The sequence below is a fragment of the Micromonospora sp. NPDC002296 genome (genome assembly GCF_040296145.1).
Taxonomy (GTDB): Bacteria; Actinomycetota; Actinomycetes; order Mycobacteriales; family Micromonosporaceae; genus Micromonospora.
The window spans coordinates 1-171,373 of record NZ_JBEOWQ010000010.1; the positions used below are offsets into that span (position 1 = coordinate 1).

General features: G+C 73.3%; 171 protein-coding genes, 1 tRNA gene, 9 pseudogenes and 1 riboswitch. Of the genes and pseudogenes, 74 read left to right on the forward strand and 107 right to left on the reverse strand.

What is annotated here, in order from left to right:
* Nucleotides 1-150: 150 nt before the first annotated feature.
* Together ABT023_RS10880 and ABT023_RS10885 are read right to left on the reverse strand one after the other, a co-directional pair.
* Nucleotides 151-1,149, reverse strand: a complete 999-nt coding sequence (locus ABT023_RS10880) for an ABC transporter substrate-binding protein (RefSeq protein WP_350884020.1) — start codon at nt 1,147-1,149, stop codon at nt 151-153.
* Between the two features lie 183 nt (nt 1,150-1,332).
* Complete coding sequence (locus ABT023_RS10885) at nt 1,333-1,809, reverse strand: hypothetical protein (RefSeq protein ID WP_350884022.1); 477 nt, start codon at nt 1,807-1,809, stop codon at nt 1,333-1,335.
* A gap of 110 nt (nt 1,810-1,919) precedes the next feature.
* Between ABT023_RS10885 and ABT023_RS10890 the strand changes: the two genes are divergently transcribed.
* A complete protein-coding gene (locus ABT023_RS10890) occupies nt 1,920-3,089 on the forward strand; it encodes a serine hydrolase domain-containing protein (RefSeq protein ID WP_350884024.1) in 1,170 nt (389 codons plus the stop codon).
* Nucleotides 3,090-3,146: 57 nt separating this feature from the next.
* On the opposite strand, the gene ABT023_RS10895 is transcribed toward ABT023_RS10890, so the two are convergent.
* The 4 genes from ABT023_RS10895 to ABT023_RS10910 form a co-directional block, all read right to left on the reverse strand.
* Nucleotides 3,147-3,794 carry a pentapeptide repeat-containing protein gene (locus ABT023_RS10895; RefSeq protein WP_350884026.1) on the reverse strand — a complete coding sequence of 216 codons (648 nt, stop codon included), beginning with the start codon at nt 3,792-3,794 and terminating at the stop codon, nt 3,147-3,149.
* A 57-nt stretch (nt 3,795-3,851) separates the two neighbouring features.
* Nucleotides 3,852-4,727 carry a riboflavin kinase gene (locus ABT023_RS10900; protein ID WP_350884028.1) on the reverse strand — a complete coding sequence of 292 codons (876 nt, stop codon included), beginning with the start codon at nt 4,725-4,727 and terminating at the stop codon, nt 3,852-3,854.
* 161 nt (nt 4,728-4,888) lie between these two features.
* Nucleotides 4,889-5,224: a YnfA family protein gene (locus ABT023_RS10905; protein ID WP_350884030.1), complete on the reverse strand. Its 336-nt coding sequence runs from the start codon at nt 5,222-5,224 to the stop codon at nt 4,889-4,891.
* 82 nt (nt 5,225-5,306) lie between these two features.
* Entirely contained in the window at nt 5,307-5,507 is a 201-nt protein-coding gene (locus ABT023_RS10910; protein WP_350884032.1) for a glycosyltransferase, read from the reverse strand.
* Nucleotides 5,508-5,794: 287 nt separating this feature from the next.
* Between ABT023_RS10910 and ABT023_RS10915 the strand changes: the two genes are divergently transcribed.
* The gene (locus ABT023_RS10915; protein ID WP_350884034.1) at nt 5,795-6,694 is read left to right on the forward strand and encodes an SDR family oxidoreductase; all 900 of its coding nucleotides are present in this window, start codon (nt 5,795-5,797) and stop codon (nt 6,692-6,694) included.
* Between the two features lie 58 nt (nt 6,695-6,752).
* Entirely contained in the window at nt 6,753-7,202 is a 450-nt protein-coding gene (locus tag ABT023_RS10920; RefSeq protein ID WP_350884036.1) for an ATP-binding protein, read from the forward strand.
* 35 nt (nt 7,203-7,237) lie between these two features.
* Here the strand turns inward: ABT023_RS10920 and ABT023_RS10925 are convergent, their stop codons facing one another.
* On the reverse strand, nt 7,238-7,576 hold the full coding sequence (locus tag ABT023_RS10925) for an STAS domain-containing protein (RefSeq protein WP_350884038.1): 339 nt from the start codon (nt 7,574-7,576) through the stop codon (nt 7,238-7,240).
* Nucleotides 7,577-7,862: 286 nt separating this feature from the next.
* Between ABT023_RS10925 and ABT023_RS10930 the strand changes: the two genes are divergently transcribed.
* Entirely contained in the window at nt 7,863-9,110 is a 1,248-nt protein-coding gene (locus ABT023_RS10930; RefSeq protein WP_350884040.1) for a DUF2786 domain-containing protein, read from the forward strand.
* 154 nt (nt 9,111-9,264) lie between these two features.
* Here the strand turns inward: ABT023_RS10930 and ABT023_RS10935 are convergent, their stop codons facing one another.
* The 4 genes from ABT023_RS10935 to ABT023_RS10950 form a co-directional block, all read right to left on the reverse strand.
* On the reverse strand, nt 9,265-9,438 hold the full coding sequence (locus ABT023_RS10935; protein ID WP_350884043.1) for a CsbD family protein: 174 nt from the start codon (nt 9,436-9,438) through the stop codon (nt 9,265-9,267).
* Between the two features lie 124 nt (nt 9,439-9,562).
* Complete coding sequence (locus ABT023_RS10940) at nt 9,563-11,818, reverse strand: heavy metal translocating P-type ATPase (RefSeq protein WP_350884045.1); 2,256 nt, start codon at nt 11,816-11,818, stop codon at nt 9,563-9,565.
* 13 nt (nt 11,819-11,831) lie between these two features.
* Nucleotides 11,832-12,860 carry a DUF8832 domain-containing protein gene (locus ABT023_RS10945; protein ID WP_350884047.1) on the reverse strand — a complete coding sequence of 343 codons (1,029 nt, stop codon included), beginning with the start codon at nt 12,858-12,860 and terminating at the stop codon, nt 11,832-11,834.
* Between the two features lie 28 nt (nt 12,861-12,888).
* Nucleotides 12,889-13,098 carry a heavy-metal-associated domain-containing protein gene (locus tag ABT023_RS10950; RefSeq protein ID WP_350884048.1) on the reverse strand — a complete coding sequence of 70 codons (210 nt, stop codon included), beginning with the start codon at nt 13,096-13,098 and terminating at the stop codon, nt 12,889-12,891.
* A 149-nt stretch (nt 13,099-13,247) separates the two neighbouring features.
* On the opposite strand from ABT023_RS10950, the gene ABT023_RS10955 reads away from it, so the two are divergent.
* Entirely contained in the window at nt 13,248-13,550 is a 303-nt protein-coding gene (locus tag ABT023_RS10955) for a metal-sensitive transcriptional regulator (RefSeq protein WP_350884050.1), read from the forward strand.
* A 136-nt stretch (nt 13,551-13,686) separates the two neighbouring features.
* Here ABT023_RS10955 and ABT023_RS10960 read toward each other — a convergent pair whose 3' ends face one another.
* Together ABT023_RS10960 and ABT023_RS10965 are read right to left on the reverse strand one after the other, a co-directional pair.
* Nucleotides 13,687-14,319 carry a DUF305 domain-containing protein gene (locus ABT023_RS10960; RefSeq protein WP_350884052.1) on the reverse strand — a complete coding sequence of 211 codons (633 nt, stop codon included), beginning with the start codon at nt 14,317-14,319 and terminating at the stop codon, nt 13,687-13,689.
* A gap of 91 nt (nt 14,320-14,410) precedes the next feature.
* A complete protein-coding gene (locus tag ABT023_RS10965) occupies nt 14,411-15,076 on the reverse strand; it encodes a hypothetical protein (protein ID WP_350884053.1) in 666 nt (221 codons plus the stop codon).
* A gap of 378 nt (nt 15,077-15,454) precedes the next feature.
* On the opposite strand from ABT023_RS10965, the pseudogene ABT023_RS10970 reads away from it, so the two are divergent.
* Both ABT023_RS10970 and ABT023_RS10975 read left to right on the forward strand, forming a co-directional pair.
* Nucleotides 15,455-15,670 (forward strand): annotated as a pseudogene (locus ABT023_RS10970) (YibE/F family protein); the annotation flags it as partial.
* Nucleotides 15,671-16,038: 368 nt separating this feature from the next.
* Nucleotides 16,039-16,170: riboswitch (cyclic di-AMP (ydaO/yuaA leader) on the forward strand.
* Between the two features lie 3 nt (nt 16,171-16,173).
* Complete coding sequence (locus ABT023_RS10975; RefSeq protein ID WP_350884055.1) at nt 16,174-17,196, forward strand: coiled-coil domain-containing protein; 1,023 nt, start codon at nt 16,174-16,176, stop codon at nt 17,194-17,196.
* Between the two features lie 188 nt (nt 17,197-17,384).
* On the opposite strand, the pseudogene ABT023_RS10980 reads toward ABT023_RS10975, so the two are convergent.
* A pseudogene (locus ABT023_RS10980) lies at nt 17,385-18,083 on the reverse strand (carbonic anhydrase); the annotation flags it as partial.
* A gap of 246 nt (nt 18,084-18,329) precedes the next feature.
* On the opposite strand from ABT023_RS10980, the gene ABT023_RS10985 reads away from it, so the two are divergent.
* Nucleotides 18,330-18,668 (forward strand): helix-turn-helix transcriptional regulator, encoded by a 339-nt coding sequence (locus tag ABT023_RS10985; protein WP_502890638.1) that lies wholly within the window; start codon nt 18,330-18,332, stop codon nt 18,666-18,668.
* 52 nt (nt 18,669-18,720) lie between these two features.
* Nucleotides 18,721-19,959 (forward strand): type VII secretion-associated serine protease mycosin, encoded by a 1,239-nt coding sequence (gene mycP / locus ABT023_RS10990; protein WP_350884059.1) that lies wholly within the window; start codon nt 18,721-18,723, stop codon nt 19,957-19,959.
* A 64-nt stretch (nt 19,960-20,023) separates the two neighbouring features.
* On the opposite strand, the gene ABT023_RS10995 is transcribed toward mycP, so the two are convergent.
* The 10 genes from ABT023_RS10995 to eccCa all read right to left on the reverse strand — a co-directional run bounded on the left by ABT023_RS10995 (nt 20,024) and on the right by eccCa (nt 30,074).
* Complete coding sequence (locus ABT023_RS10995) at nt 20,024-21,352, reverse strand: WXG100 family type VII secretion target (protein WP_350884061.1); 1,329 nt, start codon at nt 21,350-21,352, stop codon at nt 20,024-20,026.
* A gap of 17 nt (nt 21,353-21,369) precedes the next feature.
* The gene (locus tag ABT023_RS11000; RefSeq protein ID WP_350884063.1) at nt 21,370-21,912 is read right to left on the reverse strand and encodes a hypothetical protein; all 543 of its coding nucleotides are present in this window, start codon (nt 21,910-21,912) and stop codon (nt 21,370-21,372) included.
* A 37-nt stretch (nt 21,913-21,949) separates the two neighbouring features.
* Nucleotides 21,950-23,350, reverse strand: coding sequence for a S8 family serine peptidase (locus tag ABT023_RS11005; protein WP_350884065.1), 1,401 nt, complete (start codon nt 23,348-23,350; stop codon nt 21,950-21,952).
* A gap of 84 nt (nt 23,351-23,434) precedes the next feature.
* Nucleotides 23,435-23,713, reverse strand: coding sequence for a WXG100 family type VII secretion target (locus tag ABT023_RS11010; protein ID WP_350884067.1), 279 nt, complete (start codon nt 23,711-23,713; stop codon nt 23,435-23,437).
* A 28-nt stretch (nt 23,714-23,741) separates the two neighbouring features.
* A complete protein-coding gene (locus ABT023_RS11015; protein WP_350884069.1) occupies nt 23,742-24,050 on the reverse strand; it encodes a WXG100 family type VII secretion target in 309 nt (102 codons plus the stop codon).
* Nucleotides 24,051-24,277: 227 nt separating this feature from the next.
* Nucleotides 24,278-24,547 (reverse strand): hypothetical protein, encoded by a 270-nt coding sequence (locus ABT023_RS11020; protein WP_350884071.1) that lies wholly within the window; start codon nt 24,545-24,547, stop codon nt 24,278-24,280.
* 15 nt (nt 24,548-24,562) lie between these two features.
* Entirely contained in the window at nt 24,563-25,288 is a 726-nt protein-coding gene (locus tag ABT023_RS11025; protein WP_350884073.1) for a hypothetical protein, read from the reverse strand.
* Nucleotides 25,289-25,319: 31 nt separating this feature from the next.
* Nucleotides 25,320-25,613, reverse strand: coding sequence for a hypothetical protein (locus ABT023_RS11030; RefSeq protein ID WP_350884075.1), 294 nt, complete (start codon nt 25,611-25,613; stop codon nt 25,320-25,322).
* Nucleotides 25,614-25,629: 16 nt separating this feature from the next.
* Complete coding sequence (locus ABT023_RS11035; protein WP_350884077.1) at nt 25,630-26,049, reverse strand: YbaB/EbfC family nucleoid-associated protein; 420 nt, start codon at nt 26,047-26,049, stop codon at nt 25,630-25,632.
* A gap of 65 nt (nt 26,050-26,114) precedes the next feature.
* Nucleotides 26,115-30,074 carry a type VII secretion protein EccCa gene (eccCa, locus tag ABT023_RS11040; RefSeq protein WP_350884079.1) on the reverse strand — a complete coding sequence of 1,320 codons (3,960 nt, stop codon included), beginning with the start codon at nt 30,072-30,074 and terminating at the stop codon, nt 26,115-26,117.
* Nucleotides 30,075-30,276: 202 nt separating this feature from the next.
* Between eccCa and eccD the strand changes: the two genes are divergently transcribed.
* Entirely contained in the window at nt 30,277-31,674 is a 1,398-nt protein-coding gene (eccD, locus tag ABT023_RS11045) for a type VII secretion integral membrane protein EccD (RefSeq protein ID WP_350884081.1), read from the forward strand.
* Nucleotides 31,675-31,776: 102 nt separating this feature from the next.
* Here the strand turns inward: eccD and ABT023_RS11050 are convergent, their stop codons facing one another.
* On the reverse strand, nt 31,777-32,973 hold the full coding sequence (locus tag ABT023_RS11050; protein WP_350884083.1) for a type VII secretion protein EccE: 1,197 nt from the start codon (nt 32,971-32,973) through the stop codon (nt 31,777-31,779).
* Nucleotides 32,974-33,122: 149 nt separating this feature from the next.
* Here ABT023_RS11050 and eccB point away from each other — a divergent pair, with 149 nt between their 5' ends.
* The 11 genes from eccB (at nt 33,123) to ABT023_RS11105 (ending at nt 43,714) form a co-directional block, all read left to right on the forward strand.
* Complete coding sequence (gene eccB / locus ABT023_RS11055; protein ID WP_350884085.1) at nt 33,123-34,691, forward strand: type VII secretion protein EccB; 1,569 nt, start codon at nt 33,123-33,125, stop codon at nt 34,689-34,691.
* 117 nt (nt 34,692-34,808) lie between these two features.
* A complete protein-coding gene (locus tag ABT023_RS11060; RefSeq protein WP_350884087.1) occupies nt 34,809-35,177 on the forward strand; it encodes a hypothetical protein in 369 nt (122 codons plus the stop codon).
* Entirely contained in the window at nt 35,170-36,396 is a 1,227-nt protein-coding gene (locus ABT023_RS11065; RefSeq protein ID WP_350884089.1) for a WXG100 family type VII secretion target, read from the forward strand. The genes ABT023_RS11060 and ABT023_RS11065 overlap by 8 nt, the downstream gene beginning before the upstream one ends.
* 105 nt (nt 36,397-36,501) lie before the next feature.
* The gene (locus tag ABT023_RS11070) at nt 36,502-37,026 is read left to right on the forward strand and encodes a PadR family transcriptional regulator (RefSeq protein WP_350884091.1); all 525 of its coding nucleotides are present in this window, start codon (nt 36,502-36,504) and stop codon (nt 37,024-37,026) included.
* On the forward strand, nt 37,023-37,751 hold the full coding sequence (locus tag ABT023_RS11075; RefSeq protein ID WP_502890639.1) for an ABC transporter ATP-binding protein: 729 nt from the start codon (nt 37,023-37,025) through the stop codon (nt 37,749-37,751). Before ABT023_RS11070 ends, ABT023_RS11075 begins: the two co-directional genes overlap by 4 nt.
* Nucleotides 37,748-40,108 (forward strand): FtsX-like permease family protein, encoded by a 2,361-nt coding sequence (locus tag ABT023_RS11080; RefSeq protein ID WP_350884093.1) that lies wholly within the window; start codon nt 37,748-37,750, stop codon nt 40,106-40,108. Before ABT023_RS11075 ends, ABT023_RS11080 begins: the two co-directional genes overlap by 4 nt.
* A gap of 224 nt (nt 40,109-40,332) precedes the next feature.
* Nucleotides 40,333-40,746: a hypothetical protein gene (locus ABT023_RS11085; RefSeq protein WP_350884096.1), complete on the forward strand. Its 414-nt coding sequence runs from the start codon at nt 40,333-40,335 to the stop codon at nt 40,744-40,746.
* 256 nt (nt 40,747-41,002) lie between these two features.
* Complete coding sequence (locus ABT023_RS11090; protein ID WP_350884098.1) at nt 41,003-41,878, forward strand: hypothetical protein; 876 nt, start codon at nt 41,003-41,005, stop codon at nt 41,876-41,878.
* 117 nt (nt 41,879-41,995) lie between these two features.
* Nucleotides 41,996-42,328, forward strand: coding sequence for a YkvA family protein (locus ABT023_RS11095; RefSeq protein WP_350884100.1), 333 nt, complete (start codon nt 41,996-41,998; stop codon nt 42,326-42,328).
* Nucleotides 42,329-42,410: 82 nt separating this feature from the next.
* Nucleotides 42,411-42,818, forward strand: a complete 408-nt coding sequence (locus ABT023_RS11100; protein WP_350884102.1) for a pyridoxamine 5'-phosphate oxidase family protein — start codon at nt 42,411-42,413, stop codon at nt 42,816-42,818.
* A 230-nt stretch (nt 42,819-43,048) separates the two neighbouring features.
* The gene (locus ABT023_RS11105; protein WP_350884104.1) at nt 43,049-43,714 is read left to right on the forward strand and encodes a C39 family peptidase; all 666 of its coding nucleotides are present in this window, start codon (nt 43,049-43,051) and stop codon (nt 43,712-43,714) included.
* Nucleotides 43,715-43,871: 157 nt separating this feature from the next.
* On the opposite strand, the gene ABT023_RS11110 is transcribed toward ABT023_RS11105, so the two are convergent.
* The 3 genes from ABT023_RS11110 to ABT023_RS11120 form a co-directional block, all read right to left on the reverse strand.
* Nucleotides 43,872-44,117, reverse strand: coding sequence for a ferredoxin (locus ABT023_RS11110; RefSeq protein ID WP_350884105.1), 246 nt, complete (start codon nt 44,115-44,117; stop codon nt 43,872-43,874).
* Between the two features lie 16 nt (nt 44,118-44,133).
* Nucleotides 44,134-45,336: a cytochrome P450 gene (locus ABT023_RS11115; protein WP_350884107.1), complete on the reverse strand. Its 1,203-nt coding sequence runs from the start codon at nt 45,334-45,336 to the stop codon at nt 44,134-44,136.
* Nucleotides 45,337-45,527: 191 nt separating this feature from the next.
* Complete coding sequence (locus tag ABT023_RS11120) at nt 45,528-45,713, reverse strand: antitoxin (RefSeq protein ID WP_350884109.1); 186 nt, start codon at nt 45,711-45,713, stop codon at nt 45,528-45,530.
* Nucleotides 45,714-45,902: 189 nt separating this feature from the next.
* Between ABT023_RS11120 and ABT023_RS11125 the strand changes: the two genes are divergently transcribed.
* Nucleotides 45,903-47,084, forward strand: a complete 1,182-nt coding sequence (locus ABT023_RS11125) for an AI-2E family transporter (RefSeq protein WP_350884111.1) — start codon at nt 45,903-45,905, stop codon at nt 47,082-47,084.
* A 1-nt stretch (nt 47,085) separates the two neighbouring features.
* Here the strand turns inward: ABT023_RS11125 and ABT023_RS11130 are convergent, their stop codons facing one another.
* A complete protein-coding gene (locus ABT023_RS11130) occupies nt 47,086-47,769 on the reverse strand; it encodes a dienelactone hydrolase family protein (RefSeq protein ID WP_350884113.1) in 684 nt (227 codons plus the stop codon).
* Nucleotides 47,770-47,893: 124 nt separating this feature from the next.
* Between ABT023_RS11130 and ABT023_RS11135 the strand changes: the two genes are divergently transcribed.
* The 3 genes from ABT023_RS11135 (at nt 47,894) to ABT023_RS11145 (ending at nt 48,884) form a co-directional block, all read left to right on the forward strand.
* On the forward strand, nt 47,894-48,286 hold the full coding sequence (locus ABT023_RS11135; RefSeq protein ID WP_161689195.1) for a MerR family transcriptional regulator: 393 nt from the start codon (nt 47,894-47,896) through the stop codon (nt 48,284-48,286).
* Nucleotides 48,256-48,603: a thioredoxin gene (trxA, locus tag ABT023_RS11140; RefSeq protein WP_350884116.1), complete on the forward strand. Its 348-nt coding sequence runs from the start codon at nt 48,256-48,258 to the stop codon at nt 48,601-48,603. The genes ABT023_RS11135 and trxA overlap by 31 nt, the downstream gene beginning before the upstream one ends.
* Before the next feature lie 98 nt (nt 48,604-48,701).
* Complete coding sequence (locus tag ABT023_RS11145) at nt 48,702-48,884, forward strand: hypothetical protein (protein WP_350884118.1); 183 nt, start codon at nt 48,702-48,704, stop codon at nt 48,882-48,884.
* Nucleotides 48,885-48,941: 57 nt separating this feature from the next.
* Here the strand turns inward: ABT023_RS11145 and ABT023_RS11150 are convergent, their stop codons facing one another.
* The 3 genes from ABT023_RS11150 to ABT023_RS11160 form a co-directional block, all read right to left on the reverse strand.
* The gene (locus ABT023_RS11150; protein WP_350884120.1) at nt 48,942-51,314 is read right to left on the reverse strand and encodes a glycoside hydrolase family 65 protein; all 2,373 of its coding nucleotides are present in this window, start codon (nt 51,312-51,314) and stop codon (nt 48,942-48,944) included.
* Complete coding sequence (locus ABT023_RS11155) at nt 51,311-52,063, reverse strand: beta-phosphoglucomutase family hydrolase (protein WP_350884122.1); 753 nt, start codon at nt 52,061-52,063, stop codon at nt 51,311-51,313. The genes ABT023_RS11150 and ABT023_RS11155 overlap by 4 nt, the downstream gene beginning before the upstream one ends.
* A 78-nt stretch (nt 52,064-52,141) precedes the next feature.
* Nucleotides 52,142-52,609 (reverse strand): DUF4442 domain-containing protein, encoded by a 468-nt coding sequence (locus ABT023_RS11160; protein ID WP_350884124.1) that lies wholly within the window; start codon nt 52,607-52,609, stop codon nt 52,142-52,144.
* 83 nt (nt 52,610-52,692) lie between these two features.
* On the opposite strand from ABT023_RS11160, the gene ABT023_RS11165 reads away from it, so the two are divergent.
* Both ABT023_RS11165 and ABT023_RS11170 read left to right on the forward strand, forming a co-directional pair.
* Nucleotides 52,693-52,815, forward strand: a complete 123-nt coding sequence (locus ABT023_RS11165) for a hypothetical protein (RefSeq protein ID WP_350884358.1) — start codon at nt 52,693-52,695, stop codon at nt 52,813-52,815.
* Between the two features lie 72 nt (nt 52,816-52,887).
* Nucleotides 52,888-55,005 (forward strand): protein kinase domain-containing protein, encoded by a 2,118-nt coding sequence (locus tag ABT023_RS11170; RefSeq protein WP_502890640.1) that lies wholly within the window; start codon nt 52,888-52,890, stop codon nt 55,003-55,005.
* A gap of 473 nt (nt 55,006-55,478) precedes the next feature.
* Here the strand turns inward: ABT023_RS11170 and ABT023_RS11180 are convergent, their stop codons facing one another.
* From ABT023_RS11180 to ABT023_RS11210, 7 genes are all read right to left on the reverse strand, one after another.
* Nucleotides 55,479-56,504: a hypothetical protein gene (locus ABT023_RS11180; RefSeq protein WP_350884125.1), complete on the reverse strand. Its 1,026-nt coding sequence runs from the start codon at nt 56,502-56,504 to the stop codon at nt 55,479-55,481.
* 90 nt (nt 56,505-56,594) lie between these two features.
* Nucleotides 56,595-57,902, reverse strand: coding sequence for an ABC transporter ATP-binding protein (locus tag ABT023_RS11185; RefSeq protein ID WP_350884127.1), 1,308 nt, complete (start codon nt 57,900-57,902; stop codon nt 56,595-56,597).
* Between the two features lie 118 nt (nt 57,903-58,020).
* The gene (locus tag ABT023_RS11190; RefSeq protein WP_350884129.1) at nt 58,021-60,210 is read right to left on the reverse strand and encodes a bifunctional glycosyltransferase/CDP-glycerol:glycerophosphate glycerophosphotransferase; all 2,190 of its coding nucleotides are present in this window, start codon (nt 60,208-60,210) and stop codon (nt 58,021-58,023) included.
* Nucleotides 60,211-60,226: 16 nt separating this feature from the next.
* On the reverse strand, nt 60,227-62,236 hold the full coding sequence (locus ABT023_RS11195) for a DUF5941 domain-containing protein (protein WP_502890641.1): 2,010 nt from the start codon (nt 62,234-62,236) through the stop codon (nt 60,227-60,229).
* On the reverse strand, nt 62,233-62,979 hold the full coding sequence (locus ABT023_RS11200) for an ABC transporter ATP-binding protein (protein WP_350884131.1): 747 nt from the start codon (nt 62,977-62,979) through the stop codon (nt 62,233-62,235). The genes ABT023_RS11195 and ABT023_RS11200 overlap by 4 nt, the downstream gene beginning before the upstream one ends.
* Nucleotides 62,980-63,013: 34 nt before the next feature.
* Nucleotides 63,014-63,841 carry an ABC transporter permease gene (locus ABT023_RS11205; protein ID WP_350884133.1) on the reverse strand — a complete coding sequence of 276 codons (828 nt, stop codon included), beginning with the start codon at nt 63,839-63,841 and terminating at the stop codon, nt 63,014-63,016.
* A 17-nt stretch (nt 63,842-63,858) separates the two neighbouring features.
* Nucleotides 63,859-65,229 (reverse strand): L-serine ammonia-lyase, encoded by a 1,371-nt coding sequence (locus tag ABT023_RS11210; protein WP_350884135.1) that lies wholly within the window; start codon nt 65,227-65,229, stop codon nt 63,859-63,861.
* A 426-nt stretch (nt 65,230-65,655) separates the two neighbouring features.
* Here ABT023_RS11210 and ABT023_RS11215 point away from each other — a divergent pair, with 426 nt between their 5' ends.
* Nucleotides 65,656-65,862, forward strand: coding sequence for a PspC domain-containing protein (locus ABT023_RS11215; protein WP_350884137.1), 207 nt, complete (start codon nt 65,656-65,658; stop codon nt 65,860-65,862).
* A 74-nt stretch (nt 65,863-65,936) separates the two neighbouring features.
* Here ABT023_RS11215 and ABT023_RS11220 read toward each other — a convergent pair whose 3' ends face one another.
* The 6 genes from ABT023_RS11220 to pdxH form a co-directional block, all read right to left on the reverse strand.
* Complete coding sequence (locus tag ABT023_RS11220; RefSeq protein ID WP_350884139.1) at nt 65,937-66,635, reverse strand: DUF4230 domain-containing protein; 699 nt, start codon at nt 66,633-66,635, stop codon at nt 65,937-65,939.
* Between the two features lie 158 nt (nt 66,636-66,793).
* Nucleotides 66,794-67,099 (reverse strand): type II toxin-antitoxin system VapB family antitoxin, encoded by a 306-nt coding sequence (locus tag ABT023_RS11225; RefSeq protein WP_350884141.1) that lies wholly within the window; start codon nt 67,097-67,099, stop codon nt 66,794-66,796.
* A gap of 204 nt (nt 67,100-67,303) precedes the next feature.
* Nucleotides 67,304-67,906, reverse strand: a complete 603-nt coding sequence (locus ABT023_RS11230) for a nitroreductase family protein (protein ID WP_350884143.1) — start codon at nt 67,904-67,906, stop codon at nt 67,304-67,306.
* 22 nt (nt 67,907-67,928) lie between these two features.
* Nucleotides 67,929-68,858 carry an aldose 1-epimerase family protein gene (locus tag ABT023_RS11235; RefSeq protein ID WP_350884145.1) on the reverse strand — a complete coding sequence of 310 codons (930 nt, stop codon included), beginning with the start codon at nt 68,856-68,858 and terminating at the stop codon, nt 67,929-67,931.
* An 18-nt stretch (nt 68,859-68,876) separates the two neighbouring features.
* Nucleotides 68,877-70,172, reverse strand: a complete 1,296-nt coding sequence (locus tag ABT023_RS11240) for an MFS transporter (RefSeq protein ID WP_350884147.1) — start codon at nt 70,170-70,172, stop codon at nt 68,877-68,879.
* A complete protein-coding gene (gene pdxH / locus ABT023_RS11245) occupies nt 70,169-70,855 on the reverse strand; it encodes a pyridoxamine 5'-phosphate oxidase (RefSeq protein ID WP_350884327.1) in 687 nt (228 codons plus the stop codon). The genes ABT023_RS11240 and pdxH overlap by 4 nt, the downstream gene beginning before the upstream one ends.
* 246 nt (nt 70,856-71,101) lie before the next feature.
* On the opposite strand from pdxH, the gene ABT023_RS11250 reads away from it, so the two are divergent.
* The 4 genes from ABT023_RS11250 to ABT023_RS11265 all read left to right on the forward strand — a co-directional run bounded on the left by ABT023_RS11250 (nt 71,102) and on the right by ABT023_RS11265 (nt 76,001).
* Complete coding sequence (locus ABT023_RS11250) at nt 71,102-72,208, forward strand: citrate synthase 2 (RefSeq protein ID WP_350884149.1); 1,107 nt, start codon at nt 71,102-71,104, stop codon at nt 72,206-72,208.
* Between the two features lie 322 nt (nt 72,209-72,530).
* Complete coding sequence (gene serC / locus ABT023_RS11255; RefSeq protein WP_350884151.1) at nt 72,531-73,658, forward strand: phosphoserine transaminase; 1,128 nt, start codon at nt 72,531-72,533, stop codon at nt 73,656-73,658.
* A gap of 185 nt (nt 73,659-73,843) precedes the next feature.
* Entirely contained in the window at nt 73,844-74,932 is a 1,089-nt protein-coding gene (gene sepH, locus ABT023_RS11260) for a septation protein SepH (protein WP_350884153.1), read from the forward strand.
* A gap of 82 nt (nt 74,933-75,014) precedes the next feature.
* On the forward strand, nt 75,015-76,001 hold the full coding sequence (locus ABT023_RS11265; protein WP_350884155.1) for an aldo/keto reductase: 987 nt from the start codon (nt 75,015-75,017) through the stop codon (nt 75,999-76,001).
* Nucleotides 76,002-76,073: 72 nt separating this feature from the next.
* On the opposite strand, the gene thpR is transcribed toward ABT023_RS11265, so the two are convergent.
* From thpR to ABT023_RS11290, 5 genes are all read right to left on the reverse strand, one after another.
* A complete protein-coding gene (thpR, locus tag ABT023_RS11270) occupies nt 76,074-76,652 on the reverse strand; it encodes an RNA 2',3'-cyclic phosphodiesterase (RefSeq protein ID WP_350884157.1) in 579 nt (192 codons plus the stop codon).
* 13 nt (nt 76,653-76,665) lie between these two features.
* Nucleotides 76,666-77,175 carry a hypothetical protein gene (locus ABT023_RS11275; protein WP_350884159.1) on the reverse strand — a complete coding sequence of 170 codons (510 nt, stop codon included), beginning with the start codon at nt 77,173-77,175 and terminating at the stop codon, nt 76,666-76,668.
* A gap of 127 nt (nt 77,176-77,302) precedes the next feature.
* A complete protein-coding gene (locus tag ABT023_RS11280) occupies nt 77,303-78,583 on the reverse strand; it encodes an MFS transporter (protein ID WP_350884160.1) in 1,281 nt (426 codons plus the stop codon).
* A gap of 64 nt (nt 78,584-78,647) precedes the next feature.
* On the reverse strand, nt 78,648-79,097 hold the full coding sequence (locus tag ABT023_RS11285) for a MarR family winged helix-turn-helix transcriptional regulator (RefSeq protein ID WP_350884162.1): 450 nt from the start codon (nt 79,095-79,097) through the stop codon (nt 78,648-78,650).
* A 127-nt stretch (nt 79,098-79,224) separates the two neighbouring features.
* Nucleotides 79,225-80,703 (reverse strand): NCS2 family permease, encoded by a 1,479-nt coding sequence (locus ABT023_RS11290; RefSeq protein ID WP_350884164.1) that lies wholly within the window; start codon nt 80,701-80,703, stop codon nt 79,225-79,227.
* An 89-nt stretch (nt 80,704-80,792) separates the two neighbouring features.
* Between ABT023_RS11290 and ABT023_RS11295 the strand changes: the two genes are divergently transcribed.
* The gene (locus ABT023_RS11295; protein ID WP_350884166.1) at nt 80,793-81,071 is read left to right on the forward strand and encodes a DUF2530 domain-containing protein; all 279 of its coding nucleotides are present in this window, start codon (nt 80,793-80,795) and stop codon (nt 81,069-81,071) included.
* Nucleotides 81,072-81,081: 10 nt separating this feature from the next.
* Here the strand turns inward: ABT023_RS11295 and ABT023_RS11300 are convergent, their stop codons facing one another.
* Nucleotides 81,082-81,897, reverse strand: a complete 816-nt coding sequence (locus ABT023_RS11300) for a DUF3027 domain-containing protein (protein ID WP_350884168.1) — start codon at nt 81,895-81,897, stop codon at nt 81,082-81,084.
* A gap of 106 nt (nt 81,898-82,003) precedes the next feature.
* Between ABT023_RS11300 and ABT023_RS11305 the strand changes: the two genes are divergently transcribed.
* Nucleotides 82,004-83,761, forward strand: coding sequence for an MFS transporter (locus tag ABT023_RS11305; RefSeq protein ID WP_502890642.1), 1,758 nt, complete (start codon nt 82,004-82,006; stop codon nt 83,759-83,761).
* Nucleotides 83,758-84,507 (forward strand): futalosine hydrolase, encoded by a 750-nt coding sequence (locus ABT023_RS11310; protein WP_502890643.1) that lies wholly within the window; start codon nt 83,758-83,760, stop codon nt 84,505-84,507. The genes ABT023_RS11305 and ABT023_RS11310 overlap by 4 nt, the downstream gene beginning before the upstream one ends.
* Before the next feature lie 49 nt (nt 84,508-84,556).
* Here ABT023_RS11310 and ABT023_RS11315 read toward each other — a convergent pair whose 3' ends face one another.
* The gene (locus ABT023_RS11315; protein WP_350884170.1) at nt 84,557-85,462 is read right to left on the reverse strand and encodes a GNAT family N-acetyltransferase; all 906 of its coding nucleotides are present in this window, start codon (nt 85,460-85,462) and stop codon (nt 84,557-84,559) included.
* 544 nt (nt 85,463-86,006) lie between these two features.
* Between ABT023_RS11315 and ABT023_RS11320 the strand changes: the two genes are divergently transcribed.
* Nucleotides 86,007-86,891: a 1,4-dihydroxy-6-naphtoate synthase gene (locus ABT023_RS11320; protein WP_350884172.1), complete on the forward strand. Its 885-nt coding sequence runs from the start codon at nt 86,007-86,009 to the stop codon at nt 86,889-86,891.
* Here ABT023_RS11320 and ABT023_RS11325 read toward each other — a convergent pair.
* A complete protein-coding gene (locus ABT023_RS11325) occupies nt 86,852-87,238 on the reverse strand; it encodes a cold-shock protein (RefSeq protein WP_350884174.1) in 387 nt (128 codons plus the stop codon). The two genes, ABT023_RS11320 and ABT023_RS11325, sit on opposite strands and share 40 nt — an antisense overlap.
* 28 nt (nt 87,239-87,266) lie before the next feature.
* A complete protein-coding gene (locus ABT023_RS11330; RefSeq protein ID WP_350884176.1) occupies nt 87,267-87,890 on the reverse strand; it encodes an HAD family hydrolase in 624 nt (207 codons plus the stop codon).
* A gap of 84 nt (nt 87,891-87,974) precedes the next feature.
* Here ABT023_RS11330 and ABT023_RS11335 point away from each other — a divergent pair, with 84 nt between their 5' ends.
* Entirely contained in the window at nt 87,975-90,434 is a 2,460-nt protein-coding gene (locus ABT023_RS11335; RefSeq protein WP_350884178.1) for a helicase-associated domain-containing protein, read from the forward strand.
* A 37-nt stretch (nt 90,435-90,471) separates the two neighbouring features.
* Here ABT023_RS11335 and ABT023_RS11340 read toward each other — a convergent pair whose 3' ends face one another.
* Together ABT023_RS11340 and ABT023_RS11345 are read right to left on the reverse strand one after the other, a co-directional pair.
* Complete coding sequence (locus ABT023_RS11340) at nt 90,472-90,711, reverse strand: hypothetical protein (RefSeq protein ID WP_350884180.1); 240 nt, start codon at nt 90,709-90,711, stop codon at nt 90,472-90,474.
* A gap of 85 nt (nt 90,712-90,796) precedes the next feature.
* Nucleotides 90,797-91,696 (reverse strand): L,D-transpeptidase family protein, encoded by a 900-nt coding sequence (locus ABT023_RS11345; RefSeq protein ID WP_350884182.1) that lies wholly within the window; start codon nt 91,694-91,696, stop codon nt 90,797-90,799.
* 173 nt (nt 91,697-91,869) lie between these two features.
* Between ABT023_RS11345 and ABT023_RS11350 the strand changes: the two genes are divergently transcribed.
* On the forward strand, nt 91,870-93,549 hold the full coding sequence (locus ABT023_RS11350; RefSeq protein ID WP_350884184.1) for a DNA repair helicase XPB: 1,680 nt from the start codon (nt 91,870-91,872) through the stop codon (nt 93,547-93,549).
* A gap of 10 nt (nt 93,550-93,559) precedes the next feature.
* On the opposite strand, the gene ABT023_RS11355 is transcribed toward ABT023_RS11350, so the two are convergent.
* The 5 genes from ABT023_RS11355 to ABT023_RS11375 all read right to left on the reverse strand — a co-directional run bounded on the left by ABT023_RS11355 (nt 93,560) and on the right by ABT023_RS11375 (nt 96,452).
* Nucleotides 93,560-93,904 (reverse strand): type II toxin-antitoxin system HicB family antitoxin, encoded by a 345-nt coding sequence (locus ABT023_RS11355; RefSeq protein ID WP_161689146.1) that lies wholly within the window; start codon nt 93,902-93,904, stop codon nt 93,560-93,562.
* Nucleotides 93,904-94,140, reverse strand: a complete 237-nt coding sequence (locus ABT023_RS11360) for a toxin HicA (RefSeq protein ID WP_235966394.1) — start codon at nt 94,138-94,140, stop codon at nt 93,904-93,906. The genes ABT023_RS11355 and ABT023_RS11360 overlap by 1 nt, the downstream gene beginning before the upstream one ends.
* A gap of 242 nt (nt 94,141-94,382) precedes the next feature.
* Nucleotides 94,383-95,264 carry a GNAT family N-acetyltransferase gene (locus tag ABT023_RS11365; protein ID WP_350884186.1) on the reverse strand — a complete coding sequence of 294 codons (882 nt, stop codon included), beginning with the start codon at nt 95,262-95,264 and terminating at the stop codon, nt 94,383-94,385.
* 87 nt (nt 95,265-95,351) lie between these two features.
* Nucleotides 95,352-96,122, reverse strand: coding sequence for a TIGR03089 family protein (locus ABT023_RS11370; protein ID WP_350884188.1), 771 nt, complete (start codon nt 96,120-96,122; stop codon nt 95,352-95,354).
* A gap of 120 nt (nt 96,123-96,242) precedes the next feature.
* Complete coding sequence (locus tag ABT023_RS11375) at nt 96,243-96,452, reverse strand: GntR family transcriptional regulator (protein WP_350884331.1); 210 nt, start codon at nt 96,450-96,452, stop codon at nt 96,243-96,245.
* A gap of 373 nt (nt 96,453-96,825) precedes the next feature.
* Between ABT023_RS11375 and ABT023_RS11380 the strand changes: the two genes are divergently transcribed.
* Nucleotides 96,826-97,089, forward strand: coding sequence for a DivIVA domain-containing protein (locus ABT023_RS11380; protein ID WP_350884190.1), 264 nt, complete (start codon nt 96,826-96,828; stop codon nt 97,087-97,089).
* Nucleotides 97,086-97,385, forward strand: coding sequence for a hypothetical protein (locus ABT023_RS11385; protein ID WP_350884192.1), 300 nt, complete (start codon nt 97,086-97,088; stop codon nt 97,383-97,385). The genes ABT023_RS11380 and ABT023_RS11385 overlap by 4 nt, the downstream gene beginning before the upstream one ends.
* 123 nt (nt 97,386-97,508) lie before the next feature.
* On the opposite strand, the gene ligD (ABT023_RS11390) is transcribed toward ABT023_RS11385, so the two are convergent.
* Together ligD (ABT023_RS11390) and ligD (ABT023_RS11395) are read right to left on the reverse strand one after the other, a co-directional pair.
* The gene (gene ligD / locus ABT023_RS11390; RefSeq protein WP_350884194.1) at nt 97,509-98,423 is read right to left on the reverse strand and encodes a non-homologous end-joining DNA ligase; all 915 of its coding nucleotides are present in this window, start codon (nt 98,421-98,423) and stop codon (nt 97,509-97,511) included.
* Nucleotides 98,413-99,354: a non-homologous end-joining DNA ligase gene (gene ligD, locus ABT023_RS11395; RefSeq protein WP_350884196.1), complete on the reverse strand. Its 942-nt coding sequence runs from the start codon at nt 99,352-99,354 to the stop codon at nt 98,413-98,415. The genes ligD (ABT023_RS11390) and ligD (ABT023_RS11395) overlap by 11 nt, the downstream gene beginning before the upstream one ends.
* A gap of 86 nt (nt 99,355-99,440) precedes the next feature.
* Here ligD (ABT023_RS11395) and ku point away from each other — a divergent pair, with 86 nt between their 5' ends.
* A complete protein-coding gene (ku, locus tag ABT023_RS11400; RefSeq protein ID WP_350884198.1) occupies nt 99,441-100,433 on the forward strand; it encodes a non-homologous end joining protein Ku in 993 nt (330 codons plus the stop codon).
* A 48-nt stretch (nt 100,434-100,481) separates the two neighbouring features.
* Here ku and ABT023_RS11405 read toward each other — a convergent pair whose 3' ends face one another.
* The gene (locus ABT023_RS11405; protein WP_161689135.1) at nt 100,482-100,874 is read right to left on the reverse strand and encodes a PPOX class F420-dependent oxidoreductase; all 393 of its coding nucleotides are present in this window, start codon (nt 100,872-100,874) and stop codon (nt 100,482-100,484) included.
* Between the two features lie 221 nt (nt 100,875-101,095).
* Between ABT023_RS11405 and ABT023_RS11410 the strand changes: the two genes are divergently transcribed.
* From ABT023_RS11410 to ABT023_RS11420, 3 genes are all read left to right on the forward strand, one after another.
* Nucleotides 101,096-101,764, forward strand: coding sequence for an FKBP-type peptidyl-prolyl cis-trans isomerase (locus ABT023_RS11410; RefSeq protein WP_350884200.1), 669 nt, complete (start codon nt 101,096-101,098; stop codon nt 101,762-101,764).
* 161 nt (nt 101,765-101,925) lie between these two features.
* Nucleotides 101,926-102,750, forward strand: a complete 825-nt coding sequence (locus tag ABT023_RS11415) for an SCO6745 family protein (protein WP_350884333.1) — start codon at nt 101,926-101,928, stop codon at nt 102,748-102,750.
* Nucleotides 102,751-102,787: 37 nt separating this feature from the next.
* Entirely contained in the window at nt 102,788-103,441 is a 654-nt protein-coding gene (locus ABT023_RS11420; protein ID WP_350884202.1) for an HAD family hydrolase, read from the forward strand.
* Nucleotides 103,442-103,471: 30 nt separating this feature from the next.
* On the opposite strand, the gene ABT023_RS11425 is transcribed toward ABT023_RS11420, so the two are convergent.
* Entirely contained in the window at nt 103,472-104,224 is a 753-nt protein-coding gene (locus tag ABT023_RS11425; protein WP_350884204.1) for a DUF981 family protein, read from the reverse strand.
* Between the two features lie 344 nt (nt 104,225-104,568).
* Here ABT023_RS11425 and ABT023_RS11430 point away from each other — a divergent pair, with 344 nt between their 5' ends.
* Nucleotides 104,569-105,576: an NADPH:quinone reductase gene (locus ABT023_RS11430; protein ID WP_350884206.1), complete on the forward strand. Its 1,008-nt coding sequence runs from the start codon at nt 104,569-104,571 to the stop codon at nt 105,574-105,576.
* Between the two features lie 209 nt (nt 105,577-105,785).
* Here the strand turns inward: ABT023_RS11430 and ABT023_RS11435 are convergent, their stop codons facing one another.
* Complete coding sequence (locus ABT023_RS11435; RefSeq protein ID WP_350884208.1) at nt 105,786-107,435, reverse strand: fatty acid--CoA ligase; 1,650 nt, start codon at nt 107,433-107,435, stop codon at nt 105,786-105,788.
* Nucleotides 107,436-107,490: 55 nt separating this feature from the next.
* On the opposite strand from ABT023_RS11435, the gene ABT023_RS11440 reads away from it, so the two are divergent.
* Entirely contained in the window at nt 107,491-107,982 is a 492-nt protein-coding gene (locus ABT023_RS11440) for an NUDIX domain-containing protein (RefSeq protein WP_350884210.1), read from the forward strand.
* 68 nt (nt 107,983-108,050) lie between these two features.
* Here ABT023_RS11440 and ABT023_RS11445 read toward each other — a convergent pair whose 3' ends face one another.
* Nucleotides 108,051-109,727: an MDR family MFS transporter gene (locus ABT023_RS11445; RefSeq protein ID WP_350884212.1), complete on the reverse strand. Its 1,677-nt coding sequence runs from the start codon at nt 109,725-109,727 to the stop codon at nt 108,051-108,053.
* A 143-nt stretch (nt 109,728-109,870) separates the two neighbouring features.
* Nucleotides 109,871-110,422, reverse strand: a complete 552-nt coding sequence (locus ABT023_RS11450) for a type 1 glutamine amidotransferase domain-containing protein (protein WP_350884214.1) — start codon at nt 110,420-110,422, stop codon at nt 109,871-109,873.
* A 141-nt stretch (nt 110,423-110,563) separates the two neighbouring features.
* On the opposite strand from ABT023_RS11450, the gene rfaE2 reads away from it, so the two are divergent.
* Together rfaE2 and ABT023_RS11460 are read left to right on the forward strand one after the other, a co-directional pair.
* A complete protein-coding gene (gene rfaE2, locus ABT023_RS11455; RefSeq protein ID WP_350884216.1) occupies nt 110,564-112,432 on the forward strand; it encodes a D-glycero-beta-D-manno-heptose 1-phosphate adenylyltransferase in 1,869 nt (622 codons plus the stop codon).
* Entirely contained in the window at nt 112,429-113,307 is an 879-nt protein-coding gene (locus ABT023_RS11460) for a glycosyltransferase family 2 protein (protein ID WP_350884218.1), read from the forward strand. The genes rfaE2 and ABT023_RS11460 overlap by 4 nt, the downstream gene beginning before the upstream one ends.
* 23 nt (nt 113,308-113,330) lie before the next feature.
* Here the strand turns inward: ABT023_RS11460 and ABT023_RS11465 are convergent, their stop codons facing one another.
* From ABT023_RS11465 to ABT023_RS11475, 3 genes are read right to left on the reverse strand one after another with little or no spacing between them, the layout of a single operon-like run.
* Nucleotides 113,331-114,434, reverse strand: coding sequence for a glycosyltransferase family 9 protein (locus ABT023_RS11465; protein ID WP_350884220.1), 1,104 nt, complete (start codon nt 114,432-114,434; stop codon nt 113,331-113,333).
* A gap of 6 nt (nt 114,435-114,440) precedes the next feature.
* A complete protein-coding gene (locus ABT023_RS11470) occupies nt 114,441-115,016 on the reverse strand; it encodes an Hsp20/alpha crystallin family protein (protein ID WP_350884222.1) in 576 nt (191 codons plus the stop codon).
* Nucleotides 115,013-115,519: a DUF2231 domain-containing protein gene (locus tag ABT023_RS11475; RefSeq protein ID WP_350884224.1), complete on the reverse strand. Its 507-nt coding sequence runs from the start codon at nt 115,517-115,519 to the stop codon at nt 115,013-115,015. The genes ABT023_RS11470 and ABT023_RS11475 overlap by 4 nt, the downstream gene beginning before the upstream one ends.
* A gap of 164 nt (nt 115,520-115,683) precedes the next feature.
* Here ABT023_RS11475 and ABT023_RS11480 point away from each other — a divergent pair, with 164 nt between their 5' ends.
* The 4 genes from ABT023_RS11480 to ABT023_RS11495 all read left to right on the forward strand — a co-directional run bounded on the left by ABT023_RS11480 (nt 115,684) and on the right by ABT023_RS11495 (nt 118,843).
* A complete protein-coding gene (locus ABT023_RS11480; RefSeq protein WP_350884226.1) occupies nt 115,684-116,301 on the forward strand; it encodes a pyridoxamine 5'-phosphate oxidase family protein in 618 nt (205 codons plus the stop codon).
* 76 nt (nt 116,302-116,377) lie between these two features.
* Nucleotides 116,378-116,998 (forward strand): helix-turn-helix domain-containing protein, encoded by a 621-nt coding sequence (locus ABT023_RS11485; RefSeq protein ID WP_350884228.1) that lies wholly within the window; start codon nt 116,378-116,380, stop codon nt 116,996-116,998.
* The gene (locus ABT023_RS11490; RefSeq protein ID WP_502890644.1) at nt 116,995-118,302 is read left to right on the forward strand and encodes an MFS transporter; all 1,308 of its coding nucleotides are present in this window, start codon (nt 116,995-116,997) and stop codon (nt 118,300-118,302) included. Before ABT023_RS11485 ends, ABT023_RS11490 begins: the two co-directional genes overlap by 4 nt.
* 55 nt (nt 118,303-118,357) lie before the next feature.
* Nucleotides 118,358-118,843 carry a GNAT family N-acetyltransferase gene (locus ABT023_RS11495; RefSeq protein WP_350884230.1) on the forward strand — a complete coding sequence of 162 codons (486 nt, stop codon included), beginning with the start codon at nt 118,358-118,360 and terminating at the stop codon, nt 118,841-118,843.
* 1 nt (nt 118,844) lies between these two features.
* Here ABT023_RS11495 and ABT023_RS11500 read toward each other — a convergent pair whose 3' ends face one another.
* Entirely contained in the window at nt 118,845-119,381 is a 537-nt protein-coding gene (locus ABT023_RS11500) for a DUF4240 domain-containing protein (RefSeq protein WP_350884337.1), read from the reverse strand.
* Between the two features lie 179 nt (nt 119,382-119,560).
* Here ABT023_RS11500 and ABT023_RS11505 point away from each other — a divergent pair.
* Nucleotides 119,561-120,010: pseudogene (locus ABT023_RS11505) on the forward strand (SRPBCC family protein); the annotation flags it as partial.
* Nucleotides 120,011-120,359: 349 nt separating this feature from the next.
* Here ABT023_RS11505 and ABT023_RS11510 read toward each other — a convergent pair.
* The 4 genes from ABT023_RS11510 to ABT023_RS11525 form a co-directional block, all read right to left on the reverse strand.
* Nucleotides 120,360-120,608 (reverse strand): hypothetical protein, encoded by a 249-nt coding sequence (locus ABT023_RS11510; RefSeq protein ID WP_350884232.1) that lies wholly within the window; start codon nt 120,606-120,608, stop codon nt 120,360-120,362.
* A gap of 30 nt (nt 120,609-120,638) precedes the next feature.
* Nucleotides 120,639-120,941, reverse strand: coding sequence for a hypothetical protein (locus ABT023_RS11515; RefSeq protein WP_350884234.1), 303 nt, complete (start codon nt 120,939-120,941; stop codon nt 120,639-120,641).
* A 62-nt stretch (nt 120,942-121,003) separates the two neighbouring features.
* On the reverse strand, nt 121,004-121,534 hold the full coding sequence (locus ABT023_RS11520; RefSeq protein WP_350884236.1) for a hypothetical protein: 531 nt from the start codon (nt 121,532-121,534) through the stop codon (nt 121,004-121,006).
* Nucleotides 121,535-121,905: 371 nt separating this feature from the next.
* The gene (locus ABT023_RS11525; RefSeq protein ID WP_350884238.1) at nt 121,906-122,193 is read right to left on the reverse strand and encodes a hypothetical protein; all 288 of its coding nucleotides are present in this window, start codon (nt 122,191-122,193) and stop codon (nt 121,906-121,908) included.
* A gap of 496 nt (nt 122,194-122,689) precedes the next feature.
* On the opposite strand from ABT023_RS11525, the gene ABT023_RS11530 reads away from it, so the two are divergent.
* The gene (locus tag ABT023_RS11530) at nt 122,690-122,893 is read left to right on the forward strand and encodes a hypothetical protein (protein ID WP_350884240.1); all 204 of its coding nucleotides are present in this window, start codon (nt 122,690-122,692) and stop codon (nt 122,891-122,893) included.
* 108 nt (nt 122,894-123,001) lie between these two features.
* Nucleotides 123,002-123,223 (forward strand): tyrosine-type recombinase/integrase, encoded by a 222-nt coding sequence (locus ABT023_RS11535; RefSeq protein WP_350884242.1) that lies wholly within the window; start codon nt 123,002-123,004, stop codon nt 123,221-123,223.
* Between the two features lie 144 nt (nt 123,224-123,367).
* Here the strand turns inward: ABT023_RS11535 and ABT023_RS11540 are convergent.
* Nucleotides 123,368-123,444, reverse strand: a tRNA-Thr gene (locus ABT023_RS11540).
* A 138-nt stretch (nt 123,445-123,582) separates the two neighbouring features.
* Here ABT023_RS11540 and ABT023_RS11545 point away from each other — a divergent pair.
* A complete protein-coding gene (locus ABT023_RS11545) occupies nt 123,583-125,337 on the forward strand; it encodes a metallophosphoesterase family protein (RefSeq protein ID WP_350884244.1) in 1,755 nt (584 codons plus the stop codon).
* Between the two features lie 298 nt (nt 125,338-125,635).
* Here ABT023_RS11545 and ABT023_RS11550 read toward each other — a convergent pair whose 3' ends face one another.
* The 6 genes from ABT023_RS11550 to tmk all read right to left on the reverse strand — a co-directional run bounded on the left by ABT023_RS11550 (nt 125,636) and on the right by tmk (nt 131,620).
* Nucleotides 125,636-126,487, reverse strand: coding sequence for a PSP1 domain-containing protein (locus tag ABT023_RS11550; RefSeq protein ID WP_350884246.1), 852 nt, complete (start codon nt 126,485-126,487; stop codon nt 125,636-125,638).
* 135 nt (nt 126,488-126,622) lie between these two features.
* Nucleotides 126,623-127,291: a hypothetical protein gene (locus tag ABT023_RS11555; protein ID WP_350884248.1), complete on the reverse strand. Its 669-nt coding sequence runs from the start codon at nt 127,289-127,291 to the stop codon at nt 126,623-126,625.
* Nucleotides 127,291-127,596: a type VII secretion target gene (locus ABT023_RS11560; protein WP_350884250.1), complete on the reverse strand. Its 306-nt coding sequence runs from the start codon at nt 127,594-127,596 to the stop codon at nt 127,291-127,293. The genes ABT023_RS11555 and ABT023_RS11560 overlap by 1 nt, the downstream gene beginning before the upstream one ends.
* Nucleotide 127,597: 1 nt before the next feature.
* A complete protein-coding gene (locus ABT023_RS11565; protein ID WP_350884252.1) occupies nt 127,598-127,927 on the reverse strand; it encodes a YbaB/EbfC family nucleoid-associated protein in 330 nt (109 codons plus the stop codon).
* Between the two features lie 124 nt (nt 127,928-128,051).
* Nucleotides 128,052-129,338, reverse strand: a complete 1,287-nt coding sequence (locus tag ABT023_RS11570) for a DNA polymerase III subunit delta' (protein WP_350884254.1) — start codon at nt 129,336-129,338, stop codon at nt 128,052-128,054.
* Entirely contained in the window at nt 129,338-131,620 is a 2,283-nt protein-coding gene (gene tmk / locus ABT023_RS11575) for a dTMP kinase (protein ID WP_502890651.1), read from the reverse strand. Before tmk ends, ABT023_RS11570 begins: the two co-directional genes overlap by 1 nt.
* 146 nt (nt 131,621-131,766) lie before the next feature.
* On the opposite strand from tmk, the gene ABT023_RS11580 reads away from it, so the two are divergent.
* Nucleotides 131,767-132,975: an amino acid deaminase/aldolase gene (locus tag ABT023_RS11580; RefSeq protein WP_350884256.1), complete on the forward strand. Its 1,209-nt coding sequence runs from the start codon at nt 131,767-131,769 to the stop codon at nt 132,973-132,975.
* A gap of 43 nt (nt 132,976-133,018) precedes the next feature.
* Here ABT023_RS11580 and ABT023_RS11585 read toward each other — a convergent pair whose 3' ends face one another.
* Nucleotides 133,019-133,606, reverse strand: a complete 588-nt coding sequence (locus ABT023_RS11585; RefSeq protein WP_350884341.1) for a TetR/AcrR family transcriptional regulator — start codon at nt 133,604-133,606, stop codon at nt 133,019-133,021.
* Nucleotides 133,607-133,829: 223 nt separating this feature from the next.
* Here ABT023_RS11585 and ABT023_RS11590 point away from each other — a divergent pair, with 223 nt between their 5' ends.
* The gene (locus tag ABT023_RS11590) at nt 133,830-135,149 is read left to right on the forward strand and encodes a D-arabinono-1,4-lactone oxidase (protein WP_350884258.1); all 1,320 of its coding nucleotides are present in this window, start codon (nt 133,830-133,832) and stop codon (nt 135,147-135,149) included.
* Nucleotides 135,150-135,229: 80 nt separating this feature from the next.
* Here ABT023_RS11590 and topA read toward each other — a convergent pair whose 3' ends face one another.
* The 6 genes from topA to ABT023_RS11620 all read right to left on the reverse strand — a co-directional run bounded on the left by topA (nt 135,230) and on the right by ABT023_RS11620 (nt 143,487).
* The gene (gene topA / locus ABT023_RS11595) at nt 135,230-138,049 is read right to left on the reverse strand and encodes a type I DNA topoisomerase (RefSeq protein ID WP_350884260.1); all 2,820 of its coding nucleotides are present in this window, start codon (nt 138,047-138,049) and stop codon (nt 135,230-135,232) included.
* A gap of 427 nt (nt 138,050-138,476) precedes the next feature.
* Nucleotides 138,477-139,229 carry a hypothetical protein gene (locus tag ABT023_RS11600; RefSeq protein ID WP_350884262.1) on the reverse strand — a complete coding sequence of 251 codons (753 nt, stop codon included), beginning with the start codon at nt 139,227-139,229 and terminating at the stop codon, nt 138,477-138,479.
* Nucleotides 139,220-139,762 carry a hypothetical protein gene (locus tag ABT023_RS11605; protein WP_350884264.1) on the reverse strand — a complete coding sequence of 181 codons (543 nt, stop codon included), beginning with the start codon at nt 139,760-139,762 and terminating at the stop codon, nt 139,220-139,222. The genes ABT023_RS11600 and ABT023_RS11605 overlap by 10 nt, the downstream gene beginning before the upstream one ends.
* Nucleotides 139,763-139,948: 186 nt before the next feature.
* Nucleotides 139,949-142,333 (reverse strand): sodium-translocating pyrophosphatase, encoded by a 2,385-nt coding sequence (locus tag ABT023_RS11610; protein ID WP_350884266.1) that lies wholly within the window; start codon nt 142,331-142,333, stop codon nt 139,949-139,951.
* A 363-nt stretch (nt 142,334-142,696) separates the two neighbouring features.
* The gene (locus ABT023_RS11615) at nt 142,697-143,131 is read right to left on the reverse strand and encodes an ATP-binding protein (protein WP_350884268.1); all 435 of its coding nucleotides are present in this window, start codon (nt 143,129-143,131) and stop codon (nt 142,697-142,699) included.
* The gene (locus ABT023_RS11620) at nt 143,131-143,487 is read right to left on the reverse strand and encodes an STAS domain-containing protein (RefSeq protein WP_350884270.1); all 357 of its coding nucleotides are present in this window, start codon (nt 143,485-143,487) and stop codon (nt 143,131-143,133) included. Before ABT023_RS11620 ends, ABT023_RS11615 begins: the two co-directional genes overlap by 1 nt.
* Before the next feature lie 132 nt (nt 143,488-143,619).
* On the opposite strand from ABT023_RS11620, the gene ABT023_RS11625 reads away from it, so the two are divergent.
* The 3 genes from ABT023_RS11625 to ABT023_RS11635 all read left to right on the forward strand — a co-directional run bounded on the left by ABT023_RS11625 (nt 143,620) and on the right by ABT023_RS11635 (nt 147,052).
* On the forward strand, nt 143,620-146,076 hold the full coding sequence (locus ABT023_RS11625) for a DEAD/DEAH box helicase (RefSeq protein ID WP_502890645.1): 2,457 nt from the start codon (nt 143,620-143,622) through the stop codon (nt 146,074-146,076).
* A 97-nt stretch (nt 146,077-146,173) separates the two neighbouring features.
* A complete protein-coding gene (locus ABT023_RS11630; RefSeq protein WP_350884274.1) occupies nt 146,174-146,380 on the forward strand; it encodes a hypothetical protein in 207 nt (68 codons plus the stop codon).
* A 93-nt stretch (nt 146,381-146,473) separates the two neighbouring features.
* Entirely contained in the window at nt 146,474-147,052 is a 579-nt protein-coding gene (locus ABT023_RS11635) for an LURP-one-related family protein (protein ID WP_350884276.1), read from the forward strand.
* A 246-nt stretch (nt 147,053-147,298) separates the two neighbouring features.
* Here ABT023_RS11635 and ABT023_RS11640 read toward each other — a convergent pair whose 3' ends face one another.
* The 10 genes and pseudogenes from ABT023_RS11640 to ABT023_RS11685 form a co-directional block, all read right to left on the reverse strand.
* Nucleotides 147,299-147,913 carry a hypothetical protein gene (locus tag ABT023_RS11640; protein ID WP_350884278.1) on the reverse strand — a complete coding sequence of 205 codons (615 nt, stop codon included), beginning with the start codon at nt 147,911-147,913 and terminating at the stop codon, nt 147,299-147,301.
* A 331-nt stretch (nt 147,914-148,244) separates the two neighbouring features.
* Nucleotides 148,245-148,721: pseudogene (locus tag ABT023_RS11645) on the reverse strand (Rv3654c family TadE-like protein); the annotation flags it as partial.
* Nucleotides 148,718-149,035 carry a TadE family type IV pilus minor pilin gene (locus ABT023_RS11650; protein WP_350884344.1) on the reverse strand — a complete coding sequence of 106 codons (318 nt, stop codon included), beginning with the start codon at nt 149,033-149,035 and terminating at the stop codon, nt 148,718-148,720. The pseudogene ABT023_RS11645 and the gene ABT023_RS11650, both read right to left, overlap by 4 nt.
* Nucleotides 149,036-149,163: 128 nt before the next feature.
* On the reverse strand, nt 149,164-149,331 hold the full coding sequence (locus ABT023_RS11655; RefSeq protein WP_350884280.1) for a DUF4244 domain-containing protein: 168 nt from the start codon (nt 149,329-149,331) through the stop codon (nt 149,164-149,166).
* Between the two features lie 47 nt (nt 149,332-149,378).
* Nucleotides 149,379-150,116, reverse strand: coding sequence for a type II secretion system F family protein (locus ABT023_RS11660; RefSeq protein ID WP_350884282.1), 738 nt, complete (start codon nt 150,114-150,116; stop codon nt 149,379-149,381).
* Nucleotides 150,116-150,898, reverse strand: a pseudogene (locus ABT023_RS11665) (hypothetical protein); the annotation flags it as partial. The gene ABT023_RS11660 and the pseudogene ABT023_RS11665, both read right to left, overlap by 1 nt.
* Before the next feature lie 686 nt (nt 150,899-151,584).
* Nucleotides 151,585-152,862 carry a TadA family conjugal transfer-associated ATPase gene (locus ABT023_RS11670; protein WP_350884284.1) on the reverse strand — a complete coding sequence of 426 codons (1,278 nt, stop codon included), beginning with the start codon at nt 152,860-152,862 and terminating at the stop codon, nt 151,585-151,587.
* Nucleotides 152,859-153,962, reverse strand: coding sequence for a septum site-determining protein Ssd (ssd, locus tag ABT023_RS11675; RefSeq protein ID WP_350884286.1), 1,104 nt, complete (start codon nt 153,960-153,962; stop codon nt 152,859-152,861). The genes ABT023_RS11670 and ssd overlap by 4 nt, the downstream gene beginning before the upstream one ends.
* Before the next feature lie 255 nt (nt 153,963-154,217).
* Nucleotides 154,218-154,925, reverse strand: a complete 708-nt coding sequence (locus ABT023_RS11680; RefSeq protein WP_350884288.1) for an SAM-dependent methyltransferase — start codon at nt 154,923-154,925, stop codon at nt 154,218-154,220.
* Between the two features lie 78 nt (nt 154,926-155,003).
* Complete coding sequence (locus ABT023_RS11685; RefSeq protein ID WP_350884346.1) at nt 155,004-156,137, reverse strand: epoxide hydrolase family protein; 1,134 nt, start codon at nt 156,135-156,137, stop codon at nt 155,004-155,006.
* Between the two features lie 74 nt (nt 156,138-156,211).
* Here ABT023_RS11685 and ABT023_RS11690 point away from each other — a divergent pair, with 74 nt between their 5' ends.
* The gene (locus ABT023_RS11690; protein WP_350884290.1) at nt 156,212-157,168 is read left to right on the forward strand and encodes a helix-turn-helix transcriptional regulator; all 957 of its coding nucleotides are present in this window, start codon (nt 156,212-156,214) and stop codon (nt 157,166-157,168) included.
* Here the strand turns inward: ABT023_RS11690 and ABT023_RS11695 are convergent.
* Nucleotides 157,131-157,334 (reverse strand): annotated as a pseudogene (locus ABT023_RS11695) (hypothetical protein); the annotation flags it as partial. The gene ABT023_RS11690 and the pseudogene ABT023_RS11695 sit on opposite strands and share 38 nt — an antisense overlap.
* An 82-nt stretch (nt 157,335-157,416) precedes the next feature.
* Here ABT023_RS11695 and ABT023_RS11700 point away from each other — a divergent pair.
* Nucleotides 157,417-158,301 (forward strand): aminoglycoside phosphotransferase family protein, encoded by an 885-nt coding sequence (locus tag ABT023_RS11700; RefSeq protein WP_350884292.1) that lies wholly within the window; start codon nt 157,417-157,419, stop codon nt 158,299-158,301.
* Between the two features lie 146 nt (nt 158,302-158,447).
* Here ABT023_RS11700 and ABT023_RS11705 read toward each other — a convergent pair whose 3' ends face one another.
* On the reverse strand, nt 158,448-158,717 hold the full coding sequence (locus tag ABT023_RS11705; protein WP_502890652.1) for a hypothetical protein: 270 nt from the start codon (nt 158,715-158,717) through the stop codon (nt 158,448-158,450).
* Nucleotides 158,718-159,254: 537 nt separating this feature from the next.
* Between ABT023_RS11705 and ABT023_RS11710 the strand changes: the two genes are divergently transcribed.
* A complete protein-coding gene (locus ABT023_RS11710; RefSeq protein WP_350884294.1) occupies nt 159,255-159,476 on the forward strand; it encodes a helix-turn-helix transcriptional regulator in 222 nt (73 codons plus the stop codon).
* 179 nt (nt 159,477-159,655) lie between these two features.
* Entirely contained in the window at nt 159,656-160,408 is a 753-nt protein-coding gene (locus ABT023_RS11715) for an SDR family NAD(P)-dependent oxidoreductase (RefSeq protein WP_350884350.1), read from the forward strand.
* 45 nt (nt 160,409-160,453) lie between these two features.
* On the opposite strand, the gene ABT023_RS11720 is transcribed toward ABT023_RS11715, so the two are convergent.
* The 4 genes and pseudogenes from ABT023_RS11720 to ABT023_RS11730 all read right to left on the reverse strand — a co-directional run bounded on the left by ABT023_RS11720 (nt 160,454) and on the right by ABT023_RS11730 (nt 162,225).
* Nucleotides 160,454-161,002, reverse strand: a complete 549-nt coding sequence (locus tag ABT023_RS11720) for a carboxymuconolactone decarboxylase family protein (protein ID WP_350884296.1) — start codon at nt 161,000-161,002, stop codon at nt 160,454-160,456.
* Nucleotides 161,003-161,055: 53 nt separating this feature from the next.
* Nucleotides 161,056-161,388, reverse strand: coding sequence for a carboxymuconolactone decarboxylase family protein (locus tag ABT023_RS29090; RefSeq protein ID WP_502890646.1), 333 nt, complete (start codon nt 161,386-161,388; stop codon nt 161,056-161,058).
* 15 nt (nt 161,389-161,403) lie between these two features.
* Nucleotides 161,404-161,610, reverse strand: a pseudogene (locus ABT023_RS29095) (carboxymuconolactone decarboxylase family protein); the annotation flags it as partial.
* Nucleotides 161,611-161,676: 66 nt separating this feature from the next.
* Nucleotides 161,677-162,225, reverse strand: a complete 549-nt coding sequence (locus ABT023_RS11730) for a carboxymuconolactone decarboxylase family protein (RefSeq protein WP_350884354.1) — start codon at nt 162,223-162,225, stop codon at nt 161,677-161,679.
* A 199-nt stretch (nt 162,226-162,424) separates the two neighbouring features.
* Between ABT023_RS11730 and ABT023_RS11735 the strand changes: the two genes are divergently transcribed.
* The 8 genes and pseudogenes from ABT023_RS11735 (at nt 162,425) to ABT023_RS11770 (ending at nt 168,257) form a co-directional block, all read left to right on the forward strand.
* Nucleotides 162,425-162,751 carry a hypothetical protein gene (locus ABT023_RS11735; RefSeq protein ID WP_350884297.1) on the forward strand — a complete coding sequence of 109 codons (327 nt, stop codon included), beginning with the start codon at nt 162,425-162,427 and terminating at the stop codon, nt 162,749-162,751.
* Nucleotides 162,752-162,776: 25 nt separating this feature from the next.
* Nucleotides 162,777-163,047, forward strand: a pseudogene (locus ABT023_RS11740) (helix-turn-helix domain-containing protein); the annotation flags it as partial.
* 26 nt (nt 163,048-163,073) lie between these two features.
* A complete protein-coding gene (locus ABT023_RS11745) occupies nt 163,074-163,472 on the forward strand; it encodes a VOC family protein (RefSeq protein WP_350884299.1) in 399 nt (132 codons plus the stop codon).
* Between the two features lie 221 nt (nt 163,473-163,693).
* Entirely contained in the window at nt 163,694-164,029 is a 336-nt protein-coding gene (locus ABT023_RS11750; protein ID WP_350884301.1) for a tyrosine-type recombinase/integrase, read from the forward strand.
* A gap of 265 nt (nt 164,030-164,294) precedes the next feature.
* The gene (locus tag ABT023_RS11755) at nt 164,295-165,098 is read left to right on the forward strand and encodes an HAD family hydrolase (protein ID WP_350884303.1); all 804 of its coding nucleotides are present in this window, start codon (nt 164,295-164,297) and stop codon (nt 165,096-165,098) included.
* Nucleotides 165,099-165,388: 290 nt separating this feature from the next.
* Nucleotides 165,389-166,285 (forward strand): hypothetical protein, encoded by an 897-nt coding sequence (locus ABT023_RS11760; RefSeq protein ID WP_350884305.1) that lies wholly within the window; start codon nt 165,389-165,391, stop codon nt 166,283-166,285.
* Nucleotides 166,282-167,524 (forward strand): annotated as a pseudogene (locus ABT023_RS11765) (methyltransferase); the annotation flags it as partial. The gene ABT023_RS11760 and the pseudogene ABT023_RS11765, both read left to right, overlap by 4 nt.
* 100 nt (nt 167,525-167,624) lie before the next feature.
* The gene (locus tag ABT023_RS11770) at nt 167,625-168,257 is read left to right on the forward strand and encodes a TetR/AcrR family transcriptional regulator (protein WP_350884309.1); all 633 of its coding nucleotides are present in this window, start codon (nt 167,625-167,627) and stop codon (nt 168,255-168,257) included.
* A gap of 58 nt (nt 168,258-168,315) precedes the next feature.
* Here the strand turns inward: ABT023_RS11770 and ABT023_RS11775 are convergent, their stop codons facing one another.
* Entirely contained in the window at nt 168,316-169,062 is a 747-nt protein-coding gene (locus ABT023_RS11775; protein WP_350884311.1) for a Fic family protein, read from the reverse strand.
* 219 nt (nt 169,063-169,281) lie between these two features.
* Here ABT023_RS11775 and acs point away from each other — a divergent pair, with 219 nt between their 5' ends.
* Entirely contained in the window at nt 169,282-171,246 is a 1,965-nt protein-coding gene (acs, locus tag ABT023_RS11780; protein ID WP_350884313.1) for an acetate--CoA ligase, read from the forward strand.
* The last annotated feature ends 127 nt before the right edge of the window (nt 171,247-171,373 follow it).

A 171,373-nucleotide genomic window follows, 5' to 3' on the forward strand; every position in this document is an offset into this window, starting at 1 on the left:
GGTGTACACCCCTGCCACCCCCCGCCCGGGCCCCCCTCCTGCCCGCCGTGGGTTGCTTTCTTTCTCAAACTCCTTATCCTGTGTTATCGGGGCGCCCCCGGGGGGGGGGGGCCCCCCCCCGGCCCCCCCCCACCGCCGTCGAAGAGGAAGTTACGGCTTTGCGATGTCGTAGACGCCGAGGTCGTCGGCGCTCGGCGTCGACTTGAGGGTGCCGGTGCCGGCGAGCAGCTTGATCATCGCCTCCACCCGCGTCCGGTCGAGCTTCCCGGCCTGCCCGCCGTCGACCAGGACGTACGGCCGCATCTCGGTGAGCTCGGCGGCGGCGACCTTCTCGTCGGCCGTCCGGTCGTGCTTCTTGAGCAGCTGGGCGGCTTCCTCGGGGTGTTCCACCGCGTAGACCAGGCCCTTGACCAGCGCCGCCGTGAACTTCTCGACCTGGGCGCGGTCGCTGTCAAGCTTCGTGGCGGAGACCAGCAGGCCGTTGCCGTACAGGTCGGGCAGCTTGTCCGCGTACGGCAGCATCGTGACGGTCTTGCCGCCGGCCGCCTTCTCCAGCAGCGGCTTGCCGGCGGCGAACTGGCCGATCGCGTCCACCGAGCCGGAGGCGAGCAGCTGCGGCAGCGACTGCGGCGAGGACGGGACGAACTTCACCGACTTGGGGTCGATGCCGGCCGCCTTGGCGTACGCCGGGAAGATGAGCATGTTGGTGGAGCCGGAGCTGTCCGCGATGCTGGCGCCGGCCAGCTTCTCCGGCGAGTCGATCGCCTTGTCCAGCGAGGCGATGCCGGCCATCGACTTCTGGTGGACGGCGGCCACCGCACGCACCGGCATCTTCTCGTTGGCCATCGTGGTGATGACCCCGGAGAGGTCGCCGGTGCCGTAGTCGGCCTGCCCCGACCCGATCAGCTTCATGACGTCGACGGTGCCGGTGCCGGGCTTGATGGTGACGTTGAGCCCGGCCTCCTTGAAGTAGCCCTTCTCCAGGGCGACGTAGGCGTACGAGTCCCGACCGAACGTCCCGAAGGAGGTCAGGTAGGTGACGGAGGCGGCATCGGGGGAATCGGTCTTCTCCGAACCACCACAGCCGGAGACGGTGAGTGCGAGCGCCGCCGCGGCGACTGCCGCGACGAGACGGTTACGACCTGACATGTGACCTCCTGCGTGGACGGGATTTATCAAATGTCAAACTTCGCGACCCGTCAAGACCCCGTTTTGATAACGCCGCTCAGCCCGACACCCCGCCCGGCCTGCGGAGTAGCGAAATACCGGCCCGAGCGGCGGCCCCCGGACACCCCGCGGCGACCGGCCTGCGGCGTCCCCGGGGGTGGCCCGTCAGGCGGGCGGCTTGGACGTCGCGACGTTGCGGAACCGCTCGTGCGCCGACTGCCGGCTGATGCCGAGCGCGTTGCCGATCTCGGCCCAGGAGAGCCCGGCCTCCCGGGCCGCCAGCACGGCACGTTCGATCAGCGGCCGTTGCCAGCGTTCCACCTCGGCGAGGATGCCGAGCGCCTGCAACGGCCAGGCAGTCGCCAGTTCGGCGACGTTGTCCCGGAGGGTGTCGGAGCGGCCCAGCAGCCAGCCGGGCGGGGTGGCGGCCAGGATCGGCCGGATGTGCCCGCCCCACTCGGAGGTGGCCATCCAGCGCCCTTCTTCGGCGGCCGGATAGTCGCTGGTGCCGACCCAACCGCAACCGCACCGGGCCCGGTAGCCCACGGTGCCGGCCGGCGCTGCGGCGTCGGTGCTCAGCGTCCCGTCCGGCAGACGGAACCCGATGAGGTTCGCGTGCCCTGGAACCGCCGCCTCCGACATCCCGCAAGCATATGCGTGTCAGGGTTTCCTGACTGTCGATGTCAGGGTATCCTGACACGGTTGCCCAGGGCCGGTCGTCGCCCGGGCCCGACCCTCCGAGAGGAGAGCGCATGTCCGTGGTCAGCGGCACGGTGGCCCAGGGTTACGAGCCGGTCCGGGAGGCGTTCCTGGCGAACTTCGAGACGCGGTCCGAGATCGGCGCGGCCCTCAGCGTCTACCGGCACGGCCGGGAGATGGTCCGGCTGTGGGGCGGGGTCGCCGATCCCACCACCGGCCGCGCCTGGCAGGAGGACACCCTCCAGGTGGTCTACTCGACCACCAAGAGCGTGCCCGCCGCCTGCGCCCACCTGCTGGCCCAGCGGGGGCAGCTCGACCTGGCAGCCCCGGTCGCCGAGTACTGGCCGGAGTTCGCGGCGGCCGGCAAGGGCGGCATCCCGGTCCGCTGGCTGCTGTCCCACCAGGCGGGGCTGCCCGTGCTCGACCGTCCGATCCCCCTAGCGGAGGCGCTGGCCTGGGAGCCGATGGTGGCGGCGCTGGCCGCCCAGGCACCCGTCTGGGAGCCGGGCACGGCGCACGGCTACCACTCGCTGACCTACGGCTGGCTGGTCGGCGAGGTGGTACGTCGGGTCTCCGGCCGCAGCCTGGGCATGTACTTCGCGGACGAGATCGGCAAGCCGCTCGGCCTGGACCTCTGGGTCGGCCTGCCCGCCGCGGAGGCGTACCGGGTCAGCCGGCTCGTCGAGCAGCCGGTGGAGCAGCCCACCACTGCGACACCCGAGGCGCTGCGAGAGATGCTCGCCCGGTACACCGATCCGACCTCGCTGGTGGTCCGGTCGGCCGCGGTGACCGACCCGCCGCTCGACCTCTCCGATCCGGAGACCTGGACGGCCGAGATCCCCTCGGTCAACGGCATCTGCACGGCGTCGTCACTGGCCCGTTTCTACGCCGGCCTGATCGGCGAGGTCGACGGGTTCCGGATCCTCGACGCGGCCACCCTCACCACCGCCACCGCCGAACAGGCCGCCGGCACAGACCGGGTGCTGATGGTTCCGACCCGGCCGGCGCTCGGCTTCGGTCTGCCCCTGCCGGACCAGCCCTGGTGGTCGCCCACCGCCTTCGGCTTCCCCGGCCACGGCGGCTCGCTCGGCTACGCCGATCCGGCCAGCGGCATCGCCTTCGGGTACGTGATGAACGGCCTGCGCGTCACGATGACCCCGGACCCCCGAACGACCAGCCTGGTCGAGGCGGTCCGGGCGGTCGTGTCCCGCCGCCCGGCCTGACCCCCCGCCGCCGGCACCCCGATCCGCGTGGACGCCGAACCCCGGCTCCGGCCGCGCTCACTCCCCGTCGGCGTCCTCGATGCGGATGCCCAACGCCCCCGCCAGGGTGTACGACAGGGCGGCGAGATCCTGCTGGGCCACGATCGCCCCGGCCATGCTCGTCACGCCACCGATCCCGGCCAGGACGCAGTTGGCGAACCGGGTGCCCTCCAGGGACGCCTGGGAGAACTGCGCACCGCTCAGGTCACAGTCGGTGAACCGGGCCCCGCGCAGGTCCGCGTTCTGGAAGTCCGCCCGCGTCAGGTTGCACCCCTCGAACGCCACGCTGGAGAAGTTCGTGAACCGCCACGACGACAGGTCCAGCCGGCAGTCCGAGACCGTCACGTCCCGTACCCCGCCGTTGATCCACTGCACGCCGGTCATCCGCGTCGTCGACAGCCGTACCCGCAGCAGCGCCGACTTCTCCGCCCGCAGGTTCGCCAGGTTCGTGCTCTCGAACAGGCAGTCGGTGAACCTCGCTCCCTCCAGCCCGGCCCCGCTCAGGTCCGTGCCCCTGAACCGGCACTGCGCGAACTCGACCCCGTCCGCCGACCGTCCCGACAGGTCGAGATCGAAGAAGTCCAGCCGGCGGAACGTGGCCTCGTCCTCGACGACGGCGCTCTCCACGGTCGCCGGCTCCAGCGACGCCGGTGGCTTCGGCCTCACCGGCGCCCGCCACCGACCAGCACCACCACGCGACGATCGCACCACCATCCCCGCAGGCTAGCCGAGACGCCGGGATTCCCGCGCAGCACCCAATATCAATCGAACATTCTCAACGTCTTTCCGCATGGTGGCGATCAACTCCTCGATCGAGTCGAAGCGCTCGGGAACGCGTACCCGCTCGACGAAGTCGGTTGTCACCGGTTGACCGTAGAGGTTGGCGGAAACGTCGAGCACGTATGGCTCCACGGTGCGTCGGCGGCCCGCGAAGGTAGGATTCCGGCTGATCGAGATAGCGGCGGGATAGCGGACACCCCCGGCCATGTCCCCGTCGGACCAACTCCTGTCCGCCACGGTGAACCAACCCGCGTAGATGCCGTCGCCGGGCACCACCGAATGCTCGGCGAGGGCGAGGTTCGCGGTGGGAAAGCCGAGACCGCTCCCCCGGCCCTCGCCGTGCACGACCACCCCCGCCACCCGGTGCGGGCAGCCCAGCGTCTCCGCCGCCGCGGCCACGTCACCCGCCAGCAGGCGTTCCCTGACGTAGGCCACGGACAACCGGTCCGGCTGCCGCGGCCCGGACGCGTCGACGGCGTGCACGGCCACGCCGGCACGCCGGCCCAGCGCCGCCGGGTCGCCCCCGCCCCCGGCAACGGCCGCCGGGTCGAGCACCAGCACCACCGCCGGCAACCTCGCCGCGAGGGCGGCGACCGCCGACCCGTCCCAGCCGCCATTTGCCGACGCGGCGGCGAGCGGCTGCACACAGATCGCGTCGACACCCAGGCCCGCGAGCAGTCGTCCGTCGTCCTCGACGGCCGCCGCCTCGGCCGGCGAGGGCACCAGGAACAGCAGCACGCAGGCCACCCCGAGCCGACGGGCCTCCGCGACGCCGCTCCACACCAGCCGGTCGCGTCCGGACTGCGATCCGTCGCTCACGGCAAGGACGCACGGGCCCACATCGGAAGGTACGTCTGAGACACCTCGCCAGATACGCACCGCGCAACCTTACCGGGCTGGCGGGGCCGCCCCGCCGAGCTCGGCGAGCGCACGATCACCCACCGTCACCACTCGGCCGGCCCGGGGGCCGGTCGAGCCGGTCAGGCGCCGCGCGGGGCGTACATGATGACGGCGACGCCGAGCAGGCAGATGGCCGCGCCGGTCAGGTCCCACCGGTCGGGGCGGAACCCGTCGACGAACATGCCCCAGGCGAGCGAGCCGGCCACGAACACCCCACCGTAGGCGGCCAGGATGCGGCCGAAGTTCGGGTCGGGCTGGAAGGTGGCCACGAAGCCGTAGGCGCCGAGGGCGATCACGCCGGCGGCGACCCACCACAGGCCGCGGTGTTCGCGCCAGCCCTGCCACACCAGCCACGCGCCGCCGATCTCGGCGAGCGCGGCGAGGGCGAACAACAGCAGCGAACGGAGGACGGTCACCTGCCGGACCGTACCCCGGCCGCCCCCGCCGGCCCCCGCACCGCGCCCCGGGATCCGCCCGGTCAGCGACCCAGCATGCGCTTCACGGCCCGGCGGAGGCGGGCCCGAAGGCCCGGCCTGCGTGGGCGACGCCGATGTTGCGCGGCCGGGACGGCCAGCCGGAGTTCTCGCCGGGCGGCAGCGACTGGCGCAACAACGAGACGACCAGCCTCTCCGAATGGGGCCCGGAATTGTACGCCGGCACCACGAAGCTGACTTTCGGAGCATTGGTATCGACGACCACCGCTTTTCCCCGGCGGGATCCGTGACCCGCTGACCGGACGCGAACACCATCATGGACCGCCGGACTCACCGCGTGTTGTCGCATTCATGTCCGGGCCTGTTTCCCGGGTCAACTCTCCCGTTCCGGGCCCTAAAGGATTGACCCAGCTCCGGACCCGAAACACCGGCGGACCGCCGGATCGGGCCGACGGACCGACGGCAATTGCCGCGGTGGGATCTGGTTGGGCGGGCCTGGTAGGGGAATCACCCCACCCGTACCGCCCACCAGGGGCGAGGAGGGATGGAACCGTGAGCCACGACCAGCGCGACCGGCAGGACCCCCAGGAGCAGTTCCGCACCCCGGACGAGCAGACCGGCGGACGGCAGTCCGCCCCCGGGAAGACCTGGAAGATGCCCGACGCCCCCGACCACGGCGAGGAAAGCTACCGGGGCACCGGCCGGCTGACCGGGAAGCGGGCCGTCGTCACCGGCGGCGACTCCGGCATCGGCCGGGCCGTCGCCCTCGCCTTCGCCCGCGAGGGCGCGGACGTGCTGATCACCTACCTGCCGGAGGAGAAGACCGACGCCGAGGAGACCGCCCGGCTGGTACGTGACGCCGGTCGCACGGTGGTGACCGTGGCGGGCGACATCCGCGAGGAGGCGCACTGCCAGGAGATCGTCCGGCGGGCCGTCGACGAGCTCGGCGGCCTGGACATCCTGGTGAACAACGCCGCCCACCAGATGTCGCAGGCCGGCGGGATCACCGACATCAGCACCGAGCAGTTCGACCGGGTGCTCAAGACCAACCTGTACGCGATGTTCTGGCTCTGCAAGGCGGCGGTGCCGCACCTGGCACCCGGTGCGACGATCATCAACACGGCGTCGATCCAGGCCTACCAGCCCTCTCCCGACCTGTTGGACTACGCCACCACGAAGGCCGGCATCGTCAACTTCACCAAGGGGCTGGCGCAGAACCTGGCGGACAGGGGCATCCGGGTCAACTGCGTGGCGCCCGGCCCGATCTGGACCCCGCTGATCCCGGCGACCATGCCTGCGGAGAAGGTCGAGTCGTTCGGCGCGGACGTGCCACTGGGTCGGGCCGGCCAGCCGGCCGAGCTGGCCCCGGCGTACGTCTTCTTCGCCTCCCAGGAGTCCAGCTACGTCACGGGCGAGGTGCTCGGGGTGACCGGCGGCAAGCCACTGGCGTGACCGGCGGTGAACTGCCGGAGGCCGTGTGAGCGGCAGGCTCCGCGGGTAAATCGGGATGATGGGATTGCTGCAGACGTCGCCGCCACCACCCCGCGCCACGGAACTTCACTGCTGGGTCCTGTCCACCGGAGCGGAGCTTCGCGGCCTCCGCGCGTCCCTGCACGAAGCGTTCACCGGGCACGCCATCGCCGAGGGCGAGGAACTCGACGGCATCCCCGAGCGGGTCGTACTGGTGGCCACGGAGCTGGCCACCAACGCCCTGCTGCACGGGCTGCCGCCGACCACGGTCCGGCTGCTTCGGGACGAGGACCTGTTCATCCTCGACGTCACCGACCACGACCTGACCACCGTGCCCGAGCTGGCCGACACCTGCCCGCTGGGCGCCGGCGGTCGAGGCCTCCAGCTCGCCCGGGCCTTCTCCCTGGACGTCGGCTGGTACGCCACGGAGGACACGAAGCACATCTGGGCGTCCTTCCCGCGCGGGGAGGCTCAGCGCGAGGAGCGGTGAGCAGACCTGCGGGCGGCGAGCTCGCGGCCTGGCCGTCAACAGGCCGGGGACGTGGCGCCCAGACCCAACGTGGCCAGCACTCCGGTGATCTCCAGCACCCGGCGCACCTCGGGCCGGACGTCGGTGACGGTGAGCCGGCAGCCCTGTTCGGCGGCGCGGGTATGGGCGCGCAGCAGCACCAGGATGCCGGACGAATCCAGGAACCGGACCCCGACGAAGTCGACCTCCAGCGCGTTCAACGGCGGACCGTCCAGGGCGTCGGCCAGGGCCGCCGCCAGCTCACCGGAGGTCGCCAGGTCGATCTCGCCGGTCACGACGAGCAGCCCCCGACCCTCGGAGACCGCGAGCGGGGTGATCGACAGATGACTGGGCATCGGCCATGGAACGGGCATCGGCGTGGCGGGGCTCAACGAACCACTCCCCCTGATCGGTGACCGGCAGCGGTCCCTGGTGGCAGAAGGTGGGCACCGGCTCGTTCGCCCAGGGTAGCCGGCACCCGGATCGATCGCAGACCCCGGGGGATCCGGGCCGGACGTGGTGGCGCTCACGCCCGGCCCGGCCCGGCACGGCCCGGCGGTACGGTTTCCGGGCGGACCGGCATCCGGCCCGCCCCGCGAGCCGCCGGCCGAACACCGGAGACCAGGACTGACGGAGGACACCGTGCCGGACGCCGACGAGCTGGTCGCCGACGCCCTCGCGGCGGCGCGCGGCACCGACGTACGCGCGGCGGAACGGCAGCTCGACCGGCTGGTGGTCGGCGCGGGCGTCACGGACGGCCCGGCGGCGGTCGACGCCGCCCTGGTGTCCCGCCTCGTGCGCGGCGTCGGCCGGCTCTGGCCCCGGGGCTGGCAGCCGGCGGACCTGGCCCGGATCGCGGCCCGCCGGCTCGGGCCGCCGGCCGGGCGGCTGGTGGTCGACCTGACCGCCGCCCAGCGCCGGGACCTGAACGGCACGGTCCCCGGCTGGTGGGACGACCAGCTCGCCGGCCTCGACGCGGCCGTGTGGTGGGACGACGACCGCCGCTACCTGACGTCCTGGGCGGCCCGGGAGGGCACCGACCGGATCGCCGCCCTGCGCGACGCGGTGGACGTGCTGGCGTTGGTCGAGGGGTTGCCCCCGATCGCGGTGCTCCGCCCGCCGCCCGGCACCACCGCCCCGGCGGCGGCCGTCCAGGCCGGTGGCAGCGGGTCGCGGATGCTCGACCGGGTGCGGGCCCTGCTGGCCAAGGCCGAGTCGACCACCTTCCCGGCGGAGGCGGAGGCCCTGACCGGCAAGGCGCAGGAGCTGATGACGCGGCACAGCCTCGATGTCGCCCTGGTCGCCGCGACCGCCGCGCGAACCGACGTGCCCGGCGGCGTGCGGCTCGGCACGGAGCCACCGTATCCGGGCGCGAAGGCGTTGCTGGTGCAGGAGGTGGCGGCGGCGAACCGGTGCGAGTCCGTCTGGTCCGACGACCTGGAATTCGCCACCGTGCTCGGCTTTCCGGCCGACCTGGCCGCCGTCGAGCTGATCTACACGTCGCTGCTGGTGCAGGCCACCGCCGCTATGCTGCGCGGCCGGACCGAGCGCCGGCCCACGGGCGGCAGCCGGCGGACGAAGGCGTACGACGAGTCGTTCCTCAACGCGTTCGCGCTGCGGATCGGCGAACGGCTGCGCTCCGCCACCGACGAGGCGAGCCGGGAGGCGGCCCTGGAGCAGGGGGCGGACCGGTTGCTGCCGGTGCTCGCGGCCCGCACGGAGGCGGTGCGGGAACGGCTGGACGACCTCTTCCCGGGGGTCACCAGCAAACGGCTCACGGTCGCCGACGAGGAGGGCTGGTCCTCCGGCACCTCGGCCGCCGACCGGGCTTCGCTGAACCCGGCCGGCCGGTCGCCCCGGCCGCTGCGCGGCGGCCGACCGGCCCGCTGACCAAGCCCGGTCGGGACCGCCCGAGCACGCCGGAGGACGTCACGCACCGTACCCACCGGCACGCGGCACGGCCACCCGGCCACGTGGGAACGGGCCACCGACACGCGAAGCGCCGGGCCGGCGAGAGCCGGCCCGGCGCGGCAAGAGCTGGGTCTCAGCTCTTGAAGGCATCCTTGATCTTCTCGCCAGCCTGCTTGAGGTTGGCCTTGGCCTGGTCGTTGCGGCCCTCGGCCTCAAGGCGCTCGTCGTCGGTGGCCCGCCCGGCGCCTTCCTTCAGCTTGCCGGCGGCGTCCTCGGACTTGTTGGCGATCTTGTCGTCCATGCCCATGACAACCTCCTGTGGTGCGTTTTGTCAGTACTGCGACGTCATGGAGGTACCCCGCCATCCGGCTGCCCAATCCTCGCCCGGCGGAGACGACGGTCACCCGCCGTGACCGACGGGACGGGCGAGGTCAGGCCGCCGGCCGGAAGCGGCGCAGGCGAAGGCTGTTGGCCACCACGAAGACCGAGGAGAAGGCCATCGCGGCCCCGGCGATCATGGGGTTGAGCAGGCCGGCAGCGGCCAGCGGCAAGGCGGCCACGTTGTACGCGAAGGCCCAGAACAGGTTGCCCTTGATGATCGCCAGGGTGCGGCGCGACAGCCGGATCGCGTCCACGGCGGCGGTCAGGTCGCCCCGGACCAGCGTCAGGTCGCTCGCCTCGATCGCCACGTCGGTCCCGGTACCCATGGCCAGGCCCAGGTCGGCCTGGGCAAGGGCGGCGGCGTCGTTGATCCCGTCGCCGATCATGGCCACGGTCCGGCCCTCGGCCTGGAACCGCCTCACCACGTCCACCTTGTCGGCGGGCAGCACCTCGGCGGTCACCTCGGCGATGCCGACCTCGGCGGCCACCGCCCTCGCCACCGTGGCGTTGTCGCCGGTGAGCAGCACCGGGGTCAGGCCGAGGGCGCGCAGCCCGGCGACCGCCGCAGCGCTGGTGGGCTTGACCACGTCGGCCACCGCGAGCACGCCCCGGGCGTGCCCGTCCCAGCCGGCCAGCACGGCCGTCCGGCCGGCGGCCTCCGCGTCGGTCACCGCCCGTTCGACCTCCTCCGGTACGTCGAGTCCGCGCTCCCGCAGCAGCCGCAGCCGGCCGACGGTCACCTCGCGGCCCTCGACGGTCCCGGTGACGCCGAGCCCCTCGACGTTGGCGAACCCGGTGACCGGGGCGAGCGGCCCCGCGTCGGCGGCCCCGGCGGCGACGGCCCGGGCGATCGGGTGCTCGCTGGCCGCCTCCAGCGCCCCGGCCAGCCGCAACAGCTCGGCGGCGTCCCCGCCCCCGGCGGGGAGAACGTCGACCAGGGTCATCCGCCCGGTGGTGACGGTGCCGGTCTTGTCCAGCACCACGGTGTCCACCTGCCGGGTGGACTCCAGCACCTCCGGGCCCTTGATCAGGATGCCGAGCTGGGCGCCCCGCCCGGTGCCGACCAGCAGCGCCGTCGGCGTGGCCAGGCCGAGGGCGCACGGGCAGGCGATGATCAGCACCGCCACGGCGGCGGTGAACGCGGCGGTGGGGCCGGCCCCGGAGCCGAGCCACCAGCCCAGCGTGCCGGCGGCCAGCGCGATCACGATCGGGACGAACACCCCGGAGATCCGGTCGGCCAGCCGCTGCACGGCCGCCTTGCCGGTCTGGGCCTGCTCGACCAGCCTCGCCATCTGGGCGAGCTGGGTGTCGCCGCCGATCCGGGTCGCGGTGACCACCAGCCGGCCGCCGGCGTTCACGGTCGCCCCGACCACGGTGTCGCCGGGGCCGACCTCGACCGGGACGGACTCGCCGGTGAGCATGCTCGCGTCGACGGCCGACGTGCCGTCCTCGACCACCCCGTCGGTGGCGATCTTCTCGCCGGGGCGGACCACGAACCGGTCCCCCACCGCGAGCTGGTCCACCGGGACGCGGGTCTCCACCCCGCCGCGCAGCACGGCGACGTCCCTGACGCCCAGCTCCAGCAGGGCGCGCAGCGCCGCCCCGGCGGTCCGCTTGGACCGGGCCTCGAAGTACCGGCCGGCGAGGAGGAACGCGGTCACCCCGGCGGCGGCCTCCAGGTAGATGTTGCCGGCGCCGTCGGTGCGGGTGATGTCGAGCCGGAACGGGTGGGTCATGCCGGGCATCCCGGCGTCGCCGAGGAACAGCGCCCACAGCGACCAGCCGAACGCGGCCAGGGTGCCCAGCGAGACCAGGGTGTCCATGGTCGCCGCGCCGTGCCGCAGGTTGACGAGCGCGGCCCGGTGGAAGGGCAGGCCGCCGTAGACCACGACCGGGGCGGCCAGGGTCAGCGACAGCCACTGCCAGTAGTCGAACTGCCAGGCCGGGACCATGGCGAGCACGATCACCGGCACGGCCAGCACGACCGACACCCACAGCCGGGTACGCAGCCCGCGTAGCTCGTCGACCGGCTCGGTGGCGGGCTCCGCGCCGGCCGGGGCGGGCGGGGGCGGCACGACGGCGGTGTAGCCGGTCTTCTGCACCGTGGCGATCAGGTCGTCCGGGCTGACGTCGTCGGCGTACGAGACGCTGGCCTTCTCCGTGGCGTAGTTGACCGTGGCGGTCACGCCGTCCATCCGGTTGAGCTTCTTCTCGATCCGGGCGGCGCAGGACGCGCAGGTCATCCCGCCGATCGCCAGTTCGATCCGGTTCTCTACGACCTGCAACGGCCGCGTGGGCGAGGTCATCTCAGCCCTCCTGTCAGTCATGCCCGTGCCCGGGGACCCCGTGCCCGGCACCGGCACTCGGGGTGCCGGTGGCGGTCGGGGCGGTGGCGGTCGGGCTGATGGTGGCGGCCGGCGCGCTCGTCGCCGGGCCGCCGGGCGCGGCGGGGACGCCCACGACGACCGTGAACTCGGCCGTGTGCACCGCCTCGCCGTGCCGGAAGTCGAGGTAGAGCCGGTACGCGCCCGCCGAGGGGAACTCCGCGGAGAACGTGACCGCCGGCCCGGCCGGGGTCCGCCCGTCTCCGGGTGCGCCCTCGGGATGTACGTGCAGGTATGCCAGGTCCCCCTGGCGCAGCGCCACCAGGTGCCCGTACGCGCCGAGGTAGGGCTGCAGGTCGGTGACCGGCGTGCCGTCCCGGCTCACGGTCAGGGTCAGCTCGGTGGCGCGGCCCGGCTGCGGCGATCCGGCCAGGGTGACGGTGTAGCCGTCGGCCGTGGCGCTGGTCGCCGGCTCGGGCAGCGGCCGGGTGTCGACCGGGCCGGGCACGGTGACGTCGACGCCGAGGGTCAGCGCCGGGCCGCCGGTGGGGGTGAAGTCCGCGAAGGCGCGCCATACCCCCGGGCCGCCGAGCGGGGAAGCGACGCGCCAGGTGCCGTCCGGAGCCAGCTCCGGGTGGACGTGCCGGAAGCCGGAGAGGTCCCGCCGCGCGACGATCAGGTGCATCCGCTTGTCGTGTGCGACGTCGTAACGGGTGACGGGGGCACCGTCGGGGCCGGTGATCCGGAAGGCGAACTCGCCGGCCGGCGCGGCCACCGGGGCGAGGGTCCAGCCCCGGTCGGAGACGAGCAACCCGCCGGGCAGGTGGGCCGCGTCGTCGTCGGTGGAGGAGTGCGCGCCGCCGCCGGAGGGCTGCGCGGCGCTGCCGTGGGTCGGGTCACCGGCGTCGTGGCGGGTCTCGGCGGCCGGGGCGACGGGGCCGGCCACTTGGCCGACCCCGTACGCCGCGCCGAACACCGCCGCGAGGCCGAGGGCGAAACCGCTCAGCTTCGTCGCCGTGTTCATGGGGTACCTCGGTTCTGTGCGGTCGGCGTCACGCGCCGACGAGGTCGTAACCGGCCTCGTCGACGGCGGCGCGCACGGTGTCGGTGTCCAGCGGGCCCTCGCTGGTGACGGTGACCCGGCCGGCGGCCAGTTCCACCTGGACGTCGCTGACGCCCTCGATCGCGCCGATCTCGGTGCTGACCGAGGTGGCGCAGTGCCCGCAGGTCATCCCCTGCACCTGGTATGTCGTGGTGATCATCGCGATTCCCCTCTCCTGGCCCACCATACCCCCGGGGGGTAATCGTGAGGCGGACCACAGCCATCTCCGGCCATCCCGATACCCATGGGGGGTATCGCTGCCGGAAAGAACCGTAGCATACCCCCTGGGGGTAGGTTATCCTCGATGCCATGACCGCACCGACGCCCGCCCCGACCCGGGGGTACACCGCCAGCAAGGACCAGTTGCTCGCGCGGCTCCGCCGCGTGGAGGGCCAGGTCCGCGGCATCGAGAAGATGGTCGACGAGGACCGCTACTGCATCGACGTGCTCACCCAGATCTCCGCGATCCAGGCCGCCCTCGAAAAGGTCGCCCTCGGCCTGCTCGACGGGCACGCCCGGCACTGCATGCACGAGGGCGCGGCCGAGGGCCGGGCCGACGAGATGGCCACCGAGATGATGGCCGCCGTCGGCCGCCTCATGAAGCGCGGCTGACCGCGCCCGCCGCCGCCCGATCCCGTCTTCCACCGCCGGGCCCAACCCAGTCCCGTGGCCAGGACCGGCCTCCGGCTCGCCGCCCGGGACCGGGGGCGGGCCGGAGAGACCCGCCCCCATCACAAGGCCCCCGGCGTCAGAGCCTGGCGAGGATCTTGTTCATGGCGTCGATCTCGCCCTGCTGGGCGGTGACGATCCCCTGGGCCATCGCCTTGGCCTCGGCGTGCGTGCCCTTCGCCAGCTCCTCCTTCGCCATGGTGATCGCACCCTCATGGTGGGCGATCATCATGGTCAGGAACTGCCGGTCGAACTCCGAGCCGGTCGCGCCCGCCAGCCTGGTCATGTCCGCGTCGGACATCATCCCGGGCATGCCGTGGTCCATCCCCGGCATCCCGTGCCCGGGCCCGTCCGACGACGGGACGGGGCGACCCCACCCGGTGAGCCAGCCGGTCATGGTCGCGATCTCCGGCCCCTGGGCTCCCTTGATCTGAACGGCGAGGCGCTTGACCTCGGCGTCGGCGGCCCGGGAGCCGGCCAGCTCGGCCATCTCCACCGCCTGCCGGTGGTGCGGGATCATCATCTGGGCGAACATCACGTCGGCGTCGCCGAACGTGGCCGCCCCGCTCGCCGGTGCGCCGCTGGTCGAGGCGGGCGGCGTCTCGTGGCCGGAGGAGGTGTGGTCGGCGGAGCCGCAGGCGGTCAGGGCCAGGGCTGCGATGAGCGCCCCGCCGGCCAGGGCGGCGCGGCGCGCGATCGTACGAGTGGTCACGGTCTGGATCCTTCGATGTCGAGTGCGTACGTGGGCAGGACGGGGACACGGGCCGCCGGCAGCAGGGGCCGGGCGCCCGCGTCGGGGCGTCCTACGTACGCGACACCGAGATCTCGGCCAACCACAGTCCGATCGGCCGGGGCGGTGGGGCACGCGGACCGGCGGGCGACCCGGCGGGCCGACGGGCGGACGGGCCGACCGACCGCGCCCCGCTGAGCAGGAGCACGGCCACGAACAGCGCCACCGCGAGCGCGCCGAGCACCGCCAGGCAGATGCTCCAGCCGGGCGGGCCGGCACCGGGATCGCCGGCGGGCAGCAGCCGCGTGGACGAGCACCCCGCCACCGGACAGCCCTCGGGCAACACCCGCATCGCACCTGCCAGCGTCACGCCGACGCGGAGCGCGGCGTCTGCCCCGACATCGACCACCGGAAGGGCGGTGCCGGTCGGTTCGGCCGCATGGGCGGCAGCGCCGGCCGCGCGCAGGGCAGCGTCGGCCGCGTGGAAGGCCGCGCCGATGGCCACGGGAAAGGCCGCGCCGGTCGTGGCGGTCACGGCGGAAGCGCCGCTCGTCGTGGCCGCGCGATAGGAGGCGGCCGGGTGCGCGTCGGGAGACCCGGCCCGGTCGTGACCGCCGTGGCCCCCGCCGCCGTGCGCGCCGTGGCCGAGAGTGTGCATCGCGGCCAGCCCGACCAGGGTGCAGATCAGCAGCGCGAGCCGGGCCCATCGCCCGGTGGTCAACACCGTCGCCGTCCGCACCCGGTCCACGCTAGCCTGTCCGGCCGGGAGCCCGGGCCGAACACGCCACGAGCGGCCGCACCGCCGCCTACCGGGTCCCGGCCGGTGTCGGCGACCGGACCCCGCACCCGGGGCGGGCCGACCGACCCGGAGGCCAGTCGGGGCACGTCCGGCGGGCCGAATCGGACGGGCGATCTGCGTTCTCAGGTGGGGATGGCTACCATTTCGGGCGATGGTCGCCCGGATTCCGCACCGCCCGCCCCGCGTACCCCGCCGGGCGGCACCGACTCGGCGGCCGGTGCCGGCCCGCCGCAGCGTCCCGCCCCGTGTTCGCCGTGCGTGACGGCGCGGGCACCGCGAGGAACCTTCCCCCGCCGAGTCCGACCCGACGGGTCGGACCTCACCGGCCACGGCAGCGAGGACGCCACCACCCTGTCGATGTTCCGGGGCGACGTGGACCTGCACGGCCTGCCGCTGGCCGGCATCATCATCGGCTCGCTCGGGGTGCTCGACGACGTCACGGTCACCCAGGCGGCCACGGTGACCGAGCTGGCACACGCGAACCCGGGGCTGTCCCGGTTGCAGCTCTACCGGGCGGCCGGGCACACATCGCGTCCACGGGCCGGGCGGGCGGGGACGGGGACGCGCCGGCCTCGCGTACCCCCGTCGCGGCCCGGCACCCGGCGGAGCGGGACCTCGCGTTGGAGGCGCTCAGCGGCGGGCGGCCCGACGACCAATTTTCCGGCGGGCCGCCCGCCCCGCCGATTCCCCGGCCCGGTGGGCCGGCCGAGAAGGGAGCACGGACAGCGCATGGTGACACTCCGCAGCGTGATCGAGATTGGTCTCACGCGTGAGAATCACGTCACTGACTACCGAAAGCAATTACAAAATAACGCTTTTAGTCGGCATCCGGACGTAGATCCCCACGAGGACTGTCGGGTAACCTCGCTGCCGGTCACCGCCGAAGGCGCGCAGCGGCGCCTGCGGTGCCGCCGCCCAATCGCCGCGAGGCGAGCCGGGGATCCAGGTACCTGGGGTGAATCCGCGACAGCGGTAAGGGCCACTTCCGCCCCGAACCCGTCAGCTAACCCGGTCGGCGGTCGATGGAAGGGAAAACTGTGACGGCACCCCTGCGCCGCTGGCTGGCACCCGTGGCGGCCGTGTTCGCCGCGCTGGCGATCCTCGCCGGGCCGGCCACCCCGGCGCTGGCCGCGCCCTCCACCCCCAAACCCTCGGGGCACGAGGAGGACGACGAGCCCAAGCTGATCACCGACGTCATCGAGGCCGCCAATCGGGACTTCACCCAGGCCAAGGCGAAACTCGACAAGTCCAAGAAGCGCCAGCTCCAGCTCGCCATGGAGGTGAAGCGGGCCGAACAGGAGCTGGAAGCGCTCGCCCCGCAGATCAGCGAGATGGCCGCCCAGTCGTACCGGACCGGGCGGATCGGCCCGATGGCGGTGCTGCTGGAGAGCGGTGCCCCGGACTCGTTCGTCGAGCGCGCCACCGCCCTCGACCAGCTCAATATGATCAACGCTCGGAAGCTGGGCGAGGTCAACGAGGCCAAGAAGGACGCGGAACAGGCCAAGCTCGCGCTCGACGCCGAGATCCGCGAGCAGCTGAAGCAGACCGCGATCATGGCGAAGAAGAAGCACGACGCCGAGAAGTCCCTCGCACTGGTCGGCGGCAAGGGTTTCACCGGCGGGCTGGTCAACGCCACGTCCCCGGTCGCGAAGATCGCGCCGGGCCGGAGCTCGGACGGCGACTGGCGCCCCGAGTCGTGCAGCGAGAACGACCCGACCACCTCCGGCTGCATCACGTCGCGCACGCTGCACGCGTACAAGGAGACCAAGAGGGCCGGTTTCCACCGGTTCGTCGGCTGCTACCGCCCGGGCGGGCCGTGGGAGCACCCCAAGGGTCGGGCCTGCGACTGGTCGCTGCAGAAAAGCGGGTTCTCCCCCTGGCACAACAACGACACCCGGATGTACGGCAACAACCTCGCCGCGTTCCTCATCCGCAACGCCGACCGGCTCGGCATCTACTACGTCATCTGGAACCGGCAGATCTGGTTCCCGGCGACCGGCTGGAAGTCCTACAGCGGGCCCTCCGACCACACCGACCACGTGCACATGTCGCTGCTCTGACGACGCCGCCACGCGATCGAGGGCCGTCCCGCACACCTGCGGGGCGGCCCTCGCCGTGCCGTGGCTCTACGAGCGTCTCAGGCGGCGGCCGGGGCCGCCGGGGCGGCCCCCTGGAGCAGGGCGGCTCCCGGGGGCGGGGTGGGCGCGTCCTGGGCAGCCGGGGCCGGGGTGACGGCCGGGGCCGGGGTGACGGCCGGGGCCGGCGGGACGGCCGGGGCGAAGCCGGCGGGCACCGCGGCCACCGTCCGCACTCCGCCCGCGCTGAGCCGGTACGACATCCCGACCACCGCGCACCGCCCGGCGGTGACCTCGGCGGCCAGCACGGGCGATTCGGCGAGCATCGCCTCGACGGTCTGCGCGATGTGGATGTCGACGATCCCGTTGATGTCCTCGACCCCGCGCTCGGCGGCCCGCCGAAGGCTGGGCACCACGGCGTCCACCACGGCCCGCAGGTGGCCGACGGGCGGGGTTCCGGTGCTGGCCGCCGCCCGGGCCGCCTGCACGGCGCCGCAGGAGTCGTGGCCGAGCACCACCACCAGCGGGGTGCCCAGCACGGTCACCGCGTACTCCACGCTGCCCAGCACCTCGGGGCCGACGGTGTGCCCGGCGGTGCGGACCACGAAGAGGTCGCCCAGCCCTCGGTCGAAGATGATCTCGGCGGCCAGCCGGGAGTCGGAGCAGCCGACGATCACCGCGAACGGGTGCTGGCCGTCGGCGACGGCCGCCCGGTGGCCGGCGTCCTGGTTCGGGTGGCGCGGCATCCCGGTGACGAACCGGTGGTTTCCGGCATGCAACTCCGCGAGGGCCTGGCCGGGAGCGAGCGGGCCGAGATCGCCCGGGCGAGCGGCCGGCGACGGGTCGGCCCGTCCCAACCCCGCCTCGGTCATCGACATGCTCGAATGATTCATGCCCCACCACCTTGCCCTTCGGCCGCACGACCAGTTCCTCCACCGTCACACGCAGCTAAAGGCACGTCAAGCGTTACGTGATACGCATTTCATACGTTGGGAAGTTCTTGCCCCCGGCCCCGATGCGGCAGCGGCACGCGAAGGCCACCCCCACGCCCCGATCCGGCCGGGACCGCAGGGGCAGCCGGCCGCCCAGGGGAGTACGCGGGGCGGCCTCGCCATAGCATGTCGGACATGACGACGACGGCTGGCGCGAGCGGGAGCACCCGGAACTGGACGTTCCTCACCAACCACGCGCACGTGCTGCTCGCCATCGCCCGGAACCCGACCGCCCGGCTGCGCGACGTCGCGGACGAGGTGGGCGTCACGGAGCGGGCCGCCCAGGCGATCGTGGCGGACCTGGAGGCCGGCGGCTATCTCCGGCGTACCCGGGTGGGCCGGCGCAACGAGTACACGGTCAACCCGAGCGGCCACTTCCGCCACCCGGCCGAGTCGGACCGTCAGGTCGGCGACCTGCTCGCCCTCTTCACCGGGGAGCAGACCGGGAAGGCCGCCGACTCCTGAGCCGCCGGAGCCCGTGTCCCCGCCGGGGGCGGCGCGGCGGTACTCTCTGCCGGTGCGCGGGAGCTACCCGGCCAGGGGGATGGCAGTGAACGGGCGTACCGGGCGGGCGCGGTCCGCGCTCCTGTGTGGACTCGCGGCGGCGCTGCTCGGCATCGCTGTCCCGCCCCCCGCGCCGGCCTGGGCCGCCCCGGTGTGCGGGCCGAGCGGGAACCCCGCACCAACCGAGACCCCCTGGGCGCTGTCCCGGTTGGACCCGGCTGCGGCGTGGCGGATCACCCGCGGCGAGCGCGTCACCGTGGCGGTCATCGACTCCGGCGTCTCGGCCACCCACCCGCTGCTGCGCGGGCAGGTGCGCCCCGGGCGGGACTTCAACAACCTGCCCTCGCGCGAGGGCCAGTGCGACGAGGCCGGGCACGGCACCATGGTCGCCGGCATCATCGCCGGCCGGGAGGGCACCGGCTCGCCGTTCACCGGCATCGCCCCGGCCGCCCGCATCCTGCCCGTACGCGTGCTGCCCGACACCAAGCGCACCAACGACGAGAACCTGCCGGCGCAGATCGCCCAGGCCATCCGCTGGGCCGTCGACCAGGGCGCCGACGTGATCAACCTGTCGCTGGTCACGCTGCCCCGCCCGGAGCTGGCCGCCGCCGTCGAGTACGCCCTGGACAACAAGGTCGTCGTGGTGGCCGCCGCCGGAAACCGGCAGGAGCAGCAGCAGAACCTGCCCGCGTACCCGGCGGCCTACCCCGGGGTCATCGCCGTCGCCGGGGTCGACGAGCAGGGCGGCCACGTCGGCAGCTCGGTCAGCGGCGATTACGTGGACATCGCCGCGCCGGGGCTGAACATCCTCGGCCCGGCGCCCCGGGGGCAGGGGTACCTCGCCGAGCCGCAGGGTGGCACCAGCTTCGCCGCCGCATACGTCTCCGGCGCAGCCGCGCTGGTCCGCGCCGCGTACCCGGATCTCGCCCCGGAACAGGTCGCAGCCCGGCTCACCCGCACGGCGGACAACCCGCCGGACGGACACAACGCCCAGGTCGGGTACGGGGTGGTGAACCCGTACCGGGCGGTCACCAGCCTGCTCGGCACGCGCACCGACCCGCCGCCGGGGGCGCTGGCCGCACCGGCCCCGCCCGGGGACCCGCTGGGCTGGCAACGGTCCGTGGCGGTCTGGGTGGCCGTGGTGGGCGCGTTGCTGGCCGGTGTGCTGCTCGCCGCCAAGCCGATCCTGGTCCGGGGCCGGCGACGCGGCTGGCGGCCGGGACGCCGGCCCACCCCCGCACAAGGATCATGAGATCGTCGCCCCGGCCGCGAGGCGGGGCCGGCAACCCCATGATCGACCTGTGCGGGGGTGGCGGTCAGCGAAGGATGCCGGGGCCGCCGTCGCCGCCCGCGCCCCAGATGTCCTCGTCCTCCTCCAGCCAGGTGTTGCGCGGCTGCTCCTCCTCGGCGTAGCCGGCGCCGCCGTGGCCCGCCCCGGCCATGCCGCCCCGGCCGGCCATCGCGCCGCCCGGTCGACCGGCCCCGGCCGCGGCCTTGCCGCCCGCGCCCCGGCCACCGGCACCGCCCGCCATGCCGGGGGACATCATGCCGCCCACGCCGGCCTTGCCGCCGAGCCGGCCACCCGCGCCCTTTCCGCCCGCGCCGGCCGCCCCGCCGCCCATCATCGGCGGCAGCCCCGGGCTGACCGCCTTGCCGAGCGCACCGCCGCCGGGAATGCCGCCGCCCACGCCGCCGCCGGACAGGCCGGCGCTGCTGCCACCGCCCAGCCCCGAACCACCCAGCCCGCCGCCCGCACCGAGTCCGGTGGTGGTCGGCGCGCCGGCGCCGGCCAGGCCGGTGCCGTAGCCGTCGTCCAGCCCGCCTGGGCCCGGGTAGTCGGTGTCGGGGAGGTTCCCCGTGCCGATGCCCGGCGTGGACAGGTCGGGGTGGACGGTCGACCCGAGGTCCGGACCGCCGCCGAGGTCCGGCAGCTTGCCGACGTCGGCCGTGGGACCACCGCCGATCCCGCCGGTGCCCGGCATCCCGCCGACCTTCGGCACACCGCCGCCGCCACCGCCACCCGGGCCACCCCCCAGATCGGGTACGTCCGGCTTGAGATCCGTGCGGGTGCCCGGGGTCACCGAGGTCGGGGCCTCCATCGTCCGGTCCCTGAAGTTGTCGTTCACCTCGTTGTAGGCCTTGCGGGCCTCGCCCTCCTGGTCGGAGAACCAGCCGGTCACCCAGTCGCCGAGCTTGCCGAGCTGCTCGACGGGCCAGCTACCCATCAGGTCCGCCTTGACCCGGGTCTCGAAGAGCCCGACCCCAAGGGTGACCTCGCCGTTGCGGGCCGCCATGACGTCACCGACACAGGCCGCCGGAATCGGCATCTTGCTCTGCGCCTGCTCCAGCTGGCTGGCTGCCGTCTCCAGGGTGGTCACGATGCTGACCTTGCCCCGGCCGGGGCTGTCGACGTCCTCGACGATGGTTTTCGCGCTCTTCGCCAACCCCTCGATGTGCGTCTTGAACGACTCGTACGCCGGGCCCTTCCAGACCACGCCGATGTCCTTGACGTTCGTCTCCAGGCTCTCCCGGACCTGATCGAGGTTCTTGATCAGTTCCTTCCAGCCCAGCGCGGCGCTCTGCACGTCGGCCGGCCGGCCCTCGACGAGCACCTCGCGGGCCATGTCCTCCCAGCTCTTCCCCACGTCCCGTTACCCCCGCTCTAGCTGTCGCCGCCGCGGGCGGCATCGTTGAAGGCCTGCTGCATCTCCTGGGCCGTCATGGCGTTCGCGCCCTCGGCGGTCTCGTAGTTCTGCTTGACCGTGCGCAGCGCCTCGGCGGCCGTGTACAGGTTCTCCGAGAGGGTGCGCAGCCCGCTCTCCGTGCTGGCGTACACCTGCTGGTGCTGCTGGGCCAGTTGCTTGGCGTACTGGAAGCCGCCGAGCGGCCCCTTGCCCGCCATGGCCTGGTCGCCGCCGAGCTTCTCCTTGATGTCGACCATGTCGTAGGAGAGCCGGTGGAGGTAGCCGGCGTGCGTCTCCAGCCAGATGATGGCCGAGTCGATGCTGCCGGCGTTCCACTCGGTCTCGACGCCCTTCTCGCCGCTCCCGGCGACCAGCCCGGACGGCGTCTCGGCCTGGTCCACGCCGATCCGGTCGAAGCTCATCCCACGGATGTCGCCCACCCCGGGAAACATCGGGTTGACCGGAATCGGGACGGCGAAATCGACGTTCACCCGGTCCGGATCGTTGTCCTCGTCGCTCATGATGCCCTCCCCTGGCCCCGTGTCTACGGTGTCGGTGTCAACGCGGCTGCGGGTCCGCCGGGGGAACCCCGGCCGGCCCGCCGCCCGGCTGCGGGCCCGGCCGGCCCGCCGGCCCGTACGGCTGCGGGGCCGTCGGCTGCCCGAGCGGTCGCGGCTGGTGCGGGTGCTGCTGGTGCGGCCAGGGGCTGTGACCCGGTGGCGGCCGGCCGGGCGGCGGCGGTGGGCCGCCCACCCGGGCCTGCGGCACGCGGCGCCGCGCCGCCCGCCGGTTCACCACGATCAGCACCACGACCACCGCGCCCACGAGGAGCACCGCGAGCAGGCACAGCCCGAGCTGGATCGGTGCGTTGTCGGCCAGTCCGACGGAGATCGCCGGCCCGTCGTCGCCGTCCTCCCCGCCTTCGCCGGAGGCCGCCGGGGGCGTCGGCGAGGCACCGGTCAGCAGCGGGTTCGCGTCGACCTTCGGCACCGAGCGGGTCAACGCGGCCAGCACGTCGACCGAGCCGAAGCCGTACTCCGGGTCGCGACCCCGGGCGCCCTGGTCCCGCGCGGTGCGGATCAGCCGGTTCACCACGTCGGCGGCGTCGAGATCGGGATAGCGGGACCGCACCAGCGCGGCGATCCCGGAGACCACCGCCGTCGCGTCGCTGGTCCCGTCGGTCACGCCGTAGCCGTTCGGCGAGACCGGTGGCGGCACCGGGCCGATGATCCGCTCGCCGGGTGCGGCCAGCCCCACCTCCGGGCCGGTGACCGACCCGCTCCAGAGGGACCCCGTCCTCCCGGTGGCACCGACGGCCAGGACGCCGGGAACGTTGGCCGGCAGCGGCACGGCCCGGTCGGTGCGGCGGTTGCCGGCGGCGGCCACCAGCACCGCCCCCTTGCCGAGCGCGTACCGCACCGCCTCGGTGACCTGCGGATCGTTGCCGGTGGCACCGACGGACAGGTTGATCACGTCCGCGCCGTGGTCGGCGGCCCAGCGGATGCCGCCCGCGATGTCCCAGTCGCGCGGCAGGCCGAGGGCCACCGGCAGGATCTTCGCCTCCGGCGCGATCCCCAGCTGGTGCATGGAGCCGCCGCCCCGCCCGGCGATGATGCCGGCCATCTTGGTGCCGTGGCCGTTCTCGCGGTCCGGGTCGGAACGACCGTCGGCCGGCACGTCCTTCGAGAGGGAGGTGCCCCGCAGGACCTGGCCCTTCAGATCGGGATGTGCGGCGTGCACCCCTCCGTCGACCACGGCGACGGTGACGCCCTTGCCCTTGGTCAGCTTGTGCGCCTCGGGGATGCGCAGCGTGTCGAGGTACCACTGGAGGCCGCGTACCGTGTCGGCGGCGCGGACCGGCGCGGGCCCCACCAGGAGGCCGGCTCCGGCGGCGGTTACCAGCGCCAGCACGGCGCCGGCGGACCGCAGCAGCGGCCGGCGGTGCTTCCCCGTACGCATCGCTCCCCCAGGACCCTCGTCGACCCGTCACGCAGAACGGCTCCGGTCCGGTCGAGCCGGACCGGAGCCGCGCCGGTAACTATCTCAGCTCCAGACCTTGGAGTTGCTCATCTCGGTGCTGACGTAGTTCGCGCGGGCGATGCCGACGGCGCCGCCGATCTCGTTCAGGATCTTGTTGATGTCCCGGACGGCGGTGTCCCACTGCGCCTGGTGCTGCTGGTAGGCGACGCGGTCCTCGCCCTCCCACTGGAGCCTGGTCAGCATGCTCCGCAGCGTGTCGAGCTTCTCGTCGAGAGTCCGCGCGATGGCCGTCATCTGCTGGTTGCTGCTCTCGAGGACAGCGTAGTCAACCTTGATCGTCACGATTTCCTCCTCTGCGCCTGACTGCCGGTCACGGGTTCAGAGCAGAGTGGAACTTGTCCAGCATCTGCTGCTGCTCTTCGTCGTTGACCTGGTGGGTCGTGCCGGACTTGTCGAGCAGGTCGGCGATGTTGTCCATCGCCGTCAGCAGCAGCCCGGTGTCCTCGTTCCAGCGCTTCATGAGCATCTGGAAGCCTCCGGACGCCTGCCCCTTCCAGGCGATCGCCAGGTCGTCAACCACGCCCAACAGCTTCTTCAGCTCGCCGTCGACCTCGCTACGCGTGGACCGCACGTCATTCGCCGCGGTATGAAGAGTCGATGCTTCGACCTCGAACGCCATGCTTCACACCCCTCCGTCATCGTTGTGGCGGCGGAACTCTGCCGCGCCTTCCCCCGCCGCAAGGCAACCAACCCCACCGACGGACACTCTGGATGAGACGGTAACCGATTCCGTCCAACCGGCGCAGCCCTGGCTCCCTACCGTCGCTCCCGGGCAGATGGGAACCACGGCGGGCTCCGGTGCGGACCGTGCGGCGGACGCGGAACCGATCCGGACCGCCGCCGGCCTCAGGACGGCCGGGAGTACGACTTCACGTGCATCACCACGCCCGCCACCAGCAGCACCACCAGCAGCACCACGCCCGCCCAGAGCACCGGCTTCTCCAACGCCCGGTCCAGCACCACCGGGATCAGCGCGGCGACGCCGGTGAGGAGCACCGCCTCGCTGGCCCGCTTCGCCCAGGTCACCCGGGCCAGTTGGGCGACCAGGGCCAGCCCGAGGAAGACCGGGATGGTCACCAGGCAGTACACGAAGAGCCCCAGAACCACTCTGGCCATGTCGCCGCCTCTCGGTCACTCGTAGAACTTGGAGTCCTGAACCCAGTCGATCTTGATGTCCTTGATATCGGGATCCGAGCCGGTGGGCGCCCAACCCGGGCGGGAGTCCGACACGAAGGCGAACCGGTTGTTGCTCTGGAACCCGGCCATGACGGCGGTGAACATCGAGCTGATGTCCCCGAAGATCAGCGCGAGGATGGCCACGCTCACCGTCATCCCGGCCACCCCGATCGCCTCGGCGATGGGCGCGGTGGGCGGGAACGCCTGGAGGGCGACCGACGCGATCACCGCGATCAGGATCGGGATGAGCGCCTCGACCAGCGCGTCCACGGCGTCGTTGAAGGCGTCCCGGGCGGAGGTCAGGGTGTCCTTGTTGGCGCTGAACGCCTCGGCCAGCGAGTTGATTTCCGCCCCGAGCTTCCGGAGGAAGAGCTCGAACGCGTCCCGGTCGTCGAAGTCCCACTCGGTGTCGGACGGTGGCACCTGATCCAGCGCCGCGCCGAACTGGTCCCCGCCGAGCAGGCGCGCCGCGTCGCCCCAGTCCTTGATGGACTTGTTGACCTCGTCGTTGTCGAACGTCTCAAGGTAGGCGATCATCACCCCCAGGACCCCGGCGCCGACCAGCCAGACCCAGTTGGCCCGGGCCGCGGGGAGGAGCCCCCGCACCGGCGCCGTCGTAGTGGCGACCGTGTGCGTGCCGGTCACCGCTCCGGACGCGTTGGCGATCAGGAGCTCCGCCATCAGTTGTTCCCCCCGTCATGCGGCCGGCCGGTCACTTGACCACCCACGGCTGGTCCGACTTCTCCCAGTTCTTGGCGGTCTGCTCAAGCTGCTCGGCCGCCTTGTTCAGGTGCGCGATGCCGGTCTTCACGTTGTCGAGGTGACCGTCGACCGAGGCGTTGTGGGCCTGCACGGTCGTGTCACCGAAAAGGGTCAGCGACCCGCCCGGCAGTTTCACGCTCTCCAGCAGTGCCTGCACGTTGCGCAGATACTGGATCGGGCCGTCCGCGGCGGCGAGCTTGGTGCTCGCCTTGCGGATCGCGTCGACGTCGACCTTGTTAGCCACCGTGTCTCCTCCCGGCTCAGCGGCGCATGCCGCGGAACGGATCGGCCAGGTCCACCCCGAACTGGCGGAACCAGTCCTCCGGGGCGAGGGTGCCCTCCTGGGCCTGGCGGACCAGCTCGGAGCCGCCGAGCATATCGGTCAGCAGCTCCTGCTGGCGCTCACCGAAGGCCGCGTACGCCGCGTCGACGGCGGCCTGAAGCGACTCCGCGAGGGAGAAGCTGTCCAGCCGCATCGCGCGGGCGTTGATCTCGATGTCACCGACCTTCATCTCGCCGTTCACCGTGACCTGGACCAGGCCGTCCGGGCTCTCCCCGGTCACCCGCAGTTCGGCGCGCTGCCGCTGGAACTCGGCGAGCCGACGTTGCTGCTCCTGCGCCTGGCGCAGCATGTTCTCCATGGCGCCCCCGGCGCCGCCGTAACCCCGCGAAGTGCTCACCACGGTCCTCTCTTCACAAGCGACGATCGGCCCGACGCTACCGGAGGAATGCCCGACGTCCGACCCTAGGCCGGCTCGGACCAGGCCGTCTGGATCAGCTGCTGACCGTCCCGCCGGCGCACCAGAGTGCCCCGGCCCGGCGGCTGCGGGCTGGGCCGCAACGTGCCGAAGACCGCCCCCTCCTCCCGGTTGCCGGACATCAGCAGGCCCGGGGAGTCCAGCTCGCGGAGGCGTTGCAGCACCGGCTCGTACAACGCCCGCGCCACGCCGCCCACGCGGCGGGTGATGATCAGGTGCAGGCCGATGTCGCGGGCCTGCGGCAGCAGTTCCTGCAACGCGCTGAGCGGGTTGCTGCCGCCGGAGGCGACCAGGTCGTAGTCGTCCACCAGGACGTAGAGGTCCGGCCCCTTCCACCAGCTCCGGTCGCGCAGCTGGGCGGTGGTGACGTCCGCCCCGGGCAGCCGGTTCGACAGGGCGCTGCGGATCGACGCGAGCCCCTGGCCGAAAGCCTGGTTGGACGGTGCGTAGTCGAGCAGGTGCTCACCCTCCACCGCGCCCAGCAGGCCGCGCCGGTAGTCGGCGATGACCAGCCGCGCCTGCGCCGGGGTGTACCGCTCGACGATCCCCTTGGCGATCACCCGCAGCAGGTTGGTCTTGCCGCACTCGGCATCACCGAAGACCGTGAGGTGCGGCTCGGTCGCCAGGTCCAGGTACACCGGGGCGAGCGCCGACTCGTTGACACCGATCGGCAGGCCGGGCGCCGACCGGTCGGCGACCCGGGTCAGCTCGTGCAGCGGCAGGCGGCGCGGCAGCAGCCGGACCTTCGGGGCCGGCGTGCCCGGCCACGCCCGCGCCACATGCCCGGCCAACGCGACGGACGCCTCGGTCAGGTCGTCGACGTCCCGGCGGCCGTCGATCCGGGACACCGCGGCCATGAAGTGCAGCTTGTCGCGGGTCAGGCCGCGGCCCGGGGTCTTCTCCGGGACGTTCTGCGCGGCCCGGCGGTCGATCTCGGACTCGGTCGGGTCGCCGAGCCGCAGCTCCAGCTTGGTGCCGAGCAGGTCCCGCATGCTCATCCGGATCTCCGCCCAGCGCACCGCCGTGACCACCACGTGTATGCCGAAACCCAGCCCCCGGTTGGCCAGGTTCGTGATGGTCTGCTCCAGCTCCTCGTACTCCTGGCGCAGCGTGTTCCAGCCGTCCACCACGAGGAAGACGTCGCCGAACGGGTCGTCGGTGAACTCGCCGGCCGTCCTACGGCGGCGGTAGCCGGCCACCGAGTCGATGCCGTGCTGGGCGAACCGCTGCTCGCGCTCGTCGATGATCCCGACCACCTCGGCGACCGTCCGACGGACCGCCTCGGTGTCCCGCCGGCCGGCCACGCCTGCCACGTGCGGCAGCCCCTCAAGGCTGCGCAGCGCGCCGCCGCCGAAGTCGAGGCAGAAGAACTGCACCTCGCGCGGGGTGTGGGTGAGCGCCAGCGAGGCCAGCATCGACCGCAGCATGGTGCTCTTGCCGCTGAGCGAGGCACCGACGATGACCACGTTGCCGCCCGCGCCGGCCAACTCCACCATCATCGGGTCGCGCCGCTGCTCGTACGGGCGGTCGACCACGCCGACCGGGACGGTGAGCCGGCCCCGGCCCTGCCAGCCCGATGTGGTTAGGCCGTACGTCTTGTCGACGGCGAGCGGGCTGAGCAGGTCGAGCAGGCTCGGCGGCTCGGACAGCGGCGGCAGCCAGACCTGGTGGGCCGGGCGGCCCCGGCCGGCGAGCTGGTCGATCAGCACGTCGAGCATCGCCACGGCCTTGCCGTCCGCCGGCTGCTCCGGCTCGTCCACAGGTTCCACCGTCAGCTCCGGGGCGCGCACCGGCACGAAGTCCGTGCTGTACGGCACGATTCGCCGCTGTACCAGCGCCTGCGACGACTTCTGCTCCCCCGGCGCCCGGTACGGCCCGGACACGTACGCGGCCCGGAACCGCAGCATGGTGGTGGTGTCGGTCTTCAGGTACCCGTGGCCCGGGGCGCTGGGCAGCTCGTACGCGTCCGGCACGCCGAGCACGATCCGGCTCTCCACCGCGGAGAAGGTGCGCAGGCCGATCCGGTACGACAGGTGGGTGTCCAGGCCGCGCAGCTTGCCCTCCTCCAGCCGCTGGCTGGCCAGGAGCAGGTGTACGCCGAGCGACCGGCCCAGCCGGCCGATCATCACGAACAGGTCGATGAAGTCCGGCTTCGCGGCGAGCAGCTCGCTGAACTCGTCGCAGATGATGAGCAGGCTGGGCATCGGGTCCAGCGGCTCACCGGCGGCCCGCGCCTTCTCGTACTCGAACCGGGAGACGTAGTTGCCGGCGGCGCGCAGCACCTCCTGGCGGCGGTTCATCTCGCCGGCCAGGGCGTCGCGCATCCGGTCGACCAGGGGCAGCTCGTCGGAGAGGTTGGTGATCACCGCGCTGGTGTGCGGCAGCGCGTCGAGCGAGGCGAACGTCGCGCCGCCCTTGAAGTCGACCAGGACGAAGTTCAGCTCCTCCGACGAGTGGGTGACCGCGAGCGCGGCGACCACCGTACGGAGCAACTCGCTCTTGCCGGAGCCGGTCGCGCCGATGACCAGGCCGTGCGGGCCCATGCCCTCGTGCGCGGACTCCTTGAAGTCCAGCTCGACGACGTTGCCGTCCGGGCCCACGCCGAGCGGGATGCGCAGCCGGTCCCGTTGGCTGCGCGGGCGCCAGGTCCGCTGGGTGTCGACCGTGGCGGCGTCGCCGATGCCCAGCAGGTCGGGCAGCTCCGTGCTGCGGGCCAGCGGCTCGTCGGCGCTGGCCTGCTGCTGGGAGAGCCGGTAGGGGGCGATCTGCCTCGCCAGTCCCTCGGCCGCGGCCACGGTGAGCCGGTCGGGCTGGCCCAGCCGCGACACGGACGCCCCCCGGACCAGGTCGAGCGCGGCGCCGTCGCCGACGTCCAGGCAGAGCAGCCAGCGGCCGGCGTCCCGGGGGACGGTGCCGGACAGGTCGACGACGGTGGTGCCGAGCAGGCTCGGGCCGGTCAGGTGGCAGGTCGCGGCGACCTCGCCGCCGTCGATCAGCACCACCACGTGCGGCGCGGTGGTCAGCGGCTTCGCCTCCGGGGAGAACCGGGGCCGGCCGGCCAGCTCGTCGGCGAGGGACTCCTCGGCCTCGGCGAGGGTGGCGAAGACCAGCCGGCGGGCGCCCGCCGCGTCGGCGCGGCCGGGGTGCTGGGCGTGCGGCAGCCACTTCACCCAGTCCCAGGCCGGCTGCCGCTCCGGGGCGGCCACCACCGCGACGACGAGGTCGTCCGGGGCGTGGAAGGTGACGAGTTGGCCCAGCGCCGCCCGGGCCAGGTCGAGCACGGGCTCGCGCTCGCCGCGCAACACCACCCGGGAGAACGCCCGCACGGACAGCGCGGTGGGCAGGCCCGGCACCGTCGAGTGGGCCCGGACGAACCGGCGCAGCGCGATCGCGCTCATCGGCTCCAGGTCCTCCACCGGTTTGGTCTCCGGCGGCACGATCTCCACCGCGAGCCGCTGCGGGCCGACCGCGATCCGGGCCTCGCCGAAGTCGTCCTCGGTGACCCGCCGTTCCCAGAGCCGGCGGGACGCGGCGATCGACCAGAGCGCGTCGGGCTCCGGGTGCCGCCAGGCCATCGCGGCCCGCTGCTGCTCGGCCGCGCGCCGGGTGCGCTTGCGCATCTGGGCGAGGTAGCGCATGTAGTCGCGGCGCTCGGCGTTCAGCTCGGCCTTGTCGTTGCCGCCGTTGCTCAGTGACCCGAGCGCCATGCCGAGCATCGAGACGCCGAACAGCCCGCCCGCGACGTACGTCATCATGCCGCCGCCCCGGCCGGCGTAGAGGAACGCCATCGCGCCGACGCCGCAGACCATCGGCAGGATCATCAGTAGCTGCCCCATCCCCCGAGGGGTCTGTTCGGGCAGCTCGGGCGGGGACTCCAGCAGCACCTCACCACGCGGCAGGGCGGGCCCCGATTGGCGCGGAAGCCGGCGGAACACCACGGTGCTCACGGCTGTCTCCTCCCCAGAAGCGGCCCGGACACCGACCGGCACGGCGCGAGGTGCGGCCGGGGGGCCACGACGACCGAGCGCAGGCCGTCGGGTGGGCATCGTACGTGGACGCCATCGTAGGTAATCTCCCGTGGGCGTCGTGGACCCACGGGGCGGTGCCGCCCCGGTGGGGTGGAGCGTAGGCGAGCGCGAGGAGGCCACAGTGGCGACGAAGACGGCGGCCGGTGGTCTGAGCCGGATCACCATCGTGGCGCCCCGGACCCGGATGGACCTCGCCCTCCCCGCCGACGTGCCGCTCGCCGACCTGCTGCCGACCCTGCTCCGGCACGCCGGGGAGGACCTCGCCGACGACGGGGTCCGGCACGGCGGCTGGAGCCTCGCCCGGCTCGGCGGGCAGCCGCTCGACGGTGGCCGTACCGCCGCGCAGCTCGGCCTCCGCGACGGCGAGGTGCTCTACTTCACCCCCCGTGTCGCGGCGGCCCCGGAGATCGTCTTCGACGACGTGGTGGACGCGGTGGCCACCGCGACCAACCAGCGCCCGGGTAGCTGGCAGGTGGGCACCACCCGCTCGTTCTCGGTGCTCTTCGCCGCGGCGGCCCTGTCCGCGGGGGCACTGGCGGCGCTGTTCGCCGGCCCGCCGCAGCTTCCCGGCGCGATCGCCGCCCTGCTGGTCGCGGTCGCCCTGGTGGTCAGCGCCGCGGTGCTGTCCCGGGCCGCCGGTGACAGCCGGACCGGCTCGGTGCTCGCCCTGGCCGGCATCGGGCACGCCGCGACCGGCGGCCTGCTGGTGCTGGCCGGTGACCGGACGCTGACCGGGCTGGCCAGCCCGCACGTGCTGCTCGCGGCGACCGCCGTGGTGGTGTTCGGTGCGGTCGCGGCGCTGGCGGTCGGCGACCGGCTCCCGCTCTTCTTCGGCGCGACCGCCGTCGGCGCGGCGGTGGGCCTCGGCGCGGTGGTGAGCCTGGCGTTCTCCGTCGGCGCTCCGGCCGCCGCCGCGGTGGTCGCCACGGTCGCGTTCGCCACCCTGCCGGCCCTGCCGATGGCGTCCTACCGGCTGGCCCGGCTGCCCGTCCCGTCCATCCCGACCGGCCCGGACGACCTGAAGACCGACACCGAGACCGTGGACGGCCGCCAGGTGCTGCGGCTCAGCGAGCGGGCCGACGCGTTCCTCACCGGCCTGCTGTGGACGGTGGCGCTGCTGGTGCTGGGCGGGGAGGTCGTCCTCGCCGTCGACGGCCGGCTGCCGTCGACGCTGCTCTGCCTGGTGCTGGCCCTGCTGTCGCTGCTGCGCGCCCGGCCGTTCATCGGTCGCGCCCAGCGCGTCCCGGTGCTCCTGGCCGGCACCGTCGGGCTCGGCCTGGCGGCGGCGGCCACCTTCGCCGCCGGCTCCACGGCGCTCCGGCTCGGCGTGGTCCTCGGCGGCCTGGTCGTGGCGGCCGTGATCAGCCTGATCTACGGGCTGACCGTGGCGGGCAAGCGGATCTCGCCGGTCTGGGGCCGGCTCCTGGACATCGTCGAGATCCTGCTGATCATCTCGTTGGTCCCGCTCGCGGCCTGGGTCTGCGGCCTGTACGGCTGGATCGTCAACCTCCGTCCCTGACGGCCCACCCGTGACAGCCGGGCGAGGACCCCCCACCCGCGACCGCCGGGCGAGGACCAACCCCGTTCGGCCCCGCCCGAGGAGCGCCCCTCCGTGCCGGCCTCACTCGGCGCGGTGGTCGATGACGCGCAGGGCGACCGGGGCGGTGGCGTAGACGCCGGGGCCGTGCTCGCCGTCCAACGGCCGGGCCCGGACCCCGCCCCGCCGGGCGACGTCCCGGACCGCCTTGACCAGCGCCTCGACGTGGTCGGTGGGGGCCGCGACGCGCAGCAGGGGCGGGGTCGGCCGGCCGCCGGGGCGGACCACGGCGGCGAGCGTGTGGGACGGGGCGGAGGTCGCGGTGACCGCGTCCACCAGGGCGCCCCAGGGAACCCCGGAGCGGGCGCGCAGGGCCAGGCAGCGCTGGGTCCAGCCGCCGCCGTGCAGCCCGGTCCAGGTCTCCGCCTGCGGGGCGGGCGCCAGGTCCATGCCGGCCGCCGAGACGACCGCGGCGCGCAACTCGTCCCGGCCGAGGACCCGGTGGCTCAGGCCCGCGGCGTGCAGCGCCTTGCCGAGCCGGCCGACCGCGGCGGACACGGTCCGGTGCACGCCCACCATCCCGCCGCCCCGGGCCACCGCCTCGTTCCGGGCGTCCCGCACGGACAGCCGTACGGCCACCCAGACGGTGCGGTGGGCGGCCGGGGGGGCGCCCGGGGCCGGATACCAGACCAGGGTGTGTGAGACGACCTGGGTGAGGGAGACCGGGGCCGAGAACTCGGCCAGCACGGCCAGCGCCCGGTCCACCACCGCCGCCTCGACGGAACCGGCGGGCGCGCCGGGACGCGGGTCCAGCGCCACGGCGGCGAACCAGCCCTGGCCGTCCTGGCCGATGCCGAGCCGGGTGCCCCGCTCGGTCAGCTCTAGCACGGTCAGCTCCGGGGCGAGGGCGGCCAGCAGGGAGTCGCCGGGGCCACCCGCCGTCACCGCCGCCCGCGCCCCGTCCCGGCGACGCCGTAGCCGGCGGCGCAGCAGCAGGTCCTCGTACCACCAGCGCCCGCCCCGGCGGGCGAAGGCGGCGACGACCGCCGTCGCCGCGAGGGCAGCGACGACCCCGACCAGCCAACCGGGGCCGCCGAGGGCGGAGTACACGGCGAGGGCGCCGAGTTCCGCCACGACGAACTGCCCGACGACGACCGGACCGAGCCGGCCCCGGCTGCGCCGGTCGGCCGGGACGACCGCGCGGTCGGGCGGTGCCGGCAGCGCGGGCGGGTCGGCCGAGCCGGTGGCCGTACGACCGGGTGGCGCCTGGACCTGGGGCATCGGTGGCGTCCCTTCTGGACGGGCGGCTTCCTGAGCCGGTACGGGGTGGGCGGTGGTCCCGTTCCCCGGCCGGCGGCCCCTTATCGTAGGGAAGCCCGCGGCGGAGCTCGGACCTGATCGCCGCGGACCCATCCCGCCGGAGGTAAGTCATGCGGACCCGCCGCGACCAGGTGCAGGCGTACCGCTTCGTCACCCGCCGGATCGTCTCCGCGCTGCTGTCCGGCGATCCGGAGACCACGAACCTGCCCATGCGGCGCCTCGGCCTCGCGGTGATCGGCAGCGTGGTGGCCGCAGCGGTGGTGCTCGGCGGCATCGGCGCGTACGGCCAACTGACCGGCAACACCGCGCCGCTGGAGGCGAACACCCTGGTGATCGAGCGGGAGACCGGGGCGACGTACGTCTACGTGGACGGCCTGCTGCACCCGACCCTGAACTACGCCTCGGCCCGGCTGATCCTCAACGAGGCGGACCCGGCGGTGCGGACCATGTCGCAGGCGTCGATCGCCGACCGGCCGCGCGGGCGTACCGTCGGGATCGTCGGCGCCCCCGACGCGCTGCCCGACCGCAAGTCGCTGATCGGGCTGCCCTGGTCGGTCTGCGACGTGCCCGACCCGGCCGACCCGCGCCGCTCCACCACCCACGTGGTGATCGACCGGCCGCTCTCCGGCGGCGTGCCGCTCGGCGACCGGGCGGTGCTGGTCACCGCCGACGGCGGGCGGTACCTGCTCACCGGCGACGCCCGGCTGCGGATCGCGGGCGGGGACCAGGCGACGGCGGCGCTGCGGATGGCCGGTGCCGCCACGGTGACCGTCGGCGCGCAGTTGCTCAACGCCGTGCCGGCGGGTCCCGTGCTCCGTGAGCCCGACATCGCGGGCGAGGGGGAGGCCAGCCGGCTGACCGTGGGCGACGGCCCGGCCCGGGTCGGCGACGTCTTCCGGGCGGCCGAGCAGCACTACGTGCTGACCCGGGAGGGGCTGGCCGCGATCGGCGAGGTCACCGCCCTGCTCCTGCTGCGCGACGGCGGGCGGGTCACCGACATCACGCCGGACCAGGCCGGACGGCTGCTGACCCGGGAGCGGGTGGAGCCGGATGGGACGCCACGGGCGCTGCCGGTGCTGCACCCGGTCCAGGCGGGCCGGACGGTGCTCTGCGCCACCTACCGGAAGGGGTCCGTGAACGCGGCGCCCACCACCACGCTGGAGGTCTTCGACCGGGTGCCGGCCGAGCTGAACAGCCCGGCCACGCCGGTCCGGCAGGGCGCCCGGGACGCGGTCCGCACCGCCGAGCAGGTCCTGCTGCCGGGTGGGAAGGGCGTGCTGGTCCAGGCCGCCCCGGGTGCCGGCGAGGGCGGCACGGGCACGCCGGGCTCGACGGTCTACCTGATCGGCGCCCAGGGGGTGCGCCACCCGCTGGGCACCCGGTCGGGCGACGCGCTGACCGCCCTCGGGTACGGCGGCGTGACCCCGCTGGCGGTGCCCGCGTCGCTGCTGTCACTGGTGCCGACGGGCCCCGCCCTAGAGCGGGAGGACGCGCTCGCGTACTTCGCCCCGAGCCCCGCGAGCGGCAGCGCCCCGGGCCCCGCGAGCGGCAGCGCGCCGGCCGAAGGAGCAGGTCGCCCGCCCGTTGGGGGCGCGAGCCGCACGCCGGACCGGCAGCCGAGCCGGCCCGCCGAGGACGGGTCTGCCGGGACGACCGGGGCGCCGGCCACCGGCGGGTGACGCGCTGGGCGGGTCCGAACCACATCTGCGGCGCTCTCGTGGGTCGCCCAGGTTGGCCCTCGTCCACTAACCTGATCCTCGCCAACGGTTATCGACGAGGACTACGGGGATGCTGCCATGACCGGGCGCACTACAGTCGACGTACTGTCCCTAGAGGATTTCCATCTGCGGTTGGCCGGCCGGCTCACCGAGGCCGAGGCCGTGCTCAGAAAGCTCAAGACGGAGACGCAGTGCCGGCCTCCGGAGCTGGGCACGTTCACGGACGCGACCAGCAACGCCCGGCGCTACTCCGACCTGCACACGAGCTACGTCCAGCAGGTCGAGCGGCTCCGTGACGCGGTACGGGCCGCACAGAGCGCGACCGGCACGATCCTGACCAACTACAAGACCACCGAGGCGCGCAACGCGGCCAACTCCGCCGACATCGCCGCCGTCCTCGGCGGGGTCGACGACGCGCTGGGCAGGCAGGGGGAGCGTCGTGTCTGAGTACACCGCGCGCTACGAGCACGTCAGCCACGAGAAGCTGTACGAGGCCGTGCAGGCCGGCGACCCCGCCCAGATCGACGGGCTGGCCGCCAAGTGGGACTCGATGAAGGGCACCCTCGACGACCTCGCCCGCGATCTGAAGGGCGACCTCGACAAGCTGGCCAACGGCTGGACGGGGGATGCCGGGCGGGAGTTCCAGCGCCGGCTGTCGCTGGTCGTCGACCACTCGACCACCCTCGCCGAGGGGATGACCGACGTCCGCCAGGGCCTCACGCTGATGGCCACCCACCTGCGCACCGCGAAGAAGGACGCGGAGAGCCCGGACGAGACCGACGACCACGACAAGACGATCTCCGGGGCGATCAAGGGCGGCGCGGTCCTCGGCCCGGCGGGCGCGATCGTCGGCGGCATCATGGGCCACAATCAGGACAAGGCCGAGAAGGAGAAGGCCCACCGGCGGATGGTGCAGGTGGTGGCCGAGCTGGCCGCCGGTTACGACCTGTCCGCGTACGGCCGGCTGGTCACCCCGCCGGAGCCGGACCGGGACCTGCCGTTCGACCCGACCACCTCCACGACGACGCCGTCCGCCGGCCCCGGGGCCAACGTCCCGGGGGCCGCACCGGGCTCCGGCAGCGGCACCCCGGGCACCGGCCACAAGACGGTGTCCGCCCCGGGCAGCCCGGGGCACGTGTCGGACATCGGGTCGCCGCCGGGCGGGGAGCACGGCGGGCCGACGCCCGGCGGCGTCGGCACGGTCGTCGGCGGTCCGGGCACCGGGACGCCGCCCGCGGACACCGGGACGTCGCTCGCCGGCGCCGAGCCGGCGCTCGGCGGGGTGCAGCTGGCCGGCGGCCCGGCGGGCACGGTCAGCGGCGGGACCACGGTTGCGTCGGCCGGAGCCGGGGCGGGGTCGCTCTTCGGGGCACCCGCCGGCGGCGTGCTCGGCGGCGGCACCGGCGCGCTGGCCGGGTCGGCTCGCGGCGGGGCGGCGGTGACGGCGCGGCCGGCCGGCGGCCTGGGTGCGGTCGAGCACCGCGCCGCCACGGGCGTGGGCCGGGTCGGCGCGAACGGGAGTTCCGGCGGCCGGGCGGGCGTGCTCGGCGGGCACGGGCGGTCCGACGAGGACGAGTCCGACGAGCGGCTGACCTGGCTGACCGAGGACGAGATGGTCTGGGGGAACGGCGACACCGGCGCCCCGCCGGTGCTCGGGGCGAGCTGACCCGTCCTCTTCACCGTACGGCGCGGGGCTCTCCATCCGGAGGGCCCCGCGCCTTTTGCGGCCTGCCTATACATCGAGCGTATACCTGGTGTGTATAGTCGCGCCATGTCAATCGGTCAGACCATTCTCGGGCTCCTCGAGGCCAGCCCTCGCCACGGCTACGACCTGAAACGCGCCTACGACGAACGGTTCGGCCACGCCCGTCCGCTGCACTTCGGCCAGGTATACGCCACCCTGTCCCGGCTGCTGCGCAACGGCCTCGTCGAGGTCGACTCGGTCGAGGCCGGCGAGGGCCCGGAACGCAAGCGGTACGCGATCACCGAGGCCGGGGTCACCGACGTGCGGCGCTGGCTGTCCCAGCCGGAGAAGCCGGAGCCGTACCTGCACAGCACCCTCTACACCAAGGTGGTGCTGGCGCTGCTGACCGGCCGCTCCGCCGCCGACCTGCTGGACACCCAGCGCGCCGAGCACCTGCGGCTGATGCGCGAGCTGACCCAGCGCAAGACCCACGGGGACCTCGCCGACCAGCTCATCTGCGATCACGCCCTGTTCCACCTGGAAGCCGACCTTCGCTGGCTGGAGCTGACCTCCGCCCGGCTGGACGAGCTGACCACGACGGTGCGGCGGTGAGCGCGGCGACCGCCCCCGGCGGGGCGGTGACCGGGCAGGGCCCGACCGAAGCGGAGCTGCTGGCCGCCGAGGACCTGCACCACGCCTTCGGCCAGACGCCGGCGCTGGTCGGGGCGTCGCTGGCCGTACGGGCCGGTGAGGTGGTGGCGGTGATGGGGCCGTCCGGCTCCGGCAAGTCGACCCTGCTGCACTGCCTCGCCGGCATCGTCCGGCCCGACTCCGGCCGGGTGGCCTTCCGGGGCGCGGACCTGACCGCCATGTCCGACCGGGAGCGCAGCGCCCTGCGCCGGGGGCAGTTCGGCTTCGTGTTCCAGTTCGGCCAGCTCGTGCCCGAGCTGACCTGCCTGGAGAACGTTGCCCTGCCGCTGCGGCTGGCACGGGTCGCCCGGCGTGAGGCCGAGCGGCGGGCCACCGACTGGCTCGGTCGGCTGGAGGTCGCCGAGGTGGCCGGCAAGCGGCCCGGCGAGGTCTCGGGCGGGCAGGGCCAGCGGGTCGCGGTGGCCCGGGCGCTGGTGACCGTCCCCCGGGTGGTCTTCGCCGACGAGCCGACCGGCGCGCTCGACTCGCTCAACGGGGAGCGGGTGATGCGCCTGCTCACCGGGGCGGCCCGGGAGACCGGCGCGGCCGTGGTGCTGGTGACCCACGAGGCGCGGGTGGCCGCGTACTCAGATCGGGAGGTCGTGGTCCGGGACGGCCGGACCCGCAACCTGGAGCGGGCGGCATGACCGGGCCACGGACGCCGGACGACGTGACCCGCGCGGAGACGCCGGGACGTGCGGCCGGCCGGTTGCGCGGGGCGCTGGCTGACCTGTTGATGGGTGCTCGGATGGCCGTCACGGGCGGCCGGGACGGGTGGACCCGGGCCGCGCTGACCGCGCTCGGGGTCGGGGTCGGGGTCGCCATGCTGCTGCTCGCCGCTGCGGTGCCGGGAGCCCTCGACGCGCGGGCGGCGCGGGACGACGCCCGGGAGGACGGGGCAGGCCGCCCGGAGTTGGCCGCGGCGGCGAACACACTGCTGGTGGCACCCGTCTACACCGAGTTCCGGGAGCGGCCGGTGCGCGGCCGGATCATCCGACCCGAGGGGCCGGCCGCACCGCTGCCGCCGGGGGTGCCCCGACTGCCGGCGGCCGGCGAGGTGGTCGTCTCCCCGGCCCTGCGGGAGTTGATCGACTCGCCCGACGGCCCGCTGTTCGCGCCCCGGCTCGGCGGCGCCCGGGTCACCGGCACCATCGGGGCGCAGGGCCTCACCGGCCCACACGAGCTGGCCTTCTACCTCGGTAGCGACACCCTGATCGGGGACCGGGCGCAGCGGATCGACCGCTTCGGCGGCGGGCCGCCCAGCGAGGAGTTCTCACCCGTCCTGATGGTCCTCGTCGTGGTCGCCTTCGTGGTGCTGCTGCTGCCGGTCGTGGTCTTCGTCGGCGCGGCGGTCCGCTTCGGCGGCGACCGCCGGGACCGCCGGCTGGCCGCCCTACGCCTGCTCGGCGCAGACGCCGGGATGATCCGGCGGATCGCCGCCGGGGAGGCGGCGGCCGGCGCGGTGCTCGGCCTCGCCGTCGGCGGCGCGCTCTTCGCCGCCGGCCGCCAGCTCGCCCCGCTGCTCACCCTCCAGAACGTCAGCGTGTACGCGTCGGACCTGCGCCCGTCCCTGCCGCTGGTGGCGGCGGTGACGGTCCTGGTCCCGGTGCTCGCGGTACTGGTGGCGCTCGTCGCCCAGCGCCGGGTGGTGGTCGAACCCCTCGGGGTGAGCCGCCAGGGGACGACCGCCCGCCGCCGCCTGTGGTGGCGACTGCTCTTGCCGGCCGCCGGCCTGGCGCTGCTGTACCCGCTGACCGGCGTCGGCGAGCGCACCGCCGGCAGCGACGACTACCAGGTGGCGGCCGGCGCGGTGCTGGTGCTGATCGGCACGGTCACCCTGCTGCCCTGGCTGATCGACCTGGTGGTGGGACGGCTGCGCGGCGGCCCGGTCCCGTGGCAGCTCGCGGTGCGCCGGTTGCAACTGGACAGCGCCACCTCCGCCCGCCTGGTCAACGGCGTCGCCGTGGCAGTGGCCGGCAGCATCGGCCTACAGATGCTGGTCGCCGGCGTGGAGGACCGGTTCACGACGCGTACCGGCCAGGACACCTCGCGGGCCCAGGCGTACGTCTGGTTCGCCGACCTGCCCGACCCCGGGGCCGCGCTGACCCGGCTCGCCGCCGCCCCCGGCGTCACCAGCAGCGTGGGAACGCTGGCCACGGCGGCGATCGGGGAGCGGAAGCCCGGCACGGACGCGCGCCCGATCGCCGAGGTGCGGATCGGCGACTGCGCCGCGCTGGCCGAGTTCGCCCGGCTCGGCTCATGCGCGGACGGGGACGTCTTCCTCGCCGAGGGACCGCCCGGTGAGCAGTTCGGCCCCATGCCCGTCCCCGGAACCCGGATGGCCGTGGGCGCGAACGAGATTCCCTGGACGGTGCCCGCCCGGACCCGCACGGTTCCCGCGATGCCGGGCCCGGTCGGCGGGGTACGGAGCGGCCTGCTGGTCACCCCCGGCGCGGCCGACGCCTCCCGGTGGACGGGGCTGCGCGCGGAGGCGCTGGTCAGCATCGATCCGAGCGACCCGGACGCGCTGGAACGGGTGCGAAACGCCGCCGCCGAGGTGGACCTGCGCGCCACGGTCAGCACGCTGACCGACGTCACCCAGTCGACGCAGTACGTCAACGTCAAGCGCGGCCTGGCCGTCGGCCTCGTGGTGACCCTGCTGCTGCTCGGGACGAGCATGCTGGTCGGCGTGCTGGAGCAACTGCGGGAGCGCCGCCGCCTGCTGGCCATGCTGGTCGCCGTCGGCACCCCGCGCAGCACGCTGAGCTGGTCAATGCTCTGGCAGTCGGCCGTGCCGGTGCTGGTCGGTCTCGTCCTCGCGGTCGGGTTCGGGCTGGGTCTCGGGGCGGTCCTGCTGCGCATGGTCGGTGCGCCGGTCACGGTGAGCTGGCCGGTCGTCGCGCTGGGGGCCGGCCTCGGCGGTGGGGTGGTGCTGCTGGTCACCGGCGCGAGCCTGCCGGTGCTCTGGCGGCTGACCCGCCCCGACGGCCTGCGGGCCGAGTGAGCTGGGCCGATGACACGAGGGGCCGGCGGGCCACTGTCGACAGGACCGTCTCGGTCGATGGGCCCGCCGGCCGCTCGGCCGGCTCCGTCGATGTGCCCGCCGGCCGCTCGGCCATCGGATTCCGGCGGTGTCCGTCTGTCCACAGCGCCGGTTCGTGGCCCGCCTCACCCCTACGGCGTTCGGCCGAGGCTGCGGATGGACCGGAACGGGGATAGGTTGGTGCGGTGCAGTCCCCAGCGTTCGCCCGCCCCTCCCGGCCGGTGACGCTGCGCGGGGCACACCCGTCGTGGCGGGCGACGCTGCGCCGCATCCGGGAGCTGGGTCGCCTCGCGCTGACCGCCCTGGTCCTCGCGTTCGGCCTCGGCGGGGTGTCCGCCCTGACTGCCGCCGCCCCCGCCTCCGAGCTGGCCCGCCCCGCCGTGGTGACCAGCCGGGTGGCCGAGCTACGCCCCGGGTCCGGCCCGGCCGCAGAACTGCGCACCGAGCCGGCCGCCCCGCACGCCCGGCCGGCCCCCGACAGCGATCGGCGATCGGCGACCGCGACGGCGGCGACCGCGACGGCGACCGTCCCGGTCGACCGCCCCGCCGTGGACCCGACCGGCGGCACCGTCGTCCGGCGCGGCCCGCCCCGGCACTGACCCGGGCCGATCAGGCGCCGATCCGGGCCGTCCCGGCGCTGCACCGCGCCGCACCGGCACTGCCCCGGCACCGCATCGCTCTCCGCGAGTCCGCCGACGGCCGCGCCCTCCCGCGCCGCTGACGACCACGCCCGCCGTCACCCGTAGCGCTGACGACCCCGGCGAGGTCCCCGTCCGGCACCGGTTCACGCGCGGCCCACCGCCCGTACAGCGGGCCCGACCGTCAGTCCACGTCGTCCCACCCGAGGTGCTCCCCATGCAGACCGCACTCTCCTCCGTCCTGCTCGACGTGCCCCGGGCCGCCGCGATCTGGCTGGCCCTCCTCGGCGTCGTCGCCGTCGCGGTGACCACCCTGGTCGTCCGGCCGGGCCTGTTCCGCTCCGTGATCGGCGGGCGCTTCCGCGAGGCCGCCATGCCGAGCCTGCTGGAGCAGGCGGAGGAGGACCGGGAACGGCGCCGCTACGCCGGGGAGATGGCGACCGCGGCGGAGCGGGCGGCGGCCACCGCCCAACGGCTGCGGGCCGAGTGGCTGTCCGCCCAGGAGGAGATGGAGACCATCTGGCAGGCGGGCGAGGTCGCGGAGGCCGACGTCCGCCGGCTGGCCGCCGCCGCCGGCCTCCCCCAGCCGCACACCGAGCGCACCCCCGCCGAGTACGCCGACCGCGAGCGCTACCTGCACCGGGCCGCGCTGGACGCGTACTGGCGTCGGGATCTGTCGGAGGAGCAGCTCAGCGACGTCTTCGCGCACCGCGGCGGTTGGGATCCCCGGCTGCACCCGGTCGAGCAGGAACTGGTGCTGCGCCGCGCGGTGCGGGACCATCTGCGCACCCGGCAGCAGGCGGCCCGGGAACGGGAACAGACCGCCTGGCGGGCCGCCGAGCAGGCCGTCCTCGCCGCGCGCAGCCTCCGGGAGGAGGCGTTCGCCGCCACCGGGCCCGCCGAGCAGGAGCAGCCGCTGCTGCCCGGGGTGACCGACGGGCGGCCGCCGGTCGCCGAGCAGACCCGCGAGATGCCGGTGCTCGTCCGCGAGACGCCGACCGTCACCCGCGACCTGCCGACTGTGGCCCGGGGACGCGCCGTCGTGGCCCGGGGACGCGTCACCGCCCGGGGCCGCGCCACCGTCCCCGCCTGACCGCACCAGGCAGACCAAGATCGCGCTCCATCCGGGAAACAGTGGCCTCCCGGCCGCGCTGATGCCCCTGTTTCCCAGATCGAGCGTGATCTTGGTGATCTCGGCTAGCGTGGCGGCATGAACGAGCACTACTGGCTGCTGGCGCTCGCCGCCCTGGTCGTCGTGGCGACGCTGGTCGGCGCCATCCTGCTCGCCGTGCGGGTGGTACGCACCCGCAAGATGCTCGGCACGCTGGGCGTGGGAGGCAAGGTCGCCTTCTGGGGCGCACTGGCCTACACGGTCTTCCCGATCGACGTGCTGCCCGACCCGATCTACCTGGACGACATCGGGGTGCTCGCCGGTGCCCTGATCTACCTGGGCCGCCTCGTCCAGCAGCACCGCGCCGCCGAGCGGCGACTGCCCGGCCGGCCGGAGCCCCGGGACGAGGAGACCCGTCGCCCGGTCCCCTGAACCGGCCGCCGCCCGACAACAGGGCGTGCCGTGATCCGCGGAGTGTCATGATCGGGGTCGGATCTTCGGACAGGGGCGTGTCATGCCGGGCGGGCATCGGTTGGGCATCCGTGACGAGCGGGTCGCGGCGTTCTGCCGGGAACGGCACCTGGCCACCCTGACCACCCTGCGGGCCGACGGGACGCCGCACGTCGTACCGGTCGGGGTGACCCTCGATCCGGAGGCCGGCCTGGCCCGGGTGATCACGTCGGGTACGTCCGCGAAGGCGCGGCACGTCGCGGCGGCCGGTGCGGCCGGCAGCCCGGTGGCGGTCTGTCACGTCGACGGGCGACGGTGGCTGACCGTCGAGGGCCGGGCGGTGGTCCGCTCCGACCCGGCGGCGGTCGTCGAGGCCGAACGCCGGTACGCCGAGCGCTACCGCACCCCGCGTCCCAATCCGCACCGGGTGGTCATCGAGATCACCGTGACCCGAATCCTGGGCAGTCTGTGACCGGATGACCGGTTCACCCGCCCGCTCGGGCCGGAATCGGGGCGAACGGCAGCGCGTTGAACCCCCCGTACGACCGAACAGGACCGCCCCTCACGGGGTGGACGCCCCCCGGAACTGCCGGCGAGGGCCGGGCGTTGTGGCCCCCCCCCGACGGCGAGTCAGGCGAGCGCCCTTCCCGGTGCTTGCGTCTCCGGAACCCCGTGGCGGCAACCCCCGAACGGAGCTTCGACATGAACACGATTCTGCGCAAGAGCATGCTGTCCGTCGCCGGTCTGTTGATGAGCGGTGGTGCCATCGCCGGCCCCGCGCCGGCGGCGCACGCGGCCCCGGCCGAGACCGGGCCGCTCCGCGTCGGCAAGACCACCAAGACCACCAAGAGCACCAAGGACGACAGGAGCGAGCGCCGGGCCGGCTACGAGTACCAGGCCCAGCCGAACTTCTACTACTGCGGCCCGGCGTCGGCCCGGATCGCCCTGTCGGCCGAGGGCAGGACCGTCAGCCAGGACGAACTGGCCGCCAAGCTCGGCACGACCGAGAACGGCACCGACTCCGCCATCGACATCACCCGGGTGCTGAACGAGTACACCAACGGCAGGTACAGGACCACCGAGATCAGCTCGGACGTCGCGTCCAGGGAGCAGATCGAGCGGCTACGGGCAGACGTGAAGGCTGCGGTGGACGCGGATGAGCCGGTGGTCGCCAACATCCTCGGCGGCGCGGTGGACACCGAGGGCCGGGAGCACAGCTACCCGGGCCACTACCTGACCGTGGTGGAGTACAAGGACGACGGCAACACGATCAAGATCGCCGACCCGGCGGACCCGGCCGTCCAGGAGTACTGGATGGACGTCGCCGAGCTGGCCAACTGGATCGCGGGCCGCGGCTACAGCTCCTGATCCGGCACGACCCACGAGGGCCGGTCCCCACCCGGGGGGCCGGCCCTTTCGGGTACGCGCGGCAGCCGGCCGCCGGGCCGCCGGCCATCCCGCCGACAGGAATCCGGCCGCCCCCAGAAGGCCGCGCTGCCGGATTGCGGATGCCGTACCCGTCGGATCAGGGCCCGGGGGCGATCTGCCGGCGGCTCTCCACGTCGGAGACCACGATCGCCTCCATCGGGCAGGAGTCGGCCGCGTCGATCACCTCCTGGGCGGGCCTCACCTGCTCGGCCAACGGGCGGGACAGGCCCTCGACCAACGTGAAGTGCCCGGGCGCCGTCCCGGCGCAGATTCCCGAGCCGATGCACCGGGTCGGGTCCACCTGCAACCGCCACCCGGAGCCGGTCGTCTCCTCCTCGTTCATCTGCTCCTCCTTCCCGTCACCAGGCCACCGGCATCGCGGTCAGGCCGCGCACCAACAGGCCGCTCTTCCAGGGCAACTCCGACTCCGGCACCGCCAACCGCAGCTCCGGGGTCCGGTCGAGCAGGACGTCCAGCACCACCTGTAGCTCCATCCGGGCGAGCTGGGCGCCCACGCAGTGGTGCACCCCGTGCCCGAAGCCGATGTGCGGGTTCGCCTCCCGGCCCAGGTCGAGCCGGTCGGCGTCCGGGAAGACGGTCTCGTCGCGGTTGGCCGACGGGATCGACACGACGACCGGCTCACCGGCGCGGACCAGCACCCCGCCGATCTCGACGTCCTCCTTCGCGTATCGGGCGAAGGCGGCGGTCGCGCCGAGCGGGACGAACCGCATCAGCTCCTCGATGGCGCGCGGCACCAGGCTCCGGTCCGCCCGCAGCCGGGCCCACTCGTCGGGATGGTGCAGCAGCACGTACACGAAGTTGGGGATCTGGGTCACGGTGGTCTCGTGGCCGGCGGCGAGCAGCCCCGCGGCGAGCTGCACCACCTCCTCCTCGCTGAGCCGGTCGTCGGCGTCGCGGGCCCGGACCATCGCGCCGATCAGGTCGTCGGTGGGCTCCTGGCGGCGCTGCGCGATCAACCCGCCCATGTACGCGAACAGGTTGTCGATGTACCGCTGGGCCTGCTCGACGCTCAGCGAGGTGGTCGAGACGATCGCCTCCGACCAGGTGTGGAACTTGTCCTGGTCGGTGACCGGGACGCCGAGCAGGTCGCAGATGACCCGGATCGGCAGCGGGGTGGCCAGATGGGCCACCAGGTCGGCCGGCGGCCCGGCGGCGAGCAGGCCGTCGACCAGCTCGTCGGCGACCTGCCGGGTGCGGGGGCGCAGCTCCTCGACCCGGCGCGCCGTGAAGGCCCGGGCGACGAGCCGACGCAGCCGGGTGTGGTCCGGCGGGTCCATGGCCAGGATGCCGCCCTGGATCTGGCGGGGGGTGTTGCGCGGCTCGTCCCGGCCGACCGCCGCCGCCCGACTGAAGCGGGCGTCGCCGAGCACCGTACGCACGTCGGCATGCCGGGTGGCCAGCCACGCCGGCTCCCCGTAGGGCAGCCGCACCCGGATCAGCGGCTCGTCGCGGCGCAGCCGGGCGTAACGCGGGTCGAGATCGAGCCGGTCGGGATCGCTGAACGGGTAGCGCTCGATCGTCGCATCGGATGTGTCGGCCACCGGATGACTTCCTCTCCTCCACGGCCCCGCCTTCGGGCCGTCCGACCGCCGGGCCGACTCCACGGTGAGTCATGCCTCGAATGCGGATCGTAGCGAGAGAGGTCGATCCTCGGCCAGTGGCCGGGGTGGATTCGTACCCCCGGCAGGTCGCGGCCCGCGCGCTCGGACGCGCGGGCCGCGACCTGCGTGGGTCAGCGCGGCGAGGTGTCGCCCTCGCCGGTGCGCTGCTGGGCCATGTCGACACCCTTGTCGATCTGCTTGTCGTACTTTCCTCCGGTGCGCCGGTCGCCCATGTCGCCGGCCTTGTCGAGGCCCTGGTCGACCTGCTTGTCGTGCTTGTCGGCGAAGTCCTTGGCCTTGTCCATGAAGTCGCTCATGCGTTCCTCCTCAGATCGGTCCTTGCAGGGCCTTCCCTGGGCCGCCGGTCGCAAACCGGCACGGCCCGAGGGCACCCGACCGGAGGCCGCCCCGTCGGTGACGGCACCGGCGGGATCCGAGCGCGGACGGTGGGGTGTCGGGAAGTCGCTGGACGGGTAGGGACGTCGCCGAGACCGAGGAGGACCGACGTGGTCGAGGACGGTGCCGGGCGGACGCCCGAGGGGACGACGGACGACGGGAACCCCACGGCGCGCCCGGGGCCGGCGTTGGCCGGGACGGTCACGCCGGTGACCGGGACGGGACCGCGGCAGGCGTGGGCCGGGCTGCCCTGGCTGGTCCGCTCGGCGGTGCTGTGGAGCGCCTGCCTGGTGGTGTTCGTCGCCGGGCTGTACCTGGTCGGGAAGATCGCCGTGCTGCTGGCGCCGCTGGCCATCGCGCTGGCCGTGACCTTCTTCCTGACCGCACTGCTCGATCCGGTGCTGCTCCTGCTGCGCCGGCTCCGGCTGCCGGCGGCGCCGGCAGCCCTGCTCACCGTGCTGCTCCTGCTGGGCGTCCTGGTCGGCGTCGGGGTGCTGGTGTGGAACCTGACGGCGAGCCAGTTCGGCGAGCTGAGCCAGGAACTCGACCAGGGCCTCCAGCGGAGCCGGGACTTCGTCACCTCCACGCTCCCGGTCACCGATTCCCAGCTCGACAAGCTGATCCAGCAGGCCCGGGACGGGCTGGGCGGCAGCGCCCCCGACCCGGTCGGCGGGGCCCGGACGGCCACCGAGTTCCTCGGCTCGGTCCTGCTCTCCCTGGTGCTGCTGTTCTTCCTGCTCAAGGACGGCCGGTCGATGTGGCACTGGGTGCTGCGCCGGATGACCGGGCCGAACCGGGAGGTCGCCGCCGAGGCCGGCCGGGTGGGCTGGCGGACGCTCGGGGCGTACAGCCGGGGGACGATGTTGATCGCGGCGATCGACGCGATCGGGATCGGCGTGGCCCTGGTGCTGCTTCGGGTGCCGCTCGCCCTGCCGCTGGCCCTGATCACCTTCCTCGGCGGGTTCGTGCCGATCATCGGGGCCACCGTGGCCGGGGCCGTGGCGGTGCTGGTGGCGCTCGCCGCCAAGGGGCCCACCGTCGCCCTGCTCGCCCTGGCCGCCGTGATCACCGTGCAGCAGGTCGAGGGGAACCTGCTGGAGCCGCTGGTGATGAAGCGTCAGGTCAAACTGCACCCGGCGGTGATCCTGGTGGCGGTGACGGCCGGCACGCTGATCGCCGGGATCGCCGGGGCGTTCGTCTCGGTGCCGATCACCGCGGTCGCGTACCGGGTGATCGACACCGTGCAGCGGCACCGGCAGGACGCCGCCGGGCGGCCACCCACCACCGCCTGAGTCAGGCCCCGGCGCGCAGGTGGGCGGCGAACCAGTCCGCCGCCGCGTCGGCGACCTGTTCCAGCGTGCCCGGTTCCTCGAACAGGTGGGTCGCGCCGGGCACCACCCGCAGCTCGGCCACCTCGCCGAGGTCGGCCGCCGCCTCCTCGTTCAACGTGATCACCTGCTCGTCGAGGCCGCCGACCAGCAGCAGCGTCGGGGCGTGCACCCGGGACAGGGCGGGCCCGGCCAGGTCGGGCCGGCCGCCCCGGGACACCACCGCCCGGACCCGCTCGGGCCGAGCCGCCGCGGCCACCAGTGCGGCGGCGGCTCCGGTGCTCGCCCCGAACAGGCCCACCGGCAGCCGGCTCAGGGCCGGATCGCCGGCCATCCAGTCCACGATCGCGGCCAGGCGGTCGGCGAGCAGCCCGATGTCGAAACGCAGTTCGGCCGTCCGGGCGTCGACCCGGTCCTCCTCCGGGGTGAGCAGGTCGACCAGCACCGTGCCGAGCGTCCGCTCGCGCAGCACCCCGGCGACGGCCGTGTTCCGGGGGCTGTGCCGCGAGCTGCCGCTGCCGTGCGCGAAGAGCACCACCCCGGCCGCCCCTTCCGGGACCAGCACGTCGGCCGGCAGCCCGGCGTCCCCCACCGGGATCGTGACCTCGCCGCCCCGGGTCGTCGTACCAGCCTTTCCTCGCGCCGCCATCCGCCCACCCCTTCCCGTTTCTCGTCCCGCCCGGTTACCCACCCCGGCGGCCGGAATTCGTCGTTGCCTTGACACCGGCGACAAGGTCTAGCGTGGCGGACAGGGGCGGGCGAAGGAGGGTCGGATGCGGATCGGCGAACTGGCGGAACGCGCCGGTACGAGCACCCGGACGCTGCGGTACTACGAGACGCAGGGGCTGGTCCGGCCCGAACGCTCGGCCAACGGCTACCGCGTCTACGACGAGGCGGAGCTGCGGGTGGTGCACGAGATCCGCGCCCTGCTGGCCGTGGGGTTCGGCCTGGACGACATCCGGCCGTTCGTGGCCTGCCTGCGGGCCGGCCACTCGTCCGGCGACGTCTGCCCGGACTCCGTGGCCGTGCTGCGTCGCAAGCTCGCCGAGGTGGACGCCTACCTCGACCGGCTGGGCGCGGTACGGCGGCAGTTGCACGACCAGCTCACCCAGGCCATCGCGTACCGGGAGGAAACATGCTTCAGGAAACGGGGACTCCCCCGCTGACCGCCGTCACCGACGCCACGTTCGCCGAGACGGTGCTGGCCGCCGACCGGCCTGTGGTCGTCGACTTCTGGGCCGAGTGGTGCCCGCCCTGCCTGGCGGTCTCGCGGAGCCTCGCCGAGCTGGCCGTGGAGTTCGGGGACCGGCTGCGCGTGGTCACCGTCAACACGGACGAGAACCCGGCGACCACCCGGGCGTACGGGGTGATGTCGATGCCGACCCTGCTGGTGTTCCAACGCGGCGAGGTGGTCGGCTCGATCGTCGGGGCCCGGCCGAAGAACCACCTGCGGCTGAGCTTCGCCCGCCACCTGGAGCAGTGAGTGCGGCGCTGCCGTCGTTTGCGCTTCGGCCGGCCGGGAAGGCCCGGGGTGACCGCAGCACCGGCGCAGCCGCGCCCCGACGGATCGCGAGGATCGTCATGGCCCGACAGCAGGACAGGTCCAGGCAGCAGACTGCCGAGCGGGACGAACGACAGGAACGGGACGCCGAACGCGGCCGGGACTGGGCGGACGAGGCGGCGCAGGCCCGCACCTCCGACGACCCGCGGACGGTCTCCCCGCGCGACGCGGCCGGCCGCCCCTCCAACGGGCGACAGTTCTGAGCTTCCCGGTCGGGTGGGCGCGCGCCGCCCGCCCGGCCAGGGACCCGCCAGCGTCGGCTAGCTGACCTTCTCGGGCAGGTGCAGCAGGGGCGCCCGGCCGGGCGGCTGCTCCGGCTCGGGGCCGGGCTGGTCGAACGGCGGCACCGGCACGGTGACCGGCTCGGCGCAGGTCACCCGCACCTTCTCGCCGTGGTGCCGCAGCTCCACCACGTCGTCGGTGCAGCCGTGCCGCAGCGCGTACGTGGCCTGGTGCGGCCGGACGTCGACCCGCAGCCGCATGCCCCGCCACTGCAACGAGAACTCCAGCCGGGTGAGCCCGCTCGGCAGCCGGGGCGCGAACGTCAGCAGCCCGTCGTGGTCGCGCAGCCCGCCGAACCCGGCGACCAGGGCGATCCACGCCCCGGCGAGGGACGCCATGTGCACCCCGTCGCGGGTGTTCTCGTTCAGGTCGTGCAGGTCCATCAGCGCGGCCTCGCGCAGGTACCGGTGGGCCAGCTCCAGGTAGCCGACCTCGGCCGACATCACCGCCTGGGTGCACGCCGACAGGGACGAGTCGCGCACCGTCCGGCGCTCGTAGTACAGGAAGTTGCGCAGCTTCTCCTCGTCGCTGAACGCGTCCCCCCGCCAGTGCATGGCGAGCACCAGGTCGGCCTGCTTGACCACCTGCTTGCGGTACAGGTCGAAGTACGGGTAGTGCAGCAGCAACGGGTACTTCTCGGCGGGGGTGTGCTCGAAGTCCCACTCCTGGAGCAGGGTGAACCCGTCCACCTGCTCGTGCACGTCGACCTCGTCGTCGTACGGGACGCACATCGCGTTCGCCGCGTCCCGCCAGGCCGCCGCCTCCTCCTCGGTCACCCCGAGGTCGGTCGCCTCGTCCCGGAACCGCATCGCGTACTCGGCGGCGGTGAGCAGGTTCCGCTGCGCCATCAGGTTGGTGTAGATGTTGTCGTTCTTCACCGCGGTGTACTCGTCCGGGCCGGTCACCCCGTCGATGTGGAACCGGCCGTTCCGGTCGTGGTGCCCCAGCGATCGCCACAGCCGGGCCGTCTCGACCAGCAGCTCCAGGCCGATCTCCCGCGCCAGCCCCTCGTCGCCGGTGACCAGCATGTACCGGCGCAGCGCGTCGGCGACGTCGGCGGCGATGTGGAACGCGGCCGTCCCCGCCGGCCAGTACGCCGACGACTCCGGGCCCTCGATGGTGCGCCACGGGAAGGCCGCGCCGGCGAGGTTCAGCGTCCGGGCCCGGTCCTGCGCCTGTTCCAGGGTGGAGTGCCGCCAGTACAGGGCGTCGCGCACCGCGCCCGGCTGGGTGTAGGTGAGCACCGGCAGCACGAACATCTCGGTGTCCCAGAACGCGTGTCCGTCGTACCCGGGGCCGGTCAGGCCCTTCGCGGAGATCGGCCGCCGCTCGGCCCGGGCACCGGCCTGGAGCACGTGGAACAGGCCGAACCGCACCGCCTGCTGCACCTCCGGGTCGCCCTCGACCCGCACGTCGGCGGCGTCCCAGAACTCGTCCAGGTACTCCCGCTGCTCGCGGCGCAGCCCGTCCCAGCCGTCGAGGCGGGCCGCGGCGAGGGCCGCGCCGACCTGGTCGCGCAGCGCCGGCAGCGACCGCTTGCTCGACCAGCCGTACGTCAGGTACTTGACCACCCGCAGCGTCTCCCCGGGCTTGAGCACGCACCCGATGGTGGTACGGACCCAGTCCTCGTACCCCTCCGACTGGACGGTGGTGCGCTGCGGGCCGTGCACGTCGTGGTCCATGGCGGCGGCCACCCGCAGGCCGCTGACCTTGGTCCGGTGGATCAGCAGCCCGCCGTCGCCGGTGGTCAGCTCCTCCTCGGCCACCAACGGTGACTCCAGCACCGCCGCCACCCGGGGGTCGCGGCTCTGCGCCGGGAGGGTCTCGTTGGCCACCAGCTCGGACTGGAGGATCAGCCGGATGGGCCCGTCGACCGCCTCCACCTCGTAGCTGATGGCGGCGACCGCCCGCTGGGTGAACGACACCAGCCGGGTGCTGCGGACCTTGACCTCCCGGCCCGCCGGGGTACGCCAGTGCAGCTCCCGGTGCAGGGTGCCGGCCCGCAGGTCGAGGATCCGCTCGTGGGCGAGCAGTTCGCCGTACCGGACGTCGAGCGGCTCGTCGTCGACCAGCAGCCGGATCAGCTTGCCGTTGGTGACGTTGACGATGGTCTGGCCGGACTCGGGGAAGCCGAAACCCGCCTCGGCGTACGGCAACGGGCGCAGCTCGTAGAAGGAGTTCAGGTAGGTGCCGGGCAGGCCGTGGGGCTCGCCCTCGTCCAGGTTCCCGCGCAGGCCGATGTGCCCGTTGGAGAGCGCGAAGACCGACTCGGACTGGGCCAGCACGTCCAGGTCGAGGCGGGTCTCCCGGATGTGCCAGGGCTCCACCGGGTAGGCGCGTTCTCGGATCATGCGGGTGTCTCCCTGTCGATCAGGTCGCCGAGGTCCGTCACCACGACGTCCGCCCCGTGCGCGCGGAGCTCTTCGGCCTGCCCCACCCGGTCCACGCCGACCACGTAGCCGAACCCGCCGGCCCGGCCGGCGGCGACGCCGGCCAGCGCGTCCTCGAAGACGGCCGCCCGGCCCGGCTCGACCCCCAGCAGCTTCGCCCCGGCCAGGAAGGTGTCCGGGTGCGGCTTGCCGCGCAGCCCCCGCTCGCGGGCGATTACCCCGTCCACCCGGGCCTCCAGCAGCGGCTCCAGCCCGGCTGCGGCGACCACCTGCCGGCAGTTGGCGCTCGCCGAGACGACCGCGCGGCGCAGGCCGGCGTCGGCCGTCGCCTTCAGGTACGTCACCGAGCCCGGATAGACCTCGACCCCGTCGGTGCGGAGGCGCTCCAGCAGGACGACGTTCTTCCGGTTGCCCACCCCGTTGACGGTGTCCGCCTCCGGCGGGTCGTCGGGCCCGCCCTCGGGCAGGGTGATCCCCCGGGAGGCCAGGAAGGAGCGCACCCCGTCGGCCCGGGGCCGGCCGTCGACGTACCGGTTGTAGTCGGGTCCCGGGTCGAACGGCTGGTACGGCTCGCCACTGGCCGCCGAGTGCCGCAGGAGGAACGCGTCGAACGTCTGCGTCCACGCCGCGTTGTGCACCCGGGCGGTCTGGGTCAGCACGCCGTCCAGATCGAAGAGACAGGCGGTCACATGATCAGGCAGGCCCAGCACGGTTCGAATCTATCCACCGGCCGGACCCGGCAAACCGGATTCACCTCACGACGCGCGGGGGCCGGGGTGGCGACACGCTCAGCGGTTCGGGCGCAGCGTCCAGACCACGGTCATCGCCGAGGTCGGCGTGCCGTCCTCGGTGGTGATCTCGACCTCGACCGGGAACTCGGGCCGCCGGCCGGCGTCCAGTTCGGCGATCACCTCGGCCGCCGTCCGGCCGAGCCGCGCGGTGGCCAGCACCGGCCCCATCGCCAGCTTCCGGTACGCGATCTCCGCGCGCACGGCCAGCGGCACCGCGCGGTCGAGGAGTTGGCCGAACGCGGCCAGCACCACCGCGCCGGAGGCGGTCTCGCCGAGGGTGAACATCGCCCCGGCGTGCGGACCGCCGACGTGGTTGTGGGTGTCCGGCGAGTCGGGCAGCCGGACCACGGCGCGCACGCCGCCCTCCGCCTCGGGGGCCACCTCGACGAATTCGACGCCGAGCGTACGGGCGAAGGGCACGGCCTCCAGCATGCCGGCGGCAACCCGGCGAGAGTCGATACTCATGCCCGAACATTACTCCTCGGTAACTTGTGCTTCAAGTGCGCCCGGCGAGGCCGCAGAGCCGTCGGGACCTCGTACGTCCCCCCGTGTGCTCCACGATCGGCCTGTCGATCTACCTCAGCGGGTTGCACTACGAGGCGGTCCGGGACCTGTACCGGCTCAACCCGGACGACGGACCCGCCCCGGGCTGGCCGACCGCACACGAGTGATGCGTCTGACTGTCGCTTTTCGGGCAACTACCCGGGCACGGAATCGATTGCCGTGCAGGTACGGTCCTGGCTGTGTCCGACACTCCACAGCGTTCGATCGCCGGCCGATACCGACTCGTCAGTCCCCTCGGGCAGGGCGGCATGGGACGGGTCTGGCTGGCCCGCGACGAGACGCTACGCCGGGATGTGGCGATCAAGGAATTGGTGCCGCCACCGGGTCTGACGGACGACGAGCGGCGGGAGATGCGCGAGCGGTCCATGCGCGAGGCGCGGGCGATCGCGCGGCTGGACCAGAGCAATGTGGTACGGATCTTCGACGTGCTGCATGCCGACGGCGAGCCATGGATCGTGATGGAGTTCGTCCCGTCCCGGTCGCTGCATTCGGTGGTGGCCGAGAACGGCCCGCTGACGCCGGCCCAGGTGGCGCGGATCGGCCTGGCCCTGCTCGCCGCGCTGCGCGCCGCCCACCGGGCCGGACTGCTGCACCGGGATGTCAAGCCGGCGAACGTGCTGCTCGCCGATGACGGCCGGGTGGTACTGACCGACTTCGGGCTGGCCACCGCACCTGACGACCCGAGCATGACCCGAACCGGGATCGTGCTCGGTTCGCCCTCGTTCCTTCCGCCGGAGCGGCTCACCGACGGCCTGATCGGCCCTGCGGCCGACCTGTGGTCGCTCGGCGCGACGCTCTACGCCGCCGTGGAGGGGAGGCCGCCGTACGCGCGGTCGTCGGCGGTCGCGACGCTGACCGCCATCGCGACCGATCCGCCGTCGCCACCCCAGCGCGCGGGTGCACTGACCCCGGCTCTCGAAGGGCTGCTACGCAAGGACCCGAGCCGGCGGATCGACGCCGAGGAAGCCGAACGACTCCTGCGTCAGGCGGTACCCGCGGAACCGTCCCCGCCTCACGCGCACGTGTACGCACAGGCGTCGGCGAGCCCGGCGGCGACGGGCCCGACGGCCACAGGCACGCCGGCGACGGGCCCGGCGGCGCAGGAGGAGCCGACCCCGAAGCCGTCCGTCACCACGGCCCCGCCGGACAGGCCGGCCCAGACACCGACCGCCACCACGACCACCGCCGCCACGAGGCGAAACCGCTGGCTGATCGCCGCCGTCGCGGCCGTGGGCCTGGTCGGCGTCATCGCGGTTCAACCGCTCGTCAGCAACGCCCTGGCCGACGACGCCAAGCACGACCCGGTGCTCGGCACGTCGGCTTCACCGACCCACGCGCCGATGGCCGGATGGCACTACTACACCCAAGATCCCGGCTTCTCGGTACCGGTCCCGGACGGCTGGCAGCAGCTCCGCGACGGCACGCGCGTCGAGTTCCACGATCTGAACAGCCGTCGCGTGCTGGCCGTCGACGCTCTCGGCGTGCCGAAGGCCGATCTCCTGGCGGACGCCCGGGCCGCAGAGGCGGCGGACCGCGAGACCGGAAGACATCCGGACTACAAACCGGTTCACCTCCACAAGGTGAACTACCGGGCCCGGGCGGTGGACCGGGAATGGACATACGCCGACGCCAGCGGGAGGCGGATGCACACCCTCAGCCGCACCTTCGTCGCCGAGAACGGCCAGGCGTACGCGATCGGATGGACCACACCGGACGATGCGTGGGCGGCCGGGCAGGGCGCTCTTTCACTGATCATGGAGGGCTTCCGCGCGCTACAGGCACAGGCGTCACCGGGCGGAGCATCGACGTCTGCCAGGCCGAGCAGGAGCGTTTCGCCCTCTCCTCGCGTCAGTGTCACCCCGCCCAGGTCACCGAGGCCCGCCAAGAGCAGCACCTCGGCAAAGGCCCGGTTCACCAACCGACCCATCATCAACAACGGCAGCGGCACGTGCATCGACGTACCGGACAGCTCCCCGACCACAACTGCCAAAATCCAGACCTGGGAATGCCACGGCGCCGCCGGGGAGCAATTCACCCTCGCCGCAGACCGCACGCTTCGGGTGGTGGGCAAGTGCCTTGAGATCACGGACACCAGCAACGGCCCACACCTACGGATCGCCACCTGCACGGGCAGCGCGAAGCAGCGTTTCGACCTGAACGGCGCGGGCGACCTGGTCAGCCTCGGCACCGTCCCGGCCAAATGCGTCGACGTGCCCGGCGGCGACCCCGCCAACGGTGTCTGGCTCAACATCTGGGACTGCAACGGCAGCGAGAATCAGAAGTGGCACGTCGGCTAGGTCAGGCCATGTGTCGAAGTCGGCATGCCTCGGTTCGGCTCGGCGCTGCGACTCGGCGGGGGGTTCGTCGGGGCCGGCCCGCTCCGGGCGTTCAGGCTTCCTCCCTGCGCGGGCGGGCCCTGGCGTGGTCTGGGTCCGTACGAACGGACACGACCGCGCCGGCTCAGGGAACAAGATCGTGCTCGATCAGGGAAAGTGCGGCCTCGTACGGGCAGGAGGCCACGCTTCCCGGGATCGAGCGCGACCTTGCACGGCTGGCCGATCACCGGCGGTTCCCGGGAGCCTGCTGGTGCTCTCCCTCGACAGGGCCGGGTGCTTCCCTGCCTCCCGCCTCCGCTCTCACCTCGCCCCGTCAGGGGCGGCTCTCCATGATCGTCTGCTGATTATGGAGAGCTCGCCCGGCATGTCGTCTCGAAAATCAGCAGACGATCAAGGTGCGACGCCCACAGCACCCCGAGGGGTGGAAGCTCTCGCTAGAAGAGGTGGCCGATGGTGCGGATGATCTCGGCGTAGAAGTTGCCCTCGATGCTGCGGAACAGGGCAAACTTCTCACCGGGGCTGCCGAAGAATGGGCGCAGCGTCCAGGCGAGCTGGGTCCCGACGAAGCCGAAGAGCAGGATCCACACGTACAGCAGGGTCATGCTCGCCGGGCGCTCGGCAGCCGGTCGGCGGACCGCCGGCTCGGGCCAGTGGCGGTACTGCGCCGGCGGATACCCGGCGGGAAGCAGCCCCGGCCCGGGATGACCGGGCATGGCGGCCCCGGGCGCAACAGCCCCGGGCGCAACGGCCCCGGGCATGGCGGCCCCGGGCATGGCGGCCACCGGGGCGGGAGTCGCTACCACCGTGGCGGGCGCGGGCTGGGCGGCGGCCTCGACCGCGGTGCCGTTGGCACCGACCGCGACCGGTGCGGGAGCCGGGCCCACAGCGGCGGGATCCGGAGCCACAGCGGCGGGAGCCGGAGCCGTCACAGCCGGGGCCGCAGCAGCGGCGGTCGGAGAAAGCAGGCCGTGGGCGTTGAGCACCTGCATGCCGCCGGTCAGGAAGCGCAGCCCGACCACCGCGCTCAGCGTCAGGATGGCGACGTTGAGCAGCTTGAAGAAGCCGTAGTCGGGAGCGGTGATCAGGAAGAAGAGGCTGATCGGCGCGAACGCCACGGCCAGCATCGAGGTGATGGTGATCGCCACCATCACCAGCGCCAGCGACTGTCGCACCGACAACCGGGCCCCGAAGACCAGGTTGAACAGGTAGAGCGTGGGCAGGCAGATGGCGAGCGTGACCAGGAACAGCAGCGGCAGCTTGACCGCCGAGGTCAGCGCCATCAGCACGCTGTGGAACGCGCCGAGCACCGCGCCGTAGCAGGCCAGGGCGATGCCGGAGCTGGCCAGCATCCGCACGGTGAGGCCGTTGAGGTCCCGGTCGGCCACGATCTGCTGCCAGATGCCCTGCCGGTCGCGCAGGATGCGCTCGATGACGAGCGGGCTCGGACGGTCAGCCGACACTGGCGGACCCCTTTCTCACACTGTGCTCTGTGGACGAAGTCCGCTGACCGTAGGGCACCGACCTACCCGCCCGCCACCCCGCCTGTCGGGTCAGCGCCAGCCCACGTCGATCCGGTCTCCCCGCTCGTCGAAGAAGTGCAGCGCGTCCAGGCGCACCGAGACGGCCAGCGGGTGACCGGCGGAGACCGCCGGGTACGGCGCGAGCCGGACCCCCAGCTCCGCCGGGCGGCGGTGGTGCCGGCCCTGGTCGCTGAGCACACTGGCCCGGTTGCCCCGGGCGGTCTCGTCGGGAGTCGGTCCCGGCTCGGCGCCCCGGCCGGTGAGCCGCTGTATGACCTGCCCGAACCGGCGCCGGCCGCGCTGGCCGCCGTCGGCGTCCTCGGCCCGGCTGCCCATCTCGTCCACCACGATGGCGGTGGCCCCGATGTCGAGGTAGGCCAGCGACTCGTGGCCGTGGTGCTCCAGGTAGCGGATCCGGCCCCGGAGCACGTCGCCCGGGGCGTCCGGGGAGACCGGGGTGAGGGCCTCGGCCCGCATCCCGACGACGATCCGCTCGCCGTGGTAGTGCGCGACGGCCCGGCTGCGGATGTCGGTCCAGGGCAGGTAGAGCGACTGTTCGCCGATCTTCAGCGCGACGTACCGGTCGAGGTGGACGTAGACGGACGCCTCCAACAGGTTCATCCGGGGGCTGCCGAGGAACGCGGCCACGTAGAGGGTGGCCGGGCGGCCGTACACCTGGGTGGGGGTGCCCACGTCCTGGAGCACGCCCTTGCGCATGATTGCCACCCGGTCGGCCATGGTCAGGGCCTCGGCCTGGTCGTGGGTGACGTAGATGGTGCTGACGCCCAGCTCGCGGGTCAGGCCGGAGATCTCCGCCCGCAGCTCCGCCCGCAGCCCGCTGTCAAGGTTGGACAGCGGCTCGTCCATCAGGAAGAGCCCCGGCCGGCGGACGATGGCGCGGCCCATCGCGACCCGCTGGCGCTGCCCGCCGGAGAGCTGGCTGGGCTTGCGGCCCAGCACGTCGCCGATGCCCAGCGCGCTGGCCACGTCGGCGACCCGCTCGTCGCGCGGCGAGGGCTCGACCCCGGCCAGCCGCAGCGGGAAGGCGATGTTGTCCCCCACCGTCATGTGCGGGTAGAGGGCGAAGTCCTGGAACACCATGGCGATCTTCCGGTCCCGGGGCGGCAGGTCGTTTGCCAGCTCACCGTCGAGCAGGACCGCTCCGGAGCTCGGGGCCTCCAGCCCGGCCACCATCCGCAGCACGGTGGACTTCCCGCACCCGGACGGCCCGAGCAGGACCATGAACTCACCGTCGTTCACATCCAGGTTGATCTTGTCGACGGCGACCGTCCCGTCCGGGAAAACCTTGGTCACATCCTTGAGCGCGACGGTTGTCACCGTCTCCTCCCCCAGCTCGTCGGCCGTACCGAATGTATGTGACCAGGATCATCGGGTCCGCACATCGGGTAAACGTGCCATGTTCGGCTCGTGACAGGCCTATTACGGGTCAGCGGGTTCAGCCCGGTTCGCCGAGGAAAACCCGGCGGACGACCCGCTCGGCGGCGTGGCCGTCGTCCAGGGCGCAGAACCGGGCCCGGAACCGGGCCCGGGCCTCGGTCGCGGCGGGGGCGTCGACCGCGCCGGAGCGGAACAGGTCGAGCAGACCGGGGAAGCTGGTGGTCACGGCGCCGGGCGGCTCGGCGAGCAGGTCCAGGTAGACGCCCCGGGCCAGCCGGTACGCCGTCCAGTCCGGCGCGTACACGACGATCGGCCGGTCCAGGAGGGCGTAGTCGAACATCGCCGACGAGTAGTCGGTGATCAGCACGTCGGCGGCGAGGTAGAGGTCCTCGACCCGGTCGTGATCGCTGACGTCCCGGATCCGGGCGCCGGCCGGGCCGAGGACCGGACCCGACGGCCGGCGGTCCCGGTCGTGGAAGTAGTGGCTGCGGATCAGCAGCCGGCCGGCCGGGCCGAGCGTGTCGACCAGCACGTCCGGGTCGAACGGCGGGCGGTACCCGGGCAGGTGTTCGCGGTGGGTCGGGGCGTAGAGCACCACCCGGTCGCCGGGGGCGAGGCCGAGCCGGGAACGCACCTCGCGCACCTCGGCGGGGGTGGCGGTGGCCAGCCGGTCGTTGCGCGGGTACCCGACCTCCAGCGTGGTGTACGCGGCCGGGTACGCCCGCTCCCACATCTGGGTGGAGAAGCTGTTCGCGGAGACGCTGTAGTCCCACCGGTCCACCCGGCGAAGCAGCTTCGCGAAGTCCATCCCCACCGCGCCGGCCGGGTAGCGCTGCTGGTCCAGCCCCATCACCTTGACCGGCGTGCCGTGGTGGGTCTGCACGTGCACCGAGCCCGGCCGCTTGCCCACGAAGTCGGGAAAGTTCACGTTGTTGACCAGCCAGGTGGCCCGGGCCAGCACCCGGTGGTACTCGCGGCTGCCGGCCACCACGAACTCCACCCCGTCCGGGAGGGAGCCGACCCGGTCCCGCCGGATCACCCAGACCCCGCGCACCTGCGGGGCCAGCCGGCGGGCCGCCTCGTAGATCGCCGCCGGGTTGCAGGCGTACCCGCGGTACCAGTACGCCGCGTAGACGGCCAGCGTCGGGTCGAGCGGGCGGCGCAGTTCGGCCCGGTAGTACCCGCGCAGCAGCGCGTCGCGGCCCAGTCGGGCGGCCCGCCGGGCCACCGGCCTCGCCCGGCGGACCTGCTGCCGGGCGGCGTCCCGGGTGTGGTTGGCCGCCCGCAGGGCGCTGAACGTCCGCCACCGGCCGGCGGCGGCCAGCCGGTGCTTGAGCCCCTCCACCCCCTCCGGCACCGGATGGCCCCCGGGCGGTCGGAAGCGGGCGTGGTCGGCGGTGATCTGGGCGAAGAAGGCGGGGCGCAGCTCGGGAGCGATCCGCTCGCCGTTGCCGAGCACGGTCAGGTAGTGCCAGATCATCCGCTCGAAGACCGCCGGGCGCAGGTCGTCGGCGGCCGGCGCCCACCGGTCCATCAGCCGGAACACCCGGTGCCACTGGACGAACACCTCGAAGTGCCGGTCCCCCCGGGTCCGGGTGATCGCGCCGGCCCGGCGCTGCCGGTAGTTGACGCAGACCCGGTCCAGCACCCCGATCCGCTCGGCGGCCATCAGCACCGGGAAGCTGAACGGCACGTCCTCGTACCAGCCGGGCTCGAAGCGCAGCCCGAGGTCGACCAGGAACTCCCGGCGGACCAGCCGGTTCCACGCGGTGTGCAGCAGCCGCAGCGTCTCCGGCCGCTCGCGCAGCCGGAAGGTGGCCGGTCCGATTGGCTCGGGGAAGACGTCCCGCATCGCGCTGCGGGTGGGCCGCTCGTCCCACCGCACCCGGACGTGGTCGACGACGAGCACGTCCGGGCGGGTGGCCCGGAGCCGGGCGGCCACCTCGGCGAGGCAGTCCGGGGCCAGCCAGTCGTCGCCGTCGACGAACCAGACGTACTCGCCGCCGGCCAGGTCCAGCCCGGCGTTGCGGGCCGGACCCAGGCCGATGTTCTCGGTCAGCCGGACGGCGCGGACCCGGTGATCCCGGGCCGCGTAGTCGGCCAGGATGTCGCCGCTGCCGTCCGGCGAGTGGTCGTCGACGCCGATCACCTCGACGTCGTCGAACGGCTGGCCGAGGATCGAGTCGAGGCACTCGCTCAGGTACGCCTGCACCCGGTAGGCCGGTACGACGAAGCTGATCAGCGTCATCGACCGGCCCCCCACGTCAGCCCGGCTGGCGGACGCCTCCGCGCGCCGGGACGCCCGCGGCCCGCCGGGCGCGGGCGGGCAGGACGACCCAGGCCAGGACCACGCTCCCGACGAAAACCATGAACAGGTACGTACCGAGTGTAGCCATCACAACAGCCGCGAATCCGACGATCGCCGCGATGGCCAGCAGCACCGAGCGCCCCTCCCAGCCCAGCGTCCACGGGTGCAGCGGCGGGGCCGCCTGCCGCTTCTCCAACCGGGCCGTGAGGTCGTAGTGGTGCAGGGTCAGCACGAAGACGTACCCGAAGACGACCCACGCCGGCACCCCGGCGACCACGCCGACCGCGACGGCGAACAGGTACTCGCCGGCCCGCAGCGCGGCCGGGACCAACCAGTCCAGCGGGCCGTCGTGCCCCGCCCCGGCCCCCAGGCCGGCGGCCAGCAGCACCAGCAGGGCCGCCGGCACCGCCCAACGCAGGCCGGCCGGGTCGCCGTCCCCACCCGCCCGGAGCAGGGCCGCGACCAGCAGCGCCGCCGGGCCGAGGGCGCCGATCACCGCCAGCGTCAGCGGGCCCACCGGGCCCAGCGCCGGGAACCGGGCCGCGAGCGGGCCGTCGTCGCGGTGCAGGCTGGCGTCGACCGTGTCCAGCACCGGCACCCGCATCCAGCGGGCCCGCAGGGTACGCAGCGCACCCGTGTACGCGAACGCCAGCACCCCCCAGGTCAGCACCGCGACCAGGCTGACCAGCGGGTCGAACAGCGCGACGGTCAGCGCGATCAGCGCCCACCGCTCCCCGATCGGGAACACCACCGTCCGCTTCAGCCAGTACGACAGCGAACCCGTGTCGGCCTGCACCCGCGTCGACGCGGCGTTCAGCTTGTCGCCGATCCCGCCGCCACCCGCGTCGGCTGCCCTCGGCCGGCGGGCCGCCTCGTCGTGCAGCACCCCGTACCAGGTGTCGGTCATGTGCCGGACGGTCTGCAACGTCATCGCGGCGATGGCCAGCGCCCAGCCGTACCGGTAGCCGGCGGCCGTCGCCCCGTAGCCGAGGCCGGCGTAGACCACGTACTCCTTGGCCCGGTCGGCCATGGTGTCCAGCCAGCCGCCCCAAGCGCTGAAGTGCCGGGTGTAGCGGGCGAGCTGCCCGTCCACGCAGTCGAGCATGAAGCCGAGGTAGAGCAGCACCGCGCCGGTGACCAGCGCGGGCCGGCCGCCGACGCCGAACAGCACCGCCGCGGCGACCGCGAACAGCACGGAGATCGCGGTGACCCCGGTCGGGGTCAGCCTGAGCCGCGCCGACGCCTTCGTGACGTACGGGGACCAGGTGCTGACGAAGTACGTGGTGAAGAAGTCGTCCTTCTCCTTCACCGACAGCCGCAGCTCGGCCTTGTCCTCGTCGACCGCTCCGAGGGCCGCCTCGGCCGCGGCCAGCCCCGCCGGGTCGGCGACCCGGTGGGCGACGAGCAGGCGTACCCGATGGGCGAAGGTCAGCGTGCCGGCTGCGGTGAGGCCGGCGAACAACCGGTCCACCGCGTGCCCGGCCGGGTCGGGCCCGGGGGCTGTGCCGGCCGGCGACCCGCCCGGGTCGACGGCCCGGGCGGCGGCGGCCAGCGCCGGCAGGTCGTCCACCCCCACCCGCAGCGCCCCGCCGAACACCCCGGTCGCACCGCCTTCGGGCTGCCCGTCAACGCCGGCGGCGACCACCTGGCCGCGCTCCTCGCGCACCACGGCCCGGCCGGGGGCCGGCGGGTCGGTGAGCACCAGGGCCACCGTCGGCCCGACCGGGCTGGTGGCCAGGTGCCGCAGTACGGCGGTGTGCGCCACCAGGTCCGCCCCGCTGACGATCACCGGCCCGGTCGCGGCGTCGGCGAGGGCGGCCAGCTCGGCCAGGTCGGCGGCGCGCCGCACCTGACTCGCCCCGGCCCGGCGCCACTGGTCGGTCAGCCGGTCGGCGAGCGGCGCCCCGGCGCGTGTCGGCAGGCCCGCGGCCGGAGAACCGGCGGCGAGCACGATCGCGAGCGTCACCGCGGAACCGCGGTGTGGTACGCGTCCAGCGCCTCGGCGATCGTCCCGTCGACGATCAGCCGCCCGGCGTCGAGGTACAACCCTCGACGGCAGAACCGGGTCAGATCCTTTTCGTTGTGTGACACCAGCACCAGTGTGCGTCCCTCCCCCAGCAATCGGTCGATCGTCGCATAGCACTTCTTGCGGAACTCCGCGTCCCCGACCGCGGTCACCTCGTCCATGAGCAGGATCGGGTGCGGCAGGTGCGAGATGATGGCGAAACCGAGCCGCACCTTCATCCCGGAGGAGTAGTGCCGCACCGCCGCGTCGATGGCCTGTTCCACCTGCTCACCGGCGAAGGAAACGATCTCGTCGAAGTGTTCGCGCAGGTAACCCGACGACAGCCCGTGCAGCCCGCCGACGAGGTACAGGTTCTCCCGCCCGGTCAGGTCGTTGGAGAAACCGGCGGACAGCTCCAGCAGCGGCGCCACGTCGCCACGGACCCGGATCCGTCCCTCGTCAGGGATCAGCACCCCGGCGATCAGCCGCAACAGGGTGCTCTTGCCGGTGCCGTTGCGGCCGACCACCCCGACCGTCTCGCCGGCCGCGACGGAGAACGACACGTCCCGCAGCGGCCAGAACCGGCCGGCGTCGGCCGACCGGTCGCCCGGTCGGATGAAGAACTCCCGCAGCCGCAGCTGCCGTCGCCGGTTGCGGACGAACCGGATGCCGAGGCCGTCCGCCTCGATGATCGGTTCCGCCATCACAGCTCCCTGAGCGCCGTCGCCACAACCGTCATCACAGTTCCTTGAGCACGGCGGGTTCGAGCCGGCGGAACGCCCACCAGCCGGCCACCAGCACCAGCAGGCTCACCACGATCGTGGTGGTCAGCAGCCGGGCGTCGGGGAACTGGTCCGGGTACCAGACCGCATGGTGGAGCTGGAAGATGCCGACCAGCGGGTTCAGCTCGTACCCGGTCCTCACCCAGCCGGGCATGGTGGACTCCCGGACCAGGCTCAGCGGGTAGATGATCGGGGTGGCGTAGAACAGCAGCCGGATCACCAGCCGCATGAACCGCTCGATGTCGCGCATCAACACGTTGAGCGCCGACAGCAGCAGCGCCAGCCCGACCAGCAGCACCGCCTGGACGGCGACGGCGAGCGGCAGGGCGAGCACCGACCAGCCGGGGTGCACCTCGCCGCGCGCCACGTAGACGGCGGCGATGGCGACCAGGATCGGCAGGCCGGCGGCGTACTCGGCGAACCGGCCGGTGATCCGGCCGATCGGGAAGACCTGGCGCGGCACGTTCATCGTGGTGATCAGCCGGGCCTGCCCGGTCAGCGCGTTGGTCGCCTCGCTCAGCGCCGAGCTGGTCCACATCCAGGCGAAGATGCCGGTGATCAGGAACAGCGGGTACGACGCGGCAGCCTGCCCGAGGTGCCGGCTGGTGTCGCCGGAGTAGAGCACCCCGAAGACGAACCAGTAGATCGCCCCCATGCCGAGCGGCTCGATCAGCGACCAGAGGTAGCCCAGCACCGACTGCTGGTACTTCACCGCCAGGTCGCGCCGGACGAGGATGCGCAGCGAGTTCCGGTGCGCCCACAGCGCCCCGACGCCAGACGTCACCCCGCCTCCTCGCCGGATCAGCACTCGATCACGTTGACGGCCAGGCCGCCCCGCGCCGTCTCCTTGTACTTGACCTTCATGTCGGCGCCGGTCTCACGCATCGTCTTGATCACCTTGTCCAGCGAGACGTGGTGCACCCCGTCGCCGCGCAACGCCAGCCGGGCGGCAGTGATCGCCTTGATGCTAGCCACCGCGTTCCGCTCGATGCAGGGGATCTGCACCAGGCCACCGACCGGGTCGCAGGTGAGCCCGAGGTTGTGTTCCATGCCGATCTCGGCCGCGTTCTCCACCTGCTCGGGGGTGCCGCCGAGGGCCTCGGCGAGCCCGGCGGCGGCCATCGAGCAGGCCGAGCCGACCTCGCCCTGGCAGCCCACCTCGGCCCCGGAGATCGAGGCGTTCTCCTTGAACAGCACGCCGATCGCCCCGGCCGCCAGCAGGAACCGGACCACGCCCTCGTCCGACGCCCCCGGCACGAACCGGGTGTAGTAGTGCAGCACCGCCGGGATGATCCCCGCAGCGCCGTTGGTCGGGGCGGTGACCACCCGGCCGCCGGCCGCGTTCTCCTCGTTGACCGCGAGCGCGAACAGGGTCACCCAGTCCATCACCCGCAGCGGGTCGGCGTTCCCGGTGTCCGCCTCCAGGCTGCGCCGCAGCTCCGCCGCGCGCCGCCGCACCTTCAGCCCACCCGGGAGTACGCCGTCGCGCTCGCAGCCCTGCTCGACGCACTCCCGCATCACCCGCCAGATCTCCAGCAGCCCGTCGCGCACCTCGCCCTCGGTGCGCCGGGACAGCTCGTTGGCGAGCATCACCTCGCTGATCGACAGCCCGTTGCCGGCGCTGACCCGCAGCAGCTCGGCCCCGGTCAGGAACGGGTACCGGACCCGGGCGGTGTCGGGGACGATCCGGTCCGCCCCGGCTGCCTCCTCGTCGACCACGAACCCGCCGCCGACCGAGTAGTACGTCCGCTCCCGCAGCTCCGCCCCCGCGGCGTCGTACGCGACGAAGGTCATCCCGTTCGGGTGGTACGGCAGCGACCGACGCCGGTGCAGCACCAGGTCCCGGTCCGGGTCGAAGTCGATCTCCTGGACGCCGAGCAGGACCAGCCGCCGCTCGGCCCGGATCCGCGCCACCCGGGGCCCGACGGTGTCGGTGTCGACGGCCTCCGGCGACTCCCCCTCCAGCCCGAGCAGCACCGCCCGGTCGCTGCCGTGGCCGTGGCCGGTGGCGCCGAGCGAGCCGAACAGCTCGGCCCGCACCCGGGCCGTCGTGGTGAGCAGCCCGTCGGCCTTGAGCCCGGCGACGAACGTCCGGGCGGCCCGCATCGGGCCCACGGTGTGCGAGCTGGACGGCCCGATGCCCACGCTGAAGAGGTCGAAAACGCTGATCATGTGCACTTCCTCGCCGTCGACCCCGCAGTGCGGGCCCGGCCCGGTCGCGGCTTCCCCCGGTCGGGTCGGCCGTCCCACCGCCGTCCGGGTGTGGACGGCCCGACCGGCCAGCCTACCCGCCCAGGCCACCCCCCTCCAGTCCCCGCACCCCGCACCACCGCAGCGTCAAGATCCGCGCTACTCCACGGAATCAGTGGTGTCCGCGCCACCGCGAGGCCACTCTTTCCCTGAATCAGCGCGATCCGGCGCGGGGCGGGGCGGGGAGGCACGGGGGCGGGGCGGGGAGGCGTTTCGGCGGGGGCGCCCGGGTAAGCACCTACGGGTCAGGGGTCGCGGGATCCCCCTCGGGACGGAGGGCGGGGCGGTCGTCCGTTCCTACCGTGGAGAACAGAGGCGGCGGGTACGCCGCAGAGTGGGAGTACGACGATGAGTCGCAAACTGGTCCGGCCCCGCGAGGGGCGCATGCTCGCCGGGGTCTGCGTCGGCCTGGCCCGCCGGTTCAACACCTCCGCCAACATGATCCGACTGCTGTTCCTGCTGTCCCTGCTGCTGCCCGGCACCCAGGTGATCGTCTATCTGGTGCTGTGGGTGCTGATGCCGAACGAGGACCGCTACGCCGCCGCCCGCCACTGACCCACCTCCCGCCACACGCGCGAGCGCCCGCCCCGGACTGCCGGGGCGGGCGCTTCGTCGCTGGCGGGAGGACGTCAGGGCGCGGTGTAGGTGACGGTCACCTTCTCGTACCCGAGGGAGCGGAGCAGGCCCTCCAACATCTTGCGGGTGTTCTCCTCGGCGCGGGCGGTCAGCCCGCTGTCCCGGGCGGCGGCGGTGATCCGGTCCTCGGCCAGCTTGTACACCTGCTGCTGGCGGTTCGGGTCGCCCTTGACCAGGTCGTTGAGCCGGTTGAGGAGCCCCCGCTGCTGCGCGACGACGTAGCTCTTCTCCATGTCCAGGTTGGTCTGGGCGAGCTGCGGCGCGGGAAGCTTGACCTCGACGGACTTCCCGTCGGCCGAAACGGCGATCGCGCCCTCGGCGATCTTGCCGAAGTCGACGTACGCCTCGACGCTGCCCGCCCCCACGAAGAGGGTGCGCTCGTTGAGCAGGAACTCCGGGACGTTGTTCCGGTCGTTCTGCAGGTCGACCACGACCTGGAAGTTGCCCTCGGCCGCGACGTAGCGGCTGAGGTCCTGGATCGACTTCAGCAGCGGGGGCTGGCTGCGGTCGGTCTGCTCCTTGCTGAACGGGTTGCGGAAGTCCGGGAAGACCCCGGCCACCTGCGTGCCGAGCAGCACCACCACGGCCAGCGCCGCGGCGCCGAGCACCACGAGCAGCCCCCGGGCGGGCCCGGAGGGGCCCCGCGGGGCGGGCCGGTCGGCCTGACCGTCGGGCTCACCGTCAGGGGACATCGCGCTCACCATCCTCGATCGGACACATCGTCTTCCGATGACGGTACGGCCATCGTGCGACACCCGCTCGGCGAGCAGCCGGTCCACCCGTGTCGTGCTCTGGACCGACCTCTCCGCACCACGCCGGCCCTGTCCCGCCGGCCGTGCGGCGACAGCCGTCAGTCGGCCTGGCCGGAGAGCACCAGCACCCGGGCGTGGATCTGGTTGCGCTGCTGGAGGGCGGCGCGCAGCGCGCGGTGCAGCCCGTCCTCCAGGTACAGCCCGCCGTTCCACTGCACGACGTGCGGGAACAGGTCGCCGTAGAAGGTGGAGTCCTCGGCGAGGAGCTTGTCCAGCGCCAGCTCGCGCTTGGTGGTGATCAGCTGGTCCAGCCGCAGCGGGCGCGGTGGGATCTCCGCCCACTGCTTGAGCGTCAGGTTGTGGTCCGGGTAGGGACTCCCGTCCCGGACCGCTCTGAAGATCACGACGGTACGCTCCCCTCCCCCTGACCGGGCCGACCCGCCGCGTCGGGTCGCATCGTGGTGTGGCGCCGCGCGTCGCGGCGCCGATGACCGTGCCAGCGTAGCCGCCCGCGCCACACCGCGTTTTACTCCCTCATGTCGCATTCACTACTGCGGTGCCCCGGACCGGGTCCCCGCCACCGGTCGCGAGCGGTTCCGGCGGACCGGTCAGCTCCAGCGGCCCCGGTGGACCACCTCGTCGACCGGGCGACGCCCCCGGTTCAGCGACGGCGACCGGTGGTCCGGGGCCCGGTAGCCGACGGTCAGCGCGCCGATCGGCTGGTGCTCCTCCGGCACCCCGAACGCCTCCCGGTACGCGATCGTGCGCTGGGGCGGGATGCCGAAGAAGCACGCGCCCAGCCCCTCGTCCACGGCGGTGAGCAGCATCAGCAGGGCGGCGAAGCCGGTGTCGACGTGCCAGTACGGCACCGGCCAGCGGTCCGTCGAGCGGTCCGCCCAGCCCTTGTCCGGCTCGGCGTACCGCTCCAGGTACGCCGACCGGTTGGCGTGCGGCACGACGATCAGCGGTGCCCGCCGCATCCCGGCCAGCCACCGCTCCCGCCCGCCGCCGTCCGGGGTGGTCGCCACCCAGAACCGCTCCCGGTCCTCCGCCGCCTCCAGCACCAGGAATCCCCAGCCCTGGGCGAAGCCGGCGGACGGGGCCCGGACCGCGTGGTCGAGCAGCCGCTCGACCACCTCGGGCGGTACCGGGCGGTCCGGGTCGTAGTTGCGCACCATCCGGCGTCGCCGGACGACCTCGGCGAACTCCATGTCGCTCCCTCGCGCCGGCCGGTCAGGCCCCGGGCCGGATGCCCCAGGTGCCCCGCCAGGTGTCCCCCGGCTCCAGCGTGATCACGTCCTTGCCCGAGCGGAACGCGTCCGGCGGGCAGGTCATCGGCTCCACGGCCACCGAGCGCCGGTGCCGCTCCCCGCCGAGGGTGTCCCCGGTGAACACCTGCCACCAGCCGAACTCCCGGTCCGCCCAGATCCGCACCGTGACGGCGTCGTCCGGGGCGGCCAGGGTCACCGAGGAGCCGCCGTCGGCGGCCCGGACCACCTCGCCGAACGACGCGTCGAGCACCGCGTCGCCGATCCTGCGCGGGCTGGTGTAGTCGTACTCGGTGCCGGCGACCGGGGTCGCCCCGACCGGCAGCAGCCGCCCGTCCAGCTGCACCCGGGTCCGCCCGGGCACCTGGATCGAGATGTCGTCGACCGCCACCCCGGGCAGCCGCAGGTACGGGTGCGTCGAGAAGCCGAACGGGCAGGGCCCGTCGCCGACGTTGGTCACCTGGTGCTCGACGAGCAGGCCGTCCGGGCTCACGGCGTACCGGGTGCGCAGCCGCAGCCCCCACGGGTAGCCGGGGTGCGGCGGCAGGTCGTAGCCGACCGTCACCGCGTCGTCGGCCTGCTCGACCAGGTGCCACCGCGCCCAGTTGACCAGGCCGTGCATGGCGTTGTTCCGGGTCGGCTCGGTCAGCGTGAGCTGCAACGACCGCCCCCCGAAGGAGTACTGCCCGTCGCGGATCCGGTTCGGCCACGGGGCCAGCACCTGCCCGGCGCTGCCGGGGCAGATCTCGTCGATCTCGTACCCGTCGAGGTAGTCGGCCCCGTCGTACCGGTATGTCCGCAGACCGCCGCCCACCTCCACGATGACGGCCTCGTGGCCGGCGGCGGAAATGGTCCACTGTGCGCCTGACGGCGGGGGGATGGCGGCGTTCTGCATGCCGGTGACCTTAGTCGTTCACTCCTGCGTACGCGGTGTGGCGGCCCGGTAGCGGAGCAGGGCCGGGAAGACCGCCACCAGCAGCACCGCCAGCACCGCGGCGGCCAGGCCGCCGCCGACCCAGGCGACGCCGGTGCCGAACCCGGCGGCCGTCGCCCCCGCGCGCAGGTCGCCGAGGCGGGGCCCGCCCGCGACGACCACCGTGTTGACGCCCTGGAGCCGGCCGCGCATCCGGTCCGGCGCGTGCACCAGCAGCATCGTCTGCCGCAGCACGGCGCTGATCAGGTCGGCCGCGCCGGCCAGGGCGAGCAGCCCGACCACCAGCCAGAGCCGGCGGGCCAGCCCGGCGGCGGTGATGGCCGTCCCCCAGCCGACCACGGCGAGGACCAGCGCCAGCCCCTGCCGGCGGAGCCGGCCGATCCAGCCGGAGGTGAGCCCGCCGAGCATCGACCCGATGGCGATCGCGCTGTAGAGCCAGCCGACCGCAGCACCGCCGCCGAACCGTTCCTGGGCCACCTGGGGAAAGAGCGCCCGGGGCATCGCCAGCACCATCGCGATCAGGTCGATGACGAAGGAGAGCAGCAGCACGGGGGTCGCGGCCAGGTAGCGGAAGCCGTCCACGATGCTTCTCAGCCCCGCCCGGCGGGGCGCGGCGGAGCCGTCCGGGTCGGGCTCGGGGCGCAACGCCGGCAGCCGGAAGGTGGCCCACAGCGAGACGGTGAAGAGCAGGGCGTCCACCGCGTACGCCACCGGCAGGCCGGGGCCCGTGCCCCAGCCGGCGAGGATCAGGCCGGCGGCCAGCGGCCCGAACACCGAGGTGACGGTGTGGGTGGTGTAGTTGAGCGTGCTCGCCGAGGCCACCAGCTCCGTCGACACCAGCCGGGGCAGGATCGCGCTGCGGGTCGGCGAGGTGACCGCGAACGCGGTGGACTGCACCGCCACCAGGGTCAGCAGCAGCACCGGGCTACCCACCCGCAGCAGGGCCTGGACCAGCAGCGCGAGCGTCGACGCCCAGAGCAGCGCCCCGCCGGCGAGCAGCACCCGGCGGCGGTCCAGGACGTCGGCGACCGCCCCGCCCCACAGCCCGAAGACCAGCAGCGGCAGGAACCCGGCGACGCCGAGCAGGCCGACCCAGAACGAGCCGCCGGTCAACGCGTACATCTCCACCGGCACCGCGACCGCGGTGAACTGGAAGCCGAACATGGCCACGGCGTTGCCGAGCCACACCCGCCGGTACGCGGGCACGCCGAGCGGGCGCAGGTCAATCGCCCAGCGGCGCGCCCCGCGCGGCCGGGACTCCTCGACGGCGGTCACGGAGCCAGCCGCTCCACCGCCCAGCCTCCGTCGCCGGCCGTCCCCGGGGCGGGCCCGGTGCGGCGGAACCGCAGCCGGTCGTGCAGCCGGCTGGCCCGGCCCTGCCAGAACTCCACCGTCTCCGGGCGCACCCGCAGCCCGCCCCAGTTCGGCGGGGCGGGGATCTGCTCCACCTCGGCGAAGCGCTCGGCCGCCGCCCGGTAGCCGGCGTCCAGCGCGGCCCGGTCCGGGATCACCCGGGACTGGGCGCTGGCCCAGGCGCCGAGTTGGGAGCCGCGCGGCCGGCCGGCGTAGTACGCCTCGGTCTCGGCCCGGTCCACCGGCTCGATCCGCCCGGCCACCACCACCTGCCGCTGCATCGCGAACCAGGGGAAGACCAGGCTGGCGTACGGGTTGGCCAGCGCCTCGACGCCCTTGCGGGAGCCATGGTTGGTGAACAGGACGAAGCCCGCCGCGTCGTACCGTTTGAGCAGGACGGTGCGGCCGCTGGGGCGGCCCTGTGCGTCGGCGGTGCCGAACACCATGGCGTTCGGCTCAGGCAACCGGGCGGCCACCGCGTCGGCGAACCAGCGGGCGAACTGGGTGTGCCAGTCGGCCGCCAGGTCCGCCTCGGAAAGGCCCAGGTCGGCGGCGTACTCGTTACGCATCCCCGCCGGTCCGGGTGTGTCACCCGTCACAGTCAGTCTCCCTCTCGTCGGGCCCCCCGCATCCGCACCGCTGGCCAGCCCGCACCCCCCAGTCTCACCGAGGCCCGCCGGACGTCCACCGGCGGGGATGAGGCGTGCAGCACAGTCGCACTGGGTCGCGCAGTCGGTTACCCAGCAGGCAAGATGTCACGAACACGTCCCTGAGGATCGCCTAAGGCGCTCGACCGGCCGGGCCGGATGAGCCCGGGGCGGGCGCATCGAGCAGATCCAGGAGAGAGCGACATGGCCGACTTCAAACCCGGGCTGGAGGGCGTCGTAGCCTTCGAGACCCAGATCGCCGAGCCGGACAGGGCGGGGGGCGCGCTGCGCTACCGCGGTGTCGACATCGAGGATCTGATCGGTCAGCTCTCCTTCGGCAGCGTCTGGGCGCTGCTGGTCGACGGGCGCTTCGGGCCGGGGCTGCCGCCGGCCGAGCCGTTCCCGGTGCCGGTGCACTCCGGCGACATCCGGGTCGACGTGCAGTCCGCCGTCGCCATGCTCGCCCCGTACTGGGGGCTCAGCCAGCTGTTGGACATCTCCGACGAGCAGGCCCGCGAGGACCTGGCCCGGGTCTCGGTGACCGCGCTCTCCTTCGTCGCCCAGTCCGCCCGCGGCCTGGGCCTGCCGGCCGTGCCGCAGAAGGAGATCGACAAGGCCGAGACGATCGTCGAGCGCTTCATGAAGCGCTGGCGCGGCGAGCCCGACCCGCGGCACGTCAAGGCCGTGGACGCGTACTTCATTTCGGCCGCCGAGCACGGCCTGAACGCCTCCACGTTCACCGCCCGGATCGTCGCCTCCACCGGCGCGGACGCCGCGGCCTGCATCTCCTCCGGCATCGGCGCCCTCTCCGGCCCGCTGCACGGCGGCGCCCCGTCCCGGGTGCTCACCATGCTGGAGGCCGTCGAGCGCAGCGGGGACGCCGAGGGGTACGTCAAGGGCGTCCTGGACCGGGGCGAGCGGCTGATGGGCTTCGGCCACCGGGTCTACCGGGCCGAGGACCCGCGCGCCCGGGTGCTCCGCCGCACCGCCAAGGAGTTGGGCGCGCCTCGTTTCGAGATCGCCGAGGCGCTCGAGAGGGCCGCCCTGGCCGAGCTCCAGGCCCGTCGGCCGGACCGGGTGCTCGCCACCAACGTCGAGTTCTGGTCGGCCGTGGTGCTGGACTTCGCCGAGGTGCCGGCGCACATGTTCACCTCGATGTTCACCTGCGCCCGGATGGGCGGCTGGAGCGCGCACATCCTGGAGCAGAAGAAGCTCCAGCGGCTGGTCCGCCCGTCGGCCACCTACGTCGGCCCGGGCCCCCGCAAGCCGCAGGAGGTCGAGGGCTGGGACGCCGTCCCGCACGGCGTCTGAGCCGGGCGTCCCCCGGACGCAGTCACCACCTGGGTGCGCGACGCCCGTCCGTCCCGTCAGCGCCGACGCGCAGGGGCCCCGCCGACCGGCGGGGCCCCTGCGCGTTCCCGGGAGAGCTGCCCGACCGCGCGGCCGGCGGGTGTGTCACACGCCTCACCGCCGGGTGTCCGGGTCGGCCCGGGTGCGAGGATGAATGCTCGGCAGAGCCGCCGGACCAGGTTCGGATCCCCGGCCGGCCGTGCGCCCACGCACGCGACCGCCGTCGGTCCGCACCCGCCCACTCCAGACCGGGCCCCGCCCACGCGGAAGGATCTCGACAACCGTGGCTGACGCACCGACCATCCGGATTCCCGACGACATCAAGCCCACCGACGGGCGGTTCGGCTGCGGGCCGTCCAAGGTCCGTCCGGCGGCTGTCTCCGCCCTCGCCGACGCGGCGACCGGCTTCCTGGGCACCTCGCACCGGCAGAAGACCGTCCGGGACCAGGTCGCCCGGCTGCGGCGCGGCATCGCCGAGTTCTACTCCCTCCCCGAGGGCTACGAGGTGATCCTCGGCAACGGCGGCACCACGGCGTTCTGGGAGGTCGCGACGTTCGGCCTGATCCGGGACCGGGCCCAGTTCGCCAGCTTCGGCGAGTTCGGCGCGAAGTTCGCCAAGTCGGTCAGCCAGGCGCCGTTCCTCGGCGAGCCGACCGTGCGCAAGTCGGAGCCGGGCAGCGCCCCGGCCCTCGTGGCCGAGGCCGGGGTCGACGCGTACGGCCTCCCGCAGAACGAGACGTCGACCGGCGTGGCCGTGCCGATCAGCCGGGTGGCCGGTGCCGACGAGGGCTCGCTGCTGCTGGTCGACGCCACCTCCGCCGCAGGCGGCCTGGCGGTCGACGTGCGCGAGACCGACGTCTACTACTTCGCCCCGCAGAAGTGCTTCGCCTCCGACGGCGGCCTCTGGCTGGCCCTGATGTCGCCGGCCGCACTGGAGCGGGCCACCGAGATCAAGGCCTCGGGCCGGTACATCCCGGCGTTCCTCGACCTGGTCACCGCGATCGACAACTCGCGGCTGGAGCAGACGTACAACACCCCGGCCCTGGCCACCATCTTCCTGGCCGCCGAGCAGACCGACTGGATGAACGAACAGGGCGGGCTGGACTGGGCCGCCAAGCGCACGGCCGAGAGCGCCGGCATCGTGTACGGCTGGGCCGAGCGCTCGGCCGTGGCGACCCCGTTCGTCACCGACCCGGCGCTGCGCTCCAACGTGGTCGCCACCGTCGACTTCGCCGACGGGGTGGACGCGACGGCGATCGCCAAGGCGCTGCGGGCCAACGGGATCGTCGACACCGAGCCGTACCGGAAGCTGGGCCGCAACCAGCTCCGCGTCGCGCTCTACCCGGCGGTCGAGCCGGCCGACGTGGAGGCGCTGACCGCCTCGATCGACTACGTCGTCGAGCGGCTCTAGACACCGTCACATTGGGTGGCCGCCGGACCACCGGCGGCCACCCAGTGTGATCATCCTCGCAACCCGCCCGCGACATGCGGGTGTCGGTTCCCCCACCTGGTGACGGATGGGCGTACCGTGGTGCGAGACGCCCGGGTGGCCGACTCGTGGCGTGCGGCCAGCGAAGCGGGACGGAGGCAACGCTCATGCGCCCAGTACGCTTCGTCGCCCTCTCCGAGGACGGCCAGGCGCTGGTGCTCGCCGACGAGGTCGGGCGGTTGCTCGCCCTGCCCATCGACGAGCGGATCGCCGGCGCCATGCACGCCGAGCCGGGTGCGCCCCCGCTCGCCGTGGTGTCGAACACCGCCGACCTGGTGCCGTCGCTGTCCCCGCGCGACATCCAAGCCAAGATCCGCTCCGGCGAGTCCGCCGAGGACGTGGCCCGCATCGCGGGCGTCCCGGTCGACCGGGTGCTGCGCTACGCCGGCCCCGTGCTCCAGGAGCGGGCGATGCTCGCCCAGCACGCCCGGCGCACCCGACTCAAGGGCGCCGAGAAGCCGACCCCGCTGGCCGACGTGGTCAACGGCCGGCTGGCCCAGCACGGGATCGACACCGAGAAGATCTCCTGGGACGCGTACCGTCGCGACGACGGCACCTGGCGGATCATCGCCACCTGGCCGTCGGGCAAGGCCACCGCGCAGGCGGTGTGGGACCTGGACAAGACCCGGCAGAACGTCAGCCCGCACGACGACATGGCGCAGTACCTGTGCGCCGAGCGCCCCACCCCGATCCTCGGGCAGGAGCCCACGCCGGAGCGGGGCGGCCACGCGCTGCCCGGCCCATCGCGCGCCGAGCCGGGCCGGGGCGGGCACGGGCTGCCCGCGGCTGCCGGCGATCACGGCCGCCCGGGGCGGGACCCGATCCGCGCGGGGCGGGACGCCCTGCTCGCCTCGCTGGACCGTCCACTCGGCTCGACGTCCGGGCGCGGCCTGGAGCCGCGCACGCCGGCGGCGCTGGCCGGGTCCGAGGCGCCCCGGCAGCGGCCGGTCGGCGGCGGAGCAGCGGCCCTGCTCGGCGGCGGCCAGGGCTCCGCGTTCGACGACGACTCGGACGCCCCGAAGGAGATCCCGGCCGTGCCGTCGCTGGCGGTGCTCCGGCCCCGCCGCACGGGGTCCGCTGCGGCTGCGGCCGGCGGGAACGAGTCGACCGACGCCTCCGGCAAGCCCCGCAAGCGGCTGCCGAGCTGGGACGACGTCCTGTTCGGCAGCGGCCCGGCGGCCCGCGAGTCCTCCTGACCCACCCGTTCGCCGGGGCGTGCCCGCCACGCCCCGACGAACGGCGAGGCACTCGAAGTGCGCCCGTGGCAGGGTGGGTCGCATGGAGTACACGAATCTGGGACGCACCGGGCTCTCGGTGAGCCGGCTCTGCCTCGGCACCATGAACTTCGGGCCACAGACCAGCGAGCCGGACAGCTTCGCCGTCATGGACCGGGCGCTGGAACACGGCATCAACTTCTTCGACACCGCCAACGTGTACGGCTGGCAGACCGGCGAGGGGATCACCGAGCAGATCATCGGCCGTTGGTTCGCCCAGGGCGGCGGCCGGCGGGACAAGGTCGTCCTGGCCACCAAGGTCTACGGCAAGATGGGCGAGTGGCCCAACGAGCAGGGCCTCAGCGCCCGGCACATCGTCCGGGCCTGCGAGGACTCACTGCGCCGGCTCCAGACCGACGTCATCGACCTGTACCAGATGCACCACGTCTCCCGGGTCACCCCGTGGGAGGAGATCTGGCAGGCCATGGAGACCCTGGTCGCCCAGGGCAAGGTGGTCTACGTCGGATCGTCCAACTTCGCCGGTTGGCACCTCGGGCAGGCGCAGGCGGCGGCCGAACGGCGCAACTTCCTCGGCCTCGTCTCCGAGCAGTCGATCTACAACCTGCTGACCCGCCACGTCGAGTTGGAGGTGGTCCCGGCCGCCCAGCACTACGGCCTCGGCATCATCCCCTGGTCGCCGCTGCACGGCGGGCTGCTGTCCGGGGTGCTGCGCAAGATGGCCGAGGGCGGGGCCGCCCGGGGCGCCAGCGGCCGGGCCGCCGAGGGCCTGGCGGAACACCGGCCGGCGATCGAGGCGTACGAGAAGTTCTGCGCGGAGCTCGGCCACGACCCGGCGGACGTGGCGCTGGGCTGGCTGCTCTCCCGGCCGGGGGTGACCGCCCCGATCATCGGGCCGCGCACCCTCGACCAGCTCGACCGGTCGCTGGGCGCGCTGGACGTGCGGCTCGACGAGGCGGCGCTGGCCCGGCTCGACGAGCTGTTCCCGCCGGTCGGCAAGGGCGGCCCGGGCCCGGAGGCGTGGGCCTGGTGACGGGTCCGTGACCAGCTGTTGAGCGGCGGTGTGCCGGCGGGGCCGGCACACCGCCGGCCTGCGGAACGGGCCTCAGACGGGCCAGGCCGCCAGCCGGTCGTACGTCGGCCGGGGGCCCTGGTGGCTGCGGGCCAGCACCAGCTCGGTGGCCGGCCACCGCGGTCCCAGGTAGTCGTGCAGGGCCTCCCGGTCGGCGGCCACGTCGGCGCGGTCGATCCGGTCGCCGGGCCGGGCGATGGTCAGGTGCGGGCGGAACGGCTTCTCGTCGTGCGGCAGTCGGCCCCGGCTCAGCCCGATCCGGACCAGCCGGGCCAGGACGCGAAGCGCCTCCAGGTCGCCGCGCACGTCCACCCAGAGCACCGTGAGCCTGCCCTCGCCGAAGCTGCCCCCGCCGCCGAGCCGCAGCACCGGTGAGCCGGCCCGGCCGGCCCGGAACGTCTCGGCGGCGATCCCGAGGGCGCTCTCCGCATCGACCAGCCGGCCCGCGTCCACCTCGCCGAGAAAGGCGAGGGTGAGGTGCGCGTTCGCGGGGTCGGCGAGCCGGACGTCGGTGCCGGACGCCGCCGCCCGGCCGACCCGCAGCCGGGTCACCTCGGCGGTCAGGTCGGCGACGGCCGCAGCCGGCGGGTAGACCGCGACGAACAGCCGCATCCGGGTACGCCGTTCAGTGGCGCCGCTGGCGGTGCGGGGCACGGGCGGCGGGCAGGGTCAGCCCGGCGGCGTGCAGCGCCCCCTCGACCCGGACCCGCTCGATCTCCCGGTCGACGCCGGCCAGCTCGCCCAGGTGCTCGGTGAGCCCCAGGCACCGGCAGGCCGCCCGGAGGTGCTCGTCGTACGTGTCGAGGACGGCGGCGTGCCAGATCACCGCCCGGCCGACCTGGTTGACCCGGTGACCGCCGAAGCGGCGCAGATCGGCGGCGATCTCCTGGAGGGACCGGCGGTCGGCCCGGTCGAACTCGGTCAGGTCGATGCCCCGGGTGAGCGAGTCGGCCTCGACGGCCCGGTCCAGCCGGGCGACGGTTCGGCGTTCCCGGCGGCGTTCGCGCCACTCGGCGTATCCGCAGGCGACCCGGTCGATGATCTCGTCGGCGCAGAAGAGCAGCGCGAAGGCAACCGGCAGACTCGCGACAGCGGCGAACGCCAGGACAAGGAGAACCGCGCGGCCTACCTCCACGCATCGACGCTAAGCCCCCGGACGCCTGCCCGCTACCGCATTCTTGACATCCAGACACATCAATTTCTTGCCCACCCCGCGGGCGGGGGTCCTGCTGGCCGAAAGGTGTTCGACGGGGGACCTTCCGTCACTCCGGGGAGACGACGTAGAAACGGGGCATCGGAAGAATCCGCAGGCGCAGGCGGGCACCCGAGCGGCGCAACTGCCAGGCGAGCGCGATCAGCGCGGTGGCCAGCGAGATCAACCCGCCGATCCAGATGCTCGCCCCGGCGCCGAAGGTCTCGGCGACCCAGCCGATCAGCGGTGCGCCGACCGGGTTGGTGCCGAGGAAGACCAGCACCCACAGCGACATGACCCGACCCCGGAACGCGGCGTCGGTGCCGAGCTGCACCCGCTGATTGGCGGCCTGGGCGAAGAACACCATGAAGAACCCGGCGGGCAGCAGCAGCGTCACCACCATCCAGTACGCCGGCACGACCCCGACCAGGGTGCCGAAGACGGCACAGCCGATCGCCGCGCCCAGCACCACCCAGACCGACGGGCGGCTGCGCCGCCCCGTGCCGGCCAGCGCCCCGCCCAGCGCGCCGACGGCCAGGGCCGTGCTGAACAGGCCGAACGAGGCAGCGCCGGTGTTGAACACGGTCTTGGCCAGCGCGGCCAGGGTGAGCTGGAAGTTGAACAGGCTCATCCCGATCACCGACATCACCGCCATCGGCAGCAGCAGGTCGGGGCGGCCGGCGACGTACCGCAGCCCGTCGACCACCCGGGCCGAGTTCCGCTCGCCGACCGGCGGCAGGGCCTCGCGGTACAGCTCGGCGGGGCGCATCCGGACCACGTTGGCCAGCGGGGCCAGCGAGCTGACCGCGGTGAACAGGAACACCGGGCCCACGTCGGCGACGGCGATGGCCAGGCCGGCCACCGCGGGGCCGACGATCCGGGCCGAGTTGAACACGGCGGCGTTGAGCGACAGCGCGTTCGGCAGCAGGGATGTGCCGACCAGCTCGGAGACGAACGCCTGGCGCACCGGGGTCTCCACCGCGTTCGCGACGCCGAGCAGGGCTGCGAAGACGAAGACGTGCCAGAGTTCCACCAGGCCGGTGAGCACCAACAGGCTCATCCCGAACGCCAGCACCGTCCAGAACACGTTCGCGACGAACAGCAGCAGGCGCTTGTCGTACCGGTCGGCGAGCCGCCCGGAGATCAGGGTGAGCAGCAGCACCGGGGCGAACTGGAGCGCGGTGACGAAGCCGAGCGCGGTGGCGGAGTCGCCCGAGAGCTCAAGGACGAGCCAGTCCTGGGCTATGAACATCATCCAGACGCCGATCATCTTGATCAGCTGCCCGGACGCGAAGAGCCGGTAGTTACGGACCTGCAATGACTGGAACATCGTGCTCAGCTTCGCCTGCACCCTGTGTGCGCCTCCTCGGTCGTACGCGTCATCGACGGCGGACGGCGCGGGCGCGGTGGCGCGGTCAGGCGCGGGCGAGCTGCTGGAGGATCTCGGACGCCCTCTGCAATGTCTCCCGGTCGGACTCGGTGAGCTCGGCCAGCCGGTGGGCCAGCCACTCGTCGCGGACCCGCTCGAACTGGTCGAGCACGGCCTGCCCCCCCTCGCTCGCCGAGAGGATGACCTGCCGGCGGTCGGTCGGATGGGGGGTGCGCAGCACGAGTCCGCGCTCCTCCAACTTCGCGACGATCTTGGTCATCGTCGGCGGTTGCACCCGCTCGACGTCGGCCAGTTCCCTGGGCGTCAGCGCGCCCGCCAGCCTGAGGCTGGTGAGCGCGGAGAGCTGGGTGACCGTCAGGTCGCCCACCGGGCGAGCCTGTCGGACCCGCCGGTTGAGCCGGGTTATCGCATCACGCAACTGGGGGGCCAGTTGCGCCGGTGGCACGCGCTTCGCCGTCACCGTCCGCTCCGTCACGATAGTTAGCCTAGCTAATGAACCTGGCTGACGACATGCGATATGACCATGCTCACCAGGGAGTTCACGACCGAAAAGCCGGGGTACCCGAACAGGGCACCCCGGCCCGGTCGACCACGGTGGGTGGTCAGAGCACGACGGACTCGATCGGCCCGCGCAGGAAGTACAGCACGAAGAGAACGGCCACCCCGTACAGCAGGGGGTGAACCTCCCGGAACTTCCCCTTCGCCAACTTGACCACCACGAAGGAGATGACGCCGGCGCCGATGCCGTTGGAGATCGAGTACGTGAACGGCATCAGGGCGATGGTGAGGAACGCCGGGATGGCGATCTCGTAGTCGGTCCAGTCGATGGTCCGCACCGCGGTCATCATCAGGAAGCCGACCACCACCAACGCCGTGGACGCCGCCTCGAACGGCACCACCAGGGACAGCGGCGCGAGGAACATCGCGAGCAGGAACAGCACGCCGGTGACCAGGTTGGCCACGCCGGTCCGCGCGCCCTCCGCCACACCGGCGGCACTCTCGACGTACGACGTGTTGCTGGAGACGCTTGCCGCGCCACCCGCCGCCGCGGCTATCGAGTCGACCAGCAGGATCTCCTTGGCCCGCGGCGGGGTGCCCCGCTCGTCGAGCATGCTGCCCTCCTGGCCGATCGCGACCATGGTGCCCATCGTGTCGAAGAAGTCCGTGATCAGCAGCGTGAAGACGAACATCAGCGGGATCAGCCAGCCGACCCGGGTCCAGGAGTCCAGCACGTTGAAGTTGCCCAGCAGCGACAGGTCAGGGACGTCCACGACCTTCTTCGGCAGCTCCGGCACGTTCAGCGCCCAGCCGTGCGGGTTGGGCTTGCCGTTGACGAAGGACGGGCCGACGTTGGCCACGGCCTCCACGATGACCGCCATCACGGTCGAGGCGAGGATGCCGATCAGGATCGCGCCCCGGACCCGGCGGACCACCAGCACGATCGTGATCAGCAGGCCCACCACGAAGACCAGCAGCGGCCAGCTGACGATCTTGCCGTTGATGCCGAGCCCGACCGGGACGGTCGTGTTCGACGCGTCCGGGACGCGGCGGACGAAGCCGGCGTCGACCAGACCGATGATGGTCAGGAAGAGGCCGATACCGACGCCGATCGCGGTCTTGAGCTGGGTGGGCACCGCGCGGAACACCGCGGTACGCAGGCCGGTGAGCACCAGGATCGCGATGAGCACACCCTCGATCACCACCAGGCCCATCGCGTCGGCCCAGGTCATCTGTGGGGCGATCTCGTACGCGACCAGCGCGTTCACGCCCAGGCCGGCGGCCAGCGCCATCGGGAACCGGCCGACGACCCCCATCAGGATGGTCATCAGGCCGGCGACCAGCGCCGTCGCGGCGGCCAGCGCGGGGATGGACAGCTTCTTGCCGTCGCCGTCGACGGCGCCACCGAGGATCAGCGGGTTGAGCACCACGATGTAGGCCATCGTGAAGAAGGTCGCCAGACCACCTCGGACCTCGCGGCTCAGCGTCGATCCGCGGGCGGTGATCTCAAAAAATCGGTCGAACCCGTTACGGGGGTGGGCTGGATCGGGTGCATTGCTCTTGTACGGCGGCGCAATGGCCATCTGGTCCTCGCAGGTGATCTTCCGTCTGTCGCGCGCATCGTCGCAGATCACCGGCCACCTGCAAAAGTTGGTCGCGTACGCTTGCCCCCGTGCGACAGGTGCAACCGCCGCGGCCCGAGCCGCTCGACCCGCCGATGGTGCCGTTCGCGGTCGCCGGGCTGGCGGTCTGGGCGGTGGTCGGTCTGGTGCTGCTGATCTTCTTCCGGACCTGGCTCACCGAGCATGGCCGTCAAGACTGGCTCTGGACGTGCCTGGCCGGATTCCTGTGGGGCTTTCCCGGTCTGGCGGTGATGATGCGCCACGACGCCAACCGGCGTCGCCGCCGCGCCGCAGCTCAGACCGTCCGGCCGGACGACGCCGGCCGCTGACGCCGCCCGGTCAGGGCTGGCCGTACGGCTCGGCCGTCTCCACCGATCCCGGGACCCAGCTCACCGACATCGCCTCGACCGCGCTGTCGTCGTACACGGTGGGCAGTTCGTCGACCGGGGTGTCGGGGATCTCCATGAGGGTCTCCGAGTGCGCGCCGCAGCCGTGGTCGGCGCTGACCACCCGGCCGTCGTCGGGGGCGTAGAAGTTGCCGCACGCGCCGAAGGACTGCCGCAGCGAGCCCGCCAACGGCAGGTAGAAGCCGCAGGTCCCGCACCGGGCCGCCGTCGGGGCGGCCATGGAGATCGACGCGGCGGGCCCGTGGTCGCCCTCGTACCAGCGCTGGGCGGTCTCGGCGCGACCCTCCCGGGAGAGCACCCGGGGCCGGCCGAGGCCGAGCTCCCAGGCGGTCTCCTCGACGGCGGGGTCGTCGGAGAGCAGGTAACCGGGCGCGAGCCGCTCGTCGTCCGGCGAGGTGGGCAGCAGGTCGCCGGGGCCGAGGTCGCCCGGCTTGAGCCGCTCCTGCCAGGGCAGCCAGCCGGGGGCGAGCAACGCGTCCGGGCCGGGCAGCAGGACCGTCTCGCAGATGGTGACGTTCCGGCTGCGCGGCACCCGGGTCACCGTGACCGCCCACCGCCAGCCCCGGTAACCGGCCAGCAGACACTCGAAGTAGTGGGTGACGAGCCGGTCGGCCTCGGCAACGGACTGGAGGTGGTCACCGACGACGTCGGAGGGCTCCACCTCGGTGATTGCGTCGCGGGCCACCTCGACGGCGGCGGCGCAGACCTGGTCGAGGCGGGCGGCACGGGCGGAGGCGGGCCTGGTCACTCAACCATTGTCCCCCATGCGCGGCGACGACCGACAGGCACTCCCCGGAGCGTGTTCTCCGATGGTGGTCGCGCGGGGGTGGGGCGGATGGGCGAGGATGGTGCACATGCCGTTGTTCTCCCGCTCCGAGCGGTCCCTACTCGGGCGGACCGTCGGCACCGGCATCCGCGCCGTCCGCCTGCTGCTGCGCGGATCCGCGCGCGGCGGGCGCTGGATGACCCGCCGGGCCGGCTCGGCCCGGGCCAGGGGCGCCGGCGGCGAGACCGGCATGGTGCGCCTGTTCGACCTGCACGCGGTCTCCTGTGCGGGGGACACCCTGATCGCGATCGGGCTCGCCGGCACGATCTTCTTCGAGGTGCCGCTCGGCGAGGCGCGCAGCAAGGTGGCGCTGTACCTGCTGGTCACGATGGTGCCGTTCGCCATGCTCGCGCCGGTGGTCGGCCCGCTGCTGGACCACTTCCGGCACGGCCGGCGGTACGCGCTCGCCGCCACCATGCTCGGCCGGGCCTTCCTCGCCTGGATGATCTCCGACCACATGGGCGGCTTCGGCCTCTACCCGGCGGCCTTCGGGGTGCTCGCGCTCTCCCGGGCGTACGGGGTGGCCCGCTCTGCGGCGGTGCCCCGGCTGCTGCCGGAAGGGCTCGGGCTGTCCCAGGTGGGCGCGCGGGCCAGCGTCTACGGCACCATCGCCGGCGGGCTGGTCGCCCCGATCGGGCTGGCCGCGTTCTGGTTCGGCCCGCAGTGGCCGCTCCGGGTCGCCTCGGTGATCTTCCTGGTGGGCATGGTGATCGCGCTGCGGCTGCCGCCCCGGGCGGACTCGGAGCCACCCGAGCGGGTCCCCCGCCCGCTGCGGTCGCTCGGCCGGCGGGCCGCCGGGGACCGTCCGCTGGGGCGCGGTCGACCGGCCGGCCGGCTCGTCATCGCCACCCTGGTCGGTGCGGCCCTGCCCCGCGCGGTGTACGGCTTCCTGCTGCTCTTCCTCGCGTTCGCGCTGAGAAAGGGCGACCTGACGACCGACTTCTTCGGCCGGGACCTGAGCCCGGAGATAGCGCTCGGCCTGGTCGGTGGGGCGCTGGCCGTGGGCACCTTCCTGGCCACGGCGGTCGGCACCCGGCTACGCATCCACCGGCCCACCGCGATCCAGTCCAGCGGCATGATCATCGTGGCCGGCACGGCCGTCCTGGCCACCATCCAGTTCTCGCTGCCGATGGTGGCGCTGCTCTGCCTGGTCGCCGCGCTGGCCAGCGGGGTGGCGAAACTGTCGGTCGACGCCTCCATCCAGGAACGCATCCCGGAGCGGCTGCGGGCCAGCTCGTTCGCCCACTCCGAGACGGCGCTGATGCTGGCCTTCGTGGCCGGCGGCGGCCTCGGCCTGGTCCCGCTCGACGGGCGGCTCGGCATCGCCGTCGCCGCCGGGGTCGGCGTGCTCGCCGCCGCCCGGGGCGTGTACGTCGCCGGGAAGCTCCGCGACGAGCGGCTGATCGGCCGCCCGCTCGGCGACGACGAGCTGACCGAGGAGGCCACCGCAGCCCCGCCGCACGCCGACGACACGGCAGCGAACGTCGCCCCGATCTCACCCGCCCCGGCCCCACCCGGCCAACCCTCACCCGCCCGCTCCGCGCCCGACAGGTCATCCGCGTCCGCCCGCTCCGCGCCCGACAGGTCATCCGCGTCCGACCGGTCCGCGTCCGACCGGTCCGCGTCCGGCCCGACCCGGGGTCCCGACGCCGATCCGGCCGACGACCCGGCCCTCGCCCCGCCCGGGTACCACATCTACCGGCCCTCCTCCGCAGCCTCCGGCCCCGGCGGCCCGGCCGGGGCCGACGACGAGACCCGCCGGGAGCCCCGGGGCCCGGTGTCGTGACCGGCCCTACCGTCGCGCTGACCATCCCCGGGACACTGCTCGTGGTGACCGCGGTGCCGGCCGAGGCCGAGGCGGTCCGCGCCGGCCTCCCGGCCCCCACGCCGAGCCGCCCAGGCCCCTCGGGGGCAGACCCGGAGGCAGGGGCGGGGCCGCCGCCGTCAGGCCCCGCCGTCACCGTCGTGCCGGTCGGGGTGGGACCGGCCGTCGCCGGGGCCGCCACCGCCCGGCTGCTCGCGCTCGCCGAGGCCGCCGGACGCCCGTACCGGGCCGTGATCAGCGCGGGGATCGCCGGCGGCTTCGTCGGCCGGGTGGCGGTCGGCGGCACGGTGCTCGCCACCCGCAGCATCGCGGCGGACCTCGGCGCCCAGTCACCGGAGGGCTTCATCCCGGTGGACGAGCTGGGCATGCCGTCCGAGCTGCTCGGCGGCGGCAGCGTCGTGCCCGCCGACCCGGAACTGCTCGCCGCGCTGCGCGCCGCCCTGCCGTGGGCGACCGTGGGCGCCGTGCTCACCGTCAGCACGGTGACCGGCACCTCCGCCGGCACCGAGGCCCTGGCCGACCGGCATCCGGACGCGGTGGCCGAGGCCATGGAGGGGTACGGGGTGGCGGTCGCCGCCGCCCAGGCCGGCCTGCCGTTCGCCGAGCTGCGCACCGTCTCCAACCCGATCGGCCCCCGCGACCGCGCCTCCTGGCGGCTGCGCGAGGCGTTCGCCGCCCTCACGGCGGCCACCGCCGCACTGGCCTGAACCAGGGCGGGCGGCCACCGCCGCACTGGCCTGAGCCAGGGCCGGGCCGTCAGCACGCCCACCGGGGCGGTGAGCGGTCGAGGCGAAGCGCGTAGGGCCGGCTCGCCTCCAACCGGTACCCGCAGGCCAGCAACAGATCGACGCCACCGAAGTCGGCAACGGCGTGCGCCACCCGGAGCCCCGTGCGGTCCATCTCCACGGTGAGCGCCTCCACCAGCCGCCGCCCGATGCCGAGCCGGCGACACGCCCCGGTCACCAGGACGCCGTCCAGCACGATCTCCCGCTCCCCGGCGTCGATCAGGTCGCCGTACAGCAGGCGAGGGCTACGCTCGTGGGCCCGCAGCTCGCCGAGCACCCGGCCGTCGGGCAGCTCCGCCACGAACCGCCAGCACGTCGAGGGCAGGCCCTCGTCGGTGACCCGGCGCACCGCCACTTCACGGCGGATCCGGTCGGCCCACCGGTGCTGGTCCCGGTAGCGGCGACTCAGCTCGTACGTCGCAGCCGGCACCGGTCGCGGGAACCGCTCCGGGGGCAGCTTGTACCACTCCGCCCACCACGCGCCCGGCCAGTCCTTCGGGTCGTGCACCTCCCAGACGTCCAGGTGCGCCGGGTACCGCCGCCCCGCCTCGTCCCGCATCCCGTCGTGCGGCACCCCCGGCACCGCCAGCACCTCGGGCGGCCGGTCCCCGGGCCCCTCCCCGGGCCGTCCGACCAGCAGCCGGCCTCCCGCCGCCCGCACCAGACGCTCCACGGTGCGCAGCCTCGGATCGGCCGCGCCCCCCGACTCGATCCGGGCGACAGTGCTCTTTGGCACGCCGGCCCTGGCCGACAGCTCGCGCTGGCTCAGGTCGGCCTGTCGGCGCAGGGCCCGAAGCACGGCCGCGACGTCGACCGTGTGGTCGTCGATCTCGGTCGGCCTGCAGTCCCGCCCGGCGGTACCTGTCGAATTCTCCACGCATCGATGGTCGGCGGCGGCTGGCGAACCATCAACATCCAACCGAAACCTGTGGACAGACCTGTGGACAACTGCTCCCGGCGGTGGGCGGCAGGTCTTCACCCGGTCCCTTTGGAGCTGCCCCGTTCATGCGCCCACTGGTCGGGCCAACCCGCCATGTCCCCCATACCGTCACGGCCGTCCGACACAGAGCAGCGGACCGATAGCAACCTGGGCGAAAGTCGGACGTCGGACGGCCGAAAGCAGACGGCAGGCGGCAGGCGGCAGGCGGCAGAGGAAGGCTGGAGGAAAGCCCCCGGTGGTTTTCGGCCAAGAGATCAGCAAACTCCGGATTGCCCCGTTCATGCGGGCAGCTCCAAAGGCGGCGGAATGCAACCCCGAAGCCCGTGCGCCACCCGGACGCAGCTGACGCGTCGTGCCCACACCGACCGACGCCCACACCGCTCGACGCCCGCACCCGCACCACAGCGCCCGCGCCCTATGGGCGCGCCCGAGCGGGCGGTCACAGCGGGCGGGTGGGGAGGGGCGGGGATACGGTGGGGGCGTGGCGCTCTCCCTGGCGATCTCCCCCTGCCCCAACGACACGTTCGTCTTCGACGCCCTGGTGCACGGCCGGGTGCCCGGCGCCCCGCCGGTCGAGGTGACGTACGCCGACGTGGACGTGACCAACACCGCCGCCGAGCGGGGGGCGTTCGACCTGGTGAAGGTGAGCTACGCGGCGCTGCCCTGGCTGCTGGACGACTACCACCTGTTGCCCTGCGGCGGCGCGCTCGGCCGGGGCTGCGGCCCGCTGGTGCTGACCCGGGGGGACCAGGGGGACCAGGGCGACCCGGGGGACCAGGGCGGCCAGGTCGGGCGGGTGGGCCGCACCGACCTGACCGGCGCGACGGTCGCGGTGCCCGGGGACCGGACCACGGCGTACCTGCTGTTCCGGCTCTGGTCGGCGGACCGGCCGCCCGCGCGCATCGAGGTCGTCCCGTTCCACGAGATCATGCCGGCGGTGGCGGCCGGGCGGTACGACGCTGGGCTGGTGATCCACGAGGCGCGGTTCACGTACCCCCGGCACGGGCTGACCGCCCTGGTCGACCTCGGCGAGTGGTGGGAGGGCGACACCGGGCTGCCGATCCCGCTCGGCGCGATCCTGGCGCGCAAGGGCAAGGTCGACCCGGTCGAGGCGGCCGGGTGGATCCGCGAGTCGGTCCGCCAGGCGTGGGCCGACCCGGGGGCCAGCCGGGAGTATGTGCTCGCGCACGCCCAGGAGATGGAGCCCGACGTGGTGGACCGGCACATCGCCCTCTACGTCAACGAGTTCACCGCGAACCTGGGGAACGCGGGGTTCGCCGCCGTGGAGGCGCTGCTGGGCCGGGCCACCGACGCCGGGCTCGTACCTCAGACCTCGAGCTCGCGCGCCACCGCGTGGACCAGCTGAGCGATCTTCTGCGCGGACTTCCGGTCGGGGAAGCGGCCCCGCCGCAGGTCCGGCTGGACCTTCGCCTCCAGCACCTTGATCATGTCCTCGACGAGGCCGTGCAGCTCCTCCGCCGGCCGGCGACGCAGCTCCGCCATCGACGGTGGGGCGTCCAGCAGCTTGACCCCCATCGCCTGGGCGCCCCGGCGGCTGTCCACCACGCTGAAGTCGACCCGTTGACCACCCGTGAGGTCGGTGACGCCCGCCGGTAGCGCGCCCTTGGGCAGGAACACGTCACCACCCTCGTCGCTGGTGACGAACCCGTAACCCTTGGCCGCGTCATACCACTTCACTCGACCCGTCGGCACCTGAGAACCCCTGCTTCGCTTGAGACGTCTACTGCGCCAAGGCTAGCCGGATCATGTGGTCGAGCGCCGCTGGGAATCCGGTGAGATCGTCCAACACGATGTGGGCCCCGGCGGAACGCAGCTCCTCGGCCGGGCAGGGGCCGGTGGCCACCGCGATCCCCGGGACCCCGGCGGCCCCTGCGGCCGCCATGTCGGCCACGTGGTCGCCGACGTACAGGGTCGCGCCGTGCTCGCGCAACGCCGTCGCCTTCTCCTCCGCGAACAGGTCACCGGCCAACTCGTCCACGGCCAGCCCCAGGTGGTCCAGGTGCAGCCGGGCCAGCCGGCCCAGCTTGGCGGTGACCACCAGCGCCCGGCCGCCGTGGGCGTGCACGGCCTCGATGGCCGCGACCGCGCCGGGCATCGGCAGGGTCGGGGTGATCGCGTACGTCGGGTAGAGCTCCCGGTACGCCTCGACGGCCGACTCGACCCGCTCGGGCGGGAACCAGCGGGCGATCTCCACACGCAGCGGTGGGCCGATCCGGGACACCGCCGCGTCGACGTCCACGGGTACGCCGGTGAGCGCGGTGAGCGCCCGGAACGCCGCGGCGATGCCGGGACGCGAGTCGATCAGGGTCATGTCGAGGTCGAAACCGACCGTCAGTGGGGGCATTCCGAGAACGTACCCGCCCATCACCGGCCGAGCCGGACGTCCGGGGGGCGCGCGGGCCCCGAAGCGGGCTAGCGTGGAACGACGATGACCACCTCACTCGCCGACCACCTGCGGACGCTGCCCGACGAGTCCCTGGCCGCCCTGCTCCAGTTACGGCCGGACCTCGTCGTGCCCGTGCCGGCCGACGTGTCCGCGCTCGCGATCCGGGCCCAGTCCCGGGTCTCGGTGGCCCGGGCCCTGGACGGGCTGGACCAGTTCACCCTCCAGATCCTCGACGCTGCCCGGCTCACCCGGGGCCCGGACGACGGCACCACCGCCACGGAGGCGGTCCTGGCCATGGCCACCGCCGGCCCCCGCCCGCCGGCCCCCGCCACCATCCGCGGCGCGGTGAACAGGCTGCGCGCGCTCTTCCTGCTGTACGGCCCGGAGCACGCGCTGCGCGTGGTGGGCGGCGTGGACGAGGTCTCGCCGTACCCGGCGGGGCTGGGCCGGCCTGCGGCGGAGCTGGACCTGCACGCGGCCACGCTCTGCGCGGACCCGGCGAAGCTGCGCCGCGCGCTGCTGGCCGCGCCGCCGTCGGCCCGGGCGATCCTGGACCGGCTGGCCGCCGGGCCGCCGGTGGGCAGCGTGCCCCCGGGCGCGCTCCAGGCCCCGCCGCTCGGCGCCGAGGACAGCGTTCCGCCGGACCCGACGAACGGTGGCGCGCCGACCGGCTCGCCGGTGCGCTGGCTGGTGGACAACCGGCTGCTGGTGCTGGTCTCCGCCGGCACCGTGGAGCTGCCCCGCGAGGTCGGCCTGCTGCTGCGCCGGGACAGCGGCCCGCTCGGACCGCTGCGCACCAGCCCGCCGACGGTGGCCGCCGCGCCGCGCGAGGCGAAGGCCGTCGACTCGGCCGGGGCCGGGCAGACCATGGAGGTGGTACGGAACACCGAGGCGCTGCTGGAACTGCTGTCCGCCGAGCCGGCGCCGGTGCTGCGCTCGGGCGGGGTCGGGGTGCGTGACCTGCGCCGGCTGGCCAAGACCCTCGGCGTGGACGACCCGACCGCCGCCCTGCTGCTGGAGGTGGCGTACGCGGCCGGGCTGGCCGGCGAGCTGGAGCTGACCGGGGCCGCCACCGCCCGGTACGGCGCGGACCAGCAGGTCATGCCCACCGGCGGGTACGAGGTGTGGCGGGCCATGTCGCTGGCCCAGCGCTGGGTGCAGTTGGCCCGGGCGTGGCTGGTGATGACCCGACAGGCCGGCCTGGCCGGGCAGCGGGACGACCGGAACCGGCCGATCTCCGTGTTGTCGGCCGAGGCGGAACGGGCCGGTGCGCCCGCCGCCCGCCGGGCCGTGCTGTCGGTGCTGGCCGACCTGGAGCCGGCCACCGCTCCGACGACGGAGGAGGTGCTGGGGCTGCTCGACTGGCGGGCGCCCCGGCGCAGCCGGGGCCGGGAGGCCGCGTACCGGGAGGTGCTGGCGGAGGCCGCGCGGCTCGGGGTGACCGGGCTGGGGGCGCTCACCTCGTACGGGCGGCTGCTGCTGGCCGACCTGACCGACGCCGACGAGCGGGGGTCGGACGACCCGCTCGGGCTGCACACGGACGCGGAGAGCGGCGCCGCGTCCACCGCCGTACGGGCGTTGGACGCCCTGCTCCCCTCCCCGGTCGACCACTTCCTGGTGCAGGCCGACCTGACCGTGGTGGTACCCGGACCGCCCGACCCGGCGCTGGCCGGGGAGCTGGAGGTGGTGGCCGAGCACGAGTCGGCGGGCGGGGCGAGTGTGCACCGGGTGACCCCGGCGAGCGTGCGCCGGGCCCTGGACGCCGGGTACTCGGCCGACGACCTGCACGCCCTGTTCCTTCGCCGCTCCCGCACCCCGATCCCGCAGGGGCTGACCTACCTGGTGGACGACGTGGCCCGCAAGCACGGCGGGCTGCGGGTCGGCTCCGCCGGCGGGTACGTGCGCAGCGACGACGAGGCGCTGCTCGCCGAGGTGCTGGCCGACCGGCGGCTGGAGTCGCTGGCGTTCCGCCGGCTGGCCCCGACGGTGCTGTCCACCCCGTACCAGGTCAACCGGATGCTGATGGCGTTGCGCGACGCCGGGTACGCCCCGGTGCCGGAGGACGCCTCCGGCTCGGCGGTGCTGGCCCGGCCGAAGACCCGCCGGGCCCCCGGACGGGCGCCGGTCGGCCGGACGCTCGACCCGTTGGCGTCCCCGAAGCTGGCCATGCCGCGGCTGCTCGGGGTGGTGGAGCAGATCCGCCGGGGCGAGGCGGCGGCGCGGGCGGCCCGGCGGGCCCCGGCGGTGGTGCGTGGGAGTACGGCCGGCCCGGGCCCGGCGCCGGCGCACAACCACGGCGACGCGCTCGCCGTGCTCCAGCAGGCGGTCCGGGACAAGGCGCTGGTCTGGGTGGGGTACGTCGACACGCACGGGGCGACCGCGTCCCGGCTGCTCCGGCCGGTGTCGATCGGGGCGGGCTACCTGCGGGCCGAGGACGAGCGGACGGAGATGCTGCACACCTTCGCGCTGCACCGGATCACCGCGGCGGTCCTGGAGAGCTGACCGACGTGCCGGCACCCGGCCGGGGCCCCGTCCCCGGTCAGCGGCGGCTGCGCCGCACGGTGCCCACCACGGAGACGGCCAGCAGCAGGGCGAACCCCGCCCCGGCGGACTCGCCGACCGAGGCGACGAAGCCCTGCTGCTGGACCAGCCAGCCGTACAGGAACCAGGCGACGAGGACGGCGGCGGCGAGCCCGTAGCCGACCACGGTGGCCGTGGTGACCGCGATGCCGGGCACGGGCTCGTCCTCGGCTGCTGCCGCCTCGTGGTCGACGCTCATCGCCGCCTCCTCGGAGCCGGGGCTGGGTCGGGTGCCGAGCGGATCGTGGGCCGGTCGATCGCCGGACCGATCGCGGGCCGGCCGGTCAGGTGCCGGGTCGACGGCCGAAGAGGACCACTTGGCTGCCGACCTTGCCCAGCTCCCACGCCCGACGGGCGTCGGCGGGGAGCAGGTTCACGCAGCCGTGCGAGCCGATCGACTTCTCGTGCAGGTAGGTGGTGGTCTGGTGGTAGCCCATCCCCTGGGTGAAGTGCTGCCAGTACGGCAGCCACACCTCGTACGGGTCGGACCACTCCTTGATGTTCCGGTAATTGATCTTGTACGTGCCGGCGGGGGTGGCGTACCCCGGCATGCCGGTCCGGGTCACCGTCGGGCCCCAGACGACCTTCCCGCCGCGCACCGCCCAGGTGGTCTGCCGGGTGAGGTCGATGCAGAAGGTGGTGCCGGACGCCCCGGCCTTGCACCTGCGGGTGTCGGTGGTGGCCAGCCGCTTCGCCACGTCGTACGTGGTGGGGCCGGCGCGGCCGGCGGCCGGGCGGATGTCGTACCGCTGCTGGAACTTCTTGATGGCGGCGCAGTCGGCGGCGGACTGGCGGCCGTCCACAGTCACCCGCCCGAACCCGCCCAGCTTCGCCAGGTACGTCTCCACCTCGCGCTGGTGCTCGCCCTGCGGGCAGCCGGCGGCCCAAGTCGGCGCGGTCGGCGCGGCCCGCTCGGGGGCCACCGTCCGGGTCCGCGTCGGCTTCGGCGTCGGCTTGGGCTTGGGCTTGGGTTTCGCCTTCGTCGGGGTGGGGTTCGGCCGGGTCCGCTGGTCGGGGTCCGACGAGCCGCCCGCCCCCGTTCCCTGCTCGGCCGAGCCGGCCTGGGCGAGCCCTCCTCCACGGCCACCCGGGTCGGCCTGGCGATCGGGCGTGCACGAACCGACGCCGACCAGCGTGACCACGGCCAAGGCGACGACCCTGGCGGTGAGCGGAACCTGTCTCATGAGACCTCCCAGGGTGGTCGTCCCTCTGCTAGACGCCGGGCGTAGGGGAATGGTTGCACCCTGGTGTCCGATTTTCTGCCCTCATCCGCTTCCGTGCAACACTGGATGGTCGGCCCGGGGCCACCCGGACACCCGCGAGACGGCCGGCGACCAGGCAAGGAAAGGACGCTGGCGTGAGCGGTGGACCATTGATCGTTCAGTCGGACAAGACCCTGCTGCTGGAGATCGACCATCCCGACGCCCAGGCCTGCCGGATGACGATCGCGCCCTTCGCCGAGCTGGAGCGCTCCCCCGAGCACGTGCACACGTACCGGCTGACCCCGCTGGGGCTGTGGAACGCGCGGGCCGCGGGCCACGACGCCGAGGGCGTGGTGGACTCGTTGATCAAGTACTCCCGCTACCCGGTGCCGCACGGGCTGCTGGTCGACGTGGCCGAGACGATGGACCGGTACGGCCGGCTGCAACTCGCCAACGACCCGGCGCACGGGCTGGTGCTGCGGGGGCTGGACCGGATGGTGCTGATCGAGGTCGCCAAGAGCAAGAAGCTCGCCGGCATGCTCGGCGCGAAGCTCGACGACGACACGATCGCGGTGCACCCGTCCGAGCGGGGCCGGCTCAAGCAGGCGCTGCTGAAGCTCGGCTGGCCGGCGGAGGACCTGGCCGGGTACGTCGACGGCGAGGCCCACCAGATCGATCTGGCCGAGGCCGGCAAGGACGGCGGGAAGCCGTGGACGCTGCGGTCGTACCAGCGGGAGGCCGTGGAGGCGTTCTGGGCCGGCGGGTCGGGCGTGGTGGTGCTGCCCTGCGGCGCGGGCAAGACGCTCGTGGGCGCCGCCGCGATGGCCGAGGCGAAGGCGACCACCCTGATCCTGGTGACCAACACGGTCGCCGGCCGGCAGTGGAAGCGGGAACTGATCGCCCGCACCTCGCTGACCGAGGAGGAGATCGGTGAGTACTCGGGCGAGCGCAAGGAGATCCGAGCGGTCACCATCGCCACGTACCAGGTGCTCACCTCGCGGCGCGGCGGCGCGTTCACCCACCTGGACCTGTTCTCCGCCCGCGACTGGGGCCTGGTCGTCTACGACGAGGTGCACCTGCTGCCCGCGCCGATCTTCCGGTTCACCGCCGACCTCCAGGCCCGCCGCCGGCTCGGCCTGACCGCCACCCTGGTCCGCGAGGACGGCCGGGAGGGCGACGTGTTCAGCCTGATCGGCCCCAAGCGGTACGACGCGCCGTGGAAGGACATCGAGTCGCAGGGCTGGATCGCCCCGGCCGAGTGCACCGAGGTACGGGTGACCCTGACCGACGCGGAGCGGATGTCGTACGCGACGGCGGAGGCCGAGGAGCGCTACCGGATGGCGGCGACCGCCCGCACCAAGCTGCCGGTGGTGAAGGCGCTGGTCGACCGGCACGCGGGCGACCAGGTGCTGGTCATCGGCGGGTACATCGACCAGCTGCACCAGCTCGGGGAGTACCTGGACGCCCCGATCATCCAGGGGTCGACGACCAACAAGGAGCGGGAGCGGCTGTTCGACGCGTTCCGGTCCGGGGAGGTCCGCACCCTGGTCATCTCGAAGGTCGGCAACTTCTCCATCGACCTGCCCGAGGCGGCGGTGGCGATCCAGGTGTCGGGGACGTTCGGGTCGCGGCAGGAGGAGGCGCAGCGGTTGGGCCGGGTGCTCCGGCCGAAGGCCGACCGCCGGCAGGCGCACTTCTACACCGTCGTCTCCCGGGACACCATCGACACCGAGTACGCGGCCCACCGGCAACGCTTCCTCGCGGAGCAGGGGTACGCGTACACGATCGTCGACGCCGACGACGTCCTCGGCCCGAAGCTCCCGACGGTCGACTGACCCGCTCCGGTCAGGCGGCTCGGAGCCTCCGCAGGACGTACTGGTTGAGGCTCATGCCGTCCTCAGCGGCCTGGACGGCGAGTTCCCGGTGCAGGCTCTCTCCGACGCGGAGGTTGAACTTGCCCGAGTAGCTGCGCTCGGCGAACGGCTGCGGCACCTGCTCGCCCTGCTCTTGCATGTCCTCGATCACCTCACGCAGCAGATCCTCAAGCCCTTGCAGAGCCTCGATCTGGGAGGGAGCCAGCCAGGAGAGAGAGGGAAACTCGGCACAGGTGGCGACGAATTCGCGATCCTCGGCGGACCAGGTGACGCGGTAGGTGTAGTGGGTGATTTCGGGGCGGGGATCGGGCTGCATCACATGGCCTCCTTCTTGTCGATCGCCTTGAGCACTTGCCGGACCTGGTACGCCTTCGCCTTGCCTTTGTCGTTCTGGATATTCACGCGTGGGTCGCCCGCCCAGGGCGTCTTGAACACCGCGTGAGAGCTGCCGGCTTGTCGTGGCTTCCCGAAGTAGTGTTCGCATGCCCGGTAAAGATCGTTGTAGGCGATGTTCTGCTGGTTGGTCCGCATCGCTGCAACGAGCTTGTCCATGGACGGCACACGGTCAATGGTACTACCAGCGGTACCACGGTCGCAAACACTTCGCGGTGCACCTGCTGCCCGCGCCGATCTTCCGGTTCACCGCCGACCTCCAGGCCCGCCGCGGGCTCGGCCTGACCGCCCCCTGGTCCGCGAGGACGGCCGGGGGACCTAGACGTACGCCGGCCAGGCCGTCCGCCGGCTCGCGAGCCACACCGTCACCGCCCGTGGCCAGCCGCGACCGCCCGGCGGTGTCAGGGGCGGCGGCGCAGGTAGCGGGCGCGGCGGCCGGCGTCGCCGAACCCGAGCCCCCGGTACAGCACGGCGGCCGGGTTGTCGTCATTGACGCAGAGCCACGCCTCCCCAGCACCGTCACCGGCCAACGACCGCAGCGCGACGGCCATCAGGTGCGCCCCGACCCGCCGCTGCCGCCAGCCGGGAACCACGCCCACCTGGTCGACCCAGTTGTCGATGACGTTGAGGAAGCCGACGGCGGTGCCGTCGGGACCGCGGGCGATCAGCGACAGGTCCGGCCGGTACCCGTCGTCGTCCCACAGCTCGCCCAGCCACTCCTCGGCCTCGGGCGCACGGAATCCGGGCCGGTCGGCGAAGGACGCCCGGTACGTCTCGAACAGCTCGGGGCCGGCCTCCCGAACCACCGGCCCGGTGCGCACCCCGTCGGGCGGCGGCACGTCCGGCAGTGCGGCGAGGTCGTGCCGCAGCACCCACTCGACAAAGGTCCGCTCGAAGCCGCGCGCCATGAACAGGGCGTCCGCGCCGGGGCTCCCGGACTCGGTGGTGAGCAGCAGCTCGGCGCCCCCGGCCTGCTCGCCCGCCCAGTCCAGCAGCCGGCCGCCCAGACCCCGCCCGCGCCAGCCCGGATGCACCAGGCCCGTGCTGGTGGCCGGCTCCCGGCCGGTGCCCACGCCGACGGCCGCGACCAGGCGGCCATCGTGCCAGGCACCGAGGGTACGAGTCTGCAACAGCCGGGCCCGCAGCAACGGGGGACGGGCGAACAGCGGCAGCCCTCCGTCGGCGGCCAGGCATCCCCCGGCCAGCTCCGTGAGCGCCGCGAGGTGCTGCTCGCCGACATCCCCCCAGGTGAGGGCGTCCACGCCCATATCCGTCCGGTCCACCGGGATCCCTTCCTCGTGCTACTCGCCGAGAAAGTAGGCGTCGCGGAGCCCGGTGGCGTCAACGGGTTTCCGACAGGGCCGCAGCGCTCAGAGCGCCCGGGTGATCCCCTCGGTGGCGATCAGGGCGTCCCGCCGGGCCGGGTCCAGGTTGGCGCAGACCACCACGGACGCGCCCGCGACCAGCGGCGCGAGCAGCCACTTCACCGGCTCCTCGTAGTCGGGCGTGTCGACCAGCACCCGATCGCCGGGGCGCAGGCCCAGCGAGTCGGCGATGTGCCGGGCAATCTCGCCCCACGCGTGATAGCTCGTGCCGTCCGGGGTGGCCGCGAACGACGGGTGCACCGCCGCGTACGCCGGTGGGGCCGCGTCCTGCCGGCTCACCTCGGCGAGCCAGTCCCGCCACCCCTCGGGCACCTCGGCGCGCGGATGACCGAGGCCGAGCACGAACCGGTGCCGCCCGTCGGGGACGTCCTCCAGCCAGTCGTCCAGCCGCGCCCAGGACACGAGCACGGCGTCCAGCGGCTCGTCTGCGCCCTGGTCGAGGACCGGCAGCCCGGCGGTCGCCCGGGACCGGGCCGACACGGCCACACCGATCGACCAGGCGCCCAACAACACGGCGGCGGTCTGCCAGTGCGCCGGCAGCAGCACGGCCGCCCGGTCGCCGACGCCCAGCCCGCAGTCGTCGCGCAGCAGGGCGGCGGCGCGGGCGGCCCAGTCGCCCAGCTCGGCGGCGGTCAGGTCGACCCGCTCGCCGGTGGCGTCGTCGCGGAAGGTGAACAGTGGATGGTCAACGTCGCCAGCCGTCACGGCCGGGGACGGAACGGTCGCCGTGACCGCCGGGACAGTGGTCTGCTCCACGTGGCACTCCTCGGTTTCGGGTGAACTCATGGCGAGTAAGAACGCCTTGGCCCTGACCGAGTCCGCTGGCGCGGTCGCGGCACCCCGGGCAGCGCGGCGGGCGACGGCCCACCAGCCTGGTCAGGGCCGGGTGGACTCCGCGACGAAGACACCGCGACCCGGGCGGCCGACCAGCACACCCTGCTCCCGCAGCGTCGCTACCGCCCGGCTGATCGTTGACTGCGACACGTCGTACACGTCCGCCAACTCCCGGCCGGAGGGAAGCTGGGATCCAGGCGGATAGGTTCCGCTCTTGATCTTCTTCAGGAGATCGTCGAGCAGCTCGTCCATGGTGGGCGGGATAGGCACGTCAGGCCCCTTGCAGTCGGTTGGCCCGCCCAGTATCGATCAACGATTGCGGCATAGGCAACAGACGTAGCGGGGGTGACATAGGTAGGCAGATAACTCAGAGACATCCTTGACATAGGTGAATCAGTGGCGATAGCGTCGCTGTCGGTGATGCGGTGCTGCTGCGGTCGGTTGGCACCTCTCGTACCGGTCTCGCATCGCCGCCGGAAGACCCCCCGCGCCACTCCCCCGGCGCGGCCCTGCCGCCGTACCGCCGTTCGTGGCTGCGGCGGCCGGGCGGGGCGGCCTCCGCCGACTGCGACCGGCGGGGGCCGCCCCTCCACTTCGACGTGCACCCGACGAAGGGCGGTCCCCCGTGCGCCACCTGATCCGTTGGCTGACCGGCCGACAGGAGAGAACGAGACAACCCCTGCGCCCCGCGCAGATCCGCGAGCGGCGGTTCAACGTCCGCCGGCACGGGCTCGACCCGTTCGAGATCCGCGCCTTCCTGCACGAGGTCGCCGACGAACTGGCCGTCGCACAGGCAGCCGTGGTCACGGTGCGGCAGGAGAACGTACGCATCCGGCGTGCGCTGCACTCATGGCAGTGCGGCCAGTCCGGAAAGCACCGGTACCGATGAGCGGTCGCTGGGTGATCCACCTGCCGATCACCGCGCCCGACCTGCTCCGGGCGCGGATCTTCGCCCGGACGGCCACCCGCCTGCTGGCCCGGCTCAGCCGACGCGTCGACCTGGGCGAGGTGACCGTCTCGGCCGAGGACGACCAGGGCGTACGCCATCGGGTCTTCTGCGACCGGTTACTGCCCGGAGGCGCACGGTGCGCGTTGCCGACCGACCACGCCGTGCCCTGCTCCCACCGGCCCTGGTCACCGGCGCGCAACGTCCGGGCGGCCCGGTACCGGCTGCCCGACGGCTGAGCGGGTGTGGGCTGCCGACCGATCTCCTGGCCGGCCGCCTGACCGGCGGTCGCCGGATCGTCGCGGTTTCCGCGAACTCCCGGACCTACTGCACCCCATGCCGACGCGGACTCGGCCGGCGCGTCAGCCGGCGGGCAGTTTGGGGCCGCCGTCGAGCAGCGGGGCGAGCAGATCCCCCTGCTTCTCCACCCGCTTCAGCACCTCCGCAGCGGTATAGGGGCGTGCCGCCGGCCGCTTCCCGGCGGCACCGGCGGAAACCTCGTCCCAGGTCAGCGGGGTCGACACCGCCGGCACGGACTGCGCCCGCAGGGAGTACGGCGACACCGTCGTCTTCGCCGCGTTGTTCTGACTCCAGTCGATGAAGACCTTCCCAGGGCGCAGGTTCTTCGCCATCCGCGACACGACCAGCTTCGGGTGTTCCTTCTCCAACTCCTGGGCGACCCGCTTCGCGTAGTCGGACACGAGATCAGAGGACTGGGTGCCGGCGATCGGGCAGCACAACTGCATGCCCTTCTTCCCGGACGTCTTCGGGTACGAGTCGATGCCGTCGGAGGCGAGCCGGTCGCGCAGCAGCAGCGCCACCTCGCAGCACTCGCGCAGCCCGGCCGGCGACCCCGGGTCCAGGTCGACGACCATCGTGTCCGGGTGGCCGCCGATCCTCCACTGCGGCGTGTGCAGTTCCAACGCGGCGAGGTTGGCCAGCCAGACCAGGGTCGGCAGGTCGTCGGCCACCACGTAGTCGATGGTCTCCCGGCCCTTGCTCGACCCGGGGACGGGCAGCGTCTCGGTGTGCACCCAGTCGGGGGTGGCGGCCGGGGCGTTCTTCTCGAAGAAGCTCTTGTCGTCGACGCCGTTCGGGTACCGGATCCGGGTGAGCGCCCGGTCGGCCAGGTGGGGCAGGAGCACCGGGGCGATCCGGGTGTAGTAGTCGATCACCTCGCCCTTGGTGAAGCCCGCCGCCGGGTAGAGCACCTTGTCCAGGTTGGACAGCTCCAGCGAGCGCCCCTGCACGTCGACGCGGAACCGGTCACCCGGCATCGTCCACCTCCTGCGGCGGCTTGTCCGGGCGGAGCCGCAGCACGCGGGGGAAGCGCAGCCGGCCGTCCGGGGTGCGCTGACCGTACTTCACCTCGACCACCACCGCGGGCCGTACCCAGATGGCGGCTCGGGCGTCCTCGCGCGGCACGTCCCCGGAGAACGGCGACTCCCCGGTGCGCAGCGGCTCCAGCTCGCGCAGCAGCTCCCGTTCGATGGCCGCGCCGATGCCGCCGCCGACCCGGCCCCGGTAGACGAGCCGCCCCTGGGGGCCGGGCACCCCGATCAGCAGCCCACCGATCTTGCGTGCGCCGGGTCGCCAGCCGCCCACGACGAAGTCGCCGGTCACCTCCAGCTTGACCTTCACCCATTCCGGGGAGCGGACCCCGGGTCGGTAGGCCGAGCCGGCCCGCTTGGCCATCACCCCTTCGAGGCCGTGCTCGCCGGCCGCCTCGTAGGTGGCCGGGCCGTCGGTGAAGGTGGGCGGCACCGCCCACCGGGCAGCGCCGAGGCCCAGCCCGTCCAGCAGCTCCCGCCGCTCCCGCCACGGCCGCCCCGTCAGGTCCGCGCCACCCAGCCGGAGCAGGTCGAAGATCATGTACGTCACCGGCACGGTCGCCGCGAGCCGGGCCGCCTTCGCCGCGTCCCGCACGTGCATCCGCTCGGCCAAGGCGGTGAACGAGGGCTGGCCGACCTGGTTGAGCAGCACCACCTCGCCGTCGAGCAGCGCGTCGTCGACCTGCTCGCCGAGGGTGATCAGCTCCGGGTACGCGGTGGTGATCTCCGCGCCGGAGCGGGCGTACAGGTGTTGCCGGCCGGTGGTGATGTCGGCCAGCGCGCGTACGCCGTCCCACTTGAACTCGTACGCCCAGTCGGCGCCGGCGGGCAGCGGGCCGGTCATCGCGAGCATCGGCTTCAACGGCGCGCCGGGCATTTCTCGACTGTAGTAGGGCAATCGAAGTGCTCGCGCCCGCTTCGATCCTTTGGGATCCTGAGCTGAACCGGGGAGAGGAGTGGGGTATGCGGGCGATCTGGAAGGGGGCGGTCTCGTTCGGGCTGGTCTCGATCGCGGTGAAGCTCTATTCGGCCACCGAGGAGAAAGACATCCGCTTCCACCAGGTGCACCGGGAGGACGGCGGGCGCATCCGCTACAAACGCACCTGCTCCGTCTGCGGTGAGGAGGTCACCTACGACGACATCGCCAAGGGGTACGACATCGGCGGCGGCGAGATGGTGATCCTGACCGACTCCGACTTCGCCGACCTGCCGCTGACCACATCGCGCGCCATCGACGTACTGGAGTTCGTCCCGGCGGAGCAGGTCGACCCGATCCTCTACAACAAGGCGTACTTCCTGGAGCCGGAGGGCGCGGCGACCAAGCCGTACGTGCTGTTGCGCGACGCGCTCACCGACTCGGAGCGGGTGGCGATCGTGAAGGTGGCGCTGCGCCAGCGGGAGCAGCTCGCCACCCTGCGGGTCCGGGAGGGGGTGCTGCTGCTCAACACGATGCTCTGGCCGGACGAGGTGCGTACCCCGGACTTCGGCTTCCTGGGCGAGGACCTGAAGGTCCGGCCCCCGGAGCTGGCGATGGCCAGCTCGCTGATCGACTCGATGGCCGGGGAGTTCGAGCCGGACGTCTTCACCGACGACTACCGGGCCGCGTTGCAGGAGGTCATCGACGCGAAGGTGGAGGGCCGGGAGGTCGTCCAGCCGGAGGAGGTCGAGGAGGCCCCGGCCGCGGCGGTGGACCTGATGGCCGCGCTGAAGGCGTCGGTGGAGCGGGCCCGGGCGGCGCGCGGCGAGCAGCCGGCGGCCGGTGGCGGGGAACCGACCCCGATCACCTCGGCCCGGTCGGCGAAGAAGGCGGCCAAGGCCCCGGCGAAGAAGACGGCCGAGAAGAAGGCCGGGGGTACGAAGAAGGCGGCCACGAAGAAGGCCGCGGAGTCCGACGCCGCGAAGAAGGCCCCGGCCAGGAAGGCCGCGCCGAAGAAGGCTCCCCGCAAGACCGCCTAGGGGTGCGGCGGCGGGGCCCGGTCGACCGTCGGGCCCCCGCCGCCCGCGTCAGCCGCGGCCGAGCTTCTGCGTGGGGGTGACCCGGACGATCACCCGCTCCTCGCCGGGCTGCCGGAACGGGTAGGTGTCCTGCCCGAGGTACTTCTGCGCCATCCGGTCGATGTGCTCGTCGGCGCCCTCCTCGACCAGTTCGGTGGTGCCCTTCACCCACAGGGTGCGGAAGTCGTCGGCCTTGTCGACGACGGAGACCGCGACCATCGGGTTGCGCTGGATGTTGTTGTACTTCTGCCGCCCCTTGGCCGTGTTGAACACGATGTGCTGACCGTCGGTGTCCACCCACACCGGCGTCACGTGCGGGGTGCCGTCCGGCTCGATGGTGGCCACGTGGGCGAGCTGCGGTTCGGCCAGCAGGGCCAGGTCTGCTTCGGTGAGGATCGCCATGGTCGTGAAACTACCCCCGTCGGGGGCCCTGCATCGGGCAACCCCGGCCAAAGGGCAGCGACCGGACGGGACCGGACGGACGGGCGTCACGGGCAGAAACGGGACGGGCGGGACCGGACGGGAACCGGCCGAGGCAGCACCGAGGGGAGCAGGGCGGGTACCGTGTGCGCTGGCCTCGGCAGCGGCCGCCGGGCCCCCCACCTCTTGATCAGGGAGTCGACGTGAGCGAGCGTGTGCAGAACCGGTCGGCGGGCCAGGGCCCGGGCGGCAAGGCGGAGCGGCGACTGGGTCTCCAGTTGGCGGCGAAGAAGGCCGCCGAGGCGAAGCGCCGCCGGCAGTCCATCCTCGGTGCGCTCTCCGGCCTCGCCGTCGTGGCGATCCTGGTCGGGGTCTTCGTCGTCGTGAACCAGGGCGACGACGACGCTCCGGGTGAGTTCGCGTCCGCCCCGTCGGCCGGGGCCAGCGCCCCGTCGGCCGGGCCCACCGCGCCGCCCGCCCAGCAGCTTCCCGAGGGGGCGGACCCGGCGCTGGCCACCAAGCCGAAGGTCGAGGCGGGCAAGGGCGAGCTGAAGAAGCTCGGCGTGACCACGCTGATCAAGGGCAAGGGCCCGGCGGTCAAGTCCGGCCAGCAGATCACCACCAACTACGTGGGCGTGTTCTACAAGGACGGCAAGGAGTTCGACGCGTCCTGGAAGACCGGCCAGCCGGCCACCTTCGCGATCGGCGTGGGGCAGGTTATCAAGGGCTGGGATCAGGGCCTGGTCGGGGTGAACGTGGGCAGCCGGGTGCAGCTCGACCTGCCCGCCGAGCTGGCGTACGGCAACGACGCCTCCGGCGGCCGGCCGGCCGGCCCGTTGCGGTTCGTCGTCGACGTGCTCGCCGCCCAGTAGCCCGCGCGGTCATGCGGTAGTTCACAGCGGTCTTCCTTCCGGTCGCCCACGACCAGTAGGTTCGGGGTCACCGTGGGCGGTTCCGGCCGCGCCGCGGTGATTCCCGAACCGACGCGGAGGTGCACGTGGCGGCGCTGGACGACCCGGGTCTCGCCCGGCTGATGTGGACACACTTCGAGCCGGTGCACGCGGTCACCTACTTCCATCCGCGCTCCCGTGCCGCCTACGAGGCGGTCGGGCTGCGCGGCTACTGGCGGGGCTACTTCGCCGGCCGGTCCGCCCCGCTGGGCGCCACCGAGGCGGCCCCGATCGTCGCGGCGTTCTTCAGCTTCGCCCCGCACATGGTGGCCCGGGCGCTGCCGGCGGTGTGGCGGCTGGTCACCCCGGAGGAGGCGCTGCGGGCCCGGCTCACCGGTGCGGTGCAGGCACTGGCCGAGCTGACGTACGAGCTGCCGGAGGGGCACCTCGCCGAGGCCGCCGGGCTGCTGGAGACGGCCGCCCGCGCGGCGCAGCCCGCCGGCCGGGTGCTGGGGGCCGCGAACGCCGCCCTGCCGGCCGCCGAGTACCCGCTGGCCCGACTCTGGCAGGCGGCCACCACCCTGCGCGAGCACCGGGGCGACGGGCACGTCGCCGCGCTGGTCGCGGCGGGCCTGGACCCGGCGGAGACGCTGGCCTGGAAGGTGGCGGACGGCATGGCGCCGATGAACCTGCTGGGCCGGGGCTGGTCCGAGGAGCAGTGGCGGGCGGCGGCCGGCCGGCTCGTCGAGCGGGGCTGGTTGACGCCCGACGGCGAGCCGACCGGGCACGGACGGGCCGCGTTCCGGGCCGTCGAGGACGCCACCGACCTGGCGGCCACCCACCCGTGGCGGGCGCTCGGCGCGGACGGCGCGGAGCGGCTACGGGAGCTGCTCGGCCCGATCGCCCGCGCCGGTCACACGGTGATCCCGCCGGGCAGCCCCATCGGCCTGCCCCCGCTGCCGGCCTGAGGCCGGCCCGCCGCCCCGGCTGGGGCAGGATGGGGGCGTGGCTGATGCGGTGGTCTTCGACCTGGACGGCGTGATCGTGGACTCCGAGCCGGTCTGGGAGGAGGTCCGCCGGGCGTACGTGGCGACGCACGGCGGCAGTTGGCAGCCGGACACCCAGCGCCGGCTGATGGGGATGAGCACCGGCGAGTGGGCCCGGTACCTCAGCGGTGAACTGGGCGTCGACCGGACGGCCGAGCAGGTCGCCGCCGAGGTGGTCGACGAGATGACCCGGCGGTACGCGGAGCGCGTACCGGTGATCGACGGGGCCGACCAGGTGGTGCGCCGGCTGGCGGCGCGGTGGCCGCTCGGGCTGGCCAGTTCCTCGCCGACCCGGCTGATCGCGGCGGCGCTGGCCGCGACGGGCCTGACCGACGCGTTCGGGGCGACGCTGTCGACCGAGGAGACCGCGCACGGCAAGCCCGCCCCCGACGTGTACCTGGCCGTCGCCGGGCGGCTCGGCGTCGACCCGTCCCGCTGCGTCGCGGTGGAGGACTCCTCCAACGGGGTGCGGTCGGCCGCCGCCGCCGGGATGCGGGTGGTGGCGGTGCCGCACGGGGCGTACCCGTTGGACCCGGACGCCGAGCGGCTCGCGGCCGTGGTGCTGCCGACGGTGGGCGACCTGACCCCGGAGGTCGTCGCCGGCCTCGGCTGAGCGATCCCGAATCGGTGCGGGCGCTGGCGACTACTGGGTGTTGACGATCAGCCCGATGTGGGTGAAGTAGTTCAGCGCGCCGAAGAGCAGGAACGCGAGTCCGGCGAGGCCCCAGGCCCAGCCCGCGATCAGCAGCAGCGGGCGGCGCAGGCGGCGCAGCGCGAACGGGAAGAGTACGGCGCCGACCCCGACCAGCACGTACAGCCCGGAGATGAAGGTGGCCTCGACGAGGGGATAGTCGGCGAACTGTCCGGAGATCGGCTCTTCGGGCGGGGCCGCGAAGAGGGTGTACGTCCAGCCTGCGGCGGCGATCGCGAAGCAGGCGAGGCCGAGCGCGAAGACGAACACCGAGATGGGCGCGAGGAGCCGTTGCGTGTACCGGAGCCGCTCGTCGGCAGCCACCGGCTCGCGGCCCTCGATGTCCCCGGCTCTCCCGGCGAAGAGGGGCGCCCGGCGCCACAGCACGAACCCGGCGGCCAGCAGCAGCACGCCGAAGGCGAGCGCGGGTTCACCGAAGATGATGTTGTCGAAGGCGAAGCCGCCGCTGGCCAGGGGCCAGGTGAGCGTCATGTGCAGACCGGTCGCGGCGAGGATGGCCCCGAGGACGACGAAGGCCATTGCCCATCCCTCGGCGACGATCTCCTGCCGTTGGAGCACCTGCCGGCCGAGCGCGACGACCAGCAGCAGGCCGACGCCGGCGGCGAGCGACATGATGGTGTTGTAGGTGGGCATCTCCACCCAGTTGATCTTCAATCCGTCCTGAGCGAGCGTGTCCGTCGCCATGCCGCCTCCAACGCCGTCGAGGTACGCCGCCGGAGAGCGGCACCCACTCACCGCGCTGTCCCCGTCGTAGCACCCGGGAAACCCCGCTGGTGGAAGTCCGCGCAGGTCAGCGGGGTCCGGCAGCGCGATCGTCCACTCGCCGGCGGCGGTCCCTGCGGGCCACGGGCGAACGGGGTTGCGCGTTCTCGGCCGGCCGGGTTGCGCGTGCACGGTCGGGTTGCGCGTGCGCCGGCCGGGTTGCGCGTTGTGCCGGTCGGGTTGCGCTTGCGCCGGCCGGGAGCGCCGGAATGATCAGGGCCCACCGGGGTACGGCGGAACGCACGTCCCGACGTGAGGAGGCGACGATGAGGGCGATCGTGTACGAGACCGGTGGTGACGCCTCGGTGCTGTACCTGGTCGACCGGCGGGTGCCCGAGCCGGGGCCCGGCGAGGTCCTGGTCCGGGTGGCCGTCTCCGGGGTCAACCCGACCGACTGGAAGTCCCGCCGGCAGGGGCCGCCGGCCGGCTGGCAGATTCCGGGGCAGGACGGCGCCGGGGTGGTGGAGGCGGTCGGCGCGGGCGTGGACCGGAACCTGATCGGCGAGCGGGTGTGGATCTGGGAGGCCGCCTGGCAGCGGCCCTGGGGCACCGCCGCCGAGTACACGGTGGTGCCGGTCCGGCAGGCGGTCCCGCTCGGCGGCGCTTCCTTCGACCTCGGGGCGAGCCTGGGCATCCCGTTCCTCACCGCACACCGCTGCCTGACGGCCGGGGAGTTCATGCCCGACGGGCTGCACGCCGGCGCGCTGACCGACCACACGGTGCTGGTGCAGGGCGGGGCGGGCGCGGTCGGCAACGCGGCGATCCAGTTGGCCCGCTGGGCCGACGCCACCGTGATCACCACCGTGAGCAGCGCGGAGAAGGCGAACCTGGCGGCGGCGGCCGGGGCCTCGTTCGTGATCAACTATCGCGAGCAGGACGTGGTCGAGGAGGCCCGCAAGATCGCCCCCGACGGGGTGCACACGATCGTCGAGGTCTCGGCGGCGAAGAACGCGGCGGCCGACGTCCAGCTGCTGCGCCGGGGCGGGGCGGTCTGCGTCTACGCCGACGACGGCGGGGACGAGGTGACCCTGCCGATCCGGCCGCTGATGGTGCCGAACGCCCGCTGGCAGTTCGTGCTGGTCTACACGGCCCCGACGGCGGCGAAGGCGCAGGCGGTCAACGACGTGGCTGCGGCGGTGGCGCAGGGTGGCGTACGGGTGGGCGCGGAGGCCGGCCTGCCGCTGCACCGCCACCCGCTGGCCGACACGGCGGCGGCACATCGGGCGGTGGAGCGTTCGGTGGTCGGCAAGGTGCTGGTCAGCACGGCCGGCTGAGCGGCGTTCACCGGCTGTTTTCCCCGACGTTGGGACAGAGCCGAACGAGTTTCGCGACAATGGCAGTGCGGGGCCGCGCCGTGGAGGAACGGGACGGCCCGCACATGAGACGGGCGGCCCCGGCGCGGTGCGAACGCCGGGGCCGCCCCTGGGGAGGGATGTTTAGGAGTACGTCCCTGCCCCTTCAGGCGAAGATGCGCCTGAAAGCGTTACGGGGTTGTCAGCTCCCGGACACTCAGCCCGCCGTCGGCGTACCGGGAGCGGACCACCTTCTTGTCGAACTTTCCGACGCTGGTCTTGGGCACCTCGTCGATGAAGGACCACCGCTCCGGGAGCTGCCAGCGCGCCACCGACCTCGCGAGGAAGTCGCGCAGCTCCTCGGCGCTCACCTCGGTGCCCTCGCGGACCACCACGGTGGCCAGCGGGCGCTCGTCCCAGCGCTCGTCCGGCACGCCCACCACGCAGGCCTCGAGCACGGCCGGGTGGGCCATCAGGGCGTTCTCCAGCTCCACCGAGGAGATCCACTCACCGCCGGACTTGATCACGTCCTTGGCCCGGTCGGTGAGCGTGATGTAGCCGTCGGGCGAGAGCGTGCCGACGTCTCCGGTGCGCAGCCAGCCGTCGCGGAACTTCTCCTCGTCCGGGGCGTCCTCCCCGACGTACCGGGAGGTCACCCACGGCCCGCGGACCTCCAGCTCGCCGACGGAGGTCCCGTCGGCGGGCAGCGGCTCGCCCAGCGGGCCGACGATCCGCGCGGCGACCCCGGCCGGGACCCGGCCCTGGGTGTACCGGTAGCCCCAGGCGTCCTCGCCGGTCGCGCCGGCCGGCGGCCGGGCCACCGAGCCGAGCGGCGACATCTCGGTCATCCCCCAGGCGTGGATCACGTCGATGTGGTGCCGGTCGTCGAACGCGTGCATCAGCGCGGGCGGGCACGCCGACCCGCCGACGATCACCTCCCGCAACGAGGAGATGTCCACGTCGTGGGTGTCCAGGTGGGCCAGCAGGTCGTTCCAGATGGTCGGCACCGCGCCGGCCAGGGTGGGCCGCTCGGCGGCGATCATCTCGGCGATCGGGGCGGCCTGGAGGAACCGGTCCGGCATGATCAGCGACGCGCCGGAGAGGAACGCCGCGTACGGCAGCCCCCAGGACATCGCGTGGAACATCGGCACGATGGTCAGCTCGCGGTGCGTCGGCCCGAGGCCGAACCCCTCCGGCAGGCAGACCTGGAGCGAGTGCAGATAGATCGAGCGGTGCGAGTAGGCGACCCCCTTGGGGTTGCCGGTGGTGCCGGAGGTGTAGCAGAGGGCCGCGGCGTCGCGCTCGTCCACCTCCGGCCAGTCGAAGACCTCCGGCCTCCCGGCCAGCAGGGCGTCCCAGTGGTGTACGGCGATCCGGTCGCCCGCCGCCGCCACCAGCGGGGCGGGGTCGCCGCCGCCGACCACCACCACGTGCCGCACGGTGGCCATCCCGCCGATGACCCGGGCCAGCAGCGGGATCAGCGTCGAGTCGACCAGCACCACCCGGTCCTGCGCGTGGTTGGCGATGTAGGTGACCTGGTCGGGGAAGAGCCGGATGTTGAGCGTGTGCAGCACCGCGCCCATGCTCGGCACGGCGAAGTACGCCACCAGGTGCTCGGCGTTGTTCCACATGAACGTGGCGACCCGCTCGTCGCCGGTCACGCAGCACTCGTCGCGCAGCGCGTGGGCCAGCCGGGCGGCCGTCCGCCCCACCTCGGCGTACGACATGCGGCGGGGCTCACCGCCGGTCCAGGTGACCACCTCGGCCGCGCCGTGCACCGTCGCGCCGTGGTCGAGGATCCGGGCGACCTGAAGGGGAGCGTCCATCATCGTGCTACGCATGAGTAAGAAGCTAGTGTCGGCGGTCACACGTTGGGAACCCCCGTAGGTTGTCCAGATGAGCATCTCCTGGGCCGACTCGTACGTGGGGCAACTCCGCGCCCTGGCCGGTGACCGCACCCTCATGTTCGTCGGCGCCCGCGCGGTGGTCCGCGACAGCGCCGGGCGAGTACTGCTGATCAGGCGTTCCGACAACGGCCAGTGGGCGATGCCGGCCGGCGCGATGGAGCTGGGCGAGTCCATCGCCGACTGCGCGGTCCGCGAGGTGCGCGAGGAGACCGGGCTGCGCGCCCTGCGGGTCAGCGCGTTCACCCTCTACACCGGGCCGGACCACATCAACACCAACATGTACGGCCACACCTACCAGATCTTCACGGTCGCGTTCCGGGTCGAGGACTGGGACGGCGAACTGACCCGGGTCACCGACGAGACGACCGACGCGGGATTCTTCCCGCGCGAGCGGCTCCCCACCCCGCTCTCCGCGTCGGTCACCGAGACCCTCGCCGACCTGGACGTCTTCGAGCAGACCAACCGGCTGATCCTCAAGTGAGCCCCGCTGATCATCGCGTGAGCCCGGCGCCGGCCGACGCCTGATCCCCGGACGGCCCCGCCCGGGGGTCAGAGCATGGTCTGGCTCTTGGCCTCCATGTCGGTGGCGGCCTCGTCCTTCGACTCCTTCGCCAACGGCCGGCCGCCGGGGGCGGGCGCCCTGCCGCCGAGCGGGTCGGCGCCGCCGGTGGCGCCCTGCGGGCCGGTGCCGCGAAGCTGCTCGTTCGGCATGAGCAGGGTCAGCAGCACCGCCAGCACGGCGATCAGCCCGGTGGTGAGGAAGACCAGGTGCAGCGACTCGACGAACGCGCCCTGGACGGCGGCGCGGACCGGGCCGGGCAGGGCCAGGATCGTCGCCGGGTCGTTGATCGAGATACTCGTACCGCCCTGGGCCGCCACCGCGGCCCGCTGGTCCGGCGGAAGCTGGGCGATTGCGCCCGGCAGCCGGTCGGCGAGCTGGCCGGTGAGCCGGGAGGACAGCACCGTCCCGAGGATCGCCACCCCGAACGAGCCGCCCAACGACCGGAAGAACGTCACCGACGACGTGCCCGCACCCAGGTCCCGGACGTCCACCGCGTTCTGCACGGCGAGGATCAGCGACTGCATGCACAGACCCAGCCCGACGCCGATCACCACCATGTAGCCGAAGGCCAGCCAGAGCGACGTGGTGACCTGGAGCCGGGTGAACAGCAGCATGCCGGCGAGCAGCGCCGCCGAGCCGGCCACCGGGAACCACTTGTACCGGCCGATCCGGCTCATCGCCCGGCCGGTCAGGATCGAGGTGACGATGATGCCGGCCATCATCGGCAGCATCAGCAGACCGCTGCGGGTCGGCGACGCGCCCCGGACGATCTGGAGGTACAGCGGGATGAAGATGATCGACCCGAACATCACCAGGCCGATGACGAAGCCGGCACCGTTGGCCAGCGCGAACGTCCGGCTGCGGAACAGCCGCAGCGGCAGGATCGGCTCACCCACCCTGGCCTCCTGGACCAGGAAGAGCACGGCCAGCACCGCGCCGGCCACGAACAAGCCGATGATCAGGCCGGAGCCCCAGGCGTACGAGGTGCCGCCCCAGCTCAGCGCGAGCAGCACGCAGCTCACCCCGACGACCAGCAGCCCCGCGCCGAGCCAGTCGATCGTGTGCTCCCGCCGCTCGAACGGGATCAACCGCAGGACGTGGTAGCAGACCACGATGGCCAGGATCGCCAGCGGCACGTTGACGTAGAAGATCCACCGCCAGTTCGTCTCGGCGAAGTAGCCGCCGACCAGCGGCCCGGCCACCGAGGAGATGCCGAACACCGCCCCGAACAGGCCCTGGTAGCGGCCCCGCTCCCGGGGCGACACCACGTCCGAGATGATGGTGAACGCCAGCGTCATCAGGCCGCCCGCGCCGAGGCCCTGCACCCCACGGGTCACGATGAGCTGGGTCATGTCCCGCGACAGCCCGGCGAGCAGCGAGCCGAGCAGGAACGTGCCGATCGAGAAGAGGAAGACCGGGCGGCGCCCGTACAGGTCCGCCATCTTGCCGTACAGCGGGGTGGAGGCCGTGGACGCGAGCAGGTACGCGGTGACCACCCAGGAGTAGTGCTCGATCCCGCCCAGCTCGCCGACGATGGTGGGCAGCGCCGTGCCGACGATCGTCTGGTCCAGCGCGGCGAGCAGCATGCCCGTCATCAGGCCGAACATGAGCAGGCGGAGCTGGCGGGCGGTCAGCGTCGGTCGGGCGTTGGCTTCGCTGGTCACCCCGCCTTCTATCCCGTACGGCGCGGATCATGCCCGGTGCCGGGGTTCCTTCGACGCCCGCGCCACGACGGGCGGGCTCCCGGCCCCGACGGCGGCCGACCGGCGTCAGGGCCGGCCGACCGGCGTCGACGGCCGTTCCGACGTCAGTGGCGGCCCTGGGCGAACTCCTCCACGATCTTGGCGCAGAACGCCGGAAGGTCAGCCGGCTTGCGGCTGCTGACCAGGCCGTTGTCCGTGACCACCTGCTCGTCGACCCAGTTCGCGCCGGCGTTGGTCAGGTCGGTGCGCAGGCTCGGCCAGGAGGTGATCCGGCGGCCCCGGACCACGTCCGCCTCGACCAGCGTCCACGGGCCGTGGCAGATCACCCCGACCGGCTTGCCGGCCTCGAAGAACGCCTTCACGAACCGCACCGCGTCCGGGTCGGTGCGCAGGAAGTCCGGGTTCGCCACCCCGCCCGGCAGCACCAGGGCGTCGTAGCCGCCGGCGTCCGCGTCCGCCGCGGTCACGTCCACGTCGTACGTCCTGCCGTGGTCGAGGTGGTTGAAGGACTGGATCCGGCCGGGCTTCAGCGAGACCAGCTCGGCCGTGGCCCCGGCCTTCTCGACCGCCTCGCGCGGCTGCGTGTACTCGACCTCCTCGACGCCGTCGGCGGCCAGGAAGGCGATCCGCTTGCCCTGCAGTGTCGTCGCTGCCATCTCGTGCATCTCCTCTCCGGGTACCTCTGGACGTTCCCGGGCCCGGATGCCCGAAACCCGGCCCCGAGGTGACCCGGGCCGGCCGGGCGGGCGGGGGGTGGCCCAGGTTTGACCCGGCACCCCATGGGGACCCCGACGGGCATGGCAGGAGCAGCAGCGGAAGAGCGCCGGCTCGCCACCGTCGTGGAGAGCTGGCTGGGCCGCCCCGTGCTGGTGATCGGCGACGCCATGCTCGACGAGTGGCGGTTCGCGGACTCCGACCGGCTCTGCCGGGAGGCGCCCGCCCCGGTCCTCAGCCTGCGCCGGCGCATCTCGGCGGCCGGCGGCGCGGCGAACACCGCCGTCAACGTGGCCGCCCTCGGCGGGCGGGCGGTGCTGGTCGCCCCGGTCGGCGCGGACGCCGCCGGGGACGAGCTGCACGACTGCCTGGACCGGGCCGGCGTCTGGGACCGCACCGTCAACCAGCCCGGCCGGTCGACCCCGGTGAAGCGGCGGATGCTCGCCGGCAACCAGATCCTGCTGCGCGAGGACTCCGGCGACCCGGACGACGTGCTCGAACAGGACGGCGTGGCCCGGCTGCTCACGGCGCTGGAGTGCGCCACCGAGGAGCTGCGGGCCGCCGCCCACGGCGAGGTGCCAACCCTGGTGGTCTGCGACTACGGGCTGGGCTCGCTGCCCGCGCCCGTGCGCGCCTGGCTGGTCGCCGCCCGGGACCGGTACGCCACGGTCGCGCTCGACGCGCACGACCTCGCCGACTGGCGGGGCCTCGCGCCCACCGTGGTCACCCCGAGCTTCGCCGAGGCCACCCGGCTGCTCGCCCGGGCCGCCGCCCGGTCCGACACCCACCCGCACCTCGACCACTCCGGGGCCGACCCGGGGGACGGGCCGTCGGAGCTCAGCGTGGGATCGGCCCCGGGCCGTCCCACCCCGGCCGGGAACACCACCGCCAGCGACCCTGGCGGCGACTCCGCCGACGGGGTGAGGCCGGCGCCCCGGCTGCCGCTGGGCCGGCCGACGGGTCCGACCGGCGAGCCGACGCCCGGCGAGGACCGGGTGGCGATGACCGGCGACGGGCTCAGCGTCACCGGCACGGGCGTGACCGTGAACGCCGAGGCCGGCGACGGGGTGGACCGGGCGGTGCTGGCCGAGTCCCGCCTCGCGGAGCTGCGCGCGCACACCGGCGCGGACGTGGTCGCGGTCACCCTGGACACCGAGGGCGCCGTGGTCGGCGGCGCGGACGGCGCGCCCCGGCGCAGCCACAGCACCCCGGTCCCGGCCAGCCATGCGGTCGGCGCGGGGGACGTGTACCTGGCCGCGATGACGCTGGCCCTGGCCGCCGACGCGCCGCTGCCCACCGCCGCGCAGCTCGCCCAGCTCGCCGCCACCATCACCGTGTCGGACACCGGAACCTGCGTGTGCCGGCGCGAGGACCTGCTCGGCGCGCTCGACGTCCCGGCCGGCGACCCCGGGCACCCGGTGCTGGTCGCCCCGGACGAGTTGGCGGACATCGTGACCGCGCACCGGGACGCGGGTCGGTCGGTGGTGTTCACCAACGGCTGCTTCGATGTGCTGCACCCCGGGCACGTGCGCTATCTGCAGCAGGCCCGGGCCCTCGGCGACCTGTTGCTGGTCGCGGTCAACTCCGACGGCAGCGTGCGCCGGCTCAAGGGGCCGGACCGGCCGGTCAACCCGGTGGAGGACCGGGTGACGCTGCTCGCCGCGCTGTCCTGCGTGGACCACGTGGTGGTCTTCGAGGAGGACTCCCCGGCGGACCTGATCGAGACCGTCCGCCCCGACGTCTACGTCAAGGGCGGCGACTACCCGCCGGAGATGGTGCCGGAGGCGCCGCTGGTGCGCCGGCTCGGCGGGCAGGTCCGCACCCTCGGGTACGTGCCGGACCGCTCCACCTCGGCGATCATCGAGCGCATCCGGGCCCAGGCGACGGGCGCGCCGGCCACCGGGCACCGGTCCGACGGCCCGGGGCAGAAGTTGACCGGCAGGCCGGCGTGAACCGTCCGCTCGACCCCGGCGACGCCGGGGAGTTCCGCCGCGAGCGGCAGCTCGACGTGCTGATCCCGACCCGCAACCGCCCGGCCGAGCTGGCGGTCACCCTGTCCGGGCTGGCCACCCAGGAGGGCGTGCCCGGGTTCGGGGTGGTGGTCAGCGACCAGTCCGACGGCGACCCCGCGTACGCCCACCCGGCGGCGGCCACCATGGTGCGGGCGCTGCGCCACCGGGACCACCCGGTGCTGCTGACCCGGCGGCTGCCCCGGCGCGGGCTGGCCGAACACCGGGCGTACCTGCTGGACCGGTCGGCGGCCCGGTACGTGCTCTGCCTCGACGACGACGTCTGGCTGGAGCCGGGGACCCTGCATCGGCTGGTCACCGCGATCGGCGAGCTGGGCTGCGGCTTCGTCGGCAACGCCGTGCACGGGCTGTCGTACGTCGACGACGTGCGCCCGGAGACCCACGGGCACTACGAGGAGTGGCTGGGCCGGCCGGTGCCGGAGCGGGTCCGCCCGGGCACGCCGCAGTGGCAGCGGGCCTCGATCCATCCGGCGGCGAACCTGCTGCACGTCACGCAGCGGCTGAACCTGCCGCCCGGGGCCTGGCGGGCGTACAAGGTCTCCTGGATCGGCGGGTGCGTGCTCTACGACCGGGCGGCGCTGGTCGACTCGGGCGGTTTCGAGTTCTGGCGGCGGATGCCGGAGAAGCACCAGGGCGAGGACGTGGCCGCCCAGCTCGCCGTGCTGGAGCGGCACGGCGGCGCGGGCGTCCTGCCCAGCGGGGCGTACCACCTGGAGTCGCCGACCACCGTCACCGAGCGGGACGTGGAGGCGTGGGAGGTCGTCCTCGCCGACTCGGACACCCCGCAGCCCGCCTGACGGGCGGGAAACCCCGTTTCCGCTCAGCCGAGCAGCTCGCGGGCGGCCTCGACGACCTCCACGACCGGAACGTCCGTGACGAAGGAGTCGCGGTGCGGGCAGTCGCCGTGCCCGGGGCGGTGCGGGTAGATCCCCGGGGTGCAGTCGACACCGCAGACCGGACAGCGCACCGTCCAGGAGGCGATCGGGCGGTGCCGGGCGCGCAGCGGGTGCCCGCTGTTGATCAGGTTGCCGACCCAGTAGATCCCGACGGTGGCGGTGCCGACCGCGGCGGCCAGGTGCAGCGGGCCGGTGTCGTTGGACACCAGCAGGGCGCAGCCGGCGTAGCAGGCGGCCAGCCCGCCGAGGCCGAGCGTGCCGACGAGCGGGCGCAGCGGCACCCCGGCCGCCGCGACCACCCGGTCCACCAGTTCCCGCTCGGCGGGGGTGCCGGTGACCAGCACCTCGTACCCGTCGCCGGCCAGGGCGCGGGCCACCTCGGCGAACCGCTCGGCCGGCCAGCGCCGCCGGGTGTCGGTGGCCCCGGGGTGCAGTGCCACCCGGGGCCTGGTCGCCGGGCCGAGCACCCCGGCGGCCTCGGCCCGGTCGGCGTCGGTGACCGCGAGCGTCGGGACGATCGTGGTGGCGGGCGCCCCGACCAGGCCGGCCACCTCCAGGTAACGCAGCACCTCGTGCTGGTAGTAGACGTACCGGGTCCAACGGTCCAGCGGCGGGGCGCCCTCGGCCCGCAGCCCGGCGGTGACCCGGGCGCCCAGGCCGGCGACGATCGGGTTGGAGTTGCCGCCGCCGCCGTGCAGTTGCAGCGCCAGGTCGAAGCGCTCGGCGCGGGCCGAGGCCAGGAAGTCGTCCATCGACGACTCCGGCTCGCCGGGTTCGGGGGCGCGGATGCCGGGCGCGGGCGGGACCACCAGCACGCGGTCCACCGGGCCGGGCCGGTCGCGCCAGAGCTTCGCGTGCCACGGCGCGCCGACCAGCACGATCTCCGCCCCCGGGTACGCGGCGCGCAGCGCCTCCAGCGCGGGCAGGACGAAGATGAGGTCGCCGAGCGCGTTGGCGCGCAGCGCGGCGATCCGCGCGACGTCGGGCACGCGCTCGCCCACCGGGCCGAGCGGGGACGGGGTGACCACGACGCGCTACGGCCGGTCGATCTCGTCGGCGGCCCGGTCCGGGTGGTGCAGTTCCCGGCCGGGGGCCAGGTCCGGGTGGTGCAGTTCCCGGTCGGCGGCCGGGTCGACCGGATGGCCGGTGACCGTGCCGGCGCCCCGGTAGCCGGCGCGGCCGACGGTGATGGTGCGCGGCGCGGGCCGGGCCGCCCTGGGCAGCCGGACCCGGAGCAGCCCGTGGTCCATCACCGCGTCGATCCGGTCGGGGTCCACCCGGGACGGCAGGTCGAGCCGGTACTCGAAGCCCCGGGTCTGAAGGCCGCCCGGGATGCCCTGGTCGGCGTTGACCTCGGCCTCGGAGCGGGCCCGGACGCAGAGTTCCCGGTCGTCCAGCTCGACGGCCACCTCCTCGGGGGCGACGCCGGGCAGCCGGACCACGGCCTCCCAGCCCTCGGCGGTCTCGGTCAGCTCCACCTCGGGCGGGCCGGGCCGGGTGCCGCCGACCAGCCGGCTCAGCTCGGCGCGCAGGGACTGGAGTTCCCCCATCGGGTCCCAGCTCGGCTGCCGGCCGCGCCAGCCCCGGCCGCCTGCGGGCTGTTCGCTCATCGCATGTCTCCGATCGAATGGGTGGCCGCCGGTGATCGCAGCGAGCTGGGGGCGTCCAGGTTGGCGTCGCGGTCGACGCCGACGCCGAGCCGGTCGACCAGCTCGCCGCCGAGCCACGCGCTGCCGCCGAGGATGGCCAACGCGACCACCTCGATGGCGATGAGCGCGCCGCCGGCCGTCCGGGAGTCGGCGTTGAGCCGGACGACCCAGACGGCGGCGAACAGCAGGATGACCGCGACGTTCGCGGCGGCGTGGCTGAGGCCCACCCGCTTCGCGCGGGTGCCGGTGGGGATGGCGAGCAGGTCGAACGCGCCGGCCGCCGCCGCCAGCAGGCCGCCGATCAGGCCGACCGTGATGTTCCAGTAGGCCACCTCGCCGAGGAGCCGCGGGCCGCCGACGGCATCGATGACGTCGAAGATCACCGCGGTGACCAGCAGTCCGACCGGGAACGTGATCAGCATCGGGTGCACGGGGTGCCCGAGCACCTTGAGTCGGCTTTCCACTGGCGGCCTCCGTTGGTGTGTTGCGGGCGCTGGCCGGCGCGGTGTCCGGTACACCGCTGGACGAACCTCCGGCCAGACGCGCCCGGCTAGGCTGGGGCGACAGGTGGCCGGGCACCGGCGCCGCACGCCGCCATCACCGAGGTCAACGGTCGGGGGAGGAAGACGTGACGGTGGAGATCACCTCGCACGAGGAACTGCGCGAGCTGCTGGGGACGCCGAACGCGCGGGCGGCGGCCAAGGAGCGGACCGTCCTGCACGAGCGGGACCGGCAGTGGTTGGCCGCCTCGCCGTTCTGCCTGGTCGCCACGGCGGGCGCGGACGGCACCTGCGACGTCTCGCCGAAGGGCGACCCGCCCGGCTTCGCGCTGGTGCTGGACGACACGACCATCGCGATCCCCGAGCGGCCGGGCAACCGGCGGGCGGACGGCTACCGCAACATCCTCGACAACCCGCACGTCGGCTTGCTCTTCCTGATCCCCGGCCGGACGGACACGCTGCGGATCAACGGCCGGGCCCGGCTGGTGCGGGACGCCCCGTTCTTCGACGACATGATGGTCAAGGGGCACCGGCCGATCCTGGCGATCGTGGTGGAGATCGAGCAGATCTTCTACCACTGCGCCAAGGCGTTCCTCCGCTCAGAGCTGTGGCGGCCGGAGACCTGGCAGCCGGACGCGCTGCCGTCCCGGGCCCGACTGATCAAGGAGGTCGAGGCCCCGGCCGAGAGCCTGGCCGACCTGGAGCGCCACTACGGCCCGGAGTACGAGAAGAAGATCTACGTCTGATCCCGCCGCGCCCGATGCCGCGGCGGCTCCGCCTTCGCTATTGCTAAAGATATCTTTAGAAAGATAGCTTTAGGTTATGTCGCTGCCCCGAGTGAAGCTCTCCGATCCGGTTGCCCTGCGCGGCTACGCCCACCCGCTGCGGATGGCCCTGATCGGGCTGCTGCGGCGGGAGGGCCCGATGACCGCCACCCGGGCCGCCGAGCGGCTCGACGAGAACGTGCCCAACTGCTCCTTCCACCTGCGACAACTGGCCAAGTACGGGCTCGCCGAGCGGGCCCCCGGCGCCGACGCCCGGGAACGCCCCTGGCGGGCCACCGCGCTCGTCACCTCCTGGGACGACGCCTCGGACGACCCCCGCGTGCGGGCGGCCACGGACGCGCTGAACGCCACCCAGCTCGCCCACTACGCCCGGCAGGCCGAGGAGCACCTCGCCCGGCGGGCCGACGAGCCGACGGAATGGCGCACGGTAACCGGCTTCAGCGACCAGCCGCTCTACGTCACCGCCGACGAGATGGCCGCGCTGACCGCGCGGATGGACGCCCTGCTCGCCGAGTACGACGGCCGGATCATCGACCCGTCCACCCGGCCGGCCGGCGCCCGCCGGGTCACCCTCGTGCGGCTCGCGCTCCTCGGCGTCCCTACCCCGGTCGACGGCGGCGGCACCGGGTCGGACGCCGGCCCGGGCAACACCCGGTGAGCGACGCTGGGAGCACCGCGCCGGTGGCCGCCGCGCCGACCGGCCCCGTCCCACGCGGCGGGCCGCTGCGGCTGCTGCGCGAGCGGACGTTCCGGCGGTACTGGTCGGCGCAGACCGTCTCGTACTTCGGCGACGAGGTCACCACCCTCGCCCTGCCCCTGCTCGCCGTGCTCGGGGCCGGTGCCGGGCCGGCCGACATGGGCTACCTCACGGCCGCCGCCCTCGCCCCGAACCTCTTCTTCTCGCTACTGGCCGGCGCGTGGGTCGACCGGCTGCCGCACAAGCGCCGGCTGATGATCCTCGCCGATCTCGGTCGCGCCCTGCTGCTGGCCGTCGTGCCGGTGCTGTACCTGACCGACCTGCTGGCCCTGCCGCAGCTCTACCTGATCGCCTTCACCACGGGCACCCTCGCCGTGCTCTTCGAGGTGGCGCGCGCGCCGCTCTTCGTGTCGCTGGTGCGCCGGCCCGACTACGTGGCCGCGAACACCCTCATCTCGGGCAGCCGGGCGATGTCCCTGGTGGCCGGCCCGAGCATCGGCGGGGTCCTGGTGCAACTGCTCACCGCGCCGATCGCGCTGCTCGTCGACGCCGTCTCGTACGTCGTGTCCGCGTACTTCCTGGTTCGGATCCGGCCGACGGAGCCGGCGCCGGCCCGGGGCGCCGGGCTCGGCATCGCCGACGGGCTGCGGTTCCTCGCGCGGGCGCCGGCGATGCGGTCCATCCTGCTCGGCACCACCACCCTCAACCTCTTCAACTTCATGTTCTCGGCGCTCTTCGTGCTCTACGCCGTCCAGGAGCTCGGGCTCTCCCCCGGCGTGCTCGGGGTGGTGCTCGGCGCGGGTGCGGTGGGCGGGTTGTTCGGCGCGTCGATCACCGGGCGGCTGACCCGGCGGTTCGGCGTCGGCCCGACGATGGTGGCCGGCTTCGTGGCGTTCCCCGCCCCGCTGCTGCTCGTGCCGCTCGCCGACGGGCCCAGGCCGGTGGTGCTGGGCATGCTCCTCGCCGCCGAGTTCGGCTCCGCCGTCGGGGTGATGATGCTCGACATCACCACCGGCTCGATGCAGACCGCGCTCACCCCCGACTCGCTGCTGTCCCGCACCATGGGCGCCCGGCGCACGGTCAACTACGGCATTCGGCCGATCGGCGCGCTGCTCGGCGGCGGGCTGGGCACCGCCCTCGGCGTCCGGCCGGCACTCTCGATCGCCACCGCCGGCGCGCTCCTCGGCGTGCTCTGGGTGCTCTTCTCCCCGGTAAGCGGCCTGCGGGAACTCCCCGACCGGCCGGAGCAGCCGACCCGCGCCTGACCGGTGCCGGAACTCGGTCGTGCGCGGGCCGGCGGCGATGCTAGCGTCGACGGCCGTGCTGATCCGGGAGTTCACCGAGGCCGACTGGCCGCAGGTGTGGGAGATCGTCGGCGCGGTCGTCCGGGCCGAGGAGACCTTCCCGTACGACCCGACGATGACCGCCGGGCAGGCGTACGACATGTGGGTGGAGCGCCCGCCCGGCCTGACCGTCGTGGCGGTCGAGGGCGACCGGGTCCTCGGCACGGCCAAGATGGGCACCAACCGACCCGGCCCCGGGTCGCACGTCTCCACCGCGAGCTTCATGGTCGCGGCGGACGCCCGGGGGCGTGGGGTGGGCACCGCGCTGTGTCGGCACGCGCTGGGCTGGGCCCACGAGCGCGGGTACGCCGGGATGCAGTTCAACGCGGTGGTCGAAACCAACCGTACGGCGGTGGAGCTGTACCGGCGGCACGGTTTCGAGGTGGTCGGCACGGTGCCGGGCGCATTCGCCCACCCGGGCCTGGGCCGGGTGGGCCTGCACGTGATGTATCGCGCGTTCTGAGCTAGCCGCGCCAGCCCTCCGGGTTGCTGAACGACTCCCGGGAGATGCCCGAACCGGTGCGCGGCCACTCGCCGAACAGCTTGTCGTGCAGATGGGCGAACAGGTAGCAGATGCTCTCGCAGCTGCCGTCCAGGACAGCCAGGGCGGGGTCGGCGCGCACCGCCTCGTAGAACTCCTGCCCGAGGGCGACGATGTGGCCCCGGCAGTAGAGGAAGCCGTCGTCGGAGCCGTCGGTCACCGCGTGTATGTCGGCGCGGTCGATGTCATGCAGCTTGCGCTCCATCACCCGGTCGAGGGAGGTCAGCTCCTCGCTGGACAGCTCGGCGCCGAGGGAGCGGAGGTTGTCCAGGAACGGGGCGAACGAGGCGTCCACGGCGTACACGTTGACGTCGTCGGCATCCGGGTCGCGCTGGACGAGGGCGCGACGCAGCGCCCGGACCTCGGGGCCCAACGGCTCCCACGCGGACTCCACCAGGGCCCAGAACCGGGCCTCGTCGCCGGTGGTCGGCAGCAGCTTCACGGGATCGTCCGAAGGCATGGTCACGGGCGGAATGCTAGCCAGCCCGACCGACACGTTCCGCCGCCGGCCGACGGCGGAAGTGACGGCCATCCCGGACGGATGTGGTTGAGACGACCGGCCCAGGGTACGGATTCGGTGGACGTGAGCACGTTTCCGGCGCGCGAGAGCGCGGAAGACCACAACCCGAAGGAGTGTCGATGACCACCACGGTCGAGAAGTCCGTCGAGGTGAACGTCCCGATCCGCACCGCGTACAACCAGTGGACGCAGTTCGAGGACTTCCCCAGCTTCATGGGCGGTGTCAGGGAGGTGCGCCAGCTCGACGACAGGCGCATGCACTGGGTCGCCGAGATCGCCGGCGTCCAGCGCGAGTGGGACGCGAAGGTGCTGGAGCAGGTGCCGGACCGCAAGGTCGCCTGGGCCGCCACCGAGGGCGCCACCAATGCCGGCGCCGTCCACTTCCAGCCGGTCGACACGAATCGCACGATGGTCCGGCTGTTCCTCGAGTACGAGCCGGAGGGCTTCGTCGAGAAGGCCGGCGAACGGCTGCACCTCGTCGAGCGACAGGCCGAGTCCGACCTGCAGAGGTTCAAGACGTACATCGAGAGCCGAGGCGTCGAGACCGGCGGCTGGCGCGGCACGATCGACGAGGGCCGCCAACTCGGCACGCCCGGCATCGAGTACGCAGCCGGCACCCGGGGCGACAGCGGCAGGGTCGACGGGTCCAGCCGGGACGCCGACGCCGGTACGACTGCGCCGACCACCACCGCGTACCCGGCCGACGCCGGGGCGACGACTGCGCCGACCACCACCGCGTACCCCGCCGACGCCGACCCCGACGGCGCGCGTCGGCCGCTCTGACCGGCTCCCGCACGACGAAGGCCCGGGTCCACGCGACCCGGGCCCGATCACGCCCCCGGGGCCCGGTCGCGTGGCGGCGCAGAGACCGCCGCCCCGGCCGCCCCGGGAGAACGGGCGGGACGGTCGGGGCGACGCGCTACCGGCGGTTCTCCAACAGCCGGGCCACGGTGGCCGGAGAGTAGACCCGGCCCCGGGCGATCGCCGCCACCACCAGCGGGGCGAGCACGGCGACCAGGCCGAGGATCGCGGTCTGCTGGTTCGCGGACAGCGGCAGCCCGAAGGCGACCAGCAGGCTGATCAAGGCCGTCCCGGCGGCGGTGATCCCGCCGACGGTGAACAGCGGCTCGGTCGCGGTCGAGTTCGGGATGGGGATGGGGGTGGACATGCGGGCCTCCTGTGTTGATCGGTCACTCGGTCACGAGGACAGGCGCGCGGCCAACTCGTCGGCGACCTGCCGGGCCATGTCCGACGGCACCGCCGCCGCGATGACCTCCGGGGTCAACCCGGCGGTCTTCAACGCCTCGGCAAGCCGTTGCGGGGACAGCCCGGCGAGCGCCCCGGCGATGATGGCCGGCTCGTCCGCCCAGTCCTTCCCGCCGAGGGTGCTGACCCCGGCGGCCACACCGTCCAGGCGGGACATCACGTAGTCGAGCTTGGCGACGATGCTGCTACTGGCCTTCTCGGGCCCGGTGCCGTCGGGGTCGGACGGTCCGGCCATGCTCGACCCACCGGTGAAGATTCCGGCCCGCAACTGGTGGATCTCGTTCTCGGCCTGGGCGCTCAGTCGTCCTCCGTGTTCGTCGCGGTGAGCAGTCCGATGGTTGTCAGGTAGCGGCGGAACAGCGGGGTCTGGTCCCGGCCCGCCTTGGTGGAGTCGCGGAAGAAGCTGAAATGGGTGTGCCACAGGTGGGAGTTGTCGCCGGTGGTGCGCTTGCCGAGCCGGTCCCACCGCCGGACGACCTTGCCGTCCGGGGAGTAGATGATCTCCCGGACGTCCCGCGTGTCGGCCGCGCCGGCCGTGCACTGCTGCACGCACCAGACCGAGAACGAGCGCAGGTCGTGGGTGCGGCCGGCCGACCGTGCGGTGAAGGAGCCGATGTCCAGGCCGGAGGCGTCCAGGGTCAGCCCCGACCTGTCCCGGGGGGACTCCACGACCGAGTAGTCATTGGTCACGACCCGGTCGGAGCCGCAGTGGTAACCCCCGCGGTGGGCCGGATCGCCGACGATGCCGACGGCGGCCGGGTCCAGGTTCTTGAGGTACGACAGCAACAGGGTCCGAACGTTCAGGAGATTCTTCGGGGCCCGGGTCATGGGGGCCCTCCTTCCGGGGGAAGGCCAAGCACGACGATCACTCCGAGTGAGAATCCGGAGGCGCAGGACACGCCCGGCCAAGGGTGCACATCGTCGGGCTGATGACCCAAGGGTAATCAGGCAAGAATGCCCCTACCAGGGGAAACGTCCGCTCTTCGGATAGTGGTAGTTGTCGAAGGAGGGTTTCGCGCGGACCGGCCCCGGGGGCTAGAACCCCCAAGATGCGCACGAAGAGTCACCATCCGGCGGCGGGAGCAGGGCCTCCACCCGGGCGGAGAAGCCCCCGCAGGGCCGCGCGAAAACGCCCCCGCCGGCCGAAGCCGTGCGGGGGCGCTGCGCGAGGGCTGCTCGGGGCCCCTTGGAGTCGGTGGTCAGCGGGTGCAGTTGATCTGCGCCAGCACCGAGTAGAGGCCCGGCCACGGCTGCGTCGTGAAGCTTCCGCCGTGGCTGCACTGCGTGTCCGGGTCGAAGCCGTCCGCGATGGCGAGCGCGCGCGCGTTGTTGGTGGCGAAGGACAGCGCCGTGAAGTAGTTGTTGTTCATGCCTCTGCCGTAAAAGGCCTTGGTCTCGGCGGCGGATGCCGGTCCGGCGAGCAGGACGGACGCGGACACCGCCCCGGCCAGCACTGTGGCTGCGACGATCCGACGAAGTGCGGGCATGCGGGCTCCACTCTGTATCGATCCGAAGCCCGAGCTTGCCAGAGAGATAGACGTATATCAACTACAGACGGGAGCGGCCCCGCCCGCCCCGATCAAAGGCCGCCGGCTCCGTCGCGTCGCGGGAGCCCGGTAGCCGCGTCAAACCGACAGGTCGTCGGGATGGCTGCCCGCACCATGAGAGCGACGTGCGGCGTCGATCTCACCGATGCGCTTCCCGGCCCATGGCGTCACCACCTGCCCCCGTCTCTGACGTCGGGCGTTGATCCGTCGCCGCCTAGGTTCGGCTCTCACTGTCCAGCCCTGCTGCTGTCACCGTTGCTGTCGACAGCAACAGGGCTGACTGCTTCGGCGAAGGAACCACCGGCGCACCTCGTTGCGGAGAGCGGCCAGCAAGGCGCTTGACTTGGGCTGCGCATACTGGGAGCAGCGATAGGTCCACGTGCTGTCAATCAGGCTGGTGGTTGCTCAATAGACGGAGGTCCGCATGCGGTGGCTCATGATCCTGATCATCGCGTTGGCGGTCGTTGCAGCGGTCTGGCTGTGGCGCCGCACCCGGAAGGCCCCGCTCGACATCGACGGCCAGGTTCGTAACCGGCAGGCATCGACTGAAGCCCGCAGACGACTTGACGAACACCGCAACCCGAGTGACGGCAGCTCCGGCAGCGGCGCTGGCGGGGTCGGCGGCGTCTGGGGCGTGTAAGGCTCCTCACCAAACAGCCCGACCCGCCCGGGTCGATGGCGGACGGGTCATCGGGAGCGCCAGGCGGCAGAACGCCTGAACTGCGACAGTTGGGCCGACCCTGGCTTGGTGTTCGCAACCAGCGTCGGTACCCCCATCCACCCGCGCGACGACTACCGCTCGTTCCGGGAGATCATCCGGCAGGCCGGGCTCCGGCAGGTTCGGCTGCACGACCTACGCCACACGGCTGCCAGTGTCCTCCTCGCCCAGGGCGTGCCTGCCCGCATCGTCATGGAGATCCTCGGTCACTCGCAGATCAGCGTGACCCTCAACATCTACGCCCCCACGTAGCTCCGGAGATCGCACCGGAAGCCGCTTCCCGGATGGAGGGGGCGCTGTGGTCGAGTGGATGAGGCTTGGCTGCTCGGCTCAGCGACGGCAAGCGAAAGGCCCAGGTCATGATCGGCGATCAAGCCGGTGACCTGGGCCTTTCCATGGAGCCGCCTGACGGAATCGAACCGTCGACCTACGCATTACGAGTGCGTCGCTCTAGCCGACTGAGCTAAGGCGGCAACGATCACCGAGTGTACGGCACATCCGGGCGGCGGACCCAGTCGGATCCCCTCCGCATCGGCGGGTTGCGGACAAGCCGGCCAGGGGATGCCCACACCCGACAGCGCGGCGGCCCGGCCGGGACTACGCTGCCCCGGGTGACCGACGATCGCACCCCCGTCGACGGCCAGGACGACGTCGACCGCCCGGACGACGACAGCGCCGACGCCGGGGCGGCGCGTCGGCCGCGCGGCATCGACCCGCTGGAGCTGGGCTTCACCCCGCGCAAGCCGGTGCCCTGGCTCGCGCCGCTCCTGCTGATCAGCACGGGCCTGCGTACGCTGCTGGCGATGCTGTTCGGGGCGTACCTGGACAAGCGGGAGCTGCAGAACGCGTTCGGTGACGGGATCTTCCGCCAGGTCGGGCCGGACGGCGGGCTGTGGCTGGACTACGTGGCCGACCTGGGCGACGGCTTCAACGCCACGTACTCGGTCGCGTACCTGCTCGCCCAGCCGGAGCTGGAGGTCGACGGGCACCGGCTGCCCCGCGCGCAGACCCTGGTGATGGGCGGCGACCAGGTCTACCCGTCGGCGTCCTACGCCGCCTACGAGGACCGGTGCAAGGGGCCGTACCAGGCCGCGCTGCCGGTCACGCCGCCCGAGCGCCCCACCCTGTTCGCGGTGCCGGGCAACCACGACTGGTACGACGGGCTGACCGCGTTCCTGCGGCTGTTCGTCCGTTCCCGGGACCGGCACTTCGGCGGCTGGGGAACCGGGCAGTCCCGCTCGTACTTCGCCGTGGAGCTGCCCGCCGACTGGTGGCTGCTCGGCCTCGACGACCAGTCCGGCTCGTACCTGGACGACCCTCAGCTCACCTACTTCGACGCGGTCGCCCGCAAGCTGGGACCGCAGAGCCTGGTGATCATCGCCGTGCCGGCGCCGACCTGGGTCAAGGCCGTCGACCACCCCACGGCGTACGACTCGATCGACTACTTCGTCCGCACCATCGTCGCGCCGACCGGGGCGCGGGTGCGGCTGCTCGTCTCCGGCGACCTGCACCACTACGCCCGGTACGCCGGCCCGGACCGGCAACTGATCACCTGCGGCAGCGGCGGGGCCTACCTGTACCCCACCCACCACCTGCCCGAGCGGATCGAGGTGCCGCCGCGCGACACCCTGGCCCGGCGGGCCAGCCGCACCCGCGCGTACGACCTGGCGGCCCGCTACCCCGACCGGGCCCGCTCCCGGCGGTACGGCTGGGGGGTGTTCGGCCGGCTGCCGCTGCGCAACCCGGGCTTCAGCACGCTGCTCGGCACCCTGCACACGCTGCTCATGCTGGCCATGGCCGGGGTGGCGGCGAACCGGGCCGGCGGCACCGAGCAGCGGCTGTTCAGCGTCCCGCTGGTGGCGATGCTGGTGGTGACGATGCTCGGGGCGGCGGTCTTCGCGAAGCCGCCCAGCGCGGGCGGGAAGCGGCACGTACGACACTGGCTGCTCGGGGTGGGGCACGGGCTGGCCCATGTGGCGCTGGCCGCCGCCGGCACTTGGGCGTGGCTGTCGCTGCCCTTCTACCACTGGTCCTGGCCGCTGCCGGCCGCCGCCGCCGCGGTGGTCTACGGGCCGGTGATCGGGTTCCTGGCCGCCGAGCTGGTGGCGGCGTACCTGCTGGTCGCCGGCGCGTTCGGGGTGAACCTGAACGAGCTCTTCGCCGGCCAGGGCATCGAGGACTCCAAGGCGTTCCTGCGGATGCGCATCGACCCGGACGGCACGCTGACCATCTACCCGATCGCCGTGGACCGAGTCGCCCGCGACTGGAAACTGAACCCCGACACCTCCCCCTCAGCCTCCTGGCTGGCCCCCGATCTCCCCCTCACCCCCCACCTGGCCGAACCCCCGATAACCCTCCGCCCCTGACCCCGGGTCAGGGATTGTGGTGCTGTTCGGGGGGCGCGAGCTCCTGGAACCGCTGGTAGAGCGGATGCTCTTACTTGATCGGAGACAGCACCACTTGACGGAGGATTTCGTTGACGACGCTCACGAGAGGTGCGGTGGCGTCGATTACGTTGGCGTTTCTCGGAATATCCTCCTTCGTTCGATGCAACCGCGCAATGAGTTCGCGTTCCGCCTGTCTTCCGCCCCACTCATTCTCCGGCCGCCCGCCAAGCCGCCGCTCCAGGTGTTCAAGTCGACTTCAAACGACGAAACACGCCGATCATCGCGCTGCACCCTCCCGGCCTGACTGGTCACGGCTCTCATAGGCGGCGCGGGAGCCGCAGACGTCGGCGCGGGAGCACATGGAGCGCGAGCCGTCAGCGTCCAGGCGGACGGTCACCGCGTCTCTCGGGACGCTGTGGCCGACCACGCGGCCCTCCCCTTCCGGCGTGGTGACGCGGGCGCCGATCCCCGGAGCGGACTCCTGGAACTTGGAGTACAAAGGATGCTCGTACTTCAGGCAGCACATCAGCCGGCCACAGGCGCCGGAGATCCGCAGCGGGTTCAGCGGCAGATCCTGGTCCTTGGCCATCCGGATGGTGACCGGCTCGAAGTCGGTGAGGAAGGTGGCGCAGCACAGGTCCCGGCCGCAGGAGCCGATGCCGCCCTGCACCCGGGCGGAGTCCCGGGCGGAGAGCTGGCGCAGCTCGACCCGGCAGTGCAGGGTCGCCCCGAGGTCGCGGACCAGGGAGCGGAAGTCGACCCGGTGCGGGGCGGTGAAGTAGATCGTGGTGCGGTCGCCGTCGGTGCCGAGGACGTGGTCGACGGCGACCACCTTCATCGGCAGGCTGTGCTCGCGGATCAGCCGCTTCGCGGCCACCTTCGCCTCGGCCTTGCGCCGCCGCAACAGCTCGTCGCGGCGCAGGTCGTCGTCCCCGGCGAGCCCGGCCAGTTTGGGGAAGGCGTCGGTGTCCTCACCGACCCACTGCGCGGCCCAGACGCACTCCGCAACCTCGGGACCGTCGTCGGTGGGCACCAGCACCCGGTCACCCACCTGCGGGCGGAACTCGCCCGGGTCGAGGTAGTAGAGCCGCCCGTACCGGTTGAAGCTGACCGCGCAGAGCATGCCCATGCCCTCACCCTACGGCGGGATGACCGCCACCACCCACCCCGCCGGTCGCCATCCGGTCACTCGACGCAGCTATTCATGATCGTCGGCAGGCGCGCCGCCGTGGCCGCGCCAGCACCGGCAGCGAGCGCGGGCGGGTCAGCGGCCGACCCGGGTGACGGTGTCGTAGCGGGTCGGCCCGCCCGCCGGCCCGCGCCAGGTCGTCTCCGCCAGGCTCGGCGACCACTGGCGCAGCAGCGTCTCCGCGCCGTCGTAGGCCACCCCCAGCACCGAGAGCACCCGGTACGCGACGTCGGCCGCCGCGAGCGGGCCCACGGCGCCGGCCTCGGCCCCCGGCGCGGCGGCGGCGCGGACCCGGACCGCCTCGGCGGAGCCGAGCACGTCGGCCAGGGCCCGGGCCAGCGCGAGCCGGCTGCCCTCCACCCAGTCGGCGAGGGCGTCCGCGTACCCGGCCGTCGCCTCCAGCCGACCCACCAGGCTCTCCGGGCCCTCGTCGAGGTGGCGCAGCAGGGTGGAGCGCGCCTGGTCGTACGCGGACGCGGCCGGCCCGGACCAGGCGGCGGGGTCGGTGAGGGCGTGGCAGACCTCGTCGTACCCCTTGACGAGCGCCCGCACCGCGTGGCCGGCGTCGGCCAGCGGCGCCGGATGCAGTTCGAGGAAGCTCCGCACCGCCTCGCCCGGGAGCACCTGCATCCGCCGCAGCAGCGGCCAGAGCCGGTGCCCGTCGGGGGCCCCGCCCGCGAGCAGCGTGTCGACCCGGCCGAGCAGGTCGAGGCCGGGCTCGGCGAGGCGGTCCAGGGCGTCCATCAGAACTCCCGGCGCAGCCGGCGTCGGGCCGTGTCGTCGACGCCCGCGTACCGGTCGGCGGCGCCCCGGACGGCGGACGCGGCGGCGGACAGCCGGCTCGCGGCGATGGTCGCCTCCCGGGCCCGGTCGCCGGTCGCCTCGGTCCACCGCTGGTGCAGCGCCCGGCCGATCTCGCCGGGCCGGCCCGGGACGTGCGTGCCGAACGCCGGGTGCGGCGGGTCGGCGGCGGTCACCGCGCGGGCCAGGACGTCGAGGGTGGCGCTCGCCTCGTCCAGCCGGGCCGCGAGGGCGCGCAGATCGTCCATCTCAGGCCCCCGCCAGCGGTCGGTACGCGGCGAACGTCTCGTTGTGCAGCTTCTCCCGGGCCCACTGGGCGGCGTCGGCGGCGGCGGTCACCGCGGCCCGCACCGAGCCGGCGACGTCCCGGGGATGGCGGCTGTGCAGCGGGCCGAGGAACCGCACGTCGGTGATCCGGCCGCCGGCGGTGACCACCACCTCGACCAGCCCGTCCGGGGAGCGCACGGTGACCTCCACGGTCGCTACCGCCTGGTCGAACTCGGCCTGCAACGACTCGATGCGGCGGTAGCGCCGCACCGCCTCCTCGATCCAGGCCTCGTCGATCTCCCCCCGAGGCATCGCGGACTCCTCCCGGCAGTGCACTCACTGAGTGTGCCGCCACCGTCACCGCGGCATACGGGACCGTACCGCACACCAATCGCGCCTGTCGATGACCTGTGGACCGGGCAGGGGTAGTGAGGGGTCAGCCCTTCCAGAGGGTCAGCATCATCGCCTCCACCGCGATCCGCGGCTTGACGTTCGCCTCGATGGCGGCCCGGCACTCCACCACGGCCTCCAACCGGCGCAGCGATCCCTCGGCGTCCCACCGCTGCGCGCCCGCCTCGGCCAGGGCTGCGGTGTCGGTGTGCACCGGGGCGACCGGCGCGCGCAGCGCCGCGGTGAGCGCGTCGCGGTAGAAGCCGGCCAGGTCGACCAGGGCCCGGTCCAGGGCGTCCCGCTGGGCCCGGGTGGCTCGCGACTTCTGCCGCTTCTCCAGTTCCTTGAGCTGACCGGCGGCCCCGCGCATCGCGCCGGCCGCGCCCCGGCCGGTGCCGCCCGCGCCGAGCGCCGTCTGCAACGCGGCCCGCTCGGCGGCGTCGCTCTCCGTCACGGCGGCCTCGGCCTCCGCCTCGGCCGCCTCGATCAGCGCGGACGCCGCGTCGAAGGCGGCGCCCACCCCGGTCAGCCGGCGCGGCACCGCGAGCACCGCGTCGCGCCGGCTGCGGGCCTCCGGGTCTCCGGCGAGCCGCCGGGCCCGGCCCACGTGTCCCTGCGCGGCCGCCGCCGCCCACCGCGCCACGTCCGGGGCGACGCCGTCCCGGCGGACCAGCACCTCTGCCACCGCCTCGGGTGCCGGCTGCCGCAACGGCAGGACCCGGCAGCGCGACCGGATGGTCACCGAGACGTCGTCCGGGTGGGTGGACGGGGCGCAGAGCAGGAAGACCGTGCGTGGCGGCGGCTCCTCGACGGCCTTGAGCAGCGCGTTGCCGGCCGCCTCGGTGAGCCGGTCGGCATCGGAGACGATCACCACCTGCCACCGCCCGCCGGACGGGGTGCTCGCCGCCCGGAGCACCAGGGCGCGCATCTCGCCGACGCCGATGGAGAGCCCCTCGGGCACCACCAGCCGGACGTCGGCGTGGGTGCCGGCGAGCGTGGTGTGGCAGCCCTGGCACTCGCCGCAGCCGGTGCCGCGCAGGCACTGGAGGGCGGCGGCGAAGGCGCGGGCGGCCACCGAGCGCCCCGAGCCGGGCGGCCCGGTGAGGATCCACGCGTGGGTCATCCCCGACTCCTGGTCGGCCCCACCCGCCCCCTCGGTGGCCTCGGCCTCGGCGGCCAGGGCGTCGGCGTCGTCGGGGTCGACCGGACCGGCGGTGGCCGCCGCGTGGACGGCTGCGGCCCCGCGCAGCACGGCCGCGGCGGACGCGGCGGCCCGGCGCAACGTGTCGACGACGTCGTCCTGCCCGACCAGATCGGCGAAGACGTCGGGCATCAGGTCCGGCGCTCCATCGTCACCAGCTCCGTGTCGGATAACTCCGGCTGCACCGAGGTGTCCGGCCCATGGGCGGGACGGGGGTGCACGATGCCGGCCGGGTCGACGAGGAACTCCCCCACCCGCCGGGCGACCAGCTCGGCGGTCTCCCCGACCGGGCGGGACGCGTCGAGCACCAGGTACCGCTTCGGGTCGCTCGCCGCGAGGTCGAGGAAGGCGTACCGGACCCGCTCGTGGAAGGCGACGGACTCGGCCTCCAGCCGGTCGACCCCGGCGCTGCGCGACGCGACCCGGGACAGGCCGGTGTGCGGTTCGACGTCGAGCAGCACCACCAGGTCGGGCTTGAGGCCACCGGTGGCCCAGGAGGAGAGCCAGGAGACCTCGTCGACGGGCAGCGTCCGCCCGGCCCCCTGGTACGCCAGCGACGAGTCGACGTACCGGTCGCTGATCACCACCGCGCCCCGGACGAGCGCCGGCCGGACCACGGTGGCGACGTGGTGCGCCCGGTCCGCGGCGTAGAGCAGCGCCTCGGCGCGCGGCGACGGGGCCTCGACGGTGGTGCCGAGCAGCAGCGAGCGGATCCGCTCGCCGACTTCGGTGGCGCCCGGCTCCCGGGTCACCACCACCTCCCGGCCCTGCCCGCGCAGCCGCTCGGCGAGCGTGGCGAGCTGGGTCGACTTGCCGGCGCCCTCGCCGCCCTCGAAGACCACGAAGAGCCCGCTGGAGACGAACTTCTCGGCCGGCATCAGCGGGCGGCCCCGGATCGACCCCCACAGGTCGGCGAGGACCGGCACGCCCTTCTTGTCGTCCATCTGGCCGAAGGCGCTGATCCCGGCGAAGATGCCGGCGGCGCCCGCGGCGAGCAGCAGCAACCGGGTGGACGAGATGGAGATGCCCAGGTCGGCGATGGTCAGCTTGCGGGAGCCGCCGACGCCGACCAGCAGGCTGCTCAGCGCGATGGCCAGGATCAGCACCAGCCGGGTACCGATCTGCACCACCGCGAAGACCCGGCCGCGCACCTCGTCGGCGACCTCACCACCGAGCAGCGTGGTGCCGGCGAGGAAGGCCATCCCGGCGCCCGCGCCGACCAGGATCGCGCCGAGCACCGCCATGGACAGGTGGATGGCGAACGCGAGCACCAGCACGGACGCGCTGGCCAGCACGATGCTCATCCCGAACCAGCGCCGCCGGGACATGTCCCGGACGATCATCGGGCCGAGCCCGATGCCCACGGCGAGGCCGACGAACATCGCGCCGAAGAGCAGGTAGAAGGCGGCGTCACCGGCGCCGAGCGAGGCGGCGAAGAACTTCGCCGTGCCGATCACGATCCCACCGCCGGCGAACGCGCCGAAGATGCCGAGCACCAGGCCGCGCACCAGCGGGGTCTGCCCGATGTACTTCCAGCCCTCGGTGAACTGGTGCCGCATGCCCTGTTCGGTGCGCTCCGCCTCACTGGCCTGTGTCTGGCTGATCTCCTTGATCCCGAACGCGACCACCAGCGCGGTGGCCAGGCGGGAGAACGCGTTGAACCAGAGTGCGATCTGGGCCGGCTCGGACCAGGACGGGATCTCGCCGCCGGTCACGCCCCGGATGCTCCGGTCGAGCACGGCCAGGCCGAGCGCTGCGGCGATCGGGGTGAGGCCGTACGTGGTGATCAGGGTGAGCTGGTTGGCCGCCTCCAGCCGGGCGCGCGGGATGAGGTTGGGAACCGCGGCCTCCTTGGCCGGGATCCAGAGCAGGGTGATGGTCTCGATCAGGAAGGTGGCTACCGCCGCCCAGCCGACCACCAGGCCGCCGCTGACCCCGGTGAGCGCGAACAGCGGGATGGAGGCGAAGAGCAGGAAGCGCAGCAGGTCGCAGATGACCATCGTCCAGCGCCGGTCGAACCGGTCGGCGAGGACGCCGGCCACCGGGCCGAGGAGCAGCGCGGGCAGCAGCCGGATCGCGATCAGGGTGCCGAACGCGGCGCCCTGCGCGGTGCTGCCCGAGACCTGGGCGGCGGCGAAGACGGAGGTGGCGAGCAGACCGAGCCAGTCGCCGAAGGAGGCGGCACCGAGCACGATCCAGAGCCGGCGGAACGGCCGGATGCGCAGCACGGAGCGGATCGCGGCGGCCCCGGACCGGTCGGCGGCCTGAGCCGTGGCCGCGCCGCCGGGCCGGCCCCCGGTCTCGTCGGTGTCGGTACCCTCGGGCCGGTCGCCGGAGGGCGACACACCGGGCGACTCGCCGTTGTTCTGGCTTTCGATGGCCGTACCTCCACGTGCCGGCCCAACGCTGGGCAGTCCCGGTGCAACACTCTAGTCCCGGCCGGGGTCCATCCGTCCGCGACATTGCCTGCTCGCCGAGCCTAGGCCGCCCACACCACCGGCCGCAGTCAGGCATACGCGAGGGTATTTCGCATTGACCGTTTGACAGTTAGCGTGCACACGTGGCCACCGAAAGCGACAAACTTCGCGAGCGCCTGAACCGGGCGACCGCCAACCTCGACCCGCCGTACGCGGTGGTCGACCTGACGGCGTTCGACGCCAATGCCACGGCGCTGCTCCCACGCGCCGGCGGCAAGCCGATCCGGGTCGCCAGCAAGTCCGTGCGTGTCCGTGAGCTGCTCGGCCGAGTGCTGGGCCGGCCCGGCTGGGCGGGGGTGATGGCGTTCACCCTGCCCGAGGCGAGCTGGCTGGTCCGCACCGGCGTGACCGACGACGCGCTGGTGGCGTACCCCACGGCCGACCGGGGGGCGCTCGCCGAACTGGCCGGTGACGAGGAGCTGGCCCGGTCCGTCACCCTGATGGTCGACTGCATCGACCAGCTCGATCTCATCGACGCGGTCCGTCCGCCGGGGCGTCGCGCGCCGCTGCGGGTCTGCATCGACCTCGACGCCTCCTGGCGCCCCCTGCGCGGGCGGGTGCACGTCGGGGTGCGCCGCTCCCCGGTGCACAGCGCCCGGGCGGCCGGCGCGCTCGCCGCCGCCGTCGCCGCCCGGCCCGGCTTCCGGCTGGTCGGCCTGATGTCGTACGAGGCGCAGATCGCCGGGCTGGGCGACGCCCCGCCGGGGCGGGCGGCGCTGGCCGCCGCGATCCGGGTGGCCCAACGCGGGTCGTACCGGGAACTGCTGGCCCGCCGGGGCGCGGCGGTGGCCGCGGTACGCGAACACGCCGAGCTGGAATTCGTCAACGGCGGCGGCACCGGCAGCGTGGCGGCGACCAGCGCCGACCCCGCGGTCACCGAGGTCACCGCGGGGTCCGGCCTGTACGGGCCGACGCTGTTCGACGCGTACCGCGCCTGGCGGCCCACCCCGGCGGCGTTCTTCGCCTGCGCGGTGGTCCGCCGCCCGGCGCCCGGGCTGGCCACGGTGCTCGGCGGCGGCTGGATCGCCTCCGGCCCGGCCGAGGACACCCGCCTGCCCGCCCCCTGGCTGCCGACCGGGCTGAAGCTGCTCGGCGCGGAGGGGGCCGGCGAGGTGCAGACCCCGCTGGCCGGGCGGGCGGCGGACGACCTGCGGCTCGGTGACCTGGTCTGGTTCCGACACGCCAAGGCCGGTGAGCTCTGCGAGCACGTCAACGAAGTGCACCTGGTCGAGGGGGACCGGGTGGTGGGCAGCGTCCCCACCTACCGGGGGGAGGGCCACGCCTTCCTGTAGCCGCCCGAGCGGCCCAGCAGGTGGGCCGCCCCGGCGGTCGGGATCAGGAGGAGGTGCTGGGAGCGGGGGCGCCGTCGGCCGGGACGGTGACGTGCCGGTGCAGGTACTCGCGGATGAGCGCCTTGGCCTCGGCGAGCACCCGCTCGTCGCCCTCGGGGTTGCGTCGGAACGCCAGCTTGATCAGGGCGTCCGAGGCCTCGACGGCGATCTCCAGGCAGAACCGCAGGCGTGGCTCGTCGGTCATCCCGAACCGTTCGGTGAGCACCCGGGCCAACTGGTCGGCGATCACGCCGTTGTTGTCCCGCTGCTCGTCGAGCAGGTGCAGGTCGACCACGTCACCGAAGTGCAGGGTGCGGAACCCCGGGACGGTGCGGTGCATGGTGATGTACTCGTCGATTCCCGCGTCGACGCCGTCCCACCAGTGGCTCAGGTCGTCCGAGGCGAACCGCTCGTCGAGACGCTGAAGGTAGGACTCCATCGTGCGCAGCGTCAGCGCCTGCACGATGGCCCGCTTGTCCGGAAAGAACTGGTAGACCGACCCGATCGCAACCTCGGCGCGCTCGGCGAGCAGGGTGGTGGTCAGCCCCTCGTACCCCACCTCGTCGACGAGTTCGGCACAGGCGTCCAGCATTCGCTGGACCCGCGCCACGCTTCGACCCTGAACCGGTACCCGGCGCAGCGGCCCGGTCGTGGCGGCTGGTGTGGACACTCGGCCACCCCCCTTCGACGGATGAACATATCTGCACGTCACGAGTGTGTGACTACCGGTACAACGAGCGGACCTCGATTGCGGTATTTACCAGGCACAACGTTCCTGATATGAAGACAGTTCATATTCACGTCGAGGAGCGCGCATGGCCCGCACCGCACCGCTCAGCAGCGCCGCCTGGACCAACTGGGCCGGCAACCAGCGCAGCACCGCCACCGCCATCCTCCGCCCTCGCACGGTCGCCGACGTCGCCGAGGCCGTCCGGGCAGCCGGAACGGCCGGCGAACGGATCCGGGCGGTCGGCAGCGGCCACTCCTTCACCCCCGTCGCCCGCACCACCGGCCGCCGGATGGAACTGACCGAACTGGACACCGAAATACTGATCGACCGGGATCGACTCCTGGTCACGGTACCGGCCGGGATGCCGCTGCACCGACTCAACACCCTGCTCACCGCCAACGGGCTGGCCATGCCCAACCTCGGCGACATCGACGCGCAGACCATCGCCGGGGCGATCTCCACCGGCACCCACGGCACCGGGGCCGCATACGGCTGCCTGTCGACCTTCGTCGAGGCGCTCACCCTGGTCACCGGCACCGGCGAGGTGCTGCACTGCTCCGCCGAGCAGCACCCGGACGTGTTCGCCGCCGCCCGGGTCTCCCTCGGCGCGCTCGGGGTGCTGACCGAGGTGACCCTACGCTGCGTGGACGCCTTCACCCTGCGCGCCCACGAGCGGCCCGCCCCGCTCGCCGAGGTGCTGTCCGACCTGCCGGCCCTGATCTCCGCCCACGACCACGTCGAGTTCTACTGGTTCCCGTACACCGACCGGGTGCAGGTCAAGGTCAACGACCGGACGCCGGCCGACGACCGGCCGCTGCCCGGCTGGCGCGGCTGGCTGGACGACGACTTCCTGGCCAACACGATCTTCGCCGGCGCGTGCCGGCTCGGCCGGGCCGTGCCCACACTGGTGCCGACGATCAGCGCGGTCTCCGCCCGGGCACTCACCGAGCGCACCTACACCGGCCGCTCCGACGCGGTCTTCTGCACCCCGCGCCGGGTCCGCTTCGTGGAGATGGAGTACGGCCTGCCGCGCGCCGCCCTGCCCGAGGCGCTGGACGCGCTGCGCCGGATCGTAGACGGGCTCCCGTTCAAGGTGCTCTTCCCGGTCGAGGTCCGGTTCACCGCCCCGGACGACATCTGGCTGTCGCACGGGTACGGGCGCGAGTCGGCGTACATCGCCGTCCACCAGTACGTCGGGATGCCGTACGAGCCGTACTTCCGGGCCTTCGAGCAGGTCGCCGCCGGGCTGGGCGGCCGTCCGCACTGGGGCAAGCTGCACTGGCGCGACGCGGCGTCGCTGGCCCCGGCGTACCCGAGGTTCGCCGACTTCCAGGCCGTCCGCGCCCGCCTGGACCCGGCGGGCATCTTCAGGACCCCCCACCTGGACACCCTCTTCGGCGCCTGACCCTGTGCACAACGTTGAGATCTTGGAAGGAAACGGCCCCCGGAAGGGCCGTTTCCTTCCCAGATCTGGGCACAAGAGCGTCAGTCGGTGGGGGTGGTGGCCTTCTTCGGGGGGGTCTTCTTCGCCGGGGTCTTCTTGGCCGTCGACCTGCTGGCGGTGGACTTCGCGGCCGTGGACTTCGCGGCCGTGGCCTTCTTGGCTGCCGTGGCCTTCTTCGCGGGGGCCTTCTTCGCCGGGGTCTTCTTCGGCGCCGGGCCCTTCGCGCGCTTCTCGGCCAGCATCTCGGAGGCTTCCTCGATGCTCAGCGCCTCCGGGGTCTGCCCGCGCCGCAGGGACGCGTTGAACTCGCCGTCCGTCACGTACGGGCCGAACCGGCCGTCCTTGATGACCATCGGCTTCTCGGTCAGCGGGTCGACGCCCATCTCCCGCAGCGGGGGCGCGGCGGCCCGGCGCTGGCGGGTCTTCGGGGCGGCCAGCAGGGCCAGCGCCTCGTCCAGCGTGACCGTGAACATCCTGTCTTCCGAGTCCAGCGAGCGGAACTCGTCACCCTGCTTGACGTACGGGCCGTAGCGCCCGTTGTTGGCGAACACCTCGACGCCGTCCGGGGCCGTCCCGACCAGCCGGGGCAGGCTGAGCAGCTTCAACGCCTCGGCGAGGGTCAGCGAGTCCGGCGACTGCGAACGCAGCAGGGACGACTTGCGCTCGCCGCTGGCCACGTACGGGCCGTACCGGCCGGACCTGAGCAGGATCGGCTCCCCGGTGGTCGGGTCGTCGCCGAGTTTGCGCTCGCCGCCTCCGCCGAGGAACAGCTCCTGCACCTTCTCCGGGGTCAGCTCGTCCGGGGCCAGCCCCTCGGGGATCGGCGCCCGGTCACCCTGGCCGCCGCCGCCCTCCTCGCCCTCCGCCTGCGCCGCCGGCTCGCCGCCGGGCAGTTCCCGCTGGAGGTACGGCCCGTAGCGCCCGACCCGGACGACGACCTCGCGCCCCTCCTCGTCGGTGAAGAGCGGGATCGAGTTGACGCTGCGCGCGTCGATCTCGCTGAGATTCTCCGTCACCAGCTTCTTCAGCCCGCCCGCGTGGGCGATGGCCTGGTCGCCGGTGCCGTTGGGGCTGCCGAAGTAGAACCCGGTGAGGAAGTCGACGGCCGCGTGCTCGCCGCCGGCGATCTCGTCCAGCTCGTTCTCCATGCTGGCGGTGAAGTCGTAGTCGACCAGCCGCGGGTAGTGCCGCTCCAGCAGGCCGATCACCGCGAACGCCACGAAGGTCGGGATGAGCGCCTGGCCGCGCTTGATCACGTACCCGCGGTCCTGAATCGTCTGCATGATCGACGCGTACGTGGACGGGCGGCCGATGCCCAGCTCTTCCAGGGCCTTGACCAGCGACGCCTCGGTGTAGCGCGACGGCGGCTGGGTGTGGTGCCCCTGCGCGGCCAGCTGGTCGGCGGTCAGCGGCTGGTCCTTGACCAGGTTCGGCAGCCGGCGCTCGGCGTCCTCGGCCTCGGCGGTCTCGTCGTCGGACGACTCGACGTACGCCCGCAGGAAGCCCGGGTCGGTGATGGTCTTGCCGGTCGCGCCGAAGTCGGCCTCCTCCTGCGCGGAGGACACCGCCCGGATGCGCACCGAGACGCTGGAGCCGACCGCGTCGGTCATCTGCGAGGCGATGGTGCGCCGCCAGATCAGCTCGTAGAGCTTGAACTCCTCGCCCGACAGCTCCTTGGCCACCTCGCCCGGGGTGCGGAAGTTGTCCCCCGCCGGGCGGATCGCCTCGTGCGCCTCCTGGGCGTTCTTCACCTTGCCGGTGTAGCGGCGCGGCTCCGGCGGCACGCTGCGCTCGCCGTACAGCTCGACGATCTGCCGGCGGGCCGCCGTGATGGCGGTCTCCGACAGGTTCACCGAGTCGGTACGCATGTAGGTGATGTAGCCGTTCTCGTAGAGCCGCTGCGCGGTGCGCATCGTCTGCTGGGACGAGAGCCGCAGCTTGCGGGCCGCCTCCTGCTGGAGGGTGGAGGTGATGAACGGCGCGTACGGGCGGCGGCGGTAGGGCTTCTCCTCGACCCGGGTGACCGTGAACGGCCGCCCCTGGAGGCGGGCTGCGAGCCCACGTGCGCCGCCGGAGTCGAGGTGCACCACGCCCGCCCCGGGCCGCACCCGGCCGGTGGTCGGCTCGAAGTCCTTGCCGGTCGCGATCCGGTCGCCGTTCAGCGCCACCAGGGTGGCGTTGAAGGTGCGCGGCCCCTCGCCCGGCTTCGCCACGGCCAGGGTGGCCAGGATGTCCCAGTACTCGGCGGTGCGGAACGCCATCCGCTGCCGCTCCCGCTCGACCACGATCCGGGTCGCCACGGACTGCACCCGGCCCGCCGAGAGCTTCGGCATGACCTTCTTCCACAGCACCGGGGAGACCTCGTAGCCGTACAGGCGGTCGAGGATGCGCCTGGCCTCCTGGGCGTCGACCAGGTCCCGGTCGATCTCGCGCGGGTTGGCCACGGCGGCCTGGATCGCCGGCTTGGTGATCTCGTGGAACACCATCCGCTTGACCGGCACCTTGGGCTTGAGGGTCTCCACCAGGTGCCAGGCGATCGCCTCGCCCTCGCGGTCCTCGTCCGTGGCCAGGAAGATCTCGTCGACCTCCTTGGCCAGCTTCACCAGCTTGCTGATCTGCTGCTTGCGGTCGGGCGAGACCACGTAGAGGGCGTGGAAGCCGTTGTCGACGTCGACGCCGAGGCGGGCCCACGGCTCGCCCTTGTACTTGGCCGGCACGTCGGCGGCGTTGCGGGGCAGGTCGCGGACGTGACCGAAGCTGGCCTCCACGACGTACCCCGGGCCGAGGTAGCCCGAGATCGTCTTGGCCTTCGCCGGTGACTCGACGATGACCAGACGGGTGGTCCTGGCGTTGCTCGGCACGTCTCCTGCGACCTCACTCCTGCTCGTGGCCGGCCGGGTCCGAGGCGCGGACCACCCTCGGTCCGCCGGAACCGCCGGCGGTCCGGATGTCCAACGTAACGCGCCGCCCACGTCTCGGGTTTCGCGGGCGGCCAACCGCCCACTTGTTTCCTGGACACCGCTGATTTCCTGGACACCGCTGACGGTCTTGCCGGACGGCGCCACCGTACACCGTGGGTAGGGTCCCGAGCGGGCCACTGTGACGATGCCGCCCCCTCGGCCGATGACTCACCAGCCCGTTCGCGCGGGAAACCGACGGCCGAACTGTCCCCCATCGGACAACCGACCACGCCTCACGTGCCCGCCCCGCCGCCGGTCAAGGACCTGCGGTGGGCCGCTGAGGGCCGATTCGCCGCTTTTGCGAGGCCCGCCGCACCGGGAGTGGGGATCAGGGATGGTGGGGCCAGGCAAGGGGTGGGGCGGTGGAGGGGGGATCACCGATCAGGTCGGCCAGGCGGGCCAGGCGGCGACGGCCGGTGATCCGGTACGCCGGCCCGCCCGCCTCCGCGTCGAGCAGCGCCGCCGGCAGGCCGACGGCGGCCAGGGCGGCGCCGACGGGCTCCCGGCACGCCTCGTCGTTCACGCCGAGGCGGAGCAGGAATCCGGGCGGGTCGGACTTCCCGGCGGCGGCCACCCAGAGCCGAAGCCGGCGGCCGTTGAGGTGGAACCCGACGGGTGGCCGCTTCACCGGACCGCCGCCGACAACCGGGCCGCGGGCAGCCGTGGCGAGGGCAGCCGGGTCGAGGGCCGGCGGGGAGGGGGCCGGCGGGGAGGGGGCGGCCGGGTCGAGGGCCGGCGGGGAGGGGGTGGCAAGGGCAGGGGCCGGCGGGTCGCGTAGCCAGGCGAGGGCCAGCGGGGCCAGCGTGCTGGCGTACGAGGTGCGGACCAGGTGCTGCTGGTCAGCGGTCGCCTCCCAGGTCGCGGCAAGCCCGCACCGGGCCAGCTCGGCGACGAGCACGTGCACCCGCCAGGCGGCGTCCACCACGATCGACAGCCGCGCGGTGCCACCCATCCGGACCATCTCCCCCGGACCGGCGAGCAGGCCCGCCAGATCGGCGACGGACGGGTCCGCCGCCTCGGCGCCGAACAGGGAGAGCTGCCGGACCGGGTCGGGTGGTCGGTCGGGGGACGTCAGCGGCACTCCGGGACCTCGTCGAAGGCCTCTTTGAGTTCCTCGGAGCCGAGCCGGCTGGTGTCCAGGGCGCCGGCGTCGTACTCCTTGTTGAGCGTGTCCACGGCGGCGCGCACGCCGTCGTAGAAGGCGGTGGGATCGCCGGCGCCCAGGCCGCCGATGGTGCCCCGGGCCCGGCCGTACGCGTCGCGCACCTTGGCCAGCGACGCCTGGAAGCCCTGCGAGATCTCCTCGCCGCGGTCGGTCTCCGGGACGCCGGCCTCGTCGACCTTGCGGCGGGCCGTCTCGCTGGCCTGCTCCGCGCCGCCGAAGAGCCGCACCAGGTTCTCCTTCGCCTGTGCCGGGGTGGTCTGCGCGGTCATCTGCTGCTGGGTGCTGCTGGTCAGCTTGTTGATCTCGGCGCGCCACGGGGTGAGCGCCTCGCACACCGACGCCGCCCAGGCCCGGGGGCTTGGGCCGCCGCCGCAGGCGGTCAGCGTCAGGACGAGCGTGGCGAGGACCACCGTGAGCTTTCCGGCGGTCGCCGCCCGGCACGTGCGCATGCGAAGCAGCGTACGGCCTCCGCGCCGATGTGCCACCGCTCGGTTTGCCGGACCCCGACCACCGGCCGGCCCGGACGGGAGCCGACCGCCTGCTGATCTCGCTGACGGCGCGGATGCCCGCTCGCTGGGCGGGGCGGGTTCCCGGCCGCGGGTGTTGGACCGGCCGGGAACCCGCTGTGTCACCGCTCAGACGTTGACCGCCTCCGGCCGCTGGTCGGTGCTGCCGGCACCGGTGCCGCTGCCGTCGGTGTCGCCCATCGCGACGCCCTTGCGCTTGCTGAACACCACCGACGCGACGATGATCAGCGTGGCCACCACCGCGATGCCGACCCGCAGGCCGACGTTGCGCTCGTCGCCGACGCTCCATGCCACGACGGCCGGCGCGATCAGCAGCGAGACCAGGTTCATCACCTTGATCAGCGGGTTGATCGCCGGGCCGGCGGTGTCCTTGAACGGGTCGCCGACGGTGTCGCCGATGACCGTGGCGGCGTGGGAGTCGGAGCCCTTGCCGCCGTACGCGCCGTCCTCGACGAGCTTCTTGGCGTTGTCCCAGGCGCCGCCTGAGTTGGACAGGAACACTGCCATCAGGGTGCCGGCACCGATCGCCCCGGCCAGGTACGCCGCCAGCGCGCCCGGCCCGAGGCCGAAGCCGACCGCGATGGGGGCGAGGATGGCGAGCAGGCCGGGGGTCATCAGCTCGCGCTGCGCGTCCCGGGTGCAGATGTCGACGACCTTGCCGTACTCGGGACGCTGGGTGCCGTCCATGATCCCGGGCAGCTCGCGGAACTGCCGGCGGACCTCCATGACGACCGCGCCGGCCGAGCGGGACACCGCGTTGATGGCCAGGCCGGAGAAGAGGAAGACCACCGCCGCGCCGATGATCAGGCCGACCAGGTTGCGCGGGTTCGCCACGTTCAGCGAGTTGAGGATCTCCGCGCCGACGTCGCCCACGCCCGCGTCGGCGTACGCCGTGCGCAGCGTGTCGGTGTACGAGCCGAACAGCGCGGTCGCGGCCAGGACCGCCGTGGCGATCGCGATGCCCTTGGTGATCGCCTTGGTGGTGTTGCCGACCGCGTCCAGCTCGGTGAGGATCCGGGCGCCGTTCTCGTCGATGTCGCCGGACATCTCGGCGATGCCCTGGGCGTTGTCGGAGATCGGGCCGAACGTGTCCATCGCGACGATCACGCCGACGGTGGTGAGCAGGCCGGTGCCGGCCAGCGCCACGGCGAACAGCGACAGCGTGATGGAGCTGCCGCCGAGCAGGAACGCGCCGAAGACGCCCGCGCCGATCAGCAGCGCCGAGTAGACCGCCGACTCCAGGCCGATGCTGATGCCGGCGAGGATGACGGTGGCCGCGCCGGTCTGTGAACTCTTGCCGATGTCCTGCACCGGGCGGCGGTTGGTCTCGGTGAAGTAGCCGGTCAGCGCCTGGATCGCGGCGGCCAGCACGATGCCGATGACCACCGCGGCGATGGTCACCCCGCGCGGGCCCAGGGGCGGGTCCCCGCCGTCGACGCCGAGGCTGGCCCGCCACTCGGGCCCGAGCAGGTCGGCCCAGGTCGGCTTCAGGTAGGCGTAGGAGGCGATCGCGACCAGCACCGCCGAGACCAGGGCGGAGATGTAGAAGGCCCGGTTGATCGCGGTGAGGCCGTTGCGGTCGGAGGCGCGCAGCCGGGTGATGAACACGCCGACGATCGCCACCAGCACGCCGATGGTGGAGATGATCAGCGGGAGGACCAGCCCGTCGTTGCCGAACGCGGCCCGGCCGAGGATCAGCGCGGCGACCAGCGTGACCGCGTACGACTCGAACAGGTCGGCGGCCATGCCCGCGCAGTCGCCGACGTTGTCGCCCACGTTGTCGGCGATGGTGGCGGCGTTGCGCGGGTCGTCCTCGGGGATGCCCTGCTCGACCTTGCCGACCAGGTCGGCGCCGACGTCGGCGGCCTTGGTGAAGATGCCGCCGCCGACCCGCATGAACATGGCCAGCAGGGCGGCGCCGAAGCCGAAGCCCTCCAGCACGGTCGGGGCGTCGCCCTTGAACAGCAGGACAACGAGCGCCGCGCCGAACAGGCCGAGACCGACGGTGAGGAAGCCGACGACGCCTCCGGTACGGAAGGCGATCTTCATGGCGCCCTCCCGGCCGCCGGTCACCTCCCGGGCAGCGGCGGCGACCCGCAGGTTCGCGCGGGTGGCCAGCCACATGCCTGCACCGCCGATGAACGCGCTGAACAGGGCGCCCACCACGAAGAAGGCGGACCGACCGATCTTCACCGCGATCTCGCTGCCATCGGTGTCGTGCACCGGCAGCAGGAAGAGCAGCACCACGGCGATCACCACGAAGATCGCGAGGGTCCTGAACTGCCGGAGCAGGTAGGCCGAGGCCCCCTCCTGTACTGCCCCGGAGATCTCCTGCATGTTGGTGGTGCCCTTACCGGCTGCCAGCACGGCCTTGGTCAAGGCGGCGGCGAAGACGAGTGCCACCAGCGCGATGACCGCGGCGATGACGACGTACGTCAGGTTGGCTCCGGTAAGGGACAGTGCGCCGCCCTCGGCGGCCAAGGTCCCGGACATCTGTGTCCTCCTGTACCGAACGCTCGCGCCGGCCGTGGAGACGCAGAGACCGACGCCTGGATGCGGACTCGCAAGCGCGCCGACCCGCCCCAGCGGGCCAGCGATGAACACCCATACCCGCTGGCTGCGGGAAGGATCACTTGCTGACAACCCGCGTACTGTAGCCCTCCGTAGTGCCGGAGGTCACATCACTGGGCACCGTGTTCGGATGATCTTCGTCGCTGTGTTATGCGAAAAAATCTGATATAAGGCCCGGGAACGACGGAAGGGCCGCCCTCCCGGTCGGGAGAGGCGGCCTGATCAGCGAATCAGTTGGTTGAGCGGTGGGTCAGCCAGCGAAGTTGATCGACGGGTCAGCGGGAGTCAGTGGCCCACCGGCCAGACCATCCGGACCTCGGTGCCCACGCCCTCGTCGACCGGGCGCACCTGGAGGTCCTCCACGAAGCCGGCGAGCAGGGCGAAGCCCACGCCGGTGGTCAGGTCGTCCTCGTCCAGCGACTCGTTGGCGAGCTGGTCGGCATCGAGCGCGGTCAGGCCGATGCTCGCCTCGATCGGCGCCCGGTCCACCACCCGCACCGAGTACGACCCGGTGTCGGACATCTCCACCAGCACCGGGTCGGGCACGTGGTACTGCCGGTGCAGGGCCACCGCCCGGGTGCACGCCTCGCCGATGGCCAGGCGCACCTCGTCGAGCAGGGACTCACGCACGCCGGCCCGCCGGGCCACCGCGACGCCGACCAGCCGGGCGGTGCGGACGTGCACCGGCGCCGGCGAGAAGGAGAGCCGGACCGTGGCCATCAGGCGCCGGCACCGGTCGGATCGGCCCCGATGGCCGCGTCGACCGTCGGGTACAGCGGGAACACCTGGTCCAGCGCGGTGATCCGGAAGATCTTGAGCAGCGGCTCCTTGTCGCAGACCAGCGCGAAGCTGCCGCCGACCGAACGCAGCCGCTTGAGCGCGCCGACCAGCACGCCGAGGCCGGTGGAGTCGAGGAAGTCGACCCGGCCCAGGTCGACCACGACGTGACGGGCCCCACCGTCGATCAACTCCAAGAGCCGTTCCCGCAGCCGGGGCGCGGTGTAGACGTCCACCTCACCGCCCACCTCGAGCACCGTGTGCTCCCCCACGGCACGGGTCGCCAGCGACAGCTCCATCGGTCCTCCTCGCAAGAGTCGTAAACTCTCCTGGGCATCTAACCATCCCCGCCGCCGGCGTTCGTGACGTCACCGGTGGAGGTTCCCCCTTACCCACACCCATGCCAGCCAACTCCGAACACTTGTGCGAGAGTGCAGGACGTGAGCCCCGCAGCAACCGTATCCGCAGGCCGCGGGCCCGACCGCCCGCCGGTGGGCGCACCGGCCGAGCTGCTGCGCCAGCTGCGTGCACGTACCGGCGCCGACCCGGTCACCCACGTCGAACGGGTGCCGGCCCGGGCCGGGGAGCAGGTGCCGTGGCCCGAGTGGACGCCCGAGGAGCTGCGGGCGGCGTTCGCCCGGCGCGGCGTGGTCGCGCCCTGGCGGCACCAGTCCCGGGCCGCCGACCTGGCGTACGCGGGCAGCAGCGTCGTCGTCGCCACCGGGACCGCGTCCGGCAAGTCCCTGGCGTACCAGCTCCCGGCGCTGGCCACCCTGCTCGCCGACCCCCGGGCCACCGTGCTCTACCTGGCGCCGACCAAGGCGCTCGCCGCCGACCAGCTACGCGCCGTCGCCGGCCTGGAACTCGACGGGGTACGCCCCGCCTGTTACGACGGGGACACCCCGCGCGCCGAGCGGGACTGGATCCGCCGGCACGCCCGGTTCGTGCTGACCAACCCCGACATGCTGCACCACGGAATCCTCCCCGGGCACGCCCGCTGGTCCGGCTTCCTGCGCCGGCTGGCGTACGTGATCGTCGACGAGTGCCACACCTACCGGGGGGTGTTCGGCTCGCACGTCGCGCACGTGCTGCGCCGGCTGCGTCGACAGTGCGCCCGCTTCGGCCGTACCCCCGTGTTCATCCTGGCCTCGGCCACGTCGGGCGACCCGGCGACGGCGGCCGGGCGGCTCACCGGCCTGCCGGTGGCCGCCGTCACCGAGGACGCCTCCCCGCGCGGCGGGGTGACCTTCGCCCTGTGGGAGCCGCCGCTGCTGCCCGCCGACGCCGATGCCACCGTCGCCGACCTCGCGCCGGTGCGCAGGTCGGCGCTGCGGGAGACCGCCGACCTGCTCGCCGACACGGTCGCCGCAGGGGTACGTACCCTCGCCTTCGTCCGGTCCCGCAAGGGCGCCGAGGTCGTGGCCGCCAACGCCCGCCGCGCCCTGGACGAGGCGGTCCCCGGGCTGGGTGAGCGGGTGGCCGCCTACCGGGCCGGCTACCTGCGCGAGGAGCGGCGCGAACTGGAACGGGCGCTGCTGCACGGCGATCTGCTCGGGCTCGCCTCGACCAACGCGCTGGAGCTGGGTGTCGACCTGGTCGGGCTGGACGCCGTGCTGATCTGCGGGTGGCCGGGCACCCGGGCGTCGCTGTGGCAGCAGGCCGGCCGGGCCGGGCGCTCCGGCGACGAGGCCCTCGCGGTGCTGGTGGCCCGGGACGACCCGCTGGACACCTACCTGGTACACCACCCGGAGGCCCTGTTCGGGCGGCCGGTCGAGGCGACCGTGCTCGACCCGGCCAACCCGTACGTGCTCGGCCCGCAGCTCGCCTGCGCGGCGGCCGAGGCCCCGCTCACCCCGGCCGATCTGGAACTCTTCGGTGAGGGCGCCAAGGAGGCGGTGGACGACCTGGTCGCGGCCGGGGCGCTGCGGCAGCGGCCGACCGGCTGGTACTGGCGGCACCGCGAGCGACCCGAGGTCGACCTGCGCGGCGAGGGCGGGGCGCCGGTGTGCGTGGTGGAGGCGGCCACCGGACGCCTGCTCGGCACCGTGGACGGCGGCTCGTCGCACTTCCTGCTCCACCCCGGCGCGGTCTACCTGCACCAGGGCGTCTCGTACGTGGTCGACGCGCTCGACCTGGCCGACGGCTGCGCGCTGGTGCACCCCGAGGAGCCGGACTGGTCCACCCACGCCCGGGACGTCACCTCGCTGACCGTGGCTTCGGTGCGCTCGTACGTCGACGCCGGCCCGGTCGGGCTGTTCCTCGGCGAGGTCGACGTGACCAGCCAGGTGGTGTCGTACCAGCGGCGGCGGATCGCCTCCGGCGAGGTGATCGACACCCGGCCCCTGGACCTGCCGGCCCGGGAGCTGCGCACCGTCGCGGTCTGGTTCACCCTGTCCCCGGAGTCGATGACCTCGGCGGGGATCGCTCCGGCGGACGTCCCCGGGGCGCTGCACGCCGCCGAGCACGCCGGGATCGGGCTGCTGCCGCTGATGGCCACCTGCGACCGGTGGGACATCGGCGGGCTCTCCACGGCGCTGCACCCGGACACCGAGGCCCCCACCGTCTTCGTGTACGACGGCCACCCGGGCGGGGCGGGGTTCGCCGAGCGGGCGTACCGGACGGCGGCGCAGTGGCTCCGGGCCACCCGCGACGCGATCGCCGAGTGCGGCTGCGAGGCGGGGTGCCCGTCCTGCGTCCAGTCCCCGAAGTGCGGCAACGGCAACAACCCGCTGTCGAAGCCGGACGCCGTCCGGGTCCTCGACGTGGTGCTGGCCAACCTGCCGGCCGACCATCCGCCCCGGCAACCCGGGCCAGCCGACGCGCCCGACGCCGAGCCGGCCGGGGGCGGGGAGCCCGATCGGGTGGCGGCGTCCGGAGCGCAGGAATAGATCACGGCCCGGCGGGGCATTGATGCATGGGAGCGCTTCCATGCGCTCGTGTACCCCACCACCGCCCGAGCACGTGTTACCCGCCGGAGGAGGAGTCGTGGCCGACACCATCGCCGAGACCGTCGACCTGCTCTACACCATCGACCAGGACCAACTCACCCCCGACCAGCAGATCGCCCTCGGCAGCGCGCTGGCCGCGCTGGCCCAGGCGGAACGGCTGGAACAGATCAACGAGCGGCTGCGCGGCATCCACCAGGTGCTCAACGCCTGGGCGCTCAAGGCCACCATCGACGGCGGACGCTGAGGACGGAAACTCCCGGGCCCCCGCGTCGCGGCCGGGGTCGGATGCCGAATCGGGGGCTGTGCGACACTCCGGCGACGTCCTGAAGGAGATTTGATGCAGCTCGACGCCTTGCAGCACCAGCGGCAGTTCCACATCCGGCAGCGGATCCGGATGATGGTCAACCAGTACCAGGTCCACGCCGTCGCCCCCGACGGGTCGGAAGGCGAGATGCTCGCGTTCGCGCAGCAGAAGCGGCTCGCCTTCAAGGAACAGGTGACGATCTACACCGACGACACCAAGCAGTACCCGCTGCTGGGCTTCAAGGCCCGCCAGCGGCTCGACCTCGGCGCCACGTACGACGTGACCGACCACGCCGGCAACCCGATCGGGCTGTTCCGCAAGGACTTCGCCCAGTCGCTGCTCCGCTCGACGTGGCACGTCGAGCAGGCCGGGCTGCCCCAGGTGACCGGCCAGGAGCGGAGCATGCCGGTGGCGCTGCTGCGCCGGTTCGTGGACTCGCTGTCCTGGCTGCCGTACCACTTCGACTTCACCGCGGGCGGCCAGCCGGTCTTCTCGGTCGTCAAGAAGTGGGGCCTGCGCGACCGGTACATCGTCGAGGTGCAGAACCCCCAGGTCGACCGCCGGCTCGTGATCGCCATGGCGATCGGCCTGGACGCTCTCCAGGGCCGCTGACCGTCACTGCCTCCGGGGCGCGTGCCGATTGCGGTACGCGCCCCGGCTGCTCCGGCTGCCGATCAACCCCGTGACGGCGAACGCCCAGCGCGTCCAGCTGCCGATCGAGCTTCTGCCCGCCGGCAGCACCGGACGTCGCGGCCGGGGAGGCGTACCGGCAGCAGACCTACGTCGGTCAATCCCGGTGCGGTGACCGACGAGCGGGAACCGGGGGCTGGTCTGCGTCGAGCCGGCAGTACCAGACGCTCAAGGCCGTGGTGCGCCGAGCCCAGCGGCGTGAGTCCGCGTACGGACGCCCAGGTTACCGAGGGCCAAAAAACAGAAGATCAATACTCCGAGGAGGGCCTGCGCGACCAGCGCCTCATGGAAGGCGGGAACGGGCAGGCCGTGGGCTCGTCCGAAGGCCGCCCCGAGCGGATACATCGACAGGGCCACGACACGGCTGGCCACCACCACGAGGGCCAACCACACGAGGGCACGCTGGACGGGAAGGAACCGTACGGACCAAATGCCCATGACGTGAACGACAAGCATCGTCACCGGCAGCCCGACCACCATCTCCATCCGGTCGTCGAAAAGTTGCTCTTCGTCGCCTGTCGCCTCAATCGGCTCGAAGCCCGAGACCACCCCGGTCACGACGGCGACCGCGAGGTAGACCGCCACGGTCAGGAGAACGGCGCGCAGGAGGATCCGGGGAGCACCGTGACCCGGCGCTTCGCCCGATGGGCTCATGCCTCGATTCCGCCTGATCACCACGAGCGCGCCGACAACGGCCGCGGCCACCTGGGTCGACTTCTTGGCCGCGTCGGTGCTCCACCCGAGCGCCGTAAGGACGAGATACAGCGACGGAAACATCAACACGATCAGAAACGTCGCAGGGATGCTCGACCTCGTGGAAGTCACCCAACCGCCCTTACGCCAGTGTGTGCCGCGCGGGAGTCGGCCGGTCAGGCCAGGATAGGCGGCGGCTCGTCGGAGGAGCCTTCCCGGAAGCGTCAGCTGAGCCGTCCAGGCGGAGCATCGGCCAGCTCGCGCCACGGCCCGTCGGGTGGGTCTGGCAACCCGATCTCGACGCGCCGATGCGCTCACGTCATGAAGGACTGAGGTCGGCAACCCATCGGAGCCATCTCCCGCCGGCAGTTCTGCGGGCTTGGGCATCCGGGCCCATCGCGACCACGCCGTCGGCGTCAGCCCGTGCCGGTCCGGCACGGGAGGTCACCGTGGCGACCCGGGTGAGGCCGGGTGCCGGGGTAACCGTCACCTCCGCCGTCACCACGGCGTCCGGCCCGTCCAGCCGACAGCCGGTCAGCCGCGCCCCGTTGGCCCGTACGACCTCGTCGGCGGACGCGCAGGCGACCTGTTCACCGGCCAGGGTCCGACCCGCCCCGGCGAGCGCGCCGAAGTCCGCCGCAACCCGGGCCTGTTGCCGGGCGACCCGCGCCGCACCGACCGCCGCCCCGAACAGGCCCACCACGACGAACACCAGCCCGACCGCGAGCAGGCACACCGTCGCCCCGCCCCGCTCGCGCCCAGCCCGGAGCGTGCCGGCACCTCGCCACCGAACGCCGGAACTTCCAGGACGCCGGGCCCGATGCCCGCGCCCGCCGTGGTGTTCGCGGGCATTCCCGGCCCGATGCCCCCGACCGCAGTGGTCTGCGCGGGCCGTCACGGTTGCGGTCCCGGGGTGCCCGGCTCGACGGCGGCGACCGCGGTGGCGGTCACGGTTATCCGGGGCAGGCGGGCACCGAGGGCACGTACCGGTGCCCGTACCGTCGCGGTGACCCGATCGCCGTTGCCCACGACCGAGACCTCGGCCCCCGCCGGGGCCGCTGCGGCTCCCGCCGCACCTCCGGGCTGGCCCCGGGAGGCGGCCAACGCCGCCTCCCGGGCCGCTCCCAGGCAGGCCGCCTTCGTCACGACCGCGTTGACGGCGGTGAGCCCGGCCAGCAGGAGCAGCAGCAACGCCGGCAGGCCGGCGGCCAGTTCGGCCGTGAACGACCCGCGGTCCCGTGGCGACCGGGACGAACACGGCCGCGCCGACGCGGTCGGCCGAGCCGGCCCCGGCCGTCGCCCGGGCACTCGCCGCTCACCCCTCGCCTGCCGGCGGTCGGTCACTTCAGCGCCCGGTCGATGACGGCGGTCAGCGCGGACTGCACGTTGCCCGACGTCAGCACCTTGAGCAGGATGCCGGCGAACGCGACGGCGGCAAGGGTGCCGACCGCGTACTCGGCGGTGTTCATCCCGGCATCGCCTCGCAGGCGATTGAGGATCATGCGCATGCTCTTCCCTTCTGAACGTTCGCCGTCGGCCGGGCGACCGGCGGCGCTCACAGGACGTCGCCGAGGACGGCGACGATCACCGGCACCAGGCCGGCGAGAATGAAGGCCGGCAGGAAGCAGAGCCCCAGCGGCAACACGATGAGGACCCCGGCCCGACGAGCAGACGCCTCGGCGGCGGTGGACCGGTCGGCGCGCAGGTCGTCGGCGAGGCGGGTCAGCGCGCCGGCCAACGCCGCGCCGCTGCTCGACGAGCGCAGCGCGGCACCGGCCAGCCGCTCGGCACCCGGCACCGGAACGAGGTGCGCCCAGGCCTCCTCGGGGCCGCCACCGAGCAGCAGGGTCCGGCCGACCCGGCCCAGGCGGTCGGCCAACGGGCCGCCGAGCGACTCCGCGACCGCCAGCACGGAACGGTCCACCGGCGCGCCGGCCCGCAACGCGGCCGCGAGCAGGTCCGCCGCTAGAGGCAGGTCGGCGGCCTCCCGGAGCCGCCGCTCCCGGACGGCGGGGGGCTCGATCCGGCGCAGACCCCGGTCCGCCGCGACGGCGACGACGGCGCCACCCAGGAACCCGGACCAGCCACCGATGACCACGACGGTCGCCACCCCGGCGAGGCCCGCCCCGAGCCGGATCCGGTCGGGCCACCACGCCGGTCTCGACTGCGCGGTCGACCCGGCCCGCCCCTGCAGGCCACGCAGGCGACGGGTGGTGCCCGCTTGCGAGCCGACGGAGAGGGCGAGCGCCGCCGCCGCGACGAGGCAACCGGCCGCCACCGTCTGCAGGGTCATCAGCGGCTCCCGTCCGGCACCGCGCCGAGGCGCTCCGTCCAGAGCAGCCCGGCCGACTGGAGGACGACGGCCGCGATCGCGCAGCCGCCTCCGACGGGTGTGTGCAGCAGGACCTCGACCGGGTCGACGCCGACCCCGTACCCGAGCCCGATGCCGCCGAGCGGCAGAGCCGCGAGCAGCAGTGCGGTGGCCCGGGCCCCGGCCGCCTGCGCCGCCGCGCCGGCCAGCCCTCGGTCGGTGGCTCGGGCGTCGGCCTCGACGCGTTCCAGCAGGTCGGCCAGCGGAGCACCGGTCCGGTCCGCGAGCCGGATCGCCGCCTGGGCCAACCGCCCCAGCCGGTCCGGATCGGGCGCGGCAACGGCCGGCCTGCCGGCGTCCGGGGCCGGACCGGGGATCAACCCCGGATCGTTCACCGTCCCGGAGGCGGCCGGCGCACCATCGGGGACCGGCGGGGCTCCGACGGTCAGCGCGACCTCGACCGGTGGGACGGTGGTGGCGGTCGGGGCGACCTCAGCCGAGGGCAGGCGAACGGTCAGGGTGGCGGCTGCGGTCAGCACCGGCACGCCGGCACGCAGGTCCGCGGCGAGGGCGCTGAGCTGGTCCAGGCTGTTCCGTCGGGCGCGCTCAGCGGCACGCGCGAGGCCTCTGCGCAGCACCGCCCGCGCGGCCAACGCCCCGTACGTGCCGACCACCACGGCGGCCACGGGCCCGGCCAGCAGGCCACCTGCCCCAGCGCCCACCGCTCCCGCCAGCAGCAGGCTTCGCCGGGGCGAGGCGGACAGCCACCCGGGCACCCCCGGCCGACGGCTGCCCGCCGCGCCGGCGGGAAACCACCCCGGCGACGACCCGGTACGCCAGTTCCCGGCACCGGGGAGCAGCCAAGCCAACAGCGAGCCTCGCTGCCCCGGCAGGGCGACCTCGAACCGGTCCAGGGTGGCGGTGGGCCGGCGCGGGTCACGACGACCGGGCGGCCCAGACCGTCCGCCGCAACCGAACGGGTCGGGCGGCCTGGACGGGCCGGACCTCGGGGACGGCCCCGACGGGCCGGACAACGGGGACGCGCCGGAGAAGGGGCGTGGGCCGGAGGCATCGCGCGGGCGGGATGGCGGGCGCGGGCGGGACTCACCGGACGGTCCGGAGAGCGGACGCGGGCCGGGCGGCCTGCCCGGGGCAGGGCTCGGGCCGCCATGTTCCCCCGGCACCGCCCCGTTCCGGGGGTGCCGCCCGGGATCCCGGGCGTCGCGGGGGTCACGCTGCCGGTTCGACGCCCCGCCGACAGCGCTCGGCGCGGCATCCCCGGTGGGGGTACGTACCGCACCGACACGATCGGCCCGGTCAACGGGTGACGACGGCCGGCCCGGAGGCGAACCGAGCAGTCGCCGTCGCCGGGACCGGCTGCTGCGCAGCGGCCACGCCACAGCCGCAGCGGCGACGACGAGAAGGGCCGCCACCAGCCAACCCGCCCTGGTCACTCGGATCCTCCCTGCCGGGACCCGCCGCCCGGCACCTCGAACCGGTCGCCCCGATGGGAGCGGCCATCCCGATCGGGGTGGCCAGGCCACACCTCGCAGAGGACGGGCGGGACGGGCACGTCCCGCTCGCGCAGCAGCGTGCCGAGGACCGCTGCGGCGGGGCCCGGCCCGTGGCCGCGTACCCAGGCGGGGACGACGGTGATCAGGCGGTCCGGTCCCTCGGGGAGCAACAGGCAGACCGACTCCAGCACTCGGCCCCGGGCACCCCGACGGACCTGGAGCAGCACCTGTAGCGCGGCGGCGACCTGAGCGTGCAGGGCGGCCCGGGGCAGCCCGCCCAGCATCCCGAGCGCCTCCAGCCGGGCCGGCACGTCGGACGGTGCGTTCGCGTGCAGCGTCCCCGCCCCGCCGTCGTGACCGGTGTTCAGGGCGGCCAGCAGGTCGACGACCTCCCCGCCCCGGCACTCCCCCACGACCAGCCGGTCCGGCCGCATCCGCAACGCCTGCCGGACCAGGTCGCTGAGCCCGACCGCGCCGGAGCCCTCCACGTTGGAGGTGCGGGCCTGCAACCCGACCACGTGCGGGTGTACGGGCCGCAGCTCGGCGGCGTCCTCGACCAGGACGATCCGCTCGGTACCCGGGACCAGCCCCAGCAGCGTGTTGAGCAGCGTCGTCTTGCCGGAGCCGGTGCCGCCGACGACCAGGTACGCGAGCCGGGCCGCCACCACGGCGGCCAGCACCGGCGCGACCGGCCGGGGCACGGTGCCCTGCCGGACCAGGTCGTCGAGGGTGAACGGGCGCTGCCGGAAGGTGCGCAGGGACAGATAGGGCCCGTCCGTCGCGACCGGGGGCAGCACGGCGTGCAGCCGGGTCCCGTCGGGCAGCCGCGCGTCCGCACAAGGAGAGCCGTCGTCCAGGCGGCGGCCGGCTCCGGCGGCGAGGCGCTGGGCCAGCCGGCGGACGTCGTCGATCGTGCCGAGCGGAACAGCGACCTGGCGCAGGCCCTGCCCCCGGTCCACCCACACCCGGTTCCCGTTGACCAGCACGTCGGTCACCTCTGGGTCAGCGAGCAGGGGCGACAGCGGACCCGCGCCGACGAGGTCGTCGTGCACCCGGCCGGCGATCCGGAGGACGGCGGTGTCGCCGAGGACCGCCGCGGCGGGCTCGGCGCGTACGGCGGAGACGACGGCGGCCGGGGTGACCGGAGTGTCCGCGGCGGCGAAGCGCTGGCGTACCCGGCTCGAAAGCTCCTCGCCGCCAGGAGGCGCGGTCATGCCGCGCCCGAGGCGGGCAGGCCGGTCAGTTCGCCGACGATCCGCTGGCAGAGCGCGGCGAGCGGGCCACGCCCGTCGGCGGCGGGCGCCTCACCCCGTTCCAGCCCCCGGCACAGGCCCGGCTCCGGTCGCAGCGTCCCGGCCAGCGGCAGCCCCAGGGCGCGGGCCACCTCGACGGCCTTCAGTCGCCCCGGGGCCGGTCCGCGTACGACGACGGAGAGCTGGGCGCAGTGCGGCGCGGCGGCGGCGACCACCCGGGCCGCCGCCGCAGTCGCTCGAAGCTCGGCCGGCACGACCAGAAATGCCTGGTCGGCGGCCTGCAGCGCGAGCACGGCCGGGTCGTCGAGGTGCCGGGGCACGTCGGCCACGACGAAGTCCCGCCCCCGGCGGGCCGCCTCCAGGGTGGCCGCCATCGCCTGGGCGGGCAGGGCCAGCAGGTCCCCCCGGTCCCACGAGAGCACCACCAGGTCACCCCGGCTGGGCAGGGCCCGGACCAGGGCAGGCGGGTCGACCCGGCCGTCGGCGTCGGTGAGCGCCGGCCAGCGCAGCCCCTCCAGTTGCTCCCAGCCGAGCACCAGGTCCAGCCCACCGCCGAGCGGGTCGACGTCGACGAGGAGGGTGCGCAGCCGGGCCCGGGCGGCGGTGACGGCCAGCCCGCCCGCCAGGACGCTCGCCCCGGCGCCACCCCGCCCGCCGAGCACCGCGACCACCCGGGCCACGCCGTCGCCGGCACGGTCCGGGGCGCACTCGGCGAACCGGTCCACCAGCCACGGCTCGGCGGCCGGGAGGACGGCGACGTGCTCGGCCCCGATCAGCTCGGCGATCTCCCAACCGGGGTCGAGCTGCCCGGAGCGGCCCACCAGGACCATCCGTGGCCGGCGTGGTAGTCGCGCCCGCAGGCACGCCTGGGCCTGGTCGTCGCCGACCAGCACCAGCGGCGCCGGTGTCCACCGGGACCTGGCTGCGGCCGGGTCGGCGGCCACCTCGACCTCGGTGCCACCGGCGGCGGCGAGCCGGAGCAGGTCGTCGAGGAGGTCGTCGTCCGAGGTCACCAGCAGGGGGAGCCGCCGGCGCGGTGGGAGCGAGGTACGGGGTGGCATCGCGGCCTCCAGCAGTCGGGCTCGGGGGTGCTGCCGCAGAGCGTGCCGGGAACCCGGCAGTCTCCGCCGGTGGTGCACACCCGCCTGTGGACAGCCGAGGCCGCTGTGGACAACGCCCGGAAGACGAGTCGATCTGCTATGGCGGTGCGCTCCGGAGCAGGTGGGCGGGCATCAACGCCGACCAGCGGGCGCACCGGCGAAATCGTTGGCTCGGAAAGACAAGGGCACGTGTCGCTCGGTATCGGCGGCCGGTGGTCAGGCAGGTGCCAGGATCAGCCATCCGAAGCCGACCACGTCGCGGTACCCGTTGAGGTATTCGTCGCGCCGCTGATCAGCGAACTCGCGCGCCTCCCGTGTGCCGAGGCGTTCGATGCCGGCACGCCAGTCGGACTCGAAGTCGTCCCACTCGGCGAGGGTGGACACGGACACATGCAGGGGCCGGAACCCTGCGTCCACGGCGAGTTGGGCCAGGGTCGCCAGGTCGGGCAGGTCACCGAAGGTCTCCCGGACCTGGTCGCCGGGGCTGGCCTGGTAGAAGCCATCGGCGAACAGCAGCTTGCCGCCGGGCACGGTGAGACGGTGCAACGCGGCGAGGGCGTGCGCGGCACCGCCCCAGATCTGGCTGGCTCCGACGTTGACGACGAGGTCGGCGGGCCGGTCCCAGGTGGCGGCATCCGCGCTGTGGTACGTGACCCGGGCGGACGCTCCCCTCTCCGCCGCATGCCGCCGGGCCCGTTCCACGCCCTCGCCACGATCGACGCCGTGGCCGGCGATGCCGTGGGCCTCACACAGCCGCAGGAGCAACTCGCCGTTGCCGCAGCCCAGGTCCAGGGCACGCCAGTCGGCCCCGGTGGGAACCAGCCGTCGGATCAGGTCAGTCACCCGACCCTCGCTCAGCGGCGAGTTGAAGGTCAGGTTGGCCGCGGCAGCGGCCAGGTACGTCTTGGCGTCCTGGTCGGTCACCGGCACACGGTACGCGTGTCCCGACTGCCCGGGGAACGTCGAAGGCCCCGGCCGCGGCCGTCGCTTCCAGCCAGGGTGTCAGCGAAGCGGGCGGAAGAACCTCCGCACGTCGTCCACCAGGAGGTCGGGTGCCTCCAGGGCGGCGAAGTGGCCGCCACGGCTGAATTCGCTCCAGTGCACCACGTTGTGGTCGCGTTCGGCGAGGGGACGGAGGGTGATGTCGTTGGGGAACACCGCCACCCCGGTCGGGACCGGTGACCTCGGACTGGCCTGGCCCCAGGTGCGGGCGTCCTCGTAGTAGATCCGGGCGGCGGATCCGGCGGTGCCGGTCAGCCAGTACACCGAGACGTCGGTGAGGATCAGGTCGCGGTCGATGGCGTCCTCGGGCAGGCCGGCGCTCGGGTCGGTCCACTCCTTGAACTTCTCGACGATCCACGCGAGCTGACCGACCGGCGAATCGGTGAGGGCGTAGGAGATCGTCTGCGGCCGGGTCGACTGGACGATGGCGTACCCGGACATGTCCCGGCCCCAGGTCGTCATGAACGCGAGGCGGGCCTGGTCGGCCTCGGTGAGGCTGGCCAGCTCGGCCGGATCGCCGGAGGGGAAGGTGCCCAGGTTGTTGACGTGCACCCCGATCACATGGTCGAAGTCGATTCGGCCGAGCTCCGGGGTGATGATCGCTCCGGTGTCGCCGCCCTGGGCGCCGTAGCGGTCGTAGCCGAGGCGCTTCATCAGCTCGGCCCATGCCTGGGTCACCCGGCTGGTGCCCCATCCGGGTGCGGCGAGCGGGGTGGAGAAGCCGAAGCCGGGCAGGGACGGGGCCACGACGTGGAAGGCGTCGGCGGGATCGCCACCGTACCGGGCGGGATCGGTCAGCGGGCCGATGACGTTCATGAACTCCACGACCGAGCCGGGCCAGCCGTGGGTGACGATGAGCGGCACCGCTCCCGGCTCGGGCGAACGAACGTGCAGGAAGTGCACGGTCTGTCCGTCGATCTCGGTCGTGAACTGGGGAAACTCGTTCAGCCGAGCCTCATGGGCGCGCCAGTCGTACTCGGTGCGCCAGTAGTCGGCCAGATCCCTCAGATAACCCAGCGGCACCCCGGCCTCCCAGCCCGTGGCGGGCGACTCGTCCGGCCAACGGGTGGCGGCGAGCCGCTGGCGCAGGTCGTCGAGGCGGTCCTGGGGAATTTCGATCCGGAACGGGGTGATTTGGTCGCTCATGAACATCACACTACGGACGAGCTAGGACAGCTCTGGTCCTAGCTTCCTGGCAGACTCGGGCCATGTTGGAAACCTCCGCCCGGTTGCTGCGGCTACTCGGGCTGCTACAGACACCCCGCGAGTGGTCCGGCGCCGAGCTGGCGCAGCGCCTTGAGATCGACGTACGGACTGTGCGCCGCGACATCCAGAAGCTGCGTGACCTCGACTACCCCGTGCACGCCACCCCCGGCGCTGCCGGTTACCGGCTCGGCGCGGGAACGAAGCTCCCGCCGCTGCTTCTCGACGACGACGAGGCCGTCGCTGTCGCCATCGGGCTGCGCACCGCCGCCGGCGGCACAGTCGCCGGCATCGAAGACACCTCGCTACGCGCGTTGGCCAAGCTCGAACAGGTCCTGCCGTCGCGCCTACGGCACCGGGTCAACCTGCTGCACTCGGTCACCCTCACGGTCCCCGCCACCGGCCCCACCGTCGACCCGGACGTGCTGGTCGCCATCGCCACAGCCTGCCGCGACCACCAGAGGCTCCGCTTCGACTACCGTCGCCACGACGGCGCCTCGTCGGTACGCGACGCCGAACCCCACCGGCTCGTCCACAGCGGGCGACGCTGGTACCTCATCGGTTGGGACACCGACCGAAGCGACTGGCGCACCTACCGTGTCGACCGGATCCAGCCGCGCATCCCGACCGGACCCCGATTCACGCCACGACAGGCACCCGCCGCCGACTTCGCCACGTACCTGACCCACGGCGCGTCCACCGCCTCCTACCGCTACCAGGCCAAAATCACTTTGTACGCCTCGGCGGAGGCCGCCGCCGAGCGGATCGCGCCCACCGTCGGCGTCATCGAAGCCATCGATCCGGATACCTGCATGCTGTACACCGGGTCGGACTCCCTGGACGAGATCGCCGTCTACGTCGCGCTGTTCGGCTTCCGCTTCCGCATCCACGAGCCACCCGAGCTGATCACACACGTCCGAGGCCTCACCGCCCGACTGATCGACGCTGTCGAGGCCTACTGAGCAGCGTGGTGGCGGCCGGCCCCGCGTAGCGATTCGCTTCGACGTGGTGCAGGACGAGGATGGCCTGCACGATTGCGGTGGCGCGGCGGGGGCAGCAGCGCAGCTTGGCCAGGTTCTTCCAGGTCTTGAAAGCGGCAATGGCTCGTTCGCCACGAGCGCGGATCCTCTACAAGCGGTCGATCCGGCGCACGGTTCGGCGTGGTCCGAATTCGATTGACGGATGATTGAGCGGGTTCTACGGTCGCGCGATGCGACCCGGAGAGATCGTCGTCGTTGTCGAGCAGGTACGCGCTCTGATCGACGAGCAGTTCCCCGAGTGGTCGGACCTGCCGATCGTTGCGCAGCCGTTGAACGGCACCGACAACGCGCTGTTCCGGCTGGGTGATTCCCTGACCGCACGGCTGCCGCGGGCGCAGTGGGCGGTCGACCAGGTGGCGACCGACACGACCTGGCTGCCACGTCTGGCGCCGCATCTTCCGGTGTCGGTGCCGGTGCCGATCGCGGTTGGCCGGCCGGGCGGGGACTATCCGTGGCCGTGGACGGTCGTCCCGTGGCTGGACGGCCGCAATCCGGGAGCCGGGCAGGACCTCGTCGACCTCGCCGTCGACCTCGCCGGCTTCGTGCGCGCGATGATCGCGATCGACCCGATGGGCGGGCCGGTCAAGGAGGGGATTCAGCGCGGCGTACCTCTGGTGCAGCGGGACGAGCTGACCCGCCGGTCGATCGCGGCGCTGGGCGACCGGATCGACGGGCGGGCGGTGACCGCAGCGTGGGACGAGGCGATGGCGGCGGACGAGTGGCCCGGACCGCCGGTATGGCTGCACGGTGATCTCCTGGAAGGCAACCTGCTGGTCGACCGGGGCAGACTCACCGGGGTGATCGACTTCGGCAGTCTCGGCCGCGGCGATCCGGCGGTCGAGGTGCGGCCGGGCTGGAGCCTGTTCGATGCCCGCGCGCGGGCCGCCTACCGGGAGGCGCTCGGGTTCGACGAGGCGACCTGGGTGCGGGGGTGGGCCTGGATGCTGTCGGGGTCGCTCTACTGGCTGGCGGACCTGTGGGACTCGATCAGCGAGGACAACCGCGAGGACACGATCCGCTACATCGAATACATCGTGCGTCACCGCCACGACTGACCTGCGGTGCCGCTGCGAGCAGCATGACCGCTGTCTTACCTGGAGCCTCGCCTTCATCGATCTCCGGGCTCGCCGCCTCCACCCTGAGCTGCAAGATCAGCTTGAAAAGGCTCAATGACTCCGTACGGGTGTACCCCCGCACCCGTTCAGGCCCGCATATGCGATCTGGGCCGCCTCGGTTGCATGACGGGGGCGATTCGTCGTTGCATGATCAAACCCGCCGGCTGGACGAAGATCTCCCGACGGGCGACGGCCTCGCCCTTGGCATCGAGCTGGTACCCGTCGAGCCAAACCCAGCCGTCGTAGGTGATCAAGTCAGTCCGAACCTTGATCAATCTGAACATCATCGGCCTGACGAACTGGACGCTGCATACGGCGGTTATGTACAGGACGTCGCCGGCCTTGAGTTCGATCATCGGCGCGGGCCGTACCGACGCCAGGCGGTGATCCGGTTCTTGGCCGCCCGAACCAGCGGACACCAGCCGCTCGGGCCGCAAACGGCGCACCGGCGGTGCCTGTGCCAATCGAGCGTGTGCCAGGCGGCCCGTATCAACAGGGGCAGCCGACGCGCGGTCACTTCGCCCCCGCCCGGCAAGACCCAGCAGCGCGGGTGAGGTCAAGCCGGTCCCTGCTCCTCCAGAGCCACGACACGCAAGAGTCCCACCGAAAGTCCTGGCGCAGCTTCACGAGTTCGAGGTTCCGGGCGTCGTGCAACCTCATCGATGCCTCCCACGGGGTCCGGTTTTCTGCGGCACCCCGGCCCGCCGGGCTCCGCCTCCACCAGACCGGGGGTACCGCGCCACCGATCACACACCCTCCATTACCCCCGTGTCAATGTTGGCACGTTAACCATGTCGCGCCTGGCTTGCCGCGTGCATAGCATCGCGCGTCCTTTAGCGTGTTAAGCTGCGCGTGTCAACCATGGCGCGAACGCGCTGTTCTACCTTGCTGACATGACCGATGAGGTGCCGGGGCCACTCGTCGCCGCAGGCGAGATTCTGAAGATGCTGGGCGTGGGCCGGTCGAGGTTCCGCGCCATCGCGCTGCACCCGAACTTCCCGCGCCCGTTCCAGACGTTGTCGGTCGGCTCGGTGTGGCTGCGGTCAGACGTCGAGGCGTACATCCGGGACTACCGCCGCCCCCGGCCGCCAGCAGACGAGGACGCCCCGGGCTGACCAAACGCCCCCGTACGGGAGGCGGCGGCATCGGGTGGAAGTAAGGGCCGGAGGCCGCCCGCAGGGCAGTCGCGCAGCCCACTGGGCCGCAGTACTGGGACCTGGTTCAGCAGGGCCAGCAGGCGCGGGCCCTATGGAAGGATCCGGCCATGAACCCCTTCGCTGCACCACTGGACGGCATGAGCACCCTGGTGATCGGAGGTGGAGGCGAAGGCATCGGGCGCGCGATCTCACGTGCCTTCGCTGCGGCCGGCGCAGCCGTCGCCGTCGCCGACGTCGATCCGGACCGGGCACATGATGCCGTTCATGAGTTGACCGAGTCTGGTGCCCGCGCGGTTCCGCTCGTCGGTGACGTGCGCTCGCGCTCGGATCTGGACGGGTTCGTCACCCGCACCACCGGCGAGTTCGGTCGGCTCGACACACTGGTGACCGTCGTCGGAGGGCAGGTCGCGTTCGTACCCGCGGTGCGCCTGCACGAGATGGACGACGACGACTGGGATCTGGCGTACGAGATGAACCTTCGCTATGTGGCGCGCGCGGCCCGGGCTGCCATCCGTGCCTTCCTGTCCCAAGGCGACGGCGGGTCCATCGTCAGCGTCGGGTCCGTCGCGGGCGTCATGGCCGCGCCCATGCAGGCTGGCTACGGTGCTGCCAAGGCCGGGCTCGCCAGCCTCGCCAAGACCGTCGCTGCGGAGTACGCCGGCGACGGCATCCGCATGAACGTCGTGGCCTGTGGTGCCATCGCAACGGCGGCGGCGAATTCCGCCCAGCGCACCGCGGAAGTCCCTGAGATTCCGATGGGTCGAATCGGCATCCCTGATGAGGCCGCCGCGGCAGCTGTCTACCTGGCCTCTCCGCTTGCGGCCTACGTGACCGGGCAGAGTCTCGTCGTCGATGGAGGAGTCACTGTACGTGGCCCGTTCCCAACCTAGCCATGGAGGCGCGGTCGGTAAGCGGCGCGCGGGTGAAGATCCGGTTCAGACCGTGTTGCGGTAGCCGACGCTGATGACCCGCTGGGCCGTCTCGTCGTAGTACTTCGGATCGCTCGGGGCGAACGTGCCGAGGCCGTCGACGTACCGGTTGACCATGCAGAAGGCAGCCGCGATCAGCACCGTGTCGTGGATCTCCTCGTCGGTGGCGCCCTCGGTGCGCGCCGCCCCGACCAGTTCGGGGGTGACGCTGCGCCCACTGTGCTGCACGGCCCCGGCGATGTGCAGCAGGGCGCGCAGCTTGGCACTGACCGGGGCGTTGTCCAGGTCTGCGCGTACCTGGTCGACCAGGGTCATGCCCTCGTCGAGCAGGGCTGCGGCGAACGCCGAGTGCGCCGAGCAGCAGTAGGTGCACTCGTTCAGGCCGGAGACGTACGAGGCGATCAGCTCGCGGTCGGCCGTCGACAGGCTGAGCGGCCCACGCAGCAGGGTCTCGGCCAGTTCCATCATCGGCTTGCCGGTCACCGGCCGGTACTTCAACGGGCCCCGGACCCCGGGAAACTCGTTCTCGTCCACGCCCAGGTCGATGTGTGCCATGACGTCACGCCCCTATTCGGCTAGCGGGTGAAACTTCGGGTGACCGGTACGGGTCAGCGGTCCAGCACCGGCAGGTAACCATGGCTGGCGACCCGTCCGGCCGGTCCCAGATACCACTCCTGGTCGTCGGGTACGAGCGTGCCGAGGCCGTCGACGTACCGGTTGAACATGCAGTACGCCGCCGCGATCAGGACCGTGTCGTGGATCTCCAGGTCGGTGGCGCCCTCGGCACGGGCGGCCTCGACCAGTTCGGGGGTGACCTCGCGTCCGCTGACCTGGACGGCCCCGGCGATGTGCAGCAGGGCGCGCAGCTTCGCAGAGATCGGGGCGTTGTCCAGGTCGGCGTGAACCTGGTCGACCAGGGTCATGCCCTCGTCGAGCTGCACGGCGGCGAAGGCCGAGTGCGCGCCCTGGCAGAACCGGCACTCGTTGCGGCCGGAGACGTACGCGGCGATCAGTTCCCGTTCCCCGGGGGTGAGCGGGTGCGGCCCGCGCAGCAGCGCCTCGTTCAGCGCCAGCAGGGGGCGGCCGGTCTCCGGCCGGTAACGGATCAGGCCGTGGATGCCCAGGTAGACCTGCTCGTCCTGGCCAAGGTCGATATGTGCGATGACCTGATGCTCCGGGTTCTGCTCGTGGGCGGGCGGGGTTCGGTCCGGTGGCGTCGGCCGGAGTCGTCAGACGACCTGCCGGTAGCCTGCGTTGACGATGCGCCCCGACGCCCGCTCGTACCACCCGGGGTCGGCCGCCGGTTGGGTGCCGAGGCCGTCGACGTACCGGTTGAACATGCAGAAGGCCGCCGCGATGAGCACCGTGTCGTGGATCTCCAGGTCGGTGGCACCCTCGGCACGGGCGGTCGCAACCAGTTCGGGGGTGACCTCGCGTCCACTGACCTGGACGGCCCCGGCGATGTGCAGCAGGGCGCGCAGCTTCGCGGAGATCGGGGCGTTGTCCAGGTCGGCGCGCACCTGGTCGACCAGGGTCATGCCCTCGGCGAGCTGCGCCGCCGCGTACGCCGAGTGCGCCGAGCAGCAGTAGGTGCACTCGTTGCGGCCGGAGACGTACGCGGCGATCAGCTCCCGTTCCCCGGGGGTGAGCGAATGCGGCCCGCGCAGCAGCACCTCGACCAGCTCAAGCAACGGTCGACCGGTCTCCGGCCGGAAGCGCAGCGGCCCACGGACGCCTGGGAGCTCGGTCTCATCCACCCCTAGATCGATGTATGCGATGGGGTCACTCTCCTGAATCTCGAAGCCGGTCCCTGATCGTGGTTGAGGATCAAATCTAGTGAGTCCACAGTGGCATCTCAAGGGTGTGCGCCGGCTGCTTCTCGGGCCCGCTCGTGACCGCTACGCGCCCCGGCTACGGGCCCATGGATGACCCGTGACGGCCTCGGAATCACGCATACTGCCGATCATGGTGTCAATCGTGACGACGGTGGACCAGACTCGGCGCTGGAGCGGCGAACATGCGAGTGGTGTGACGATCACCCGCGTTACCGAGGTACCGGCAGGCGTTTCCGTGAATATGTTGAAGCTCGATCCCGATGGCTACGTGAGGTACGTCGAACTCACGGACCATGAGGCACTGTGCGTGCTCAGCGGCTCTGGCTGGGTGGAAGGGCAGGGCTTGGACCGGACACCAATCGCCGAGGGAATCACCATCTTCGTGGGACCGGAGGACGACATCACGGTGCGGACCGGCGACGGTCTTGTCTTGCTCTCCATATTCGGTGGCTGGATGCTTCCGGGGTGAGGAAGTCGCACAGTCGCGAGCTGGCATGGGGGGTCTCCGGGGTTCGGGGCGAAGCCCCGAGGTCTTCCAGTTCCGCAGGGTGATCCGGCTGGTCGCCGAGCGGGGCGGTGACACGATCGCTGGTGGTTGGCCGGGGCCGGCAGTGGTCGCTCGCCCTCGCCGATCGGGTGTTGCTGGTCGCGACCTACTGGCGGACGAACCTGATAATGCGGCAGATCGGCCCGCTGTTCGGGGTGTCGCACTCCGCCGCCCACCGGGTCATCGACACCCTCGCACCCCTGCTCGCCCTGACTCCAGTGCGCTACGTGTGCGACAGTGCTTCATGCCGTTGAGCACGTATCACCTCAGAACTTCGATCGCCGTGTCCGACATACAACGGGCGGTCGCGTTCTACGAAGGCCAATTGGGCCTACAGGCGCTGCAGTCGGGCCCCAGCGCCAACATCGCCGATGGCAGCCGCGTCTATGGTTCCGGCGGCGTGGCGGCACTGAACGTGTACCAGTCGGTTACTGCTGGAAAGAGCCCGGCGACACTGGCGACATGGTACGTCGAAGACATCGACCAGATCGTTGGCGAGCTCGTCTCGTCCGGCGTCGAGTTCATCCGATACGACCAGTTCGAACATGACGCCAAGGGAATCACCGCTCGGGCCGGCGGTGGACGTATCGCGTGGTTCCAGGATCCGGACGGCAACACCTTCGCCCTCGAATCCGACGTCTGACGGCCGGGCGTCCATCCTCTCCTGACCGGCTGGGGTCGAACTTCCGTCGACGGATCTGGCTGCCCTCGCTGGTTCGTGCCGGCCTGCTCGGCCAGATCATCGCCACCGGCCCGCATCGGTACCGCGCTGTCTGGCCCGACCGGGAGGGTGTCGAGTGGTCGGCCGAGTTCACCACCGAGCGGGAAGCTGTCGCCTGCGTGGCGGCCAAGGCTTTCGGCGGGATGCGATTTCACGACCTGCGGCACGCCTACGCCACCTGGCTCGTCACCGACGCCGTCCCGATCAACCTGGCGCAGCGGGTCATGGGCCACGAGCAGGCGTCCACGACGCTCAACCGGCACACCCACACTCCGGACGACTACGCCGCTCGCGTCCTGGAGGCGTTCGACGGATCTGCTGCCTCCCTGCTGCCTCCGGCCAAGGAAACGCCGTCTGCGGACCACCTTGATGGGAGGAAGCCGACCTGTGACCTGCTGTCGCGCGTTCACCTCGAAAAGGGACGACCCCCGTCGGGGGGAGACGGGGGTCGTCGGGCGGTTCGGCTCCGGGGGGGTTGAGCCGAACCGGCTCAGCGGTTACGGGGGGTGCAACCGCCGAGGGCCTGCTTCGCACGACACGTGAGTCCTCGTCGCAACCACAAGCATGCCTGAGCAGACCCGTATACGTCGAGTGGTGTTGACTCCACTCAGTGCGAAATCGTGTTCGGAGAGTGTGACCGCCGTCACTGACGGGCAGCAGTCCTAGGGGTCGCCCCCAGGTCGGGCCGGAGTCCGTACCCCAGGGACCCGCCGACGATAGTCCATCGGGCTAGACTTTCGCGCCGTGGGCCGAAGTGCCGCTTTTTTCGATCTGGACAAGACCGTCATCGCCAAGTCGAGCGCCTTGGCGTTCGGTCGGCCGTTCTACCGGGATGGGCTGATCACCCGGCGGGACGTGGTCAAGTCGGCGTACGCGCAGCTGATGTTCCGGCTGGGTGGCACCGACGAGCAGACCATGGCCAGGACCCGGGACTACCTCGCCGCGCTCTGCAAGGGCTGGCAGGTGGAACAGGTCCGCCAGATCGTCGCGGAGACACTGCACGAGCTGATCAACCCTTACGTGTACGCCGAGGCGGCGGCCCTCATCGAGGAGCACCAGGCCGCCGGCCGGGACGTCGTGCTGGTCTCCGCCTCCGGCGAGGAGATGGTCCGGCCGATAGGCGAACTGCTCGGGGTGACCGACGTGATCGCCACCCGGATGACGGTGGCGGACGGCCGCTACAGCGGTGAGGTGGAGTTCTACGCCGCCGGGCCGAGCAAGGTCGAGGCGGTCAGCGAGCTGGCCAGGGAGCGCGACTACGACCTCGCCGACTCGTACGCGTACTCCGACTCGATGAGCGACCGGCCGCTGCTGGAGTGCGTGGGCCACCCGAGCGTGGTCAACCCGGACCGGGCGCTGCGCAAGCTGGCCAGCGAGAACGCCTGGCCGGTGCTGGAGTTCCGGCACCCGATCCCGCTGGGCCGCCGGCTGCGGGAACGCCCCGCCGTCCCGGTCGCTGCGGCGGCCCTCGGCGTCGGCGTCGGGGTGGCCATCGGCATCGCCTGGTACGGCCGGCACCGCCGCACCCGCACCGCCCCGGTCGCCTGACCGACGCCCGGGGTCACTTCACCGACCGGCGTCCACCGCGCCCGGCCACCTCTCCGCGCGCCCCCGCCGCCTGACGCCACCTCTCCGCGCGCCCCGCCGCCTGACTCCGCCACGGGGGCGCGACGCCTCGTCCCGGGCGCGACGGGCCCGCCCGAGGGCGGCTGCGCGCCCCAGCGACACCACAGTTCCGGGCGATCGACCCTCAGCCCCCAGGCGAAACTCCTATTGAGCGTTCGCTCAATTCCGCCTATGCTCCGCTTGAGCAGTCGCTCAAAATTGGGGAGGATGCCATGTCGGAGCAGGGCGAACGGCCACCGCGGCGGACCGCCGCCAACTGGGTGCTGGCCGGGCTGATCGCGGCCTTCGGGCTGGTGGTCTACCTCGTCACGGTCCGCGCTGGGCGGGCCGACAGCGCCCTGCTGTTCGTGGCACTCCCGGTGATCCTCGCCGCCGCCCTGGCCCTCACCCCTGGCCGGACGGCGCACGGCCGGGTCTTCGTGGTCACCACGATCGCCCTGCTGCTGGCGGCGGTGGCGCTGCACGAGGGAGCGGTCTGCGTCATCCTGGCCGCCCCGCTGGTGTACGCGGTGGCGCACGGCACCACCGCGCTGATCCGCGCGCTGCGGGACGCCTCGCGGACGTACGCGGTCCTCGCCGTGCCGCTGCTGCTCCTGCCCGGCCTGGAGGGCAGCGGGATCGGGCCACGGCTGGACCCGGAGCAGTCGGTCGAGGTGGTCCGGGTGGTGGCGCTGCCCGCCGACCAGGTCGCCGAGCGGCTCGCGGCCGGCCCCCGGCCCGTCCCGGTCCGGTCCATGCCGTTGCGGCTGCTGGGCGCGCCCACACCCACCGAGGTCAGCGGCGACGGCCTGGCCGTGGGCGACCGCTGGATGTTCGGCTACCACGGCAGCGCGCACGGGCCGGGCGGGCACCTGCTCACCGAGGTCGAGACCGCCCGGCCACAACAGGTCGTCTTCCGCTTCGTCGAGGACACCTCGATCACCGCCCGCTGGTTCACCTGGCGGCGTGCGGACCTGCGCTGGCGGGCGGTCGACGCCGGGCACACCGAGGTCCGGATCAGCGTGGACTACCGGCGCGGCCTCGACCCGTCCTGGTACTTCGGCCCGGTGCAGCACGTCCTGCTCGGCGAGGGGGTCGGGCACCTGCTGGACATGACGGTCCTGCGATGACGGTCGCCCGCCACCTGAGCCTGGCGGTACCCCTGCTGGCCGTGCTCGCCGCCGCCCGGCTGGAGCGGGACCGGGACGCCCGGGCGGCGGCGCTGCTGGCCTTCGTGGCCGGCGCCGTCGGCATCGCGGCCCTCGACGAGGCGGCCCGGCGCACCGGCTGGTACACCTTCGCACCCGTGCGGGGCGCGTACCGGGGGCTGCCGGTGGACCTGTGGATCGGCTGGGCCGCCCTGTGGGGCCCGTTGCCGGTGCTGCTGCGCAGGGTCCTCCCGCTGCCGCTGGCGCTGGGCCTGCTGCTCTGGTTCGACGCCGTGGCGATGCCCGCCCTGCACCCGCTGGTCCGCCTCGGTCCGCACTGGCTCGTCGGGGAGGCTGCCGGGCTGCTCGCCGTGGCCCTGCCCGCCCAGCTGCTCGGCCGGTGGTGCGCGGACCGCCGGCACCTGGCCGCCCGGGCGCTGCTCCAGGTCGGCCTCTTCGCCGCCCTGCTGTTGTGGTTCGTGCCGACGCTGGCCTTCGAACTGGGCGACGGTTCCTGGGCCGGGCTCACCGGGCTGCCCGCGTCCCGGCTGCTGCTCGCCGGGCAGGTCGTCCTGCTGGTGGCGACGCCGGCGCTCGCCGCCGTGCGGGAGTTCGCGGTCCGGGGCGGCGGCACCCCGTACCCGTGGGATCCGCCCCGGCGGCTGGTCACCACCGGCCCGTACGCCTACCTCGCCAACCCGATGCAGTTCGGCGGCGTGGCCCTGGTGCTGCTGACCGCCGCACTGACCGGGAGCCTGGCGCTGGCCGGCGCGGGCGCGGTGGCGGTCGCCTTCGCGGCGGCGGTGGCCGGGCCGCACGAGGAGCACGACCTCGCCGGCCGGTACCCGGAGGGCCGGCGGGCCTACCGACGGCGGGTCCGGAACTGGTGGCCGTGCTGGCGGCCGTACGTGTCGGGGCCACCTGCGGTCCTCTGGCTCGACGCCGACTGCGGGCCGTGCGCGGCGGTCTGGCGCTTCCTCGCCCGCCGGCACCCGGTGGGCCTCGTCCTCCGGCCCGCCTCGGCGTACGACGGGGTGCTGCGGCGGGCGGAGTACGCGGGCGGTGACGGCCACCGGGAACGGGGGGTGGCCGCCGTCGCCCGCGCGCTCGAACACGTCCACCTCGGCTGGGCGCTGGCCGGCTGGACGCTGCGGCTGCCCGGGGTCGCCTGGCTCGCGCAGTTGGTGACCGATGCGATGATCGCACCGCCGCGTCCGGCCGCCGACCGGCGAGCCGGGCAGGCGGGCACGCGAGAAGCTCGAGCCGCAGAGGCCGGCACGGGAGAAGCCGAAGCCGGACGAGCCGGCACGCGAGGAGAGGGATGTCCGACACCAAGCAGCGCCTCCTGGACGGCGCCATCGCCGCGATCCGCCAGCACGGCATCGCCGGGGTCTCGGCCCGTACGATCGCCGCCGCAGCGGGGGTGAACCAGGCGCTGGTGTTCTACCACTACGGCAGTGTGGACGACCTGCTCGCGGCGGCGTGCCGGGCCAGCACGGCCGAGCGGGTCGGGCACTGGTCGGCGCGGCTGGCCGGGGTCGGCTCCCTGCGTGAACTGCTCGCCGTCGGCAGCGCCCTGCACGAGCAGGAGCGGGAAGTGGGCAACGTCTCCTTCCTCGCCCAGATGCTCGCCGGGGCGCAGGCCGACGAGCGGCTGGCCGCCCCGACGGCCGGCGCGCTCCAGCTCTGGGTGGACGAGATCGAGGCCGTCCTGGGTCGCCTGCTCGCCGGATCCCCGTTCGCGGAGATCGCGGACGTGCCCGGCCTGGCCCGGGCCGTGTCGGCCGCGTTCATCGGGCTGGAGCTCTACGAGGGGGTGGACCGGGCGGCGGCCGAGCGGGCGATGTCCGCGCTCGACCAGCTCGCGGTGCTCATCGAGATCGTGGACGACCTGGGGCCGATCGCCCGACGGGCCCTCCAGGCCAAAGTCAACCGGGCGGCCCGGCGCGACTGAGCCACGGCCCGGGAGACGGGACCCGGCACGGGTGGCACGGGCGTCGACAGGGCGCGGCTCAGGCGGCGGCGAGGATCTCGTCGCCGACGGCGGTGAGCTGGTCGGCACCCACCTCGACCGCCGTCAGGTAGTGCCGCAGCCAGGAGCGCAGCCCGTCCGGGGTGCCGGTGGCGAAGGCTCCGGCCGCGCCGACGTACTCCGGCTCGCGCTCGCGGTGGCCGACGTCGGTGCCGACCAGCCCGCGCGGGTCGAGGCCGGTGGACATCAGCACCAGCCGGGCGGCGCCCCGGGCCACGACCCCGGACGGCCCGGCGAACGGGCGCAGGTTCAGCAGCTCGCCGTGCACCACGGCGGCGAGCACCAGCGGGGGCACGGCGGTGCCGCCGGCGACCAGCCCGGCCAGCGCGTCCAGCCGGGCGCCGACCACCGGATCGGCCACCGGCCGCCCCAGCTCGTCGGCGGGTACGACGTCCCGGGCGGCGAGCACGTGCAGCCGGGCGAGGACCTGCCGGGGGGCCCTCGGCCAGGGCTCGGTCAGCCCGGGCAGCGCCCCGGCCACCCGCAGCGCGCCCTGGAGCACCGGGTCGGTGACCGTTCCGGCGCGGACCGCCTCGCGGTCGTGGGCGGCCCCCTCCAGGGCGGCGCTGGCCACGGCGCAACGGAGGCTCACCTCGGCCGCGACCTGGCCGCCGTGCCGGCGCAGCGCACGGTGCCGCAGCGCCTCGTCGACCCGGTCGCGGGCCCGCTCGACGGCGGGGGCGATGTCGGCGAGCGCGAGCAGCGGGGCGAGCGGGTCGGTGGTCACCCCGTCACGCTAGCGACCCGCCCGGGCGTCCGGCCCGCAGCCGCCCGACAACGCGACGCCCGCCACCCGGTCCCGCCCACCCCACTCCATGCAGTTCGGCGCGCGGCGGGGGCCGCTCGGCGCGGGTGTGCTCCGGGAGTTGTCGCGGGCGTCGACCGCCCCGGCTAACCTCTGCGGGGGTAGGGACGCAGGTCACGGATGCGATGAGGGAGTCACGGCATGAGCGAGGCACTGGCCAATCTGCTGAACGAGACCAGGCAGTTCGCGCCCCCGGCTGAACTCGCCGCGAACGCCAACGTCACCGCCGACGCGTACGCCGAGGCCGCCGGGGACCGGCTCGCCTTCTGGGCGGAGCAGGCCGGGCGGCTGGCCTGGGCGAAGCAGTGGGACCAGGTGCTCGACTGGTCGAACCCGCCGTTCGCGAAGTGGTTCGTCGGCGGCCGGCTCAACGTGGCGTACAACTGCCTGGACCGGCACGTGGAGGCGGGCCGGGGCGACCGGGTGGCCATCCACTGGGAGGGCGAGCCGGGCGACACCCGGACCATCACGTACGCGGACCTGCACCGGCTGACCTGCCAGGCGGCGAACGCGCTGACCGAGCTGGGCGTGACCGCCGGCGACCGGGTGGCGATCTACCTGCCGATGGTCCCGGAGGCGGCGGTGGCGATGCTGGCCTGCGCACGGATCGGCGCCACCCACAGCGTGGTCTTCGGCGGCTTCTCCGCCGACGCGCTGACCAACCGGATCCAGGACGCCACCGCCAAGGTGGTGATCACCGCCGACGGCGGCTACCGCCGGGGCAAGCCGTCGGCGCTGAAGCCGACGGTGGACGAGGCGGTGGCGAACTGCCCGTCGGTGGAGCACGTGCTGGTGGTCCGCCGCACCGGCGAGGAGGTCGCCTGGACGGCCAAGGACCTGTGGTGGCACGAGGCGGTGGAGCAGGCGTCGACCGAGCACGCCGCCGAGCCGTTCGACGCCGAGCACCCGCTGTTCATCCTCTACACCAGCGGCACCACGGCCCGGCCGAAGGGCATCCTGCACACCACCGGCGGATACCTGACCCAGGTGTCGTACACGGCGCACGCGGTGTTCGACCTGAAGCCGGAGACGGACGTCTACTGGTGCACCGCCGACATCGGCTGGGTGACCGGCCACTCCTACATCGTGTACGGCCCGCTGGCCAACGGCGCCACCCAGGTCATGTACGAGGGCACCCCGGACACCCCGCACAAGGGCCGGTTCTGGGAGATCGTCGACAAGTACCAGGTCAGCATCCTCTACACCGCCCCGACGCTGATCCGGACGATGATGAAGTGGGGCGATGACATCCCCGCCGGCTTCGATCTGTCCTCGCTGCGGCTGCTGGGCAGCGTCGGCGAGCCGATCAACCCCGAGGCGTGGATGTGGTACCGGCAGCACGTCGGCGGGGGCGAGCTGCCGATCGTGGACACCTGGTGGCAGACCGAGACCGGCGCGATCATGATCTCGCCGCTGCCGGGCGTCACCGAGACCAAGCCAGGCTCGGCGATGACCCCGCTGCCCGGCATCGTGGCCGACGTGGTGGACGACCAGGGCCAGTCGGTGCCGAACGGCGGCGGCGGATACCTGGTGCTGCGCGAGCCGTGGCCGTCGATGCTGCGCACCATCTGGGGCGACGACGACCGGTTCGTCGAGACGTACTGGTCCCGGTTCGAGGGCATGTACTTCGCCGGGGACGGGGCGAAGAAGGACGACGACGGGCACATCTGGCTGCTCGGCCGGGTGGACGACGTGATGCTGGTGTCGGGTCACAACATCTCCACCACGGAGGTCGAGTCGGCGTTGGTGTCGCACCCGTCGGTGGCGGAGGCGGCCGTGGTGGGCGCGACCGACCCGACCACCGGCCAGGCGATCGTGGCGTTCGCCATCCCGCGCGGTACCACCGACACCACCGGCGAGGCGGGCGAGAAGCTCATCGCCGAGCTGCGCAACCACGTGGCGAAGACCCTCGGCCCGATCGCGAAGCCGCGGCAGATCCTGCTGGTGCCGGAGCTGCCGAAGACCCGCTCCGGCAAGATCATGCGCCGGCTGCTGCGGGACGTGGCGGAGAACCGGTCGCTGGGCGACGTGACCACCCTCCAGGACTCCTCGGTGATGGAGCTGATCTCCTCCGGGATCGGCGGCGGCAAGTCCGACGAGGACTGACAACAGGCGTACCCATCGGTGGGTGGCGGTCCGCGCGGACCGTCACCCACCGCTGTCTTCTCGGGGTACGTCGACAGCAGGTCACCCGGCCGTCCCGCTCGGTCGGTCGGCGGAGGGCGCACCGGCC

What these genes read in the sequence shown, in the direction of transcription:
- ABT023_RS10985 (WP_502890638.1), top strand. Translation starts at nt 18,330, where the DNA reads ATGTCGGACATGACGACGACGGCTGGCGCGAGCGGGAGCACCCGGAAC.
- ABT023_RS11635 (WP_350884276.1), top strand. Translation starts at nt 146,474, where the DNA reads ATGCAGCTCGACGCCTTGCAGCACCAGCGGCAGTTCCACATCCGGCAG.
- ABT023_RS11145 (WP_350884118.1), top strand. Translation starts at nt 48,702, where the DNA reads ATGGCCCGACAGCAGGACAGGTCCAGGCAGCAGACTGCCGAGCGGGAC.
- ABT023_RS11375 (WP_350884331.1), bottom strand. Translation starts at nt 96,452, where the DNA reads ATGGACGAGCTGCTCGACGATCTCCTGAAGAAGATCAAGAGCGGAACC.
- ABT023_RS11345 (WP_350884182.1), bottom strand. Translation starts at nt 91,696, where the DNA reads ATGAGACAGGTTCCGCTCACCGCCAGGGTCGTCGCCTTGGCCGTGGTC.
- ABT023_RS11020 (WP_350884071.1), bottom strand. Translation starts at nt 24,547, where the DNA reads ATGGCCAGAGTGGTTCTGGGGCTCTTCGTGTACTGCCTGGTGACCATC.
- ABT023_RS11160 (WP_350884124.1), bottom strand. Translation starts at nt 52,609, where the DNA reads ATGAGTATCGACTCTCGCCGGGTTGCCGCCGGCATGCTGGAGGCCGTG.
- ABT023_RS11590 (WP_350884258.1), top strand. Translation starts at nt 133,830, where the DNA reads ATGGCCCGCACCGCACCGCTCAGCAGCGCCGCCTGGACCAACTGGGCC.
- ABT023_RS11355 (WP_161689146.1), bottom strand. Translation starts at nt 93,904, where the DNA reads ATGCAGCCCGATCCCCGCCCCGAAATCACCCACTACACCTACCGCGTC.
- ABT023_RS11235 (WP_350884145.1), bottom strand. Translation starts at nt 68,858, where the DNA reads ATGCAGAACGCCGCCATCCCCCCGCCGTCAGGCGCACAGTGGACCATT.
- ABT023_RS11090 (WP_350884098.1), top strand. Translation starts at nt 41,003, where the DNA reads ATGCAGACCGCACTCTCCTCCGTCCTGCTCGACGTGCCCCGGGCCGCC.
- ABT023_RS11095 (WP_350884100.1), top strand. Translation starts at nt 41,996, where the DNA reads ATGAACGAGCACTACTGGCTGCTGGCGCTCGCCGCCCTGGTCGTCGTG.
- ABT023_RS11200 (WP_350884131.1), bottom strand. Translation starts at nt 62,979, where the DNA reads ATGGCGGAACCGATCATCGAGGCGGACGGCCTCGGCATCCGGTTCGTC.
- ABT023_RS11565 (WP_350884252.1), bottom strand. Translation starts at nt 127,927, where the DNA reads ATGCCTCGGGGGGAGATCGACGAGGCCTGGATCGAGGAGGCGGTGCGG.
- ABT023_RS11720 (WP_350884296.1), bottom strand. Translation starts at nt 161,002, where the DNA reads ATGGCACACATCGACCTGGGCGTGGACGAGAACGAGTTTCCCGGGGTC.
- ABT023_RS11415 (WP_350884333.1), top strand. Translation starts at nt 101,926, where the DNA reads ATGTGGACACACTTCGAGCCGGTGCACGCGGTCACCTACTTCCATCCG.
- ABT023_RS10890 (WP_350884024.1), top strand. Translation starts at nt 1,920, where the DNA reads ATGTCCGTGGTCAGCGGCACGGTGGCCCAGGGTTACGAGCCGGTCCGG.
- ABT023_RS11220 (WP_350884139.1), bottom strand. Translation starts at nt 66,635, where the DNA reads ATGTCCCCTGACGGTGAGCCCGACGGTCAGGCCGACCGGCCCGCCCCG.
- ABT023_RS11050 (WP_350884083.1), bottom strand. Translation starts at nt 32,973, where the DNA reads ATGCCCCAGGTCCAGGCGCCACCCGGTCGTACGGCCACCGGCTCGGCC.
- ABT023_RS10920 (WP_350884036.1), top strand. Translation starts at nt 6,753, where the DNA reads ATGGGATTGCTGCAGACGTCGCCGCCACCACCCCGCGCCACGGAACTT.
- ABT023_RS11430 (WP_350884206.1), top strand. Translation starts at nt 104,569, where the DNA reads ATGAGGGCGATCGTGTACGAGACCGGTGGTGACGCCTCGGTGCTGTAC.
- ABT023_RS11750 (WP_350884301.1), top strand. Translation starts at nt 163,694, where the DNA reads ATGCGATTTCACGACCTGCGGCACGCCTACGCCACCTGGCTCGTCACC.
- thpR (WP_350884157.1), bottom strand. Translation starts at nt 76,652, where the DNA reads ATGCGGCTGTTCGTCGCGGTCTACCCGCCGGCTGCGGCCGTCGCCGAC.
- ABT023_RS11745 (WP_350884299.1), top strand. Translation starts at nt 163,074, where the DNA reads ATGCCGTTGAGCACGTATCACCTCAGAACTTCGATCGCCGTGTCCGAC.
- ABT023_RS11250 (WP_350884149.1), top strand. Translation starts at nt 71,102, where the DNA reads ATGGCCGACTTCAAACCCGGGCTGGAGGGCGTCGTAGCCTTCGAGACC.
- ABT023_RS11620 (WP_350884270.1), bottom strand. Translation starts at nt 143,487, where the DNA reads ATGGAGCTGTCGCTGGCGACCCGTGCCGTGGGGGAGCACACGGTGCTC.
- sepH (WP_350884153.1), top strand. Translation starts at nt 73,844, where the DNA reads ATGCGCCCAGTACGCTTCGTCGCCCTCTCCGAGGACGGCCAGGCGCTG.
- ABT023_RS11265 (WP_350884155.1), top strand. Translation starts at nt 75,015, where the DNA reads ATGGAGTACACGAATCTGGGACGCACCGGGCTCTCGGTGAGCCGGCTC.
- ABT023_RS11530 (WP_350884240.1), top strand. Translation starts at nt 122,690, where the DNA reads ATGATCCTGATCATCGCGTTGGCGGTCGTTGCAGCGGTCTGGCTGTGG.
- ABT023_RS11130 (WP_350884113.1), bottom strand. Translation starts at nt 47,769, where the DNA reads ATGGCGGCGCGAGGAAAGGCTGGTACGACGACCCGGGGCGGCGAGGTC.
- ku (WP_350884198.1), top strand. Translation starts at nt 99,441, where the DNA reads ATGCGGGCGATCTGGAAGGGGGCGGTCTCGTTCGGGCTGGTCTCGATC.
- ABT023_RS11135 (WP_161689195.1), top strand. Translation starts at nt 47,894, where the DNA reads ATGCGGATCGGCGAACTGGCGGAACGCGCCGGTACGAGCACCCGGACG.
- ABT023_RS11150 (WP_350884120.1), bottom strand. Translation starts at nt 51,314, where the DNA reads ATGATCCGAGAACGCGCCTACCCGGTGGAGCCCTGGCACATCCGGGAG.
- ABT023_RS11690 (WP_350884290.1), top strand. Translation starts at nt 156,212, where the DNA reads ATGTTGGAAACCTCCGCCCGGTTGCTGCGGCTACTCGGGCTGCTACAG.
- ABT023_RS11305 (WP_502890642.1), top strand. Translation starts at nt 82,004, where the DNA reads ATGCCGTTGTTCTCCCGCTCCGAGCGGTCCCTACTCGGGCGGACCGTC.
- acs (WP_350884313.1), top strand. Translation starts at nt 169,282, where the DNA reads ATGAGCGAGGCACTGGCCAATCTGCTGAACGAGACCAGGCAGTTCGCG.
- ABT023_RS11515 (WP_350884234.1), bottom strand. Translation starts at nt 120,941, where the DNA reads ATGGCCGGACCGTCCGACCCCGACGGCACCGGGCCCGAGAAGGCCAGT.
- ABT023_RS10885 (WP_350884022.1), bottom strand. Translation starts at nt 1,809, where the DNA reads ATGTCGGAGGCGGCGGTTCCAGGGCACGCGAACCTCATCGGGTTCCGT.
- ABT023_RS11425 (WP_350884204.1), bottom strand. Translation starts at nt 104,224, where the DNA reads ATGGCGACGGACACGCTCGCTCAGGACGGATTGAAGATCAACTGGGTG.
- ABT023_RS10940 (WP_350884045.1), bottom strand. Translation starts at nt 11,818, where the DNA reads ATGACCTCGCCCACGCGGCCGTTGCAGGTCGTAGAGAACCGGATCGAA.
- ABT023_RS11485 (WP_350884228.1), top strand. Translation starts at nt 116,378, where the DNA reads ATGTCGCTGCCCCGAGTGAAGCTCTCCGATCCGGTTGCCCTGCGCGGC.
- ssd (WP_350884286.1), bottom strand. Translation starts at nt 153,962, where the DNA reads ATGCCACCCCGTACCTCGCTCCCACCGCGCCGGCGGCTCCCCCTGCTG.
- ABT023_RS11585 (WP_350884341.1), bottom strand. Translation starts at nt 133,606, where the DNA reads ATGCTGGACGCCTGTGCCGAACTCGTCGACGAGGTGGGGTACGAGGGG.
- trxA (WP_350884116.1), top strand. Translation starts at nt 48,256, where the DNA reads ATGCTTCAGGAAACGGGGACTCCCCCGCTGACCGCCGTCACCGACGCC.
- ABT023_RS11700 (WP_350884292.1), top strand. Translation starts at nt 157,417, where the DNA reads ATGCGACCCGGAGAGATCGTCGTCGTTGTCGAGCAGGTACGCGCTCTG.
- ABT023_RS10880 (WP_350884020.1), bottom strand. Translation starts at nt 1,149, where the DNA reads ATGTCAGGTCGTAACCGTCTCGTCGCGGCAGTCGCCGCGGCGGCGCTC.
- ABT023_RS11435 (WP_350884208.1), bottom strand. Translation starts at nt 107,435, where the DNA reads ATGCGTAGCACGATGATGGACGCTCCCCTTCAGGTCGCCCGGATCCTC.
- ABT023_RS11060 (WP_350884087.1), top strand. Translation starts at nt 34,809, where the DNA reads ATGACCGGGCGCACTACAGTCGACGTACTGTCCCTAGAGGATTTCCAT.
- ligD (WP_350884196.1), bottom strand. Translation starts at nt 99,354, where the DNA reads ATGCCCGGCGCGCCGTTGAAGCCGATGCTCGCGATGACCGGCCCGCTG.
- ABT023_RS11560 (WP_350884250.1), bottom strand. Translation starts at nt 127,596, where the DNA reads ATGGACGATCTGCGCGCCCTCGCGGCCCGGCTGGACGAGGCGAGCGCC.
- ABT023_RS11655 (WP_350884280.1), bottom strand. Translation starts at nt 149,331, where the DNA reads ATGCGCATGATCCTCAATCGCCTGCGAGGCGATGCCGGGATGAACACC.
- ABT023_RS11615 (WP_350884268.1), bottom strand. Translation starts at nt 143,131, where the DNA reads ATGGCCACGGTCCGGCTCTCCTTCTCGCCGGCGCCGGTGCACGTCCGC.
- ABT023_RS11120 (WP_350884109.1), bottom strand. Translation starts at nt 45,713, where the DNA reads ATGAGCGACTTCATGGACAAGGCCAAGGACTTCGCCGACAAGCACGAC.
- ABT023_RS11610 (WP_350884266.1), bottom strand. Translation starts at nt 142,333, where the DNA reads ATGTCCGGGACCTTGGCCGCCGAGGGCGGCGCACTGTCCCTTACCGGA.
- ABT023_RS11080 (WP_350884093.1), top strand. Translation starts at nt 37,748, where the DNA reads ATGACCGGGCCACGGACGCCGGACGACGTGACCCGCGCGGAGACGCCG.
- ABT023_RS11570 (WP_350884254.1), bottom strand. Translation starts at nt 129,338, where the DNA reads ATGCCCGACGTCTTCGCCGATCTGGTCGGGCAGGACGACGTCGTCGAC.
- ABT023_RS11715 (WP_350884350.1), top strand. Translation starts at nt 159,656, where the DNA reads ATGAGCACCCTGGTGATCGGAGGTGGAGGCGAAGGCATCGGGCGCGCG.
- ABT023_RS11070 (WP_350884091.1), top strand. Translation starts at nt 36,502, where the DNA reads ATGTCAATCGGTCAGACCATTCTCGGGCTCCTCGAGGCCAGCCCTCGC.
- ABT023_RS11760 (WP_350884305.1), top strand. Translation starts at nt 165,389, where the DNA reads ATGTCGGAGCAGGGCGAACGGCCACCGCGGCGGACCGCCGCCAACTGG.
- ABT023_RS11190 (WP_350884129.1), bottom strand. Translation starts at nt 60,210, where the DNA reads ATGACGCTGATCAGCTTCGTCGTACCGGCCTACCGGGTGCAGGCGTAC.
- rfaE2 (WP_350884216.1), top strand. Translation starts at nt 110,564, where the DNA reads ATGGCAGGAGCAGCAGCGGAAGAGCGCCGGCTCGCCACCGTCGTGGAG.
- ABT023_RS11450 (WP_350884214.1), bottom strand. Translation starts at nt 110,422, where the DNA reads ATGGCAGCGACGACACTGCAGGGCAAGCGGATCGCCTTCCTGGCCGCC.
- ABT023_RS11385 (WP_350884192.1), top strand. Translation starts at nt 97,086, where the DNA reads ATGAGCGGTCGCTGGGTGATCCACCTGCCGATCACCGCGCCCGACCTG.
- ABT023_RS11500 (WP_350884337.1), bottom strand. Translation starts at nt 119,381, where the DNA reads ATGCCTTCGGACGATCCCGTGAAGCTGCTGCCGACCACCGGCGACGAG.
- ABT023_RS11605 (WP_350884264.1), bottom strand. Translation starts at nt 139,762, where the DNA reads ATGCGCACGTGCCGGGCGGCGACCGCCGGAAAGCTCACGGTGGTCCTC.
- ABT023_RS10950 (WP_350884048.1), bottom strand. Translation starts at nt 13,098, where the DNA reads ATGATCACCACGACATACCAGGTGCAGGGGATGACCTGCGGGCACTGC.
- ABT023_RS11330 (WP_350884176.1), bottom strand. Translation starts at nt 87,890, where the DNA reads ATGCCCCCACTGACGGTCGGTTTCGACCTCGACATGACCCTGATCGAC.
- ABT023_RS11215 (WP_350884137.1), top strand. Translation starts at nt 65,656, where the DNA reads ATGAGTCGCAAACTGGTCCGGCCCCGCGAGGGGCGCATGCTCGCCGGG.
- ABT023_RS11670 (WP_350884284.1), bottom strand. Translation starts at nt 152,862, where the DNA reads ATGACCGCGCCTCCTGGCGGCGAGGAGCTTTCGAGCCGGGTACGCCAG.
- ABT023_RS11015 (WP_350884069.1), bottom strand. Translation starts at nt 24,050, where the DNA reads ATGGCGTTCGAGGTCGAAGCATCGACTCTTCATACCGCGGCGAATGAC.
- ABT023_RS11005 (WP_350884065.1), bottom strand. Translation starts at nt 23,350, where the DNA reads ATGCGTACGGGGAAGCACCGCCGGCCGCTGCTGCGGTCCGCCGGCGCC.
- ABT023_RS11520 (WP_350884236.1), bottom strand. Translation starts at nt 121,534, where the DNA reads ATGACCCGGGCCCCGAAGAATCTCCTGAACGTTCGGACCCTGTTGCTG.
- ABT023_RS11555 (WP_350884248.1), bottom strand. Translation starts at nt 127,291, where the DNA reads ATGGACGCCCTGGACCGCCTCGCCGAGCCCGGCCTCGACCTGCTCGGC.
- ABT023_RS11105 (WP_350884104.1), top strand. Translation starts at nt 43,049, where the DNA reads ATGAACACGATTCTGCGCAAGAGCATGCTGTCCGTCGCCGGTCTGTTG.
- ABT023_RS11335 (WP_350884178.1), top strand. Translation starts at nt 87,975, where the DNA reads ATGACCACCTCACTCGCCGACCACCTGCGGACGCTGCCCGACGAGTCC.
- ABT023_RS10935 (WP_350884043.1), bottom strand. Translation starts at nt 9,438, where the DNA reads ATGGGCATGGACGACAAGATCGCCAACAAGTCCGAGGACGCCGCCGGC.
- ABT023_RS11110 (WP_350884105.1), bottom strand. Translation starts at nt 44,117, where the DNA reads ATGAACGAGGAGGAGACGACCGGCTCCGGGTGGCGGTTGCAGGTGGAC.
- ligD (WP_350884194.1), bottom strand. Translation starts at nt 98,423, where the DNA reads ATGCCGGGTGACCGGTTCCGCGTCGACGTGCAGGGGCGCTCGCTGGAG.
- ABT023_RS11000 (WP_350884063.1), bottom strand. Translation starts at nt 21,912, where the DNA reads ATGAGCGACGAGGACAACGATCCGGACCGGGTGAACGTCGATTTCGCC.
- ABT023_RS11360 (WP_235966394.1), bottom strand. Translation starts at nt 94,140, where the DNA reads ATGGACAAGCTCGTTGCAGCGATGCGGACCAACCAGCAGAACATCGCC.
- ABT023_RS11550 (WP_350884246.1), bottom strand. Translation starts at nt 126,487, where the DNA reads ATGGGCATGCTCTGCGCGGTCAGCTTCAACCGGTACGGGCGGCTCTAC.
- ABT023_RS11025 (WP_350884073.1), bottom strand. Translation starts at nt 25,288, where the DNA reads ATGGCGGAGCTCCTGATCGCCAACGCGTCCGGAGCGGTGACCGGCACG.
- eccB (WP_350884085.1), top strand. Translation starts at nt 33,123, where the DNA reads ATGCGGACCCGCCGCGACCAGGTGCAGGCGTACCGCTTCGTCACCCGC.
- ABT023_RS10955 (WP_350884050.1), top strand. Translation starts at nt 13,248, where the DNA reads ATGACCGCACCGACGCCCGCCCCGACCCGGGGGTACACCGCCAGCAAG.
- ABT023_RS11770 (WP_350884309.1), top strand. Translation starts at nt 167,625, where the DNA reads ATGTCCGACACCAAGCAGCGCCTCCTGGACGGCGCCATCGCCGCGATC.
- ABT023_RS10925 (WP_350884038.1), bottom strand. Translation starts at nt 7,576, where the DNA reads ATGCCCAGTCATCTGTCGATCACCCCGCTCGCGGTCTCCGAGGGTCGG.
- ABT023_RS11230 (WP_350884143.1), bottom strand. Translation starts at nt 67,906, where the DNA reads ATGGAGTTCGCCGAGGTCGTCCGGCGACGCCGGATGGTGCGCAACTAC.
- ABT023_RS11525 (WP_350884238.1), bottom strand. Translation starts at nt 122,193, where the DNA reads ATGCCCGCACTTCGTCGGATCGTCGCAGCCACAGTGCTGGCCGGGGCG.
- ABT023_RS11290 (WP_350884164.1), bottom strand. Translation starts at nt 80,703, where the DNA reads ATGGCCATTGCGCCGCCGTACAAGAGCAATGCACCCGATCCAGCCCAC.
- ABT023_RS11210 (WP_350884135.1), bottom strand. Translation starts at nt 65,229, where the DNA reads ATGATCAGCGTTTTCGACCTCTTCAGCGTGGGCATCGGGCCGTCCAGC.
- ABT023_RS11470 (WP_350884222.1), bottom strand. Translation starts at nt 115,016, where the DNA reads ATGAGCGAACAGCCCGCAGGCGGCCGGGGCTGGCGCGGCCGGCAGCCG.
- ABT023_RS11710 (WP_350884294.1), top strand. Translation starts at nt 159,255, where the DNA reads ATGACCGATGAGGTGCCGGGGCCACTCGTCGCCGCAGGCGAGATTCTG.
- ABT023_RS11660 (WP_350884282.1), bottom strand. Translation starts at nt 150,116, where the DNA reads ATGACCCTGCAGACGGTGGCGGCCGGTTGCCTCGTCGCGGCGGCGGCG.
- ABT023_RS11440 (WP_350884210.1), top strand. Translation starts at nt 107,491, where the DNA reads ATGAGCATCTCCTGGGCCGACTCGTACGTGGGGCAACTCCGCGCCCTG.
- ABT023_RS11705 (WP_502890652.1), bottom strand. Translation starts at nt 158,717, where the DNA reads ATGATCGAACTCAAGGCCGGCGACGTCCTGTACATAACCGCCGTATGC.
- ABT023_RS11405 (WP_161689135.1), bottom strand. Translation starts at nt 100,874, where the DNA reads ATGGCGATCCTCACCGAAGCAGACCTGGCCCTGCTGGCCGAACCGCAG.
- ABT023_RS10945 (WP_350884047.1), bottom strand. Translation starts at nt 12,860, where the DNA reads ATGAACACGGCGACGAAGCTGAGCGGTTTCGCCCTCGGCCTCGCGGCG.
- ABT023_RS11510 (WP_350884232.1), bottom strand. Translation starts at nt 120,608, where the DNA reads ATGTCCACCCCCATCCCCATCCCGAACTCGACCGCGACCGAGCCGCTG.
- ABT023_RS11340 (WP_350884180.1), bottom strand. Translation starts at nt 90,711, where the DNA reads ATGAGCGTCGACCACGAGGCGGCAGCAGCCGAGGACGAGCCCGTGCCC.
- ABT023_RS11100 (WP_350884102.1), top strand. Translation starts at nt 42,411, where the DNA reads ATGCCGGGCGGGCATCGGTTGGGCATCCGTGACGAGCGGGTCGCGGCG.